The 230,686-nt window shown below is 59.2% G+C and carries 192 protein-coding genes, 4 tRNA genes and 7 pseudogenes (1 of these 203 cut by a window edge); 102 read left to right on the forward strand and 101 right to left on the reverse strand.

Translation table 11 applies throughout. The features are described from left to right. The 19 genes from ACTG19_RS03870 to nuoN form a co-directional block, all read left to right on the forward strand. Positions 1 to 519, forward strand: the end of a protein-coding gene (locus ACTG19_RS03870) for a TonB-dependent hemoglobin/transferrin/lactoferrin family receptor (RefSeq protein WP_439988753.1). It extends 1,620 nt beyond the left edge of the window; the window shows 519 of its 2,139 coding nt (coding positions 1,621-2,139); its start codon lies beyond the left edge, outside the window; it ends in the stop codon at positions 517 to 519. Next, positions 519 to 2,525, forward strand: a complete 2,007-nt coding sequence (locus tag ACTG19_RS03875) for a prolyl oligopeptidase family serine peptidase (protein WP_439988754.1) — start codon at positions 519 to 521, stop codon at positions 2,523 to 2,525. Before ACTG19_RS03870 ends, ACTG19_RS03875 begins: the two co-directional genes overlap by 1 nt. Beyond that, positions 2,522 to 4,969 (forward strand): proprotein convertase P-domain-containing protein, encoded by a 2,448-nt coding sequence (locus tag ACTG19_RS03880; protein ID WP_439988756.1) that lies wholly within the window; start codon positions 2,522 to 2,524, stop codon positions 4,967 to 4,969. Before ACTG19_RS03875 ends, ACTG19_RS03880 begins: the two co-directional genes overlap by 4 nt. A 59-nt stretch (positions 4,970 to 5,028) precedes the next feature. Continuing rightward, positions 5,029 to 6,468, forward strand: coding sequence for a DUF1566 domain-containing protein (locus tag ACTG19_RS03885; protein ID WP_439988758.1), 1,440 nt, complete (start codon positions 5,029 to 5,031; stop codon positions 6,466 to 6,468). 13 nt (positions 6,469 to 6,481) lie between these two features. Continuing rightward, the gene (locus tag ACTG19_RS03890; protein WP_113740624.1) at positions 6,482 to 7,051 is read left to right on the forward strand and encodes a DUF1566 domain-containing protein; all 570 of its coding nucleotides are present in this window, start codon (positions 6,482 to 6,484) and stop codon (positions 7,049 to 7,051) included. A gap of 41 nt (positions 7,052 to 7,092) precedes the next feature. Continuing rightward, positions 7,093 to 7,329, forward strand: a complete 237-nt coding sequence (locus ACTG19_RS03895; RefSeq protein WP_162628470.1) for a hypothetical protein — start codon at positions 7,093 to 7,095, stop codon at positions 7,327 to 7,329. 100 nt (positions 7,330 to 7,429) lie between these two features. After that, a complete protein-coding gene (locus ACTG19_RS03900; protein WP_005344919.1) occupies positions 7,430 to 7,834 on the forward strand; it encodes an NADH-quinone oxidoreductase subunit A in 405 nt (134 codons plus the stop codon). Between the two features lie 29 nt (positions 7,835 to 7,863). Continuing rightward, a complete protein-coding gene (locus ACTG19_RS03905) occupies positions 7,864 to 8,538 on the forward strand; it encodes a NuoB/complex I 20 kDa subunit family protein (RefSeq protein WP_005344917.1) in 675 nt (224 codons plus the stop codon). 2 nt (positions 8,539 to 8,540) lie between these two features. Next, positions 8,541 to 10,346 carry an NADH-quinone oxidoreductase subunit C/D gene (gene nuoC / locus ACTG19_RS03910; RefSeq protein WP_005337234.1) on the forward strand — a complete coding sequence of 602 codons (1,806 nt, stop codon included), beginning with the start codon at positions 8,541 to 8,543 and terminating at the stop codon, positions 10,344 to 10,346. Positions 10,347 to 10,426: 80 nt separating this feature from the next. Next, complete coding sequence (gene nuoE, locus ACTG19_RS03915; protein WP_439988759.1) at positions 10,427 to 10,969, forward strand: NADH-quinone oxidoreductase subunit NuoE; 543 nt, start codon at positions 10,427 to 10,429, stop codon at positions 10,967 to 10,969. Further along, complete coding sequence (gene nuoF, locus ACTG19_RS03920; protein WP_201990233.1) at positions 10,966 to 12,351, forward strand: NADH-quinone oxidoreductase subunit NuoF; 1,386 nt, start codon at positions 10,966 to 10,968, stop codon at positions 12,349 to 12,351. The genes nuoE and nuoF overlap by 4 nt, the downstream gene beginning before the upstream one ends. Before the next feature lie 41 nt (positions 12,352 to 12,392). Continuing rightward, positions 12,393 to 15,149 carry an NADH-quinone oxidoreductase subunit NuoG gene (gene nuoG / locus ACTG19_RS03925; RefSeq protein WP_201990235.1) on the forward strand — a complete coding sequence of 919 codons (2,757 nt, stop codon included), beginning with the start codon at positions 12,393 to 12,395 and terminating at the stop codon, positions 15,147 to 15,149. Beyond that, complete coding sequence (gene nuoH, locus ACTG19_RS03930) at positions 15,146 to 16,114, forward strand: NADH-quinone oxidoreductase subunit NuoH (protein ID WP_005337244.1); 969 nt, start codon at positions 15,146 to 15,148, stop codon at positions 16,112 to 16,114. The genes nuoG and nuoH overlap by 4 nt, the downstream gene beginning before the upstream one ends. A gap of 10 nt (positions 16,115 to 16,124) precedes the next feature. Further along, positions 16,125 to 16,667, forward strand: a complete 543-nt coding sequence (gene nuoI, locus ACTG19_RS03935) for an NADH-quinone oxidoreductase subunit NuoI (RefSeq protein ID WP_005351100.1) — start codon at positions 16,125 to 16,127, stop codon at positions 16,665 to 16,667. A gap of 10 nt (positions 16,668 to 16,677) precedes the next feature. After that, positions 16,678 to 17,217 (forward strand): NADH-quinone oxidoreductase subunit J, encoded by a 540-nt coding sequence (gene nuoJ / locus ACTG19_RS03940; RefSeq protein WP_069555763.1) that lies wholly within the window; start codon positions 16,678 to 16,680, stop codon positions 17,215 to 17,217. Continuing rightward, entirely contained in the window at positions 17,214 to 17,522 is a 309-nt protein-coding gene (gene nuoK / locus ACTG19_RS03945; protein WP_005337247.1) for an NADH-quinone oxidoreductase subunit NuoK, read from the forward strand. The genes nuoJ and nuoK overlap by 4 nt, the downstream gene beginning before the upstream one ends. Continuing rightward, positions 17,519 to 19,366, forward strand: coding sequence for an NADH-quinone oxidoreductase subunit L (gene nuoL, locus ACTG19_RS03950; RefSeq protein WP_279496471.1), 1,848 nt, complete (start codon positions 17,519 to 17,521; stop codon positions 19,364 to 19,366). The genes nuoK and nuoL overlap by 4 nt, the downstream gene beginning before the upstream one ends. Before the next feature lie 98 nt (positions 19,367 to 19,464). Next, entirely contained in the window at positions 19,465 to 21,009 is a 1,545-nt protein-coding gene (nuoM, locus tag ACTG19_RS03955) for an NADH-quinone oxidoreductase subunit M (RefSeq protein ID WP_136502287.1), read from the forward strand. Continuing rightward, a complete protein-coding gene (nuoN, locus tag ACTG19_RS03960; RefSeq protein ID WP_439988760.1) occupies positions 21,006 to 22,469 on the forward strand; it encodes an NADH-quinone oxidoreductase subunit NuoN in 1,464 nt (487 codons plus the stop codon). The genes nuoM and nuoN overlap by 4 nt, the downstream gene beginning before the upstream one ends. 229 nt (positions 22,470 to 22,698) lie before the next feature. Here the strand turns inward: nuoN and purL are convergent. Continuing rightward, positions 22,699 to 26,621 (reverse strand): annotated as a pseudogene (gene purL, locus ACTG19_RS03965) (phosphoribosylformylglycinamidine synthase). Between the two features lie 149 nt (positions 26,622 to 26,770). Between purL and mltF the strand changes: the two are divergent. Together mltF and ACTG19_RS03975 are read left to right on the forward strand one after the other, a co-directional pair. Then, positions 26,771 to 28,255 carry a membrane-bound lytic murein transglycosylase MltF gene (gene mltF / locus ACTG19_RS03970; protein WP_005344877.1) on the forward strand — a complete coding sequence of 495 codons (1,485 nt, stop codon included), beginning with the start codon at positions 26,771 to 26,773 and terminating at the stop codon, positions 28,253 to 28,255. A 176-nt stretch (positions 28,256 to 28,431) separates the two neighbouring features. Next, the gene (locus ACTG19_RS03975; RefSeq protein ID WP_227273859.1) at positions 28,432 to 28,578 is read left to right on the forward strand and encodes a hypothetical protein; all 147 of its coding nucleotides are present in this window, start codon (positions 28,432 to 28,434) and stop codon (positions 28,576 to 28,578) included. Positions 28,579 to 28,628: 50 nt separating this feature from the next. Here the strand turns inward: ACTG19_RS03975 and ACTG19_RS03980 are convergent, their stop codons facing one another. From ACTG19_RS03980 to trmJ, 20 genes are all read right to left on the reverse strand, one after another. Further along, entirely contained in the window at positions 28,629 to 28,853 is a 225-nt protein-coding gene (locus tag ACTG19_RS03980; protein WP_439988761.1) for a zinc ribbon domain-containing protein, read from the reverse strand. Between the two features lie 123 nt (positions 28,854 to 28,976). Beyond that, the gene (der, locus tag ACTG19_RS03985; RefSeq protein WP_005333794.1) at positions 28,977 to 30,473 is read right to left on the reverse strand and encodes a ribosome biogenesis GTPase Der; all 1,497 of its coding nucleotides are present in this window, start codon (positions 30,471 to 30,473) and stop codon (positions 28,977 to 28,979) included. A 74-nt stretch (positions 30,474 to 30,547) separates the two neighbouring features. Further along, on the reverse strand, positions 30,548 to 31,732 hold the full coding sequence (gene bamB / locus ACTG19_RS03990) for an outer membrane protein assembly factor BamB (RefSeq protein ID WP_121463506.1): 1,185 nt from the start codon (positions 31,730 to 31,732) through the stop codon (positions 30,548 to 30,550). Further along, entirely contained in the window at positions 31,725 to 32,375 is a 651-nt protein-coding gene (locus ACTG19_RS03995) for a YfgM family protein (RefSeq protein ID WP_040066512.1), read from the reverse strand. The genes bamB and ACTG19_RS03995 overlap by 8 nt, the downstream gene beginning before the upstream one ends. 3 nt (positions 32,376 to 32,378) lie before the next feature. Next, positions 32,379 to 33,656: a histidine--tRNA ligase gene (gene hisS, locus ACTG19_RS04000; RefSeq protein ID WP_005333799.1), complete on the reverse strand. Its 1,278-nt coding sequence runs from the start codon at positions 33,654 to 33,656 to the stop codon at positions 32,379 to 32,381. Between the two features lie 138 nt (positions 33,657 to 33,794). After that, positions 33,795 to 34,910 (reverse strand): flavodoxin-dependent (E)-4-hydroxy-3-methylbut-2-enyl-diphosphate synthase, encoded by a 1,116-nt coding sequence (ispG, locus tag ACTG19_RS04005; RefSeq protein WP_439988762.1) that lies wholly within the window; start codon positions 34,908 to 34,910, stop codon positions 33,795 to 33,797. A 10-nt stretch (positions 34,911 to 34,920) separates the two neighbouring features. Continuing rightward, entirely contained in the window at positions 34,921 to 35,889 is a 969-nt protein-coding gene (rodZ, locus tag ACTG19_RS04010; protein WP_439988763.1) for a cytoskeleton protein RodZ, read from the reverse strand. Beyond that, the gene (gene tapF / locus ACTG19_RS04015; RefSeq protein ID WP_439988765.1) at positions 35,879 to 36,670 is read right to left on the reverse strand and encodes a PilW family type IVa pilus biogenesis/stability lipoprotein TapF; all 792 of its coding nucleotides are present in this window, start codon (positions 36,668 to 36,670) and stop codon (positions 35,879 to 35,881) included. Before tapF ends, rodZ begins: the two co-directional genes overlap by 11 nt. Positions 36,671 to 36,681: 11 nt before the next feature. Beyond that, positions 36,682 to 37,785 (reverse strand): bifunctional tRNA (adenosine(37)-C2)-methyltransferase TrmG/ribosomal RNA large subunit methyltransferase RlmN, encoded by a 1,104-nt coding sequence (locus tag ACTG19_RS04020; RefSeq protein ID WP_005344856.1) that lies wholly within the window; start codon positions 37,783 to 37,785, stop codon positions 36,682 to 36,684. Positions 37,786 to 37,952: 167 nt separating this feature from the next. Next, positions 37,953 to 38,381 (reverse strand): nucleoside-diphosphate kinase, encoded by a 429-nt coding sequence (gene ndk / locus ACTG19_RS04025; protein WP_005333805.1) that lies wholly within the window; start codon positions 38,379 to 38,381, stop codon positions 37,953 to 37,955. A gap of 267 nt (positions 38,382 to 38,648) precedes the next feature. Beyond that, a complete protein-coding gene (gene pepB / locus ACTG19_RS04030) occupies positions 38,649 to 39,932 on the reverse strand; it encodes an aminopeptidase PepB (RefSeq protein WP_439988766.1) in 1,284 nt (427 codons plus the stop codon). Beyond that, entirely contained in the window at positions 39,929 to 41,233 is a 1,305-nt protein-coding gene (gene pepB, locus ACTG19_RS04035) for an aminopeptidase PepB (protein ID WP_439988767.1), read from the reverse strand. Before pepB (ACTG19_RS04035) ends, pepB (ACTG19_RS04030) begins: the two co-directional genes overlap by 4 nt. A gap of 173 nt (positions 41,234 to 41,406) precedes the next feature. Beyond that, on the reverse strand, positions 41,407 to 41,745 hold the full coding sequence (gene fdx / locus ACTG19_RS04040; RefSeq protein WP_005333808.1) for an ISC system 2Fe-2S type ferredoxin: 339 nt from the start codon (positions 41,743 to 41,745) through the stop codon (positions 41,407 to 41,409). Between the two features lies 1 nt (position 41,746). Further along, positions 41,747 to 43,594: a Fe-S protein assembly chaperone HscA gene (gene hscA, locus ACTG19_RS04045; protein WP_439988769.1), complete on the reverse strand. Its 1,848-nt coding sequence runs from the start codon at positions 43,592 to 43,594 to the stop codon at positions 41,747 to 41,749. A 28-nt stretch (positions 43,595 to 43,622) separates the two neighbouring features. Then, the gene (gene hscB, locus ACTG19_RS04050) at positions 43,623 to 44,141 is read right to left on the reverse strand and encodes a co-chaperone HscB (protein WP_005351031.1); all 519 of its coding nucleotides are present in this window, start codon (positions 44,139 to 44,141) and stop codon (positions 43,623 to 43,625) included. A gap of 118 nt (positions 44,142 to 44,259) precedes the next feature. Continuing rightward, complete coding sequence (gene iscA, locus ACTG19_RS04055) at positions 44,260 to 44,583, reverse strand: iron-sulfur cluster assembly protein IscA (protein ID WP_005333812.1); 324 nt, start codon at positions 44,581 to 44,583, stop codon at positions 44,260 to 44,262. Positions 44,584 to 44,598: 15 nt separating this feature from the next. Next, a complete protein-coding gene (iscU, locus tag ACTG19_RS04060) occupies positions 44,599 to 44,982 on the reverse strand; it encodes a Fe-S cluster assembly scaffold IscU (protein ID WP_005333813.1) in 384 nt (127 codons plus the stop codon). Positions 44,983 to 45,023: 41 nt separating this feature from the next. Next, positions 45,024 to 46,238: an IscS subfamily cysteine desulfurase gene (locus ACTG19_RS04065; protein WP_021229687.1), complete on the reverse strand. Its 1,215-nt coding sequence runs from the start codon at positions 46,236 to 46,238 to the stop codon at positions 45,024 to 45,026. Between the two features lie 53 nt (positions 46,239 to 46,291). Beyond that, complete coding sequence (gene iscR, locus ACTG19_RS04070) at positions 46,292 to 46,795, reverse strand: Fe-S cluster assembly transcriptional regulator IscR (protein ID WP_026035025.1); 504 nt, start codon at positions 46,793 to 46,795, stop codon at positions 46,292 to 46,294. A gap of 92 nt (positions 46,796 to 46,887) precedes the next feature. Further along, positions 46,888 to 47,610, reverse strand: coding sequence for a tRNA (cytosine(32)/uridine(32)-2'-O)-methyltransferase TrmJ (gene trmJ / locus ACTG19_RS04075; RefSeq protein WP_157160992.1), 723 nt, complete (start codon positions 47,608 to 47,610; stop codon positions 46,888 to 46,890). A 187-nt stretch (positions 47,611 to 47,797) separates the two neighbouring features. Here trmJ and ACTG19_RS04080 point away from each other — a divergent pair, with 187 nt between their 5' ends. Beyond that, positions 47,798 to 48,214 carry a hypothetical protein gene (locus ACTG19_RS04080; protein ID WP_005351023.1) on the forward strand — a complete coding sequence of 139 codons (417 nt, stop codon included), beginning with the start codon at positions 47,798 to 47,800 and terminating at the stop codon, positions 48,212 to 48,214. Here the strand turns inward: ACTG19_RS04080 and ubiT are convergent. Beyond that, positions 48,167 to 48,700, reverse strand: coding sequence for a ubiquinone anaerobic biosynthesis accessory factor UbiT (gene ubiT / locus ACTG19_RS04085; RefSeq protein ID WP_157160993.1), 534 nt, complete (start codon positions 48,698 to 48,700; stop codon positions 48,167 to 48,169). The genes ACTG19_RS04080 and ubiT overlap by 48 nt on opposite strands. A gap of 189 nt (positions 48,701 to 48,889) precedes the next feature. Between ubiT and ubiU the strand changes: the two genes are divergently transcribed. Together ubiU and ACTG19_RS04095 are read left to right on the forward strand one after the other, a co-directional pair. Next, a complete protein-coding gene (gene ubiU / locus ACTG19_RS04090) occupies positions 48,890 to 49,885 on the forward strand; it encodes a ubiquinone anaerobic biosynthesis protein UbiU (RefSeq protein WP_439988770.1) in 996 nt (331 codons plus the stop codon). An 11-nt stretch (positions 49,886 to 49,896) separates the two neighbouring features. Next, complete coding sequence (locus ACTG19_RS04095) at positions 49,897 to 50,769, forward strand: U32 family peptidase (protein ID WP_120414047.1); 873 nt, start codon at positions 49,897 to 49,899, stop codon at positions 50,767 to 50,769. Positions 50,770 to 50,833: 64 nt separating this feature from the next. On the opposite strand, the gene nlpI is transcribed toward ACTG19_RS04095, so the two are convergent. The 7 genes from nlpI to queA form a co-directional block, all read right to left on the reverse strand. Then, entirely contained in the window at positions 50,834 to 51,778 is a 945-nt protein-coding gene (gene nlpI / locus ACTG19_RS04100) for a lipoprotein NlpI (protein ID WP_005351017.1), read from the reverse strand. Between the two features lie 90 nt (positions 51,779 to 51,868). Beyond that, complete coding sequence (locus tag ACTG19_RS04105) at positions 51,869 to 52,237, reverse strand: rhodanese-like domain-containing protein (RefSeq protein ID WP_019446086.1); 369 nt, start codon at positions 52,235 to 52,237, stop codon at positions 51,869 to 51,871. A gap of 84 nt (positions 52,238 to 52,321) precedes the next feature. Further along, on the reverse strand, positions 52,322 to 53,269 hold the full coding sequence (gene secF / locus ACTG19_RS04110; protein ID WP_005337322.1) for a protein translocase subunit SecF: 948 nt from the start codon (positions 53,267 to 53,269) through the stop codon (positions 52,322 to 52,324). 10 nt (positions 53,270 to 53,279) lie between these two features. Next, entirely contained in the window at positions 53,280 to 55,133 is a 1,854-nt protein-coding gene (gene secD / locus ACTG19_RS04115; protein ID WP_005337324.1) for a protein translocase subunit SecD, read from the reverse strand. An 18-nt stretch (positions 55,134 to 55,151) separates the two neighbouring features. Continuing rightward, complete coding sequence (gene yajC / locus ACTG19_RS04120) at positions 55,152 to 55,487, reverse strand: preprotein translocase subunit YajC (protein WP_005337327.1); 336 nt, start codon at positions 55,485 to 55,487, stop codon at positions 55,152 to 55,154. A gap of 52 nt (positions 55,488 to 55,539) precedes the next feature. Continuing rightward, on the reverse strand, positions 55,540 to 56,676 hold the full coding sequence (gene tgt / locus ACTG19_RS04125) for a tRNA guanosine(34) transglycosylase Tgt (protein ID WP_005337329.1): 1,137 nt from the start codon (positions 56,674 to 56,676) through the stop codon (positions 55,540 to 55,542). 74 nt (positions 56,677 to 56,750) lie between these two features. Next, entirely contained in the window at positions 56,751 to 57,803 is a 1,053-nt protein-coding gene (queA, locus tag ACTG19_RS04130; RefSeq protein WP_005344678.1) for a tRNA preQ1(34) S-adenosylmethionine ribosyltransferase-isomerase QueA, read from the reverse strand. A 212-nt stretch (positions 57,804 to 58,015) separates the two neighbouring features. Between queA and ACTG19_RS04135 the strand changes: the two genes are divergently transcribed. The 3 genes from ACTG19_RS04135 (at position 58,016) to ahpF (ending at position 61,438) form a co-directional block, all read left to right on the forward strand. Beyond that, the gene (locus ACTG19_RS04135; protein WP_139400993.1) at positions 58,016 to 58,462 is read left to right on the forward strand and encodes a CBS domain-containing protein; all 447 of its coding nucleotides are present in this window, start codon (positions 58,016 to 58,018) and stop codon (positions 58,460 to 58,462) included. A 705-nt stretch (positions 58,463 to 59,167) separates the two neighbouring features. Beyond that, positions 59,168 to 59,734, forward strand: a complete 567-nt coding sequence (gene ahpC / locus ACTG19_RS04140) for an alkyl hydroperoxide reductase subunit C (RefSeq protein ID WP_005337335.1) — start codon at positions 59,168 to 59,170, stop codon at positions 59,732 to 59,734. Positions 59,735 to 59,857: 123 nt separating this feature from the next. Beyond that, entirely contained in the window at positions 59,858 to 61,438 is a 1,581-nt protein-coding gene (gene ahpF, locus ACTG19_RS04145; RefSeq protein WP_159163816.1) for an alkyl hydroperoxide reductase subunit F, read from the forward strand. Positions 61,439 to 61,574: 136 nt separating this feature from the next. Here the strand turns inward: ahpF and ACTG19_RS04150 are convergent, their stop codons facing one another. The 9 genes from ACTG19_RS04150 to ACTG19_RS04190 form a co-directional block, all read right to left on the reverse strand. Next, complete coding sequence (locus ACTG19_RS04150; RefSeq protein WP_040066535.1) at positions 61,575 to 62,291, reverse strand: SIMPL domain-containing protein; 717 nt, start codon at positions 62,289 to 62,291, stop codon at positions 61,575 to 61,577. A 56-nt stretch (positions 62,292 to 62,347) separates the two neighbouring features. Next, positions 62,348 to 62,908: a hypothetical protein gene (locus ACTG19_RS04155; protein WP_113740602.1), complete on the reverse strand. Its 561-nt coding sequence runs from the start codon at positions 62,906 to 62,908 to the stop codon at positions 62,348 to 62,350. 85 nt (positions 62,909 to 62,993) lie between these two features. Then, positions 62,994 to 71,582 (reverse strand): retention module-containing protein, encoded by an 8,589-nt coding sequence (locus ACTG19_RS04160; RefSeq protein WP_439988771.1) that lies wholly within the window; start codon positions 71,580 to 71,582, stop codon positions 62,994 to 62,996. Between the two features lie 265 nt (positions 71,583 to 71,847). Then, the gene (locus tag ACTG19_RS04165; RefSeq protein WP_439988772.1) at positions 71,848 to 73,773 is read right to left on the reverse strand and encodes an EAL domain-containing protein; all 1,926 of its coding nucleotides are present in this window, start codon (positions 73,771 to 73,773) and stop codon (positions 71,848 to 71,850) included. 3 nt (positions 73,774 to 73,776) lie between these two features. Further along, entirely contained in the window at positions 73,777 to 74,529 is a 753-nt protein-coding gene (locus ACTG19_RS04170; RefSeq protein WP_439965683.1) for a transglutaminase-like cysteine peptidase, read from the reverse strand. A 135-nt stretch (positions 74,530 to 74,664) separates the two neighbouring features. Further along, positions 74,665 to 75,981: a TolC family outer membrane protein gene (locus ACTG19_RS04175; protein WP_439964080.1), complete on the reverse strand. Its 1,317-nt coding sequence runs from the start codon at positions 75,979 to 75,981 to the stop codon at positions 74,665 to 74,667. Positions 75,982 to 76,018: 37 nt separating this feature from the next. Further along, positions 76,019 to 77,452, reverse strand: coding sequence for an HlyD family type I secretion periplasmic adaptor subunit (locus ACTG19_RS04180; protein ID WP_194494560.1), 1,434 nt, complete (start codon positions 77,450 to 77,452; stop codon positions 76,019 to 76,021). After that, positions 77,445 to 79,589: a type I secretion system permease/ATPase gene (locus tag ACTG19_RS04185; protein ID WP_005350980.1), complete on the reverse strand. Its 2,145-nt coding sequence runs from the start codon at positions 79,587 to 79,589 to the stop codon at positions 77,445 to 77,447. Before ACTG19_RS04185 ends, ACTG19_RS04180 begins: the two co-directional genes overlap by 8 nt. A 377-nt stretch (positions 79,590 to 79,966) precedes the next feature. After that, positions 79,967 to 80,896, reverse strand: a complete 930-nt coding sequence (locus ACTG19_RS04190; RefSeq protein WP_042083735.1) for a TIGR01212 family radical SAM protein — start codon at positions 80,894 to 80,896, stop codon at positions 79,967 to 79,969. Positions 80,897 to 81,507: 611 nt separating this feature from the next. Between ACTG19_RS04190 and gltB the strand changes: the two genes are divergently transcribed. Both gltB and ACTG19_RS04200 read left to right on the forward strand, forming a co-directional pair. Beyond that, entirely contained in the window at positions 81,508 to 85,965 is a 4,458-nt protein-coding gene (gene gltB, locus ACTG19_RS04195) for a glutamate synthase large subunit (RefSeq protein WP_201990273.1), read from the forward strand. 12 nt (positions 85,966 to 85,977) lie between these two features. Then, positions 85,978 to 87,393 (forward strand): FAD-dependent oxidoreductase, encoded by a 1,416-nt coding sequence (locus ACTG19_RS04200; RefSeq protein ID WP_338710029.1) that lies wholly within the window; start codon positions 85,978 to 85,980, stop codon positions 87,391 to 87,393. A 75-nt stretch (positions 87,394 to 87,468) separates the two neighbouring features. Here ACTG19_RS04200 and ACTG19_RS04205 read toward each other — a convergent pair whose 3' ends face one another. Beyond that, positions 87,469 to 88,047, reverse strand: coding sequence for an O-methyltransferase (locus ACTG19_RS04205; RefSeq protein ID WP_439988773.1), 579 nt, complete (start codon positions 88,045 to 88,047; stop codon positions 87,469 to 87,471). A 287-nt stretch (positions 88,048 to 88,334) separates the two neighbouring features. Between ACTG19_RS04205 and ACTG19_RS04210 the strand changes: the two genes are divergently transcribed. Next, entirely contained in the window at positions 88,335 to 89,630 is a 1,296-nt protein-coding gene (locus ACTG19_RS04210) for a DEAD/DEAH box helicase (RefSeq protein ID WP_005337380.1), read from the forward strand. A 98-nt stretch (positions 89,631 to 89,728) separates the two neighbouring features. After that, a complete protein-coding gene (locus ACTG19_RS04215; protein ID WP_069529674.1) occupies positions 89,729 to 90,379 on the forward strand; it encodes a DUF2913 family protein in 651 nt (216 codons plus the stop codon). A gap of 94 nt (positions 90,380 to 90,473) precedes the next feature. Here the strand turns inward: ACTG19_RS04215 and ACTG19_RS04220 are convergent, their stop codons facing one another. The 3 genes and pseudogenes from ACTG19_RS04220 to ACTG19_RS04230 form a co-directional block, all read right to left on the reverse strand. Next, a complete protein-coding gene (locus ACTG19_RS04220) occupies positions 90,474 to 90,713 on the reverse strand; it encodes a FeoC-like transcriptional regulator (protein WP_439988774.1) in 240 nt (79 codons plus the stop codon). Further along, positions 90,710 to 92,979, reverse strand: a pseudogene (gene feoB, locus ACTG19_RS04225) (Fe(2+) transporter permease subunit FeoB). Before feoB ends, ACTG19_RS04220 begins: the two are co-directional and overlap by 4 nt. A 128-nt stretch (positions 92,980 to 93,107) precedes the next feature. Continuing rightward, a complete protein-coding gene (locus ACTG19_RS04230) occupies positions 93,108 to 93,335 on the reverse strand; it encodes a FeoA family protein (RefSeq protein ID WP_005337384.1) in 228 nt (75 codons plus the stop codon). A 119-nt stretch (positions 93,336 to 93,454) separates the two neighbouring features. On the opposite strand from ACTG19_RS04230, the gene ACTG19_RS04235 reads away from it, so the two are divergent. From ACTG19_RS04235 to ACTG19_RS04275, 9 genes are all read left to right on the forward strand, one after another. Beyond that, positions 93,455 to 93,784, forward strand: coding sequence for a translation initiation factor (locus ACTG19_RS04235; protein WP_047439400.1), 330 nt, complete (start codon positions 93,455 to 93,457; stop codon positions 93,782 to 93,784). Between the two features lie 259 nt (positions 93,785 to 94,043). After that, positions 94,044 to 94,601 (forward strand): TMEM165/GDT1 family protein, encoded by a 558-nt coding sequence (locus ACTG19_RS04240; protein WP_005337386.1) that lies wholly within the window; start codon positions 94,044 to 94,046, stop codon positions 94,599 to 94,601. A gap of 163 nt (positions 94,602 to 94,764) precedes the next feature. Further along, complete coding sequence (locus ACTG19_RS04245) at positions 94,765 to 95,703, forward strand: DUF2157 domain-containing protein (protein ID WP_439988775.1); 939 nt, start codon at positions 94,765 to 94,767, stop codon at positions 95,701 to 95,703. After that, positions 95,696 to 96,700 carry a DUF4401 domain-containing protein gene (locus ACTG19_RS04250; protein ID WP_201902121.1) on the forward strand — a complete coding sequence of 335 codons (1,005 nt, stop codon included), beginning with the start codon at positions 95,696 to 95,698 and terminating at the stop codon, positions 96,698 to 96,700. Before ACTG19_RS04245 ends, ACTG19_RS04250 begins: the two co-directional genes overlap by 8 nt. After that, entirely contained in the window at positions 96,697 to 97,215 is a 519-nt protein-coding gene (locus tag ACTG19_RS04255) for a GDYXXLXY domain-containing protein (protein ID WP_439988776.1), read from the forward strand. Before ACTG19_RS04250 ends, ACTG19_RS04255 begins: the two co-directional genes overlap by 4 nt. A gap of 71 nt (positions 97,216 to 97,286) precedes the next feature. Continuing rightward, entirely contained in the window at positions 97,287 to 98,033 is a 747-nt protein-coding gene (locus ACTG19_RS04260) for a substrate-binding periplasmic protein (protein WP_439988777.1), read from the forward strand. A gap of 130 nt (positions 98,034 to 98,163) precedes the next feature. After that, positions 98,164 to 98,910 carry a substrate-binding periplasmic protein gene (locus ACTG19_RS04265; protein ID WP_439988778.1) on the forward strand — a complete coding sequence of 249 codons (747 nt, stop codon included), beginning with the start codon at positions 98,164 to 98,166 and terminating at the stop codon, positions 98,908 to 98,910. A 139-nt stretch (positions 98,911 to 99,049) separates the two neighbouring features. After that, entirely contained in the window at positions 99,050 to 99,805 is a 756-nt protein-coding gene (locus tag ACTG19_RS04270) for a substrate-binding periplasmic protein (RefSeq protein ID WP_042056222.1), read from the forward strand. 1,236 nt (positions 99,806 to 101,041) lie between these two features. Next, entirely contained in the window at positions 101,042 to 103,630 is a 2,589-nt protein-coding gene (locus ACTG19_RS04275; RefSeq protein ID WP_439988779.1) for an AAA family ATPase, read from the forward strand. A 441-nt stretch (positions 103,631 to 104,071) separates the two neighbouring features. Here the strand turns inward: ACTG19_RS04275 and ACTG19_RS04280 are convergent, their stop codons facing one another. After that, positions 104,072 to 105,490, reverse strand: coding sequence for an IS66-like element ISAs21 family transposase (locus ACTG19_RS04280; protein WP_004576012.1), 1,419 nt, complete (start codon positions 105,488 to 105,490; stop codon positions 104,072 to 104,074). A gap of 300 nt (positions 105,491 to 105,790) precedes the next feature. Further along, a complete protein-coding gene (gene cysS, locus ACTG19_RS04285) occupies positions 105,791 to 107,167 on the reverse strand; it encodes a cysteine--tRNA ligase (RefSeq protein WP_421298656.1) in 1,377 nt (458 codons plus the stop codon). Between the two features lie 212 nt (positions 107,168 to 107,379). Here cysS and ACTG19_RS04290 point away from each other — a divergent pair, with 212 nt between their 5' ends. From ACTG19_RS04290 to ACTG19_RS04315, 6 genes are all read left to right on the forward strand, one after another. After that, a complete protein-coding gene (locus ACTG19_RS04290) occupies positions 107,380 to 107,877 on the forward strand; it encodes a peptidylprolyl isomerase (RefSeq protein ID WP_005337417.1) in 498 nt (165 codons plus the stop codon). Beyond that, a complete protein-coding gene (locus tag ACTG19_RS04295; RefSeq protein WP_439988780.1) occupies positions 107,867 to 108,664 on the forward strand; it encodes a DUF4269 domain-containing protein in 798 nt (265 codons plus the stop codon). Before ACTG19_RS04290 ends, ACTG19_RS04295 begins: the two co-directional genes overlap by 11 nt. Further along, entirely contained in the window at positions 108,661 to 109,416 is a 756-nt protein-coding gene (gene lpxH, locus ACTG19_RS04300; RefSeq protein ID WP_439988781.1) for a UDP-2,3-diacylglucosamine diphosphatase, read from the forward strand. The genes ACTG19_RS04295 and lpxH overlap by 4 nt, the downstream gene beginning before the upstream one ends. Before the next feature lie 298 nt (positions 109,417 to 109,714). Beyond that, complete coding sequence (locus ACTG19_RS04305) at positions 109,715 to 113,149, forward strand: ImpA family metalloprotease (RefSeq protein WP_439988782.1); 3,435 nt, start codon at positions 109,715 to 109,717, stop codon at positions 113,147 to 113,149. Between the two features lie 257 nt (positions 113,150 to 113,406). Continuing rightward, the gene (locus tag ACTG19_RS04310; RefSeq protein WP_005337420.1) at positions 113,407 to 113,583 is read left to right on the forward strand and encodes a DUF3606 domain-containing protein; all 177 of its coding nucleotides are present in this window, start codon (positions 113,407 to 113,409) and stop codon (positions 113,581 to 113,583) included. A 246-nt stretch (positions 113,584 to 113,829) separates the two neighbouring features. Then, positions 113,830 to 114,078 (forward strand): GlsB/YeaQ/YmgE family stress response membrane protein, encoded by a 249-nt coding sequence (locus ACTG19_RS04315; protein ID WP_439988783.1) that lies wholly within the window; start codon positions 113,830 to 113,832, stop codon positions 114,076 to 114,078. Positions 114,079 to 114,149: 71 nt separating this feature from the next. Here ACTG19_RS04315 and ACTG19_RS04320 read toward each other — a convergent pair whose 3' ends face one another. Further along, positions 114,150 to 115,502, reverse strand: a complete 1,353-nt coding sequence (locus tag ACTG19_RS04320; RefSeq protein ID WP_439988784.1) for a sensor histidine kinase — start codon at positions 115,500 to 115,502, stop codon at positions 114,150 to 114,152. A 43-nt stretch (positions 115,503 to 115,545) separates the two neighbouring features. Next, a complete protein-coding gene (gene tctD / locus ACTG19_RS04325) occupies positions 115,546 to 116,220 on the reverse strand; it encodes a transcriptional regulator TctD (RefSeq protein WP_005350926.1) in 675 nt (224 codons plus the stop codon). 222 nt (positions 116,221 to 116,442) lie between these two features. On the opposite strand from tctD, the gene ACTG19_RS04330 reads away from it, so the two are divergent. From ACTG19_RS04330 to ACTG19_RS04345, 4 genes and pseudogenes are all read left to right on the forward strand, one after another. Next, positions 116,443 to 117,429, forward strand: coding sequence for a Bug family tripartite tricarboxylate transporter substrate binding protein (locus ACTG19_RS04330; protein ID WP_005350924.1), 987 nt, complete (start codon positions 116,443 to 116,445; stop codon positions 117,427 to 117,429). 11 nt (positions 117,430 to 117,440) lie between these two features. Then, positions 117,441 to 117,872 (forward strand): tripartite tricarboxylate transporter TctB family protein, encoded by a 432-nt coding sequence (locus ACTG19_RS04335; protein WP_439988785.1) that lies wholly within the window; start codon positions 117,441 to 117,443, stop codon positions 117,870 to 117,872. A 9-nt stretch (positions 117,873 to 117,881) separates the two neighbouring features. After that, a complete protein-coding gene (locus tag ACTG19_RS04340) occupies positions 117,882 to 119,414 on the forward strand; it encodes a tripartite tricarboxylate transporter permease (protein WP_113738674.1) in 1,533 nt (510 codons plus the stop codon). Positions 119,415 to 119,730: 316 nt separating this feature from the next. Then, positions 119,731 to 120,770, forward strand: a pseudogene (locus tag ACTG19_RS04345) (IS481 family transposase). A 366-nt stretch (positions 120,771 to 121,136) separates the two neighbouring features. Here ACTG19_RS04345 and ACTG19_RS04350 read toward each other — a convergent pair. From ACTG19_RS04350 to ACTG19_RS04400, 11 genes are all read right to left on the reverse strand, one after another. After that, positions 121,137 to 121,223 (reverse strand) — tRNA-Leu (locus ACTG19_RS04350). A gap of 41 nt (positions 121,224 to 121,264) precedes the next feature. After that, positions 121,265 to 121,338, reverse strand: a tRNA-Cys gene (locus tag ACTG19_RS04355). A 35-nt stretch (positions 121,339 to 121,373) separates the two neighbouring features. Next, positions 121,374 to 121,449, reverse strand: a tRNA-Gly gene (locus ACTG19_RS04360). A gap of 181 nt (positions 121,450 to 121,630) precedes the next feature. Next, positions 121,631 to 122,185 (reverse strand): CDP-diacylglycerol--glycerol-3-phosphate 3-phosphatidyltransferase, encoded by a 555-nt coding sequence (gene pgsA / locus ACTG19_RS04365; RefSeq protein ID WP_031227442.1) that lies wholly within the window; start codon positions 122,183 to 122,185, stop codon positions 121,631 to 121,633. Between the two features lie 199 nt (positions 122,186 to 122,384). Further along, positions 122,385 to 124,238: an excinuclease ABC subunit UvrC gene (gene uvrC, locus ACTG19_RS04370; RefSeq protein WP_439988786.1), complete on the reverse strand. Its 1,854-nt coding sequence runs from the start codon at positions 124,236 to 124,238 to the stop codon at positions 122,385 to 122,387. A gap of 127 nt (positions 124,239 to 124,365) precedes the next feature. Then, on the reverse strand, positions 124,366 to 125,010 hold the full coding sequence (gene uvrY, locus ACTG19_RS04375; RefSeq protein ID WP_005337448.1) for a UvrY/SirA/GacA family response regulator transcription factor: 645 nt from the start codon (positions 125,008 to 125,010) through the stop codon (positions 124,366 to 124,368). Positions 125,011 to 125,222: 212 nt separating this feature from the next. Beyond that, positions 125,223 to 125,990, reverse strand: a complete 768-nt coding sequence (gene kdsB / locus ACTG19_RS04380) for a 3-deoxy-manno-octulosonate cytidylyltransferase (RefSeq protein ID WP_113738677.1) — start codon at positions 125,988 to 125,990, stop codon at positions 125,223 to 125,225. After that, positions 125,987 to 126,175, reverse strand: a complete 189-nt coding sequence (locus ACTG19_RS04385) for a Trm112 family protein (RefSeq protein ID WP_005347033.1) — start codon at positions 126,173 to 126,175, stop codon at positions 125,987 to 125,989. Before ACTG19_RS04385 ends, kdsB begins: the two co-directional genes overlap by 4 nt. Positions 126,176 to 126,297: 122 nt before the next feature. Further along, the gene (gene lpxK, locus ACTG19_RS04390; RefSeq protein ID WP_113738678.1) at positions 126,298 to 127,293 is read right to left on the reverse strand and encodes a tetraacyldisaccharide 4'-kinase; all 996 of its coding nucleotides are present in this window, start codon (positions 127,291 to 127,293) and stop codon (positions 126,298 to 126,300) included. Continuing rightward, positions 127,293 to 129,056 (reverse strand): lipid A ABC transporter ATP-binding protein/permease MsbA, encoded by a 1,764-nt coding sequence (gene msbA, locus ACTG19_RS04395; RefSeq protein WP_005359702.1) that lies wholly within the window; start codon positions 129,054 to 129,056, stop codon positions 127,293 to 127,295. Before msbA ends, lpxK begins: the two co-directional genes overlap by 1 nt. Before the next feature lie 104 nt (positions 129,057 to 129,160). Then, positions 129,161 to 131,362 carry a DNA internalization-related competence protein ComEC/Rec2 gene (locus ACTG19_RS04400; protein WP_162628325.1) on the reverse strand — a complete coding sequence of 734 codons (2,202 nt, stop codon included), beginning with the start codon at positions 131,360 to 131,362 and terminating at the stop codon, positions 129,161 to 129,163. 27 nt (positions 131,363 to 131,389) lie between these two features. Between ACTG19_RS04400 and ACTG19_RS04405 the strand changes: the two genes are divergently transcribed. Both ACTG19_RS04405 and ACTG19_RS04410 read left to right on the forward strand, forming a co-directional pair. Further along, positions 131,390 to 131,908 (forward strand): DUF2062 domain-containing protein, encoded by a 519-nt coding sequence (locus tag ACTG19_RS04405; RefSeq protein WP_005350890.1) that lies wholly within the window; start codon positions 131,390 to 131,392, stop codon positions 131,906 to 131,908. Beyond that, positions 131,902 to 132,405 (forward strand): DUF2062 domain-containing protein, encoded by a 504-nt coding sequence (locus ACTG19_RS04410; protein ID WP_005359699.1) that lies wholly within the window; start codon positions 131,902 to 131,904, stop codon positions 132,403 to 132,405. Before ACTG19_RS04405 ends, ACTG19_RS04410 begins: the two co-directional genes overlap by 7 nt. Positions 132,406 to 132,519: 114 nt before the next feature. Here ACTG19_RS04410 and ACTG19_RS04415 read toward each other — a convergent pair whose 3' ends face one another. The 9 genes from ACTG19_RS04415 to glpT form a co-directional block, all read right to left on the reverse strand. Continuing rightward, entirely contained in the window at positions 132,520 to 133,710 is a 1,191-nt protein-coding gene (locus ACTG19_RS04415) for an amino acid aminotransferase (RefSeq protein ID WP_019446765.1), read from the reverse strand. 145 nt (positions 133,711 to 133,855) lie between these two features. After that, positions 133,856 to 134,797, reverse strand: a complete 942-nt coding sequence (locus ACTG19_RS04420) for a hypothetical protein (protein WP_162628326.1) — start codon at positions 134,795 to 134,797, stop codon at positions 133,856 to 133,858. 171 nt (positions 134,798 to 134,968) lie between these two features. Continuing rightward, positions 134,969 to 135,841, reverse strand: a complete 873-nt coding sequence (hdfR, locus tag ACTG19_RS04425) for an HTH-type transcriptional regulator HdfR (RefSeq protein ID WP_005337525.1) — start codon at positions 135,839 to 135,841, stop codon at positions 134,969 to 134,971. Then, positions 135,841 to 136,212 carry a DUF413 domain-containing protein gene (locus tag ACTG19_RS04430; RefSeq protein WP_113738679.1) on the reverse strand — a complete coding sequence of 124 codons (372 nt, stop codon included), beginning with the start codon at positions 136,210 to 136,212 and terminating at the stop codon, positions 135,841 to 135,843. The genes hdfR and ACTG19_RS04430 overlap by 1 nt, the downstream gene beginning before the upstream one ends. A gap of 298 nt (positions 136,213 to 136,510) precedes the next feature. After that, complete coding sequence (eco, locus tag ACTG19_RS04435; RefSeq protein ID WP_005337529.1) at positions 136,511 to 136,993, reverse strand: serine protease inhibitor ecotin; 483 nt, start codon at positions 136,991 to 136,993, stop codon at positions 136,511 to 136,513. Between the two features lie 218 nt (positions 136,994 to 137,211). Continuing rightward, positions 137,212 to 138,300 (reverse strand): glycerophosphodiester phosphodiesterase, encoded by a 1,089-nt coding sequence (gene glpQ, locus ACTG19_RS04440; protein ID WP_005337531.1) that lies wholly within the window; start codon positions 138,298 to 138,300, stop codon positions 137,212 to 137,214. A 107-nt stretch (positions 138,301 to 138,407) separates the two neighbouring features. Then, positions 138,408 to 139,895, reverse strand: coding sequence for a glycerol-3-phosphate dehydrogenase (gene glpD, locus ACTG19_RS04445; protein ID WP_139476640.1), 1,488 nt, complete (start codon positions 139,893 to 139,895; stop codon positions 138,408 to 138,410). 317 nt (positions 139,896 to 140,212) lie between these two features. Continuing rightward, on the reverse strand, positions 140,213 to 140,971 hold the full coding sequence (locus ACTG19_RS04450; protein ID WP_005337538.1) for a DeoR/GlpR family transcriptional regulator: 759 nt from the start codon (positions 140,969 to 140,971) through the stop codon (positions 140,213 to 140,215). Positions 140,972 to 141,073: 102 nt separating this feature from the next. Next, positions 141,074 to 142,432, reverse strand: a complete 1,359-nt coding sequence (gene glpT, locus ACTG19_RS04455) for a glycerol-3-phosphate transporter (RefSeq protein WP_005337540.1) — start codon at positions 142,430 to 142,432, stop codon at positions 141,074 to 141,076. Between the two features lie 489 nt (positions 142,433 to 142,921). Here glpT and ACTG19_RS04460 point away from each other — a divergent pair, with 489 nt between their 5' ends. The 4 genes from ACTG19_RS04460 to ACTG19_RS04475 all read left to right on the forward strand — a co-directional run bounded on the left by ACTG19_RS04460 (position 142,922) and on the right by ACTG19_RS04475 (position 147,970). After that, positions 142,922 to 143,770: an MIP/aquaporin family protein gene (locus tag ACTG19_RS04460; protein WP_005337544.1), complete on the forward strand. Its 849-nt coding sequence runs from the start codon at positions 142,922 to 142,924 to the stop codon at positions 143,768 to 143,770. A 54-nt stretch (positions 143,771 to 143,824) separates the two neighbouring features. Then, positions 143,825 to 145,327, forward strand: a complete 1,503-nt coding sequence (gene glpK, locus ACTG19_RS04465; RefSeq protein WP_005337546.1) for a glycerol kinase GlpK — start codon at positions 143,825 to 143,827, stop codon at positions 145,325 to 145,327. Positions 145,328 to 145,554: 227 nt separating this feature from the next. Next, positions 145,555 to 147,531, forward strand: a complete 1,977-nt coding sequence (locus ACTG19_RS04470) for a methyl-accepting chemotaxis protein (RefSeq protein WP_439988787.1) — start codon at positions 145,555 to 145,557, stop codon at positions 147,529 to 147,531. Between the two features lie 205 nt (positions 147,532 to 147,736). Continuing rightward, on the forward strand, positions 147,737 to 147,970 hold the full coding sequence (locus tag ACTG19_RS04475; RefSeq protein WP_005337550.1) for a hypothetical protein: 234 nt from the start codon (positions 147,737 to 147,739) through the stop codon (positions 147,968 to 147,970). A gap of 171 nt (positions 147,971 to 148,141) precedes the next feature. Here ACTG19_RS04475 and ACTG19_RS04480 read toward each other — a convergent pair whose 3' ends face one another. Continuing rightward, positions 148,142 to 149,044: a LysR substrate-binding domain-containing protein gene (locus ACTG19_RS04480; protein WP_439988788.1), complete on the reverse strand. Its 903-nt coding sequence runs from the start codon at positions 149,042 to 149,044 to the stop codon at positions 148,142 to 148,144. Between the two features lie 195 nt (positions 149,045 to 149,239). Here ACTG19_RS04480 and ACTG19_RS04485 point away from each other — a divergent pair. From ACTG19_RS04485 to dkgB, 4 genes and pseudogenes are all read left to right on the forward strand, one after another. After that, positions 149,240 to 149,523: pseudogene (locus ACTG19_RS04485) on the forward strand (DUF6404 family protein); the annotation flags it as partial. A gap of 100 nt (positions 149,524 to 149,623) precedes the next feature. Next, a complete protein-coding gene (locus tag ACTG19_RS04490) occupies positions 149,624 to 149,986 on the forward strand; it encodes a VOC family protein (RefSeq protein WP_021229361.1) in 363 nt (120 codons plus the stop codon). Between the two features lie 181 nt (positions 149,987 to 150,167). Continuing rightward, positions 150,168 to 150,464 carry a putative quinol monooxygenase gene (locus ACTG19_RS04495; protein WP_040097728.1) on the forward strand — a complete coding sequence of 99 codons (297 nt, stop codon included), beginning with the start codon at positions 150,168 to 150,170 and terminating at the stop codon, positions 150,462 to 150,464. Positions 150,465 to 150,529: 65 nt separating this feature from the next. Next, positions 150,530 to 151,333: a 2,5-didehydrogluconate reductase DkgB gene (gene dkgB / locus ACTG19_RS04500; protein WP_421316359.1), complete on the forward strand. Its 804-nt coding sequence runs from the start codon at positions 150,530 to 150,532 to the stop codon at positions 151,331 to 151,333. A 161-nt stretch (positions 151,334 to 151,494) separates the two neighbouring features. Here dkgB and ACTG19_RS04505 read toward each other — a convergent pair whose 3' ends face one another. Then, on the reverse strand, positions 151,495 to 152,499 hold the full coding sequence (locus ACTG19_RS04505) for an HAD family hydrolase (RefSeq protein WP_439988789.1): 1,005 nt from the start codon (positions 152,497 to 152,499) through the stop codon (positions 151,495 to 151,497). A gap of 354 nt (positions 152,500 to 152,853) precedes the next feature. Between ACTG19_RS04505 and ACTG19_RS04510 the strand changes: the two genes are divergently transcribed. Continuing rightward, the gene (locus ACTG19_RS04510; protein WP_439988790.1) at positions 152,854 to 154,032 is read left to right on the forward strand and encodes an MFS transporter; all 1,179 of its coding nucleotides are present in this window, start codon (positions 152,854 to 152,856) and stop codon (positions 154,030 to 154,032) included. A gap of 153 nt (positions 154,033 to 154,185) precedes the next feature. After that, positions 154,186 to 154,857, forward strand: coding sequence for an NAD(P)H-dependent oxidoreductase (locus ACTG19_RS04515; RefSeq protein ID WP_113738687.1), 672 nt, complete (start codon positions 154,186 to 154,188; stop codon positions 154,855 to 154,857). Between the two features lie 114 nt (positions 154,858 to 154,971). Here ACTG19_RS04515 and ACTG19_RS04520 read toward each other — a convergent pair whose 3' ends face one another. From ACTG19_RS04520 to ACTG19_RS04555, 8 genes and pseudogenes are all read right to left on the reverse strand, one after another. After that, the gene (locus tag ACTG19_RS04520; RefSeq protein WP_041208529.1) at positions 154,972 to 155,580 is read right to left on the reverse strand and encodes an HvfX family Cu-binding RiPP maturation protein; all 609 of its coding nucleotides are present in this window, start codon (positions 155,578 to 155,580) and stop codon (positions 154,972 to 154,974) included. Next, positions 155,577 to 156,371 (reverse strand): HvfC/BufC family peptide modification chaperone, encoded by a 795-nt coding sequence (locus tag ACTG19_RS04525; protein ID WP_439988791.1) that lies wholly within the window; start codon positions 156,369 to 156,371, stop codon positions 155,577 to 155,579. Before ACTG19_RS04525 ends, ACTG19_RS04520 begins: the two co-directional genes overlap by 4 nt. Further along, positions 156,364 to 157,221, reverse strand: coding sequence for a DUF692 domain-containing protein (locus tag ACTG19_RS04530; RefSeq protein ID WP_439988792.1), 858 nt, complete (start codon positions 157,219 to 157,221; stop codon positions 156,364 to 156,366). Before ACTG19_RS04530 ends, ACTG19_RS04525 begins: the two co-directional genes overlap by 8 nt. Then, on the reverse strand, positions 157,209 to 157,538 hold the full coding sequence (locus ACTG19_RS04535; RefSeq protein WP_139472826.1) for a hypothetical protein: 330 nt from the start codon (positions 157,536 to 157,538) through the stop codon (positions 157,209 to 157,211). Before ACTG19_RS04535 ends, ACTG19_RS04530 begins: the two co-directional genes overlap by 13 nt. Further along, a complete protein-coding gene (locus tag ACTG19_RS04540; protein WP_439988793.1) occupies positions 157,531 to 158,490 on the reverse strand; it encodes an MBL fold metallo-hydrolase in 960 nt (319 codons plus the stop codon). Before ACTG19_RS04540 ends, ACTG19_RS04535 begins: the two co-directional genes overlap by 8 nt. 128 nt (positions 158,491 to 158,618) lie before the next feature. Then, a complete protein-coding gene (gene cydX, locus ACTG19_RS04545) occupies positions 158,619 to 158,729 on the reverse strand; it encodes a cytochrome bd-I oxidase subunit CydX (RefSeq protein WP_005337572.1) in 111 nt (36 codons plus the stop codon). A gap of 16 nt (positions 158,730 to 158,745) precedes the next feature. Beyond that, entirely contained in the window at positions 158,746 to 159,885 is a 1,140-nt protein-coding gene (gene cydB / locus ACTG19_RS04550; RefSeq protein ID WP_111899545.1) for a cytochrome d ubiquinol oxidase subunit II, read from the reverse strand. After that, positions 159,885 to 161,455, reverse strand: a pseudogene (locus ACTG19_RS04555) (cytochrome ubiquinol oxidase subunit I). Before ACTG19_RS04555 ends, cydB begins: the two are co-directional and overlap by 1 nt. 122 nt (positions 161,456 to 161,577) lie before the next feature. Here ACTG19_RS04555 and ACTG19_RS04560 point away from each other — a divergent pair. Then, positions 161,578 to 162,993, forward strand: a complete 1,416-nt coding sequence (locus tag ACTG19_RS04560; protein ID WP_113739089.1) for an aminotransferase-like domain-containing protein — start codon at positions 161,578 to 161,580, stop codon at positions 162,991 to 162,993. Between the two features lie 93 nt (positions 162,994 to 163,086). On the opposite strand, the gene ACTG19_RS04565 is transcribed toward ACTG19_RS04560, so the two are convergent. Then, the gene (locus tag ACTG19_RS04565; RefSeq protein ID WP_162628327.1) at positions 163,087 to 163,545 is read right to left on the reverse strand and encodes a GNAT family N-acetyltransferase; all 459 of its coding nucleotides are present in this window, start codon (positions 163,543 to 163,545) and stop codon (positions 163,087 to 163,089) included. Between the two features lie 154 nt (positions 163,546 to 163,699). Continuing rightward, positions 163,700 to 164,338 (reverse strand): tellurite resistance TerB family protein, encoded by a 639-nt coding sequence (locus ACTG19_RS04570; RefSeq protein ID WP_139690650.1) that lies wholly within the window; start codon positions 164,336 to 164,338, stop codon positions 163,700 to 163,702. A gap of 138 nt (positions 164,339 to 164,476) precedes the next feature. Between ACTG19_RS04570 and ACTG19_RS04575 the strand changes: the two genes are divergently transcribed. Together ACTG19_RS04575 and rsmS are read left to right on the forward strand one after the other, a co-directional pair. Then, the gene (locus ACTG19_RS04575) at positions 164,477 to 164,944 is read left to right on the forward strand and encodes an acyl-CoA thioesterase (RefSeq protein ID WP_041208541.1); all 468 of its coding nucleotides are present in this window, start codon (positions 164,477 to 164,479) and stop codon (positions 164,942 to 164,944) included. A 94-nt stretch (positions 164,945 to 165,038) separates the two neighbouring features. Next, a complete protein-coding gene (gene rsmS / locus ACTG19_RS04580; protein WP_005359642.1) occupies positions 165,039 to 165,194 on the forward strand; it encodes a pleiotropic regulatory protein RsmS in 156 nt (51 codons plus the stop codon). Between the two features lie 45 nt (positions 165,195 to 165,239). Here the strand turns inward: rsmS and ACTG19_RS04585 are convergent, their stop codons facing one another. Next, the gene (locus ACTG19_RS04585) at positions 165,240 to 166,082 is read right to left on the reverse strand and encodes a LysR family transcriptional regulator (RefSeq protein WP_439988794.1); all 843 of its coding nucleotides are present in this window, start codon (positions 166,080 to 166,082) and stop codon (positions 165,240 to 165,242) included. 177 nt (positions 166,083 to 166,259) lie between these two features. Here ACTG19_RS04585 and ACTG19_RS04590 point away from each other — a divergent pair, with 177 nt between their 5' ends. Continuing rightward, a complete protein-coding gene (locus tag ACTG19_RS04590) occupies positions 166,260 to 167,522 on the forward strand; it encodes an MFS transporter (RefSeq protein WP_439988796.1) in 1,263 nt (420 codons plus the stop codon). A gap of 68 nt (positions 167,523 to 167,590) precedes the next feature. Here the strand turns inward: ACTG19_RS04590 and rluF are convergent, their stop codons facing one another. Beyond that, positions 167,591 to 168,622: a 23S rRNA pseudouridine(2604) synthase RluF gene (gene rluF / locus ACTG19_RS04595; RefSeq protein ID WP_439988797.1), complete on the reverse strand. Its 1,032-nt coding sequence runs from the start codon at positions 168,620 to 168,622 to the stop codon at positions 167,591 to 167,593. Next, positions 168,612 to 168,734, reverse strand: a complete 123-nt coding sequence (locus ACTG19_RS04600) for a hypothetical protein (protein ID WP_439988798.1) — start codon at positions 168,732 to 168,734, stop codon at positions 168,612 to 168,614. The genes rluF and ACTG19_RS04600 overlap by 11 nt, the downstream gene beginning before the upstream one ends. Before the next feature lie 345 nt (positions 168,735 to 169,079). Here ACTG19_RS04600 and ACTG19_RS04605 point away from each other — a divergent pair, with 345 nt between their 5' ends. Beyond that, positions 169,080 to 170,660 (forward strand): alpha/beta hydrolase, encoded by a 1,581-nt coding sequence (locus tag ACTG19_RS04605; RefSeq protein ID WP_439988799.1) that lies wholly within the window; start codon positions 169,080 to 169,082, stop codon positions 170,658 to 170,660. Positions 170,661 to 170,782: 122 nt separating this feature from the next. Here ACTG19_RS04605 and ACTG19_RS04610 read toward each other — a convergent pair whose 3' ends face one another. After that, the gene (locus tag ACTG19_RS04610; protein ID WP_043825666.1) at positions 170,783 to 171,151 is read right to left on the reverse strand and encodes a VOC family protein; all 369 of its coding nucleotides are present in this window, start codon (positions 171,149 to 171,151) and stop codon (positions 170,783 to 170,785) included. 163 nt (positions 171,152 to 171,314) lie between these two features. Continuing rightward, the gene (locus tag ACTG19_RS04615) at positions 171,315 to 171,782 is read right to left on the reverse strand and encodes a hypothetical protein (protein WP_075115198.1); all 468 of its coding nucleotides are present in this window, start codon (positions 171,780 to 171,782) and stop codon (positions 171,315 to 171,317) included. A gap of 154 nt (positions 171,783 to 171,936) precedes the next feature. Here ACTG19_RS04615 and ACTG19_RS04620 point away from each other — a divergent pair, with 154 nt between their 5' ends. From ACTG19_RS04620 to gloA, 9 genes are all read left to right on the forward strand, one after another. Then, positions 171,937 to 175,080, forward strand: coding sequence for a DUF3427 domain-containing protein (locus ACTG19_RS04620; RefSeq protein ID WP_439979069.1), 3,144 nt, complete (start codon positions 171,937 to 171,939; stop codon positions 175,078 to 175,080). Positions 175,081 to 175,261: 181 nt separating this feature from the next. Further along, positions 175,262 to 175,843, forward strand: coding sequence for an electron transport complex subunit RsxA (rsxA, locus tag ACTG19_RS04625; RefSeq protein ID WP_005337600.1), 582 nt, complete (start codon positions 175,262 to 175,264; stop codon positions 175,841 to 175,843). 2 nt (positions 175,844 to 175,845) lie between these two features. Further along, positions 175,846 to 176,424: an electron transport complex subunit RsxB gene (gene rsxB, locus ACTG19_RS04630; RefSeq protein ID WP_005350799.1), complete on the forward strand. Its 579-nt coding sequence runs from the start codon at positions 175,846 to 175,848 to the stop codon at positions 176,422 to 176,424. A 14-nt stretch (positions 176,425 to 176,438) separates the two neighbouring features. Beyond that, entirely contained in the window at positions 176,439 to 179,150 is a 2,712-nt protein-coding gene (rsxC, locus tag ACTG19_RS04635; protein WP_439988800.1) for an electron transport complex subunit RsxC, read from the forward strand. Between the two features lie 11 nt (positions 179,151 to 179,161). Beyond that, positions 179,162 to 180,214, forward strand: a complete 1,053-nt coding sequence (rsxD, locus tag ACTG19_RS04640; RefSeq protein ID WP_005337606.1) for an electron transport complex subunit RsxD — start codon at positions 179,162 to 179,164, stop codon at positions 180,212 to 180,214. 43 nt (positions 180,215 to 180,257) lie between these two features. Next, positions 180,258 to 180,890 (forward strand): electron transport complex subunit RsxG, encoded by a 633-nt coding sequence (gene rsxG / locus ACTG19_RS04645; protein WP_005359614.1) that lies wholly within the window; start codon positions 180,258 to 180,260, stop codon positions 180,888 to 180,890. 15 nt (positions 180,891 to 180,905) lie between these two features. Continuing rightward, the gene (locus ACTG19_RS04650; protein WP_439988801.1) at positions 180,906 to 181,667 is read left to right on the forward strand and encodes an electron transport complex subunit E; all 762 of its coding nucleotides are present in this window, start codon (positions 180,906 to 180,908) and stop codon (positions 181,665 to 181,667) included. Between the two features lie 13 nt (positions 181,668 to 181,680). After that, positions 181,681 to 182,322: an endonuclease III gene (gene nth, locus ACTG19_RS04655; RefSeq protein WP_108612160.1), complete on the forward strand. Its 642-nt coding sequence runs from the start codon at positions 181,681 to 181,683 to the stop codon at positions 182,320 to 182,322. A gap of 56 nt (positions 182,323 to 182,378) precedes the next feature. Beyond that, positions 182,379 to 182,792 (forward strand): lactoylglutathione lyase, encoded by a 414-nt coding sequence (gene gloA / locus ACTG19_RS04660; protein ID WP_439988802.1) that lies wholly within the window; start codon positions 182,379 to 182,381, stop codon positions 182,790 to 182,792. An 84-nt stretch (positions 182,793 to 182,876) separates the two neighbouring features. On the opposite strand, the gene ACTG19_RS04665 is transcribed toward gloA, so the two are convergent. Continuing rightward, a complete protein-coding gene (locus ACTG19_RS04665) occupies positions 182,877 to 183,752 on the reverse strand; it encodes a flagellar protein MotY (protein ID WP_005337611.1) in 876 nt (291 codons plus the stop codon). Between the two features lie 265 nt (positions 183,753 to 184,017). Here ACTG19_RS04665 and ACTG19_RS04670 point away from each other — a divergent pair. The 4 genes and pseudogenes from ACTG19_RS04670 (at position 184,018) to ACTG19_RS04685 (ending at position 187,707) form a co-directional block, all read left to right on the forward strand. Further along, positions 184,018 to 184,942, forward strand: a pseudogene (locus tag ACTG19_RS04670) (autotransporter domain-containing protein). Positions 184,943 to 185,560: 618 nt separating this feature from the next. Next, positions 185,561 to 186,103, forward strand: a complete 543-nt coding sequence (locus ACTG19_RS04675; protein WP_429216611.1) for a hypothetical protein — start codon at positions 185,561 to 185,563, stop codon at positions 186,101 to 186,103. A gap of 88 nt (positions 186,104 to 186,191) precedes the next feature. After that, complete coding sequence (locus ACTG19_RS04680; RefSeq protein WP_058055916.1) at positions 186,192 to 186,575, forward strand: hypothetical protein; 384 nt, start codon at positions 186,192 to 186,194, stop codon at positions 186,573 to 186,575. A gap of 80 nt (positions 186,576 to 186,655) precedes the next feature. Then, positions 186,656 to 187,707: pseudogene (locus ACTG19_RS04685) on the forward strand (helix-turn-helix domain-containing protein). A 165-nt stretch (positions 187,708 to 187,872) separates the two neighbouring features. On the opposite strand, the gene ACTG19_RS04690 reads toward ACTG19_RS04685, so the two are convergent. Beyond that, on the reverse strand, positions 187,873 to 188,889 hold the full coding sequence (locus ACTG19_RS04690) for a porin (RefSeq protein WP_201990362.1): 1,017 nt from the start codon (positions 188,887 to 188,889) through the stop codon (positions 187,873 to 187,875). A gap of 396 nt (positions 188,890 to 189,285) precedes the next feature. Between ACTG19_RS04690 and dinG the strand changes: the two genes are divergently transcribed. From dinG to ACTG19_RS04705, 3 genes are all read left to right on the forward strand, one after another. Further along, the gene (gene dinG, locus ACTG19_RS04695) at positions 189,286 to 191,358 is read left to right on the forward strand and encodes an ATP-dependent DNA helicase DinG (RefSeq protein ID WP_439988803.1); all 2,073 of its coding nucleotides are present in this window, start codon (positions 189,286 to 189,288) and stop codon (positions 191,356 to 191,358) included. A gap of 142 nt (positions 191,359 to 191,500) precedes the next feature. Then, positions 191,501 to 192,160 (forward strand): YccT family protein, encoded by a 660-nt coding sequence (locus ACTG19_RS04700; protein WP_047439246.1) that lies wholly within the window; start codon positions 191,501 to 191,503, stop codon positions 192,158 to 192,160. A gap of 181 nt (positions 192,161 to 192,341) precedes the next feature. Beyond that, a complete protein-coding gene (locus tag ACTG19_RS04705; protein ID WP_047439244.1) occupies positions 192,342 to 193,238 on the forward strand; it encodes a histone deacetylase family protein in 897 nt (298 codons plus the stop codon). Positions 193,239 to 193,373: 135 nt separating this feature from the next. Here ACTG19_RS04705 and ylqF read toward each other — a convergent pair whose 3' ends face one another. Continuing rightward, entirely contained in the window at positions 193,374 to 194,324 is a 951-nt protein-coding gene (ylqF, locus tag ACTG19_RS04710) for a ribosome biogenesis GTPase YlqF (protein WP_005334061.1), read from the reverse strand. Between the two features lie 323 nt (positions 194,325 to 194,647). On the opposite strand from ylqF, the gene ACTG19_RS04715 reads away from it, so the two are divergent. The 8 genes from ACTG19_RS04715 (at position 194,648) to ACTG19_RS04750 (ending at position 203,259) form a co-directional block, all read left to right on the forward strand. Beyond that, positions 194,648 to 196,045, forward strand: coding sequence for an alkaline phosphatase (locus ACTG19_RS04715; RefSeq protein ID WP_439988804.1), 1,398 nt, complete (start codon positions 194,648 to 194,650; stop codon positions 196,043 to 196,045). A gap of 11 nt (positions 196,046 to 196,056) precedes the next feature. After that, on the forward strand, positions 196,057 to 197,448 hold the full coding sequence (locus tag ACTG19_RS04720) for an alkaline phosphatase (RefSeq protein WP_439988805.1): 1,392 nt from the start codon (positions 196,057 to 196,059) through the stop codon (positions 197,446 to 197,448). 50 nt (positions 197,449 to 197,498) lie between these two features. After that, a complete protein-coding gene (locus tag ACTG19_RS04725; protein ID WP_439988806.1) occupies positions 197,499 to 198,182 on the forward strand; it encodes a hypothetical protein in 684 nt (227 codons plus the stop codon). 76 nt (positions 198,183 to 198,258) lie between these two features. After that, positions 198,259 to 198,993 (forward strand): substrate-binding periplasmic protein, encoded by a 735-nt coding sequence (locus tag ACTG19_RS04730; protein WP_439988807.1) that lies wholly within the window; start codon positions 198,259 to 198,261, stop codon positions 198,991 to 198,993. 226 nt (positions 198,994 to 199,219) lie between these two features. Then, complete coding sequence (rnk, locus tag ACTG19_RS04735) at positions 199,220 to 199,615, forward strand: nucleoside diphosphate kinase regulator (RefSeq protein WP_041209885.1); 396 nt, start codon at positions 199,220 to 199,222, stop codon at positions 199,613 to 199,615. A 180-nt stretch (positions 199,616 to 199,795) separates the two neighbouring features. Continuing rightward, a complete protein-coding gene (gene uhpA, locus ACTG19_RS04740; protein WP_439988808.1) occupies positions 199,796 to 200,386 on the forward strand; it encodes a transcriptional regulator UhpA in 591 nt (196 codons plus the stop codon). Then, a complete protein-coding gene (gene uhpB, locus ACTG19_RS04745) occupies positions 200,383 to 201,903 on the forward strand; it encodes a signal transduction histidine-protein kinase/phosphatase UhpB (protein ID WP_439988809.1) in 1,521 nt (506 codons plus the stop codon). The genes uhpA and uhpB overlap by 4 nt, the downstream gene beginning before the upstream one ends. A 21-nt stretch (positions 201,904 to 201,924) precedes the next feature. Beyond that, positions 201,925 to 203,259: an MFS transporter gene (locus ACTG19_RS04750; RefSeq protein ID WP_439988810.1), complete on the forward strand. Its 1,335-nt coding sequence runs from the start codon at positions 201,925 to 201,927 to the stop codon at positions 203,257 to 203,259. An 18-nt stretch (positions 203,260 to 203,277) separates the two neighbouring features. On the opposite strand, the gene ACTG19_RS04755 is transcribed toward ACTG19_RS04750, so the two are convergent. Continuing rightward, positions 203,278 to 204,414 carry a GGDEF domain-containing protein gene (locus ACTG19_RS04755; protein WP_113738713.1) on the reverse strand — a complete coding sequence of 379 codons (1,137 nt, stop codon included), beginning with the start codon at positions 204,412 to 204,414 and terminating at the stop codon, positions 203,278 to 203,280. 513 nt (positions 204,415 to 204,927) lie between these two features. Here ACTG19_RS04755 and ACTG19_RS04760 point away from each other — a divergent pair. From ACTG19_RS04760 to ACTG19_RS04775, 4 genes are all read left to right on the forward strand, one after another. Further along, a complete protein-coding gene (locus ACTG19_RS04760) occupies positions 204,928 to 205,728 on the forward strand; it encodes a transporter substrate-binding domain-containing protein (protein WP_005334079.1) in 801 nt (266 codons plus the stop codon). Positions 205,729 to 205,827: 99 nt separating this feature from the next. Next, the gene (locus ACTG19_RS04765) at positions 205,828 to 206,787 is read left to right on the forward strand and encodes an amino acid ABC transporter permease (RefSeq protein WP_113738714.1); all 960 of its coding nucleotides are present in this window, start codon (positions 205,828 to 205,830) and stop codon (positions 206,785 to 206,787) included. After that, positions 206,771 to 206,893 carry a hypothetical protein gene (locus ACTG19_RS04770; protein ID WP_272865837.1) on the forward strand — a complete coding sequence of 41 codons (123 nt, stop codon included), beginning with the start codon at positions 206,771 to 206,773 and terminating at the stop codon, positions 206,891 to 206,893. Before ACTG19_RS04765 ends, ACTG19_RS04770 begins: the two co-directional genes overlap by 17 nt. Next, positions 206,877 to 207,620 carry an amino acid ABC transporter ATP-binding protein gene (locus ACTG19_RS04775; protein ID WP_368170690.1) on the forward strand — a complete coding sequence of 248 codons (744 nt, stop codon included), beginning with the start codon at positions 206,877 to 206,879 and terminating at the stop codon, positions 207,618 to 207,620. Before ACTG19_RS04770 ends, ACTG19_RS04775 begins: the two co-directional genes overlap by 17 nt. A 107-nt stretch (positions 207,621 to 207,727) precedes the next feature. Here ACTG19_RS04775 and ACTG19_RS04780 read toward each other — a convergent pair whose 3' ends face one another. Next, complete coding sequence (locus ACTG19_RS04780; RefSeq protein WP_005334089.1) at positions 207,728 to 208,519, reverse strand: substrate-binding periplasmic protein; 792 nt, start codon at positions 208,517 to 208,519, stop codon at positions 207,728 to 207,730. A gap of 168 nt (positions 208,520 to 208,687) precedes the next feature. Between ACTG19_RS04780 and ACTG19_RS04785 the strand changes: the two genes are divergently transcribed. Further along, positions 208,688 to 209,527, forward strand: coding sequence for a sterol desaturase family protein (locus tag ACTG19_RS04785; protein WP_439988811.1), 840 nt, complete (start codon positions 208,688 to 208,690; stop codon positions 209,525 to 209,527). 111 nt (positions 209,528 to 209,638) lie between these two features. Here ACTG19_RS04785 and ACTG19_RS04790 read toward each other — a convergent pair whose 3' ends face one another. The 9 genes from ACTG19_RS04790 to tadA form a co-directional block, all read right to left on the reverse strand. Continuing rightward, a complete protein-coding gene (locus ACTG19_RS04790; protein ID WP_429150507.1) occupies positions 209,639 to 211,054 on the reverse strand; it encodes a basic amino acid/polyamine antiporter in 1,416 nt (471 codons plus the stop codon). A 9-nt stretch (positions 211,055 to 211,063) separates the two neighbouring features. Then, positions 211,064 to 211,966, reverse strand: a complete 903-nt coding sequence (locus tag ACTG19_RS04795) for a homocysteine S-methyltransferase family protein (RefSeq protein ID WP_101529440.1) — start codon at positions 211,964 to 211,966, stop codon at positions 211,064 to 211,066. 293 nt (positions 211,967 to 212,259) lie between these two features. Continuing rightward, the gene (locus tag ACTG19_RS04800; protein ID WP_240533589.1) at positions 212,260 to 212,802 is read right to left on the reverse strand and encodes a hypothetical protein; all 543 of its coding nucleotides are present in this window, start codon (positions 212,800 to 212,802) and stop codon (positions 212,260 to 212,262) included. 19 nt (positions 212,803 to 212,821) lie between these two features. After that, entirely contained in the window at positions 212,822 to 214,141 is a 1,320-nt protein-coding gene (locus ACTG19_RS04805; protein WP_005334094.1) for a hemolysin family protein, read from the reverse strand. A 190-nt stretch (positions 214,142 to 214,331) separates the two neighbouring features. Continuing rightward, a complete protein-coding gene (phoU, locus tag ACTG19_RS04810) occupies positions 214,332 to 215,042 on the reverse strand; it encodes a phosphate signaling complex protein PhoU (protein ID WP_005334097.1) in 711 nt (236 codons plus the stop codon). Positions 215,043 to 215,127: 85 nt separating this feature from the next. Further along, entirely contained in the window at positions 215,128 to 215,946 is an 819-nt protein-coding gene (gene pstB, locus ACTG19_RS04815) for a phosphate ABC transporter ATP-binding protein PstB (protein ID WP_005334102.1), read from the reverse strand. A 133-nt stretch (positions 215,947 to 216,079) separates the two neighbouring features. Continuing rightward, positions 216,080 to 217,729, reverse strand: a complete 1,650-nt coding sequence (gene pstA, locus ACTG19_RS04820) for a phosphate ABC transporter permease PstA (protein WP_113738718.1) — start codon at positions 217,727 to 217,729, stop codon at positions 216,080 to 216,082. 32 nt (positions 217,730 to 217,761) lie between these two features. Beyond that, complete coding sequence (locus tag ACTG19_RS04825) at positions 217,762 to 219,999, reverse strand: ABC transporter permease subunit (protein WP_113738719.1); 2,238 nt, start codon at positions 219,997 to 219,999, stop codon at positions 217,762 to 217,764. A gap of 204 nt (positions 220,000 to 220,203) precedes the next feature. Continuing rightward, positions 220,204 to 220,749, reverse strand: coding sequence for a tRNA adenosine(34) deaminase TadA (gene tadA / locus ACTG19_RS04830; RefSeq protein ID WP_265177488.1), 546 nt, complete (start codon positions 220,747 to 220,749; stop codon positions 220,204 to 220,206). Positions 220,750 to 220,998: 249 nt separating this feature from the next. On the opposite strand from tadA, the gene ACTG19_RS04835 reads away from it, so the two are divergent. The 4 genes from ACTG19_RS04835 (at position 220,999) to aceA (ending at position 225,122) form a co-directional block, all read left to right on the forward strand. Then, positions 220,999 to 221,075, forward strand: a tRNA-Pro gene (locus tag ACTG19_RS04835). 223 nt (positions 221,076 to 221,298) lie between these two features. Continuing rightward, on the forward strand, positions 221,299 to 221,439 hold the full coding sequence (locus ACTG19_RS04840; protein ID WP_005334106.1) for a hypothetical protein: 141 nt from the start codon (positions 221,299 to 221,301) through the stop codon (positions 221,437 to 221,439). A 688-nt stretch (positions 221,440 to 222,127) separates the two neighbouring features. Next, positions 222,128 to 223,735, forward strand: coding sequence for a malate synthase A (gene aceB / locus ACTG19_RS04845; protein WP_113738720.1), 1,608 nt, complete (start codon positions 222,128 to 222,130; stop codon positions 223,733 to 223,735). A gap of 73 nt (positions 223,736 to 223,808) precedes the next feature. Beyond that, on the forward strand, positions 223,809 to 225,122 hold the full coding sequence (aceA, locus tag ACTG19_RS04850; protein ID WP_113738721.1) for an isocitrate lyase: 1,314 nt from the start codon (positions 223,809 to 223,811) through the stop codon (positions 225,120 to 225,122). A 105-nt stretch (positions 225,123 to 225,227) separates the two neighbouring features. On the opposite strand, the gene hda is transcribed toward aceA, so the two are convergent. From hda to upp, 3 genes are all read right to left on the reverse strand, one after another. Next, positions 225,228 to 225,929, reverse strand: a complete 702-nt coding sequence (hda, locus tag ACTG19_RS04855; protein WP_013723920.1) for a DnaA inactivator Hda — start codon at positions 225,927 to 225,929, stop codon at positions 225,228 to 225,230. Positions 225,930 to 226,031: 102 nt separating this feature from the next. Further along, positions 226,032 to 227,051: a DUF2066 domain-containing protein gene (locus tag ACTG19_RS04860; protein WP_113738722.1), complete on the reverse strand. Its 1,020-nt coding sequence runs from the start codon at positions 227,049 to 227,051 to the stop codon at positions 226,032 to 226,034. A gap of 150 nt (positions 227,052 to 227,201) precedes the next feature. Beyond that, positions 227,202 to 227,828, reverse strand: a complete 627-nt coding sequence (upp, locus tag ACTG19_RS04865; RefSeq protein WP_005334115.1) for a uracil phosphoribosyltransferase — start codon at positions 227,826 to 227,828, stop codon at positions 227,202 to 227,204. A 177-nt stretch (positions 227,829 to 228,005) separates the two neighbouring features. Here upp and purM point away from each other — a divergent pair, with 177 nt between their 5' ends. Together purM and purN are read left to right on the forward strand one after the other, a co-directional pair. Next, positions 228,006 to 229,043, forward strand: a complete 1,038-nt coding sequence (gene purM / locus ACTG19_RS04870; protein WP_021231046.1) for a phosphoribosylformylglycinamidine cyclo-ligase — start codon at positions 228,006 to 228,008, stop codon at positions 229,041 to 229,043. Continuing rightward, positions 229,040 to 229,678, forward strand: coding sequence for a phosphoribosylglycinamide formyltransferase (gene purN, locus ACTG19_RS04875; protein ID WP_113738723.1), 639 nt, complete (start codon positions 229,040 to 229,042; stop codon positions 229,676 to 229,678). The genes purM and purN overlap by 4 nt, the downstream gene beginning before the upstream one ends. 109 nt (positions 229,679 to 229,787) lie before the next feature. Here the strand turns inward: purN and ACTG19_RS04880 are convergent, their stop codons facing one another. Beyond that, a complete protein-coding gene (locus ACTG19_RS04880) occupies positions 229,788 to 230,549 on the reverse strand; it encodes a Nif3-like dinuclear metal center hexameric protein (protein ID WP_118853618.1) in 762 nt (253 codons plus the stop codon). Between the last annotated feature and the right edge of the window lie 137 nt (positions 230,550 to 230,686).

Here is a 230,686-nt window from a genome sequence, read left to right on the forward strand (position 1 = left end):
CGCCTCGATGACGGTGTCTTCCTGCGCCAATATCGCAACGTTGCCAAAGCAGAAACCTGGGGCGCCGAGCTGCCCGCCAGCCTCTGGCTGAGCGACGAGTGGGAGCTTTCGACCAATCTGGCCTGGATGGATGGCAAGGATCACCGCGGTGAGCCGCTGCGCACGCAGACACCGCTGGAAGGCAACACCACCCTGCGCTGGCAACAGCTCGACTGGGGGGTTGAGCTCAGTGGCAACTATGCCGCCGCCATGACCAAGGTGCCACAGTGCGCCAATGCGCAGACTGGCTACAACGGTGCCTGCCAGAGCAGCGCAGGCTGGTTCAGTCTGGATCTCACCGGCGACTGGCAGATCACCGAGGCGCTCAAGGTCAATGCCACCATCGGCAACCTGCTCGATACCCGCTACGTCCGCTATCAGGATGTGGCCGGACTTCCGGCTGGCAGCGATACCTCCCTCTACAGCCAGAGCGGCCACTACCTGTCAGCCAGCCTCAGTTACCGTTTCGTGGGGATGTGATGAAACATCATGCAATCATGGCGGCCCTGTTGGCCGTCCCGTTGGCGTGGGCGCAAGAGGCCCTGCCACCCCCGATCCCGTCCCAGCCACACCTGATTTCAGGCAATCCCGTACGCCAGGATCCCTACTTCTGGTTGCGGGACGAGAGCCGCAGCAACCCGGCCATTCTCGCCCTGCTCAAGCAGCAAAATCGCTGGAGCGAGCAGCAACTCGCCGCGCAGCAGCCGCTGGAGGCAACCTTGCGCGCCGAGTTTGCCCGTCATCCGGCGGGGGAATCTGTGCCAGAGAACTGGCTTGTCCGCGGCGATCAGGCATGGCTGCTGCGCCCGGATGGCTCACTCTGGCAACGCTACGGGGGCAAGGTGCAGCAACGGCTTCCCGCCAGAGCGGGTGAGGGCTATTACGAAGCGGGCGGCTGGGCCCTGAGCCCGGATAACCGCACGCTGGCCATCGCCGAAGACAGGCGCGGCGATCTCGACTATCAGGTCACCCTGCTCGATCTCCAGAGCGGCAAGGTGCTGTCCAGTTTGGCGCAGCGCAGCGCTGATCTCGCCTGGTCACAAGATGGTCGCACCCTCTACACTATCGTCAACGAGCGCTACACCCTGCGCCCCTGGCAGCTGCGCGGCTGGCAGGATGGCCAGGAGCAGACTCTCTATGAGGAGCAGGATCCCGCCTGGCTGCTCAGCCTCTATCGCACCACGGATGGCCAGCATCTGGTGTTGCAGGGCAACAACCACGACAGCTCGGAGCAGTACCTGCTCGACTCGGGCAAGCCGCAGCAGATCAAACCCCGCCAGCGCGGGGTGGAATACTATCTGGACAGCCAATCCGGCTGGGTGATCAAGAGCAACCGGGAGGGCGCATTTGCCCTCTATTCAGCCAACACGCCGCTCGATGAGTGGCAGCGTCTGTGGCCCGCCAAAGGGGAAGATCTCGGCGATCCCGACAAGTGGCGGCTGTTTGATCGCCATCTGGTGGTGCAGTTTCGCCAGCAGGGGGAGGATTGGCTCGCACTGCTCGACCGCAACGGCCATGAACGCCAGCGCCTGCCGCTGGCCAGTGGCGCCGGTACCGGCTGGCTGCAAGGAGAACATGACCCGGCCAGCGACCGTATTCTGGTGCGCAGTCAGGGCTTGAGCCAGCCCCCCGGCCAGCGCTGGCTGGATTTGAACAGCGGCCAGTGGATCAACGACCAGCACACCGGTGACGACAAGGGATTGCCCTATCAGAGCGAGCGGCGCTGGGTCACCTCCGACGATGGCACCCGGGTGCCTGTCTCGCTGGTATGGCGCAAGGATCTGGCCCCTCGCGCCGTACTGCTCTACGGCTATGGCGCCTATGGCACGCCGATGCGCCCCTACTACCAGAAAGAGCTGTTAAGCCTGCTGGATCGGGGCTTTGTCTACGCCATCGCCCATGTGCGCGGCGGCGGCATGCTGGGGGAGCAGTGGACCCGCGACGGACGGGGCATCCACAAGCAGAACGGCATCAGCGACTTTATCGCAGCCGGTCACGCCCTGCGCCACTGGTCGCCCGACTCTGCTCCCCTGCCCCTGTTTGCCATGGGGGGCAGCGCGGGGGGCACGCTGGTTGCTGCGGCCCTCAACCAGCAACCGACACTCTTTAGCGGCGCCGTGTTGCAGGTTCCCTTCGTCGATATGCTCGGCACCATGAGCGATCCTGCCCTCCCCTTGACCCGTCAGGAGTATCAGGAGTGGGGCAATCCGGCCAAGCCCGCAGAGTATCAGGCGATGCGCCGCATCAGCCCCTACGACAACCTGCACCGCGCCCCCTACCCGCCCCTGCTGGTCACTACCGCCCTGCACGACAGCCAGGTGCCCTACTGGGAGCCGGTCAAGTGGCTGGCCCGCCTGCGGGAGCACAGCACGGGCTCCGGCCCCTACCTGCTGCTGACCGAACTGGAGGGAGGCCACCGCGCCGGTGGTGGCGATCGGGCTCGTGAATTTGCCTTCTTGTTGCATCTGGCGGGGATCAATCAATGACCCTGCCGCTGATTGGGAGTACCACTATGAAACCCCTGTTGCCCGCCCTCTTGCTGGGGCTGGCTGGCTTTGCCACCGAGGCCGCCGAACTGCGTTTTGTCGAACAGGACGCCCCGGCCGATCCCCGCCTCTGGCTCGAACAGCAGCTCGGCATCACCCTGAGTGATGCCCCGGCCTATCAGCGCCAAGGCAAGCTGGGCCACTATCTGCATTATCGTCAGCAGCTCAATGGCGCACCGATCGCCGGCCTGATGGCCGCCGTCAGTCTCGATGAGCAGGGTCGCCCGTGGCGCCTTTATCACAATACCCGACTGATGCAGGCACAGGCGACGCCATGTGATGAAGCAAGCCGCGCCGGGGTGGATGCCTATACCGCCACGCTGGATGGTACAGTGTGGCAATTCGCCGGCAGTGACGAAGCCCAGCCGTGGTACTGGCAGGATGGCGACACACTGACTGCGGCCTGGCGCCTGCTGGCGGTGGAAAGCCAGCCGGGCAACAGCAAAAGCAGCCACTGGCAACTGTTTGTCACCTGCGATGGCAACGCCCTGCTGGGGCGCACGCTGCAAGAGGCCAACAGCCGTGCCGAAGCGGCACCGCTGGCAGGGGAAACGGCCACGGTGCAGGCCCGCATCTTTGCCCTCGACCCACGCACTCAGCTGCAAGATGGCAATTTGCTGTGGCGCCACGATCTGGTGCTGGACAACGGGGCCTATCGCACCGTGCCGCTCACGGTACAAAAGGTGGATGACACCTACCAGCTGAGTGGCCCTCGCGCCCGGGTTGTGGATGGTACGGCGCCGGAAACTGCCCCCTTTAGCAGCCCTGATGCCGATGGCTTCCAGCTGGATCACCAGCAGCCCGCCTTCCTCGATATCAATGGCTACTACCATCTGGATCTGGCCCAGCGCCATGTGGAATCCCTGGGCTACCCAACACTGATGGGCGGCCCCCTGGCCATCGATACCGATGCCGGGGAGCAGGACAACTCTCTCTATGACCCCTTCCTGCGCCGGTTGGAGATTGGCCGGATAGGGGTGCCCGACGCGGAAGATCCCATGGTGATCTGGCACGAATTTGGCCATGCGGTGCAGCACCATATCCTGCCCGACATGGGAGACGAGGGTGACTGGGGCGCCATCGGCGAGGGCTTTAGCGACTATCTGGCCGCCAGCTGGCGCCAGCGTAGTCCAGAGGCTCGCCAGTTCGAGCCTTTCATGGTCTTCAACTGGGATGCCAGGATCAGCGGCCGGACGCCCCGTCAGCTCGATGATCTGCGGGCGCGCTATCATCCAGGCTTCCTCTATCCGGCTCACCTCACCATCAACGGCAGCAACGGCGACCAGCTGTGGGGCACCCCGCTCTTCACCGCGCTGCGCCAGGCTGTTGAACAGTATGGCGAGGTAGCCCGTGACGAGTTCGATACCCTGCTGATTGAATCCCACTTCGGCCTCGGCCCGCAGGTGCGGATGCCCCAGTTGGCGCGGGTCACCGTGGATACCGCCAACCGCCTCTATCCGGATCGCAGTTATGGCAAGCTGCTGGAGCAGGCCTTCCGCCACCACGCCCTGCTGCCCACGCCCATCGCGGCCCGCCTTGCCGATGACAGCTACCTGTTGCCCGGGGAGAAAAAGAGCCTCGCCATCGAATTGACCAACCAGAGCGGCCGCCCCCTGACCGTGGCTGACGCCAGCCTGCTCCCGACCAAGGGGCTCATGGGTGATGGTCACTGGCAAGGAGAGCTCAACGCCGATGGCACCGCCCGCTGGACCCTGCCGCTGGAAGCGGCGAGCAACCTGACCTGTGGCGAGGCAGTCACCTTGCCGCTGCAGTTCCAGCTCACCCTGCCCAGCCCCACCGAGCGCCAGACCCGTCTTGACCTGCAACTGCCGATCGGTGAACCGCTCTGGCAGCGGGCCATCGGCCAGGGTGGCCAGATCAAGGATGCGGTGAGCGATGAACGGCACGGCCTGTCCCGCTTCACTCTCACCCTGCCCGAGAGCAAGGCCCGTATCGACAGCGGATTCGTGGTCGCCCTCGATCTGGAGCACAGCAAACTGGAGCAGCTGGAGATCTGGCTCACCTCCCCTTACGGCACCCGGATCAGCCTGTGGAACAAGGGTTACGCCAGCCATACCCGGCTCAAGGGGGAGTTCCCCCGTGAACTGGTACCGTTCGAATCACTCGATAAGCTGCACGGTGAACCGCTTGCTGGCCGCTGGCTGCTGGAGATCAACGACACCAGCGCCGGTGACACCGGTCAGTTGCGCAACTGGCGGGTAGCCCAGCAAGTCGGCGCCCGCTGCGACAAGGATGAAGCCCTGCCCAACACCGGCATCATTCCCCTTGAGCAGGATGAAGGGGGTGGCGGCACGACTTCCCCCCTGCTGCTGTTGCTGGCCCTCTGGCCCCGCCTCTGGCACCGGAGCACCCCGCGCCGTTGAATCCTGTACCACGGGGGTTACCGCCCCCGTGAACCTGTGACCGAATCAAGGAATGTGAAGTGAAACCATCCGTACTGGTTATTGCAACCCTCTCAGCCCTGCTCAGCGCCTGTGGCGGCGGGGAAGATAACGCACCACTGGCGATCCCGGACTACCGGGTCGATGTCGCCCTGCCAACCGCCGGTACCCTGTGCGCCGATCTGGATCAGAACTGGCAATGTGATCCTGCCGACCCTGCCGTCAGCGGCGAAGGAGTTGTGGCCCTGGTCAGCCGTTCGGCCAACATCGTCAACTCGCCCCTGCTGTTCGTACCGAGGAGCGGAGGCCTGCTGCTGGCACATCCGGCCGCCAAAGGGGATCCACAACGGCTACAACCGACCCTGCTCAGCACCCTGTGGCAGAGCCGCGTTGCCGAAGGGGTGGCCGCCGATCGCGCACTGACGCAGCTGCTGACCGATCTCGCGCCGCTGCAACCGGGCAGCGACCGCGCAGCCCTCGCAGGTCTAGGACAGTTTGATCAGGCGCTACAGCAGGTGGCGATCAGCTTGCAGCAACAGGCCCGCACACGCCTTGCCACCGCCAAGGAGACCCAGTTGCTCACCACCAGCTATCGCGCCATCAGCCTGATGCTGGCGCAATTGGCTCAGGAGTGGCAGCGCAACGGCCAGTTTGCCGAAGAGACCCAAAGCGAGCTACTGACCCTGCTGGTGCAGCAGCAGCCACGCAACCTGCTGACCGTCACCGGTGTCACCACCTTCAGCGATGGCAACGACCCGCTGCTGGAGCAGGAGCCCGACGACTATCCGGGACAAGATGCCAGCTGGAATCGCACTCGTCCCCAACTTACCTATCGCAAACTCGATGATCGCGGTCAGGCGCTCCCTGACAACGCGCCGAGTTGGCAGTGCGTCAAGGATCTCAATACCGGTCTGGTGTGGGAGGTCAAATCAGACGATCCCTTGAGCCCGGCCTGGAAAAGCAGACCCTTTGCCTATGAGGATGAGCAGTTCAAGGCGACCGCAGGCGAGCAGCAAGCGGCCTACCAGCATATTCATAAGAGGATCGAACAGCTCACCGCCGAAGGAGATCTGGCGGCCCTAGCCCGGGCACAGGCGCTGACCACCATGCTGACCACCCGCGCGTATCAGCAGTGGCTCAATGGCGAGCAACGCTGCGGCATCAGCCAGTGGCGGCTGCCCACCATGGGTGAGCTGATGTCACTGATGCACTACGGCAGCCTGGCCAAGGACCCGCTGGGTCAACGCATCATCGTGGATACCCGTTACTTCCCGGATATCGCCCCCTCGGAAGATGACACCTACCATGGCTACTACTGGAGCGCCACCAGCAACACAGCTCAGCGCTTCTCCGGTGGCCCCATCAGCAAACGCACAGTCCTGCTCCTGGGAGAAGATGCGGGCACCACCTATCCCGCGCTGGTGCAGCAAGATACCTATATCGAGCTGATGCAGGTACGACTGGTCGCTACTCCCCAATAATCCGAGGAATATCATGAGCCTTTATCGCTTTTCGTTCGCCATGATGGCACTGCTGGCCCCCCTGGCCCACGGTGCTGCCATTTGTGATGACACCATGGATCGCACCGCCCCCTCTGCCCGTTTTCTTGACCATGGCAACGGCACCGTCACGGATCAACACACCGGCCTCACCTGGATGCGATGCAAACTGGGGCAGACATGGAGTGGCAGCAGTTGCCTGGGGGAACCGACCGTTTACTACTGGCAGCAGGGGCTGCAAGTGGCGGAGCGGATCCGCAGTGACAGCAGTCATGCTCTCTATCACTTCGGCGGTATCAGCCAGTGGCGTCTGCCCGACATCAAGGAGCTGGCGACCCTGGTCGAGCATGCCTGCTACAAGCCCTCTCTCAATGAAGCCATTTTCCCGCGTGCCATGGCGGGGGGCGGTAAAGAGGTCAATGAGGGCTATGTCTATCTGATGAGCAGCACGGTAACCTCCGCCAATGGTCAGCGGGCGTATCTGGATATCACCTCGGGAGATATCGGTCTTCGCGCCATTGGCGCCTACCCGGATCAGGTCTTGCTGGTCGCCAATAAACCCTGACCGCCCCACGCTCGAAACCGGAACGCGATGACAGGAGAGGCTTGAAAGCCTCTCTTTTTATTGCTCTTGCCACCCCCTATCTCACCCGCCATCACGCTCTTCTCCCGCCAGTGCCCCCTGCCCGCGATACCGACCTGATCCGGCTTCGCCCGCGGCATTTACCCCTTTCAGGTGATGACGAGGAGCAGCTCTCTGCGCTTTCCAGGCCTTTCTCGCCCGCCATAACCAACAAAAAAGTGCGCTTCTTAACAAAATTTAATTACCGGTTAACCGATTAATAATTAACCCGTAAAAATGACATGTAAATCAGTGCGAAAGTGTCATAATGCGTAACATTATTGTTAAGTCGCTTGATTAATTTGGTTAGGAAAAACCTCTATGTTTGCTGATATTTCTGCTCAACATTGGGCTTTTGCCATTTATGTCATCGGTGCCATCACCATCTGTCTGGTGATGATAGGCCTCGCTGCCCTGCTGGGAGGTCGTGCCTACGGCCGCACCAAGAACAAGCCATTTGAATCTGGTGTCGACTCGGTCGGCAGTGCCCGCCTGCGTTTTTCCGCCAAGTTCTATCTGGTCGCCATGTTCTTCGTCATCTTCGACGTCGAGGCGCTCTACCTGTTTGCCTGGTCTGTTTCCGTGCGGGAGAGCGGCTGGGTCGGCTTTATTGAAGCCACCATTTTCATCGGACTGCTGCTTATCGGCCTGATCTACCTCTGGCGCATCGGCGCACTGGACTGGTCACCGCGCAAACCGCAGTTGAACAACAAAAACAGTGATTGAACCACAGACCCTTTCCTTGAGGTTGCACCATGAAGTACACCCTGACCCGGATTGACCCGGATGCACCCGTTGAGCGCTACCCCCAGGAGCAGCGCCAGACCGTCGATGACCCACTGGCGCAAGAAGCGACGCGCGGCATCATGATGGGCCGCCTCGAGGAGGTGCTGCAAGACACTGTCAACTGGGGCCGCAAAAACTCCCTCTGGCCTTACAACTTCGGCATCTCCTGCTGCTACGTGGAGATGTGTACCGCCTTCACCTCCCCCCACGATGTGGCCCGCTTCGGCGCCGAAGTTATCCGAGCCTCGCCCCGTCAGGCCGACTTCATGGTGATTGCAGGGACCCCCTTCATCAAGATGGCGCCAGTCATCCAGCGCCTGTATGAACAGCTGCTCGAACCCAAGTGGGTGATCTCCATGGGGGCCTGCGCCAACTCCGGCGGCATGTATGACATCTATTCCGTGGTGCAGGGGGTGGACAAGTTCCTGCCGGTCGACGTCTACATTCCGGGTTGCCCGCCCCGTCCCGAAGCCTTTTTACAAGCCCTAATGCTGCTGCAGGACTCCATCGGCAAAGAACGCCGCCCCCTCTCCTGGGTGGTGGGCGATCAGGGGATCTACCGTCCCCAGATGCAGGCCGAAAAAGAGCGCAAGCGCGGCGAACGGATCAATGTGACCAACCTGCGCACGCCGGATGAGATCTGACCATGAAACTGACTCGTGATTTTCCCAGCAATTACGCCATGGCCCAGTGGCAGCCCAGCGACCACAAGGATGCCAAAGTCATTGGCGAACTGTTTGCCCACTTCGGGGCCGAGCACTTCACCGTGCAGACCACGCGCACCGGCGTGCCGGTGGTCTGGCTTCCCCGCGAACTGCTGCAGGATGTGATGGGCTTTTTGCGCAAGGTGCCCTCCCCGTTCGTGATGCTCTTCGATCTGAGTGCGACTGACGAGCGGCTGCGCAGCCATCGCGACGGTCTGCCCCAGAGCGATTTCACCGTCTTCTATCACCTCATCTCCATCGACCGTAACGCCGATGTGATGTTGAAAGTGGCGCTGGCCGAAAGTGACCTGCATCTGCCCACCATCACCAACCACTTCCCCAATGCCAATTGGTACGAGCGGGAAGTGTGGGATCTGATGGGCATCACCTTCGATGGCCATCCCCATCTGACCCGCATCATGATGCCCAAGAGCTGGCAGGGTCACCCGCTGCGCAAGGATTACCCGGCGCGCGCCACCGAATTCGATCCCTTCATGCTCGATGCCGCCAAACAGGACATGGAGCAGGAGAACCTGCTGTTCAAACCGGAAGAGTGGGGCCTAGCCCGCGGCAACGAGAACGAGGACTACATGTTCTTGAACCTCGGCCCCAACCACCCCTCTGCCCACGGCGCCTTCCGGTTGGTGTTGCAGCTCGATGGCGAGGAGATCCGTAACTGTGTGCCCGATATCGGCTACCACCATCGCGGTGCCGAAAAGATGGGCGAGCGCCAGTCCTGGCACAGCTACATTCCCTATACCGACCGGGTCGAGTATCTGGGCGGGGTGATGAACAACCTCCCCTACGTGCTGGCGGTCGAGAAGCTGGCCGGCATCAAGGTGCCCCAGCGGGTCGACATGATCCGGGTGATGATGGCGGAGCTGTTCCGCATCCAGAGCCACCTCTTGTTCCTCGGTACCTATATCCAGGACGTGGGGGCCATGACCCCGGTCTTCTTCACCTTCACCGATCGGCAGAAGATCTACACCATCATCGAAGCGATCACCGGTGCCCGCATGCACCCGGCCTGGTTCCGCATCGGCGGTGTGGCCCACGACCTGCCGAAGGGATGGCAACGGCTGGTGCAGGACAACCTGCTGAGCTGGCTGCCCAAGCGGCTGATGGATTACGAAAAAGCGGCGATGCGCAACAGCATACTGCGGGGTCGAACCATAGGCGTCTCTGCCTACACCACCGAGCAGGCGTTGTCCTGGGGCACCACGGGTGCCGGATTGCGCGCCACCGGCCTCAACTTCGACATACGCAAGTGGCGCCCCTACTCCGGTTACGATCAGTTCGACTTTGAAGTGCCGGTCGGCAGCAATGGCGATGCCTACGACAGAGCCACCGTGCGGATCGAGGAGATCCGCCAGAGCATGTCGATCATCGAGCAGTGCATGAAGAACATGCCGGAGGGCCCCTTCAAGGCAGATCACCCCCTCACCACCCCGCCGCCCAAAGAGCGCACCCTGCAGCACATCGAGACCCTGATCAACCACTTCCTGCAAGTGTCTTGGGGCCCGGTGATGCCCGCTGCCGAGTCGTTCCAGATGATTGAGGCGACCAAGGGGGTCAACAGTTACTACCTGACCAGTGACGGCTCCACCATGAGCTACCGGACCCGGATCCGCACCCCGAGCTTTGCTCACCTGCAGCAGATCCCCTCGGTGATTAAGGGCAGCATGGTGTCGGACCTCATCGTCTATCTGGGCAGTATCGATTTTGTTATGTCGGATGTGGACCGTTAAGTGATCCGCCCTCCCGGCCATGGCCGGGAATTGGGATCGCCGGACGAGCAGTAAAAGGACAAGCCACCAAAGGTCAAGTCATGAGCCAGCAATGTCAGTGTCACAATAATCAGACCCCACAGGGGCAAGGGGCATGCAGCAGCAAACAGGACGACTTCGTTCTGAGCCAGGCTGAACGCGATGCCATCGAACGCGAGAAACACCACTACGAAGATCCCCGCGCCGCCAGCATCGAAGCGCTCAAGATCGTGCAACAGGCCAGAGGCTGGGTTCCCGACGGCGCCATTCATGCCATCGCGTCCGAGCTCGGCATTCCCGCCAGCGACGTGGAGGGGGTTGCCACCTTCTATAGCCAGATCTTCCGCCAGCCGGTAGGGCGTCACATCATCCGCGTCTGCGACAGCATGGTCTGCTACATCAATGGCCATGAAGATCTGCTGGCCGGTCTCAAGGAGGTGATGAACCTCGGCCCCGGTCAAACCACCCCGGATGGCCGCTTCACCCTGCTGCCGGTCTGCTGCCTTGGCAACTGCGACAAGGGGCCTGCGATCATGATCGATGACGACACCTATGGCGGCCTCGATCCGGTGACCTTGCTGAAAACGCTGGAGGCTTACCCATGAGCCTGCCGCAAAACAAAATCCTCGCCTCTCTTGGCACCGCCAATCGCACCCCGCGTGCCCCCGAGACCCATCCGCTGACCTGGCGGCTGCGGGATGACGGCCAGCCGGTGTGGCTGGAGGAGTATCAGGCCAAACAGGGCTATGACGCCGCCCGCAAGGCGCTCGGCCAGATGAGCCCGGACGAGATCGTCAGCACCGTCAAGGATGCCGGTCTCAAGGGACGCGGCGGTGCGGGCTTCCCCACTGGTGTGAAGTGGGGGCTGATGCCCAAAGACGAGAGCATGAACATCCGTTACCTGCTCTGCAACGCCGACGAGATGGAGCCCAACACCTGGAAAGATCGCCTGCTGATGGAGCAACTGCCCCATCTGCTGATCGAGGGAATGATCATCTCGGCCCGTGCGCTCAAGGCCTATCGCGGCTACATCTTCCTGCGTGGCGAGTATGTGGATGCCGCCATCCACCTGCGCCGGGCGGTGGAAGAGGCCAAGGCCGCCGGTCTGCTGGGCAAAAACATCTTGGGCTCGGGTTTTGATTTCGAGCTGTTCGTCCACACCGGTGCCGGTCGCTACATCTGTGGTGAAGAGACGGCGCTGATCAACTCGCTGGAAGGGCGCCGCGCCAACCCGCGCGCCAAGCCCCCCTTCCCCGCCGTCTCCGGCGTCTGGGGCAAACCCACCTGCGTCAACAACGTCGAAACCCTCTGCAACGTCCCCGCCATCATCGGCAACGGGGTCGCCTGGTATCACGGGCTGGCGCTGCCGGGCTCGGAAGATCACGGCACCAAGCTGATGGGCTTCTCCGGCAAGGTGAACAACCCCGGGGTCTGGGAGCTGCCCTTTGGCATCACCGCCCGCGAGCTGTTTGAAAATTACGCCGGCGGCATGAAGAGCGGCTATCGCCTGAAAGCCTGGCAACCGGGCGGCGCGGGCACCGGCTTCCTGCTGCCGGAGCACCTCGATGCCCAGATGTATACCGCCGGTATCGGCAAGGTAGGTACCCGGATGGGGACTGGCCTCGCCATGGCGGTGGATGACTCCATCAGCATGGTCTCCCTGCTGCGCAACATGGAGGAGTTCTTCGCCCGCGAGTCGTGTGGCTGGTGCACGCCCTGCCGCGACGGCCTGCCCTGGAGCGTCAAGCTGCTGCGGGCACTGGAGCGTGGCGAAGGGCAATCCGGCGATCTGGCGACCCTGGAGCAACTCTGCGGTTTCCTTGGCCCGGGCAAGACCTTCTGCGCCCACGCACCGGGCGCCGTCGAGCCGCTGGCCAGCGCCATCAAATATTTCCGCTCCGAATTTGAGGCCGGGATCAAAGGCAGCGGTGATAACCGCAAGCCGGTCAAAGGGATCCAGCCCAATCTGCTGGGCGAGCGCTGGTAACGACACCACAGATTTCACAAAACAGGTTTCAGGGAAGTTGTATGGCAACCATTTATGTAGACGGCAAAGAGTACGAGGTAGACGGGGCAGATAACCTGCTGCAAGCCTGTCTGTCGCTGGGTCTGGACGTCCCCTACTTCTGCTGGCACCCGGCGCTGGGTAGCGTTGGCGCCTGCCGCCAGTGTGCGGTGAAACAGTATCAAAATGCCGATGACAAACGCGGCCGTCTGGTCATGTCCTGCATGACCCCGGCCACCGATGGCAGCTACATCGCCATCGAGGATGAAGAGGCTAAAGAATTTCGCAAGAGCGTGGTGGAGTGGTTGATGACCAACCACCCCCACGACTGCCCGGTGTGTGAAGAGGGCGGCGCCTGCCACCTGCAGGATATGACGGTGATGACAGGCCACAACAGCCGTCGCTACCGTTTCACCAAACGCACCCACCAGAATCAGGAGCTGGGCCCCTTCATCGGTCACGAGATGAACCGCTGTATCGCCTGCTACCGCTGCGTCCGTTACTACAAGGATTATGCCGGTGGCGAGGATCTCGGGGTCTACGGTGCCCACGACAACGTCTATTTCGGGCGGGTCGAGGATGGCACCCTGGAGAGTGAATTTTCCGGCAACCTGGTGGAGGTCTGCCCCACCGGCGTCTTCACCGACAAGACCCACTCCAAACGTTACAACCGCAAGTGGGACATGCAATTTGCCCCCAGCATCTGCCAACAATGCTCCGTGGGCTGCAACATCAGTCCGGGCGAGCGTTATGGCGAGCTGCGCCGCATCGAAAACCGCTTCCACGGCAGCGTCAACCACTACTTCCTCTGTGACCGTGGCCGCTTTGGCTATGGCTACGTCAATCTGGCCGACCGCCCGCGCCAACCGCTGCTCAAAGATGGCAACGACCAGCTGACCATCACAGTCGATGGTGCCCTCAACCGCACCGCCGATGCCCTGCGCACGGCCCGCGGCCTCATCGGCATCGGCTCGCCCCGCGCCTCGCTGGAGAGCAACTTTGCCCTGCGCGAGCTGGTGGGTGAAGACAACTTCTACGCAGGCGTCGAGCAGGCCGAATGGGCCTGTCAGCTGAAGATGCTGCAGATCCTGCAACAGGGCGGCGTGCCGACTCCGAGCCTGCGGGACATGGAAGAGACTGACGCCATTCTGCTGCTCGGCGAAGATGTCACCATGAGCGCAGCCCGTATCGCGTTGGCGCTGCGCCAAGCCGTCAAGGGCAAGGCTCGCGAGCTGGCCCGCAAGATGAAGGTCGATCTGTGGCAAGTCGCCGCCGTTCAGACCCTGGGTCAGAACGAGCGCTACCCGCTGCTCATCACCAGCCTCGACACCACCCGTCTGGACGATGTGGCGGCCGACAAGCTGCATGCCCCCTATGCCGATCAGGCGCGCCTTGGCTTTGCCATCGCCAACCTGCTCGACCCGAGTGCACCGGCCGTGGCCGACCTCTGCCCCGAGCAGCAGGCACAAGCGACTCGCTGGGCCGAGCTGCTCGGCAACGCCAAGAAGCCGCTCATCATTGCAGGCTCCAGTGCCCGTGACGTGGCGCTGATCGAGGCGGCCAGCAACATTGCCCGCGCCCTGAAAGGTCGAGCTCAGGAGGTAAGCATCGCGCTGGTTGGCCAGGAGGCCAACTCGCTGGGGCTGGCCATGCTGGGCGCTCAAACCTTGTCAGACAAGTCGCTCGAAGCCGCCCTTGCGCGTATCGAGTCCGAAGAGGGGTTGGCACTGGTCACCCTGGAGAACGATCTCTACCGCCGCGCGCCGCGCAACCGGGTGGATGCTGCACTGGCACGGCTGCAGCACCTGCTGGTCATCGACCATCAGGCAACCCCGACCGCCAACAAGGCTGATCTGGTGCTGCCAGCGGCCAGTTTTGCCGAGGCCGATGGCACGCTGGTGAACATGGAAGGGCGCGCCCAGCGCTTCTTCCAGGTCTATGCACCCGCCTTTTACAACGCCGATATTCAGGTGCGTGAAGGGTGGCGCTGGCTGGCGGCGCTGCAAGGGGCGATCGAACGCAAGCCGCTGCGCTGGCAGAACTTCGACCAGGTCAACCATGACTGCGCCACCAGCAATCCGCTGCTGGCTACCATGCTGGAAGCGGCGCCCAATGCAGGCTTGCGGATCCGTGGCATGCGACTGGCCCGTGAGCCGCATCGTTACAGCGGTCGCACCTCCATGCTGGCGGATCAGAACGTCAGCGAGCCGCGGGTAGCGCAAGATCCCGACTCCCCCTTCAACTTCTCCATGGAAGGGTATGCCGGAGCCCGTCAGCCGCTGCCGCAAGTACCGTTCGCCTGGGCGCCGGGCTGGAACTCTCCCTCCGCCTGGAACAAGTTCCAGGATGAAGTGGGTGGTAAACTGCGTGCTGGCGATCCGGGTCGCCGTCTGCTGGAAGCAACAGACCCGCAGGCAGAAGGCAAGGCGCTGCTCGGCTGGTTCACCACCATCCCCGCCCCCTTCAAGGCCGCAGAGGCGCTGCAAGTGGTCAATTATGCCCAGCTGTTTGGCGGCGAGGAGCTGTCGGCCCGCAGCCCGGTCATTCAGGCCCGGATGAACGAACCCGAGCTGGTGCTCAATCCCCTTGATGCGCAGCGTCTGGCCCTCCACGGGGGCAGTCAGGTCTCCTTCTCCTGGGGCGGGAGCCACTGGCAACTGCGTCTGCGGCTTAGCGAGCAGCTGAGCGCCGGTCTGGTGGGGCTCCCCCTTGGGGTGAACGGCCTGCCGACGGCCCTGCAACAAGCCTCAATCACTAACCTGCAGGAGGTGATCGCATGAGCGAGTCGCTGATCGATCTGTTGCTGGAGGTGGGCAAGGCACTGATCGTGCTGGTGGGGATCGTGGGGGCTGGCGCCTTCATGAGCTTCATCGAGCGCCGTCTGCTGGCCCTGTGGCAGGATCGCTACGGCCCCAACCGGGTGGGGCCGTTTGGTCTGCTCCAGCTGGCCGCCGACATGATCAAGATGTTCTTCAAGGAGGACTGGATCCCGCCGTTCGCTGATCGACGGATCTTTATCCTGGCCCCCATCATCGCCTTCACTGCCTTTATTCTGGCGTTTGCGGTGGTGCCCATCACCCCCACCTGGGGCGTGGCGGATCTCAATGTGGGGCTGCTCTACATCCTGGCCATCGCGGGGCTGGCGGTCTATGCGGTGCTGTTCGCCGGCTGGTCGAGCAACAACAAATACTCATTGCTCGGCAGCTTGCGCGCCTCGGCCCAGACCCTCTCCTACGAGGTGTTTCTCGGGCTATCCCTGATGGGGATTGTGATCCAGACCGGCAGCTTCAACCTACGGGATATCGTCGAGGCACAGGCAGACTTGTGGAACGTGGTGCCCCAGATCCTGGGCTTTGTCACCTTCTTGTTTGCCGGTGTCGCCGTCACCCACCGTCACCCGTTCGATCAACCAGAAGCCGAGCAGGAGCTCGCCGATGGCTATCACATCGAGTATGCGGGGATGAAGTGGGGTCTCTTCTTCGTGGGCGAATATATCGGCATCGTGCTGATCTCCTCGCTCATCGTGACCCTCTTCTTCGGTGGCTGGCACGGCCCCTGGCTGCCCCCCTTCATCTGGTTTGCCCTGAAGACCGCCTGTTTCATGGTGTTCTTCATCCTGCTGCGGGCCTCCCTGCCTCGCCCGCGCTTTGACCAGGTGATGTCGTTTGGCTGGAAAGTCTGCTTGCCGCTGACCCTGATCAATATGCTGGTCACCGCGGCAGTTGTACTGATAAGTACGCAGTGAGGCACTCAATATGAAAATTGTTAGCATTATTCAGGGTGTCGGCACCCAGTTACGCAGTCTGGCCATGGTCTTCTCCCATGCCTGGCGGCCCCGTGAAACCCTCAACTATCCGGAGCAGGCAGTCTATGCGGCCCCCCGCTACCGCGGTCGCATCGTGCTGACCCGCGACCCCGACGGGGACGAGCGTTGCGTGGCCTGCAACCTCTGCGCAGTTGCCTGCCCGGTCGGCTGCATCTCGCTGCAAAAATCTGAGCGGGATGATGGCCGCTGGTATCCGGAGTTCTTTCGCATCAACTTCTCTCGCTGCATCTTCTGCGGCCTGTGTGAAGAGGCTTGCCCCACCACCGCCATCCAGCTGACACCGGATTTCGAGATGGGTGAGTATCGCCGCCAGGATCTGGTGTACGAGAAGGAAGATCTGCTGATCAGCGGGCCCGGCAAATACCCGGACTACAACTTCTATCGCATGAGCGGGATGGCCATCGACGGCAAGCCGAAAGGGGATGCCGAAAACGAAGCCAAGCCCATCGATGTCAAGAGCCTGCTGCCCTGAGGAGTCAATCATGGAACTGGCATTTTATGCCTCGGCCCTGGTGGCCATTTACAGCACGCTGCGGGTGATCAGCACCAGCAATCCCATGCATGCGCTGCTCAATCTCATCATCTCCCTCATCGCCGTGGCCATGATCTTCTTCTGCCTGGGTGCCGCCTTTGCGGGCGCCCTGCAGGTGATCGTCTACGCCGGCGCCATCATGGTGCTGTTCGTGTTCGTGGTGATGATGCTGAACCTGGGGAGTGCCCAGGCACAGGAGAAAAAGTGGCTCACCCCCATGACCTGGGGGGGCCCAGCCCTGCTCTCGCTGATCCTGCTGGGCTTTCTGGCCCACGGCATTCTCGGGGTGACCGGGGGCCTGATCGGAGTGACCGAGGTGACCGCCAAGCAGGTGGGTGTCGAGCTCTTTGGCCCCTATGTGCTGGCGGTGGAGCTTGCCTCCATCCTGCTGCTGGCGGGTCTGGTAACCGCCTATCACCTGGGTCGGGAAGAGAAGAGCGGTGAAGTGCTCTCCGTCCCGCGCTCTGCACAAGAAGGAGGTCAGCAATGAATGGAATCCCTATGGAGCACGGCCTCCTGCTGGCCGCGGTGCTCTTCTGCATCGGCTTGTGCGGTCTGCTGATCCGCCGCAACCTGCTCTACATCCTGATGAGTATCGAGATCATGATGAATGCCTCGGCACTGGCGTTTGTGGTGGCGGGTAGCCGCTGGGCCCAGGCCGATGGCCAGATCATGTATATCCTGGTGATTTCTCTGGCGGCAGCGGAGGCCAGTATCGGCCTTGCCCTGTTACTGCTGCTCTATCGTCGTTACCACACCCTAAACGTGGACACTGTGAGCGAGATGCGCGGATGAGCCTCTTATATCTGACTTTTCTATTTCCGCTGCTGGGATGGCTGGTGTTGGCCTTCTCCCTCGGCCGGTTTGGTGAGCGTACCTCGGCGCTGATCGGGGTGGGATCCATTGGCCTGTCGGCCCTCACTACCCTGTGGGTCGGCATCGACTTTCTGGGCAACCCGCCTGAGGGTGGCGTCTATATCCAGCGCCTGTGGCAATGGATGGCGGTAGGCAACTTTACCCCGAGCTTCTCGCTGGCACTGGATGGCCTGTCGCTGACCATGCTGGGGGTGGTGACCGGGGTGGGTTTCTTTATCCACCTGTTCGCCTCCTGGTATATGCGCGGAGAAGAGGGTTACTCCCGCTTCTTTACCTACACCAACCTCTTTATCGCCAGCATGCTGTTTCTGGTGCTGGCCGATGACCTGCTGTTTGTCTACCTCGGCTGGGAAGGGGTGGGGCTGTGCAGCTATCTGCTGATCGGCTTCTACTACAAGGATCGCAAGAACGGAGCGGCCGCCCTCAAGGCATTTGTCGTGACCCGGGTGGGTGATGTCTTCCTCGCCATCGGCCTGTTTATCCTCTATCGGGAACTGGGCACCCTCAATATCCACGAGCTGCTGGTTCGTGCCCCGACCCTGTTTGCCGAGGGCTCCCCTGCCCTGTCACTGGCCTGTCTGATGCTCTTGGGCGGCGCGGTCGGTAAATCGGCACAGTTGCCGCTGCAAACCTGGCTGGCGGATGCGATGGCAGGCCCGACCCCGGTCTCCGCGTTGATCCACGCCGCCACCATGGTGACCGCCGGTGTCTACCTGATTGCTCGTACCCACGGCCTGTTCCTGCTGGCGCCGGAGATCCTCCATCTGGTCGGGCTGGTTGGCGCCATCACGCTGGTGCTGGCAGGTTTTGCGGCGCTGGTTCAGACCGACATCAAGCGGATCCTCGCCTACTCCACCATGAGCCAGATTGGTTACATGTTCCTGGCACTCGGTGTCGGCGCATGGGAAGGGGCCATCTTCCACCTGATGACCCACGCCTTCTTCAAGGCGCTGCTGTTCCTCTCCGCCGGTGCCGTTATCGTCGCCTGCCACCACGAGCAGAACATCTTCAAAATGGGTGGCCTGCGCAAGAGCCTGCCGCTGGTCTATGCCTGCTTCCTGGTGGGTGGCTCGGCGCTGGCGGCGTTGCCGCTGGTCACCTCCGGTTTCTACAGTAAGGACGCCATCCTGTGGCAAGTAGAAGCCTCTGGCCAAAGCGCGCTGCTGTGGGCAGGTCTGGTAGGGGCATTCCTCACGTCGCTTTATACCTTCCGGCTGATCTTTATCGCCTTCCATGGCCAAGAGCAGACCAAAGCCCATGCGGGCCATGGTCTGGCTCACCACCTGCCGCTCTTGGTGTTGCTGGTGCTCTCTACCGGCATCGGGGCGCTGATCACCCCGCCGCTGGCTGGGGTACTGCCCGCAGGCCCGGGGGATCACATCGAAGAGGGTCGCCATGCACTGGAGGTAGCCTCCGGCATCATTGCCATCGCAGGCATTGCGCTGGCCGCCTTGCTGTTCCTCGGTGAGCGCCGACTGGCCACCTCCATTGCCAACAGTGCGCCGGGCCGCCTGCTCAGCACCCTCTGGTTCAACGCCTGGGGTTTTGACTGGCTCTATGACCAGCTGTGGGTCAAACCCTATCTGCTGGCGACCCGTCTGGTCGGGCAGGATCCGCTGGACTGGATGATGGGCCTACCCGCCTGGCTTGCCCTGCGTGGCAACCAGCTGCTGGCCTGGACCGTGACCGGCAAGTTGCGCTGGTATGCCGCCTCCATGGGGATCGGCGCCGTGCTGGTGCTGGCGCTGTTGCTGCTGGGATAACGCGATGAACAACACGAAGATCGTACAGCCGGGCTGTTTGCTCTCCCTGATGGAACAGGGAGCGCAATCTCATATGAACTTGAACGAGAGCTGATACCGTGACCTTACTCTGGATCTTGCTAATTCCTTTTATCGGCGGCTTGCTCTGCTGGCAGATGGAGCGTCTCGGCGGGCAGTTTGTCCGCTGGGTAGCCCTGCTCTCCATGAGCGCCAGCCTGCTGCTCTCCTGTGCCATCTGGCTAAGTGGAGACTTCTCCCTTGCCACCACGGGTCTCGACAGCGCGGGCGTCTCTGGTGCTGCCTCCGCCTGGGCCGCCGAGTGGCGCCTGCCTTGGATCCCGCGCTTTGGCATCTCTTTGCATCTGGCGGTGGATGGCTTGTCACTGTTGATGGTGATCCTCACCTGCTTTATCGGGGTACTGGCCATTCTCTGTTCGTGGAAAGAGATCGTGCAGCGCATCGGCTTCTTCCACCTCAACCTGCTCTGGATCCTGGGCGGCGTGCTCGGGGTCTTTATGGCGCTGGACCTGTTCCTCTTCTTCTTCTTCTGGGAGATGATGCTGGTCCCCATGTACTTCCTGATTGCGCTCTGGGGCCATTCGGTCACTGACGGCAAATCACGGATCAACGCAGCAACCAAGTTCTTCATCTACACCCAGGTAAGTGGCCTTATCATGCTGGTGGCCATCATCGGGCTGGTGCTGACCCACCAGCATGCCACCGGAGTCTTCACCTTCAACTATCTGGAGCTGCTCAATACCCCGATGAGCAAGGGCGTTCAGTGGCTGCTGATGCTGGGCTTCTTTATCGCCTTCGCGGTCAAGATGCCGCTGGTACCGCTGCACGGCTGGCTGCCGGATGCCCACAGTCAGGCGCCGACCGCAGGCTCGGTGGATTTGGCCGGTATTTTGCTCAAAACCGCCGCCTATGGTCTGCTGCGCTTTGCCTTGCCGCTCTTCCCCGAGGCGTCCGCCGAATTTGCTCCCTACGCCATGGTGCTGGGTCTTGTCGGCATCGTGTATGGCGCCATCGTGGCCTTTGCCCAGACCGACATCAAACGGCTGGTAGCCTACACCAGCATCTCCCACATGGGCTTTGTGATGATCGCTATCTACTCGGGGAGCGAGCTGGCCCTGCAGGGCGCCGTGGTGCAGATGATCGCCCACGGTCTCTCCGCAGCCGGCCTCTTTATCCTCTGCGGTCAGCTCTACGAGCGGTTACACACCCGGGATTTGCGCCAGATGGGCGGCCTGTGGGGACGCCTGCGCTATCTGCCCGGCGTGATGCTGTTCTTCTCGGTGGCGTCGCTTGGCATGCCGGGCACCGGCAACTTTGTCGGCGAGTTCCTGATCCTGGTCGGCAGCTTCCAGGTTGCCCCTGTCATCACGGCAGTCGCCACCTTCGGTCTGGTACTGGCCTCTGTCTACTCCCTCATCATGTTGCAGCGCGCCTGCTTTGGCCCCGCCAAGGATGAGAGCATGCTCAAGGGACTGGATCGCCGCGAGCTGACCATGATGATGGTGATCGCGGGCCTGCTGGTTCTGCTTGGCCTCTATCCCCAACCCGTGATTGACACCGCCAGCAGCAGCCTTATCAACGTGCTGCACTGGTATCTGCTGCCGACTGCTGGAGCCCTGCAATGACTTTCTCCGCTTCCCAACTGCTGGCACTGCTTCCCCTGCTGTTGACCACCGGGGCCATGGCGGCCCTGATGCTGGCCATCGCCTGGCGCCGCTGTGTCACCACCGCCTTTACCGTGACCATTGTTGGCCTCAACCTTGCTCTGTTCTCGCTGCCCATCGTGATGGCGCAAGGGGATCAGGGGGTCACCCCGCTGCTGCAAGTGGACAGTTACGCCGTCTTCTACATGGGACTGGTGCTCATCGGCGCCCTGGCCACCTGCACCTTCGGTCAATCGTGGCTGAAAGCCTACCCGGATAACCGGGAGGAGTTCTTCCTGCTGCTGCTGATCGCCACCGCTGGTGGTCTGGTGCTAGCCTGCTCCCGTCACCTCGCCTCTCTCTTTATCGGGATCGAGATGCTGACCCTGCCAATGTTCGGTCTGGTGGGTTACGCCTACCGCGAGCGCCACTCGCTGGAAGCCGCGGTGAAATACATGGTGCTCTCTGCCGCCGCCACCGCCTTCCTGTTGTTTGGCATGGCGCTGCTCTATGCGCAGGCAGGCAGCCTGAGCTTTGCAGCCCTGGGGCAGACCCTGGCCGAGAGCCCGGCTCACCATCCGCTGCTGATGGGCGGTTTGGGGTTAATGCTGGTCGGCTTTGCCTTTAAACTCTCCCTGGCCCCCTTCCACCTCTGGACCCCGGATGTCTACGAAGGTGCCCCGGCACCGGTCGCCACCTTCCTCGCCACCGTCAGCAAGGTGGCGGTCTTTGCCGTGCTGCTGCGCTTCTATCTGGCGGTACCGGCGGCGAGCGATCCCATGATCCACTGGCTGCTGGCAGCCATGGCGGTCATATCCATCCTGGTCGGCAACCTGCTGGCCCTGGTGCAGACCAACGTCAAACGGATGCTGGGTTACTCCTCCATCTCCCACTTCGGTTACCTGCTGGCGGTGATCGTGGCGAGCCGATTCGGCCAGATGCCGGTGGAAGCAGCCGGGGTCTACCTGCTGATGTATCTGTTCACCAGCCTGGGTGCCTTTGGGGTGGTGAGCATGATGTCGAGCCCCTATCGCGGCAAGGATGCCGACTCCCTGCACAGCTATCGTGGTCTGTTCTGGAAGCGCCCCTATCTGACTGCCGTACTGACGGTGATGATGTTGTCACTCGCGGGCATCCCGATGACCCTCGGCTTTATCGGCAAGTTCTACCTCATCGGCGTCACCGTCGAGGCGCAGCTCTGGTGGCTCTCCGGTGCCATCGTGCTCGGCAGCGCACTGGGTCTCTACTACTACCTCAAGGTGATGGTGACCCTCTATCTGCGCGAACCGGGTATGCAGCAGCGCGATGCCAGCGCCGACTGGGCACTCTCCTCCGGTGGTTTGGTAGTGCTGCTCTCTGCAGCGCTGGTGGTGTTGCTCGGCCTCTACCCACAACCGGTCATCTCTCTGGTACAGAGTTTCCAGAACGTAGTTCTGCAATAATCCCCTTCTCCAAATCAAAACCGGCAGCCTTGGCTGCCGGTTTTTTTTATCCTCATCCTTTCCCCCGAACCCATTTGCAGAGCATGGATCAACTCTCTCCCTCATCAACATACGCTGCGACAAAGCCATTGGCTGACTGGCCACCTCGCTTGCCTAACCCACTCAGTTGCTCCATAAAAAAACCGGCCAATTGGCCGGTTTCTGTTTTTATGCGCTCGTGCTGTCTCTATTAACCCAGACGAACCCGGGCGTTGCGGAACATCCGCATCCAGGCGCCGTCCTCGCCCCAGTTGTCGGGGTGCCAAGAGTTGGCCACTGTGCGGAACACCCGCTCCGGGTGCGGCATCATGATGGTGGCGCGACCGTCGGTGGTAGTCACTGCGGTGATGCCGTCCGGCGAGCCGTTCGGGTTGGCCGGGTAACGCGAGGTCACCTGACCGCGGTTGTCGACAAAGCGCAGCCCTACCAGACCGCTCTGCTGCAGTGCGCTCAGGTGAGCGGCATCGCGCACCTCGACACGCCCTTCCCCGTGGGAAACGGCAATAGGCATCACCGAGCCTGCCATGCCGGCGAAGAAGGCCGATGGGGACTCCTGCACCTGCACCAGACTAAAGCGGGCCTCGAAGCGCTCGGAGCGGTTGCGCACAAAGCGCGGCCAGAGATCGGCACCCGGGATGAGATCCCGCAGGTTGGACATCATCTGGCAACCGTTGCAGACACCCAGAGAGAGGGTATCGCCACGCTCGAAGAAGCGCTGGAACTGCTCGCGGGCGTTGTCATTGAACAGGATGGACTTGGCCCAGCCTTCCCCCGCCCCCAGCACGTCACCGTAGGAGAAGCCGCCACAGGCCACCAGGGTCTGGAACTCCTCCAGCTTGATGCGACCGGAGAGAATGTCGCTCATATGGACATCGACCGCCGCGAAACCGGCGCGATCGAACGCCGCCGCCATCTCCACGTGGGAGTTGACCCCCTGCTCACGCAGCACCGCCAGACGGGGGGAGACCCCACGGGCAATGTAAGGTGCAGCCACATCCTCGGACGGGTTGTAAGTCAGCTTGGCATGCAGACCCGGATCGGTGGCGTCCTGACGAGCAGCATGCTCCTGATCCGCGCACTCGGGGTTGTCGCGCAGGCGCTGCATCTGCCAGCTGGTCTCGCCCCAGATGGTGCGAAGAGCGGTACGGCTGGCACGATAGACCTCCTGACCGCCCCGCTGCAAGGTGATGAGATCCCCTTCGCGCACTGTGCCGAGCACATGGGAGCAGGCTGCCAGACCGTGACCGGCCAGCAGGGTCATCACCGCCTCTTTATCTTCACGACGCACCTGAATGACGGCGCCCAGCTCTTCGTTGAACAGCGCCGGCAGCAGCTCGCCGCCGATGCGATCGAGCTGGATGTCGAGGCCGCAGTGGCCGGCAAACGCCATCTCGGTCAGGGTGACGAACAGGCCACCGTCGGAGCGGTCGTGGTAGGCGATCAGTTTGCGATCAGCCACCAGCGCCTGAATGGCGTTGAAGAAGCCCTTGAGCTGGACCGGATTGTCGAGATCCGGCGCCTTGTCACCCAGCTGGCGATAGACCTGCGCCAGCGCCGAGGCGCCGAGGCGCTGCTTGCCATTGCCAAGGTCGACGAGGATAAGGTCGGTTTCACCGAGATCGGTACGCAGTTGCGGAGTAACCGTGTTACGCACATCCTCGACCCGGGCAAAAGCGGAGATGAGCAGGGAGAGCGGCGAGGTGACGCTGTGCTCCTTGCCATCCTGCTGCCAGCGGGTCTTCATGGACATGGAGTCCTTGCCCACCGGAATGGTGATACCAAGAGCCGGGCAGAGCTCCTCGCCCACCGCTTTGACCGCCTCATAGAGACCGGCATCTTCCCCCGGGTGACCGGCAGCGGCCATCCAGTTGGCGGAGAGCTTGACCCGCTTCAGCGACCCGATATGAGCCGGCGCCAGGTTGGTGAGCGCTTCCGCTACCGCCATGCGAGCGGAGGCGGCGTGGGAGAGCAGCGCCACCGGGGTACGCTCGCCCATGGACATGGCTTCGCCGTGATAGCTGTCGTAGGTGGCAGCAGTGACGGCGCAATCGGCCACCGGGATCTGCCAGGGACCAACCATCTGGTCGCGATTGACCAGACCGGTCACGCTGCGATCGCCGATGGTGATAAGGAAGGACTTCTCCGCTACGGTCGGCAGACGCAGAACCCGCTCGGCCGCGTCACTCAAAGTGATGCCATCGAGCTGGAGCGCTTTGCCCTGTGCTGGGAGGGTCACCACGTCACGGTGCATCTTGGGCGCCTTGCCGAGCAGCACGTCCAGCGGCAGATCGATGGGCTGATTGTCAAAGTGGCTGTCAGAGAGGGTCAGATGCTTCTCTTCGGTCGCGGTGCCGATGACGGCATAGGGTGCGCGCTCACGTTCGCACAGGGCCTTGAACAGCGGCAGCTTGTCCTGCGCTACCGCTAGCACGTAACGCTCCTGGGATTCGTTGCACCAGATCTCCAGCGGGCTCATGCCCGGCTCGTCGCTCTGGATGGCGCGCAGATCGAAACGACCGCCACGCTCACCGTCGTTGACCAGCTCCGGCATGGCGTTGGAGAGACCGCCCGCCCCCACATCGTGGATAAAGACGATGGGGTTGTCGTCACCCAGCTGCCAGCAGCGATCGATCACCTCCTGGCAACGGCGCTCCATCTCGGGGTTGTCACGCTGCACCGAGGCAAAGTCGAGATCTTCGGCTGACTGGCCGGAGGCCATGGAGGATGCGGCACCACCGCCCAGACCGATGTTCATCGCCGGGCCGCCCAGCACGATCAGCGCAGCGCCGACCGGGATCTCCCCTTTCTGGACATGTTCGGTGCGGATGTTGCCGATGCCGCCTGCCAGCATGATGGGTTTGTGGTAGCCACGCACCTCGACGCCGTTGTGGCTCGGCACCTCCTCTTCGAAGGTACGGAAGTAGCCGAGAATGGCCGGACGGCCGAACTCGTTGTTAAACGCGGCTCCGCCGAGCGGCCCCTCCTGCATGATGTCGAAGGCACTGACGATACGGCTCGGCTTGCCGAAATCCTGCTCCCAGGGCTGCTCGAAGCCGGGAATGCGCAGGTTGGAGACGGAGAAACCGACCAGACCCGCCTTGGGCTTGGCACCGCGACCGGTGGCTCCCTCGTCGCGGATCTCGCCGCCGGAGCCGGTGGCTGCGCCCGGGAACGGGGAGATCGCGGTCGGGTGGTTGTGGGTCTCCACCTTCATCAGGATGTCGACCTGTTCCTGGTGATACTGGTATTCGCCGTTGGCCGGGCTCGGGAAGAAGCGGCCACCCTGGCTCCCTTCCATCACGGCGGCGTTGTCTTTATAGGCAGAGAGGACATGATCCGGCGTCTGCTCGAAGGTGTTCTTGATCATCTTGAATAGCGACTTGGGCTGCTGCTCGCCATCGATGGTCCAGTCGGCATTGAAGATCTTGTGACGGCAGTGCTCGGAGTTCGCCTGGGCGAACATGTAGAGCTCGATGTCGTTGGGGTTGCGACCCAACTTGGTGAAGTTCTCCACCAGATAGTCGATTTCGTCGTCGGCCAGCGCCAGACCGAGCGCCACGTTGGCGTCGGCCAGGGCTGCGCGACCACCGCCCAGCACATCCACCTGGGTGAAGGGGCGCGGCTCGTGGTGAGCAAACAGGGCGGCAGCTTCGCTCATCTCGGCAAACACCACTTCCATCATCCGATCATGGAGCACGGCGGCAATGGCGCTGCGCTGGGCGGCACTCAGCTCACCCTGCCCCTTGATGGTCAGGTAATAGGCAATACCACGCTCCAGCCGCTTGACCTGTTTCAGGCCGCAGTTGTGGGCGATGTCGGTTGCTTTGGAAGACCAGGGGGAGATAGTGCCGGGGCGGGGGGTAACAAGAAACAGCTGACCGCTGGGGGTGTGTTCGGGGATGGTCGGGCCGTAGCGCAAGAGCTGGCCCAAGGTCGCTCGCTCGGGGGAGAGAGGGGACTTGTCAGCTCGGCAAAGTGCACATACTCGGCATAGACATCCTCTATCTCTACTCCGCTCTCTACTCCACTCTCGTTTCTCATCTGTGCGAAGCGTTGCAGCAGTTTTTGGACACGAAAATCAGACAGTGCTGGGGCACCACGCAAGATATCCATATGACCTTTCTCACCAAGTTTTAAAGTGGGGGGGAATTGAGACGCGCGTATTATAGGGATCTGGCTCACAGCGGACAAACGTTTTTCTCACTTCGTGCAGTGTGACTCTGCGCACACTCTCTGGTATAAAGGTGCCTCTTTTTTGACAAATGCCGATTTTTTCAACAAAGGTACTCACCTACTTGCGCTGCATTTTTCGACTGTTTATCGGGCTGTTGTTGACGCTGACGCTGGTTGGCTGCGACTTCTATAGCCCCTCCAGCCAGCTGGAGCAGATCCGCCAGCGAGGCGAGATCCGGGTTGGCACCATCTATGGTCCCACCTCCTATTACCAGCGTGACGACCTCGCCCAGGGGTTCGATTACGAGCTGGCGCAAAATTATGCCGACTGGTTGGGGGTGAAACTCACCATCATCCCGGTCGACACCACTGACCAACTGGTCACCCTGCTGAAAAAGGGCAAACTCGATCTGGCAGCTGCCGCCATCATGGTCACCCCCGAACGGCGCGAGCTGTTTCGCTTCGGCCCAGGCTTCTATCAGGTCTCTCCCAAACTGGTCTACCGCAACGGCAAACCCAAGCCTGCCTCGTTAAACGATATCAAGGGCAAGCTGGTGGTGGCCGCCGGCTCCACCGGTGAAGATCTGCTCAAAGAGATGAGCAAAGAAAATCCGAAACTAGCCTGGAGCACCAGCGACAACGCCGATGTGGAGGAGCTGCTCAAGCAGGTGGTGGATGGCAAGATTGACTACACGGTGGTGCAGGATACCGTGCTGGCCCGTACCCAGCGCTACTACCCGGAGCTCACCGAGGGGCTGACCCTGGCCCAGAAGCAGACCGTTGCCTGGGCCATGAGCAAGCTGCCCGATGACAGCCTCTATGCCAGCGTGATCGACTTCTTCGGTCAGCGCTTTATGGATGGTGCCATCGCCAAGCTGGACGAGAAGTACTTCGGCCACGTGCAGAACTTCGACTTTGTCGATACCCGCACCTTCCTCAAGCGCGCCAAGAGCCTGCTGCCCAAGTACCAGCCGCTGTTCCAGACTCACGCCAAGAATATCGACTGGCGTCTGCTCGCCGCCATCAGCTATCAGGAGTCCCACTGGGACCCGCAGGCCCGCTCCTACACCGGCGTGCGCGGCATGATGATGCTGACCGAGCCCACCGCCAAGGCGATGGGAGTCAACGACCGGCTTCATCCGGAAGAGAGCATCAAGGGTGGCTCCCTCTATCTGCAACAGATGATGGAGAAGGTGCCGGATTCGGTGCCCGATGACGAGAAGGTGTGGTTTGCCCTCACCGCCTACAACATAGGTTACGGCCACATGATGGACGCCCGCCGCCTGACCAAAGAGCTCGGCAAGAATCCTGACGCCTGGAGCGACGTGAAAGAGGTGCTGCCGCTGCTACAGCAAGCGCGCTGGCACCGCAAGGTACGTTACGGCTATGCCCGTGGCAGCGAGGCGCGCAACTATGTCAACAACGTGCGCCAGTATTACCAGAGTCTGCTCTGGCTCGACAACGAGCAGCAGAAGGCACATCAGCGGGAGAGTCTCGACAACGACAGCGAGCCCGAGCTAGCCGAGCGCCCCACCGCCATCGCCGAAGTGGTCAATCAAATCACCATGCGCTAACCAGCCATTATTCGGCTGTTTTCACGCAAACTTCTCTGTTACCATCGATTCACATCGGAGCCTATCCGAAATCGCATTGTTTTCATTATGTTGAGAGATTAAATAACAGCAATTTCGGATGGGCTCCATCAATGACCCAAGGCCGGGATGGCCACCTGAGTTGGGAGGAGACCAAGATGCAAAAACGTAGAAAAATCAGTCTGGTCAGAAAAGCGAAGTGCAGCTGGAGCCCCAGACGCAAACTCAAGCTTAATGACATCAAGCGCAACCTGTGGCGCAGAAATCGATCCTATACCCTGCTTATTGCAGAGCACACAGCATAAACCCGGCATTCGCCGGGTTTTTTTATCTTCTTTCTCACCTGATTATCGTCTTACACCAGCGCCGCCTTGAACTGTACCGTCCGCTTGGAGATCAGCGAGTTGCAGTGGTTGCAGAAGTAATCCACCGCGCCGCACGCCTTGAGACGCTCCAGCTCCTGCTGGCAGGTGGGGCAGATGGCCGTGACGCGGACATTGACCTGACACTGGCCACAGGTTTGCTCCTTGCTGCGGGTATCCAGTTCAGCCTGGCATGACGGGCAAAACAGGGCTTCCATAATCAACTCCTCGAAAGTGGATCTGCCATGGTCTTGTTCCATGGCAGATCCCCCTCCCCTTATTCCTCACCTTAACATGGCGAGGATAACAAAGCGGCTGCCGGTGAGGGCAGCCGCAAGGACTTATTTCTTCTTCATTTTCAGCAGGCGTTTGCGCTGACGTTCCTGACTCAGGGTCATGGTGTTTTTCTTGCCTTCAAACGGGTTGACCGACTCCTGGAACTCGACCCGGATCGGCGAGCCCATGATCTTGAGGGACTTGCGGAAGTAGTTGATCAGATACCGCTTGTAGGAGTCCGGCAAGTCGTTCAGCTGGTTGCCGTGGATCACGATGCGCGGCGGGTTGTAGCCACCGGCGTGGGCATACTTGAGCTTGACGCGGCGACCATTGACCATCGGCGGCTGGTGATCTTCCTGCGCCATCTGCATGATGCGGGTCAGCATGGCCGTGCTGGTACGACGGGTGGCGGACTGGTAAGCCTCCTGAATGGATTCAAACAGGTGGCCGACGCCGCTACCGTGCAGGGCGGAGATGAAGTGGACGCGGGCGAAGTCGATGAAGCCCAAGCGACGATCCAGCTCGTTCTTCACATCCTCTTTCACCTTCTGATCCAGACCATCCCACTTGTTCACCACCAGCACGACGGAGCGACCGGCGTGGAGCACATAGCCAAGGATGCTCAAGTCCTGATCGGTGATGGTCTCCTGGGCGTCGATCACCAGCAGGCAAACGTTGGCATCTTCGATGGCTTTCAGGGTCTTGATAACGGAGAACTTCTCCACCGTCTCGTGCACCTTGCCACGACGACGCACACCGGCGGTGTCGATAACCACATACTTCTGCTCGTCACGCTCCATCGGAATGTAAACGGAGTCACGGGTGGTGCCGGGCATGTCATAGACGATGACCCGATCTTCACCCAGCATACGGTTGGTCAGGGTAGATTTACCGACGTTGGGACGACCGACGATGGCGAACTTGATGGGCAGGTCGGCGAACGGGGTCTCCTTGGTGTCCTCTTTGGTATCGAGTTCACCGGCAGCCACCATGCGCAGCAGGGCTTCTTCGTCGAAGTCCTCCTCTTCCTCATCCTGCGCATCTTCATCGGTAGCGGAGTCGACCAGGGTCTCCAGATGGGGAGCCAGGGCCAGTTCCAGCAGGCTCAGCACGCCACGACCGTGTGCGGCCGCGATCTGGTAGACCTCGCCCAGCGCCAGACCGTAGAACTCGGAGACCGCGGAATCACCGTCGATACCGTCGGTCTTGTTGGCCACCAGAAATACCTTCTTGTGGGCCTTGCGCAAGTGCTCGGCGATGGCTTGATCCGCCGCGGTCAGACCGGCACGGGCATCCACCATGAACAGCACGACGTCCGCTTCTTCGATGGCCAGCAGAGATTGCTCGGCCATCTTCAGCTCGATCCCCTCTTCGGTGCCATCGATACCGCCAGTATCGACCACGATAAATTCCAGCTCGCCCAACTTCGCCTGACCGTATTTACGGTCCCGGGTCAGACCGGGAAAATCGGCAACCAGGGCATCCCGAGTACGGGTCAAGCGGTTAAACAGGGTGGATTTCCCCACGTTGGGGCGGCCCACCAGGGCTACTACAGGAGTCATAAAAGCCTCATTCTCAAGACGACAAAGGCTCCGGGTCCGAAGACCAGGAGCCGGATATTCACATTATCGGACGATCAAGGACGCTTGAGGGCGTACAACTTGCCGTCACGGCTCTGCACATACAGGGTCTCGCCATCCACCAGCGGGGCGGCATAGAGACCACTGCTATCGAGCTGCTGCATCGCCTTGATGGTACCGTCGGTACGATCAAGCCAATACAGGTATCCTTCCACATCACCCACCACCACATAGTCACCGAAGATGACAGGTGCAGTGACGGTACGATTTTCCAGCTGGGTGTTGGACCACAGCTCCAGACCGTTGCGACGGTCGATGGCAAACAGATGGCTGCGACTGTCGGTCAGCACGATGGCATTGCCGGTCATCGCCAGATCGCGATAGCCGGAATACTTGCGCTTCCACACTTCATCGCCGGTCATCAGTTTGCGCGCCATCAGCTGACCGTTGTAGGCGATGGCATAGAGCTCATCACCGGCAATCAGCGGGCTGGCATCGACGTCAACCATGCGGTCCAGCTCGGTGGCACCGCGCGGATCAGCCACCTTGGACTGGCGCACAGGCTGGCCGTTGCTCAGCAGGGCGATGCCCACCTTGCCATCGGCACGACCGTAAATCACGGCGCCGTTGGTGATCACCGGTGCACCGACACTGCGCAGGGTCAGCGGTGGTTGCTCTTCGGAGAGCGACCACTGCATCTTGCCTTCATCAGTGTCGAGGGCGATCAGGCTACCGGAGGTGGTCAACACCACCACGCGGCCATCTTCCACCGCGGGGCTTGCCACCACTTCACCGGGCACATTGGTCTGCCACAGCACTTCGCCATTCTCTTCGTTCAGGGCGTAGACCACCCCGTTCTCGGAACCGAGGAACAGCTTGCCGTAACGGGAAACCAGGCCGCCGGAAAGGCGGGCGCTGCGCTTGTCGGCGTTGACCGGCAGGTCGGCCAGATCGACGGTCCAGAGGCGATCACCACTGGCACGGTCAAAGGCGCTGACATCGCCGTCACGGGCCGCCGCATAGATACGATCCTCTTCCACCACCGGCTTGAGCTGGGAGTAGAAGTCACCGATGCCATCACCCACAGTAGATGACCATGCAGTGTCGGCAGTGAAGGCAGATTCAACCTTGGGCAGCGGCGCCATCGGGTTGAGATCCTCTTCGGAACTGAACAGGGAGCAACCCTGCAGAGCGAAGGAGACCGCAGCCCCCAGCGCCACCATCTTGAATAGATTACGCATCCGGTGCCTCACCAGTCGCAACGGCTGGCAAGGCCAGATCGTCCATTTTCAGCTTGAGCTCGGCGCTACCCTGCAGGCCGCCGGCATCCGCCGCCGCCTGATAGGCATCACGAGCCTCTTCGGTCTTGCCCTGCTTTTGCAGCACATCACCACGGGCTTCGGCTACCTGCGCCTTGAAGGCCTCATTCTGGATGGTTGCCAGCTTGGCCAGCGCTTCATCTGCCTTGCCCTGATCATTCAGCACACGGGCCAGACGCAGCGCCGCGATGGGACGAATGCTCTCGTCACCCGTGGTCGCCACCAGCTCCAGCTGCTCGACAGCCAGATCCAGCTTGCCCGCCTTGACGGCAGCTGCAGCCAGTTGCAACGCGGCCAGTTCACCGTAGGAGTCACCCTTGTTGGCGGTAACAAACTGCTGTGCCTGCTCGAAACCGGCGGCATCGCCCTTGGCCAGCTGCTCAATCACCTGGTTGTAAGAGTGGGAGGAGGCCTCCATGGTCTCTTGCTGGTGCTGGTTGTAATAGCGCCAGCCGAACAGACCGACCAGACCGATCACGGTCCCGGCAATCACCGAGGTTCCGTTCTCTTTCCACCACTCCTTGATAACCTCAACCTGTTGTTCTTCGGTGGTATAGACTTCCACAGCTTACTCTCCTTTGGCTGCCAGCAGGGCAATGGCGGCGTCAACCTTGACGGTCTGTTGCTCGGCCTGACCACGCAGATATTTGATAGTGATCTCCCCGTTTTGCACCTCGGTTTCACCAAGGATCAGGGCGATTGCCGCGCCGCTCTTGTCGGCACGTTTGAGTTGTTTCTTGAAGTTGCCACCACCGCAGTGGCTCATCAGGCGCAAGTCCGGCAGGGCATCGCGCAGACGCTCGGCCAGCTGGAAGCCAGCCTGCTCGGTCCCCTCGCCCACCATCGCCAGATATACATCCACCGCCGGGCGGATATCGGCGTTGAGCTCGAGGGTCTCCAGCATCAGCACCAGACGCTCCATGCCCATGGCAAAGCCCACGGCCGGGGTCGGTTGACCGCCCAGCTGTTCTACCAGACCATCGTAGCGGCCACCGGCACAGACGGTGCCCTGGGCACCCAGACTGCTGGTGACCCACTCGAATACGGTCAGGTTGTAGTAGTCAAGACCACGCACCAGACGCTCGTTCACTTCGTATTTGATACCGGCAGACTCGAGCAGGCGCTTGAGTCCCTCGAAGTGGGCCAGGCTCTCTTCGCCCAGATGGTCGAACAGACGCGGGGCATCTGCCAGAATGGCCTGCACCTTTTCATCCTTGGAGTCGAGCACCCGCAGCGGGTTGCTGTACATGCGGCGCTGGCTCTCTTCGTCCAGCTGCTCCTTGTACTGCTCCAGATAGGCCACCAGCGCATCGCGGTAAGCGGCACGCTCGGCGCTCTGACCCAAGGTGTTGAGCTGCAGGGTGACATGCTCGCTGATGCCAAACAGACGCCACAGACGGTGGGTCAGCATGATCAGCTCAGCGTCGATGTCCGGCCCGTTGATGCCAAACAGCTCGACACCGAACTGGTGGAACTGGCGATAACGGCCCTTCTGGGGACGCTCGTGACGGAACATGGGGCCCATGTACCACATCCGGCGTTCCTGGTTGTAGAGCAGACCGTGTTCAATACCGGCACGGACGCAGCTGGCGGTCCCTTCCGGACGCAGGCTCAGGCTGTCGCCGTTGCGATCTTCAAAGGTGTACATCTCTTTTTCGACCACGTCGGTCACTTCACCGATGGCGCGCTTGAACAGATGAGTCTGCTCGACAATCGGCATGCGCACTTCGCTGTAGCCATAGCTGGCAACGACCTGGCGCAGGATCTGTTCAACCTTCTGCCATACCGGGCTCTGCTCCGGCAGGCAATCATTCATACCGCGAATAGCTTGGATCTGTTTTGCCACGTTGATACTCGAGAAAAAGAGGTAAAATTTGGCCGCATTATAGGGATTTTCCCCCCCAAGGTAAAATCAGGGAATCCGGATGCGGGATTTAAAATCAGTCACCTGGAAAAAGGGCCACCCAATGTGGCCCTGTTTCGCTCACTCCTTGTCCATCGGGATCCGGTTAGCGGGATCCAGCATGGCGGCGCGGGCGCGAATGCGGCGCTCCAGAGTTGGAATGAGATCCTTGTTGTCGAGCCGATCGACCCGCTGGCCCCCTTCATAGAAGGCACTCTTGTTGGCGGCACCCGCCAGACCAAGATCGGAGACGAGTGCTTCGCCCGGGCCATTCACCACGCAACCGATGATGGAGACATCCATCGGGGTGATGATATCTTCGAGCCGCTCTTCCAGCGCATTGACGGTGGCGATCACATCGAACTCCTGCCGTGAGCAGGATGGGCAAGCGATAAAGTTGATGCCACGGGAGCGAATACGCAGGGATTTGAGGATATCGAAACCGACCTTCACCTCCTCCACAGGATCCGCCGCCAGCGAGATACGCAGGGTATCGCCGATGCCGTCGGTGAGCAGCATGCCCAGACCGATGGCAGACTTCACCGCGCCGGCACGGAAACCGCCCGCTTCGGTGATGCCAAGGTGCAGCGGCTGCTCGATCTGCTTGGCCAGCAGGCGATAGGCACCGACTGCCAGGAACACATCAGAGGCCTTGACACTCACCTTGAAGTCCTGGAAATCGAGGCGATCGAGGTAGTCCACGTGACGCATGGCGGACTCCACCAGCGCTTCGGGGGTCGGCTCGCCGTACTTCTCCTGAATATCTTTCTCCAGCGACCCGCCATTGACCCCGATACGGATCGGGATATTGAGGTCGCGCGCGCAATCGACCACCGAGCGCACCCGCTGCTCGTTGCCGATGTTGCCCGGGTTGATACGCAGGCAGTCGGCACCGTACTCGGCCACTTTCAAGGCGATGCGATAGTCGAAGTGGATATCGGCGACGATGGGGATGCGGGTCTGCTGTTTGATGAGCCGGAAGGCTTCCGCCGCCTCCATGGTGGGCACGGAGACACGGACGATATCGGCACCGACCCGCTCGATCCGCTGGATCTGCTCGATGGTGGCGGCGATATCTGTGGTCTTGGTGTTGGTCATGGTCTGCACGGTAATGGGGGCATCGCCCCCAACCGGTACATTACCAACCATGATCTGTCTGGATTTACGACGAATGATGGGTGATTCGTGAGAAGACATGGGAAACAGATTACTCCTGCGGCAGTGAGAAGCGGGCTGTACGACCGTTGTTGTAACGGCTCATATCAAACGACTGCCCCTTGTAGTCAAGCTTGACGGCCATGGGCGCGCCAATGATGAACTTCAGGGGCTCGGCGCCTTCCAGCACCAGCTCGTCGTTGGCCTTCTTCAGACCACTGAACAGGGTCTTGCCGTTGGCATCCTTCACATCCAGCCAGCAATCGGCGGTGAAGCTCATCTTCAGTTGCGGCGCAGTCGCCGGATCAACGACAGCCTCTTCAGATTCGGTGCCATTGGCACCGGATACCGCAGCATCAGTCGCAGTGCCGACAGCCGCACTGACATCGCTCGGGGCCACAGCCGCAGAAGCAGGCGCCAGGGTAGCCGTCGCATCGGAAACCACCACTGGGGCAGTCATGTCAGTTGCGGCCGGTGCGATGGCTGCGCCTTCCACCGGGGCGGTGTTGATCGCATCGGGCGGCGTGATAGCAGGTTCAGCCGGAGTCGAACTGGTTGCACTCATCTCGGTGGCTGCCAGCGCTTCATCACCGGCGGAGCGGCGTGAAGTACTCTGCCACCACCAGGCGACCGAGAGCGCAATCAACACCAGGATCACCAGCCAGGTCACCACCTTGAGCCGACTGTCGTTGGCTTGCTGGCGGGAGCGACGGGAGAAGCTCTGCATGTCGATATTGTCGGGAGGAGTCAGACCCAGCTTGTCGTAAGCGGCCAAAATGGTCTCGTCGGGGATCCCGACCAGCTTGGCATAGGTACGCAGATAGCCCCGAATAAAGGTATGGGAGGTGTGCTTGTCGTAGGTATCCGATTCGATAGCGGCGATCAGGGTCAGACGAAGGTGAATGCGGGACGCAACTTGTTCTCGTGTCCAGCCAAGCTGTTCACGGGCGTTGCGCAGCAATTGGCCTGGGCCTACTGCCTGGGAGTCGTCTTGGAAATCGTGTTGCTGTTCAATAGTCATTGGCTAAATAACGCTTGGCTTGTTGCGAAGTGGGATATTGCCTTACCAGCTCAGTCCCGAATTGGTGAAGTAATGCCGGCTTGTCCATCGCCTGTGCCAGCTGAAGTCTCAACCAGAGACTCTCCTCGTTCTCGTCTGACACATCGGCAAAACGGGCGAGGTAGGATTGCACATCAGGCAGCTTGCCATCTTTCATGGAAAGCTCGGCCAAGTCCAGCAATAACCCTGGATTGCGGGGATTATACCCCAAGGCCAGGCGATAGTACTCGCCTGCTTTATCATTTCTGCGATTTTGCAGCGCACAAAGTGCCGCATTTTCATAGGTATCGGCAATTTTTACATAGCCTGGCTGAATAACAGCCTGGTTGAACGCCTGATCTGCCTCGGCATACCTGCCGCGATCACAGAGGAAGGCACCATAGTTGTTCATTGCGTCAGCATTGGACGGATCCATGGCAAGGGCGTTCTTGTAATGGGTCTCGGCTGCCTTGAAATCTCCTACCTTCTGGTAAAAGTAGGCAAAACCGATCTGGATCTGGGGGTTGGAGGGGTCATACTGGAGGGCGCGGTCAAGATTGAACTTGGCCTGCTCGGCATTGCCCTGACGCAGGTACTGGATACCCAGGTCAAGGCGGGTTTGGGCAGCCGCCTTGAGGTCAGGACCCACTTCACGCTGGGTCGAGTTCTGGCCAGCGTAAGTGGTCTCGGTCACACAGCCAGGCAGCGCGCAGAGCGCTGCCACTACGATCAATGTACGTGTATCCATTCCCTGTCTATACAATGGCTTAGCATTTAAACCATTTTGACGGAAATCCCATCCTGTTGCATCCGATTTTTGATAGTTCGCTTGGTACGGTCAATCACGTCACCCACCAGCTGACCACAGGCGGCATCGATGTCATCACCACGGGTCTTGCGGACAATTACGGTGAAACCGTACTCCATCAGCACCTTGGAGAAGCGATCGATACGACTGTTGCTCGGCTTGCCGTAAGGGTTGCCCGGGAAGGGGTTGAACGGGATCAGATTGATCTTGCTCGGGGTATCCTTGAGCACCTTGGCCAGCTCGTGAGCATGCTGCATATCGTCATTGATATGATCGAGCAGCACATATTCGACGGTCACCCGACCACCATTGGCATTGGATTTGGCCAGGTAACGACGGACACCGGCGAGGAACTCCTCGATGTTGTACTTGTCGTTGATCGGCATGATCTCTGAACGCAACTTGTCGTTCGGGGCGTGCAGGGAGATAGCCAGCGCCACGTCGATCTGGTCACCCAGCTTGTCCAGCGCAGGTACCACGCCAGAGGTGGAGATGGTCACCCTGCGCTTGGAGATGCCAAAGCCGTAGTCATCCATCATCAGACGCATGGCGGGCACCACGTTGGCGAGGTTGAGCAGCGGCTCGCCCATCCCCATCATCACCACGTTGGTGATGGGACGCTTGCCACCGACCACGCGGGCCGCACGCCACACCTGACCGATGATCTCGGAGACTTTCAGATTGCGGTTGAAGCCTTGTTGAGCCGTGGAGCAGAACTTGCACTCCAGCGCACAGCCAACTTGAGAGGAGACGCAGAGGGTCGCGCGGTCATCTTCCGGGATGTAGACGGTCTCTACCTCCTGATCGCCCACCTGCAGAGCCCACTTGATGGTGCCATCGGCAGAGCGCTGCTCGCGGCTGATCTCGGGCGCCTTGATCTCGGCGATCGCCTTGAGGCGCTCTTTGAGCACCTTGTTGACGTTGGTCATCTGATCGAAATCATCACACCCAAAGTGATAGATCCACTTCATGACCTGATCTGCCCGGAATGGCTTCTCGCCCAGTTCGACGAAAAAGGCACGCATGGCATCCCGATCAAGATCCAGCAGGTTGATTTTTGTTTCGCTCATCAATGGCCTCAGTTCAAACACTTCATCAATTATTGGCTGACGACGTCAGGGGGCGGCATTGTACAAATAATGGGTCTGGCTTTCCACCTGGAGAATAGAGGGATATTGCGTAAACGGCGAAAACAACAAAGGGAGCCGAGGCTCCCTTGGGTCATCATCCACAAAAATCAGCCGCGCGGGCAGATCTCGTTGTCAGAGAAGAAGTAGGCAATTTCGCGGGCAGCGGATGCAGGTGCATCAGAGCCATGCACTGCGTTGCGATCGATGCTCTCGGCATAACAGGCACGCAAGGTACCAGCCAGCGCCTCTTTCGGGTTGGTAGCACCCATGATCTCGCGATTGCGACGGATGGCGTCTTCCCCTTCCAGCACCTGCACCATGACAGGACCAGAGGTCATGAAGCTGACCAGATTGTCATAAAAAGGCTTGCCCTGATGCTCGGCATAGAAACCGGCAGCCTGTTCACTGCTCATGTGCAGCATTTTGGATGCCACCACTTTCAAGCCTGCGCTTTCGAAACGGCTATAGATGGCACCGATCAGGTTCTTGCTGACAGCATCCGGTTTAACGATAGAGAAGGTACGTTCGATGGCCATTGATATCTTTCCTTAACTACAGAGTTTTATTGTTAGAATCCATGTTCGCTGGCGATTATACGTAAACAAAAACCGGAAAAACACACAAACAAGCAACTTTTTATTAAACATCACTCCCTTGCAATCAACATCCACACTCATCTTGACCGAGCAGAGCCGGAAAATATGTGCGCTTGCGCACGATAGTTACCTTAAGCCGCCAAAACCCCATCTTTTGTTCACAATTCGAACAGCATGAAAAAGGCACCCGAAGGTGCCTTGTCTCGCCTATTTGGCTTCCGCCAGCAGGGCCCGCGCTATGGTGCGCATCCCCAGGGTATTGGCCCCCGGCGCCCAGAGGGCATCGCCGTTGTCACTGAAGCAGGCGGCCAGATCGATATGCAACCAGCCCATCCCTTCGTTGGCAACGAAACGGGAGAGGAAACCCGCCGCGTTGGAGGCGCCACCCGGCCCGCCCCCCTTCACCGGACGGCTGTTGGCCGTGTCGGCGTAATGGGAGGGGCACTGCTGGCGGTGCCAGGCCTCCAGCGGCAGCGGCCAGGCAGGCTCATGCTCGGCATCGGCATAGGTCATTGCGCGGCTTACCAACCCTTTGTCGAGGCCGAACAGAGCATTGTAGCGCCCACCCAGCGCCATCACGGCAGCACCAGTCAGAGTCGCGGCATCGATGATCAGCGGTGCGCCGGACTCGCTCGCCAGTTGCAGGCCATCGGCCAGTACCAGCCGCCCCTCGGCATCGGTATTCACAATCTCGACCGTGGTGCCGTTCTTGTAGGTGAGGATGTCGCCCAGCTTGTAGGCGTGGCCGGAGACCAGGTTCTCGGCGCAGCAGAGGATCAGCTTCACCCGCTTGTCGAGCCCGCGCAGCATAGCCAGCGCCAGCGCACCGGTGACAATCGCCGCACCACCCATGTCGCACTTCATGGTGAGCATCCCCTCGGAGCTCTTCATGGAGTAGCCGCCGGAGTCAAAGGTGATCCCCTTGCCCACCAACGCTGCCGCCACCGGCGCCTTGGGGTCACGCCCCGGGTTGAAGTCGAGCTCCAGCAATACCGGTTCACGCGCACTACCGCGGCCCACCTGATAGAGGCCGACCCAGCCCGCCTGTTGCAGCGCTTCGCCTTTCAAAATGCGATGACTCACCTTATCCGGCGCCAGCTCGGTGATAAATGAGGCCGCTTCCACCGCCAGCTCCAGCGGGCCCAACTGCTCCGGGGTGGCATTGGTCATCTCGCGCACCCAGCGGCCGCAGAGCCAACGCGCTTCCAGCTCCTCTCTGTCCTCTTCCGAGGACATGGCCCACTGCAGTTGCACCTCCGCCTTGGGGGTTTGCAGCCCTTGGGCAAAAGCCCACTGCTGTTCACGCTCCCAGTGACCAGCCAGGGTCACTTTCTGGATCCCCTGCTGGCAGAGGCGACGGGCCGCCTGCTGGATATCGAGCAGCGGATTGGCCGTCACCAGATGGATCACCATGCCGTCGGCACGGTGAGAGAGCAGCGCCCCCTCCCCCCACTCGGCCGGTGCAAATTCACGACTCAGCCAGACATTCATGCGGTCACCTCCTGCAGCCAGCGTGCGATGGTGCGCAGACCGTGGCCCTTGGCGCCGGTTGCCCAGAGATCATTGCCCGATTTCTGATAGGAGGCTGCCAGATCCAGGTGCACCCAGCCTTTGCCCTCATCACGTACGAAACGGGAAAGGAACGCAGCAGCCGTGGTGGCACCGGCCGTGCCTTCGGCCGAGGCGACGTTGCCCAGATCGGCAAAGGCCGAGGTGAGCTGGCTGGCATGCCAGGGCTCCAGCGGAAGCGCCCACGCCTGCTCGTTTTCCAACTTGGCGGCGGCCAGCGCACGCAGCTGTTCGGTCTCATCGAGGGCAAACACCGCATTGTAGTCGCGCCCCAGCGCCATCTTGGCGGCGCCGGTCAGGGTGGCTGCGTCAAGGATATAAGCCGCACCGCTGTCGGAGGCCGCCATCAGGCCATCGGCCAGCACCAGACGCCCTTCCGCATCGGTGTTCTGGATCTCGACCGAAACCCCGTTCTTGTAGGTAAGGATGTCGCCCAGCTTGAAGGCGTGGCCGGAGACCAGGTTCTCGGCGCAGCAGAGAATGAGCTTCACCCGCTGGTTCAGACCGCGGCTGATAGCCAGCGCCAGCGCGCCGGTCACCATGGCCGCGCCGCCCATATCGGACTTCATCGGCAGCATGTTGTCAGAGGACTTCATGGAGTAGCCGCCAGAATCGAAAGTGATCCCCTTGCCCACCAGCGCCGCTACCACGGGCGCATTGCGATCACCGGTCGGGTTGTAGTCAAGCTCCAGCAGCACCGGCTCGCGCTCGCTGCCACGGCCAACCGACCAGATCCCGATATGGCCGGACTCGCGCAGCGCTTCACCGGCGGTGATGCGGGCAGTAACCTGATCCCCGGCGATACCACGAATGAGCAACAGGGCCGATTCCGCCAGACTCATGGGGTAGATCTCTTCCGGACAACCATTGGTGATGTCACGTACCCAGCGAGCCGCCTTGAGCAGCGCATCCAGTTCACGGGCTTCCGCGTCGCTCTGCTGGCCAAAATCCAGTTCACGCGCACCCTTGGCGGCGTAGAACCCCTGGGCGAACGCGTAGCGACGCTCCAGATCCCACCCCTCACCAGCCAGCGTCACCCGCTTGATCCCGCTCGATTCGAGGCGACGGGCGGCGCGCTGAACGGTACGCAGAACATCCTTCTCCTGAGCGGCGGCACCAAGATGGATCAGTGCCTCGTCGCCATTGAAACTGAGCTGGGCGCCCTCGCCCCAATAGGCGGCCGCAGCCTGGGTGGATAACGCTACCTTCATCATGTCAGCCATCGTGTTTGCTTCCTTTTTACTGGCACTATGTATAAGCACTCTTTATGGGAAAGAGCTTATTGGCAAAGAGAGAATAACGAATACAAAAAAGGCCGTGCCCCCGAGGGTCACGGCCTTCCACCATATCACTGAAGCACCACAGGATGCTGCACGTGCAATTCACTCATGTGTAATTAATGGCGTTCAGAGGCAAGGTTCAGGGTGTACTTGGGCAGTTCCACCACCAGATCCTCGTCCGCCAGTTTTGCCTGGCAGCTGAGACGGGATTCCGGCTCCAACCCCCACGCCTTGTCCAGCATGTCGTCTTCCAGCTCGTCACTTGGCTCGAGCGAGTCAAAGCCCTCGCGCACCACGCAGTGGCAGGTAGTGCAGGCACAGGATTTCTCGCAGGCATGCTCGATTTCGATACCGTTGCGCAGCGCCACATCCAGAATGGTCTCGCCGCTTTGCCCCTCGAGGGCGGCGCCATCCGGACAGAGTACGGGATGAGGAAGAATGATCAGTTTTGGCATATTACACCTTGTTGACGTTTTGTCCGGTCAGCACCTTGCGGATGGAGGCGTCCATCCGGCGGGCTGCAAACTCGCCACTGACAGCATCGGCTGTCTCAATGGCTTCTTTGATTTGATGGGTTGCGCCGCTGTTGCGCATGGTCAGCAGATGGGCGATGGCGGCATCAATCTCGGCACGCTCTGTCGCATTGAGCAGAGCATCGCCATCGGCGGCCAGCGCCGCATTGAGACTCTCGACCACACGGTCGGCTTCAACCTGCTGCTCGGCCAGCATGCGGGCATCCATATCCTGCTGGGCATTCTCGATGGAGGCACTCAGCATGTTGAGGATATCCTGCTCCGCCAGCCCGTAAGAGGGCTTGACCTGGATCTCGGCCTGCACGCCGGAGGATTTCTCCATGGCGCTGACCGAGAGCAGACCATCCGCATCCACCTGAAAGGTGACGCGAATATGGGCGGCGCCGGCTGCCATCGGCGGAATACCGGTCAGGGTAAAGCGGGCCAGGGAGCGGCAATCGGCCACCAACTCGCGTTCACCCTGTACCACGTGAATGGCCATGGCGGTCTGACCATCCTTGAAGGTAGTGAACTCCTGGGCGCGGGCAACCGGGATGGTAGTGTTGCGCGGGATCACCTTCTCGGCGAGGCCACCCATGGTCTCCAGACCCAGCGACAAGGGGATAACGTCCAGCAGCAGCATCTCGGCATCGGGCTTGTTGCCCACCAGAATATCGGCCTGGATGGCGGCGCCAATGGCGACCACCTTGTCAGGATCGATACTGGTCAGCGGCGTACGCTGGAAGAACTCGCCCACCAGTTCGCGCACCAGCGGCACCCGGGTGGAGCCACCGACCATCACCACTTCCAGCACTTCCACCTGCTCGAGACCGGCATCGCGCAGGGCGCGGCGACAAGCCAGCAAGGTCCGTTTCACCAGCGGGGTGATGAGTTCATCAAACTGGCTACGGCTCACTGAGCCCTGCCAGCCAGCAAAGGTGCACGCCACCTGCTCGGCATCGGTCAGGTCGTGTTTGACGGCAGCGGCCACATCCAGCAGCTCGCGCTGCAGATGGGCATCCAGCTCGCCGGAGAGGCCCGCCTGCTCCTTGATCCAGTCCGCCAGCAGGTGATCAAAATCATCACCGCCGAGGGCGGAATCGCCGCCGGTCGCCATCACTTCAAACACACCGCGGTGCAGACGCAGGATGGATATATCGAAGGTGCCGCCCCCCAGATCGTAAACCGCGATCACCCCTTCCTGACCGGAGTCAAGGCCATAGGCGATCGCGGCTGCGGTCGGCTCGTTGAGCAGACGCAGTACGTGCAGACCGGCCAGACGGGCCGCATCCTTGGTCCCCTGACGCTGGGCATCATCGAAATAGGCGGGCACGGTAATGACCACGCCATCGAGATCGCCCCCGAGTGTCTGGGCGCCACGCTCGGCCAGCTTTTTGAGAATTTCGGCCGATACCTGCACCGGATTGACCAGTCCCTGACGGGTTTGCAGTTGCGGCATGCCATTGTCGGCAGCGATGAACTGGTAGGGCTGCTGGCGGGTATCGATATCGGCCAGCGCCTTGCCCATCATCCGTTTGACCGAGACGATGGTGTTGTGAGGATCGAGCGCCGCTTCGCGCTTGGCATCAATCCCCACTCGAATGGCGTCGCTTTGATAGTGCACTACTGACGGGAGCAGGTCGCGCCCTTGCTCATCGCAAAGGGTATCAGCGTGACCACTGCGAACCGCAGCGACGAGAGAGTTGGTGGTGCCGAGATCGATGCCGACGGCACGTTTGTGCTGATGAGGAACAGCGCTCTGGCCGGGTTCGGCGATTTGCAGTAATGCCATGGGTAATGAAACTTCCAGCGTTAAAGGATCAAGACTCGAGAAGCGAGTCTTCGAATCGTTCCAGCTCTTCGAGGAGCTTGTCGACAAACTTGAGTTTGCGAACGCAATCAGCGGCAACGAGATCTCTGCCGGCGGCAAGAGACTCGGTCAGCTGCTGCATCAACATCTGGTGATCATGCCTGATCTCGCTGCGAAAATCCTTGATGGCGCGCTCAGGGTCGGCGTCATCTTTCAGATCGGCCAGACGCTCACGCCACTCCAGCTGCTGCATCAGAAACGCGGTATCTTGCAGAGTCTGCTGTTCACCACGGATATCAGTGCCACGCAGGGAGAGCAGATATTCTGCACGGCGCAGCGGCGCCTTGAGGGTGGTGAATGCTTCGTTGATCTGGGCGGCACGTTGCACCGCAGCCAGCTGCTCCCGTTCGGGGGCGGTGGCAAAACGATCAGGATGGAATTGGGTTTGCAGCTGGCGGTAGGTATCAGCCAACTGACGGGTATCGAGCTCGAAGCCTTCAACCAGCCCAAACAGCTCGAAATGATTCATGCAAACCTCTCGGAAACGTTCGCCACAACCTCACTCGCCCCTAGCAAATGAGATGTGGTTGAACGGGTCATGGGCGACCCGCTCAACCACAGACGAAGGATCATTGACGTCAAACATCTCAGACACTGAAGCTTTCGCCGCAACCACACTCGCCTTTGGCGTTGGGATTGTTGAACTGGAAGCCCTCGTTGAGGCCCTCCTTGACGAAATCCAGCTCGGTGCCATCCAGATGGATCAGACTCTTGGCATCGACAATAATCTTGACGCCCTGCTGCTCGAACACCTGATCCTCATCGGTCAGTTCATCAACGAACTCAAGCACGTAGGCCAGACCGGAGCAGCCGGTGGTTTTGACGCCGAGGCGCAGGCCAATGCCCTTGCCCCGGTTAGCCAGAAAAGAGGAAACCCGTGCCGCGGCGGCATCTGTCATGGTAATAGCCATACTGCTCTCCGGCGCTTAGAGACCTTTCTTCTGCTTGTAATCGGCGATGGCGGCCTTGATGGCGTCCTCAGCCAGAATGGAGCAGTGGATCTTCACCGGTGGCAGGGCCAACTCTTCAGCGATATCTGTGTTCTTGATGCCAGCCGCTTCGTCCAGGGTCTTGCCCTTGACCCATTCGGTCACCAGGGAGCTGGAGGCGATAGCGGAACCGCAGCCGTAGGTCTTGAACTTGGCATCTTCGATGATGCCTTCGTCGCTGATCTTCAATTGCAGCTTCATCACGTCGCCACAAGCGGGCGCACCGACCATGCCGGTTGCAACGCTGGGATCATTCTTGTCGAAACCACCGACGTTGCGAGGATTCTCGTAGTGGTCGATTACTTTTTCACTGTAAGCCATATCTCACTCCTGCTAATTCTGTTACTCACTGACCAAATAGATCAGTGATGAGCCCATTCGACCGTGTTCAGATCGACGCCGTCTTTGTACATCTCCCACAGGGGGGACATCTCGCGCAGACGACCGATGGAGTCACGAATAAGCTTGACCGCGTAGTCAATCTCTTCCTCGGTGGTGAAGCGACCCATGCTGAAACGGATGGAGCTGTGTGCCAACTCGTCGTTCAGACCCAGTGCGCGCAGCACATAGGAAGGTTCCAGGCTGGCGGAGGTACAGGCCGAACCGGAAGAGACCGCCAAATCTTTCAGCGCCATGATGAGGGATTCCCCTTCCACATAGGCAAAGCTGACGTTGAGGTTGCCCGGAACACGTTGATCCAGATCACCATTGATATAGACGGCTTCAATGTCCTTGATGCCATTCCACAGACGCTGGCGCAGTGCCAAGATACGCTCGCCTTCACTCACCATCTCTTCTTTGGCGATACGGAAGGCTTCGCCCATCCCGACGATCTGGTGGGTCGGCAGAGTACCGGAACGCATGCCGCGCTCGTGGCCGCCACCGTGCATCTGGGCTTCCAGACGAACGCGGGGTTTGCGACGAACAAACAGTGCACCAATCCCTTTAGGACCATACACCTTGTGCGCAGAGACGGAGAGCAGATCCACTTTCAGTGCCTCCACATCTACCGGGATCTTGCCCACACTCTGAACGGCATCCACGTGCAGCAGGATCTTGCGGGAACGGCACAACTCGCCGATGGCGGCAATGTTCTGAACCACGCCGATTTCGTTGTTCACATGCATGATGCTGACCAGGATGGTGTCATCACGCATGGCATTCTCAATCATCTCGATAGTGAACAGGCCGTTGGGCATCGGCTCAAGATAGGTCACCTCGAACCCTTCACGCTCCAGCTGGCGACAGGTATCGAGCACCGCCTTGTGTTCGGTCTTGGAAGTGATGATGTGCTTGCCCTTGCTGGCATAGAAGTGGGCAACACCCTTGATGGCCAGGTTATTGGATTCGGTCGCACCGGAAGTGAAGACGATCTCGCGGGGATCGGCGCCGATCAGATCTGCCACTTGATTACGGGCCAGATCCACCGCCTCTTCGGCTTGCCAGCCAAAGCGGTGAGAACGGGAAGCCGGATTGCCGAACAGGCCATCCATGGTGAGACACTGCATCATTTTTTCTGCGACACGCGGGTCCACCGGACAGGTTGCCGAATAATCAAGGTAAATAGGCAGTTTCATGTTTTTCTCCGTCACAGTCCGGGTCATACAGAGTCCCGCTGTGGAAAGCACGTTTATAGTTGGACTTTCAAGCTCACATCGCCGTGTTCTGCCCGATCAACCAGGGACAACACGGTCTTCATTTGTTCATCTTGCTTGCCGGCAATGCGGCGCACATCGGCCTGGCGTACCAGCTCGGCCAGGGTGATATCCCCGAGGAAGCTGGAGATCCGCTCACTCAGGTCACGCCACAGGGAGTGAGTCAGGCACTGGGTACCGCCGTGGCAGCCGCCCTTGCCGAGGCACTTGGTAGCATCGACCGACTCATCGACCGCAGTGATCACCTGACCAACCGAAATCTCGCCTGGGGCCAAACCGAGGCGATAACCACCGCCCGGGCCACGTACACTGCTCACCAGACCATGTTTGCGCAGGCGGGCAAAGAGCTGCTCGAGATAGGACAACGAGATGCCCTGGCGCTCGGAAATATCGGCAAGGGGGACGGGCCCCTGCTCTGCATGCAGCGCCACGTCGAGCATGGCGGTTACAGCGTAACGTCCTTTTGAAGTCAGTCTCATGTGCCTTACCGTCTTGCGAAGCAATTTAATGGGGCACATGGTCACATACCCGACCAAATCAGTCAAGTATATGGTTGAGTAAATCAGTCGGATTAATCCGGTACGCGCGCTTTCTGCACCGAGGTCAGAATACCGCGCAGAATGTTGAGCTCAGCCGCTTCCGGCCGAGCCCGATTGAACAGGCGACGCAGCTTGCTCATCACATGACCCGGATGGTCATCGGCAATAAAACCGGTCTTCATCAGGGTTTGTTCCAAGTGCTTATAAAACCCTTCCAGCTGGGCGGCACTCGGATAGGCCATCTCCTCTTCAGGCTCGGCGGCCTGCCCCTGCAGCCAGCGCATCCGCACTTCGTAACAGAGGGTCTGCACCGCCATGGCCAGATTGAGAGAGCTGTAATCAGGATTGGCCGGAATGGCCACGTGGTAGTGGCACTTTTGCAATTCGTCGTTGGTGAGACCGGTGCGCTCACGACCAAACACCAACGCAACCGGGTGCTGCATCCCCTCAACCACCGACTTTTCGCCGGCCTCACGGGGATCGAGCATGGGCCAGCTCAGGGTTCGAGAGCGGGCGCTGGAGCCAATCACCAGACCACAATCGGCGATCGCGTCGTCCAGTGTCGGGACGATACGGGCATTGGCAAGCACATCGCTGGCACCAGCCGCCAGGGCGAAGGCATTGTCATCCGGCAAGGCTTGCGGATCAACCAATACCAGCTGGGTCAACCCCATGGTCTTCATGGCGCGTGCCGCAGACCCCATGTTGCCGGTATGAGAGGTGTTTACCAAAACGATACGAATCTGATCCAACATGCCCAGTCAATCTTCAGTCAAAAATGGCGCGCAATTGTAACATAAGAGAACACCATGTTGGCACCGTAAAAGCCGAGCCATTTCAGAACAAAACCACCCGTTTGTATAACAAACCAGCATGAGGGAAGTGAGAGGGGGGGACTAAACTTGATGGATATCCGATAAACGGCACAGGAGACACCACGCCATGCTTCCTCCCTTTATCTATGAGAGATTGCCCAGCCTCTACCTGCTGGCAGCCATTGCCATTATTACGTTGAGTGAACAGCCCCTGCTCTGGTTTGCAGGCGCCTTGCTGTTTATCGCCGGAGCGGTGACCTGGATGATGCGCTCCAGCTACCGACGTACCGATCTGATTATCTTTCCGAGCAAACGCTGGCTACAGCCGGAGTGGCTGTATGAAGCGCAACCCTTTATCTGGCTGGCTGCGGGGCTGGCCATGTCACAGCTGCCCGCCCCTGCGGCACTCATCGCCTTGGTGCCCTGTCTGTGGGCCTGTCGTTGCCTCTGGGCACGGCACCATTATCGTCGCCATGCCCATGGGGTGATTGTCCACTTAAGACGGGATCCCGCCCGGCGCCGTCTGCACCGGAGCCTGCGCTGACTCGGTGCGGGCGCGTTCGATAAACGTCGCCAGATCCATCAGGGGATACTTCATCAGGCTTGGCAAGCCATCGAGATCCAGACTGTCCATCAGGTTTTTCACCTCAAGGCCCAGTTCGGTATCCCCTTCTATCTTCAACTTGCGCTGGAAAAAGAGCGAATCCGGATCCTCTTTGCGACCAGCGATGAGGATCAGGTCGTTGGCGGTACCGCTGAAGCAGACATCGGCCTTGTCACACTCGCGAGCTACCACCAGCAGGCCATTCTGCTCACTGATAAACCAGCACAGCTCCAGATCAGAGACTTCGACTTTCAGCCACTTGTCTGCCAGAAACTCGAAATCGCCATCTTCGATAGCCTCTTTGAATACCCGGGCCAGCAAACTCTCCATCAGCTGCTTTTGCAGATTGAAGGGAACCAGCTTGAGGGGATGGCGCAAGAAGCGCGGAGCCTGTTCGACCAGGCGGCGTTGCAGTTGTTGAAACACGATAGACTCCCTTTTTTGCGCATTCAAACACAGGGAGAGTGGCAAGATCCTGTTGGAAATCAAACTTGTGCAGGGTTACCTCAAGAAGGGTAAAGCCACATAAAGCTGCCTCAGGTCAAAAAGCGGGAGTGCATGGCTGCATACAATCAGGGCTCGTTTGCCCTTCATATGCACTCTCGGAGCGTACCAATGGAATTACTCTGTCCGGCAGGCAGTTTGCCGGCACTGAAAACCGCCGTGGATAACGGGGCCGATGCCGTTTATATCGGTTTCAAGGATGACACCAATGCACGCCACTTTGCCGGTCTCAACTTTACCGACAGCAAGCTGGAGAAGGCGGTAGATTATGTGCATCAACATGGTCGCAAGCTGCATATTGCCATCAATACCTTTGCCCATCCCGGGGCCGATACTCGATGGAAACAGGCGGTTGATCGCGGGGTGGCCCTCGGCGCCGATGCGTTAATCATCGCCGATCTCGCCGTGCTGGAATATGCCAGCCGCCACTACCCCGAGATGGAACTCCATGTCTCGGTGCAGGCCAGCGCCACCAATGCCGCCGCCATTCGCTTCTATCAGCAGCAATTCAATATCACACGGGTGGTGCTGCCCCGGGTGCTCTCCATGCATCAGGTCAAGCAGCTGGCCCGCGAGACCGATGTTGGCCTTGAGGTATTCGCTTTTGGCAGCCTCTGCATCATGGCCGAGGGGCGCTGCTATCTCTCCTCCTACATGACTGGCGAGAGTCCCAACACCGTCGGCGCCTGCTCACCGGCCAAGTTCGTCCGTTGGGAAGAGACCGCGAACGGCCTCGAGTCGCGACTCAACGAAGTGCTGATCGACCGCTATGGCCCGGGCGAAAATGCTGGCTATCCGACCCTGTGCAAGGGGCGTTTCGACGTGGATGGCCAGACCTACCACGCGCTGGAAGAGCCCACCAGTCTCAATACCCTGGGTCTCCTGCCCGAGCTGTTCAAGACCGGGATCCAGTCGGTCAAGATTGAAGGGCGCCAGCGCAGCCCCGCCTATGTGGAGCAAGTGACCCGGGTCTGGCGTGCGGCCATCGATGCCTATCAGGCCAATCCCGAGGCCTATCAGGTCAAAGCTGAGTGGGATGCCCAGCTCGCCCGCGTCTCCGAAGGTAGCCAGACTACCCTCGGCGCCTACCATCGTCAGTGGCAATAAGGAGTCCACCCATGCAATTTTCTCTCGGGCCTCTGCTCTTCTACTGGCCCAAAGCCGATACCGAGGCCTTTTACCATGCCGCGGCCGACAGTCAGGCCGACATCATCTATCTGGGGGAGACCGTCTGCAGCAAGCGGCGCGAACTCAAAGTCGATGACTGGATTGCGCTGGCCCGTCAGGTCGCAAACTCCGGCAAGCAGGTAGTGCTCTCGACCCTCGCCCTTATCTCCGCCCCTTCCGAGCTCAAGGAGGTGAAGCGGCTGGTCGACAATGGCGATCTTATGGTCGAAGCCAACGATCTCGGTACAGTGCAACTCGCCTGGGAGGCAGGGATCCCCTTCGTCTGTGGTCCCGCCATCAACGCCTATAACGCCGATGTGCTGCGCATGTTGCTCAAACAGGGGATGAAACGCTGGGTCATGCCGGTGGAGCTCTCCCGTGACTGGCTGATCCAGCTCAATCAGGATCTGGGCTCCCTGCGCGACCAATTTGAGGTGGAGGTGTTTGCCTACGGCCATCTGCCGCTCGCCTACTCGGCGCGCTGCTTCACCGCCCGCTCCCTCGACAAACCGAAAGACAACTGCGAGCTAGCCTGCATCAACTACCCCACCGGACGACTGGCCAACAGCCGCGAGGGGCAGCGGGTGTTCAATCTCAACGGGATCCAGACCCAGTCCGGTTACTGCTACAACCTGGGTAACGAGCTGGCTGGTATGGAAGGTCTGGTAGATGTGGTCAGGCTTTCGCCGCAAGGGATGGAGACGCTGGAGATGCTGGCCCGCTTCAAAGTCAACCGGCAGGGCCAGGCTCCCCTCTCCTTGCAGCAAGGAAGTGACTGCAACGGCTACTGGCGCCAGATCCCCGGCATGAGCCTGGTGGAGTAAACCCGCCATACGCCCAACAAAAAGGCCTCATCGCGAGGCCTTTTTACCACTATCTGGCAGTGGTTCAGGAGGGCTGATCACCCTTGTTACGAGCGCTCTGGGCACCTGGCGGCAAGGGCTTGCGCGCCATCAACTCCAGCTCCAGCAGCGCATAGCGGTGCTCGATGAAGTCATAGACGTTGTTAGATAAGGCCAGCTTGAAGTAGCTGATGGCTTCCTTGCGGTTACCTTTGCCCAGCTCGAACTTGCCCAGATAGAAGTAGGTTTCACACAGGCGCTCGGCAAGCTCCCGGTTATCCTTCACCCCTTTCACCACGTTGCCCATCAGCTGGGAAGCGTTGATCTCGCCGGTATAGAGGCGAACCAGATCCCAGTTCCAGGCGTCGTCATCGTACTTGTTGAGACGCTCGCGCATCCGGCTCATGGCGGCCGACGGGTCGAGTTTCTGCTCAGCCAGATAGAGCCAGATCACCCGATAGGGGTCTTCCGGCTGCGCCTCGTAGAAACGCTTCATATCGGCCGCGGCCAGCTCGGGACGGTTACCGTAATAGAGGGCGATGCCACGGTTGAGATAGGCATAGTCATAGTCCGGCGCCAGTTCGAGGGCGGAATCGAACGCATCATAGGCTTCGTCGTAATTCTGCTGCTGTACCAGATAGACGCCGATGAAGTTGTAGGCTTCGGCGAAATCCGGCTTCTCCCGCAGGGCACGGTTGAAATCGAGCCGCGCGAGGGAACGCAGACCAACCCGATCAAACACCACGGCACGCTCATAGAACAACTCTGCCCGTTGCTCGGTGGTCAGTTCCATTTCACTGAGCATCTGCCCGAGTCGGGCGAGCGCCAGCTCACTCTGGTAGGAGACCTGCAGGGGGGTCGCCAACACCAGTGAAGCAGGCTGCGGCTTGGGAACCTTGGGGGTGTTAACCTGACTGCTACTGCTGCAACCCCACATGGGAAGCAACAACAGGATACCGAGGAGGTATCCAATCCCTTTCCTGACGTTCAATGAACACTCCGACGCTTACGCTTGACCCCGCATATGGTAAAGGTCAACTGCCGCTTTGTCATGTAGCTGTGCCCCTCTACCTCAAATAAATCAGGATTCGACAGGGTATCCGGCATCGCACCAACCGCGAAACCCGCCGTCGACGCTGATCACCTTGCGATAACCCATCTGTTGCAGGTTGTCCGCAGCCAGAATGGAGCGAAAACCACCACCACAATAGAGGTAGAGCTCGGTCTCAAGATCCGGGAACTGGGTCTCGATATCCCGCTCAATCACGCCACGCCCCAGGTATCGGGCACCGGGCAGATGGCCTTTGGCCCACTCGCTCTCTTCCCGCACGTCGATTAGGTGAAACGTGCGCCCTTCGTCCTGCCAGCGCTTGATCTGGTGAACATCGGTTTCGGTAATGCGGGAGCGGATCCCGTCAACCAGCGCCAAAAAACGGGGATTGTGATGCATGACAAACTCCTGTTGTTTAAATCATGTGCGTCAGCAAACGACACGCAGAGATAAGAAAAGAGCGCCATGAGGCGCTCTTCACTGTTACGGCAGGATTTCCTGTTGGTCCGCACCCTCTTTCTCTACCTGGGTGGGCAGCATGTGCTCGCGCTTGACGCCGAGGAACATGGCAAACGCACTCGCCACATAGATGGAGGAGTAGGTACCGAACGCCACACCGATCACCATGGCCACGGCAAAACCGTGGATCAGCGCACCACCCTTGAGCAGCAGCGCCAGCACCACGATAAAGGTAAGGCCGGAGGTGATGATGGTACGACTCAGGGTCTCGGTCATGGAGAGATCCAGAATGTACTCGGTATCCCCTTTACGCACCTTGCGGAAGTTCTCCCGCAAGCGGTCGAACACCACGATGGTATCGTTCAGGGAGTAACCCACCAGGGTCATCAGTGCCGCCAGTACGGTCAGGTCGAACTCGTACTGGAAGTAGGCAAAGACACCCAGCGTGATCACCACGTCGTGCACCAGGGAGAGAATGCCCCCCAGCGCCAGACGCCATTCGAAACGCACTGCCACGTAGGCCAGGATACAGAGGATGGAGGCCAGCATGGCCAGCGCACCGTCTGTCGCCAGTTCATCACCCACGGAAGGGCCGACGAACTCGACGCGTTTGAGCACTGCGCCCTCGTCGAGCTGCTTGGCCGCCGCCAGCACTTCGTTACCCTGTTGTTCTACCTTGACCCCCTCTTTCGGGGTCAGGCGGAACAGCACGTCACGGCTGGAGCCAAAGTGTTGCAGGGTTGCCCCTTCAATCTTCTGCTCTTCCAGAGCGTCGTGGATCTTGTCCAGGCTCACCGACTGCTGGAACCCCACCTCGATGGTGGTACCACCGGTAAAGTCCAGACCCCAGTTCAGCCCCCGATCAAACAGGAAGAACAGGGCTACCACCATCAGCACGGAAGAGAAAACCACACCCGGCTTGGCATAGCGCATAAACGGGATCGGTTTTTCAAAATGTAGAATCTGAAACATCTCTCTATCCTCAGATGGGCAGCTTGTCGATACGCCGTCCACCCCAAGCCAGGTTGATAATGGCACGGGAAACTGTGATGGCAGTAAACATGGAGGCGGTCAGACCAATGCCCAGCGTCAGGGCAAAGCCCTTGATTGCGCCAGTACCGATACCGAACAGGATCACGCAGGTGATCAGCGAGGTCACGTTGGAGTCGGCGATGGTGGAGAATGCCCGATCAAAGCCCAGATGGATGGCTTGCTGAACACCGCGACCGTTGCGGATCTCTTCACGAATACGCTCGTAGATCAGTACGTTGGCATCCACCGCCATACCCAGCGTCAGGACGATACCGGCGATACCCGGCAATGTCATAGTGGCCCCCGGGATCATCGACATGATGCCGACAATCAACACCAGGTTCATACAGAGCGCCAGGTTGGCAACCCAGCCAAACGCGCGGTAGTAGATCCCCATGAACAGCACGATCACCAGCATGGCCCAGCCGATGGCTTCCATACCGCTGTCGATGTTCTGTTGACCCAGGCTCGGGCCAATGGTGCGCTCTTCCACGATCTGGATCGGGGCGATCAGAGCACCGGCACGCAGCAGCAGCGCCAGGTTGTGGGCTTCGTTGGCGTTGTCGATACCTGTGATACGGAACTGGCTGCCAAGACGCGACTGGATGGTGGCGACGTTGATCACCTCCTCCTGCTTGCGGAACTTGCGCTTGCCATCCGGACCCGGTTGACCGACCGGCTTGTACTCGATGAAGACGGTCGCCATCCCTTTACCGACGTTGTCCTTGGTAAAGTTGGCCATCTTGTTGCCACCCTGGCCATCCAGCTTGATGTTGACCTGGGGACGGCTGTACTCGTCGAAACCGGACTGGGCACCCACGATGTGGTCACCGGTCAGGATCACCCGCTTTTGCAGCACCACGGGACGACCATTGCGATCGTTGTAGACCTTGGAGCTGGGCGGGACACGGCCATCGGCCGCAGCCTGGATGTCGGCAGTCTCATCGACCATGTGGAATTCCAGGGTCGCGGTTGCACCCAGGATCTCCTTGGCGCGGGCGGTATCCTGAATACCGGGCAGTTCAACGACAATGCGCTCGGCGCCTTGCTGTTGTACCAGCGGCTCGGCCACGCCCAGTTCGTTGACCCGGTTACGGATGATGGTGATGTTCTGCTCGAGGGCGTACTTCTTCACTTCCTTGATCTTGGCTTCGCTCAGACCAGCCAGCAGGATGAACTCATCCCCTTTCTGCTCGGTAGTGAAAGTCAAATCAGGGTTCTGACGACGCAGATGAGAAACGGCGCGTTCCTGATCGGCTTCGTCACGGAAGATCACCTGCACCTGATCACCGACCCGGCGCACGCCGGAGTAACGGATCTTCTGGGTGCGCAGCTCGGAGCGGAAATCCTGCACCATCTGCTCTTGCTGCTTGGTCAGTGCTTCGGCCATGTCCACTTCCATCAGGAAGTGCACACCACCGCGCAGATCAAGACCCAGCTTCAGAGGCGCCGCACCGATGGCTTCGAGCCAGGCGGGAGTGGAAGGTGCCAGGTTGAGTGCGGTAATGAAGTTGTCGCCCAGCTTGTTGGCAACGATATCGCGCGCCTTCAGCTGGTCTTCGGTGTTCTTGAAACGGATCAGGATAAAACCGTGCTCGAATGCAGCATGTTTGACCGGGATCTTGGCCGCTTCAAGGGTCTCTTTCACCAGATCAAGAGTATCTAGCTTGACTTCGGCACCACGGCTGGCAGAAACCTGCAAAGCCGGATCTTCGCCGTAAAGATTGGGGGCTGCATATAGAAAACCGATGGCGATCACCAGGATCACCATCAGGTATTTCCACAGCGGATAGCGATTCAACACGCTGTGCTCCTTGGGAGATTAAAGGGACTGGATAGAACCCTTGGGCAGAACGGCAGAGACGAAGTCCTTTTTGATGGTGACTTGAGTCTGGTCGTTCAGGGCGATCACCAGGTAATCGCTGTCTGCAGCCACTTTGGCAATTTTGCCAACCAGGCCACCGGAAGTGAGCACTTCATCACCCTTGGACAAGGAGCTCATCAGATTGCGATGATCCTTGGCACGCTTGGCCTGGGGACGATAGATCATGAAGTAGAAGATCAGGCCGAATACGGCCAGCATGATGATCATTTCCATACCACCACCCTGTGCACCCGGTGCTGCGCCTTCTGCATACGCCTTGGAGATAATGCTCATTTAACAACCTCTTATTGATGTAGATTTAAAAAAACAAAATTATATGTTGTTGTTATTTAACGTCATTTTCAGCTAACGGAGGCACAGGCTTCCCTTGCCGACGGTAAAACTCTGTTACAAAGTCGTCTAATTTACCCTGCTCGATCGCGTCCCGCAAACCCTGCATCACACGCTGGTAGTAACGCAGGTTATGAATCGTATTCAGACGGGCACCGAGGATCTCGTTGCACTTGTCGAGATGGTGCAGGTAGCTACGGCTGTAGTTCTTGCAGGTGTAGCAATCGCATTCGGCATCCAGGGTGCTGGTGTCGTTGCGGTGCTGGGCATTGCGGATCTTCACCACGCCATCGGTGGTGAACAGGTGGCCGTTGCGGGCGTTGCGAGTCGGCATGACGCAGTCGAACATGTCGATACCACGGCGCACCCCTTCCACCAGATCTTCCGGCTTGCCGACACCCATCAGGTAGCGCGGCTTGTCAGCCGGAATTTTCGGGCAGACGTGCTCGAGGATGCGGTGCATGTCCTCTTTGGGTTCGCCCACTGCCAGACCACCGACCGCATAACCGTCGAAACCGATCTCCAGCAGCCCCTTGAGGGAGACATCACGCAGATCTTCGTAGACCGAGCCCTGGATGATGCCGAACAGGGCGTTCTTGTTGCCCAGCGCATCAAACTTGTCGCGGGAGCGCTTGCCCCAGCGCAGGGACATCTCCATGGACTTGCGCGCTTCTTCATAAGTGGCCGGGTACGGAGTGCACTCGTCGAAGATCATCACGATGTCGGAGCCCAGATCGTACTGGATCTCCATGGACTTCTCGGGGTCGAGGAAGATCTTCTCGCCATTGATGGGGTGACGGAAGTGGACGCCCGCTTCGGTGATCTTGCGAATATGGCCCAGGCTGAACACCTGGAAACCACCGGAGTCGGTCAGGATCGGGCCCTGCCAGTTCATGAAGTCATGCAGATCGCCGTGGGCACGCATCACTTCCTGACCCGGACGCAACCAGAGGTGGAAGGTGTTACCCAGTAGGATCTGGGCGCCGGTTTCACGCACTTCTTCCGGGGTCATCCCCTTGACGGTGCCGTAAGTCCCGACCGGCATAAAGGCCGGCGTTTGTACCACACCACGTTCAAAGACCAGTTGACCGCGACGGGCACGGCCGTCGGTGGTTTTCAGTTCAAATTTCATTGCTACCTCGGCTGCGTCAGATAAACAGTCTGACAATAGGAGGGCCGCTCACGACCCGGTAAATAAGCTGAAGCTTATGCTTCAACCTGGCGACGGGTGACGAACATGGCGTCCCCGTAGCTGAAGAAACGGTACTGCCCGGCCACGGCTGCCTGATAGGCCGCCATCACGTTGTCATAACCGGCAAAGGCGCTGACCAGCATGATCAGGGTCGACTCCGGCAGATGGAAGTTGGTGACCATGGCATCGACAATCTGGAACTGGTAGCCAGGGAAGATGAAGATATCGGTGTCACTAAAGAAGGGCGCCAGCGGTTTGCCCTGTGCCAGGGTGACCTTGGCCGCGCTCTCCAGCGAACGGACCGACGTGGTACCTACCGCAATCACCCGACCACCACGGGCACGGGTGGCCGCGATGGCATCCACCACCTCTTGCGGCACTTCCGCATACTCGGAGTGCATGTGGTGATCTTCAATCTTCTCAACCCGCACCGGCTGGAAAGTCCCCGCCCCTACATGCAGGGTGACGAAGGCCGTTTCAACCCCTTTGGCCCGAATTTTCTCAAGCAGCGGCTCATCAAAGTGCAGACCGGCGGTCGGCGCCGCGACGGCGCCCGGCTTTTGATTGTACACGGTCTGGTAGCGCTCCTTGTCGGCATCCTCGTCGGGACGGTCGATATAGGGGGGCAGCGGCATGTGGCCGATGGCCTCCAAAATCTCCAGCACCGGACGCGGGTCGAGGAAGTGGATCTCGAACAGGGCGTCGTGGCGGGCGCGCATCTCTGCCTCCACACCACCATCCATGATCATCCGGGTGCCGGGCTTGGGCGCCTTGGATGCACGGACATGGGCCAGCACGCTGTGCTCGTCCAGAATGCGCTCGACCAGTACCTCCAGCTTGCCGCCGCTAGCCTTCTGGCCAAACATGCGCGCCGGAATGACACGGGTGTTGTTGAATACCAGCAGGTCACCCGGATTGAGCTGATCCAGCACATCCACAAATTGACCGTGGCGCAGGGCGCCAGTTTGACCATCGAGCTGCAACAGGCGGCTGGCGGTACGCTCTGCCATCGGATAGCGGGCAATCAGCTCGTCTGGCAGATCAAAATGAAAATCGGATACTTGCATCTTTCACCTCGGGGGGAATCGGCGGCTAGTCTAGTTATCCCCATCTTCCAAGGCAACCCAAAAGACCAAAAACCCAAGAGAGACAAGGGGTAGCGAGCAATATTGAGACACACCTCCGGTTAATGATTCTTTAATGTTCTGTATTGACCCTGATCATGTTTTGCCAATGGGCGCTGGGCTAGGGTGAAAGCAGATACACAAGGAGGCCCACCATGATGACCCTATCCGAAATCATGACCGAACATCCCTTCACTCTGGGTCCGTCAAACAGTGTCAAACAGGCGATGGACCTGATGCAGCAGGAGCGGATCCGCCACATTCCCATCGTCGACGAGCAGCATCACCTGCTGGGGTTGGTAACCCTCACCGATATCCTGGCCACCCGGGAATCCAAGCTGCTGCTCATCAGCCCGGAGCGGGAAGCCGAATTTACCGACAGCGTGCAACTCGACGAGATCATGACACGGCAAGTGGCGAGCGTAGATCCTCACGCCGGCATCAAGGAGGCGGCACTTTACCTGCAGCGGCACAGATATGGCTGCCTGCCGGTACTCAAAGGACGCAAGCTGATCGGCATTGTCACCGAGTCGGACTTTATTTCCGTGGCCATCAACCTGCTGGAATTGATGGAAGAGCAGGAACCACCTATCGACTTTTGATAGATCAACCTGTAATTAAATTACAATAAAAGCGTTTTCAGCTGTCTAAATAAGCTTAAATGATGAAACACTTTCATTTTGATTGAAAAATTACACCAAATGCTTGCCTTGTGATCTGCGTCACACTATCATCCCTCTCATGCAATAGTTGCCGAGGGGGAGACGAGGGATTGTGCACCCATTATCTTCCTCTCATATGTCTGCAAGTTTGCACACCCCGTAGTTAGTCTTTGCTGTAAAGCATTTGTTTATATAGCCATTCCTTGTTTGATGACCCGGCCCTGTCGTTGCGATAGCGCCGGGATTTTTTTATCCGCGTTTTCTGCTCTCCCCCTTGCCAACACATCCCCCATCGCTGCAAGCAGCTGCCTCAACCTCCTGCGCCACCTGTTTACATCATATGTTTGCACCACCGTTTATCTCATCGCGTCATCGTGGCTCTGCACACCCCTTCTCATGCCTTGAAAAGGCGATGTAGCGCACAGATATTGAACCACGACAAGGAGTTATCTCAGTAGGCCAGAGATATTCATGTTAGGTACAGCCATAGTGAGCTATCTAATAAGTAGATTTAAGCGATTCAAAATTGCGGCTTTTATCGATTAGCGGAAGCCCCTATGATGAATCCATCGAAAGTTAAGCGCCTCGTCTGGCAAGACTCTTCAACACCAGACCGGCATATGTACATCACCAAGGAGCAATTACATGTCTACCTACATCAACACTGAAATCAAGCCGTTCAATGCTACCGCCTACCACAATGGCAAATTCGTTCAGGTGTCTGACGCTGACCTGAAAGGCAAGTGGTCCGTGGTCTTCTTCTACCCGGCTGACTTCACCTTCGTTTGCCCGACCGAGCTGGGCGACCTGGCTGACAACTACGCTGAATTCCAGAAACTGGGCGTCGAGATCTACTCTGTCTCTACCGACACCCACTTCACTCACAAAGCATGGCACGACACCTCTGACACCATTCAGAAGATCCAGTACCCGATGATTGGTGACCCGACTGGTACCATCACCCGCAACTTCGGTGTGATGATCGAAGAAGCTGGTCTGGCTGACCGCGGTACCTTCGTGATTGACCCGCAGGGCATCATCCAGATCGTCGAGATCAACGCTGGCGGCATCGGCCGTGACGCACTGGAACTGCTGCGCAAAGTCAAAGCGGCCCAGTACGTTGCCTCCCACCCGGGCGAAGTGTGCCCGGCAAAATGGAAAGAAGGCGAAGCCACTCTGGCCCCGTCCCTGGACCTGGTAGGCAAGATCTAAGCCTCCCGCTTCCAAGACCGGCCCGCATAAGGGCCGGTCTGCTTTCCGGCATTGCCAAATAGGCCTGAAAGCAGACCGACTCACATTTAATGCCAACTCGCCATTACAAGAAGGAATTCGACCATGTTGGATACCAACCTCAAACAACAGCTGAACACCTATCTGCAGTACATCGTCAATCCCATCGAGATCAGCGTGTCCGGCAACGACAGCGACAAATCTGCAGAGCTGCTGGCACTGGCCAGCGAGATCGCCGAGATGTCCCCCAAGATCACCCAGACCTCTGGCACTGCCGCTCGCAAGCCTTCCATGAGTGTCGCGCCGCAGGGCCAAGCCCCGCGCGTTCACTTTGCCGGCATCCCCATGGGTCATGAATTTACCTCTCTGGTGCTCGCCCTGCTGCAAAGCGGCGGCCACCCCTCCAAGGCCGATGCGGCCGTGCAGGAGCAGATCCGCAATCTCAAGGGTGAGTTCCACTTCGAGACCTATATCTCCCTCTCCTGCCACAACTGCCCGGACGTAGTACAGGCCCTCAACCTGATGGCGACCCTGAACCCCGGCATCACCCACACCATGATCGACGGCGCCCTGTTCCAGGAAGAAGTCGCCGAGCGTCAAATCATGGCGGTACCGAATGTCTACCTGAACGGCCAACCGTTCAGCCAGGGCCGTATTTCGCTGGAAGAGATCGTCGCCAAGCTGGACACTGGCGCCGCCGAGCGCAAGGCTGCCGAGCTGAATGAGAAAGATCCCTACGATGTGCTAGTGGTAGGCGGTGGCCCGGCTGGCGCCGCAGCGGCCATCTATGCCGCCCGTAAAGGCATTCGCACCGCCATCGTTGCCGAGCGCTTTGGTGGTCAGGTGATGGACACCGTCGGCATCGAGAACTTTATCTCCGTGCCCTACACCGAAGGCCCCAAGCTGGCCGCCAGCCTGGAGCAACACGTCAAACAGTACGGGGTGGAAGTGATAACCGAGCAGCGCGCCGCCGCCATCAGCAAAGATGGATATGTGAACGTGGATCTCGCCTCTGGCGCCACCTTGAAGAGCCGTGCCGTGATCCTGGCGACCGGAGCCCGCTGGCGTGACCTGAACGTGCCGGGCGAGCTTGAGTACCGCACCAAGGGCGTGGCCTACTGCCCGCACTGCGATGGCCCCTTCTTCAAGGGCAAGCGAGTAGCTGTGATTGGTGGCGGTAACTCCGGTATCGAGGCGGCCATCGATCTGGCTGGCATCGTCGAGCATGTGACTGTGGTGGAGTTCGCCGACACCCTGCGTGCCGATGAAGTGCTGCAGAAGAAGGCTCGCTCCATGGGCAATATCGACATCATCATGAGCGCTCGCACCACCGAAGTGATCGGTGATGGCAGCAAGGTGGTCGGCATGGATTACGAAGATCGCACCACCGGCGAGATCAAGCACCTGGCGGTAGCGGGCATCTTCGTCCAGATCGGCCTGGTACCGAACACTGAGTTCCTCAAAGGGAGCGAGATTGCCATGACCCGCTTTGGCGAGATCGAGATCGATACCAAAGGGGCGACCTCCCTGCCCGGCGTCTACGCCGCAGGGGATGCCACCACGGTACCGTTCAAGCAGATCATCATCTCCATGGGTGCTGGCGCCACCGCCGCACTGGGTGCGTTTGATTACCTCATCCGCAACCCGGCGCCGGAAGCGACCAAAGCTGATGCTGTGACCGCCTGATAAACCCAGCGCAACAAAAAGCCGACGCCCGATGAAGTAAACACGAGCGTCGGCTTTTTTATATCTGCATCGATGCGCAATAAAAACCCCGCAGCAAATGGCGGGGTTGTTCATGACTGGACTTCAACGACGGATATCACTCCAGCAAGAAAACAGCCTCGATATTATCGCTTACCGTGATCTGCTGTTGTTGATAACTGTTGTCAGCCATATCCGCCGCGGGAGCAGCCATCGCCATGGCCTGCACCAACTTCAGGTTGCGGCTGTAGGCGGTAATGGGCGAAGCATTGCGGTACTCCACACTGTAGACCTTGCCAAGCTTCATCCCGAACGCCTTGGCCAGAGATTCAGCCTTGGTTTTGGCATCCTCAACGGCATTCAAACGGGCCTGCTCCTTGATGACCTGCGGCGACTTCAACCCGTACTCAATCTGGGATACGGACTCCAGCCCGGCTTTGAGTGCGGTATCCATCAGGGGGCTCAACTTGTCGAGCTGATAGAGCTTCACCGCCAATTGTCGCTGAGCACGGTATCCCAACAATAACGGCTTCTTGTTCTCGCCATACTGATATTCCGGAGAGACCATCAGGTTGCCAGCCTCAACATCGCTGCGCTTGATCCCCAACCCTTCCAGTTGGCTGAAAAAGGCTGCGACCTTGGTATCGACCTGCTGCTTGGCCTTGAGGCCCTGCTTATCCAGTGCACTCACCGCCACATTGAGGGTGAGCATATCGGGTTCGGTCTTCTGCTCGGCATAACCGCTCACCACCAGATGGGGCGCTTGCGGCACTTCAATCGCCAGCAGCGGAGCACTGACAACCAGAGCGGAAAGAGTAAGAAGGGGACGCCACATAGAAAAAAACCTCAATCGGAAAGATTGAGGCCATTATGCCCGTGCAGCTGCGGGATTCATATATCGTGCAAGGGGGGGAGCTGATCCAGTATCTGATTGGTCAGATCGAGACTAATGGTGACCATGCTGCCGGGATCCTGGCTCTGGTTTGCCATATCCAGCGCAGGAGCCGCGCCACAGACCAACACCTCATCATCGAAATGGAACGAGTCCCACGACAGAACGTGTCCTTGCACCGCCTGTCCGATATTGGTGCCACCACTATCCTCCTCCATCGCAGACCAAGGGATGGTATCAGATGGTCCTAGCAAATCTTGCAACAACGGAGAGTGAAAACTGGCCAGCGGATACTCCTGCTGCCCCTGATGATGGCCAACCAAAATCATGTTATGGGCAGACTCGGTATCCATGACCGGCACATAAATGATAGAGGCCGTAGCGAAGTCAACATAGAGCGAGCCCGCTACATCACCGGCCTCATTCTCAATCTCCATCCCATCCAGCCGATCCCCCGCGATCGAGGCCTGATAGCCAAACTGGCCTGCGCAGGTAATGTTCCCCTGCCCATCCCAGCTATAACGGATGCCATCAATGTCGACCCAGTTGAATGACTGCATGATTACCCCTCTCCTCTACTGCCGCTATCTTATCCATCCCCTGGGGGAAAAACAGGGGCCAGGCAAGCCTGGCCCCGAGACAGGGTTACGGATCAACCTTCAAGTTACCGTCACCCAACAACTTCTGAATGATCTCCAGGTCACTGTTGCCCAAGGTTGTCAGGTCAATACTGTCAAATTTTATGACGTGGGTGGTTCCTCCATTCGTACCATCCAAATCAATCGTCAATGTTGATTTGTTTGTGCCTGGCCCATCACTACTGAAATTGAGGTACGCATCAAGCCAACCAGAGTTGGCATGTTCGCCAGTGAGCAGCTCGCTTATATCCAGCACATCCCCACCGGTACCGGTAGTGAAGTCCTTGATCACATCGGTACCACCCACATCCCCAGCCATCCACTTGAAGGTGTCCTTGCCAGCCCCCCCAGTGAGGATGTCAGACCCGGTCCCACCAATCAGAATGTCGATACCTTCACCGCCAATCAGGATGTCATTCCCTTTTTGGCCATAAAGCACATCATTACCGTCGCCACCTTCAAGGGTATCATCGCCCCCGACAGCCCCCTCCTTACCATACACTGCATGCTGACTGTAAAGTTCGTTGAGCAGTTGCCCATCACTCTTGCCCGGATTGTCTGTAACAAACTCGAACCAACCACCATCCACATTGTCTGCATGAATGCTATCACCAAACATCACATCATTGCCGTTACCACCGACCAGATGGTCGTTGCCTACCGAGTTAGCGTTGATACTTGCGCCCGTAAGCTGTCCAATCACACTGCTCAATTGATTGGCATTAGTCACATTGGTAGCACTGCCACCAGCTCCCTCGACTTGGCTCAGCAGGCTCCGCGCACTTTCGTTAACCTGAATGCCAACCGCCTCGACGGTAAAGGCCTGTCCCGTCGATGAGCCGACGTTCTCGATCAGGTTGATCTCATTGACAGTATCATCATTGCTGTTGGGGGAGACGTCATAGGTGCCCAGCACATGTTGCATGGCCCCTTTGGTGCTTAACGAAACTACCGAACTGGTTCCATTGCCTTGCAGCGCCCTGTTGGGCTCACCGTCGGAGACAAAGATGACCTTATTGACATCCGCCGCCGCTATAGGCGCATTTACCCCTGCAGACTCGATCCAAGTATTCGCTGCCACCAGACCCGCTTCATAGTTGGTGTATTGCGCAGCATCCGAGCCCGGCACCGTGATGGCATTGACAAAAGCTATCGCGGCCGCCAGTTGAGCTGCGTTATCCACACCGCCGGAAGTCAGGGTGAAGGTGCCGGAACCATTAACCTGGGTCGCAAATGTATCCAAATGCACCCGGATATCACCAGCGCCCGAGTTATAGAGACCATTCAGTGAACTTATCACCGCCTGTTTCATGGCATCCAGACGAGTCATGGTCGTTGTGGTGCCATTTGCATTGGTGAACTGAATGGTATTGGTCTGCATGCTGCCGGAGTTATCCAGTACAAAAGCGATATTGGCCTTTTGTCCGGGCAACTGCGTGGTGCCCCCCACGTCCCCGACCAACACATCATTGCCACCCTTGCCGGTAATAACCCCAGCACCGCCCGATACCTCATAGGGCACCGAGCTGCCGGTAACATCATCCGCATTGGTGCCCACAATCAGAACCGGGGCAACCACAGGCTCAAAGGTCACATCAAGTGTGGCCGAATCCCTATCCCCGTCGGCATCGACGACGGCCAGATCAAAGCTGCTCGTTACTGGGCTCTCGTCTACACGATCGACCAGCGTGACCTTCTGCACCCGGTAGCCGTAAGCCCCACCGTTGTCAGACAGTTCAACTCGCGTGATGTCCGTCAGGGTCGTCGGCACCTGCTGAAGCACACCGTCAGTGAACAGCGTGCTGCCACTTTCAGTGACCAACTCACCGTTAGCGTTGGTGCCATACACAGTCCAGTTAACGCTATTGGTCGTAGCGCCGGTTTGTACGTCAATGGCAAACGACACCTTGACGGCAGGCTCACTGAAGTCGAAATACAGCTTCTCGCTGCCGTCGACCCACTGATTGTCTGTCGCCAGCCCCTGAGTACTGGAATTGACAGAGTCTATTGATGAGTCGATAGACATGATTACGAACTGACCGGCCGGTACAACCTCTCCGGGTTTGTAGATGCCCCCGGTATTACTGACCACGAGATAATCCTGATTGCCGCCAGGAATATTCGAGAATGTCGCCGAGTATTCTTGGGTAGCGTTGTCCAGTTTGCCATTCATGTCGATGACATAATTACCAGACGTATTCAGGCTCAAGGTGAATATCAGTGACTGACCGGCACCACCGGTATAGGCGCCGGGCACCGTGCTGGTATAGGCATAGAGGATGCTCGGATCGGCTGCACTGACGTAGTAGTAAACCGTTGCCCCACCTGAGGTCAACGCGCTGGCAGCATAGGTAGTGCTTGAACCATCCCACCCACTGATGTTACCCGTCAGATCAGCCCAGCCGGCACCATCAGTGCCAATATCGACAACCGAACCACCTGAGAAGTAGCCACTGGCAGAGTTAGCCAAGACCGCATCCTGCACATTGCTGATTTCTGGGCCATCGTCCTCAAAGCCAAGCACCGGCCCCAAGTCCAAAGTGTTGGAACTGGCCGAATCGCCATCGTTGTCATACACCGTCACCTTGGCACCTACCAGCCCTTGGCTGATCTGGGCCAGGAAGTCGTGATTGTTGCTGATGTCGGTGTGCTTGATGGCCTTGTACTGAATCAGGGTGAGGTCGCCGTCATCAGCATCCATATGCAGACGGAAGACAACCGTGCCGTCAGCCGTGCCAAGGATATCGCCAGTGCCGTCTTCCTTCGACAACAGGATGTCGCCGCCTGTTGTCGCATCTAGGCCCGAGTTGGCGCTCGGCGCGCTTAGGGTCAGTTCGTACTTGGTCTTGCTGGCATCCTGACCGTCACTGCCGGAGTCTACCGTCAGACTGAACAGACTGGCGCCGGTGATGCTCTTGTAGCCAATAACACCGACTCCCTGGCCGGACTCATCATTGTTGGTCGCCTGCCCAGATTCGTCCTTAGTCGAACCGGTAGTGCCCACCGACTCGTCCACGAACAGTTTCACGCCCTCCTTCAGGCTGAAACTGCGAACCACCGGCACATCATCGGTGATGTTCACATTCACCTTGATGCCACCCACCACCGGGTCACCATCGCCATCCTGCGCCGCAAAGGTAAAGCCATCGGTCAGCAACTTAACTACGTTCTCTCCCTCACCTGATACCAGCAGGTTGTCTGCCAGCGTGAAGGTGTATGAACCATCCGCATTCACCAACAAACTGGCCGCAGCACCGGCAACACCAGGTTGCACGGCACCTTTCGCATCGAAGTACACCGTCACCGAGGTCTGGTTTTCACCAATGGTGGCACTGCCATCTGCCCAACTCACGCCAGTAACCTTGCCAAACCCATCCGCCCCCCACGACACGTTGTCGACAATACTACCAGTGAGTGACAACGGCTCACGCTCACCAACGTCATTACCCTCTGACTCATCCTCGCCACGCAAGGCCTGCAAGTCATCCTCATCGACGTCAACAGTGTCACTGCCCCCTGTTTGCTTGAGCACCGGTACATCATCGGTGATGTTTACATTCACCTTGATGCCACCCACCACCGGGTCGCCATCGCCATCCTGCGCCGCAAAGGTAAAGCCATCGGTCAGCAACTTAACTACGTTCTCTCCCTCACCCGATACCAGCAGGTTGTCTGCCAGGGTGAAGGTGTACGAGCCATCTGCATTCACCTGCAAGCTGGCCGCCGCTCCAGTTGCTTCAGCCTGCACCGCGCCGTTCGCATCAAAGTACACCGTCACAGAGGTCTGGCCTTCATCAATGGTGGCCATGCCACCGCTCCAGCTCACACCAGTCACCTTGCCAAAGCCGTCCGCACCCCAGGCAACGTTGTCCACTATGTTGCCTGTGACTGATAACGGCTCGCGCTCACCAACGTCATTACCCTCTGACTCATCCTCGCCACGCAAGGCCTGCAAGTCATCCTCATCGACGTCAACAGTGTCACTGCCCCCTGTTTGCTTGAGCACCGGTACGTCATCAGTGATGTTCACATTCACCTTGATGCCACCCACCACCGGGTCGCCATCGCCATCCTGCGCCGCAAAGGTAAAGCCATCGGTCAGCAACTTAACTACGTTCTCTCCCTCACCCGATACCAGCAGGTTGTCTGCCAGGGTGAAGGTGTACGAGCCATCTGCATTCACCTGCAAGCTGGCCGCCGCTCCAGTTGCTTCAGCCTGCACCGCGCCGTTCGCATCAAAGTACACCGTCACAGAGGTCTGGCCTTCATCAATGGTGGCCATGCCACCGCTCCAGCTCACACCAGTCACCTTGCCAAAGCCGTCCGCACCCCAGGCAACGTTGTCCACTATGTTGCCTGTGACTGATAACGGCTCGCGCTCACCAGCGTCATTACCCTCTGACTCATCCTCGCCACGCAAGGCCTGCAAGTCATCCTCATCGACGTCAACAGTGTCACTGCCCCCTGTTTGCTTGAGCACCGGCACATCATCGGTGATGTTTACATTCACCTTGATGCCACCCACCACCGGGTCGCCATCGCCATCCTGCGCCGCAAAGGTAAAGCCATCGGTCAGCAACTTAACTACGTTCTCTCCCTCACCCGATACCAGCAGGTTGTCTGCCAGGGTGAAGGTGTACGAGCCATCTGCATTCACCTGCAAGCTGGCCGCCGCTCCAGTTGCTTCAGCCTGCACCGCGCCGTTCGCATCGAAGTACACCGTCACCGAGGTCTGGTTTTCACCAATGGTGGCACTGCCATCTGCCCAACTCACGCCAGTAACCTTGCCAAACCCATCCGCCCCCCACGACACGTTGTCGACAATACTACCAGTGAGTGACAACGGCTCACGCTCACCAACGTCATTACCCTCTGACTCATCCTCGCCACGCAAGGCCTGCAAGTCATCCTCATCGACGTCAACAGTGTCACTGCCCCCTGTTTGCTTGAGCACCGGTACGTCATCAGTGATGTTCACATTCACCTTGATGCCACCCACCACCGGGTCGCCATCGCCATCCTGCGCCGCAAAGGTAAAGCCATCGGTCAGCAACTTAACTACGTTCTCTCCCTCACCCGATACCAGCAGGTTGTCTGCCAGGGTGAAGGTGTACGAGCCATCTGCATTCACCTGCAAGCTGGCCGCCGCTCCAGTTGCTTCAGCCTGCACCGCGCCGTTCGCATCAAAGTACACCGTCACAGAGGTCTGGCCTTCATCAATGGTGGCCATGCCACCGCTCCAGCTCACACCAGTCACCTTGCCAAAGCCGTCCGCACCCCAGGCAACGTTGTCCACTATGTTGCCTGTGACTGATAACGGCTCGCGCTCACCAGCGTCATTACCCTCTGACTCATCCTCGCCACGCAAGGCCTGCAAGTCATCCTCATCGACGTCAACAGTGTCACTGCCCCCTGTTTGCTTGAGCACCGGCACATCATCGGTGATGTTTACATTCACCTTGATGCCACCCACCACCGGGTCGCCATCGCCATCCTGCGCCGCAAAGGTAAAACCATCGGTCAGCAACTTGACGATATTCTCTGCATCACCCGATACCAGCAGGTTGTCTGCCAGCGTGAAGGTGTATGAACCATCCGCATTCACCAACAAACTGGCCGCAGCACCGGCAACACCAGGTTGCACGGCACCTTTCGCATCGAAGTACACCGTCACCGAGGTCTGGTTTTCACCAATGGTGGCACTGCCATCTGCCCAACTCACGCCAGTAACCTTGCCAAACCCATCCGCCCCCCACGACACGTTGTCGACAATACTACCAGTGAGTGACAACGGCTCACGCTCACCAACGTCATTACCCTCTGACTCATCCTCGCCACGCAAGGCCTGCAAGTCATCCTCATCGACGTCAACAGTGTCACTGCCCCCTGTTTGCTTGAGCACCGGTACATCATCGGTGATGTTTACATTCACCTTGATGCCACCCACCACCGGGTCGCCATCGCCATCCTGCGCCGCAAAGGTAAAGCCATCGGTCAGCAACTTAACTACGTTCTCTCCCTCACCCGATACCAGCAGGTTGTCTGCCAGGGTGAAGGTGTACGAGCCATCTGCATTCACCTGCAAGCTGGCCGCCGCTCCAGTTGCTTCAGCCTGCACCGCGCCGTTCGCATCAAAGTACACCGTCACAGAGGTCTGGCCTTCATCAATGGTGGCCATGCCACCGCTCCAGCTCACACCAGTCACCTTGCCAAAGCCGTCCGCACCCCAGGCAACGTTGTCCACTATGTTGCCTGTGACTGATAACGGCTCGCGCTCACCAACGTCATTACCCTCTGACTCATCCTCGCCACGCAAGGCCTGCAAGTCATCCTCATCGACGTCAACAGTGTCACTGCCCCCTGTTTGCTTGAGCACCGGTACGTCATCAGTGATGTTCACATTCACCTTGATGCCACCCACCACCGGGTCGCCATCGCCATCCTGCGCCGCAAAGGTAAAGCCATCGGTCAGCAACTTAACTACGTTCTCTCCCTCACCCGATACCAGCAGGTTGTCTGCCAGGGTGAAGGTGTACGAGCCATCTGCATTCACCTGCAAGCTGGCCGCCGCTCCAGTTGCTTCAGCCTGCACCGCGCCGTTCGCATCAAAGTACACCGTCACAGAGGTCTGGCCTTCATCAATGGTGGCCATGCCACCGCTCCAGCTCACACCAGTCACCTTGCCAAAGCCGTCCGCACCCCAGGCAACGTTGTCCACTATGTTGCCTGTGACTGATAACGGCTCGCGCTCACCAGCGTCATTACCCTCTGACTCATCCTCGCCACGCAAGGCCTGCAAGTCATCCTCATCGACGTCAACAGTGTCACTGCCCCCTGTTTGCTTGAGCACCGGCACATCATCGGTGATGTTTACATTCACCTTGATGCCACCCACCACCGGGTCGCCATCGCCATCCTGCGCCGCAAAGGTAAAGCCATCGGTCAGCAACTTAACTACGTTCTCTCCCTCACCCGATACCAGCAGGTTGTCTGCCAGCGTGAAGGTGTATGAACCATCCGCATTCACCAACAAACTGGCCGCAGCACCGGCAACACCAGGTTGCACGGCACCTTTCGCATCGAAGTACACCGTCACCGAGGTCTGGTTTTCACCAATGGTGGCACTGCCATCTGCCCAACTCACGCCAGTAACCTTGCCAAACCCATCCGCCCCCCACGACACGTTGTCGACAATACTGGCAGTGAGTGACAACGGCTCACGCTCACCAACGTCATTACCCTCTGACTCACCCTCACCACGCGATTTCAGCAAGTCATCCTCGTCCACATTAACCGTGTCGCTGCTACCTTCTTGCTGCAGCACCGGTACGTCATCCAGCACAACGATATCCAGCGTTGCGCTGGTTGTATCACCGTCATCATCGGTCAAGGTCACCGTTAGGCTCTCACCCAATTGCAGGTCAGAAGCGGGTTGTTGATGAGCTTCATTATCAAGGAGGGTATAGCTGTAGGAGACACTGCCGTTACCGGTAACGGGATCGTAGGTTATTGCGGTGATTTGCAATCCATTGCCAAGCGGTGTCTCAATGGATACAGGCAGAGCAACCACGGTGCCATTGCTGATCAACTGGATCGCCCCGATTGCCAGCGTTTGCACACCATCAGGGGCATTAAAAGTAAACACCCCACTTTGAGTTAACGCGGCAGCATTAGGTGCCGAACCGTCGGCCAAGTTGGCATCACTGACCAACACCTCTCCCCCTTCCAGAGTCAGCCCATCAAGGCCTACCGCCTCATCTACCGGAGTAATGGAGATAACGAGTGTTGAAGTCACTGTATCCTGGCCATCAGTTACCTGATAGTTCACCGGCGGAACTGCACCATCATAGTTAGGAGCCGGAGTAAAGGTATAGCTCCCATCCGGATTGATGATCAGCGTGCCCACTCCGGTAATGGTGGCAGCAACACCGGCAGGGACTCCGATATTGATACCCCAGTCATATGAAACGATAGAGGCATCAGCAGGTCCATCTGGATTGGTGCTATTTTCGAGCAGATTCCCGCTGACCTGAGAGTCTTCGAGAGTCACGACGGTTTCACCCAAATCATCAAGCTGATTCTCAAGAATTAAATCTTCGGCCTGATTTTCATTGATGACAGCCGCCGTATCGTAGGTGGTATCAAACCCTGCAGCCGCTATCGTAGCATCACCAGTTCGATCGATAGTGACAAAGCCACCATTACCACTCGCTCCGGCTACGCCTCCAATACCGCCACCACCACCGGCAGCAGGAGCACCACCAGCGGCAGAAGCCTCAAAATTCTGAGTAGGATCCACACCTTGCAAAATCGATTGCTGCAATGCGGCAATATCGGCAGGGGCACCTTCGGTGGGCGAAGCCCCTTGCGGTTGACCTGGTTCAACCGACTCGGAACCCGAAGCTGAATTCTGTGCAGGTGTATCGTCATAAGGGGAAAGTGCCAGCTTGGCATCGTCCGCTATGGTCAACTTGGCTCCGGGTTGGAGGATTTCACCTTTTTGCAGAGGGCGGCTGCTTCCATCAGCCAGCACAATCTCCACATTGCCTTCGACGGCTGAGACAACCACGGACTTGTCGATAATTTGGGTACGCATATCCATTGCTCCAACGTGACAGATCTTGATGTCTATACCGTAGAAGGAGATAGCGTTCTGTTCCGTTGCAAATATGTATGCATTTCGCTCAGCATCGAACAGATACACGGAAATAAATCGAAAAGTTGAGTTTTTTCAATATAAATCAGCACACTACGAATAGCTTCATTCAGCGCCGCGCGTACTTTGATTATATAAAGATGGAGAAAAGAGAATTGATAGATATAAAAATGACCCCATTCGGGGCCATTTCATTGCGTCTAATTCAAGACAACGGAAAGGCAGGGTGAACAAATCCCTGATAACCATCGATATGCAACTTGGAAAGCAGTTCCACTTGATGTTGATCCTCGACACGGGTCGCAATGGTGGTCACACCGGCATTGTGTGCGGCGCGACACACTGCAGCCAGGAATGAGGTGTCAGCCCCCGGCTCCATGACCTGACTGGTATAACCGTGATCGACCTTGACATAAGCCGGCGACAGCTCCTCCAGATAGCCCAGAGACTGGAAGTGACGACCATAGTGGTCAACCCCCCACTGGAAGCCATGAGCTTGCAAGGTGCCAACCAACGCAGCCACGTTGTCTTTATGTTTCATGATGGCAGCTTCAGGTATTTCAAATAACAACCGCTCTTTGAGCTCTGCATGCTCGGTCAGATAGCGCGTCAGCCAGGTTAAAAATTCATCCGAGCAGAGCGAGCCAGCAGTGATGTTGATCGCCAGTACCAGATCAGACTGTTTTTGCAGTAATGGAACGCAAGCATCAAGCACCGCTTGGTCAAACTCACCACCCAATTTGAACTGTTCAATCGCGGGCAAGAACTGACCTGCAAAATAATCAGTGCCATCCCGAGAGATAGAAGCAAACAGCTCGGCATGCAACCTTGCTCCATTATCAAACCGGCAAGCTGGTTGGGCTTTGAAGCGCCAAAGTTGTCGTGAAATGGCATCTTGTACCAAATCTCGCCAGGCCAAACGCCCCATCAAACCTTGTTCGGTCCCCCCTTCCATCACCACAGCACCACGGCGTTCATTGCGCGCCTTGCCAAGCGCATTATCGGCTTTGGTCAACAAGGCAGAGAGATCATCATTGCCATCACGACCGGCAATACCAATGACGGAGAGCGCATCCCCTTCTCCCATTGGATTCACCACCAGATCGGCAATGCGGCTATTAATCACTTCAGCCAGCTCTTTTAGCTGAGTCAGATCGTCAGTTGGACAGAGCAGCGCATATTCCGTCGCGGAGATCCGTGCCAAGGCTGCGCCATCCCACCCTTTTAATTGCTCTTTCAAAGCCTGAGCTATCGATTTGACCATGTTGTCACGGGCAGCAAAGCCTTCATCGCGATAGATATCATCCAGCATGTCGACCGCAACCAGCATGACGCCACCTTGGCCAGACTCCGCTATCCATGCGTTTACCTGACCCACAAAATAGGCTCGGTTGCCAAGCCCCGACACAGCATCGACATAAACCCGCTCACGCAATTTCTCGGCCTCATCGGCTTGTTCTTTGAACTGCAACGCCAACTTGCTTGAGAGGGTGTTGATCGCCTGAACGACCTGCTTCAATTCATGGGTTTTAGGCTCCGGGATCGTATGACCGAAATGGTGCAGCTCAATCTCGACGGCTTGATCACAGATCTGTTTGAGTGGCTTGAGCAAGTAGTTGAGTGCTCTCATCAACAAAATTGTGGTGATCAAAAAGCCGACCAGAAACCAGCTCGCCAGCTCGCTCATCCCACGCCACAACTCGTAATAAGCCTGGCCGGGGTGACCCACTACTTTTAATTTTCCAAGCTGCAACCAGCCAGACGTCAGAATTGACTCGTTAGATACCTCAGGAAACAGTCCCAATTTCACAAACCACTGTGGCACCCCCTGAATATTGTTGGTATTTTCCTGCTCGATGACATCCTTTGATGCCAGCAGATCAAGGCGAACCAGTCGATAATAACCACCATCAAAAATGGCCTGGATCACCGACTCGGCACCAACCTTGTCACCGTTTTCCAGATAGGGGGTGAGCGCAAGCCCCAGCGAGGTTGCCGTATTGATGACCGTTGTTTCCTGTTGCTGCGCCAGATAAGTGCGGGTTGAATTGAATTGCACCCAGTATGTGGCCGCAAATAACAATCCAAACAGCAGCAGCATGGTGGCTAATAACTGTCGATAGAGCGTCATAGGTTAATCATCCAAATTCACCACTGGCCGAGCCAATCGCCCCGAGGTCATGCGATTGCGTAAATCATTCCATAATCCCAAGCGGGATGATTGACCAGCCAGTTCCCCTTGGCCTCGTGCCTTCATCAACCACAAGTGACTACCGTTAAAACTGTAAATAGGCACCAGATCACGCCGCTGTGTGGCAGGGCGAATCGAGCCTATCAAATTATCCAAAATAACCGGAACGGAAGAGGGTGTCTCATAATATGCCACCACCATGTGAAACTGGTTGTAATCAAGAGCCTTGACGTACACCATCCGCATTTTATCATCCGGGATCCCAAGCTCGAGCAGCGTAGAGTATTTGGCAATACTGAAATCTTCACAGTCTCCTCCAGCGGCTCCCAAAAATTCTAGCGGGGTTGCCCAATAATCCTTTTTGCGCCACAACTTGATATCGTCAATAAAACGCATCCGATTGAAAAAATTATTAACCCGCTCAAGCTTTTTTTCTTCGCTCAGGGCCCTGCCCTTCGTCTCCATGACCAGCATACGCCAACTGGTTACACGCTTGCCGGCTCTGGCGCCATAGGTCTGCTCCGCCCGTTTAATCAAGTTGAGATCTTCCTGTGGCAGAGGCTGACTGGCACAGAGCAGAAGTGAGAAGGGTAACAGCAGGATCCATAAGGAGTGGCGCAAAGCGCGTAGGGATCTGTATCTCCATTCATTAAGAAGATAACACCATCTGCCGCCGGTTTCGCGCTGGAGTGTCACGTCATATTCCTGCTGCATTATTGCTGCTGCACTCCTCAAAGCCCGTGCAACCATCTGCTTTAGCCAAACATGGTGACTGCCAGCAGCAGTCACCATATTGGCGTTCATGATCCCAGCGGGATCATGGGCAAACGGTTATTGCCTGGCCTGCCATTCAGCGGGTTGTTTGACGCTAAATGCATTGAGCAGGCTACCTGTCGCGTTGAGAATGCGATAGTCCGCCAGCAGTGCATCATACTCGGCAGTAATGTAGCTGCGACGCGCCTCGAACAGTTCGTTCTCGGTGTTCAATACGTCCAGCAATGTCCGTTGACCCAACCCAAACTGCTTCTTGTATGCCTGTACGGTGTCATAGCTGGCGTCAACATGCTCTTTCAGGAAGGTCTTCTGCTTGGCCAGCGACTCTTTCGCGTTCCAGGCCAGACGAGTGCCTTCCTCCACCTGGCGGAACGCATTCACATGAATGTCTTTCGCCTGAGAGTAGAGCGCCGATGTTGCATTGCTCTCTGCCACATCAGAGCCGCCACGGAACAGGTTGTAACGCATCCGCACCATGGCGGTCAGGTCATCATTACGGCCAGGAACAGCATCGATATCCTCATTCCAGTTCTGATCGACCTCGAATGTCACATTGGGATAGAAACCGGATTTGGCACCTTCATGCTGATACTTGGCCGCTTCGATATCCTGCAAGGAAGAGAGCAGGGTGGGGTGGACTTCGGTCGCCGTTTTCAGCGCACTATCGAGGCTGGTCGGGATAAGCTCGGTATTGGGAACCGGCTGCACCAGATCTTTGGGTACCTCGTTCACGACACGAATAAATTCACTCTCTGCATCGCGATAGTTGTTTTCAGCAGCAGCCTGATTTGAATAGGCTCGGGCAACACGACCTTCAATCTGGGTCTGATCCGCAGTAGAACCAAGCCCTGAATCAGTCCGCTTGCTGATGTCGCTGCGGATCTGTTCGTGGGTTTCCAGGTTTTGTTTGGAGAGTTCCAAAATCTCCTGCTGACGCAGCATATTGAGGTAGACCTCAGCCACCCGCAGCGCGGTGTTTTCTGCTTCGGAGATCATCGCCAGACGCTGGGCATTGGCTTCAGCTTCGGTTCTGGAGACGTTGTTGCTGACATCAAAGCCATCAAACAACATTTGCCGCAGACTGAGTCCAGCCTCTTTACGAGTCAACGAATCATCACTAGTTGGATCACGACGCGTTGAAGGGCTGTCAGTTTTTTCATAACCTACGCCGCCACGCAGATCGATCGTAGGATAATAGCCACCCTTGGCTCCATCATGCTGATAGAGTCGTGCCTGATACAGATCAAACGCTTCCTTTATCTTGGGATGCGTAGCAAGTGTCTGTGCCACCGACTCTTCCAGAGTCTGGGCCTGACCCAAACTCGGGATCAGGATGCAGCCACTGACCAGCATGGCAACAATCGTTTTTTTCATGTTATCTCCAGTCATGTTTTGTTTTTAGATTGTTGGCTTATCGTTCTCTCAGTGCCGACTGCTTTGCCCGTAAAATCGGCTTAAGCAAATAGTCTAGGACACTTTTTTTACCAGTAATGATATCAGCACTGGCTAACATACCGGGGATGATGGGAAGTGCGTTAAGCTCATCGCCCAAGTAACTCTTCTCTGTCCGAACCCGAACCAGATAAAAGGAGTTCCCCTCCTCATCCTGGATCGAATCCGCACTTATCTGTTCAACCTTGCCATGCAATCCTCCATAGATTGTAAAGTCGTAGGCAGTAATCTTGACGATGGCATCCAGCCCAGGTCGCAGGAAGGCGATATCTTTCGGTGACACCTTGGCTTCTACCAGCAAGGTATCCTCCAGCGGCACAATCTCCATCAGATCCATGCCGGGCTGAACCACACCGCCCAGGGTGTTGATCTTGAGCTTCTTGATGGTGCCCTTGAGCGGTGCAATCACGCTGGTCCGGTCGACCCTGTCTCGCAAGCCAACCTGCCCTTCTGACAACTGGCCAAGTCGCCCCTGCTTCTCGTTCAGTTCAGTCTGGGAGTCTGCTCTGAATTTTAGCGCAATATCATTACGCTTGGAGATGGTCTCACGCAGTACCGAATTGAGTTTTGGGATCAGCAGACGGTTGCTCTCCAGCTCCCCCTGCATCTCGTTGACCTGCCGCTCAAGCTTGATTAGCTCCACTTGAGGCACTATACCCTCTTTCGCCAGCGGACGGCTAATATTCAGTTCCTGTCTGGCCAGTTCCACACTGCGATTCACAGTGCGGATCTTGGCATTCAGTTCAATCAGCTCCTGCTCTTTCTGTTCGATTTGCTGACCAAGAATATAGAGCTGGTTCTTCAGGTTATTTAGGCGATCCCGCTGTACAGAGCGCTCACGGTGTGCGTATTCGGCAAAGACAGTTTCATAACCATCGGGAAACTGGATTGGCGCTTCGCCTACCACTACCTGCTCACGCCACCCCAGTGCCGGGTCGTTTTTCACCTCGACGCTGGCCATCTCGGCGCGCAGACGGGCCACATCCCCCTTCAGGGTGACGACCTCTTGCTCCCGTTCTCTAAAGTCGGAGCGGAAACGGGTGTCATCAATACGCAGCAGCGGCTGCCCCTTTTCGACGATGTCCCCCTCTTTGACGAAGATCTCTTTGACGATCCCCCCTTCCAGGTTCTGGATCACCTGCAGCTGACGGGACGGAATAACTTTGCCCTGACCCACGGTGACTTCATCCAGTTCGGCCCAGGCCGCCCAGACGATGGCACTCATGAAAAAGAGGAAACAGCACCACAACAGGATGCGAGCTCCGGTCGGCGTGGTCAGCAGTACAGCTGCCGCGCCGTCATCGACAAACTCCAGATGCTCGGGTGCTGGCAATACCTCGCCGGAAGGCGTCTTTTTGCTGCGCTTGAACCAGTCCATGAGCCCCTTAACCATGGGACACCTCCTGCACGCGCACCTTGCCTTCCTTCAACTGCTGTAACACCACCTCTTTGGGGCCATCAGCAACGATCTGCCCCTGCTCGATGACGATCACTCGCGATGCCACATCCAGCATCGAGGTTTTGTGAGTGATGAGGATCAATGTGGTTTCCGGGCCAAGTCTGGCAAGCTCTTGCTTAACCTGCATCTCGGACTGGTTGTCCATGTTGGAGGTCGGCTCATCCATCACCAGAATGGGGGGGTCATTGAGCAGGGCGCGAGCCAGCAGGATCGACTGACGCTGGCCACCGGAAAGCTGACGGCCACCCTCACCTATCTGCCGATCCAGCCCGTTGGGATCCCGGTTGGTAAAGTTGGTGACACCCGCCCGCTTGGCGGCGCGCAAGACCCTCACATCATCCACCAGCGGATTACCCAGCATGATGTTGTCCCGCACCGATCCAAAAAAGAGAATGACATCTTGCGGAACACAGCCGATATTGCGACGGATCACCGCAGGCGGCAGTTGATCAAGTTCAAAACCGTCGATACGTACCGAACCATCGGTCGGTCGATACAACCCCATCAACAGCTTCTCGAGGGTCGTTTTACCCGCCCCAATCCGGCCGATAATCGCCACCTTTTCGCCCGGCTGAATGCGCAAATTGATATTGTGCAGGGTGCTGGTTTCCATTCCCGGATATTTGAAGGATACATTTTCAAATTCAATGCGACCGGCAATCACCGGATGATGGATATATTGCTTGCCCTCCTCCTGCTCACCCGGGGTTTGCATGATTTTTTCCAGAATATCCAGTGCAGATTTGGCCTGGTTATAACGGGTCGACAACACGGAGAGTTGCACCATGGGCGCAATGGCGCGGCTGGAGAGCATCACGGCGGCAATCATGCCCCCCATAGTGACCAAGCCTTCCGAGATCTGGTAAACACCGACGATCACCAGACCGACCGTCACCACCTGCTGGATATAGCTGGCCAGCGAGGACATGGAGTTGGTAATCCGGCGGGTCTGTACGCCCCAGGTGGAAATATGGGAGACGGCCTGTTCCCAGCGATGCTGGAACATGCTCTCGGCGCCGAAAATCTTGACGGTTTCCAGCCCGGAAATACTTTCAATCAGGTTGGCGTTCTTCTGGGACGCAAGGCGTGACCCCTCTTCGATGGACTGCTTGAGGGGCTCCTGAATATAGAAGCTGTAGGCGATGAGGATCAGCATGGCGACGATGGGAACCACCACCATTACTCCTGCAAACATCCAGATAATAAAAAGGAAAAATACGGCAAAAGGGAGATCGATAAGAGTAGAAACCGTTGCGGAGGTGAAAAACTCCCGCACCGATTCAAATTCCTGCAGATGTTTGGCGAACGCGCCAGTGGAAGCGGGACGAGACTCCATCCTCATGCCCATCACCTTGGCGAAAATCTTGGCGGACAGCAGCACATCAGACTTTTTACCGGCAATGTCGATAAAGTAACTACGCAACTGCCGCATCACAAAATCGAAGGTAAAGACCACCATGGCCCCGACCGCCAGCACCCAGAGCGAATCAAACGCCAGATTGGGCACAATCTTGTCATAAACATTCATGGTAAAGAGCGGACTGGCGATGGCAAACAGGTTGATCAGAATGGAGGCGATCAGCACATCGCGATAGATGCCGCGGGATTCGAACAAGGTGCTCCAGAACCAGTGTCCATCACGGGTTTCCAGTACCTTGGGCGAGCGCTCGTCAAACTTGAACTGCTTCTTTACATAGAAGAGGCGTCCCAGATACTCATCACCCAATTGGGCTGCGGTCAGCCATTGCGCGGCATCACCGGCCTGCGGGAAAATCACTTTCCCCTGGCTGCGATCTTCGTTCCACTCCAGCAAAATGCAGGCGCCACCACTGCGCATCTGCAATACACAAGGCAGCAGCAAGGGAGAAATATCGGCCAGTGGCTGTATCACTTCACGGGCGGATAACCCGCCCCGCTCGGCAGCACGGCAAAAGAGTGCGGTTGTCAGGCGTCCGGAGACCAGTGGCAACCCGGTCGTCAGGGCATCCTGGCTGTTGGGCACACCATAAAAACGGGTCAAGAAGACCAGACACTCCAATAACTCATCAATACGACTTGTTTCTGCTTGCATAGCATCCTGTCACTGCATAAATGAGGTAGATAAGAGCGTTCATCGCTCATATTTCCCTGCTATAGCCACGCTAAAACCGAGTGGCCTTCCCGCTGATGAGACTGATCAGGGGATAAACCTGTCCAGATAGATCGCGACACTCATCGCCAATTTCCCGGCACAGCAGCAATGGCGGCATGATTCGTTATTGGTAAAAATAATCGGCTCATCAACACCATGCTAACACTGCAATCAGGGTGAATGTCGGAGTTAATTGATAATGGCATTTATTATGGCGCACCACTATATCAACCGGCACGTAGCAAAACTATAGTTTAGGGTATGAAGTTTTTTATATAACCCTATGTTTTACGTGAAAATAATAATCTGGCGCTCAATTATAGGTCAGGAAGTATGAAGGGTCTGCCCAACGCGTGACCTTGCGGGCCGTTCAATGAGAGTGCTTTGGCAATGTCCGCCATGGCCGTCCAGCGATTTTCACACCAGGCTGGCGCCAACAGGGTTGGACGGCGCGCGGAGGCCGAAATCCGGTGATACACCACCTCGGGCGGCGTGTGCTGGATCATGGCAACGGCCGCTTCCACATACTGCTCCAGCGTCAAGACCTCAAGGCGCCCCGCCTGCCACGCTTTGCCAAGAGTACTACCCTCTACCACATGAAGCGGATGCAGCTTGATCCCCTCAACACCGGTCTCAACGATGCGATGCAGGGTATCGAGGCTGTCCATCGGCACTTCGCCCGGCAGGCCGACGATCAGATGAGCACATACCTTGATGCCGCGCTGATGGGCACGTCTTACCGCATCCTCATAGGCGGCATAACCGTGGCCGCGGTTGATCCGTTGCAGGGTCTTGTCATTGGCACTTTGCAGCCCGAGCTCCAGCCACACCTCGTAGCCCCGGGCCTGATAGCCCGCCAACAGATCCAGCACCGCATCCGGCACGCAATCGGGGCGAGTGCCCACGCAGAGCCCCACCATATCGCTCACTGACAGCGCCTCTTCATACATCCGCTGCAGATATTCGACCTCGGCATAGGTGCTGGTATAGGCCTGAAAATAGGCAAGATAGCGCTTGGCACGGGTGACTTCGTCCCGGCGAGCCAGCAGTTGTTGCACCACGGAGAGTTGCTGAGCCGACTCGTCGGCAAAAGAGGATACGTTGCAGAAGGTGCAGCCACCACGGCCCAAGGTGCCGTCCCGGTTCGGGCAGGTGAAGGCCCCGTGGATGGAGAGTTTGTGGATCTTCTGACCATGACGCTGCTTGAGATCCTGACCGAATGTATTGACGAGTTCGTGTAACTGCATGACACCTCCGCTAAAGGAGCGCCATTGTACGAGCTTGCGCAAAACAGGGGCTGAGCTGGATCAAGCTAGCGGAGAGGGTAAAACATATAAATACCCGACCAATTTTGAATAAATATAGATAAAAAGCGCAAAAAAAGGATTTTTACAGTTCTTTGACGATTCAAACAGTAAACATCCATATGAAAATGAGACCTGATAACCCACTGTTGAACAATGAAAAATTCAAAGAGACCCGACAGCACACAATTGCAAGCATGGGATATTGAAAATGTGATCACTTCCGCTCTCGGTAGCATAGGGTTGGTAAAATTACTACATTCGCCCATCGTCGCCGAGCGCACCATTGAGCCCGTCAATAGCGATATATTTAACCAACAAAATCAAATTACACAGAATAAATACTTCATAACTGCGAGCGAATCCCCCTAACCCGACATTTTGTTATGCGAATGTAACCATGAAGACAAACCTGACCTGCGATTGACCTCGCCATAAAATCCCATTAGTTTGGAGATTCGCCACGTCAGGCAGACGGAACCACAAGAGCCAATCGCAATTTATGCAGTCAGGTGATGACTGTGCGATACAAGGCCGAGCAAGGGAGAAATGCAATGTCACTATATGATCCAAAGCTGGAGAGGGATAACTGTGGCTTCGGCCTGTTGGCCCACATGGAAGGGGAAGCCAGCCACAAGCTTGTCCGTCTCGCGATGTCAGCATTGGCTCGCATGCAGCACCGCGGCGGGATCTCCGCCGATGGCAAGACCGGCGATGGTTGCGGTCTGCTGCTGCAAAAACCGGACAGCTTCTTCAGAGCTGTCGCCGAGGAGAAGGGATGGCACCTTGGCCGCAACTATGCGGTCGGCATGCTGTTTCTCAACCCTGACCCCGTATTGGCCCAGCAGACCCGCGACATCATCGACGAAGAGCTGGAAAAAGAGACCCTGAGTCTGGTCGGCTGGCGCAAGGTGCCTGTCGATACCAACGTACTGGGTACCATCGCCAAAGCCTCCCTGCCCAGCATTGAACAGGTCTTTGTCAACGCACCGCCCGGCTGGGTCGACAAGGATCTCGAGCGCCGTCTCTATATCGTGCGTCGCCGCATCGAAAAGCGCGTCAACGACGACTACTTCTATGTGGTCAGCCTCTCCAACCTGGTCACCGTCTATAAAGGACTGTGCATGCCGGTGGACTTGCCGCGCTTCTATCTGGATCTCGCCGACATCCGTATGCAGGCGGCCATCTGCGTCTTCCACCAGCGTTTCTCCACCAACACCAGCCCGCGCTGGCCGCTGGCCCAGCCGTTCCGCTATCTGGCCCACAACGGCGAGATCAACACCATCGCCGGCAACCGCCAGTGGGCCAAGGCGCGCAGCTACAAGTTTGCGACGCCGCTCATTCCCGATTTGCAGGAAGCTGCCCCCTTCGTCAACACCACGGGGTCGGATTCCTCCAGTCTCGACAACATGCTGGATCTCTTCCTCGCCGGTGGTATGGACCTGTTCCGCGCCATGCGCTTGTTGATCCCGCCTGCATGGCAAAAACACCCGAACATGGATGACGACCTGCGCGCCTTCTACGACTTCAACTCCATGCACATGGAGCCGTGGGACGGCCCGGCCGGTATCGTCATGACCGACGGTCGCTACGCCACCTGCGCACTTGATCGCAACGGTCTGCGTCCGGCCCGCTACGTCATCACCAAGGACAAGTTCATCACACTCGCCTCCGAGGTCGGCACCTGGGACTACACCCCGGACGAAGTGCTGGAGAAGGGCCGGGTCGGCCCGGGCGAGCTGTTCGTGGTCGATACCAGCAACGGCAAGGTGTGGACCAGCTTCGAGATCGATGACGATCTCAAGAGCCGCCACACCTACAAACAGTGGATGGACAAACATTGCCGCCGGCTGGTTCCCTTCGAGCAGATGGACGACAGCCAGACCGGTAGCCGCGAGTTCTCCGATGAGCAGCTGAAAACCTATCAGAAGCTGTTTGGCTACTCCTTCGAGGAGCTGGACCAGATCATCCGGGTTCTCGGTGAAAATGGTCAGGAAGCGGTGGGCTCCATGGGGGATGACACCCCGATGGCAGTGCTCTCTTCCAGCGCTCGCACCCTTTATGACTACTTCCGCCAGATGTTTGCGCAGGTGACCAACCCGCCCATCGATCCGCTGCGGGAGAATCACGTGATGTCGCTCGCCACCTGTATCGGTCGCGAGCAGAACGTCTTCAACGAGACCTTCGGCCACGCCCACCGGGTGCTGTTCCAGTCACCGATCCTGCTCTACTCCGACTTCCACCAGCTGCTGGCACTGGAGGGAGAGTACTACCGGCACAAGGTGATCAGCCTCAACTTCAAGCCCGAAGAGGGACTGGAGGCCGCCATCCTGCGCATCTGCGAGGAGGCCAAGGCTGCCGCCAGGAGCGGTACCGTGCTGCTGGTGCTGTCGGATCGCGACATCAGCATCGATACCCTACCCATCCCGGCCGCCATGGCGGTGGGTGCGGTGCAGCGTACTCTGGTGGACAACAACCTGCGCTGTGACGCCAACATTCTGGTGGAGACCGCGAGCGTGCGCGATCCGCACCACTTCTCGGTGTTGCTGGGCTTTGGCGCGACCGCCATCTACCCCTATCTGGCCTACGAAACCCTGGCCAAACAGGTTGAAGAGGGGGTGCTCGCCATGCCCCTGCGCCAGGCGATGGTCAACTACCGCAACGGCATCAACAAGGGGCTCTACAAGGTGATGTCCAAGATGGGCATCAGCACGGTCGCCAGCTACCGCTGCTCCCAGCTGTTTGAAGCGGTGGGTCTGGCCAAAGCCGTGGTCGAGACCTGTTTCCGTGGCGTATCGAGCCGTATTCAGGGCGCCGACTTTGCCGACATCCAGCAGGATCAACTCAAGCTGGCACGTCAGGCCTGGCTGGCCCGCAAGCCCCTCGCCCACGGCGGCCTGCTCAAGTTCGTTCACGGCGGCGAGTACCACACCTACAACCCGGATGTGGTGCAGACCCTGCAAACCGCGGTGCGCTCCGGCAACTATGCCGATTACAAGGAGTACGCCCGTCTGGTCAACGAACGCCCGGTCTCTACCTTGCGTGACCTGCTGGCCCTGAAGAAGGTCGACAATCCGGTCGCACTGGATCAGGTTGAGCCAGCCGACAAGCTGTTCCCCCGCTTTGACTCCGCCGCCATGTCCATCGGTGCCCTCGGCCCTGAGGCCCACGAGGCGCTGGCTGTCGCCATGAACCGCCTCGGCGGTCAGAGCAACTCCGGTGAAGGGGGCGAAGATCCCAAGCGCTTCGGTACCGAGAAGAACTCCCGCATCAAGCAGGTGGCTTCCGGCCGCTTTGGCGTCACCCCCCACTACCTGATGAACGCCGATGTGGTGCAGATCAAGGTGGCTCAGGGGGCCAAGCCCGGCGAGGGTGGCCAGCTGCCCGGTGACAAGGTGACTGCCCAGATCGCCCAGCTGCGTTATTCCGTGCCCGGCGTGACCCTGATTTCACCGCCGCCGCACCACGACATTTACTCCATCGAGGATCTGGCCCAGCTCATCTTCGACATCAAGCAGATCAACCCAAGCTGTCTGGTGTCGGTGAAACTGGTCTCCGAACCCGGCGTTGGCACCATCGCCTGCGGCGTGGCCAAGGCCTATGCCGACTTCATCACCATCTCCGGTTATGACGGCGGTACCGGTGCCAGCCCCCTCACCTCGGTCAAATATGCCGGCTCCCCGTGGGAGCTGGGTCTGGCCGAGACCCAACAGGCGCTGGTCGCCAACGGCCTGCGCCACAAGGTGCGACTGCAGGTGGATGGTGGTCTCAAGACCGGTCTCGACATCATCAAGGCGGCCATCCTCGGCGCCGAGAGCTTCGGTTTTGGCACCGGCCCCATGGTGGCGCTCGGTTGCAAATACCTGCGGATCTGCCACCTGAACAACTGCGCCACCGGCGTTGCCACTCAGGATGAGAAGCTGCGTCGCGAGCACTTCACCGGCCTGCCGGAGATGGTGATGAACTACTTCAAGTTCATCGCCGAGGAGACCCGCGAGCTGATGGCCCAGCTCGGTGTCACCCAGCTGACCGACCTGATTGGCCGCACTGATCTGCTGGAAGCCCTGCCCGGCCGCACCGCCCGTCAGGCCAAGCTGGATCTCTCCGGCATTCTGGCCCGTCCGGTGGCACCGGCAGGCTCCAGCCTGTTCAGCCAGCAGCACAACCCCACCTTCGACAAGGGGCCGCTCAACCTCAAGATGGTGGAGGATCTGCTGGAGGCGGTGGAAACCTCAAGCGGCGGCGAGTTCCGCTACGACATTCGCAACACCGACCGCTCGGTGGGTGCGCGCCTCTCCGGCGAAATCGTCAAACGGCACGGCAATCAGGGGATGGCAGCGGATCCGGTCAAGGTGCACTTCAACGGCACCGCGGGCCAGAGCTTCGGCGTCTGGAACGCGGGTGGCCTCGAGATGATCCTCACCGGTGACGCCAACGACTACGTGGGCAAGGGGATGACCGGCGGCAAGCTGGTGATCAAGCCCCATGTCGGCGTGGCGTTCAAATCCCACGAAGCAGCCATCATCGGCAACACCTGCCTCTACGGCGCCACCGGCGGCAAACTCTACGCCGCAGGCACTGCCGGCGAGCGTTTCGCGGTGCGCAACTCCGGCGCCCTGGCGGTAGTCGAGGGGATTGGCGACAACGGCTGTGAATATATGACCGGCGGCATCGTCACCGTGCTCGGTCAGACCGGCGTTAACTTCGCGGCGGGCATGACGGGCGGCTTTGCCTACGTGCTCGACGAGTGCGGCAACTTCGCCAAGCGCACTAACCCCGAGCTGGTGGAACTGCTGGACGTGGCGGATCTCGCCATCCATCAGGAGCACCTGCGCGGCATCATCACGGCGCACCTCAATGAGACCGGCAGCTCGCGCGCCGAGGAGATCCTGGCCAACTTCGACTCCTATGTGCCCAAGTTCAGGCTGATCAAACCCAAGTCCAGCGACGTGAAATCGCTGCTGGGTCACACCAGCCGTTCCAGTGCAGAACTCAGAATCCAGGCGCAATAAGGAGGGAACCCTATGAGCCAGAACGTATTTCAGTTTATCGATGTCCAGCGGGTCGACCCGCCCAAGAAGCCGCTCAAGATCCGCAAAATCCAGTTTGTGGAGATCTACGAGTCCTTCAATCAGCCGCAGGTACAGATGCAGGCGGATCGCTGCCTCGAGTGCGGCAACCCCTATTGCGAGTGGAAGTGTCCGGTCCACAACTACATCCCCAACTGGCTGAAACTGGCCAAAGAGGGGCGCATTCTTGAGGCGGTGGAGCTCTCCCACCAGACCAACAGCCTGCCGGAAGTGTGCGGTCGGGTCTGCCCGCAGGATCGCCTCTGCGAGGGCTCCTGTACCCTCAACGATCGCTTCGGTGCGGTGACCATCGGCAATATCGAAAAGTACATCACCGACAAGGCGTTCGAGATGGGCTGGAAGCCCGACCTCTCGAACGTGGTCAAGACCGGCAAGCGGGTCGCCGTTATTGGCGCCGGCCCGGCGGGTCTTGCCTGTGCCGATGTGCTGGCACGCAACGGCGTCACCCCGGTGGTGTTTGACAAATATCCCGAAATTGGCGGCCTGCTCACCTTCGGTATCCCCTCCTTCAAGCTGGAAAAAGAGGTGATGCAGCGTCGCCGCGAGATCTTCCAGGGGATGGGCGTGGAGTTTCGTCTCGAGACCGAAGTGGGCAAGGACATCACCTTCGCCGATCTGCTCGGCGAGTTCGATGCGGTCTTCCTCGGGGTCGGTACCTACAAGTACATGAAGGGTGGCTTTGCCAACGAAGAGGCGCCGGGTGTCTATGACGCCCTGCCCTACCTCATCGCCAACGCCAACCGCTTGCTGGGGTTCGAGAAGGCACAAGCCGACTACATCGACTTCGCCGGCAAGCAGGTGGTGGTGCTGGGCGGTGGCGATACCGCCATGGACTGCGTGCGTACCGCCATCCGTCAGGGGGCTGACAAGGTGATCTGCGCCTATCGCCGCGACGAGGAGAACATGCCGGGCTCCAAGCGGGAGGTGAAAAATGCCCGCGAGGAGGGGGTTGAGTTCATGTTCAACCTGCAACCGGTGGCAGTCGAACTGGATGCCAACGGTCGCACAGTCGGCATCAAAGTAGTGAGCACCGAGCTGGGTGAACCCGACGCCAATGGCCGCCGCAATCCGGTGATCATCGAGGGCTCCGAGCAGGTGCTGGCTGCCGATGCGGTGGTGATGGCGTTTGGCTTCCAGCCCAACCCCCAGCCCTGGATGGCGGAGTTCGGCATCGAGCTCGACAACCGGGATCGCATCAAGGCCCGCGAGCAGGCGGAATATGCCTTCCAGACCAGCAACCCCAAGGTGTTCGCCGGTGGCGACGCGGTACGTGGCTCCGATCTGGTGGTGACCGCCATCTACGAAGGGCGCAAAGCGGCCGAAGGGATCATGGACTATCTGGCGGTCTGATCCGACCGACCAAGACCCTGATGCGCTTTCACAATCAGCCTCGCCAATGCGAGGCTGATTTTTTGTAGCTACCCCCTACAAACGCACCACCAGCCACTCCCCCTTACCGACCGGCACCAGCGAGGTGGCAAAGGCCGGATCCTGCCCGACCTCGTTCATCCACTCCACCATCTCGCTGCGATGAGAGATGGCGTTATCGACCACCAGCAGGCCACGGGGTGCCAGCAGGCGGCGGATCTGCGGCCACCATGCCAAGTAGTGCTGACGATCCGAATCGAGGAAGATGAGCTGATAGCCGCCTTGCGGCAAGGTCGGTAGCAACTCGCCCGCATCCCCTGCCAGCAAGGTTACCCAGGGGGCCAACCCTGCCCTCTGAAAGTTGTCATGGGCCAGCACGCGCTTATCCTCATCCAGCTCAATGGTGGTAACGTGCCCCTCCAGCCGACGCACAGCTTCTGCCAGCCAGAGTGTGGAGTAACCATTGGAGGTGCCAATCTCCAGCACCGCCTGCGCCCCACGGGTCTGCACCAATATTGACAGCAACTCCCCCGTGTCGCGGGTGATATTGAGCAACTTGCGGTGGCGAGCCTGCTGCATGCTGTCATTGCGCTCGCCAAGCTGCTCCAGCTGGCGTTTTAACTGTTCCAGTTCCATTGATATCCCTCTCGTCCTTGCCCAAAACCGTTAGCCCACACCTCCAAGCTTGGCATTTGGGAGTCAAATGATTGCTTTCAACCGCCATTCACACCACAAAGGATGAGAAAAGGACAACCATTTGAGGCAGAATTTGTGACGTCTATCTGTTACACTTCGCGCCCGCCATTTTCCGGCTCACTCTCTGACTTGATGTCAGGCGCAGCCGTCGGTGGTTACAACCTCCGTCTCGCTCATGCCGAGCTAACCAAGCCAAACACAGCCCAGCTGGAACACAGGAACCCATTATGAGATTTGAATCGTTCGATTTTGCCCCCGAGATTTTGCGTGCTGTCTCAGATTGCGGTTATCAGGAGATGACCCCTGTGCAGCAACAGGCGATCCCGGCCATTCGCCGTGGCCGCGATGTGCTGGCCAGCGCCCAGACCGGTACCGGCAAGACCGCCGCCTTCGCCCTGCCCATCTTGCAGCGTCTGGTAGACAATCCGGCGCCAGTCCAGCCTTCCAACGCCCGTGTGCTGATCCTGACCCCGACCCGCGAGCTGGCGGCTCAGGTGGCGAGCAACATCAATGACTTCGCCAAGTATCTCGATATCACCACCATCACCATCGTCGGCGGTGGCAAGCAGGACGTGCAGGCCAAGAAGCTCAAAGCGGGCGCTCACATCATTGTGGCCACCCCGGGCCGTCTACTGGAGCACCTCACCGCCTGCAACCTCAGCCTCTCCGGCGTCGAGTGTCTGGTGATGGATGAAGCGGATCGCATCCTCGACATGGGCTTCAGTGCCGATGTGCAGAAGATCCTGCAAGCGGTCAACAAGACCCGTCAAAACCTGCTCTTCTCCGCCACCTTCTCCGATGCGGTGAAGAAGCTGGCCAACCTGATGCTGGACAGACCGCAGATCGTCAGCGTCAACAAGCAGAATTCCACCGCCGACACCGTCAGCCACACCGTCTATCCGGTCGAGCAGAAGCGCAAGCGCGAGCTGCTCTCAGAGCTGATTGGCAAGCAGAACTGGCAGCAGGTGCTGGTGTTCGCCAGTACCCGCGAGAGCTGTGATGTGCTGGTCGAGGAGCTGAACCTCGACGGCATCAAGTCCGCCGTGGTCCATGGCGAGAAGGCTCAGGGCAACCGTCGCCGCGCCCTGCGCGAATTCATGGAAGGCAAGGTACGGGTACTGGTGGCCACCGAAGTGGCCGCCCGTGGTCTGGATATCCCGGACCTGGAATACGTGGTCAACTATGATCTGCCGTTCCTGGCGGAAGATTACGTGCACCGCATCGGTCGTACCGGTCGTGCCGGCAAGCGCGGCATGGCCATCTCCTTCGTCAGCCGTGAAGAGGAGCGCACCCTGCTGGAGATCGAGGCCCTGATCGGCCAGAAGATCCGTCGCATCATGGTGCCGGGCTATGAGGTGAGCAGCCGTGACGAGCTGATCAAACAGCTGCAAGAGCGTCGCCGCTTCGGCAAGCGCCCGCAGCGTGAAGATAACGCCGTAGCCCAGGTGATGGCCGAAGCCAAGCTGCAGGGTCAGCGCCTCAAGCGTCTGGCCGCCGCCAAGAAGCCCCGTCAGCCGAAATAAGGCGGGCAGTTGCTCTATTGAACCGCAAAGGCGCCACTGGCGCCTTTGCCATCTCTGTCATCGGTGTTGACCCCTGGTGGTCAACTCAAGGATTGCTTATGACCTCTCCGACCTACAATCAGGCCCTGCTCGAGATGGCCACTCAAAGCCTGGCCGAACTGGCCCGCACCGCCGAGCAAAAGGCGGGCAAGCGCACTCCGGCGCAAGAGAGCCACTTTCTCTGCACCTGGATGGCTGACTCCCTCAAGGAGAAGCGCTTCTCCCGTCTGGTGATGGAAGATTTGAAAGCTTGGGTGCAGCTTGGCCGCACGCTGGGTGCGGGTGCCGATCTCAAGGGATTGCTGGAGCGCATCGCCTTCCAGTACCAGTGCGCCATGACCAACCCGCAACAACTGGGGGCCAAGCTGGCGGCGCTGCTGGAGGAGCTCTCAGCGGCAGGCTGGCTGGTGCTGACCGAGAGCGAAGTGAACGCCAAGCTGCGCCTGCAATCGGGCGGGCAGGCGAGTCTGGTGGTAAGCCATAGCGAATATGAAGGCCATATCGAGGACGGTGAGCTTGTCAAACCCCTCACCCTCTATGTGCGCGGTGACGAGAAGGTGCTGGCCGAGGCGGCCTTCAAGCACGGCCTGCTGCTGAGCCAGGGCAACAAGAAGACCACCCTGGTCAAACATCACAAGGCCTACCGGCTGATGCCGGACAACGCCCAACCGGCGCTGGCACTGCTGAGCGAGGCTCGCCAAGGCGCCTGATCCCGCCTGTTTTCAACAATAAAAACGGCAGACCCTTGTGCAGGATCTGCCGTTTTTTATTGTTCGATGTTTGATGATGAGGTTGGGTAGTCGTTTAGCGGATCTTGATGCCAATCTGGCCCGCGTCACACCACTCGAACATCACCTCTTCGCTCTTGCCGCAGCAACTGCCACCACAGACCCGGCTTTCACGCTTGATGACCCGCCCCTTGCGCATCCAGACGCCGAGCATGGCCTCCACCACATCTTCCGAGGTGTGGAAGTGGCGAGCCAGATCACGCCGGCTCACCTTCTGCTGCGCGGCGAGGTAATCCCCCAGCTCGCGCAGGATCATAAGGTCACCACCTTGCGGGCAACGATGTCACCGTGACGGCGACCGGCCCACCAGAGCAGTCCCAGAGAGAGGCCGTAGCTGACGATCCAGAACAGGCTCTGCTCCGGGTGAGCGGCGAAGGTGGCCACCTGATAGAAGAGGGTCGCGCACATAAAGGCCATATAGTTGCACCATACCGCCGTCATCAGCGCCCACTGACGACCGGTTTCCCGCACCAGCGCGCCCATGGCGGCGGCGCAAGGCATGTAGAGCAGCACGAACAAGAGGTAGGCAAAGGCACCGGCCGCCCCGTCGAAGTGGGTCTGCATATTGCCGTAGGTGGAGACATCCACCTCCTGCGCCTCGGCGGCAGCTTTCTGATCGTCGAGGTTGCCAACATCAAGTCCCATGGGGTCGCTCGGGTTGATCTCCGCCAGATTGGCCGCCACGGCATCGATCGCCTCGTGGAAACTGGCCACCAGCGAGAACTCGCTCTCCTCCTCTGCATCGCCACCACCGGCGTAGAGACTGTTGAGGGTTCCGACCACCGCCTCTTTGGCGAAGATACCGGTGACGATACCGACCGTGGCCTGCCAGTTGTCATCGCGTACACCGATGGGGTGCAGCACCGGGGTCACCGCTTGGCTTATCTTGCTCAGAACCGAGCTCTCCTGCTCCTGATGGCCAAAGCTGCCATCGGTACCCAGGGAATTGAGCACGCTCAGCACGGCAACCACCAGCACGATGGTTTTACCGGCGCCAAAGACGAAGGATTTGAGCTTCTGCCAGGTCTTGATGGCAACGTTGACCGGTCGCGGCCACTCGTAATCCGGCATCTCCATCAGCATGGAGTCGCTCTTGCCCGGCAGCAGGGTGCTACGCAGCAACAGGCCGGTGAGCACCGCCACCAGAATGCCGATGAGGTAGAGACCGAACACCAGGTTCTGGCCTGATTCAGGGAAGAAAGCCACCGCAAACAGGGCGTAAACCGGCAGACGGGCACCGCACGACATGAAGGGGGCCATGGCGGAGGTCATCAGCCGCTCCCGCTCGGAGTTGAGGGTACGGGTCGCCATCACCGAGGGGACGGTACAGCCAAAGCCCATCAGCATCGGCACGAACGCCTTGCCCGGCAGGCCGAGGCGGCGCATCAGGGCATCCACCACGAAGGCGGCACGGGCCAGATAGCCGGAGCTCTCCAGCACCGCGAGGAAGAGATAGAGGCAGCCAATCACCGGAATAAAGGTGGCCACGGTCTGCAAACCAACGCCGAAGCCGTCTGCCAGAATGGCGCCCAGCCACTCGGGGGCATTGACCAGCCCCAGCAGGTGGTGCACCCCATCGACAAACAGGGCGCCGCCCATGATGTCAAAGAAGTCGATAAAGGCGCTGCCAACGTTGATGGCAAACAGGAACATCAGGTACATGACAAACAGGAAGAAGGGGATGCCAATCCAGCGATTGAGCAGCACCCGATCCAGCCACTCGCTCTGGGCCTCGGTGAGCTTACCCTTCTGCTGACGAGCCTGTTGTACCCACTGGTGGATATGGCCGTAGCGAATATCCGCCAGTTGCAGGTCGATATCCTGTCCCTGATGGGCGCGAGCCACTACATTGGCGGCGGCCGCCTGCTGACCGGGCAGCAGAGTCTCCTGCATCACCGCATCCTCTTCCAGCAGGCGCAGGGCGCGGCCACGGGTAGTGAGGTGATGCGGGGCGAGCAGGGTCTCCAGCTCCGCCAGATCGGTTTCAAGCTCGTGGCCGTATCGAGCTGCAAGGCGGCTTGCGGCTGACCGATAAACTGGCGGATCTGCTGTTTGAAGGCGGCAACCTGCTTGCTGTTGTGGGCAGAGAGGGCCACCACCGGGCAACCGAGGGATTTGCCGAGCTTGCTCTCGTCGATGACGATGCGGCGCTTTTGCAGGATATCCAGCTTGTTGAGCACCACCACCATCGGCAGGCCCAGTTCGCGCAGTTGCAGCGTGAGGTAGAGGGAGCGCTCCAGATTGGCGGCGTCGATGACGTTGAGCAGCAGGTCGGGTTGTTGGCCCTGGGCAAAGCGGCTGGCGATCTGCTCGTCCAAGCTGCCGTCCTGACTGGCCAGGCTATAGATGCCGGGCAGATCCATCAGCTTGAAGTGATGCTCACCCGCGCTGAATTCACCCATCTTCTTGTCGACGGTGACACCACTCCAGTTGCCTACCTGCTGGCGGGCGCCGGTCAGGGCGTTGAACAGGGAGGTCTTGCCGCTATTGGGGTTACCTACCGTTACCAGGGAATAATTCATACCAGCTCTACCTCTATTTTCTTCTGAACCCGCCGCGTGCGTGTGGCAAGCTGCTTTGCAGGTTCGACTTCTTGTCTCTGAACCGCTCCCGGTGACTTTCTTGACCGAAGCGGTAGCCGAACAGGGGTTTATACCGGCTCGACTTCTATTTGCTGGGCCAGACTCTTTTGCATGGAGAGACAGATCCCCTGGCACTGGATCTGGAGCGGGTCCCCCAGGGGGGCGGAGCGCAGATAGATGACTTCAGTCTGGGGCAACAGGCCCATCACCATCAGTTTGCGGCGCAGCGGCCGGGCGAGCTGATTCATATTCTTGATGCGAGCACTCTGTCCCGGTGACAACTGCGTGAGTACCATGACTGACTCCTGAAGTTAAACAATAATAATTCGCTTTTACTTGGGGCATTATAAGCTGTGTCTTCAACTTTTATTTGAGTAAAATCAAACTCCGCTTAGCTAACCCATAAAGTATTGCCATGAGTCACGACAACAACAGCCGCCTCGTTTACAGCACAGATGGCGGCATGATCAAGGAGCAGAGCGCTCCCCAATCCGCCTCCCCCTTCCCCACCGACGGCACCGTGCGCATTCGCCGCGAGACCAAGGGGCGCAAGGGTGCCGGGGTGATCACCATTCATGGCGTACCCGCCGATCAGCAAAAATCCCTGGCCACCCTGCTCAAGAAAAAGTGCGGCACCGGAGGCGGTATCAAGGAAGGGATAATCGAGATCCAGGGGGATAAACGGGACCTGATCAAAACCGAGCTGGAGAAAGCCGGTTTCAGCGTCAAGCTGGTGGGTGGCTGATCCCCTTGTCACTCATGCGGTTTTTCCCTAGAATGCCCGCTCCCATCGAGGGGGAGTAGTCTCGCACGCCGGTGCCATCCATTGCATGAATACCGGTTTGCGACCCTGATCAACATACTTGGTGCCAAATCACCATGGTCAGGGTGATCCATGCCAGCCATGGATTTGACAAGACCTTTGACGGGCCAGTGCCAATACCGGGGACGGATGGCGCAGGCTTGTCTTTGGTTTATAACAATTCCGTCCCCCGGTCATTTTTATGGAAGCCTTGTTAACCTCAACCCTCAGCGTCGCTATTGCCGAAATCGGCGATAAAACCCAGCTGTTGGCGTTGCTGCTCATCTGCCGTTTTCGCAAGCCCTGGCCCATCATCGCCGGCATGCTGGCGGCTACCCTGCTCAACCATGCGGGCGCTGCCTGGATTGGCGAGTTCATCAGTCGCTGGCTCGATCCCAAGATAATGACCTGGCTGGTCGCCATCGCCTTTATCGCCATGGCTATCTGGATTTTGGTGCCGGACAAGATGGATGACGAGGAGAGCTCGCTGGATAAATACGGCCCCTTTATGGCCACCTTCGTACTCTTCTTCATCGCCGAGATCGGCGACAAGACCCAGATCGCCACCGTATTGCTGGCCGCCAAGTATGACTCGCTGGTGCAGGTCATTACCGGGACCACCCTCGGCATGATGCTGGCCAACGTGCCTGTGGTGCTGATCGGCAAGCTGGGGGCAGACAAGCTGCCGCTCAAGGGGATCCGCATCGCCTGCGCCATCCTCTTCGTCGGCCTCGGGGTGAGCACCCTGATCTTTGCCTGATCGCCTTTTCCGCTGACCAAGCCCTCCACCTCGGAGGGCTTTTTGTTTACTGCTGTGTCTATTGCGTAATCCGCTGTCGCAACCACCAGCCGTAGAGCCAAGGGGCAGTGCACGGTTGCGGGTGCCTCATGCCATAATGGGGCAAACCTCGCGGAGTCCCCCCATGCACAACGTATCAAGAGAGACGCTTCTCGAATGGGTCAAACAGGGACGGCTAGCGCCAGAGAAGCTGGTGGACGCCCTGACCCTCGCCGATCTTCCCCCCCATCCGGCGCGCTGGCAGTGGCTGTTTGACCGGCTGTTGCTCTGGCTCGGTGCCCTTTGCATCGGGGCCGGCCTTATTTTCTTCGTCGCCTTCAACTGGCAAGAGCTGGGCCGGGTCTCCCGCCTCGCCCTGCTGGAGGCGCCGCTGCTCGCCATGCTGCTTCTGCTGTGGCGCAAACCGTTGGGGGATACCCCCCGTCAGGCGCTGCTGCTCGCTATCGCCCTCAATATCGGCGCCCTGCTGGCGCTGGTGGGTCAGACCTACCAGACCGGCGCCGATCCCTGGCAGCTGTTCGCCACCTGGGCGCTGATGCTGGTGCCGCTGGCGACATTTGGCCAAATTCCCCTGCTCTGGACCTTGAGCTGGCTGCTCGGCCAGCTGGCGCTGGTGCTCTACTGGCGGCTCGGCCTGTTCACGCTCTTCTTTACCTTCGATGAAGAGGGATTGGGCTGGTGCCTTACCCTGCTCAACGCTGCCCTCTGGGGTCTGCTTCTGCTGGCACCAAACCGCTGGCGCCTGATGCCAAGCTGGCTGGCGGGCCTTGCTGCCGGTCTGGGAGCTACCCTGCTCACCCTGCTGGCGCTGTTTGATGCCGCCTCTGCGCTGGTGTGGCCGCTCTGGCTTGGCTGGCTCGCTGCGGCCTATGCCCTTTGGCATCACAGATTTATCGCCGGACTCGCCATGGGGTGCCTCAGTCTGATTGCCGTCATCCTCGCGGCGCTGGGCAAGTGGATGGAGCCCGACATCAACGGCTTCTTGCTGCTGAGCCTGATTGCCATCGGCCTTTCGGTCACCGCCGCCCGCTGGCTGCAACAACAACGGAGGTCTCATGAGTGATCTGACCCTTTGGCAAACGCTGCAACAGGCCAATCTGGTGGAAGGGGAGATGCCCCGTGATACCCAACCCCACTGGTCGAGCCGCTTTCTGCTGGGGCTGGTGGGCTGGATTGCCGCCCTGTTCCTGCTCTTTTTCCTGTTTCTCACCTTCGAGCAGCTGACCCGCGAGGCCAACAGTGCCCTGCTGCTGGGTGCCGTGCTGCTGGCGGGGGCCTACGCCCTCAATCGCAGCCAAAGCGGCGATCTCTGGGATCAGTTCGTGCTGGCCCTCACCCTGGCGGCTGATGCCTGGCTGCTCTATGGCCTGCTCGATCAGCTGGATCTCCATCACGCCCTGCTCTGGTTTGGGTTGTGCCTGCTGTCGCTCGCCATCGCCGTGCTGTTCGATCACTGGCTGGTGCGGCTGTTTCACAGCGTGGCGGCGGCCCTGCTGCTCACCCTTGGCCTTGCCTGCCTCGGGCTGCAACTGCTGGCCCTGCCGCTGGTGATGGCGGCCATCACCTTCTGCTGGCTGCGGGCAGATAGGGATCCAGAGCGCCACCAGCTCTACCACTCCATCACGTTGGGGCTGGCCCTCTCGCTGCTGGTGCTGGGCCGTCTGCACCACCCGCTGTGGGATGGCGGCAGCAGCGTGCTGGACGAGCTGGGGCTGTCCCGCCTGCCGCTCTGGCTCAATCCGCTGCTCTGCGCCGCCCTGCTGCTGGCGGTGATGGTGAAACTCAAGCTCCCCCTGCTGTTTGGCCTGCCGCTGGTGCTGATCAGCGCCATCATCCCCGGCATGGGGGCAGGCGCACTGGTGCTGATCCTCGGGTTTTATGCCGGCAGTCTGGGGCTGATGACCCTCTCGGCCTTGCTGCTGCTCGGTTATGGCTCGCTCTATTACTACGATCTGGGGCTCACCCTGATGACCAAATCCTGGCTGCTGCTGGGCTCCGGCATCCTGCTGCTGGGGGCCCGCCAGCTGCTCACCACCTTCGCGGCAAGGAGCGATTCATGAAACCCGTCACCCGACAGCTCGCCCTGTTGCTGAGCGGCCTCGCCATCCTGGCAGGCATCAATGCCACCGTCTGGCGCTATGAGCACGCCATGAGCAGCGGCGAAGTGGTGCTGCTGCGGCTCGCTCCGGTCGATCCCCGCTCCCTGATGCAGGGGGATTACATGCGGCTCAACTATGAAATTGCCCGCGAGCTGACCAGCCGCGACGCCCGTGCTAATCAAGACAAGGGCAGCGACACCCTGGTGATCCGCCTCGATGCCCATCAGGTGGCCACTCTGGTGGCCGATGGCAAACCGGATCGGCTCGCCAGCGATGAGCGGCTATTGCAGGTGCACCAGAGCGAGCGGCAGTGGCAGATTGGCCCCGATGCCTACTTCTTTGAAGAGGGCACGGCAGAGCAGTACGAAGCGGCCCGCTACGGCGAGTTCCGGCTGCAAGCGGATGGCAAGACCCTGCTGGTGGGGCTGCGGGATGAGGCCTACCAGCCCATCGGGCAGATCCGCGCCCGCTGGTAACGGCAGTGAGTGGCTATTTACTCTGTTCATGGTCACACTCAAGGGAAGGTTGATCGCTAAGGATGTTCCCAATGAGGATATGGCTGATCTGTCATCTGTTGCTGCTCTGCTGGGCCTCGACGGCCCGGGCTGATCTGGGCAAGCTCGAGTACCTCACCGAAGAGTACCCCCCCTACAACTACAGCGATCCGCAAGGCCAGCCCACCGGCCTTGCGGTCGATCTGCTGCAGATGATCTGGCAACACAGCGGCGTGACACCCCAGCCGGTGCGCATCCTGCCCTGGGCACGAGGTTATTACTTGCTAACCCAGAAGCCCAACGTGGTGCTCTTCTCCACCGCCCGCACCCAGGCGCGGGAGGATCTCTTCAAGTGGGTCTGCCCCATCGGCTACTCGGAGTACATACTGCTGGGCCGCACAGCGCAGAACATCACCCTGACCGCCTTCGATCAGATGAGCCAGTACAAGATCAGCGCCGTGCGCTCGGACGCCGCCGAGCAGCTGCTGCTCAACAACGGCATGGATGACAACAACATCATCCCGGCCAACCGCCTGTCGCAGGGGTTGAAGATGCTGCTCTCCGGCCGCGCAGACCTGCTCGCCACCAGCAAACTGGCGGGATATGACGCCATCCGCGAACTGAAGCTGAGCAGCGACGACTTCAACGTGGCCATGGTGCTGAGCGCCGAGCAGCTCTGCTACGCCTTCAGCCGTCAGGTGCCCGACAGCGAAATCACCCTCTTTCAGCAGGGCCTGACCCGCGCCCTCGCCTCGGAGGAGTTTCGCAAATTGCAGGCCAAATACCTGCCGGTGCGCTGAGCACTCACTCACCCGATGGGCAGCAGTTCGCTGCCCATCTTATTGATGAAAGATGCAATAGAGGTGGCTAGCTATTCCCGCCGCAAGCAGTCAAACTGGGCTACATGGTTGATTGCGAAGGATCTTTCCCGTGCGGACATGGCACCTACCTCATCTGCTACTGCTCTTGTGGGCCACCTTCGCGCAGGCCGATCCGGGCAAACTCGAGTATCTGAGCGAAATCTCTCCCCCGTTTAATTTCAGCGACCAACAAGGGATGCCGACCGGATTGTCGGTGGAGCTGATGCTGCTTATCTGGAAAGCGCGGGGCGTGTCGCCCCAGCCAATCCGCATTATGCCCTGGGCCCGGGGCTACAACTTGTTGCAACAAAAACCCAATGTGGTGCTGTTTGCCACCGCCCGCACCCCGCAGCGGGAGGCACTCTTCAAGTGGGCCTGCCCCATCGATCACTCGGAGTTTGTGCTACTGGGGCGCAAGGCGGACAACATCACCCTAGGCTCGGAGGCCGAGATCAGCCGCTACAAGGTCGGCGTGGTGCGCTCTACCGTCTCCAAACAGCTGCTGCTCGAGCGCGGTATCGATGAGCGCCAGCTGATGCTGGCCAACCGCCTCACCCAGGCGGCCAAAATGCTCACCTCCGGTCGCGCCGATCTGTTTGCGACCAACAAGCTGGCGGGCTATCAAACCCTGCAGCAGCTCGGCTTCAAGCCGGATGACTTTCATGTCGCCTTCGTGCTGGATGCCAGACCGCTCTGCTACGCCTTCAGCCGTCAGGTGCCCGACAGCGAGGTCGCCCTCTTTCAGCAGGCGCTGACCCAGGTCGTCGCCTCGGCGGATTTCTCGGCCCTGCAAGCCAAATACCTGCCACTGCGCTAACGCCCTGATCACCGCTGGCATAGGGTGCGTGATGGCGGCGTGCACCCGCGCTTTTTTGCCAAACATGCTCCGTCGCCTTGGCGAAATCGGCCAGCTTGGTCACACTTGAGCAGATATTCCCTTGATCAGGATGGCAAAAATGAAACCATGGATTGGATTGGCCGGGGCGCTGCTGGCCACCCTCGCACAGGCGAGTCCTGAGCTCGGCAAACTGCACTACATCACCGAAGAGTACAAACCCTACAACTACGCCGATGCCAGCGGCGCCCCCACCGGCCTCGCGGTCGAACTGCTGCAACTGGTATGGAAAAAGACCAATACACCGGCGCAGCCCATCACCATCATGCCCTGGGCGCGCGGCTACTACCTGCTGACCCAAAAGCCCAATGCGGTGCTCTTTTCCACCGCCCGCACCCAGGCGCGGGATCCCCTGTTCAAGTGGGCCTGCCCCATCGGGTATGCCGAGATCGTGCTGGTGGGGCTGGCCGATCGCAATATCACCATCACCAAGCTCGACGATGCCAAGGCATTCAATATCGGGGCGGTGCGAGCCGATGTGGGGGAGCAATTGCTGCTCAACAACGGCTTTGACGAGACCAAACTGATGGCCGCCAACCGGCTGGCACAGGCGCTCAAGATGCTCACCTCAGGCCGGGTCGATCTGGTCTCCACCAACAAGACCACCATGGAGCAGCTGATCGTCGAGCAAAAACTCGACCCCGCCCGCTTCAAGGAGCAGTGGGTGCTGAGCTCGGAGCAGTTCTGCTTCGCCTTCAGCCATCCGGTGAGCGACGAGCTGGTCAAGGAGTTCCAGACCGGCTTGACCCAGGTGTTGGCGAGCAGCGAATACCCGCTGCTGCACAGCAAATACTTCCCAACCCCCGCAGCCAAATAGCGGAGCCGCGTCGAGCACCAACAACAAGGGGCCCACCGCGGGCCCCTTCGCTTTTTTCCGTTTGCGCTCCCCTCCTTTACCGTTTGCACTCCTCTCGCGGCGTCACCCCACCGCCCTGCCAGCTCCAAGCCCCGACAACCAACAACTAATCGCTAATTAATAAAAGTTTGTGCCAGCGCAAAAAATCACTCTTTTCTGATAGTTAGCTCATCAAAACCATAGATAAGACCACTCTGGCTCCGTAATATGGCGACGGGCGTCTGTTGACCCCTTTTCCGAGATCAATGGTCAACGGCGCAATCTGGTAGCGACAGTCAGGGGCGGTAGCGACTTTAGCGTAGGGTCGAGTAGGGTCGATTAGCGAAGCGTAATCGTCCACGGTAACCATCCCCTCTCCCCTTGCGGGAGAGGGTTAGGGTGAGGGGTCGGTAACGTCTTTGCCCTGCAACAGGGTATTGGCATGGCTTCGCCAGTAGGGTCGATTAGCGGAGCGTAATCGTCCACGGTCGCTGTTCCCTCTCCCCGTGCGGGAGAGGGTTAGGGTGACGGGGTCGGTAACGTCTTTGCCCTGCAACAAGGTATTGGCATGGCTTCGCCATGCAGGACGCGAGGACTCCGTCCTCGACGGGGTTTCGCCGCCGCTGCGCGGCTTGGCGAGTGACTTTGGAAAGACCCAAAGTCACCAAAGGTCTAATCCCCCACTTGTTCGCCCTCCTGCGTCGGGTTCCCTCGGTTCACCCGTTTGTCCCACGGCACGCGCCGATGGGCCATCCATGGCCCAGCGGCGCTCGCTCGGCGTCCTGCCTCGCGGCCTGGACAAACGGGCTCACCTCGGCGAACAACAGGGGGCAACACCCAGCCCGCAGCCCCGAGGCCAGTTAACAGGCGTAGGGTGCAATAAGCGCAGCGCATTGCACCGCGGTAACACTCCCCAGCCTATTCGGGGCAAAGATCGGGCGGGTTGTTGTCTCGCTGCCACCCCCTCGCCACCCCATGGCGAGAGCAGATTGTCGCACCTATGCAACAGGTATCATCGACATGGTTGCATAGGTGAAAAAAACATGGCGGGTATAACGGCAAGCGGCAGATATCCCAATTTGGAAACGGCTTTATATTGAAGGCCCGACAGTGAGTATTTCACCGTAATAACACCATATTTCTCGAACGTCCGATTACGCTTCGCTAATCGAACCTACGAACTATAAATAAATACATTTAATTGCCAAGGATATCAACATGACACCTATTGAAAAAATTAAGGGTTGGATTGAGGACAAACCAATCTGGTGGAAACACACTATACGTTTGGCATTAGTCAATGGAGAGCTAGATCAGGATGATATCAATGAGATATATCAAATTGCTAGAATTGAACATTATTTAGAAGATGAACAGCAATTTGATCGTTCTCGATTAGATGTAGCGTTAGATTTTTCTGGTTATACGACTGAAGTAGATAAAGTTAACTTGGCATCAATAGAAAATGTCCAAGGAGTCGGAGTTCTTCATGACGAACAAATTCTGAAATTTAATGAAAGTGGATGTTTTATTGTTTACGGTGATAATGGTGCTGGTAAGTCAAGTTATGCCAGCATTTTAAAGAATGCATGCCTAACTCGTGGATCATGTCCAACGATATTGGGAAATGTTTTTTCGGTAAACAATCCAACTCCAAGTGCAAATATTAGAATCACTGTAGGTGGAAAAGATGAGATTCACGCTTGGTCTTTAAACAAAGATATAATACCCTCTCTTAAAGCAATAAGGGTTTTTGATTCCACATCGGCTCAACACTATGTCAACAAAGAAGACTCCCTTGGTTTTAAACCATCAGGGCTAAATCTATTGACCGAACTAACCAAGACGATTAATAGAATCAAAGCATTTATTGATGAAGATACCATGGCAGGTAACGGCTTTATCAAAATTAATCCTTTGGAATCCAACTCAGTTACAGCTCAATTTTTCAATGACATATCTTACAAAACTAATGAGGCTGATGTACTTAATCATGTAGCCTCGAAAGAAGAAATATTGAGAATTGAACCTCTCTTGCAAGAGATATCTAAGTTTAAGTTACAAACACCAGAATCAATTAAAGCATCACTGCGTCAACAAATCGACATTTTAACTCCATTGTATCAATCAACAACAAACATTTTAAGGCACTTAGGAGATAAAGCATTTGAACGATTAGTCGAATTGCAAGATGATTATCATAAAAAGCAAAAGATTGCTGATGATATAATGCAGGCAACATTACAAGGATTACCTCTGGATACAATTGCAGGTATAGCTTGGCAAACAATGTGGACAGCCGCAAAGAACTTTATTAAGTCTGAACCAAAGGCTCATAACTTCCCACCTATTCAGGGTGATTCTTGCCCTTTATGTTTACAAGATATTTCTGAGGTCAGCGCTGAACGACTAGCTTCATTAAGCACGTTTTTAGCGAACTCAGCAGCTACAGATGCAAAAGATGCGCACAATTTACTTAAAAATGCTCTTTTAATGATTTCATCTCAAGATGTCAGCCTCACTAATCATAATGCTGCGCTAACAGAAATAGATAAGTTACAACCAGGAATGGCAGATAAGATAACTGTACTATTTAACACATTATCTGAACGTCAAAAGCTATTCACTACTTCATCATCATATCCAGCTAGCGACTCACCTCTAGATACTTCTGCTGCTACAGGATTATATACAGCTATTAACATAATCGCTGAACAATTAAGCTCAATTAATGATAATAATGACCTATCTAAACTAATAATTAAAAAGGAATCAGAGCTAAATGAAATCAAAGACAGGAAATACATACAGGAAAACCTTGAGCACATACTTAATAATATCAGAAGGCATAAAGTTATCGAGAAAATGAATAAAATAAGGAGTGAGTGTGATACAAGAGGCATCTCTTTGTTGTCATCAAAAATTTATCAGCAAGATGTAATAGAACCACTCAAAAACTCCTTTCAAAATGAATTGAAAAGTTTCGGTTTTACTCGTTTCTCTGTTGACGTACAGACAAGAAACTCTGGAGGTTATCAGCAATTTAAGTTATCGATAGCTGAATCTGGTGAACAAATTGTTGCGAAGGTGGCAAGCGAAGGAGAGCAACGCTGTATTGCTATAGCAGCTTTCTTGGCCGAAATGAAAGTTGATAACAGACAGTCCACTGTTATATTTGATGACCCAGTCAACTCATTGAGTCATCAATGGAGCTGCAAAATTGCAAAGAGGCTTATTGACGAATCTATAAATCGCCAAGTAATTATATTTACACATGATATAGTATTTTTTAAAATTCTGTTAGAGCAAGTGGAAATTCAACAAGCAAAATATGGGAGCTTAACTCTCGAAAGATCAAGAAAGCATGCAGGAATTGTCAGAGATAGCGCCCCTTGGGAAGCATTAACGACCTCCAAGCGTTTAAATTATTTGAACACCAAGCTTCAAAATTTAAGAAAAATCGATAAGGATGGAACAGAAAATGACTTCCATCGTGCCTCTAGAGAGTTTTATGGCTTACTCCGAGAGTCATGGGAACGTTTGATTGAAGAAAAGCTTCTGAACAAAGTAGTATGTAGATTTGAACGAGGTGTTTCTACGCAACGCTTGTCACGGCTAATTGACATATCGGAAAGTGACATACAATTAATAGATAATGCCATGAGTAAATGTAGTGCTTATTTTACCGGTCATGATAACGCCCCAGCTGTTGGTGCCCCCTGCCCAACTATTGATGAAGTGGAAGCAGACCTTTCTCAGATTAAATCATATCTGAGTGACTTACAGGTTCTAAGGAAAAGAACTTAACTTATTAAAGGCTTATTTAACGTCATCAAATTACATTTCCATATAAAGATTTGGGTTATCTCTATGACCATTAAAAACCGCAGCCTTGAGCTGCGGTTTTTATTTCTATTTCCCTGACACTTTTTAACTCAAGCCAAAGCCCTATTTCCCCACCTCCTTGCTCTGCCCTCCCCTTTCAGCGGAAAAGGCGGTCAACATGCACGCTAAAGCCACGGGCGGGCACGGTATTGGTTCCCCCTGCAAACCGCCGAGTCGAGTTCAACGGGTCAGGAGCGCCATCAGGGATGATGGCGCAGCCGCAGCCGGCACAGGGATGTGCCGTCTGCGGCGCTCCGTCCGACCCGTTGGACGAGACGAGGGAACCCGCGAAGCGGGCGGGTTGCCGGGGGAGAAGACCTTTGGTGACTTTGGGTCTTTCAAAAGTCACTCGCCCGTAACCGTTCACCGGGACGGTGTTGACAGCACCAACTCCTCCGGGAACGGGTAGTCGGTTTTCTCGATGCAGGACCTGACAACTGCCCTCAGCCACTCCTGCGGGCAGCGGCCCAATCGCTTGGCCGTCTCCACCAACGATAGGATACGCTGCCTGAACTGCTCGCCTCGATGCGACCAGACGCCATAGCTTCCCTTGCGCCACAGCACATAGCCACGCAGCGCCCGCTCCGCTTCATTGTTGGTCAGCGCTATCTCGTCGTTTTCCATAAAACGCCATAGCATCTCATCGTCCTTGAGCAGTAACTGGCAGCGCCCACGGTAGCGCTTGGAACACAGTACACTGCCCCGCTCCAGCTGCCTTCGCCAGCTTTGCCGACATCGCTGCAACCTTCGCTGGTACTGCTCCCGGCTTAAGCAGCCTTGTTCATAGCCATGCCGGGTTCTGAACACCGTGTCAGCCAGCAGTACCAGCCGGGCTCCGATAGGCTGGTTGACGGCGTCGCTACTCTCGGCAATCGCCGCCACGTTGCGCAGCACATGCGCCCAGCACAGTTGGCGCTGGGCGCTGTCGATGAAGCGGTATCCCGCATACTGGTCGGTCACCAGCACCCCATCAAGCTCACTGCCCAGCAACCGCTTCGCTGCCTCCTGACCGCGGCCAAACGCCGTCATGAAGCAGACCGCGACCTTGCTCAGGGCCAGCCACATCCAGCGTCGCTCACCGCCCCGCTGGTGCCGGGTTTCATCGGCATGGATGATGGCGGCAGACTGCACTTGCTGTTTGATGGCTTGGTGGGTCGGGGTGAGCATGGCGCTGACCCGGCCTTGCGCTTCACTGATGGCGCCTCGGCTAAAGCTCAAACCGAAGTGCTGCTTGAGCTGCTGCTGTATCTTGCTGATGCTCTGGTGGAACTGACCACTCTGCAAAGCGATATAGCTCAGCAGATTAGCCCCCATCTGGCTGTGGCTCACCGTATCGGGCAGGGCTGCTTCACTGGTGGTGACGCACCCACGGCAGGTGCCCCGATACAGCTGATGCTCTGTCACCACATAGCTGACCTCGGGCAGGTCAAACACCTGATGAACCCGGTAGGGCTTGTCATGGGACACCACCTGCTCACCACAGCAGGCGCACTGCCGGGCAGGATAGTGTGGTATTGCCGTCAGTCGGTCGTCCTCAGGATGACGTTCACGCCGCTGCCCCTTGTGGCCAGGCTGGGCACCACGAGCCTTGCCGGAAGCGGGGCGCTTGCGCGCAGGCGGGGTCCCCGAGCCATCAGTGGAGGGGGGCTTGGAGGAGTTATTGCTGTTTTGGTTGAGGCGGTCTTCAAGCTCGGCGATGCGCGCCATCAGCTTGTAAATCAGCTCGTTGGCTTGCTCGAGGGTCAGCGGCAGGCCGGGTGGTGGCGTAATGGGTTTGCTCATGACGTGATGGTGCCAAGCTGGCGGGATCAGGCAAGGGGCAACAGTGGATCAAGGGATGATCGTCTCACTTTTTCCTGTCAATGCCATCTGGGTGAACAGTTACACTCGCCCCAGCCCGAAGGGCGGGCGAAACCCCTTCGAGGGCAAGGCCCTCGTGTCCTGCATGGCGAAGCCATGCCATTAAGGAGAGAGGGAAGGTGCCAGCCCTCAGACCGGCCACAAAAAAAACCGCAGCCCTAGGGCTGCGGTTTTTTATTAGCTCAACCTGTTGGCACCAGACGCCAACAAGGCCAACCGGCCTTAGGCACGGCGCCAGCTGGTCTTGCCGGCGCTGTCTTCCAGCACTATGCCCATCTCGGTGAGACGGTTGCGGGCGGCATCGGCAGCAGCCCAGTTCTTGTCGGCACGGGCCTGATTGCGCTCGGCGATCAGGCGCTCGATCTCGGCAACCTCTTCGTCCGCTTCGTCACCCTTGAGGAAAGCCTCGGGGTCTTGCTGCAGGATGCCGAGCACGGCGCCCAGTTCGCGCAGACGGGCGCCCAGCGCGGCGGCAACGGCCATGTCTTCACCCTTCTGGCGGTTGATCTCGCGCACCAGATCGAACAGGGCGGAGTAGGCTTCCGGGGTGTTGAAGTCGTCGTCCATCGCTTCCTTGAAGCGCGCCACCTGCTCCTCGCCACCGGCAGCCGCGGCCACCGGCAGATCGCGCAGGGCGGTGTACATGCGCTCCAGCGCGGCGCGGGCTTGCTTGAGGTTATCTTCCGAGTAGTTGAGCTGGCTGCGGTAGTGGCCAGACATCAGGAAGTAACGGACGGTTTCGGCATCAAAATGGGCCAGCACATCGCGGATAGTGAAGAAGTTGCCAAGGGATTTGGACATCTTCTCTTTATCCACCATCACCATGCCGCTGTGCATCCAGGTGTTGACGTAGTCGCCACCGTGGGCGCAGCAGGACTGGGCGATCTCGTTCTCGTGGTGCGGGAACTGCAGATCGGAGCCGCCGCCGTGGATGTCGAAGTGGTTGCCAAGGTGCTTGGAGTTCATGGCGGAGCACTCGATGTGCCAGCCAGGACGGCCCGGGCCCCAGGGGCTCTCCCAGGTCGGCTCGCCGGGCTTGGACATCTTCCACAGCACGAAGTCCAGCGGGTTGCGCTTGGCATCCACCACATCAACGCGGGCACCGGCTTGCAGCTGCTCCAGATCCTGGCCGGAGAGCTTGCCGTAGTCGGCGTAGGATTCGACGATAAACATCACGTCGCCGTTATCCGCCACATAGGCGTGCTCTTTTTCCAGCAGGGATTGCACCAGCTCGATGATCTCTTCGATGTGCTGGGTGGCGCGCGGCTCGATATCCGGGCGCACCATGCCGAGGGCGTCGAAGTCGGCGTGCATGTCGCCAATCAGACGCTCGGTCAGCTCGTCGCAGGTGACGCGGGTTTCAGCGGCGCGCTTGATGATCTTGTCATCCACGTCGGTGATGTTGCGCACGTAGGTGAGGTCGTAACCGGCGTAACGCAGGTAGCGAGCGACCACATCAAAGGCGACGAAGGTGCGGCCGTGGCCGATATGACAGTGATCGTAGATGGTGACGCCACACACATACATGCCCACCTTGCCCGGGTGGATAGGTTTGAATTCTTCTTTTTGACGAGTGAGTGTGTTGTATATCTTCAGCATCTTCTAACCACTGCCTGTGAGTAAAATGGTTGGTCATAATACCCCGTTCGGGGGCAGAAAACGAGGCAGAAAAGCGGGCCAATCCCGCCTGCCAGCACGGTTACGGCGCCAGAGAGACTATGCCGCCAGCCCCTGATGGGCTAGAATTGCCACCACTTTATGCCATACACCTGCGGGCACTTCGTCGCCCGCATCAAATGAAAGGACATATCATGGTCACTCTGCACACCAATCACGGCGACATCACCCTCACCCTGAATGCTGAAAAAGCCCCGGAAACCGTGGCCAACTTCCTGCAATACTGCCGTGACGGTCACTACGACAACACCATTTTCCACCGTGTCATCGACGGCTTCATGATCCAGGGCGGCGGCTATGCCCCGGGCTTTGAAGAGAAAGACACCCGCGCGCCCATCAAGAACGAAGCGGCCAATGGTCTCTCCAACAAGATCGGCACCATCGCCATGGCCCGCACCATGGAGCCGCACTCTGCCAGCGCCCAGTTCTTCATCAACGTGAACAACAACGACTTCCTCGACTTCAAATCCGCTACCACTCAGGGCTTCGGCTACTGCGTATTCGGTGAAGTGACCGCCGGTATGGACGTGGTCAACAAGATCAAGGGCGTCAAGACCGGTAACTACGGCCGCATCCACCAGGACGTGCCGGTAGAAGACGTGGTGATCACCAAGGTGACCCTTGCTGACTGATCTCTGCCGACTCGGCACAGACAAAACTGCGGCCCCGGCCGCAGTTTTTCCATCTGCCTCCCCCACTGCCAGTCCGAACTGGCGCCGCCTCGACTATCTGGCCCACGGCAACCCGCGCCAGCGCTCGGCCCATGCCCTGCTCACCGCCGGTGTGTGGGATGAGCTGGCCGCGCAGTGCGCCGATCTGGCGCTGGTGAGCACGCTCGCCATCGGCCTGGATCGGCCCGGCAGCGATCTCGATATCCTCTGCCAGCATCCAAATCCCGCCGAGTTTGCCGCTACTTTTGCAGAGCAAGGCTGGCAGGCGAGCCCCAAGGGCGACAATGTCTGGCTGCTGGAGCGCACCTTTTCCTGTCTCGAGCAAAAGAGTATCGATAGCGATTGCTCCAAGAGCGAGGCCCGCTGGCCGCTGGAGCTCTACGTGACCCCAGCTCCCATCGAGACGCTGAACGGCTGGCGCCACCTCACCCTGATGGCAGCTTTGCTCGAGCGGTTTGGTGATGCCTTCTACCGTGAAGTGCTGCGCCTGCGCCTTGAAGAGGGATTGAAAGGGGAAGCGGCCACGTGCCGGTTGCTGGGTCTGGCGGGCGATCCTTACGCCGCGCTGCTGACGCTGGAGGGACGCAATCTGGCCGAGCTGGCATGGCAGCCGCCATCCCGTGACGATATCCATACCTCAACTGGCACGATGGCGCCCGCAGCGCACGATTCGTCCCCTGTTGTGTCTACTACCTCTGCCACCCCTGTTTGCCCTGTTTCGACCGAGAGCCCGATCCCCACATCATGAGCACCCTCTTTATCAGTGACATTCACCTCTCTGCCCAGCGGCCCGATATGACCGCGGCACTGGTGCGCTTTCTCGAGCACGACGCCCCCGGCGCCGATGCCCTCTATGTGCTGGGGGATCTCTTCGAATTCTGGATTGGCGACGATGACCCCAATCCGCTCCATCAACAGATGGCCGACGCCTTTTTGGCCCTGAGCCAGCAGAACGTGCCCATCTACTTTATCCACGGCAACCGCGACTTTCTGCTGGGCCAGCAGTTTGCCAAGCGCGCGGGGATGACATTGCTGGGTGACCCTTGCGTCATCGACCTCTATGGGGAGCGGGTAGTGCTCAGCCACGGCGATCTGCTCTGCACCCTGGATGAGGGGTATCAGAAGTTTCGCCGCATCACCCAGCTCAAGTGGCTGCGCTGGCTCTTTTTGCGGCTGCCGCTCTCCCGCCGTCAGGCCATCGCCTGCAAGATGCGCGGCCAAAGCCAGATGGAGAACGCCCACAAGAGCCAGATCATCATGGATGTGACGCCCGCGGCGGTGGACGAGATGCTGCGCGCCCACGACTGCCGAATGATGATCCACGGCCACACCCACAGACCCGCCATCCACGACTTCACCCTGGACGGCCCGCCCGCCCGCCGCATCGTGCTGGGAGACTGGTTCGAGCAGGGCTCGGTGCTGATCTGCCGCCCCGGCGAGCAGCGGCTGGAAATGCGGGCGCTGGCAACGATCGACCCCGCCGCTCAGCCATCCGTCTGACATCCCCCCTGTGCGGGTTGCAGGTAAAACCTGCGGCCCGGCGCCCCCCTGTAAACCTGGTGAACCGACGTATCACGATGAGATCAGGCTGGTATGGCCTGTGCCGATGGGGTGCTCGCCCCATCCCTATCGGTTCTGCTGCGCCAGCAACACCAAATACGGCAAAAGCCGGCCAAAAAAACATCCAAGATGCTGAAAATAAAGCAAAATGACCATTCAATCAGCGTTGAAATAAGCAAGGCAGCTCATTAGACTACCGACTCCCCTACCCGTCGTAACACAAGGAACGTATCAAACAATGAAAAAGACGGTTCTCACCCCCTTACTGGCGCTGTTGATCACAGGCTGTGGCGGCGGTGATGGCGAACAGGAAGAGACCCCTATCCGCCCCCCTGTCACCCCCAACTATTTCGAGGCATCCAGCCAGAGCAGCGCGGGCGGACAGTTGAACCCCACCAACCTGCGGTTGGCGGCGGGTGAACAGGGGCGCTTCTCGGTACAGGCTGACAGCGGTTACCTCCTGACCGATATAAGCGGATGTGATGGCACCCTGGACGGCCTCACCTATACCACTGGCCCCATGCGCAGCGATTGCCAGATCTCGGCCAGCTTCACGCAGGAGAGTGCCGCCGTCTATTTCAACGCCACCACCCACGCTTCTCAGGGGGGGGCGCTAAGCCCCGACTCCCTGCGCCTGAATGCGGGTGAGCAGGGCCGTTTCACCGTGCAGCCCGAGAGTGGCTTCGTACTGGCGCAGATCGCTGGGTGTGAGGGCACCCTGACGGGTAATACCTACACCACAGCCCCCATGCGCGCCGATTGTCAGATCTCGGCCCGCTTTATCAGCGATGCCGCCAATGCGATTGCCCGGGAAGATCATACCCTTGCCAGCGAGCAATCCCTGATCGCCCATGCCCGTGCGACGATTGCCGACAGTGAGGCGCACCGCACCGAACTGGTTCGCAGCCTCTATCAGGGAATGGCACAGATCAGCTGGAACCCGAGCCACGACTCCATCACCTTTTCCAGCTTCCAGCCGGAGAGCACGGTGACCCTGCTCCCCTCCAACATCAATGGCAAGGGGGAGAGCGAGATCCGGGGTCTGGTGATGGTCTCCGAGCAAGCCGATTACCGTCAGGCCGCCATGGGGGCGAACCTGTTTTCCGTTGACCGCACAGCGCAGAGCGAGGCGCTGCTCAAGGGGCTGATTGGCTGGCTGACCCGGGGCAAGGATAGCGATGGCCTGCGCATCCTCACCACCCAGATGCCTAGTCGCGCCGATAGCGTCTATTTTCCCCACAACGAAGGCGTGCGTGACTGGCTCAAGGCGATCTATCCCGACAAGCACAACATCAACCCGGCCAATACCTGCGATTATCAGGCGCTGAGCGACTGTATCGACACCATGGCGCCGGAGCTTATCGTGATCAGCGATATCGACCGCCAGGGGCTGGGGTATCAGGGGATCGCAGAGGCGATCGCCAAGGCCAAAGCGGCCAGGATCCCGCTGCTGCTCTCCAACTATCGGCGCGATGCCAGCCCGCTGCTAAGCCCCCTCTATCTCGATATGGGGCTGGTCACCTGGGGCAACTACTGGTCAAAACTCAGAGCCAGCGATCTGGCAGTGAACACCATCATGGCACCCGACACCCAGCTGATAGCGGTCGATACCCTGCTTGGCAACCTTCTGGATCGCAACTTCACTACCCAGTGGCTCGATAGCTGCGGCGGCAACTTTATCAATTGCGGTGGCTCGGAGAGCTTCAACCAGCAGTTCAAGCTGGGTGCCGACTGGCTGAGAAATGCGGCCATCACCCTCGACAAGGCCGGGATCAGTCCCTTTGCCCGTGACGGCGTGACACTGTTGCCCGCCACCCTGCTGCTGGCCGACAAATACCGTGCCGCCATCGACTACCCGATTGCCTGGGATGAACATCAATCCTGGCAGCAGGCGATGTTTGCCGACTGGCTGGTGAGCTATGCCCGCCCCCGTACCCCGGCCCAGCCCGATCTGGGGGAGTACGTCACCGATCGCAACAAGGTGGTGAAGGGACAAGCGGCTCACTATGCCTATCCCGCAACGCTCACCGACAGTCGGCGCATTGCGGTTCCCTACAGCGGGCAGTGGACCACCACCGGCTGGTATGCCCTGCCGGGACAAACCATCACCCTGAGACGCACCGATAACGCCGATGTGTCTGCTACCGTCCGACTCAACTACCATAGGCCCAACACCAATCGCGCCTATGAGCAGAAGATCTATCGAGCCCCGCTGGAGCTGACCACCGGACGACTGATCTTGGCCAAGGGGGGCAGCGTCACCTTCACCTCTCCTTATGGCGGCCCTATCTATCTCTATCTGGAAGGGGGGGCAGCATCGCTGGCCGTCCAGGTAAGCGCCACGGGCGTCACCCGTCATCCGGCCATCATGGATTTCAGTGATGAGCAGCAGATACGCGAGTTCAACGAGCGGCTGGAACAAACCGAGCTGCCCCATATCGATCTGCGGGCCGATGGCGCCGAACAGCATCTGCGCCGGGATCGCTTCACCAAGGCGGTGGGGGGCGTCATCCCCGACACCAATGCCCTGCTCGACAGCATCGCCCGGGATCACATCAATGGCGTCTACACCCTGGCGGGCCTGAAAATTCAGGGAAAGGGGCTCGATGAGTCGCTGCCGGCAGATGTTAAAAACGCCTGCGTGGCACTGCTGGGGGAGGGTTGTCTCGATGAGTCGATTCATACCCGCACCATCATCCAGCATGCCAACTATGACCAGAATGCCCATTGCGGCAGCGGTTGCAGTGGCAACCCGTGGGACTCTTCCGGCAGCATCAGCCCGATCGGCTGGCTCGACAATCACGAACTGGGCCACAACCTGCAGACCAACCGGTTGAACGTGCAGTACGCAGCGGCAGACGATGCCGACAACTGGAGTGGCTACGGCAGCCGGGCGGGGGAAAACTCCAACAACATCTTCCCTTATGTGGTGAAGTGGCGCGCCCATTATCTGAGGGATGGCAACACGGCGCCCATCAAGGATGGGCACATGAATCACAAGGATCTCTTCTATGTGTTCATGTCTGATGCGGCGCAGGTACGGGACAGGAGTGGCAACCGCGTCGTGCTCGGGGCCAACTGCCAGGTGCTCGATACCGGCGAGAGTCGCTACGAAGCCCCCTGGAAGAGCAATGCCTACGCCGTCCACAACGGCTATCGCATGGCGTTTTATATCCAGATGGCATTACGCGCCCACCGTATGATTCTGACTGATGGCACCCGTCTGAACGATGGCTTCACTATCTTCACTCTGCTCTATCAGCATTCACGGATCTTCGGCGCGGCAGCCGACAGTGAAGCGCAGTGGAATGCCAGCAAGGATAGGCTCGGCTTTAGCCTGTTCCCCTACTCGGGGCATGCGGTCTATGGCGGCAAACGGGTGCGCGACATACCGGGCAATGACTTTATGCTGATTGCACTCAGTCGGCTCACCGGCTGGGACTGGCGTAATCACTTCGATCTGCTTGGCCTGCGTTACTCCAGCCTCGCGGTCGCTCAGGTGCAGGCCAACCAGCGTTATGGCAGCCTGCCGATGGGGATGTATGTGCTGGAGGATGACCTGCCCCCAGCCAACATGAGCGAAGGCGTCACATTCCTGCCGCTCTCTGAAAGCGACGGATCCACCCTCTGGCCCCGCAACAGTGGCTCGCCAAGCGCCTGCCCAACACCCTAAATAGGGTCATCGCGATAACCACAACAAGCGCCCGGCAGGGCGCTTGTTGTTTATCCGGCCTCTGGCCCCGTTGTTGATGATGTGAAGAGGGTGGAATTAAGTGGTGATCGCTCACAGATCAGCAAAGCAAACCTGCACTCCTCCTTCAGTCCCCAGGTTGTGTGAACCCCGTCACCTTGCCCCTTGCCGATTGAGAGGATGATAGCGCTCAGGCAGAAACGTCTTTCTCGCCAGTATTTCAACAAGTTGAGGTTTGTATGCCTGACAGCAATGCGGTCGCTCACCCGTTCGATGCCAAGAAGATCAATGTCAACGATCCCTATGAGATGAAGCAGTGGATCAAAATGTTCGAGTGCACCGAAGTCCAGCTGAAACGGGCGGTCAAGGCAGTCGGCACCTCAGGCAAGGCGATCAGAAAATACCTCAAGAAGTGAGGGTGCAACCCCGTCACAAACCCGGCCCCGCTGACGGGCTTTTCTCATTTTGGCCTTTACGTGGGCCATCCCCGCCCCTGTTTGGCGGTGCACATACCGCCATTCAGCCGCTCATAACCGGACTGTGCAGCCCGACCAGCACTGGCCGCCGTCCGACAGCTTGTGACCGGCCAGCGCCGTCTGGCCCTTCGCATCCCGGCATCCCTGCCTATAATGCGGGCTCAAACACACAGAGAGGATTAATCCATGGGCTTTATCACCTGGATCGTATTGGGACTGTTGGTGAGTATTCTGGCGAAGTGGATCATGTCGGGCCGCGATGGTGGTGGCTTCTTCATGACCGCCCTGCTGGGGATTGTCGGCGCCATGGTCGGCGGCTATGTGGGCACCTTGCTGGGTCTGGGCTCGGTGACCGGCTTCAATATTTCGAGCATTGCCATCGCCACCGTGGGTGCCCTTATCGTCCTGTTTGTCTTCAACAAGATCCGCAGCTGACAACCCAACGCCATCTTATGTGTAGATAAACAGGGCACCGCGAGGTGCCCTCTCTTTTTGTATCACCTTCACTATTTTGCCAGCGGCAAGATCAGCCTCACCAGCAAGCCACCCAGCTGAGTGGCAGGCAGCAGCACCACCTCGCCGTGGTGGTAGTGGGCGATGTCGCGCACCAGCGCCAGACCAAGCCCTGCTCCCGGCTGTTCGCTCCCCTGCTCGAGGCGCTGGAACGGCTGCCAGACCCGCTCTGCCAGCTCGGGGGCAATGCCGGGGCCGCTATCCTCCACCTCAAGCCAGATCTGCCCGTTGCCGTGCACCACCCGCGCCGTCACCGTGCCGTGGGTCGGGGTGTATTTGATGGCGTTGTCGAGCAGGTTGGCGCACAGCTCCCCGAGCAGCAGCGGCTCCCCTGCCACCATGACGGCGGACTCCTCCCCTTCGTAACCGAGATCGATCCCCTTGCTGCGCGCCTGCGCCAGCCGTGACAGACAGGCCTGCTGCACCAGCGCCGTCAACTCGATGGGATCCCGCAGGCGCAGCCCGGAGCACTCGTCCGATTTGAGCCGGGCCAGCAGCAGGAGCCGCTCGGTCAGGGCGATGGTGTGATCGAGCCGCACGGCCATGGCATCGAGGCTTTCGCTCATCAGGGCAGGATCGCCGCTGCCGCGCGCCACCTCAACCTGGGTTTTCAGGATGGTGAGCGGGGTGCGCAGCTGGTGGGCGGCATCGGCGCTGAAACGTTCCTGCCGGGCCACCAGCTGGCGCAATCGGGCCAGCTGGCGGTTGAACGCCTGCACCAGCGGCCGGGTCTCCTGCCAGGGGAGCAGATCCGGCAAGGGAGCGAGCGTGGCGGCATCGCGGCGCAGGATCTCCCGCGACAGGCGGCGCATCGGGGTGAGCAGCCGCTTGAGCAACAGATAAGCGAGCAGCAGGGTGAGCACCACCAGCGCCCCCTGCGTTAGCACGGCCGACCAGAGCAGCTGCTGTGCCAGTTGCTGGCGGCCGAGCAGGGTTTCCGCCACCGTGATGCGGGCCATGCCGGTGACGCCCCCCTCGCCTACCGGTTGCAGCAGCATCACGGCGCGGATTGGCGCCTCCTGATAGAGGCCGTCGTAGAAGTAGGCGAGCGCCGGATAGCGGTCGGTCAGGGGCGTGCCGACCGGCATGGGGGGCAAATCGTCAAAGCCGGAGATGACCCTATCGTCGATGCCGCGCACCTGATAGAAGAGGCGATCGCGCATGTTGCGCTCGAAGCTGTCGAGCACCACATAGGGCACATCCACCTTGAGAACACCATCGTTTGCCGTCAGCCGCTCGGCGACGGTGCGGGCCGAGGCAAGCAGGGTGCGATCATAGGCCGAGGTGGCCGCCGCCAGCGCACCGTAGTAGCTGTACCAGGCCGAGGCGGCCCAGAGGATCAGCAAGGGGCCCCCCAGAAACAGCAGTAGTTGATGGAGCAGGGAGCGACTAATGGGAGGCCTCCGGCGCCGCTTCCAGCAGATAGCCCAGCCCGCGCAGTGTGGTGATCACCACCCCGCTGCCCACCAGTTTTTTGCGCAGCCGGTGGATATAGAGATCGATGCTGTCGAGCCCTACCTCGTCATCGAGGTTGAACACCTGCTCGAACAGCTGTCCCTTGGCAACCGGCCGCCCGTGGCGGTACATCAGCGCTGTCAGCAGCGCCAGTTCGCGCGGAGTCAGGGCAAGGCGGGCATCGGCCAGCAGAAAATAGCCGTCGGGATGCAGGGTCAGACGCCCCAGCCGCAACTCGGCACCACCGCTTTCGCTGCGCCGCAGCAGGGCTCGCAACCGGGCATCCAGCTCCCCCAGATCGAACGGCTTGGCCAGATAGTCATCGGCTCCGGCATTGAGACCGCAGATCCGCTCCTCCACCGCGCCGCGGGCGGTGAGCAGCAGCACCGGCACCCCCTGCCCCCGACTGCGCAACCGGCCGAGTACCGCCAGCCCGTCGAGCTTGGGCATCTCGATATCGAGCACCGCCAGCGCGTACTGTTCGTGGCGCAGCAGGTGGTCAGCCTGAGCTCCGTCAGCCACCCAATCCACCGCGAAACCGGCGCTGGTGAGTGCCCGCGACAGCCAGTGGGCCAGTTCGTGATTATCTTCCGCCAACAGCAAGCGCATCCCTCTCCCCTTGTTCCTAACCACGGCATTCAGCCGCACTGCTTCAACTGCATCCCTTCGTCACTGCCATTGCGGGAGAAGGTGCGATCAGGGTCACACTCCCGGCTCTTGGTCAGCGATTGAAAGGTGAATGAAAGGTTGTTGTTTTAACAATTCCGCATCACTTCGTCTATCGACGGAGTCACACCCAGGAAAAACAACGACAAGATGGAGCACACAACCATGAAGCAACGCACACGTCATGCCCTCGCCCTGCTGACCCTGCTCGGCGCCCTGCCACTGCAGGCGGCCGAAAGTGCCACGACCCCGAGCCGTACCGAATGTATCGCACCGGCCAAACCGGGCGGTGGTTTCGATCTCACCTGCAAGTTGCTGCAGGTGAGCCTGCAGGAGACCGGCACCATCGACAAGCCGATGCGGGTCACCTACATGCCGGGCGGGGTCGGCGCCGTGGCCTACAACGCCATCGTGGCCCAGCGCCCTGCCGAGGCGGGCACCGTGGTCGCCTTCTCCGGTGGCTCCCTGCTCAACCTCTCACAGGGGAAATTTGGCCGCTACGGGGTGGACGATGTGCGCTGGCTGGCGGCGGTGGGGACCGATTACGGCATGATCGCGGTGCGCCACGATGCCCCCTATCAGAACCTCAAGGAGCTGGTGAGCGCCATGGAGCGCGATCCCAATAGCGTGGTGATCGGCGCGGGTGCCTCCATCGGCAGTCAGGACTGGATGAAGACGGCGCTGCTGGCCAAACAGGCCGGGGTTGACCCGCACAAGATGCGCTACGTCGCCTTTGAAGGGGGTGGCGAGCCGGTCACCGCGCTGCTTGGCAACCATGTGCAGGCGGTCTCCGGCGATCTGAGCGAGATGGTGCCCTATATCGGCGGCGACAAACTGCGGGTGCTGGCGGTGTTCTCTGCCGAGCGGCTGCCCGGCAAGCTGGCCACCATCCCCACCGCCAAGGAGCAGGGTTATGACCTGGTGTGGCCGGTGATCCGTGGCTTCTATGTCGGCCCCAAGGTGAGCGACAGCGAATACCAGTGGTGGAAGCAGACCTTCGATCAGTTGGTGAAGACCGACACCTTCAAGGCGCAGCGGGATCTGCGCGGCCTGTTCGAGTTTGACCTCACCGGCGAGGCCCTCGACAGCTACGTCAAGGAGCAGGTAGCGCAATATCGCGAGCAGGCCAAAGCCTTCGGTCTGGCCAAATAGGAGCCGCAGCCATGAGCGATCGCATCTTCGCCGCCATCTGGCTGCTGCTCTGTCTGGCGGGGGCCTCCCTCGCCTGGCAGTACCAGAGCGAATACAGCTATGAGCCGCTGGGGCCGCGCCCCTTCCCGCTCGGCATCATCGGCCTGATGGCGCTGTGCGCCCTGTTGCTGCTGCGCCGCCAGCCGGACACCGTTACCTGGCCGCCGCTGCGTACCCTGCGCCACCTCGCCATCATGGTGGTGGCGCTGGCCGGGTACGGTGCCAGCTTCGAGTGGCTGGGCTTTCCGCTGGCCACCACCCTGCTCACCTTTGTTCTGGGGCGCCTGTTTGGCGCCTCTGCCAAAGCCGCCCTGCTCTCCGGCGTTGTCGGCGGTCTGGTGCTCTATCTCGCCTTCGACCGGCTGCTGGATGTCACCCTGCCCCTCGGCGTCTGGTTCTCTTAAGGAGTCAATATGGATACCTGGATGTACCTATCCCAGGGCTTTGCGGTGGCACTCACCCCGGAGAATCTGGTGATTGCCCTGATCGGCTGCTTTGTCGGCACCGTAGTCGGCCTGCTGCCGGGCCTTGGCCCCATCAACGGGGTCGCCATCCTGTTGCCGCTGGCTTTTGCCCTGAAACTGCCCCCCGAATCGGCGCTCATTCTGCTCGCCACCGTCTATATCGGTTGTGAGTATGGCGGGCGGATCTCCTCGATCCTGCTCAACGTGCCGGGGGATGCCGCCGCCATCATGACCGCGCTGGATGGCTACCCCATGGCCCAGCAGGGCAAGGCGGGAGTGGCCCTCTCCATCTCGGCGGTCAGCTCCTTTGTCGGCTCCATGCTCGCCATCGGCGGGATCATTCTGTTCGCCCCGGCGCTGGCGCGCTGGTCACTGGCCTTCGGCCCGGCGGAGTATTTCGCCCTGATGGTGTTCGCCATCGCCTGCCTTGGCAGCATGATGAGCCAGAACCCGCTCAAGTCCTTTATGGCGGCGCTGATTGGGCTGGGACTCGCCACCGTCGGGGTGGATGCCAACACCGGCGTCTATCGCTTCACCTTCGACAGCGTTCACCTCTCGGACGGTGTGCAGTTTATCGTGGTGGTGATCGGCCTCTTCTCGGTGAGCGAGATCCTGCTGATGCTGGAGCACACCAGTGGCGGCGGCAAGCTGGTGCGCACCACCGGACGGATGCTGTTCAACTTCAAGGAGCTGGTCCATTGCACCGGCACCATGCTGCGCTCCTCCACCATCGGCTTCTTCGTCGGCATTCTGCCCGGCGCCGGTGCCACCATCGCCAGTGCCATCACCTACATGACCGAGAAGCGCCTGGCGGGGCCCAAGGCCAAATTCGGCGAAGGGGACATTCGCGGCGTGGCCGCGCCGGAGGCGGCCAACAACGCCTCAGCCTGTGGCTCCTTTATCCCCATGCTGACCCTGGGGGTGCCGGGTTCGGGCACCACGGCGGTGATGATGGGGGCACTGACCCTCTACAACATCACTCCGGGCCCCACCATGTTCACCGAACAGCCCGATGTGGTGTGGGGACTGATCGCCGCCCTCTTGCTGGCCAACGTCATGCTGCTGGTGATGAACATCCCCATGGTGGGGCTCTTTACCCGCATGCTCTCCATCCCGCTCTGGTTTTTGGTGCCCGCCATCGCCAGCGTCTCGGCAGTGGGAGTCTATGCGGTGCACAGCACCACCTTCGACCTGTTGCTGATGGTGGCCCTCGGGGTCTTTGGCTACCTGCTGCGCAAGATGCACTTCCCCATGTCACCGCTCATTCTGGGCTTCGTGCTGGGTGAAATGCTGGAGCAGAACCTGCGCCGCGCCCTCTCCATTAGCAATGGCGATACCACCATCCTGTGGAGCAGCGGCATCAGCCAGACCCTGCTGGTGCTGGCCATCGTTGTAATCGCCCTGCCCCCGCTGGTACGCCTGCTGCGCCGCCGCAAAGCCGATCCGCTGATCCCGGACGCCCGCCCGGAACAGGGGGCCTGATCCGATAAGAAAGATGACGGGATATATTGATATAAAAGGGCGAGATCTGAACGATCTCGCCCTTTTTAACAGACCGCATCCATCTGTCACTAACGGTATAAAAACATCCAATATATCAACGCTAATCGCCCCGCGTTCTCTGACACCTCAAGAGTCTCAAACTGACGTCATTCAGCAGGTCTTATGAGCAAGCCGCTACGTGACAAAGTGTATGGAGATGGTATTCACCTGACAGTTGCCCACAAAAGGGAGTGGTCATACGGCTTCAAACCGGATAACAAAACGGTACCCCTACCGTGTTATCCGGAGTCACCATATGACCACCAACGAGAAAGTAGCACGTCGCAAACTCAGCCTGCTAGAGCTCGCCAAAGAGCTCAATAACGTCAGCAAAGCCTGCAAGCTCATCGGCTACAGCCGTCAGCAGTTCTACGAAATTCGCCGTAATTACCAGACCTATGGCGCCGAGGGCTTGCTTGACAAATTGCCTGGCTGTAAAGGGGCTAATCCCAACCGGGTTGCGCCCGAGATTGAACAGGCCATCCTTGATTACTCCCTCACCAGACCAACTCATGGCCCACTGCGGGTAGCACAAGAACTGGCCCTGCAAGGTATCAACGTCAGTGCCGGTGGAGTACGTGGCGTGTGGCAACGCCACGATTTGCTCTCTAAACACGACCGCTTTTTGCGCCTTGAGAAAACTCACCGTGAGCAGACCATTGAGCTCAATGACGAACAAATTCGCCTGTTAGAACGCTTCAGCCCCGAGTTTCGCGAACGCCAGATTGAGGTTCACTACACCGGGGAACTGGTGGCGGTCGACACCTTCTTCGTCGGCGCGCTCAAGGGGGTTGGTAAGGTGCATCTGCAAACCGTGCTGGACTGCTATAGCCGCCACGCCAGGGGGCGGCTCTACACCAGCAAGCTGCCGGTGACCTCGGTTCATGTGCTCAATGAAACGGTGCTGCCGTTTTTCGAGGCCCACGAGGCGCGGGTCTATACCATCCTGTTGGACAACGGGCGCGAGTTCTGTGGGCGTCCTGACCACCATCCCTACGAGCTGTTCCTGCAACTGGAGGGGATTGAGCACCGGACAACCAAGGTACGCAGGCCATAGAGCAACAGCTTTATCGAGCGGCTACATCGAACCTTGCTGGATGAACACTTCCGTATCAAGGGGAGGACAACCTGGTATGAGTCGGTAGAACAGATGCAGACAGACCTGGAAGCTACCTAGAGCACTACAACACCCAGCGGCCACATCAGGGCAGGATGATGGAGGGTCAAACCCCCTATACCATGTTCAAGAAGGGGCTGAAATTGATACCGAAGGAAGTGCACACTAAAGTAGCGTAAACAAGACACCGGTTTGAGGCCGGTGTCAGGTGATAACTAGATCTGTACACCGATCAGGGCTACACCAATCGCCTGCAACTCGAAGTGAAACTGGCAGAACTGCCGGAGTGATATCTGGATGCGAGAAGGGCCCCACAATGTGGGGCCCTTCTCATTCTGCCTGACAGCGCACTGAGACATGGCCAAGGAAAGGCGCCGCATGAAGTGCGCCATCAGGCAGAGCGGCATCATACAAGAAGACCGTACCACTACCCATGAGAAGAAGAGGTAAGCCCCTCAAAAAAACGCTGTCGCCACTTTGGCGCCATTTAGGCAAAAGAAAAAGGCCACTATTTCTAGCGGCCTTTCGTAACTCTTTGATTTTAATGGTGCCCGAGGCCGGAATCGAACCGGCACGACGCGAACGTCGAGGGATTTTAAATCCCTTGTGTCTACCGATTTCACCACTCGGGCACCGCAATCGGTATCAAGCTCGCGTGGCGGGCTTGTCAATATGGAGGCACGTTCCGGAGTCGAACCGGACTAAACGGATTTGCAATCCGCTGCATAACCGCTTTGCTAACGCGCCATGCAAAAGAGAGTTGGCTCTCGATTGTCTGAATTTGGAGCGGGAAACGAGACTCGAACTCGCGACCCCGACCTTGGCAAGGTCGTGCTCTACCAACTGAGCTATTCCCGCATTGGTCTGGCTGACTGCCTGACTACGAGGACGCATTCTAGCGATGTTCCTCGCCCAGTCAACCAGAAATATTTAATTACCTGATCGTTCGGGCATTTTTTGCCCTTTTTGAACAGTTTTAGCGCCTTTGGACGTTTCCTGCCTCAAATCAGTGGAAACATCACCTTGCGGCGCAAGTGACTCACAGGTTGGCGTGGTGGGTCAAATCGCCCCAGGCTGCCTTCATGTACTGGAACATCGACCAGAAGGTGAGCACGGTGGCGACATAGAGCATCACATAGGCGAGCCACACCATCCAGACGTTGTATTGCCAAATCAGACCGGTCAGCGACACCATCTGGATCATGGTCTTCCACTTGCCAATCCAGCTGACCGCCACCGAGGAGCGTTTGCCGAGCTCAGCCATCCACTCACGCAGGGCGGAGATGATGATCTCGCGGCCAATCATGGTCATGGCGGGGATGGTCACCCAAATGGTGTTGTAGTGTTCAACGATGACTACCAGTGCGGCGGCAACCATGATCTTGTCGGCAACCGGGTCAAGGAAGGCGCCAAAGGCGGTGGACTGATTGAGCTTGCGAGCCAGATAGCCATCAAACCAGTCGGTGGCAGCGGCCAGAATAAAGATGATGGCGGCAGCCAGATAGGACCATTGATAAGGCAGATAGAACAGGATGACGAAGACGGGAATGAGCAAAATCCGGAAAAACGTCAACAGGTTAGGTATATTTGTCATTATTTTCAGCCACTTCTTGTACGTCGCTACATAGTGCGCCAAAGCCGATTTGCGATGCAACCGCACTGGCGCCCGTCTTGGTCTTTTTAATCCATCAATCTTCTCAAAATGCGAGGGCCATTATGGCATTTACGGCCCCCCCGCGTCACGGCTCTTGTGCATCAAGGAGTTAGCGATTTTGCCATGCGGCTAACCCAGCTCAGGCGCTGTGCAAGCCATCGTGGATGGCCTGGGCCAGCTCCTGGCTGATGCCGGGTACCTTGGCCAGTTCATCCACGCTCGCCTTTTTGACCTCCTGCAGGCCGCCCAGATATTTGAGCAGCGCCTGTCGCCGCTTTGGCCCCACCCCCGGAATATCCTCCAGACTGCTGCTGGTGCGGGCCTTGGCCCGTCTGGCACGGTGGCCGGTAATGGCAAAACGGTGGGATTCATCGCGAATATGCTGAATCAGGTGCAAAGCGGGCATATCTGCCGGTAAATGCAACTCTTCGTGACTCTCCCCCATGATGAGCGTTTCCAACCCTGCCTTGCGAGTCACCCCCTTGGCAATCCCCACCAGCAGCGGATATTTGCCGCCGAGGAACTCCAGCTGACGGGCCAGGATCTCTTCGGCGCGGCGCAACTGGCCGAGGCCACCGTCGATAAACAGCACGTCCGGCACCTTGTCCGGCTCCTGCTGCTTGCCAAAGCGGCGCTCCAGCGCCTGCTCCATCGCTGCGTAGTCATCACCGCCGGTGATACCGTCGATATTAAAACGACGATATTCCGATGAGAGCGGCCCCTCCCGGTTGAACACCACGCAAGAGGCCACGGTGCGCTCCCCCATGGTGTGGGAGATATCGAAACACTCCATGCGAGCGATGGGGCGCTCAAGCTCCAGCAGCTCTTCCAGCTGGTCGTAGCGAGCGGTGATGGTGCTCTTGTGAGCCAGCCGCGAGCGTAGCGCCGTCTCGGCATTGATGGAGGCAAGCTTGATAAAACGGGCCCGCTCGGCGCGGGTACGGCTCACCACCCGCACCTTGTAGCCTGCTGTCTGGCTCAGGGTCTCGGCGATGACGCTTTCATCTTCGAGAGCCACATCGAGCAGCACCTCGCTCGGGATCTGCCGCCCCCCCTGCCCCGACAGATAGAACTGCAGCAGGAAGGATTGCACCACCTCGTCGAGCTGGGTATCGGCCGGCACTTTCGGGAAGTAGCTGCGCGAGCCCAGCACCTTGCCCTGACGAATAAAGAGCACGTGGATGCAAGCAGCACCTTGCTGGAAGGCGACCCCCACCACATCCAGCTCGTCCAGCACGTTGCCGCTCACCGACTGCTGTTCGGTGACCCGCCGCAGCGCCAGGATCTGATCCCGATAGCGGGCTGCCTCTTCAAAGCGCAGATCGCCGCTGGCAGACTCCATCTTGCCCACCAGCTCGCCAATCACCTGCTGGTTCTTGCCCGCCAGAAACAGCTTGGCCAGCTCCACCTGCTGGGCATATTCGGCCTCGCTCACCAATCCGGCCACGCAAGGGCCAGCGCAACGCTTGAGCTGGTAGAGCAGGCAGGGACGGGTGCGGTTGGCATAGACCGCATCCTCGCACTGACGCACCGGGAAAATTTTCTGCATCAGATGCAAACTCTCACGCACCGCGCCGCCAGAGGGGTACGGGCCGAAGTACTCTCCTTTGATCTTGCGGGCGCCGCGATGGACGCCGATACGCGGATGCTGGTGCGCGGTGATGATGATCCAGGGGTAGGATTTGTCGTCCCGCAGCAGCACGTTATAACGGGGCTGGTACTGCTTGATCAGGTTGTGCTCGAGGATCAGCGCCTCGGTCTCGGTGTGGGTGACGGTGACCTGGATATCGGCGATCTGGCGCACCAGGGTGCGGGTCTTGATACTGTCGACGTTGGTGCGAAAGTAGGAAGCGAGCCGCTTTTTCAGATCCTTGGCCTTGCCCACATAGATCACGGTGCCACCGCTGTCATACATGCGGTAGACGCCGCTCTGGTGCGTAACGGCGCTCAGAAACGCCTTGCTGTCGAAGAGAGGTTCGGGAGAGAGGGTCATCAGCTACTCGGCTCACACAAAGGCAAAAATTGACGGGCAGAGCATACTGCCCTCGTCGCCCGAAAAGCAAAGGGGCAGAAAAGCAAAAAGGCGGCACTCGCCGCCTTTGTGACCACACGCCACCCGATTAGAGGGTATCGGCATCCAGCATGCCATAGCGAATGGCCAGATGGGTCAGTTCCACGTCACCGTTGATCCCCAGCTTGCTGAACAGACGATAGCGGTAGCTGTTGACCGTCTTCGGGCTCAGGTTGAGCTGCTCGGAGATATCGGTCACCTTCTGCCCCTTGGTGATCATCATCATGATCTGCAGCTCGCGCTCGGAGAGGGACTTGAAGGGATTCTCGTCAGCGGAGGCAAACTGGCTGAGGGCCATCTGCTGGGCAATCTCCGGGGAGATGTAGCGCTGACCGGAGTGCACCAACCGGATCGCCTGGATCATCTCGTCAGGGGCAGCCCCCTTGGTCAGGTAACCGGCGGCGCCGGCCTGCATCACCTTGGTGGGGAACGGATTTTCTGAATGAATGGTCAGCACTATGATGCGCACATCGGGGCGGATCCGCAGAATTTTGCGGGTCGCTTCCAGACCACCAATACCCGGCATGTTCATGTCCATCAGGATCACGTCCGGATGGTGTTGGCGACAGAACGTAACTGCGGTCTCGCCGCTCTGTGCCTCGCCCACCACCTTGATCCCGCGCACATCTTCAAGAATGCGTCTTATCCCTGTACGCACCAGCTCATGATCATCGACCAGGAATACATTTATCACCCAAACACCCCGTTTTATCTCGTTTTAGCCGCCCGGTTAGGGTTAACAGGGCGTCTTGCATCATAACCAAACTCGTCGCTTTGGCAAACCATGCACGCCAAAAGTTTGAGAAAACCCATGTTTAGCGTTTAAAATCAAATAATTATATAAATTTTCAAAACAAAAAACGGTGCCCTGCGACACCGTTTTTCATGACGTTAGTGCTGTGGCCATCACTTGGCCAAAAAGGTGCGCACCTTCTCCAGATCGGCCTGGGTATCCACCCCGACCGGCGGCGCTTCAAGGGCCTGGGCGACGTGGATCTTCTCCCCGTACCAGAGCACCCGCAGCTGCTCCAGCGCCTCGACCTGCTCCAGCACGCTCGGTGCCCAGTCTACGTAACGCTGGATAAAGCCGGCGCGATAGGCATAGATACCGATATGACGCTGGTAGTGGTCACCAATCTGTTCGTGGCTCCCAGAAATGCGGTCACTGGCAGCAAAGCGATCCCGATCCCAGGGAATGCTGGCGCGACTGAAGTAGAGGGCGTAGCCATCCTTATCAGTCACCACTTTCACTGCGTTCGGATTGAACGCCTCTTCGGCATCCTTGATCGGCACCGACAGGGTCGCCATCGGCGCCGTAGCGGCGGCCAGATTGTCCGCCACCTGACGAATAATGGCGGGCGGAATGAGCGGCTCATCCCCCTGCACATTGACGATGATGGTATCGGTAGCAAAACCGTAGTGACGGCACACCTCGGCCAGACGCTCAGTGCCGGACTGGTGATCCGGTGAGGTCATGCACACCTCGACGTCGGTGCTCAGCAGTGCCTGCTGCACCCGCTCGTCATCGGTGGCGACGATCACCCGATCGGCACCCGATTGCAGGGCTTTCTCCACCACGTGCTGCACCATGGGCTTGCCATGGATATCCGCCAGCGGCTTGCCCGGCAGACGGGTTGACGCATAGCGGGCCGGAATGACGACGACGAAACTCATGACGGCAGCTCATCGCTGTTGAGCGGACGGGCACGGTTCTCCAGTAGTACCGGGATCCCCTCTTCCAGCGGATAGGCCAGCTTGTCGAAGCGGCAGACCAACTCATGAACTGCTTTGTTGTAATGCAGCTTACCCTTGCAGACCGGGCAGGCGATGATGTCGAGCAACTTGATGTCCAAAGCCAAAACGATACTCCTTCACGATGTCGCGCTGGCGGCTTCATCACGCCAGCGATGGATGTCGAGCAACCAGATATTCCATACGGGACCGCTATTGGTCCACTTCTCCCCCGCTCAGGCAAGAGAGATTAATCTTGCGCCCTGGTCGCGCCCTTTGCCTTCACCCCCAGCTTGTGCAGCAGGGCATCGAGCAGGGAAGCGGGCAACTCGGCGCTGACCGGCAGATACCACCAGTTTGCGAGGGCAAACGGACGACACTTGACCGCATCCTTCTCGGTCATCAGCAGCGGCTTGCTGGCAAAGCGGCCAACCAGCTCATCCCGATCGAAGGGGTGATGATCGCCGTAGGCGGCCTGCTGATCCAGCGGGTAGCCGAGCCCTTCCAGGGTGGCAAAGAAGCGGGGAGGATGACCGATCCCCGCCAGCGCATCGACCGGCCCCGACAAGGGGGCAGCCAGCGGGGCATCGTCGCATACCCGACGCGGCGCATCGGCGACCAGTTGCATGGGGTACTCCCCCTTGCCCGGCTCGCCGCCGTTGCAGATGATGGCGTCCACCCGTTTGAGGCGAGTGACCGGCTCGCGCAGCGGCCCCATCGGCAGCAAGCAGGCGTTGCCGAAACGGCGCATCCCATCTACCACCACCAACTCGATGTCGCGGGCCAGCGCATAGTGCTGCAGACCATCGTCGGTGATGATGATATCCACCTCACCGCTCTGCTCCAGCAGTCGTACCGCGTCGGCACGTTTCGGAGCAACCACCACGGGGCAGCCGCAGCGCCGGGCAATCAGCACCGGCTCATCCCCCGCCAGCGCCGTGGTGCTGGTTTCATCCAGACGATAGGGGTAATGGGGCGCCTTGCCACCATAACCACGGCTCACCACCCCGGGGCGATAGCCGCGGGCTTGCAACTGCTCCACCAGCCAGACCACCACCGGCGTCTTGCCGTTGCCCCCCACCGAAATATTGCCCACCACGATCACCGGCAAGGAGGCGCGATACCCCTTGCGCCAGCCGTGACGATAGGCGTAGCGGCGGGTGCCGCTGATGATGGCAAACAGCAGGGCAAAGGGGGCCAGCAACCAGCGCCAGCCACTTTTGCGATACCAGAGCCGTTCCAGCATCAGGCCTTGCTTCCCGCGTTGCCAAACTGAATGGCTCGCAGCTGGGCATAGGTGCCACGCTGCTCCATCAATGCTTCGTGGTTACCGCGCTCGACGATATGACCTTCGTCGATCACCAGGATCTCGTCCGCCTTCTCGATGGTAGAGAGACGGTGGGCGATCACCAGCGAGGTACGCGCCTTGCAAAGCTCGTCGATAGCCGCCTGAATGTGGCGCTCGGACTCGGTATCGAGGGCCGAGGTGGCCTCATCCAGCAGCAGAACCGGCGCATCGCGCAACAGGGCGCGCGCAATGGCAACACGCTGGCGCTGACCACCGGAGAGGGATGCACCGTTCTCGCCAACCACAGTGTCATACCCGTTGCTCATCTTGCTGACGAACTCGTCGGCGTGAGCGATACGGGCGGCCTGCACGATCTGGTCGCGGCTGTATTTGTCTTCTGCGGCGTAGGCGATGTTGTTGGCCACCGAGTCATTGAACAGGTGGACATGCTGGGAGACCAGCGCGTACTGCTTGCGCAGCTCGCTCAACTTGTATTCGCGGATGTTGATGCCGTCGAGCAGGATCTCGCCCTGATCGATGTCGTAGAAACGGGTCAACAGGCTGGCAATGGTACTCTTGCCAGAGCCGGAACGGCCCACCAGCGCCACCGATTTACCCGCCTCCACCTTGAAGCTGACGTTGTGCAGCGCCGGGGTGTCCTTGGTCGGGTAGGTGAAGGTGACGTTGCGAAACTCGATCTCGCCGCGAGCACGCTCCAGAGTGCGGGTGCCGGTATCCTGCTCCGGCTCGGTGTCGAGCAGGCCAAACAGGCTGTGGCAGGCGGTGATGGCGCGCTGGAACTGGTTGTTGACGTCGGTCAGGCTTTTCAGCGGCTTGAGCAGCATCATCATGGAGGTGATCATGACGGTAAACGTACCGGCAGTCAGAGTTGACTTGACGCTGTCAATGGTCGCGACGTAGAGGAAGGCCGCCAGCGCGATGGAGGCTACCATCTGCACCACCGGGCTGCCGATGGCATCGGCGGCGACCATCTTCATAGTCTGCTGGCGCATGTTGTTGCTGACCTGGAAGAAGCGTTTCTCTTCAACCTTCTGGCCACCAAACATCAGCACCTCTTTGTGCCCTTTGAGCATCTGCTCGGTGGAGGTGGTGATATCCCCCACCGCCTGCTGAATGTGACGGCTGATCTGGCGGAAACGACGGCTGATAAGGCCGATGATGACACCCACCAGCGGGCCAACCACCAGGAAAATCACTGACAGCTGCCAGGAGTGCCAGAACATCAGGCCGAGCAGCCCGACCACGGTCGCCCCTTCCCGCACCAGGGTCACCAGCGTGGTGCTCGCCGCCGAGGAGACCTGACTGGCGTCATAGGTCACTTTGGAGAGCAGATGACCGGTGTTCTGACGGTCGAAGAAGCTCATCGGCATCGCCACCATGTGATTGAACACCTGCTGTTGCAGACGCATCACAACGTGGTTGCCGACCCAGGCCATGCAGTAGTTGGAGAGAAAGTTGGCGACACCGCGCAGGGCCACAATGCCGAGGACGAAGAAAGGCATCCATTTCAAAACGGTGCTGTCGTTGCCATTGATGCCCTGATCGATCAGCGGCTTGATGGAGTAGACAAAGGTGGTATCCACGGCAGCGTAGCCCAGCATCCCTATGATGCCACCGACCAGGCCCAGCTTGCGATCACGGACATAACCGAGCAGGCGTTTGAATACTGGCCAGCTCTCTTGTGAGGTTTCTTGTTGCATGAATAGCCGTTAGTAATGGAAATGACGGGCTATTCTAGCCAAAGCGCAGGCTTACACCAAGCGCCGCCACCTATATCGCATTCCTACACGGCAGAAATGGCGGATTATTGCTCAAACCACACTCGCGGTCGCCACCACTCGCCACTGCGTCGGTACCAGGGCCCCAGATCTCGCTCGGCGGTGACGCTCAAGCCCGCGGCGGTGGGTTCGACCAGCATCGCCCCTTGCTGACCGGTGATCCACTGGCGGGCATCCCGATAGCGGGCCACCACATCGGGACGGGGAAAGCCCCACTGATTCATAAAGCCGGCGCTGTGGATCACATCCTTTGCCGCTACCGCCGCAACAAAAGGGGGCGTGGAGGAGGTGCGACTGCCATGATGGGGGCTCACCAACAGGGTGCTGGCCAATCCCTTTCCCTCCAGCGCCACCAGCCGTTGCTCGGCCTGCCGCTCGATATCGGCGCTCAGCAGCACGCTGCGCTGCCCATCGCTGATGCGCACCACGCAGCCATCGTTATTGCGCCCGCCACCGGGGTGCTCGGGCCAGAGCACTGCAAACGAGAGCCCCTGCCAGCGCCACTGTTGCCCACGCTGGCAGAGCGTCGTTCCCTCACTGAAGGGGTAAGAGGAGAGCTCGTGACGCACCGGCATGGCGCTGAGCAGTCGCTTGCGATTGCCGGCATGGTCCCGATCCTTGTGGCTGATAATGAGGCGATCGATGACCCGGATCCCCAGATGGCTCAGCTGGGGCAGGATCACCGCATCCGCCATGTTGTAGCCTCCGGGATAGCGATCACCGGTGTCATAAAGGATGGCACGCTCCCCCTTGCTGATCAGCACCGCCAGCCCCTGTCCCACATCCAGCACCCGCAGTTGCCAGCGGACCGGAGCTGGCCAGCACGCCAACACCAGCGCAAGGGAGCCCGGTAACCAGAGCCAGCGTGCCGAGCGCCACTTTGCGGCAAACCAGAGCAGCAACAGCAGGGTGCAGAGCGGCAGCCACCAGCCGGGTAGTGGCCACCACAGTTGCAGTTGATCGGCCAGCCAATTCAGGATCGCCAGCACCCACCCGAGCCCCAGAACCGCCAGCCAGAACAGGACATAGGCAAGCGAGGTGGAAAGCGGCGCAAGCAGCACACCGATCAGGGCCAGCGGAATGATAGCGATACAAAAGAGCGGCACAGCCAACAGGTTGATCACCATGGCAAGGGGCGCTATCCCCTCGAACAACGCCAGTTGCAGCGGCATCAGACCGAGCAACAGCCAGAGCTGGATCTGCCAGAGCCCCGGCTTGTCGTGGAGATATCCCACCAGCAGCAAGATGGCCACCGCCAGAAACGAGAGCCAGAAGCCGGCCGAATAGAGGGCGAAGGGCTCCCAGAGGGTCAATACCACAAAGGCCCACAGCCAGATGCGCCAGGCCGGCCACTCTCGCCGGCTCCAGCGCAGCACACTCCACACCAGCACCATGATCAGGGCCCGCTCGGTGGCCACCGCAAACCCGGCCAACGCGCTGTAGACGGCGGCAAACAACAGGGAGGTGATGATGGCGCCGCGCAGACCAAACAGCCTGCCCAGCCACCACCCGAGCACCGCCACCAGCGCGATGTGTTGCCCTGAGATGGCGATGATATGGGTCAGGCCGCTGCCGCGAAACAGCTCCCACTGGGCATCCGTGATACCGCTCTGCTCGCCAAAAGTGAGCGCCGCCAGCAAGGGGGCATGATCAAGTGGGCGCCAACTCTCGGTCGCGGCCCCCAACCAACGTTCACGCCAACCCGCAGGTGCCTGTTGAATATCTATCACCCGACGCAGATTGCCGGTGGCGGTGATCCCCTTGCCCAGCAGCAGACGCCGCCCATCCATCCCCGCCTCGTTGGCAAGACCGTGAGCCGGTTTCAACGAGGTCACCAGGGTGATCCGGCTGCCTACCGTCATGGCGGGTAATGCCTGATAGGCATTGACCCGGATCAGGGGCTCAGGTGTCACCGGTTGCTCGTCGAGGGTGCTCACCCGCAGCAGCAGCCGGACAAATTTATCCCCCTCGGGCTCTGCACTTTGCAGCTCTGCGGTTATCATGTGGCTCGTCTGATCGCCCAACCGCTCCAGCCAGGCCAGCCGATAGGCAAGATTGGCCTGCATCCAGAGGATGCCGAGCAGGAGAAACAGCCACCGCCAGGCACGGCAATATGCAAGGGGGATCAGCAGGGACAACAACAGGCCCCCCCATGCGAGTGAAGGTAACCATGGCCAGAGCAGTGAGGAGCTTGCCCCCAGGGCAAACGACAACAGACGCAGATCCATGGAGCAAGTATTTAGCAAGGTTTCAATATGCCCAAACGACTCATTAAACGCTGGATGCCCGATCAGCAAACCCTGAAAGAACACAAGCACCTGCGGCTGTTCGGCAAACTGCTGCTCGATGCCAACCTCTGGCACCTCAACCGCCGCTCGGCCGCCGGGGCCTTTGCGGTGGGCCTCTTCATGGCCTGGGTGCCGCTCCCCTGCCAGATGCTGCTGGCCGCCGGTGGCGCCATCCTGTGCCGGGTCAATCTGCCGCTCTCGGTGGCGCTGGTCTGGCTCTCCAACCCTTTTACCATGCCGCCCCTACTCTATGGTGCCTATCTGGTGGGTTGCCAGCTGCTGGGACATTCGGCGCAGCAGATAGAGATTGAGTTCACCTGGGAGTGGCTGGTATCGGTACTGGGCACAGTGGCACCGCCGCTGTTGCTGGGCTCGCTGATCCTGGCCCTGCTCAGTTCCCTTATCGGCTACACCCTGATCCGCACCTTCTGGCGGATCAGCACGGTGCGCCAGTGGCAAAAACGCAAGATGGCCCGTCCATGCTGAGTCGCTGGTTTGCCCGCTTCAAGCTAGATCCCGATACCCTGCGCCAGCAGAAGTGGTTTGCCCTGTTTGGTGAACGACTGCTTGCCCCAGCACTCTGGCAAGGGGGAACCCGCGCCCTGAGCGGCGCGGTAGCAGCCGGGATCTTCGCCTGCTGGTTCCCCATCCCGATGCACTCCCTCATCGCAGTCGGGCTGGCGCTGGCATTCAGCCTCAACCTGCCGCTGGCGCTGCTGGCGGTCTGGTTCAACAATCCGCTGACTTTGCCGTTCATGTACCTCTACGCCTATCGCACCGGTTGTCTGGTACTGCACCAGACGCCGGAGCCTTTCCACCTCAGCTGGACCCTCCACTGGCTGGAGCAGGAGGCTGCGACCCTGGTGCCCCCCTTCCTGCTCGGCAGCCTGCTGCTGGCGGTACTCACCGCCCTGAGCGGCGGCGCCCTGACCGCGCTGCTGCTGCAACTGCGCAAACTGTGGCAAGGTGCCCGCCACCAGTGAGTCCCCCTTCCCATTGTTTGACTGTTTGGCGATCAGCCGTTGGCGATCAAAAAAGCCCGTCACCAAGGTGACGGGCTTTTTCATGGCATAGTGCCAGAGCACAAGGCGATGCGATTACAGCACCTTGGCGATCGCCTCGCACAGAGGATCGATATTGGCGCGGGTAATACCGGCTACGCTGATCCGGCCTGAGCCGACGATATAGATGGCAAATTCGCTCTTGAGGCGCTCCACCTGCTCCTTGGTGAGGCCGGAGAAGGAGAACATGCCGTTCTGCTCGCGGATAAAGCTGAAATCCTGGCTCACGCCGAGGGCAGCCAGCTTCTCTACCAGCAGTTCGCGCATCTCGCGAATACGCACCCGCATGGCAGCCACTTCTTCGACCCACTCGGCATAGAGAGCCGGATCGCTCACCACGGCGGTGACCACGGCGGCACCGTGTGACGGCGGGTTGGAGTAGTTGGCACGAATGACGGTCTTGACCTGGGTGAAGGCCACATCGGCGATCTCTTTGGTCGCGCTCACCAGCGTGAAGGCGCCGACCCGCTCGTTGTAGAGGCCGAAGTTCTTGGAGAAAGAGCTCGCCACCAGCAGCTCGTCATGGCACTCGGCGAAGATGCGCAGGCCTTCGGCATCCTCTTCGATACCACGGGCAAAACCCTGATAGGCGAAGTCAAACAGCGGCAACCAGCCGGCAGCAGCACTTTGCTTGGCCAGCGCGCGCCACTGATCGCTAGTGGGGTCGATACCGGTCGGGTTGTGGCAGCAACCGTGCAGCAGCACCAGCTCACCCGGCTGCACTTCGGCCAGCGAGGCCTGCATGGCGGCAAAGTCGAGTCCCTTGGTCGCTGCGTCGTAGTACTTGTACCACTTGACGGTCAGGCCCGCGGCCTGGAATACGCTGACGTGGTTGGCCCAGGTGGGATCAGAGATCCAGATGGTCTTGGCCAGACCGTTGCGCACCACGAATTCGGCCGCGATACGCAGGGCACCGGTACCGCCCGGCGCTTGCGCGGTCTTGGCGCGGCCACTGGCAACCAGCGCAGAGTGCTGCCCGAACAGCAGTTGCTGCACGATGCGGCCATATTCGATATTGCCTTCAATACCGAGGTAGTTCTTGGTCTTCTCGTCGGTCAGCAGCTTCTGCTCGGCTTTCTTGACACAGTGAAGAATGGGGGTGGCACCGGACTCGTCCTTGTAGATCCCTACGCCCAGATTGATCTTGTGGCTGCGAGAGTCAGCGCGGAAGGCTTCGGTCAGGCCCAGGATCGGATCCGCTGGGGCGGCAACAACCTTTTCAAACATGGTATTCCCTGTATTCCGTTGAGTTCGTTGGGTGGCAAAGCGGCTTGATAAACAAAAGCGCTCATCTGGCGAGCGCTTCGTCAACTCTTTATATCACCGCGTTCAATGAGGGAAAACCGCTTTTTGGCTCGCTTTCAGGCCAATTTCAACCAACGGCATGCCACGCTGGCGCCAGTGCGCACACCTCGGCAGACAAGCCACCATTTGACTCAACCAAACCGCTACAAACTGCTAACAATGGCTTGGGGATCCGGCTCGGTTCCCACGGCCGGGCCTCAGTCAAAGGTTGGGCATACGCACTGAGAATGGGGGCCAGATCACGGGGAAGCCACCAGCTGGCCGGACGACCCAAGCGCTGGGCCAGCGCCTGCAGCCGATCAACCCCGGCAGGGTCGAGGGCGGTGAGATGACTCCACAACACATTGGGGGGCAAGGCGGCAACTACCTGCTGCAAGGCAAAAGGAGCCGATGGGGGAGCCCACACCAGCAAGGTGCCGGGTTCAAGAGGCAGCTCGGCAAAGGCGCCGACGCTGTCTGTGGTGATCACCCGCTCGATGCTCCCCTCCCCCCACAGGATCTTGCCAAGACCCGCCAGGGTGCGCTCGGGTAGCGCCACCTCCCCCAGCGCCTGCAACCAGGGGGCTGCGTCGATCAGGGTGCCACCGCTGAAAAAGAGGCTGAACGGCTGGGCTGCGCGCAAGCGCAACAGCTGATCGGCGCAGAGCCGGATCCCCTTGTCCTCGAAATCGATCTGCTCGTTGGGGGTGAAGTTCACCTCGCTCTTGCGATAGAGCGCCGCCAGCACCCGCTCGTTGACCTGCTCCCCCAATTGCCAGCCCTGAGCATGCAACCACTCCTCGGGCTCGGGGGGAGCGGTGGCGATCTCGGCCAACGTCAGCTCGCGGGTGAGATAACGCCGCCCGGCCGGGGTGAGCTCATAGCTGTGGCTGCCATGGGCGAGCAGCAGCTGGTTATCCTTGAGCAGCCCCACCAGCGGTTGCCACTGGCGGCCACGGATCACCACTGGTGAGTGACTCAGCAACTGCTGCGCCAGCGCCCGCCATTCGGGGTGACTAAAGTCGATCAATTACAATCCATCCCTGTCAGTGCTCAATCGGATAAACAGCCTGAAAAGGTACCGTTACAGACCGATGACGCCAAGCCTCCCGCGCCAATTACGTGACCTCGCTCCCTGCAATTTTCCCCAAACAGAAGAGCCCACCGTGGGGTGGGCTCTTTCTTGGATAACACTCGACGCTTATTCGACGTTGAGACGCAACTCGGCATCGTGCCAACCCAGTGGCAGGGTCAGCAACTGATCGATCAGCTCCCGGCGATCGGATTTCTCCAGATAGGCGAGATAGAGCGGACGGCTCAGCGGCTGGCCCCCTTCTACCAGATGCAACGCCCCCTTCTCGAGGAAGGGGCTGACCATCCGCCGTGGCAGGTAGGCAGCGCCACCGTTGGCCAACACAAACTGCAACGCCATGCTGGCGGAGCTGGAGTGCAGCACTGGGGTCTTTTGCAGGCTCTGCAAGCGGCTGGGTTGCGGCTCGAAGCTGGTACCCCAGTCGAGGTGGATGTGCGGCATCTGCATCAGGTTGTCGGCATTGGCGGCCGGATCCCGGCTCACCAGCTCGAACACCAGCTCACCGATGGGATGCAGGGCAATCTCGTCGATCTTGGTGGGCTCGGAGAGCAGGGCCAGATCGAGGGAGCGCTCCAGCAACTGGCGGCAGAGGTGCTCGCGGGAGGCTGTTTCCAGCCGTACCGCCAAACCGGGCGCCAGCGCATAGATGTGGTTGAGCCAGTCGTTGAAATCGAGCTCCCAAAACACCGCGGGCGCGCCGATGGCCAACTGCTGGCTGAATCCTGGCGAGAGCGCCACATCCTGCTTGGCACGACCAAGGGTGTGCAAGATAGCGTCTGCGTAGGGCAGCAGACGCTCACCGGAGGCGGTCAGGCGGATGTTGTTGCGATGACGTGCAAACAGACTGACACCCAGTTGCTGCTCGAGCTGGCGGATCCGGAAACTCACCGCCGACTGGGTCAGGTAGAGATTTTCAGCAGCCCGGCCAAAATGCCGGGTCTTGCTCACCTCGATAAAGGTCCGAAGCAGCTCGGTATCCATTAATCGATGGACTCGTCACTGCCACCACCGCTGCCACCACCGACATCAAAGCTGCCGCCACCGCTGCTCTCTTCGCTGGCGCCGCCAACGACGGTGCAGAGGCGATGAACGCGCTTGGGACCGATCACCTTGAGGTATTTGAACCACACCTTGGCATGGGGGTTGGTACCGGCTGCGCCGGATTTGACCTGCTCGACGAAGGCGGACTCGACATCGTCACGGGGTGCAAGGTTGCCCTGGTAGAGTGCCAGCATAGCGGTACCATACTTTTCCAGACTGTCCGCTTCGGCCACAGTGAATTCACCACTGCGACGCAGGCCACGGGGAAAATGTTTGAAGTCGTTGAAACGCTTGTCTGATTCGAAGCTCATAGTGCTCTTTTTTCTGGTTAGTTTGACCTTTGCGGGCAAGTATCATCAGGCCATCGCCGAGTGCAAAATCAATTTTCTCACTATGTTAATAAATATCTTTTATCGAAGTCACTTTGCCCCATCGCTGACGCTGATTTTGTGGCATAACACACAAAAAACGTTGATAAATAATAAACTTATGTAAACGTGCAGCCAATTTGCACGTCACTTTTTGGACTGTGCAGGCAAAAATAAAGCGCCATACGGCGCTTTATTTGTCACATCAGGTGAACCAGCTGAACCTTTGGTTCAAACATGCTTACTCAATCATGGCCGGTTGGGCCAGGTTGTCTGCACGCCACAGACGGTAGCGCACTTCATACTCCTGCGGCACGTAGATCACGAACGGCAGTTTTGAGTTGTAGTTCACGAAGAAGCCCTGACCGTAGATCTGGACGAAGGTCTCTTTCTGCTGGTTATCCGGGCACATCATCAGGGTGCTGATGGGGTCGGAAACCTTGCCCAGTTTCAGGTAGTTGTAGCCCCAGCCTTTGACGCTGTGCTGTTCCAGGTTGCCTGCAAAACGCGGTACGTTGCAATCAACCATCATCTTTTTGCCGACCTGCAGCTCGACCATCATGTCGGCTTCTTTCTCGACTTCAGGCAGGCGGATCACCACACGTTCCTGATTCACGTCAGCGGCTGGGAACATGCTGATATCAAATTTTTTCGGCTCGGCGGCGAAGGCATGGCCACCCAGCAACAAGGCGCCCAGCAGGCTAAAACGCAATACGGTTTTCATCTGTACCTCATGGGGTTGGTTCAACGCCGCTAGACTAACCGCTCTGCCGATTTCATGCCAGCGATCTGCTACGTAAAAACTGCGTAAAATGATGCAGATCCGGCACACCATGACGTGATCTGGCTATTTTCTGACAGGGCGCACACTCCCGTTACGGGAACCTGAAACAAAAAGCGAGGCCAATTAGCCTCGCTTTGCATTCAAATGGCGCCAGAGTGCTATTTGGCCGCCTCTTGATGGGCCTTGATGACGGCCACCGCCTTGTCGGGGAAGTCGCTGAACACCCCATCCACATCGGCCTGATAGAGGAAAATATTAAGGAGATCGGTGAAGTCCTTGGCATAGGCCGGGATCTGCCCCTCATCCTGACGGAAGGTATAGGGGTGAACTTTCAGGCCCGCCGCGTGGGCTTCTTTTACCATGCCGGTGAAGACCGGCTTGCCCAAAGTGCCCGGCTCGGTGACGATCATCGGTTTCCACGGGCCAATCCCTTCGGCATAGCTGGCGATGGTTTTCATCGCCCCCGGCTTGAACATCCAGTCATAGTTGTAGGGGGTAGCCTTGCCCTTGGCGTCGTAGACCATGGTCTCGTTCCAGTCGGTCTCGGCCATCAGCTGCACCAGTTTCAGATCCATACCCATGGCGGGCATCAGTTCGCTGTTGATGCGCTTGAGTTCATCGGCATCGAAGCACTGCAGATAGACCTTGTCATCCTTCCCGGTGTAGCCGTACTCCTTGAGCACCTTCAGCACTGCTTTGGAGATATCCTTGCCTTCGTGACGGAACAGCCAGGGCGCCTTGATCTCCGGGTAGATGCCGATGTTCTTACCGGTGCTCTTGTTGAGCCCCTGGATCATCTCGATCTCCTCCTGGAAGGTGTGGATCTTGAAGTCTGACTTCCAGAGCGGGAAGCGGGCAGGATAGACCGGCACCTGCTTGCCATCCACCAGCTGGAACGGCTCGGTCATGCGCAGGGAGCGCACCTCGTCCAGGGTGAAATCCACCACATAATAACGGCCGTCCGGACGGGCACGGCCGGGGAAGCGCGCCGCCACATCGGTGATGCCATCGAGGAAGTGATCGTGCATCACCACCAGCTGGTCATCCTTGGTCATCACCAGATCCTGTTCCAGATAGTCGGCCCCCATGCCATAGGCCAGCGCCTTGGACTCCAGGGTATGCTCGGGCAGGTAGCCGGAAGCGCCACGGTGGGCGATCACCACCTTGCCTTCATCGGCAGCCAACACGGGTAATGAGAGGGATGCCCCAAGGCTCAAGGCGATGAGGGAAACGGCGAGTTTTTTCATATGTGATGCTCTTTTATTATTGTGTGTAGGTAATTGTTCTATCAGAGGTTTGTTTCATATTTACGGTGGAAAGCGGTGGGCAGCAGCGCACTGCCCACCGTCACTCATCAGCTCGCCTTGCGCAGAGCCTGATGGTATTGGTCGAGCCAGATCTGCAGCATCTGCTGCTCTGACTCGTTCAAGCGCAGCCCCAGCTTGCTGCGGCGCCAGAGGATATCGTCCAGTGAACAGGCCCACTCCCGTTCGATGAGATAGCGCACTTCCGACTCGTACAGGCCACCACCGAAGTGAATGCCGCGATCCTCTTTCAGCCAGAGACGGGCATGGGCGCCATAAGCTTCGGCAATGCGCAGGGCGCTGCGATCATCGAGCCAGTCAAACTCCAGCGCAAAGGCGCGGGCCAGCTCGCGCACCGAGCAGTCAAACTCGCCACCTGGCAGCCGGCTGGTCGCAGTCCAGTCATCCCCCATCTGGCTGAACCAGGGCTTGAGCTTGTTGCAGGCAGCCTGCGCCAGCTTGCGATAGGTAGTGAGCTTGCCGCCAAACACCGACAAGAGCGGCGCACCATCCGATTCGCCAGAGAGCTCGAGGGTGTAGTCGCGGGTCACCGCCTGCGGCGAGTCTGACTCGTCATCACAGAGCGGGCGCACCCCGGCGTAAGTCCAGATCACATCTTTCGGCGCAATCTGGCGAGTGAAGTGGGCGTTGACCACCTTGCACAGGTAGGTAATTTCGGCCTCGCTGATCTTCGCTTCCCGCGGGCTGCCGTGGTGCTCCACATCGGTGGTGCCGATGAGTGAGTAGTCCTGCTGATAAGGGATGACGAAGACGATGCGGTTGTCTTCGTTTTGCAGGATATAGGCCTCTTCGCGCTCATGGATGCGCGGCACTATCATGTGGCTGCCTTTAATAAGGCGAATGCCGCGGGGGGATTTCTCGTGCAGGCTCTCGTCGTAGAAGGTCTTGACCCAGGGGCCCGCCGCATTGACCAGACCACGACAGGTGACGGTGAACTGCTCGCCCCCTTCCCGCTCCAAAGTGAGCGTCCAGTGTTTGGAACCGCGCACCGCCTTGATGCAGCGGGTGCGGGTCTGCACGTCGGCCCCCTTGTCACGGGCCATCATGGCGTTGAGCACCACCAACCGGGCGTCGTCGACCCAAGCATCGGAATATTCAAACCCCTTGTTGATCCCCGCGCTCAAGCCATCTTGCGGCAGGAAGCGCACGCCACAGCTCCCCTTTAGCTTGTCGCGCTTGGCCAGATTGTCATAGAGGAACAGACCGGCGCGGATCATCCAGGCCGGACGCAGGTGCGGGCGGTGCGGCAGGCGAAAACGCATGGGACGGGCGATGTGAGGCGCCATACCGAGCAGCACCTCCCGCTCCGCCAATGCCTCTTTCACCAGCCGGAATTCGTAATGCTCGAGATAGCGCAAACCGCCGTGGATCAGCTTGCTGGAGTTGGACGAGGTGGCAGAGGCGAGATCTTGCGCCTCAAACAGGGCAACCTTCAGGCCCCGTCCTGCCGCATCGGCTGCGATGCCGACCCCGTTGATGCCGCCACCGACGACGACCAGATCATAATGTTCGCTCATGTTCACCTACTTTCATTTTTATGATTGCCATAACAGCAATGTTTGATTTCGCTCATTTTAGAACATGAAAATACAACAAACGAACATTTTATGATGAAAGTGTGATCGCCACAGCCCGCCAGAGGTGGCAAAGGGGACAGGTCAGCGGAGCAAATGGCGTCGGGCCAACATCGGCGGGTTGATAGCCAAAAAAACCAGATTGAATAGTGGTTTTGGCAATACCTATAAAGGGGTGAGATGGGTGCAGGGATGGGGGAGAGAAAGAGAAAGGAGGCCGCCCTGACGGGCGACCGGCACAGCCTTGGCGTGTTTCGCCGTCAGCAGATGTGGCAGGCGATCTGGTGTTGCGCCATCAATCGCGCCAGCTTTTCCGGTGGCTCCTGATCGGTAAAGAGGGCGTGGATCTGGCTGAGATTGCCCAGATTGACCATGGCATTGCGACCGAACTTGGTGTGGTCGGCGGCCAGAAAGACCTGACGGGAGTGGGCGATGATGGCCTGGGCGATCTTCACCTCGTGATAGTCGAAATCGAGCAGGGAGCCGTCGTTGTCGATCCCCGAAATCCCGATAACGCCATAGTCCATGCGAAACTGACCGATGAAGTCGCGGGTCGCCTCCCCCACGATGCCGCCATCGCGGTTGCGGATCTCGCCGCCGGCAATGATGACGGTGAAGTCATCCTTGGCCGTCAAAATGCTGGCCACGTTGAGGTTGTTGGTGACGATGCGCAGCTCGCGGTGATCGAGCAGGGCGCGGGCGATCGCCTCGGTGGTGGTACCTATGTCGATAAAGAGCGATGAGCCGTCGGGAATATTGGCCGCAACCTCGCGGGCGATGCGCTCTTTCTCCTTGAGTTGCATCACTTTACGGGCGCTGTAGGCGGTATTGACGGTACTCGAATGCAGGGAGGCACCGCCATGATGGCGCCGGATCTTGTTCTGTTCGGCGAGATCGTTCAGATCCCGGCGAATGGTCTGGGGGCTGACGTCAAAGTGGGTCACCAGATCGTCGGTCGAGACAAATCCCTGCCGCGTCAGGACGTCCAGGATCTCCAGATGTCGTTGGGTTTGCTTCACGCTTGCACTCCGATGATGAGACAAAAAAAGGCCCCGGCAGATGCGGGGCCTTTTGGCAGTTTACCTGATCCCCTTTGGGATCAATAAGCTGAGGATCACGTTTTATGCCTTATGGGCAGCCGCTTTCTTGGCCGCAACGGCAATGTTCTCGTGCTTGAGGGTCATCGCCAGCAGAATGATGGAGAGCACGCAGGAGACGGTCAGCACCATGAAGCCGCCATCCCAACCGAAGTGGTCAACGGTGTAGCCCAACATGGCGTTGGCTGCCACGGCGCCGCCCAGATAACCGAACAGACCGGTGAAACCTGCCGCAGTACCGGCTGCTTTCTTCGGTGCCAGCTCAAGAGCATAGAGACCGATCAGCATGACAGGGCCGTAGATCAGGAAGCCGATAGCCACCAGCGCCATCATGTCGATGGTCGGGTTGCCGGCCGGGTTGAACCAGTAAACCAGCACAGCCAGGGTCACCAGCACCATGAACAGGATACCGGCCGGTGCACGGCGGCCCTGGAACATCTTGTCAGAGATCCAGCCACACAGCAGGGTGCCCGGAATACCGGCCCACTCGTAGAGGAAGTAAGCCCAGGAGGAGTTGTCGACGGTGAAGTGCTTGGCCTCTTTCAGGTAGGTTGGCGCCCAGTCCAGCACACCGTAACGAATGAGGTAAACGAAAGCGTTGGCGATCGCGATGTACCACAGCAGTTTGTTGTGCAGCACGTACTTGACGAAGATCTCCTTGGCGGAAAACTCCTGCTCGTGGCTCTCGTTGTAATCCTTCGGATAGTCGTTCTTGTACTCCTCGATGGGAGGCAGACCGACCGATTGCGGGGTATCACGCATCACGAAGAAGGCGATCACCGCGATGGCGGCCGCCGCTGCCGCAGGCACATAGAAAGCGCTGCGCCAGTCGTTGAACCAGCCCATCCCGAGGATAAACAGCGGGCCAATCATGCCGCCACCCACGTTGTGTGCCACGTTCCAGACCGCAACCACTTCGCCGCGCTCTTTCTGTGACCACCAGTGCACCATGGTGCGACCGCAGGGCGGCCAGCCCATACCCTGTGCCCAACCGTTCAGGAACAACAGCACAAACATGATGGCAATGCTGGAGGTGGCCCAGTGCATGGTACCCATCATGAACATGATGGCAGCCGAGAGCAGCAGACCGGCGGAGAGGAAGTAACGGGCGTTGGAACGGTCGGAGACGTTCCCCATCAGGAACTTGGACAAACCGTAAGCGATGGAGACCCCGGAGAGCGCGAAACCGAGATCACCACGGGAGAAGCCCTGCTCGATCAGATAGGGCATCGCCAGACTGAAGTTTTTCCGTACCAGATAGTAGCCGGCGTAACCGAAGAAGATCCCGAAAAACACCTGCCAACGCATGCGTTTGTAGAAGGGATCGACCTTGTCAGCCGGGAGCCTGTCGATGTGCGCCGCAGGCCTGAAGAGACTAAGCATGTTCTGCTTCCTTATTGTTGTTATGGGCGGTTGAGGATGCCCTGACCATTCCAACGAATCATGTGAGTCCACTAATTCGTAAGCGAGCCTATTGTGCTCATATGCGCTCATTTAATCTGTGATGCATGCTCAAATATTGCAGTTTTATTACAAATAAAAGCTCCAAATGAGAAATCACTCAGCAAGCGTCAGCCCTTGTGTGGCAAGGGTTGCAAGCTACCCCCTAAGTGGTAACTGGCGGTAATCAAGATGCTTTACGTCACATTTTCTTAGCAATGAGTGGGATCTTGTCCACATTTCCTATGGAGGGGGGATGGTGAAATTATTGGGAAGGGTTATTTTCTGTCACGACCGATAACGAGCGCAAACGAGCATAACGTTTGCGCAAGACGCAAAAACAACAAGGAAACGTTTTCGGCAGCAACGGATAGACACAAAAAGATAAAACGGAACATCAAACCTCTACGGGTGGATATAAGGAACAAAAGTATGAGCATACAAAGACCCAATACCCTGCTTGGCGAGTGCATCGCCGAGTTTATCGGAACCGGCCTGCTGATATTTTTCGGCGTCGGATGTGTGGCGGCACTGGTGCTGGCAGGCGCCAACTTCGGGCAGTGGGAAATCTCCATTACCTGGGGTCTGGGTGTGGCCATCGCCATCTATGTGACCGGCGGCATTTCAGGTGCTCACCTGAACCCGGCTGTAACCCTGGCGCTGATGACCTTCTGCGGTTTCGACAAGCGCAAGGTGGTACCCTACATCATCGCCCAGATAGCCGGTGCCTTCTGCTTCGCGGCCCTTGTCTACTTCCTTTATGGTAACCTTTTCACCCAGTGGGAAGTGACCCATAACGTGGTGCGCGGCAGCGTCGAGAGCCTCGGCACCGCCGGGATCTTCTCCACCTACCCCAATGCCCTGCTGACCAATATGCAAGCTTTTGCCGTCGAGCTGGTGATCACCGCCGTCCTGATGCTGGGCATCATGGCGCTGGGTGACAACAACAACGGCGCTCCTAAAGGTTTCGCAGCCGCTCTGCTGATCGGTATCCTGATCGCGGTGATCGGTGCCTCCCTTGGCCCGTTAACCGGTTTTGCCATGAACCCGGCCCGTGACTTTGGTCCGAAACTGTTCGCGTTCTTTGCTGGCTGGGGTGATGTTGCCCTAACCGGTGGTCGTGACAACCCCTACTTCTGGGTTCCGATCCTTGGCCCCATCGTTGGCGCCCAGATTGGTACCGCTCTGTATGTCAAAGTGCTGGCTCCCTGCGTCCCGGGCAACCGTGTCGTCACCACCGAGCAAGCGACCCAAACCGCCAAAGAAGAGGCTGCCGCATAAGAGCGGCCCCCTCCAACGTATAAAAACGTGGAAAATAGAAACGTGGAGAACATCATGTCTGCTGAAAAGAAATATGTCGTCGCTCTGGACCAGGGAACCACCTCTTCCCGCGCCATCGTGTTTGATCAGGATGCCAACATTGTCGGTACCTCCCAGCGCGAGTTCACCCAGCACTACCCGAAAGCGGGCTGGGTAGAGCACGACCCGATGGAGATCTGGGCGACCCAATCCTCCGTCTTTACCGAAGTGCTGGCCAAGACCGGCCTGCGCAGCGAAGAGATAGCCGCCATCGGTATCACCAACCAGCGTGAAACCACCGTTGTCTGGGAAAAGGCCACCGGCAAGCCCATCTACAACGCCATCGTCTGGCAGTGCCGCCGCACCGCAGCCATCTGTGAAGAGCTGAAAGCACGCGGTCTGGAAGAGTACGTTCGCGAGAACACAGGTCTGGTGCTGGATGCCTACTTCTCCGGTACCAAGGTGAAGTGGATCCTCGACAACGTGGAAGGTGCCCGCGAGAAAGCAATGAACGGCGAGCTGCTGTTCGGCACCATCGACACCTGGCTGGTCTGGAAGATGACCAATGGCGAAGTACACGTCACCGACCCGACCAACGCCTCCCGTACCATGCTCTACAACATCCGCGAGCTGAAGTGGGACGAGAAAATGCTGGACGAGCTGGGCATCCCCATGTCCATGCTGCCGGAAGTGAAACCCTCTTCCGAAGTGTACGGCTACACCACCCGTGGCGGCGGCTCCCGCATCCCCATCGCCGGTATTGCCGGTGACCAGCAGTCTGCCCTGTTCGGCCAGCTCTGCTTTGAAAAAGGGATGGCCAAGAACACCTACGGCACCGGCTGCTTCATGCTGATGAACACCGGCACCGAGCCGGTTCGCTCCAGCAACGGCCTGCTGACTACCGTTGCCATCGGCCCGAAAGGGGAAGTGAACTACGCGCTGGAAGGTGCAGTGTTTATGGGCGGCGCCACCATCCAGTGGTTGCGTGACGAGCTGAAGATCATTCACGATGCCCGCGATACCGACTACTTCGCCTCCAAGGTGGGCGATACCAACGGCGTCTATCTGGTACCGGCCTTCGTTGGTCTGGGCGCGCCCTACTGGGATCCGTATGCTCGCGGCACCATGGTCGGTCTGACCCGTGGTGCCAACCGCAACCACATCATCCGCGCTGCGCTGGAATCCATCGCCTATCAGAGCCGCGATGTGCTGGATGCGATGCAGCAGGACTCCGGCATCAAGCTGGCAGCCCTCAAGGTAGACGGCGGCGCCGTAGCCAACGACTTCCTGATGCAGTTCCAGGCTGACATGATGCACACCCCGGTGGTACGTCCGACCCGCATCGAGACTACCGCCATGGGCGCCGCCTTCCTGGCTGGTCTGGCAGTCGGCTTCTGGAAGAGCTCGGACGAGCTGGAAGACAAGTTCAGCGTGGACCGCGAGTTCATCCCGCAGATGGACAGAGACGATCGCGCCAAACGTTACAGCGGCTGGCAAAAAGCGGTTGAGCGTTCACGCCGTTGGGCTGAAGAGGATTGATCGGGCACCCGACATTCCGTTGAGATAAAAACCCAAGAGGCCGACCGCAATGTCGGCCTCTCTTTTTTATGCTTTCCCTTGCCGCTTTCTGCCCTCTTCCCCGCTCATTGCTCCCTCCTGTTTTTCTGCCGCCCTCTGTTGTCACCATCCATCACAACACAATTGAGTTCTCTATCTATAATCATCATCTGGGTCGCATATGCGACCTTATTTATGAGGAGAGCGATATGGAGAGGGCGATACACCGTTTTACACTGCACTCACTCTGGTCAGGGCTCGGGATCCGCACCCGGATCCTCGCAGGCGTGGCGATACTGATGGCCATCGCCATCAGCTGCATCACCTTGATCCTCGAGCAGATATCCCACAGTCAGGCCCAACAGCGGGTCGAACGCTACGAGCTGCCAAGCAGCGTGGATCGCATTGCCAACCAGCTGACAGCGCAGCTTATCCAGCACCTCACCGAGGCGCAGGCGTTGGCCAGCAACCGTTTTGTCATCGACTGGCTGACCGCTGGCATGCCAGAGCAAGAGTGGCCCGCCATGGAGCGTTACTTTCAGGATCTGCAACAGCGGATCGGCGGCAACGTCTTTATCGCACCCCGCCAGAGCAACACCCTGATCAACTTCAGCGGCGGCCCCACCGCCCAGAAATCGCTGAGCGAATCAGACCCGAAAGATGGATGGTTTTTCGGCTTTCTCAAACGCAGCAAACCCTATGAGCTGAACCTCGACATCTCGGATTTTGACAAGCGAGCCTCCCTCTATATCAACACCGCCGTCACCCACGAGGGCAAGACCCTGGCGGTGGCAGGCACCTCCATCGACATGAGCGCCCTGAGCAAACTCATCAGCGGCTACCGGATCGGCAAGAGCGGTCAGGTCTATCTGGCGGACATGGAGGGCAATATCGAGATCCACCCCGAGCAGGAGGTGGAGGGGGCCGCCCACCACCAGCAATCCTTCCTCGATACCGTCAAGCGGCTTATTCCCAATGCCCGGGAACAGGTGGCCGTAGAGGCGCTAACGCTGGAGGGGCAAACCTACCTCATCGCGGTACGTTACATTCCCACCCTCAACCGGCTGCTGATTGGCGAGATCAACAGCGCCGAGCTGGAAGAGGGACTGCAGGAATCCCGCCAGCTCATCATCATGGTATCGCTCGCCATCGGCGGGATCGCCATGCTGGCCTCCGCCTGGCTGGCTCACTCCATCAGTCGCCCGATTCGTCAGGCAGCCGATGGCATGCACCACATCACCGCCGATCGGGATCTGGCGACCCGCCTCGACTTCTCTGATGAGTCGGAGCTGGGCATGATGGCCCAGAGTTTCAATCAGCTGATCCAGAGCCTGAACCAGAGCTTCTCCCGCTTCCAGCAGTCAGGCAGCGCCCTCTCAGCGCAGTCGTCCCAATCCATGCAGCAGGCCCAGGCACTGGCAGGAGAAGCGTGCCAGCAGGCCCAGAGCATTCAGGAGCTGACCACTGTGGTCACCACCATCGGCGACAACGCCGAGCAGATCGCCAGCCGCTCTGAAGGGGTCAACGACGTAACCCAACGCATCGCCAACCATATGCTCAGCATCGAGCAGGATGTGACCCAGAGCGCCGCGCAACTCGACACCTTGCGCAGCAGCATCGGCAGCTCCTCGGCCCTGCTCGATGAGGTGGTGAAAGACAGCAACAACATCACCCAGATCATGAACCTCATCCGCGATGTCTCAAACCAGACCAACCTGCTGGCCCTCAATGCGGCCATCGAAGCGGCCCGGGCGGGGGATATGGGACGGGGCTTTGCGGTGGTGGCCGACGAGGTACGCCAACTGGCGGTGCGTACCCAGACCGCCACCAAGGATGTGCAGGATCTTATCTTGCGCCTGCAGGAGGGAACCCGGCAGGCCAGCAGCTCGATGGCAGACTCCCGCAACCTGAGCGAAGAGGGATACAACCGGATGAATCAGGCCAGAGAGGTGCTGGTTGATGCCACCAGCCAGATCAACCAGACCGCCCTCGAGATCAACGAGATCAGCGCGCTGGCGCAGGCGCAGAATCAACAGATGGGGCAAGCCAGAACGGCGCTCGACGAGCTGGCCATGGTGGCCGAACACCAGCGGGAACACGCACAGGAGAGCAATGCCGCCAGCCGCGAACTGTTCGAACTGGCCAAGGCCATCGACGAGCAGATCCGCCAATACCGGATTGGCTAGGCCCGGCGCTTCCCCCTCTCCCTCTCCCTCTCCCTCTCAATAACCAAGACGCCACCGCAGGGTGGCGTTTTCATTTTGCAAATCATTTTGCCTGCGCTCTCGAAACGGGAATGACGACAAGACTCGCAACCAATTGATAATTAACATTAAAAAATGTGGAATGGCCATTGCTTAGTGATATCAGACTCAACAGAGGGATATCGCCATGAAACCGACCACCACTCAAGCGCCCGTAGCCCACGTCGCCACTCAAAAAGAGACACTGACCCCCCGCGAAGGCACCTTCCTGATGATGGTGGCCCAACTGGTGGTGCTCACCTGCATCGTACTGGCCGCCACCGTCGGCGGCCTCTCCTGGCAGTGGACCCTGCTGCTGGCCATTCCGCCGGTGATCGGCGGCGCCCTGCTCAGCCGGGTATGGGGCAAACTGCCACGGTAACTGCGCTTCACCTCACACACCTTCCCGAACCGGCGGCCGACCCTCAAGTCGGCCGTCTGTTTATCTGCCGGCTGGCTAATGCTGATTGGCCGCAACGAAGGCGCGGCTTGTTCTTCGCCAAGCAAACCGCAGCGACGAACCGTTGAAACAAACCGCACAAACCAACCTGCACTAAAGGGTATGGCTGCCAAGCTGCTCTTTAAGAAAGTCGAGCCAGACCCGTAGCCGGATATCCCGCTGGGCATCGGAGTAGAAGACCGCATTGATGGGGCGCGAGGCGCCACTGTTGCTGCGCGCCAGCACCTCCACCAGCGCGCCGCTCTCCCGATCCGGCCCGGTCATAAAATCCGACAGACAGACAATCCCCTGCCCCGCCAGCGCCAGCTGACGCAAGGTTTCACCGCTGCTGGCACGCAGGCTGGGGGTGATGGCAAAGCGATCCCCCTGCTCGGCACTGAGCAGCGGCCAGTGGTTGAGGTGATCGGGATGCAAAAATCCAAGCAGCTCGTGACCGCTCAGCAGATCTGCCGGTTGGCGCGGGGTGCCGCGCTCGCTCAAGTAAGCAGGAGAGGCCAGCAGCCGCAACCGCGAACGGCCAAGGGGCAGCGCGCGCAGGGAGGAGTCGGTCAGCTCGCCGATGCGGATGGCCATGTCCACCCGCCGCTCCATCAGATTGATAAAGCCCTCCGAGCTGTGCAGTTGCAGCTCGATGGCAGGATAGCGAAGTCGAAACTCGCCGATAATTGGCACCAGCCGATGCAGAATAAAGGGGGTAGCGGCATCGACTCTCAACACCCCTTCGGGTTGTTCCCGGCGCATCAGCAGATGCCCCTCCGCCTCGCTCATCTCGGTCAGGATCTTCACCGCCCGCTGATAGAACCAGCTCCCCTCCTCGGTCAGGCTGACCCGGCGGGTGGTGCGATTGAGCAAAACGGTTGAGAGCTTCTCCTCCAGCCGCTTGATGCCGCGACTCACCACCGAGTTGTCCATGCCGAGGTTCTCCGCCGCTTGGCGAAAACTGCCCGCCTCCACCACCGCCACAAACAGGGTCAGTTCATCAGAATGGGTCTTCATTGCTGTTATCCGGACAAGAGTAATGGGCCTTTATAGGCGCAGCCGCTGTGGATTGGCAAGCGTGCGATGAGGCCAGTTCTTTTTTTCTACAGAGAAAGAACGTGACCGCGAGCCCACATCATACCCGCGATTTGTCAGTACAATGCAGCCAGAAAAGCACCGTATGGCACCACCCGTTTCACAAGGATTAATACCATGACATTTGAAGCACAGCTGGCCGCCGCCCATCAGGAGCTGGCTAACAAAGGGGTATGGCATGCCAACTACAATCCCCCCTTGTTCTGGTTGTTGCGCCAACTGGGTTGGTCTGTCAAACCGCCACATTACGAGAGCTGGCTTACCAACTTTCTGGTATTTGGCATCGGCCTTGGACTGATCTGGAGCATACTGTTGTGGCTTTTCAGCTGGCAACCATGGGAATGGATCTGCTATTTGCTCTACGTCAAACCGCATTTTTTGCGGGATTTATCGGCCTCATTATGGCCAGTGTCCTCAGGTTACGGCATAAGCAACTTAAACTGACCCCGTGGGAACAACTTGCTAAGCCCAGCGATGCTGATGATGAGGGAGACGAACTGAATGAAAGCCCATGAAAAACTGAACTATGTGGAGTTTGCAGCGCGGGACCTTGCGGCCACCAAGACCTTCTTTCAGGCTGTATTTGGCTGGCAGTTTGTCGATTACGGCCCCGACTACTGCGCCTTTGCCGATGAGGGGCTGGATGGCGGATTCTATCGGGCAGAGCAGTGCAATCAAACAGCTCAGGGCGGCGCCTTGCTGGTGTTCTACAGCGCTGATATTGAAGCAACCCAAGCCAAGGTGATCCAACACGGTGGCACAATCAGTCGCCCACTATTCGACTTCCCCGGTGGCTGCCGTTTCCACTTCGTTGAGCCCAGCGGCAATGAGTTTGCAGTCTGGTCAGAACATTCCCACGCCTGATGAAACAGGGCGGTACGTCCGCCCCTTTTCTCTTTGATGCCATGCCACCATGGCACTTGCGCCATGTATTTCTGGCTACAGGATTGCTGCTCTCCCCTCAATACTGTTTTGCAACCAGCGCCCTGTTTCCAGCAAGTCACGGCAGGCATACTGACCCTTCGTTTTTGCCAAGGAGGTTCAGATGTCATCACCCGTGATTGTGATTGCCCAGCTTGAAGCCAAACCCGAATTCGCCGCCCAGTTTCGCGCCGCCCTTGAGCCGCTGATTGCGGCCACCTTGCAAGAGGCGGGCTGCCAGCGCTATCAGCTGCATCAGGACTTGGACAATCCAAACAGCTGGATGCTCTACGAGGTGTGGGAGAGCGAAGCGGCCCTCACCGCCCATCAGGGCCAACCCCACTTTACCGAGTTTGTCGCCAAGGCCGAGCCCTGGTTTGCCAGCAGCACCATTCGCCGCTATCAGCCACTGGGCGCCTGACTGGCCCTAGAGCCTGTTTCTGTTCAGCCCATCAAGGGCCAACCACCACCCCATTGAGGAACAAGATGATCAATATGCCACCCATGGGTCTGGGCACCTTCCGCCTGAAGGGCGAGCCGCTGCTTGCCACCCTGACCAACGGTCTGGAGCTGGGCTATCGCCATATCGATACCGCCCAGATCTATGACAATGAAGCCGAAGTCGGCGCCGTGCTGACCCGCAGCACTGTTGCCCGCCACGAGATCTACCTGACCACCAAGGTGTGGACCAGCGAGTTTGGCCCGGGCAAGCTGATCCCGAGCCTTGAGGTGAGCCTCGAAAAACTGGGCACCGACTATCTGGATCTGGCGCTGATCCACTGGCCCTCCCCCAAGGATGAGGTGCCGATGGCAGTCTATCTGGAGCAGTTGGCCGAGGCCAAGGCCCGGGGCCTGACCCGGGAGATCGGGGTCTCCAACTTCACTGTGGCCCAGCTCAAGCAAGCTATCGAGATTTTGGGGCCGGGGGCCATCGCCCACCAGCAGATCGAGGTTCATCCCTTGCTGCAAAACCGCAAGGTGGTCGAGTTCTGCAAGGCCCAGGGTATCGCCGTCACCGCCTATATGCCGCTCGCCTATGGCAAGGTGCTGAGCGAGCCGCTGCTGATGGAGATTGGCAAACGCCACGGGGTATCGGCAGCGCAGGTGTCGCTTGCCTGGCTGCTGGCGCAGGACATGGCAGTGATCCCGAGCTCCACCAAGCGGGAGAATCAGGCCGCCAATCTGGCCGCTCTCGATATCACTTTGAGCTGCGAGGAGATGGCCGCCATCGCCACGCTGGATCGGGGCGAGCGCTGCGCCAATCCCGACTTTGCCCCTGCATGGGACTGACGCGAAAGGCGTGAGACTAACGCGAAAGAAAGGCTGGCTCGCCAGCAAGCCAACTTAAACAGGGAGAGCATCATGCTCTCCCTGTCTCTTTTCTTGCCTCACGCTTTGCAGCGCTTGCTGAACGTCCAGTCGCCACATTGATGCCAGATACAGCCCCGCAATCAGGGCGCGTTCTGGCAAAGGGCGGGATCGAACACTTGCTTCCAGTCTGATTTCATATCGACCACCACCCAGCCCCGCGCTTTTGCCTGTGCCAGCCCATCGATCAGCTTGCCGCTGGCAGGCGGATGGCTGTCGTAGGCGTATTCGCGCGTGGCATCGGTGTGGTGCACCAACAGACCAAAAGTGTGGTAATCCGGGTTGGTCGAGGTGTATTGCAGCATGGGCACGTCGCCATCGCTGTTACCAAAAGCGCCGACCGGACGCTGCCCCATAAAGAGGTGAATGGCGGCCGGTTTCGCCTTGCTGTCATCGAAATAAGCGCCGTTCATGGTCTTGCGGATCTCGCTGCCCTCCCCGGTCAGGGCAAACTCGCCGAGGGTAAAGAAGCCAATCACCTGCTGGGGCGGGATACCATACATCTGCTCGGACATCACCCGCATAAAATCGACGCCGCCGGAGACAATCCAGGTCTGGAAGCCATTATCCCGCAGGTACCCCAGCAGCTGCTTCATCGGCAGATACCCGAGCTGATCGTAGTGGCAGCCAAAACGGGGATCCTTGCTGCTGTTGACCCAACGGCTAACCCGCTCGGTAAACTCGGTGGTGGTCATGCCGCTGTGGGTCAGTCCCACCAACTTGGCGAGCCCCTTCTCCCCCGATTTGGCCACGGCTTTGAGGTCGTTGTTCAGCACTGCCGCGACGATGGGGTCAGCCTTCCACTCCGGGTGTTCCGGCGCCAGGCGCTTGATCTCGTCCATCGCAAACTGCAGCTGATAGGTCATGGGCGCTTCAGGCCAGAGGGTGCCGTCATTGTCAAACACCACATGGCGCTTCTCTGGCGGAATAAAAGTGGCCTGCTGCTGATCGGTGGCATTGGTCACCCAGCGGGTAATCGCCTGCTTGGCCGCCGTGTCATTCCAGGCAGAGAGGGGATCGCTCTGGCCAGCCTGTACCGCAAAGGCGCCGCACAGCAGCAAAAGAGAGGAGAGTCGATTCAATGTCATCATGTTACCTGTCAGCTGGGTATTGCCTGTCTATTGCCTGTAGATGAAAGCGCACGGCCATCACAATACCGGCGCGCATGGGTTCAACACACACGGGTTTCACAGGGAAAATCCTATGGCGGCCAGCTTGTACTGGAGCTTAAGCAAGCTCAGAAAAGGAGCAGCGTTCATCCCGTTCTGCGAGGCAGATCACTGCGTTGCGCTCACGCCGCGGGCACCACAATCCCCTCCCACTCAGCGTTATTGCTGCTTATTTGGCAAAAGTAATTTGATGTAACCGTCATTTTTGCCAACAAAACCCATCGGCATACTGGCGCCATTCTCCCGTCGGGAGTCCCTAACCAAGGAGTTGTTATGCCACTGGCGTTATTTGCCCTTACCCTGAGTGCCTTTGCGATCGGCACCACCGAATTTGTGATTGTGGGGCTTATCCCCACCATTGCCGAGCAGCTCAATGTCTCGCTCCCCTCGGCGGGCCTGTTGGTCAGCCTCTATGCCCTTGGGGTGGCCATCGGCGCCCCCGTGCTCACGGTGCTCACCGGCAAGGTGCCGCGCAAGTGGCTGCTGGTAGGGCTGATGGCGCTCTTTACCGCCGGCAACCTGCTGGCCTGGCAGGCCCCCGGTTACGAGAGCCTGATCGTGGCCCGCATCCTCACCGGATTGGCGCACGGGGTCTTCTTCTCGGTGGGCAGCACCATCGCCACGGGTCTTGTGGCCAAAGAGAAGGCGGCAAGCGCCATCGCCATCATGTTCAGCGGCCTCACCGTGGCGCTGGTGACCGGCGTACCGCTCGGCACCTGGATTGGTCAGGTCTTTGGCTGGCGTGAAACCTTTCTGGTGGTGAGCCTGCTCGGCCTCGTCGCCATGGTGGGTAGCCTGCTGCTGATCCCGGGCAACCTGCCCAAGGGAGCAGCCTCGACCATCCGCGAGCAACTCTCGGTACTGACCAAGAAGCCGCTGCTGCTGGTCTACGCCAAAACCGCCCTCGGTTATGGCGGCGCCTTCACCGCTTTCACCTTCCTCGCCCCCATCCTGCAGCAGGTGAGCGGCTTTAGCGCCGGTGCGGTGAGCCTGATCCTGCTGGTCTACGGGGTATCGGTCGCCGTCGGCAATATCTGGGGCGGCAAGCTGGCCGACAAGATGGGCCCCCTGCCGGCGCTGAGGCTGCTGTTTGCCGGTCTGGCGCTGGTGCTGCTGGCCCTCACCTTCACCGCACCCCATCCGGTTCTGGCGGTACTGACCGTGCTGGTGTGGGGCGCCTTTGCCTTCGGCAACGTGCCGGGTCTGCAGGTACTGGTGGTCAAGCAGGCCGAGCTGCACACCCCCAAGGCGGTGGATGTGGCATCGGGCCTCAATATTGCCGCCTTCAACGTCGGCATCGCGCTGGGATCTGTGGTCGGTGGTTTTGTGGTGGAACACCTCGGCCTGATGCACACACCCCGGATCGGCGCCCTTATCGTGCTGCTGGCCTACGGGTTGACCCATGTCAGCGAGCGCCGCGAAGCCCTCCGGCTCGCCGCCTGTCAGGCATAAGTTGCGCCAGCAGGCGTCACGCAAGGGCGTGGCGCCTGCTGCAATCGGCGCGGCAGGCTTCTATGCTGTGACACAGCGCCAAACCGGCAACCATTTCAGCAACTGTTTCAGTAACCAAGCCTGCCCCTAGCATCATTTGCCACGGAGTCTGTTATGAAGGTGCTTATCGTCTATGCCCATCCCGAACCCAAAAGCTTCAACGGTGCCCTCTTCTGCCACGCCATCAGGGCGCTGGAGCAGGCGGGCCACACAGTGATGACCAGCGATCTCTATGCCATGGGCTTTGATCCCGTCTCGGATCGACGCAACTTCACCGCCACCAGCGATCCCGATTTTCTCAAGCTGCAACTCGAAGAGCTGGCTGCCACCGAGCAGGGCAACTTTGCCCCGCAGCTGGAGCAGGAGATGCAAAAGCTGGAGGCGGCCGATCTGCTGATCTTCCAGTTTCCGCTCTGGTGGTTTGGCCTGCCTGCCATCCTCAAGGGGTGGGTGGATAGAGTCTTTGCCATGGGGCGGGTCTATGGTCAGGGCCATATCTACGAGAGCGGCAAATTTCGCGGCAAGCGGGCCCTGCTGAGCCTGACCACCGGTGGCCCTGCCGAGACCTATCTGCCCGACGGCTTCAACGGCGATATCGACGGGGTGCTGCGCCCCATCCAGCGCGGGATCCTGCAATTTGTCGGCTTCGATGTGCTGCGCCCCCATATCTGTTATGCCCCAGTGCGGGTCTCGCAAGAAGAGCGGGAAACCTGGCTCGCCCAGTGGGCCGAGCGCCTTGGCCAGATTGAGCAGGAGTCCCCCATCGCGGTCGGCCGCTACCAGTAACGGCTGACGCAGCTGACACTCCCCCCCACACAGCACAAAAACAGCGAGCGGCCCCCGGCCGCTCGCTGTTTTTCACGCTCTGTCGTTATGGTTTTTGTTATCCGTTGGCGGGTCTTATGCCGCCTGTTGCACGCCTGCTTTGCCGGTCACGGCACGTTTGAGCCAGTAGTCGAGGCTGACGTAGCGGCCCCCGCCGTAAACCAGCAGCACCAGCAGCATCACGAAGTAGGTGGCGGCAAACTCCATCCCGTTGTTGAGCATCACGGGATCCCCGAGCTCGGTGATGTAGTTGTAACGACCGGGGAAGTTGGCGGCCAGCCACTCGATAAAGCCGTTGAGGCGCACAGTGGCCTCCATGCTGCCGGTAGCGATGGCATCCCAGCCGTGCTTCCAGTGCACCATGGCGCTCGCCACGCTCATCAGGAAGATGGTAGGAATGGCCATGATGCGGGTAAAGAGGCCAAGGGCGATGCAGATGCAGCCCAGCACCTCGGTGCCCGCCGCCAGAAAAGCGAGCAGGGTCGGGAACGGCAGGTTGAGCCCCCCTTCCGAGACTGGCGCACCAAACCAGGCGACCGTGCCGGCAAAGCCCACCACCTTGGAGTGGGCCCCCACATAGATGACCGGAATGAGATAGAGACGAATGGCCAGCAGGGCCAGAAAATCGAGCCGCTTGCACTGGGCCACCGCCCGCTCGTACCACTGGATCAGAGTGTTGTTCATGGGAATTCTCCTTGGTGTTTGCTAAATGGGGGCAAGGGGGGGCCGGACTGGCGCTCGCCGACGGGCAGGATCAACAGACCCAGCCGGTGAAAATGGCGTACCCACTCGGTCAGATCAAAATCGCTGCGAACCTGTTGCACCTGTTGCTGGAACGCGGCTTGGGTGATCCCCGGCTGCTGTTGCAGCAACTGGATCAGTGCCACGTCCCATTCGCGCAACAGCTGGGTCACCACCTGATGATCCGGGCTGCGAAACAGGCCATAGAAGTGGTTGCCCTGCCGGGTCGGCACCACGCCGCTGCGACGAATAGCAAAGGGGAGCTCAAGCAGTTGCAGGGTAGGATTGAGCCCAAGCGGACTCTCCGCCGTTACCTCCTCCCCCGGCAACACTTGCGGCACCACCCCTTGGTCAATCTCGACACAGAGGCAGGCCCACTCGTACTCCAACAGCGCCAGCCGCTGCCTTGGCCAGTTGAGGGTGCACTCGCCGTGGCGATGTTGCACATAGCGGACAAACTCGGTGGCGATATGGTGAAACTCGGGGGCCTCGGCGCCGTGCGCGATGACAAAGCCTTCCACCAGCTGCCACCTATCCACCGGTGCCCAGTGAGCGTGGGTGAGCGGAAAAGCGCTCTCCAGTACCGACTCCACATTAGCGCGCACGCTGCGGGCATAGTGGCTGGCGATGCCATCCTGCGGCAGCCGCACCCGGCTCGCCAGCCAGGCGGTCTGCTGCTGCATCCGCTGCGGCGCCGTTTTGGGCGCAGTGATCAGTGATAACCGTCTATCCATAGCGCACCTCCCACACCTGACGGTCGATCGCCTCGCAACAGGCGCCGTGCACCCGCGCCAGCTCGGCCTCCAGCTCTGCCAACGGTGGCAGATGGTGATCCCGCTCCAGCAGCAGGGGGCGCAGGCCATGGGTCTGCACCGTATAACGGGCCAGCGCCACCACCTCCTCACAGACCGGACGACCATGGGTATCCAGCAAGGTGCCATCCGCCTCTTCCAGATGACCAGCGATATGGAAGTAACGGATCGCATTGCCCGGCAGCCCGGCGATCATCCGCTTGGGGCAGTAACCGTGGTTGCGGCTGTTCACAAAGACGTTGTTGATATCGAGCAGCAGCTCGCAGCCGCTGCGCGCCACCAGCTCGGCGAGAAAATCCTCCTCCGGCATCTCGTGGTCATAGCCGTGGTAGTAGGAGATATTTTCCAGCACCAGCGGGCGGGCCAGCGCCTCCTGCACCTGCGCGATCCGCTCTGCCAGATAGGGGATGTTCTCCCACTGGCGCGGCACCGGTAAGAGCTCGTAGAGATAACCCTGCCCGTCGCGGGAAAAGCTCAGGTGCTCGCTATAGATCTCTATTCCGAACTCGTCCAGAAAGGTGCGGATCTGGCTGAGCAAAGTGCGATTGAGGGGCTGGCAATCGCCGAGAGAGAGGCTGAGGCCGTGGGCCACCAGCGGGTAACGCTCGGCAAGCTGATGCAGCTGCGCCCGCTTGGCGCCGCCGATGGCCATCCAGTTCTCCGGCGCCAGCTCGAGAAAGTCGATGCCGGGGTGGACGGGGCCGGCGCAGAGCGCATCCAGATGCTCCTGGCGCAGCCCGATCCCCCGACTGCGGGAGCTTATTGGCCGCATACCCCCTCCGTCATCTTGCTGCCCTTGCTGGAGCTGTCGCCATCAATCCCCTCGCCCGCCACGCCACACTTGCCATCGCGAGCGCGCACCAGTCGACCCTGCGGATCACTGTCGAGGGCTTGCTTTTCAAAGCGCTTCTCGGTGCCGCACTTGCCCGCCGCACACTTGCCACCGTGCTGTTCGCTGGGGGCGGCCTTGACTGGGGCATCGCTCGGGGTGGCCGCCAGCGCCAGCCCCGGGGTCAGGGCAATCAGGCTGGTCATGGCGATGGAGAGGGTCAGTTTGCCGGTGGTTTTGTTGCTGCTTGAGTTACTCATGGGCGGACTCCTTGACGGATGAAACGGGGTAGCTGGAGAGATCGCGGGCGGCCACGATCTGGCCGTGGAACTGCTGTTTGACGATGGCCATCGCCTCTTTCTTGTGATTGAGGCCAACCCCCATCCAGTGGTTGAGCACCAGCAGCTTGGGGTTCACCTCGGCGGCAATCTTGGCCACCACCGACGGCTTGGCGTGAAGCGAGGCGGAGACAGGGTCGGCCCCTTCGTGGATGGCGAGCGGCATCACCAGAATGTCGGCCCCCTTGGCAAACGGCACAAAGGCCGGGTTGCTGCCGTTCTGATCCGCCGAGATAACGATGGTCCCCTCGGCGCTCTCGATGCGATAGGCCAGACAGGGCACGTCACCGTGAGGGATGCCGAGCGCGGTGATGGTCAGCCCATCCTGCTGATAGACGGTGTGAGGCTGCGGGCTCTGGTAGGGCACATCGTGCAAGGTGATGGGGAAGATGCCATCAGTGCCATCCTTGAAACCGCTCAGGTAGGCATAAGCGCCCTTGTCTTTGTTGAAGAGGGCATCAAAATAGCCGCTCATGCTGGGGAAGACCGAGCCGGCTTGTGGCCCCGCCAGATCCAGCGGATCGCTGCGCTCGAAGAAGTAGGCCCCCTTGAGCAGGGCGGGCAGGTCGGTCACATGATCGGTGTGAAAGTGGGTGATGCCGATAAAATCGACCTCTTCGAGCTTGGCCCCCGCCTGGCCGAAGCGCAGGTAGACGCCGCCACCGGCATCGATCAGGATGCGGGATTTCCCCTTCCACCAGATCACCTCGCTGGAGGAGGCGCGAAGGTCGTCGGAGATGGGGCCGCCACTGCCGAGCACCTGCAGGGTGAAGGTTTTATCCAGTGGCGTCAGTTGTACCGGTTCGGCACAGGCCGGGGCGACGGTGAGCGCGCACCCGATGGCCAGCGCCACCGCTTTCAATCTCTGTTTCATCACAATTACCTGTCGGTTGGTTGTCGGTTGAAAGTGTGTCGTTTGTGTCGTTTAAAGAGGGGGAGAGAGGGGCCGATGGCGACGTGTGAACGCCAACCACCGGCCGTGGCGGGGCGCGAACCCCGCCGTCAGTTGCCGTCCCGTTCGTCCGCCTGCCAGCGCGCTTCCAGCCAGAGCAGGTTGCACAGGCCCAGCAGCAGGGCGAATCCGAGGCCCAAAATCCAGGTGAAGTACCACATAGCAGATCCCTTGAGGTCAGTAGAGTTGATGGCTGTCGCGCTTGATGCGGGCACGGTCGAGCTTGCCGCGCACCACCCGATAGACCCAGCCGGTGTAGCCCAGGTTGACCGGCATCAGCACCAGCACGAGGCCGAACATGATGGCCAGGGTCTTGTAGCTGGAGGTGCTGTCCCACAGGGTCAGGCTGCTGACCGCATCGAGGGATGAAGGCAGCACGAAGGGGAACAGGGCGATGGCCACCGAGCAGAGCATGGCGGCGCAGGCGATGGCGCTGGCCAGCAGCGCAATCCGGCCCCGCTCCAGCCAGGAGGCAATCCCGCTCACCAGCGGCGCCAGCGCCCCGATGATCGGCACCAGCCACAGCAGCGGATAGTCAAAATAGTTGCGCAGCCAGCCTCCGGCGTGGGGGATCACCCCCTTCATCAGCGGGCTGATGGCAGCATTCGGGTCAAAGGGTTGTGTGCCGACACCGGTCAGCTGAAACCCTTGCAGATCCACCAGATGCCAGCCGGCCAGCAGGTAGCAGAGGCTCACCAGCGGGGCCAGCAGGATGGCGATCCCCCGTGCGCGCAGCGCAGGGGTGCCAGTCACCTTGGCTTGCAGAAAACCGGCGCCGTGCAGTAGCAACAGGGTGATGGCGGTGGCCAGCACCGAGAGCAGCCAGCCCCAGTGGAAGTCGAACGCGCCGTAGTGCAGACGCAGCGCCGTATCGAAGCGAAACGGCAGCCCCTCCATCACCAGACCGATAGCCGCACCGAGGATGAGCGCCGGTATCAGGCCGCCGGCCACCAGCGCCCGATCCCACCAGCGGCGCCACAGCGGATCGGCCAGCTTGCTGCGATAGTCAAAGCCGACCGGACGCAAAAATAGCCCGAGCAGCAGCACCACCATGGGGATGTAAAGCCCCGAGAAGGCGGCGGCATAAACCAGCGGCCAGGCGGCGAAAAGGGCACCGGCGCCGGCAATCAGCCACACCTGATTGCCCTCCCACACCGGTCCCACGCTGTTGATCACCAGACGGCGGTCGTCGTCATCTTTCGACACCACCGGCAGCAGCATGGCGATGCCGAGATCGAAGCCATCCATCACGATAAAACCGACCATCATGAAGAGCACCAGCGCCCACCAGATGAGTTTCAGGGTTGCGTAATCCATCAGGCGATCCTCGCAAGTTCGGGTTGTTCACCGCTGTAGCGGCCGGTATGGAGAATGGCGGGCCCCTTGCGGATCACATGGCGCAACAGGAACAGCTCCACCACCAGCAACAGGGTGTAGATGGAACAGATGGCGATGAGGCTGAACCAGAGTTGGCCCGGCTGAAGCAAAGAGACCGAGGCCGAGACCGGCAGCACGTCGCTGATGGTCCAGGGTTGACGGCCAAGCTCGGCCACCAGCCAGCCCGCCTCGATGGCAATCCAGGGCAGCGGAATGCTCCAGAGCAGGGTCTTGAGCAGCCGTGGCGAGTCTTGCAGCCGGTTGCGGCAGAGCTGAACAAAGCTCATCACCATCAGCCCCAGCATGGTGACACCAAGCCCCACCATCACCCGAAAGCCCCAGAAGAGCGGTGCCACCGGCGGGATGGAGTCATCGACCGCTTTGGCGATCTCCGCCTCACCGGCCTTGGCGATATTGCTGGCATAGGGGGTCAGCAGCATGCCGTAGCCAAGATCCTTGCCGTGCTGCTCGAAGCGGGCACGGTTGGCTGGGCTGTCATCACCCTGCCGGACTGCTCGAGAGCCTCGGCCGCCACCATGCCGCTGCGAATGCGCTCCTCGTTCTGCACCTTGATATCCTTGAGGCCGGTCACCGCCTCGTCGATGGAGCGGGTGGCGATGATCCCCATCAGATACGGGATCTTGATGGCGGCGTGGGTGGTCTCGGCAGTCTGATCCGGGAAGCCGAACAGGGTAAAGGAAGCTGGCGCTGGCTCGGTCTCCCACTCCGCCTCGATGGCGGCGAGCTTGACCTTCTGCACCTCGCCGGTGCGATAGCCCGACTCATCCCCGAGCACAATGACCGAGAGAATGGCTGCCAGCCCAAAGCCGGAGGCAATAGCGAATGAGCGCAGGGCAAACTGCACTTCCGTCTTGCGCAGCAGATACCAGCTGCTCACCCCCATCACGAACATGGAGGCGGCCACATAGCCCGCCGCAACGGTGTGAACGAACTTCACCTGAGCCACCGGGTTAAACAGCACGGCGGCGATATCCACCAGCTCCATCCGCTGGGTCAACAGGTTGAACTCGGCCCCCACCGGGTTTTGCATCCAGCCGTTACCGATCAGGATCCAGAGCGCCGAGAGATTGGAGCCGAGCGCCACCAGCATGGTCACCAGCAGGTGCTTGCCGCGGGAGAGCTTGTCCCAACCGAAGAAGAAGAGCCCCACCAGGGTCGATTCGAGAAAGAAGGCCATCAGCCCCTCGATGGCCAGCGGGGTACCGAAGATGTCCCCCACATAGTGGGAGTAGTAAGCCCAGTTGGTGCCGAACTGAAACTCCATGGTGATCCCCGTGGTGACCCCCATGACGAAGTTGATGCCAAACAGTTTGCCCCAGAAGCGGGTGATGTCCTGATAGATCACCTTGCCGGTCATCACATAAGCCGACTCGGCGATCACCAGGATCCAGGACAGCCCCAGCGTGAGGGGCACAAACAGGAAGTGGAACAGGGCCGTGGCGCCAAATTGCAGGCGAGACAGGCTGACCACGTCATCCGGATTGATCATGCGTCACTCTCTTTTGTTGTATTTGCCTTGCACGTTTCGTGCGTGACAAGTACATCACGGAGCATGACACCTATAACAGATGCAGTTATATTGAATTACACCTATAACAGTTGATCCAAATCATGTCCCTTTACCAGCAGTTGGCCGACCGCCTGCAAAGCCAGATTGACGATGGCATCTGGCAACCGGGGGAGCGCATCCCCTCCATTCGACAGAGCTGCAAGACCCACGGGCTCAGCCCCATGACGGTGTTGCAGGCCTATCAACTGCTCGAAAGTCAGGGGCGGATCCTCGCCCGCCCCCAGTCCGGCTACTACGTCAAAGCCGCCTCACCACAGGTCGTGCAGCACACCCCGAGCCAGACCCACTACAGCGGCTCGGTGGATATCAACGATCTGGTGTTCGAGGTGTTGCAGGCGAGCAAATCGCGGGATCTGGTGCCCCTTGGCATGTCGGTAGCAGACCCGACCCTGTTCCCCCATCCCCAGCTCGGGCGTGCGCTGGCCAGCTGCATGCGCAAGCTAGATCCCTTCAGCACGGTGGCCGACCTGCCCCCCGGCAACGAAGCGCTGCGCCGCGCCATCGCCCAGCGTTACGCCAGCGACGGGGTGGCGGTCAATCCGCAGGAGATCATCATCACCACAGGCGCCATGGAGGCACTCTCCCTCAGTCTGCAGGTGCTGACCGAGCCCGGTGACTGGGTGGTGGTGGAGTCCCCCACCTTCTATGGCGCCCTGCAGGCCATCGAGCGGCTGAAACTCAAGGCGGTGGAGATCCCGGTCATTCCGGGGGTGGGCATCGATCTGGCGCTATTGGAAGACGCCCTCACCCGCATTCCGGTCAAGGCCTGCTGGTTGATGGGCAATGTTCAGCACCCGCTGGGCCACACCATGCCGGATAGCCACAAAGCGCGGCTGATGGCGCTGCTCAACAGCCATGGGGTGCCGCTGGTGGAGGATGACGTCTATGCCGAGGTCTACTTCGGCCGCGAGCGCCCCAAACCCATCAAGCACTGGGATCAGCGTGGCGACAGCCTGCTCTGCAGCTCATTTTCCAAGTGTCTGGCGCCGGGCTTTCGGGTCGGCTGGGTGGTGGCGGGACCCCATGCCGAGCGGGTGCAGCGGCTGCAACTGATGTCCACCCTCTCCACCAATGTACCGAGCCAGCTAGCGCTGGCCGAGATGCTGCGCCAGGGCGGGGTCGATGCCCACTTTCGCCGCCTGCGCCACACCCTAGCCCAGCGCCAGCAGCAGATGCGGGCGGCCCTGCAGCGCTTGCTTCCGGACGAGGTGCGGATCTCCTCCCCCGATGGCGGCTACTTCCTCTGGCTAGAGCTGCCTGCCCATTTCGACAGCCGCGCCCTGCACGCCAAGGCTCTGGGCAGCGGTTTTTCAGTAGCCCCCGGCGCGCTCTTCTCCAGTCAGGGGCAACACAACCACTGCCTGCGCCTCAACAGCTCCCATCCCTGGAGCGAACAGCTGGAGCAGGCCCTCACCCGGCTGGCCGCACTGATTGCCGCACAACTCGGTGAAAAGTAACGTGGCAAAGAGCCGCTGACGAAACGAACAAAGGCCCGTAGCGGGCCTGTGTAGTTGGGGAGTGACGCGCCTTGGCTCGCCATCAGAAACTGGTTATCTGGCCATGATCTGCGACTGCACCTTGAAGCCCAGCGCCTCGTAGAGGGCTTGGGCGCGCTCGTTGAAGGCCATCACCTCCAGCCGGATTTGCTGAGCATCACGGGCCTTGGCCCACTCATCGCAATGGGCGATCAGCGCCTTGCCAATCCCGCGAGAGCGGCGCTGCTCATCCACCACCACGGAGCCGATCCGGCAAATCGGCGCACGGGTGAGAAATGGCACGCTCTCATTGATATCGATCCGCGCCGTCAAAAAGCCCACCACCATGCCATCCTGCTCGGCAACGCAGAACAGACGCCCTTCCACGCCGATGGCGCTCAGCAAAAACTCCCGCTCCTCTGGCGAAGGGGGGCAGAACACTTCGGGATAGTGCTGATGGTGGATCTCTCCAATCTGCCGGTTCAGCTCGACAATGGCGTCGATATCCAGTTCGCTTGCCTTGCGTATATCCAACGGTTGCTCCTTGCAAAAATGGTGATGGTCCTGCGCCATCTTAGGGGCTGTGCCCCACAATCCAAATAGGCTCATCCGTATCTTTTGGCGGGCAGCAGAAACAACAACGCCCCTTGAGCGGGGCGTTATCGGCAATCCATGACGATGAGGGATATCAAGCGGGGGCGTTAAGCTGGGCCACCTGCCGCTCGATGCTCCCCTTGAGGTTGTCATCGAGCTTGAGGGCGCGCGCCAGTTCGTCGAGATAGCCTCGCTCCATAAAGTGATCCACCTCGATGGCGAGCAGGGAGGCGAGATAGACCTCGGTGGCCAGCTCCATGTCGGTCACTTCCCGCGCCAGCGCATGGGGATCGAGGGGACGGGCCAGCTCGGCGTCAATCCAGCGGGCCACATCGCTCTGACCCTGTTCGGTCAGGTACTCCTGAATTTTCTGGCGCTCGGCGCCGTCGATATGGCCATCGGCCCGGGCTGCCGCCACCATGGCACGCACCAAGAGTGCCGCGCGGGCATCCAGCGCATTGCCTTCCAGGGTACTGACGGGATGGGTAGGCTGGGCGGGTGCCGCCTGCTGGGCCTGCCAATCCTGATAGAGCTTGTAGGCCAGCCCGCCAAGGGCCGCCGCGCCGCCCACGGCAGCGGCCTTGCCGCCATATTTGCGCACTTTTTTATTGCCCAGCAGCAGACCGAGCGCGCCACCGGCCAGCGCTCCCTGCATCTGCCCCTTGCGCTTGTCTCCGCCTTCGTTGAGCCAGCCTTTGCCAGCCCCCAGCAACTGTTCCAGCATCTGTTTCATGGTGTCACTCCTGCGGCTATGTTCCCGTCGATAGAGCCAGATAGTGACCCCGCCCCCCTGAATCGGGGATGAACCCTTGACCGGGCAGGCCGATGGGGCAAAGCTCAGGGAAACCCTTCAGGCAATAAGGATGTAACTGTGCCAAATCGCGAACTGACCCTGCAATTTCTGGCCGAACCCTCCGACGTCAATTTCGGCGGCAAGGTACACGGCGGCATGGTGATGAAGTGGATCGATCAGGCGGGCTATGCCTGCGCCGCTGGCTGGTGCGGCGGCTATGCGGTGACCGTCTATGTGGGGGGGATCCGCTTTTTGCGCCCCATCCAGATTGGCCAGCTGGTAGAGGTTCACGCCCAGGTGATCCACACCGGCACCACCAGCATGCATCTGGCGGTGGATGTCTACAGCCGCCACCCCACCGAGACCGAGCGCCACAAGACCACCCACTGCATCATCATCTTCGTGGCGATGGATGAGCAGGGCAAACCGACCCCGGTGCCCCAGTGGCAGCCACTGAGCGAGAGCGATCTGCAGTTGCAGCAGTACGCCAAAAAGCTCATCGCCCTGCGCGAGGAGATCGACAAAGAGATGCGCCAGCACCTGTGACCTTCATGCCTCACAGCCCGACAGAGCGGGCGCTTTCGGCCAACGGCGGCGCCCCTGTATAATCCCCCCTCTTCCCGCAACCGGAACCCTGCCCATGTCACTGGAAACTGCCCCGCCCGAGGTGAAACTCGCGGTGGATCTGATTGAACTGCTGGAAACCAACCAGCTGGCCCCCGAGCTGGTGCTGGCGGCGCTGGCCATCGTCAAAAATGACTACGAGCGCAAGCTGGCGGAGGGGAAGGATCACTGATCCCCCCGTTTATCTTTCCGACTTCAGTTTTCCCCATACCACAAGTTACTGCGGCCCCATCACCTCGTCACAGAGGGCGATCAGGGCCGAACTCAAGTGGCTAAGCGGTTCGCCCCCATCCTTTGCCGCATGGAGCGCCAGCTCCACCGGCGCCACCTTGGGCCACTGGGTCAGGGCCAGCTGATCGGCGGGCATCAGCCGTTTGGGCAGCAAGCTCACCCCGATCCCCGCGCTCACCGCCCCCTGCAAACTGGCAAGGCTGGCGCTGACATAGGCGATCCGCCAGCGCCGACCCAGACCATCGAGCGCCTCGGTCATCTGCTGGCGATAGAGCCCTTCGCTCGGGAAGGCGACCAGCGGCAGCGGATCACGCCCCTTCGCTGGCCAGTCGCGACTATCGACCCACACCAGCGGCTCACGCCAGCTGGCGAGCGGCGAGCCCTGTCCGCGCACCTGTTTGACCAGCGCCAGATCCAGCTCCCCCGCCGCGAAGCGCTGCCAGATCTCGTGACTCAGGCCACTTTGCACCTCCAGCCGCACCTCGGGGTAGTCGCGGGCAAAGGCGGCCAGCACCGGGGTAATGGCGCCTGCGGCGAAATCCTCCGGCACCCCGAGGCTGAGCGATATGCTCCCCTCGCTCACCTGCTCCTCGGCCTGTGCCAGCAGCGCCAGAATGCGGCGGGCCAGACCCAGCAATTTTTCTCCCTCCGCCGTTGCCACCACCTGCCGACCGGAGCGGTCCAGCAGCGGACAGCCAAGCTGCTGCTCAAGGCGGCGGATCTGCTGGCTGATGGTGGATTGGGTCAGATGGACCCGTTCACCGGCGCGGGTAAAGCTGCCGGTGTCGATAATGGCGACAAAACTGCGCAGTAACAGGGGATCCAGCATGGGGCACTCCATTTACAAAACCACTGAAGCCCATTCTATCATTTAATTTCCAAATGACTTTCGAGCCCGCTAGGCTGACGCTTTTGCCTCCTTTAGACGGTGATCAGCCATGTTCAGCCTCGATGACTCCGCGTCCCGAGTGCCCCCTGTCTCTCCCAGAACCGGAAACTGCACCCGATGAATCAACGAAATACGGATCAACCCGCAGGCCAGACTGCCCTGCTGGTGCTGGTGATCCTGACTGGCCTTAACCTGCGCCCCTTTCTTACCGCCATCGGCCCGCTGAGCGGCGAGATTGGCCGCGCCCTGTCGCTCGGGATGGATACCCTGGCCTGGCTCACCCTGCTGCCGCTGTGGCTCATCGGGATTGGTGTGCTGCTCACCCCCAGCCTGCGTCGGCGCGCCAGTGCGTGCCAACTATTGGGGGCGGCCCTGCTGCTGCTCGGCATTGGCAGCGCCATCCGCTTCGATGCCCAAAGCGGCAGCTTGCTGATCGCCAGTGCTGCGCTTTGTGGATTGGGGTCGGCACTGGTGCAGGGAGTGCTACCGGCGCTGATCAAGCAGGCCTTCGCCCACAAGGTACCGCTGGTGATGGGGATCTTCTCCGCCTGCATGATGGGGGGCGGAGCACTGGGGGCCAGCCTCACCCCAAGGCTGGCGGCGAGCCTCGACTGGTCGCGGGCACTGGCGCTCTGGAGCCTGCCGCTGCTGCTGGCCCTCGTCTGGCTAGGGTGGAAAGTGCGTCTGCCACGGGCCGCCGCGGTCGCCATTCCCCACGGCGAACAGCGGCTGATTGCCTTGCCCCGCAGTTGGTTGCTGATCGTCTGCTTTGGCATCATCAACAGCGGCTACGGCATCGTAGTGGCCTGGCTGGCCCCCGCCTATATGGCGCAAGGGTGGAGCGCCGCACAGGCGGGCGAACTGGTCGCCTGGCTGGCACTGGCGCAGACCGCCAGCGGCCTCGGCCTGCCGCTGCTGGCGGCGCGCAGTCTGGATCGGCGGCCGTGGATGGGGCTTGCCATCGCCATGCAACTGGCGGGATTCGGCGGCCTCTGGCTGGCGCCAGCCAGCGCCCCCATTCTCTGGTGCATGCTGTGCGGCGCCGGTCTTGGCGGCAGTTTTTCGCTCATCATGGTGATTGCGCTCGATCACCTGCCAGACCCGCGCCGCGCGGGCACCCTGAGCGCCCTGATGCAGGGATTCGGCTTTATGCTGGCCGCCACCGGCCCCTGGGTGGCGGCGCGGCTCTATCACTATGTGGGCGACTTTGCGGCCGCCTGGCTGTGGCAACTGGGAGGATTGCTGCTGATGAGCCTGCTGGTGCTGCGCCTCGACCCGCGCCACTATCCCCGCGTTATGCGGTTACCGACCGCCAGCGAGCCGACCATCTCGGCGCCCCTCCCAACCAGCTCTGCTGCCCAAAACAACACACCGGCCTGAGGCCGGTGTGTTGGGGATAACAGTGCTGGGGGTGACAAGACGAGGCTGACACCGCTCAGGGGAGCAACTCAGCGCCCCTTCTTCTGCCGTCCTGTGTTAGCGGTGCGCGGCTTGCCAGCGGCCGGTTTGCCACCCTTGGGTGCCCCTTTGCCTGCACTGCCCTTGCCAACACCGCCCTTGTTGGCTGCACCTTTGCCCGCGCCCCCCTTGCCCACCGGCAGCTTCTTCTCGAAGGCTTCCGGGCCCGGCACATTGGGACGCCCGCCAATCTCGTGATCGTCATCGCGGCGCGGCTTCTTGCCCTGCCCCGGCTTGGCGCTTTGCGCCGCAGGAACCTTGGCCGCCTTGGGCTTGTCGCCTTTGGCCGGTTTCACCTCGGAGGAGGAGTCCTCAATCAGCTTGAACAGATCGATCAGCTCGTCGTCGGTGAGATCGCGCCACTCGCCTACCGGCAGCCCCTTGAGGCTGACGTTCATGATGCGGATGCGCTCCAGCTTGGTCACTTCAAAACCGAAGTGCTCGCACATCCGGCGGATCTGGCGGTTCAGTCCCTGCACTAGCGTGATGCGAAAGACGAACGGCGCCTCTTTCTTCACCTTGCACTTCTTGGTGACAGTACCGAGGATCGGCACCCCGGCCGCCATGCCGCGCACAAACTCGTCGGTCACCGGCTTGTCGACGGTCACCAGATACTCTTTCTCATGATCGTTACCCGCCCGCAGGATCTTGTTGACCAGATCGCCGTGGTTGGTGAGGAAGATCAGCCCCTGCGAATCCTTGTCGAGACGCCCGATGGGGAAGACCCGGGTGCTGTGGTTGACGAAATCGACAATGTTGTCTTTCTCGCCCGCCTCTGTCGTACTGACGATGCCCACCGGCTTGTTGAGGGCGATCAGCACCAGACTGTCCGCCTCGCGCGGCTCGATCACCTGACCATTGACCTTGACCAGATCGCCAACCTGCACCTGATCGCCAATCCCGGCACGCTTGCCGTTGATAAAGACGTGGCCCTGCTCGATAAAGCGGTCGGCCTCGCGGCGCGAGCAGATACCGCTCTCGCTGATGTATTTGTTCAGGCGCATGGATTCGTTAGCCAGCATGGATCACCTGCCACAGGTTCTGGGCCGTGCCCGGTTGTGCCATCGCCTGTTCCGGCTGCGCCGGGGAGGCTGTTTGCTGCATCAGCCAATTCACTACGTCAAAGTTCTGCATACCATTCCATCTTCAAAAAAGGCCAATGCCAGCTTATCCATCAAAAAACGCCGCTACAGTAGCATAATTGCCCCCTCTCAGGGGCAGATAGTTGCAAGGTCGCAGCGCCCAAGCTTGCATCTGCGGATAAGTTCAGGCCGCCAGATGGCCCGCGATACAACCTTCGAACGGCCAGCCTGATGCCAACGACGGGATCCGGCGCCCACAGCCAGCGCGGCCGAACGCCATCAACTATACATATCACCTTGTTTCAATTAGGCTTTAAGCCGGTTGGCTGCGCCCAATGTGCTGCACCAAACTCGCCCGCCCAGAGGCGGACCCACCCCTATCGCCAAGGATTGCACCATGCTGGCTCACACTCGCCGCCTTGTTCGCCGTGCTCTGCTGACCCTGTTGCTGCTGTTGCTGACCGCGTGGGCGGTGATCGCCTACTTCGCCTGGCAGGCAGCGCCGCTGCAACTGTGGCACACAGTGGTGCCCCCCGAACTCAGCGCCGATGAGCTCGACAACAGCGACTGGCAAGCCTATCTGGCCCGCGAAGCAGAGCTGTTCGAGCTGGTGGCCACCAAGGTAGTCGCCAAAACACCGCCGGAGCAGCAACTGGCCAGCAATCGCTACTATCAGGACGCCCCCATCAATCCCGCCCGCTTTCAGCAGAACTGGAACCGCTCCTACCTGCTGCGCCCCGAGGGGGAAATCAAAGGGGTGGCGGTACTGCTGCACGGCCTGACCGACTCCCCCTATAGCCTGCGCCATCTGGCCAGACGCTATCAGGAGCAGGGCTTTATCGCGCTGGGGCTGCGGATCCCCGGCCACGGCACCGTGCCCGCTGGCCTCGTGGATGTGGATTGGGAGACCTGGCTGGCCGCTACCCGACTTGCGGTGCGGGAGGCCAGATTGCTGGCACCGGGCAAGCGGCCGCTGCATCTGGTGGGCTTTTCCAACGGCGGCGCGCTGGCGGTGAAATATGCGCTCGATGCGTTGGCCGACCCGAGCGGCACGCTGGCAAAACCGGATCGGCTGGTGCTGATCTCCCCGATGATCGGGGTGACCCGCTTTGCCCGCTTCGCCGGGATCAAGGCCGTGCCTGCCCTGCTGCCCGCCTTTGCCAACGCAGCCTGGCTCGACACCATGCCGGAGTTCAACCCGTTCAAATACAACTCGTTTCCGGTCAACGGGGCGCGCCAATCCTATCGCCTGACTCACGCCATCCAGCAGCAGGTGCGCCAGCTGGCCGCCAGTGGCGAGCTGGCGGCGTTTCCCCCCGCCCTCACCTTCCAGTCGGTGATGGACTACACCGTCAGCACCCGCTCCATCATTGCCGATCTCTACCACTACCTGCCGGCCAACGGCAGCGAACTGGTGCTGTTTGATATCAACCGCAGCACCCTCTTTGGCCCGCTGATGAGCTCGGCCTCCGAGCTGGCGCTGCACCGCTTGCTGCCAAACGCCCCTCAGCACTATCGCCTCACCGTGGTGGGCAATGTCGACCCCGCCTCCCCCGCAACGCAGGCCAGAACGCTGGCCAGCGCCGATCAGCCTGAGCAGCTCCGCCCGCTGGGCATCGACTATCCCAAGGAGATCTACTCCCTCTCCCATGTGGCGCTCCCCTTCCCGATGGACGACCCCCTCTATGGCATGGCGGCACGCCCGGAGCAGCGGGAGCAATACGGCATCAATCTCGGCGGTCTGGCCCTGCGTGGCGAGCGCGGAGTGCTGATCGTCAACCCCGGCGCCCTCACCCGCACCTCCTCCAACCCCTTCTACCCCTATCTGCAGCAGCGGGCGATGGAGACCCTCACCGCCCCTCCCGTGGCTCGGTCTGCAGCCGTAACCCCTGCCAGCAGCGGTCAACCTGATGCGGCCTATCAGGCCGAGCTGGAGCAGTTTTTACAGGAGAGCGACGAGAGCAGCGCGCCTTTCTAGGGTGTTTCTGGAGTATCGGCAAAGAGCCACTGGCGCTGGGTCGATGGCGATACAAGAAAGGGGCCGTCAATTGACGGCCCCTTTCTATTGATGATGGCGATGGGAGTGATGGCTTGGTGGGCTCAGGGATAGATGCTGACTTCTATCAGGTTCTGGTCCGGATCGAGGAAGTAGATGGATTCTATCGGCCCACAGGCACCGCTTTTGGTCACAGGCCCCTCGACAATCTCCACCCCGTGGCAGGCAAGCTGGGCCATCACCTGCTCCAGCGGCCAGCGGGTGATAAGGCAGACATCTCCCGACCCCACCTGCGCCCGATTGCGCGGCTCCTGCCCCAGCAGTTGCAGATTGATCTTCTGGTTGCCAAACCCTACCGCCCGGCGCCCCGCACCGAAGGTGATGGCCTCCATATTGAGCACCGAACTGTAAAATTCCACGGCCCGTTCGATATCACTGACCGTCAATACCAGATGGTCGATATGGCTGATCATGGTTACCTCCTGGTGGTGATCTGGCTGATGTGACCGACATATGCCCGCAAACATCCGACTGTCGTCGCCACAGCGGGCAACCCCATCTTACCCGGCAAGGGAGAGCCCATGTGTGCCGTGGCGCGCAAAGCGAGCGCAAATGATCTGGTCAAATAAATTCGCGTTACTGCACCGCTGCGCACGCTTTATCCCGCTGGGCCAGCAGGGCTTCATCATCACTGTCCATTGCCGCCAGAATCGCCTGATTGCAGGCACGCTCCGCCAGCTTGGCCGGACTCTGTTTGGCATCCCCTATTTCGGCGATAAGGGGCCGATAACTGACGGCCGCCGAGCAGTACATGGTGCGAAATTTGGGCAGTTGCCAACTGCTGTCATCCTGCCGGGTCAAGTCATCGCACAGCTTGTGAAACAGGGCGGACGCCTTGACCGTGCACTGGCTAAAACGCCGCACATCCTGCTCGTAGGGACGACAAACGCTCGGCTGCTGGATCTGCCACAGCTGAAAAGAGAACGGGACTGACTCCCCCTCATACTGCACCACCAGCGTCTTGGCCTCGGTGCCATAGATATCCGCAACCTGCTGCTGTACCAGATTGAGATAAGCCGAAAAAAGATAGGAAACCGGATCCATCACCACCTCCCTGTGGTTGTCACTGCCGGGCTTTATTACCGAAAACCGGGGCGATTTTCAAACGAGTAACAGGCGACAACAGCTTACTGATTTGGTTGGAAAAAATGATACTCTTCTCGCCACCCTCATGTACAACGTTCAAGGCTAAAGTGCGATGCAACAATGCGGTATTTATGAACAGCTCATTACTCAACTGCTGACATCTCGACTCGACCGCGCGCGCTTTTACGTAGGGGAACGCCAACTTGAACCTGCCGAAGCGGCAGTTTGGTTATCCAGATTTCTGAGCCGGGTTTTGGAATATGCGGTGGGTTCGGTCACTGGAGAGGATCAGCTGCAACGGCAGATCGAGCTGGCTAACCAGTTATTGCTTTGGCTAAAGGATCGCACCCAAGACCCAGACTTTATTGGCGAGAACCTCATCGATAGTCAGGGGAAAATTCTGACCGCGCTTTACCAGTTGGATAACCCCATCTCCGCCAATTTAAAGCAATATGCCGAGGATATTTTCCCTCTGACAGGTCTCACTCAGAGCGAACTGTTTTGTGGCAGCAATGCGGGTTTGTCGATGGAGTCGGAGATTAAACGGGAGATATTATCTGCAGATAACATCTGCTGGCTGGTCTCATTTATCAAATGGGCAGGTATCCGGATTTTCCGTCATGAGCTGGAAGAGTTCACTCGCAGCGGCCGCCAATTAAAAGTAATTACTACCTCTTATATGGGAGCGACCGATGCCAAGGCAGTTGAATTTTTAGCCAACCTCCCAAATACCGAAGTCAAACTCAGCTATAACACCCAGCGCGAGCGGTTGCATGCCAAGAGCTATCTCTTTTGCCGAAATACCGGCTTTCATACCGGCTATATAGGTTCCTCCAATCTCTCTCACTCTGCCCTCACCAGCGGCTTGGAGTGGAACCTAAAAATCACCTCGCAAGAGATCCCTCATATTATCGAGAAATCCCTGAGTACCTTTGAAACCTATTGGGAATCCGATGATTTTGAGCTGTTTGATGGCAAGCTGGAAAGCCGTACAAAATTGCAGCATGCACTGCAAGAGGCCCGTGGGGATGTGGACAAAAATAGCCCTGCCTATTTCTTTGATATCACGCCGTTTCCCCATCAACTGGAGATCCTTGAACAATTGGCGATGGAGCGCGCTTTACACCAGCGCTTCCGTAACTTGGTGGTTGCGGCCACCGGTACAGGGAAAACCCTGATCTCCGCTTTTGATTTTGCGCGTTTTCTGAAAACCAAACCCGACGCCAAGTTCCTGTTTGTCGCCCACAAAGAGGAGATCTTGCGCCAAGCATTGGCCTCGTACCGCGGTGTGCTCAAGCAATCCAATTTTGGCGAACTCTTAGTCGGCGGCGCCGTGCCAACCCACTACCGTCAACTATTTGCCTCGGTGCAATCCTTGAATAACCAGCTGGCTAATTTACGTCTTAGCCCAGATTATTTCGATTACATCGTCATTGATGAGGTTCACCATATTGCGGCAGCCAGTTATCGCGGTCTGCTCGCCGCCTTTGAACCTCACATTCTGTTGGGATTAACCGCAACGCCAGAGCGCCATGATGGCGGTGATATTCTTGCCGACTTTTGTGGTGTCATCGCAGCAGAGATCCGCTTGCCCGAGGCCATCAATCGTCGCCATCTCTGTCCGTTCCAATATTTTGGTATCGATGATGATACTGACTTGCGCCAAGTGGCTTGGAAAAATGGCCGTTATGACATCACTGAGCTCACCAATATTTATACCCACAATCAGCAGCGGGTACAGAAGATAGTCCAGAGCCTCAATGAGATCGTCACCGATATTACCAAGATCAAAGCGCTGGCATTTTGTGTGAGCCGTGAACATGCCGACTTTATGTGCAAGACATTTTTATTGAAGGGCATCAAGGCTGACATCCTCACTAGCGATAACCGAGACGAGCGGCATAGTAAACAACAATATTTGCGCACTGGGGTTATCAATATTCTCTGCGTGGTGGACATCTTCAACGAAGGGGTTGATATCCCGGAAGTCGATACCTTACTGTTTTTACGACCAACGGAAAGTCTCACCATCTTCTTACAGCAATTAGGGCGCGGCCTGCGGCTGGCGAGCGATAAAGAGTGCTGCACCGTGTTGGACTTTGTTGGCAATGCCCGTGCGGAGTATGACTTTGCCCAGAAATTCCGGGCACTGGTGGGCAAAACCAACAAGGCGATCAGCCACGAAATCAAACAGGGCTTCCCTCACGCCCCCTTGGGCTGCCGCATCGAACTCTCAAAACAAACCCAAGAGTTAATTCTGAGCAATATCAAAAAGGCGACCCTCAATACCTCGCGCCTCATGGGCCTGATCCGCCGTTTCTCACTGGATTGTGATTTACCGCTGACGCTGGCGAACTTTTTGAAGTTCTACCCTCACATCAGCCTTGAGGAGATCTACAAGCGCGGCAATTGGAGCACCTTGGTCAAACAGGCCCGCAACCATACCATTTCTGAAATGAGCGATGAGAAGCTGTCGACCCTCTACACCCGGGCCATCAAAACCCGGCTATTGGGCTGCGATGCGCTCCATTACTTGAACTTCTTACAAACCTTGGTGGCAGACGCCTTTACCTTAACGGCCGAACACGATGAACGTATGGCCTTGATGTGCCATTACGACTTCTGGCAACAGAGCGGCCCCAATGCAGGCTTTAGCTCCTTGGCGCACAGCCTGAAACAACTCAATCAACCAGAGTTAAGGGCCGAGCTGGCAGATCTGTTGCCCATGCTGCTCAACCGGGTGCAACACGAACAAAGCGCCATGCCAAACCTTCCCGGTAATCCGCTGCAACTGCATGCTCGCTATGCCAGAGAGCAGGTGCTGGTTGGCTTTGGCGCGACCACCTTCGCGCAGCAACCCACGGCTCGCGAAGGGGTCTATGTCATCGCAGAGCAAAATATCGAGTTGCTGTTCGTGACCTTGAACAAAACGGAACAGCACTTCTCCCCCACTACCCGTTATCACGACTACGCCATCAACGAGTCGCTGTTTCATTGGCAGAGCCAAAACAGCGCTCGCCCAGAACGGGGTAAGGGGCTGAGTTACATAAACCACAGAGCAGAAGGTAAGCGCTTGTTTCTGTTCGTTCGTGAGCAGAGCAAAGATGAATTTGGCCGCACCCTTGGCTTTGTGAACTTTGGTGAGGTGGAGTACGTATCCCACACTGGCAGCCAACCGATGAACATTAAATGGCGTCTCACTACTCCGATGCCGCCATTTATGTGGAAAGAGGCCGCCAAACTGGCTGTTGGTTAGTAAGGCTTCTCACCCGGTGGGAAGATGACGTAAAACCCACCGGATTCTCGCCCAAAACCCCGGCTAAATTATCCAGTTGCATAATAACCATGCGGCCTTGCGGTTGTTTAACTGGCCCTAACGTCAGATAATACCGCCCGCCTTCAAACCCCGATAACCCGACTTTCAGTGACGGTAATTGATGACTGAGTACCTGCTTTTATTGATCGGCACCGTGCTGGTTAACAACTTCGTGCTGGTGAAATTCCTCGGCCTCTGCCCCTTTATGGGGGTCTCCGGCAAGCTGGAAACCGCCATCGGCATGGGGCTGGCGACCACCTTCGTGATGACCCTTGCCAGTGCCAGCTCCTATCTGGTGGAGCACTATATCCTGCTGCCGCTGGATATCGCCTATCTGCGCACCCTCGCCTTTATTCTGGTGATCGCCGTGGTGGTGCAGTTTACCGAGATGGTAGTGCGCAAGAGCAGCCCGACTCTCTATCGCCTGCTGGGGATCTTCCTGCCCCTCATCACCACCAACTGCGCGGTGCTCGGGGTGGCGCTGCTCAGCATCAATGAGCGACACGACTTTATCCAGAGCGTGATCTACGGCTTTGGCGCCGCCACCGGCTTCTCGCTGGTGTTGATCCTGTTTGCCGCCATGCGCGAGCGTCTGGTCGCCGCCGATGTGCCCGCCCCGTTTCGCGGGGTGTCGATTGCCATGATCACCGCCGGTCTGATGTCGCTGGCCTTTATGGGCTTTACCGGCCTTATCAAGATATAACCATGATCCATATTCTCTTTGCCATTCTGGTGCTCACCCTGCTGGCGCTGGCGTTCGGGATTATCCTGGGCTTTGCCGCCGTCAAGTTTCATGTGGAAGCAGACCCCATCGTCGATCAGCTCGATGCCCTGCTGCCCCAGACCCAGTGTGGCCAGTGCGGCTATCCCGGCTGCAAACCCTACGCCGAGGCGCTCGCCAACGGCGATCAGATCAACAAGTGCGTGCCCGGTGGCGAGGCCACCATGCGCAAGATTGCCGATCTGATGGGGGTCGAGCCCCAGCCGCTGGGAGGCAGTGACGAGGCCGCCGTGCCGGTCAAAAAGGTCGCCTTTATCCACGAAGATCAGTGCATCGGCTGCACCAAGTGCATTCAGGCCTGCCCGGTGGACGCCATCGTCGGCGCCACCAAGGCGATGCATACCGTGATTGCCAACGAGTGCACCGGTTGCGATCTCTGTGTCGATCCCTGCCCGACCGACTGCATCGAGATGATCCCGGTGCCCACTACGGTCGATAACTGGAAGTGGGATCTCAATAACGTGCATGTTCCGGGCAAGATTCCGGTCAAGATAGTGGAATAAACAGCGGAGCAACCATGCATTCCTTACTCGAACGTATCAAAGCCGGCACGCTCTGGGACTTTCACGGTGGCATTCACCCCGCCGACAACAAGCTGCAATCAAGCCAGAGCCCGGTAGTAGACGCCGGTCTGCCGCCACGCCTCATCATTCCGCTGCGCCAGCACGCAGGCCCCGCCGGCGATCTGCTGGTGCAGGTGGGCGACAAGGTCAAAAAAGGGCAGCCGCTGACCCGTTATGCCAAGGGGCGGGTCGTCCCTGTCCATGCCTCCACCTCCGGCACCATCACCGAGATTGGCAACCACACGGTTGCCCACCCCTCCGGACTCGGCGATCTCTGTGTCATTCTCACCCCGGATGGGGAGGATGAGTGGGGCGAGCGCAATGGCAAAGCCGATTACTGGAATCTGGAGCGGGGCGAGCTGCTCGAACGCATTCAGCAAGCGGGGGTGGCGGGCCTTGGCGGCGCCGTGTTCCCCACCCACAGCAAGCTCGATGGCCGCGGCCAGCTCACCGAGATCCTGATCGTCAACGGGCTGGAGTGCGAACCCTATATCACCACCGACGATCGGCTGATGCAGCAGTACGCCGACGAGATCATGGATGGCATCCGGGTGCTCAAGCACCTGCTCAAACCGAAACTCACCCTGATCGGGGTAGAAGACAACAAGCCCGAGGCGATCGAGCAACTGACCCGCCACGCCACCGATGAAGATGTGCTGGTCAAGACGGTGCCGACCAAGTACCCCTCGGGCGGTGCCAAGCAGACCATCGAACTGCTCACCGGCCGTCAGGTGCCCAAGGGGGGCCGCGCGGTCGATATCGGCATCATGGTGCTCAACGTCGCCACCGTGTTTGCCATCAAGCGCGCCATCATAGACGGCGAGCCGCTGATCGAGCGGATCGTCACCCTCACCGGGGACAGCTTCAAGAAACCCGGCAACGCCTGGGTGCGCCTGGGTACGCCGGTACGCTGGCTGTTGCAGCGTTTCGAGCTGCAACCGGAAGCGGAGCAGCGGGTGATCATGGGTGGCCCCATGATGGGCTTTACCCTGCCCCACGCCATGGTGCCTGTGGTCAAGGCCACCAACTGCCTGCTGGCGCCGACGCAGGCCGAACTGCCCGCCCCCGGCCCGGAGCAGCCCTGCATCCGTTGCAGCGCCTGCGCCGATGCCTGCCCGGCCACCCTGCTGCCGCAAGAGCTCTACTGGTACAGCCGGGCCAAGGAGTATGACAAGGCCGAGAAGCTCAACCTGATGGACTGCATCGAGTGCGGCGCCTGCGCCTGGGTCTGCCCGAGCGAGATCCCGCTGGTGCAGTACTACAAGATCGCCAAGGACGACATTCGCGAAGCCCGCGCCGAGGCCGAAAAAGCCGAACGAGCCAAGCAGCGTTTCGAGGCCAAGCAGGCCCGTTTCGAGCGGGAGAAAGCGGCCCGCGAAGCGCGCCACGCCGAAGCCGCCGCCCAGCGCCGTCAGACCATGACGGCCGCAGGCGGGGAAGATCCGGTAGCCGCCGCACTGGCCCGTATCAAGGCCAAGCAGGATGCCCCCATCACTGCCATTGCCGCCACCGCCGAGGGCTTGCCCGACAACAGCGTGGTGATTGCCGCCCGCGAAGCCCGCAAACGGGAAGCGGAAGCGCGCCGTGCCGCCAAGCTGGCAGAGAGCGCAAACAGCGAAACAGCCGCTGCGGCGCAACCCGCCGAGGCGGTTGACCCCGCCAGCGATCCAAAAAAAGCAGCCATCGCCGCCGCACTGGCGCGCGCCAAGGCCAAGAAAGCCGCTCAGGCTGGCGATAGCGCCGAGCCTGTGGCTGCCGAAGCCGTTGCTGCGCCTGCGGTAGATGCTGATCAGCAAAAAGCAGAGGTTGATCCGAAAAAGGCAGCAATTGCCGCCGCCATTGCCCGTGCCAAAGCCAAAAAGGCCGAGGCCAGTGGCGAGCCGGTAAGCGCAGCCAACAGCGCAACAACCGACGCTGACACCCAAAGCGATGCACCCGCAGATCCCAAGAAAGCTGCAATTGCTGCTGCCATCGCTCGTGCCAAGGCCAAAAAGCTGGCGCAGCAGGGCGACAGCGCTGAGGGCAACCTGACCGCAAATGCTGGCACCAGCGAATCCGCTGCAACCCAAAGCACTGTGCCATCTGCGGCCAGCGAAGCGGTCGATCCCAAGAAAGCCGCTATCGCTGCTGCCATTGCCCGCGCCAAGGCCAAAAAGCTGGCCCAGCAGGGCGAAAGTGCCGGTGCTGAGGGTGCGCAGAGTGAGCCAACTGCCAGCGCACAGACCCGCGACGTGGCGGTAGCCAAGAGCGAAGTAACCACCAGCCACAGCGATACGGCAGCAAGTGAAGCGGTCGATCCCAAGAAGGCCGCTATCGCCGCTGCCATCGCCCGTGCCAAAGCCAAAAAGCTGGCCCAGCAGAGCGCAAGTACCAGTGCTGAGGTAGAAAGTGCTGGTACTCAGGTAGAGAGTGTCGGAACTGAGGGTGAGCGCGCACCGGCCGAGCCGATGCAAAGCGATGCAGCCAGCAGTGAGCAACCACTTGCCGTCACTGTCGCGCCTGAAGCGAGCGCCCCTGCGGCTGATGCCCCGGTTGATCCGAAAAAAGCGGCCATTGCAGCCGCGGTGGCCCGCGCCAAGGCGAAGAAGCTGGCGGCCGAGGCAGCAAGAGCCGCAGAGAGTGCTGCTGAAGATGTCCCGTCAGCCGACCGAACAACCACAAGGTAATCGACAGACTCATGTTCAATATTGCGACTGCGCCGTTTGCCCATAACCGCAAACAGACCCGAACCCTGATGCTGCTGGTGATCCTGGCCTGCGTGCCGGGCTTGCTGGCCCAGACCTGGTTCTTCGGCTGGGGCTCCTTTATCCAGATCCTGCTGGCGTTGGTCACTGCGCTGCTGTGCGAGGCGCTGGTGCTCAAGCTCCGTGGCCGCGCCATCAAGCCTGCCCTGATGGATGGCAGTGCGGCGCTCACCGCCGTGCTGATCGGTCTCTCCCTGCCGCCGCTGCTGCCGTGGTGGATGCTGGTGGTGGGCACGGCCTTTGCCATCATTGTCGCCAAACACCTTTACGGCGGACTGGGTCAGAACCTGTTCAACCCGGCCATGGTCGCCTATGTGCTGCTGCTGGTCTCCTTCCCGGTGCAGATGACCAGCTGGCTGCCGCCGGAGAGCGTGCGCGCCTACAGCCTCGGTTTTGGCGATGCGGCGTCGGTGATCTTCACCGGCTTTAGCCTCGACGGCTACAGCATGGCCCAGCTCAAGCAGGGGGTGGATGGTCTCACCATGGCGACTCCCCTCGATACCCTGAAAACCGGCCTGACTCAGGGGCTCACCACCGGCGAGATCCTGAGCGGCCCGCTGTTTGAGGGTTGGGGCGGCATCGGCTGGAGCTGGGTCAACCTCGGCTACCTGCTGGGCGGCCTGTTCCTGCTGCAACAGAAGGTGATCAACTGGCGTATTCCCACCGCGATTCTCGGTGCCCTGCTGGCGGCCTCCACCATCGGCTATCTGGTGAGCCCGGATGCGACCGCCACGCCCATGTTCCATCTCTTTAGCGGCGCAACCATGCTGGGGGCCTTCTTTATCGCCACCGATCCGGTCAGCGCCTGCACCACGCCGCGCGGCCGACTGGTCTATGGCGTGCTGATTGGCGTGCTGGTCTACATCATTCGCCGCTTTGGTGGCTATCCGGATGCGTTCGCCTTCGCCGTGCTGCTGGCCAACCTTTGCGTACCCTTTATTGACAGTCTGACTCGCCCGAAAGTGTATGGAGCCCGTCGCCAATGATGTTTCTGCCCTTTTCCACCATCACAGCTGACGGAGCCCGGACATGTTAAAGAGCATGCGCAAGAACGGCCTTATTCTGGCGATGTTCGCGCTGGGCTGTACCGCGCTGGTGGTACTGACCAACGAGCTGACCAAGGATAAAATCGCCCACCAGCAGCAGCTGGAGAAGCAGCAGACCCTCTCGGTATTGCTGCCGGAGGGGAGCTATGACAACGATCTGGTGGCCAGCTGCAAACAGGTGACCAGCAGGAAGTATCTGGGCAGCGATCAGCCGCAGGCCCTCTATACCGCCAGCAAGAATGGCGTGGTGACCGGCTATGCATTGGAGGCGATTGCGCCGGATGGCTACAGCGGGGCGATCCGCATCGTGGCGGGTTTTGATGCCAAGGGCACCATCACTGCCGTGCGCGTGCTCGCTCACAACGAGACCCCTGGCCTCGGTGACAAGATCGAGCTGAAAAAATCTGACTGGATCAACAGCTTTGCCGGAAAATTCCTGACCCATGACAACGAGCCCCAGTGGGCGGTTAAGAAGGATGGCGGCGAGTTCGATGCCTTTACCGGCGCCACCATCACCCCGCGAGCCGTGGTCAAGGCGGTGAAAAACCTGCTTAAACTGCAGCAGGAGCAACCCGAACTGCTCAGCAACGCCCCGGCTTGTCCGGCGGCGAACTAACGGAGTCGAGCCATCATGAACCAGATGGAACAGATTGAAACGGGCGCAACCCCGATTGCCGAGCTGGAAAGCCGCAAGGGCGAGCTCAAGGAGCTGATGAGTCAGGGGCTGTGGAAGAACAACCCCTCGCTGGTGCAGGTGCTGGGGCTCTGCCCGACCCTCGCCGTCTCCTCCACCTTTACCAATGCGCTGGGGCTGGGCCTTGCCACCATGGCGGTGCTGGTCTGCTCCAACCTCGCCGTCTCGCTGGTGCGCAACTGGGTGCCGAAGGATATTCGCATCCCGGTCTATGTGATGATCATCGCCTCGCTGGTGACCAGTGTGCAGCTGCTGATGAACGCCTACACCTATGGCCTCTATCAGGCGCTCGGCATCTTTATCGCCCTGATCGTCACCAACTGCGTCATCATAGGCCGCGCCGAGGCCTATGCCTCCAAGAACCCGCCGCTGCTGGCGGCCCTCGACGGTCTGATGATGGGCCTTGGTTTTACCCTGGTGCTGCTGATACTGGGCGGCATGCGCGAGATCATCGGCATGGGCACCCTGTTTGATGGCGCCGAGCTGCTGCTGGGCGAGTGGGCCAAATCCCTGCGCGTCGAGCTGTTCCACGCCGATGCCAGCCTGCTGCTGGCGATTTTGCCGCCGGGCGGCTTTATCGGGCTGGGGCTGCTGATCGCCGCCAAGAACGCCATCAACGACTGGCGGGACCGCAAACAAGCAGCCACAGTGGCCCACTGCAACGTTGCCCCGGCTCGCGTCCGGGCGACCGAACTATGATCGGACGCAAGGCATGAACAACCAGAAACGCAGAGAGATCCTCGAGCGACTGCGGGAAAACAACCCCCACCCCACCACAGAGCTCAACTTCAACTCGCCATTCGAGCTGTTGATTGCCGTGCTGCTCTCGGCGCAGGCGACCGATGTCAGCGTCAACAAGGCGACCGACAAGCTCTATCCGGTGGCCAACACCCCGCAGGCGATGCTGGATCTCGGGGTGGACGGGCTCAAGGAGTACATCAAGACCATTGGCCTCTTCAACACCAAGGCCGAGAACGTCATCAAGACCTGCGCCATCTTGCTGGAGCGCCACGGCGGCGAGGTGCCGGAGAACCGCGAAGCGCTGGAAGCCCTGCCCGGCGTCGGCCGCAAGACCGCCAACGTGGTGCTCAACACCGCCTTTGGCTGGCCCACCATCGCCGTCGATACCCATATCTTCCGGGTATCGAACCGCACCGGCTTTGCGGTGGGCAAGAATGTGGATCAGGTGGAGGAGAAGCTGCTCAAGGTAGTGCCCGCCGAGTTCAAGCTGGATGTTCACCACTGGCTGATCCTGCACGGACGTTACACCTGTCTGGCTCGCAAGCCCCGCTGTGGTTCCTGTATCATCGAGGACTTGTGCGAGTACAAAGAGAAGGTCTATCCCGAGAACTGACCGCCTCGCAACCGAGATTGAAAGCAGTACACATCACCAACCAGGAGAACTGAGCAATGAGAATTCTGCATACCATGCTGCGTGTCGGCGATCTGCAACGCTCCATCGACTTCTACACCCGCGTCCTCGGCATGAAGCTGCTGCGCAAGAGCGAGAACAGCGAGTACAAGTACACCCTGGCCTTTGTCGGTTACGGTGACGAGAAGGATGAAGCGGTGATCGAGCTGACCTACAACTGGGGGGTGAGCGAGTACGAACTGGGCTCCGCCTACGGCCATATCGCGCTGGAAGCGGACGACATCTATGCCACCTGCGAAGCGCTGCGCGCCGCCGGTGCCAAGATCACCCGCGAGCCGGGCCCGGTCAAGGGCTGCACCACCGTGATCGCCTTCGTCGAAGATCCGGACGGTTACAAGATTGAACTGATCGCCAAGAAAGATGCCGGTACCGGCCTGGGTGACAGCTTCTAAGCTACCCGACTCCCGCTGCCGGATGGCAGGATCAAAAAAGAGCGCATCTGCGCTCTTTTTTATGCCTCTTTGCCGGGGACGGCGCTAGATCTCGCCATTGCGCCCCATGCTGATCACCACCCGCCGGTTCTTGGCACGACCCTGCTCGGTTTCGTTGGAGGCGACGTGCTGCTTCTCGCCATGCCCCTCCACCGAGATCTTGCCGGGATCAATCCCCAGATCGACAAACACCTTCTTGATGGCATCGGCCCGCTTCTCGGAGAGTTTCAGGTTCGGCCAGCGGCCGCCATAGCTGTCGCTGTAGGCGTCGATCACCACCACGTCGATGCTCTTGTCCGCCTTGATAAACTCGCTGATCATCGCCAGCCGCCGCTTGGAGGGAATGGAGAGCTGATCACTGTTCTTGTCGTAGGTGAGCACGCTAAAAGCGATATCGTTGAAGCTGTAGGGCAAGAGCCCGCTCAGACAGTCGATAAAAGCTTGATATTTGACCCGAAAGTTGACCGACGAGAGAGACACCCGCACCGCACGGTTCTGGCGATACCAGTCCCGATACTGGAAGGTCGGCATCCGCCCCCCCTCCAGCTCGTCGAGCATGGTCCAGGCGGTTTGCCCCTCTACCAACCCATCGAACTGCTGATAGAAGCGCAGTTGACTCACTTCTCGTCCGGCTATTCCCGGGCGCCATACCGGCGGCATGATGCCAAGGCTCACCGTCTGGGTCTGGGCCTGCGGCCGCTTGCCCTTGAGCTCGAAGTCGAGGTTGATCTTGCGCCCGGCGCGGCTGACAAAAGCCCCCGTTCCCCAGTTGGGAATAGGATGCTCGAGGCGACACTCAATCTGGGTATCGGAGGTCAAACGCCAGACGGATTGATCCAGACCGGCACCAAATTCGGTGACCCCAGCCTGTAACTGCATACTCACGGATATGCTGACCAACCCCAACACCCAAGCGTTCAATTGCTTGCCCTCCACACGATCTCACAAGAGATATCGGCGGCAAGAGGCCAAGCTTTAGCGACAAACTGCAAAGGCGTGCCGTTGGTGTGGCAAAGGCTTGCCCCCAAGCGGCAATCGACCGCAAACGGCGCTTATTCCCCCCTCTTAGCTCCGTGCCAACCGGCGGGAAGCTCGCTACAGTAAAATCAGGGCAACCAGACACCGCTTATCGGGAACCACACTCATGCACCACTCTTGCTTCTCTTTATTGCAGATGTTGTTGCCAATGCTGCTGGCGCTATCCGGCAGCGCCGTCAAGGCCGCAACACAGGATCAGGAGTGGGCACAGGAGCGCGCCAATGCGGTACTCTCTCTGATGACCTTCACGGTGGTGCCCGACATCACCGCCAGCAACCTCGATATCGGCAGCGGCACCAATCAATCTGCCGCCCTCAACATGACCCAGATCGGCGGCGGCGCCACCATGAGTGAAGCCGTGCCCATCTATCTGGAAGGGGCGATCGGCTTTAGCCGCTACGATCCCCAGTTTGTGGTGAGCAACGGCACCGAGAGCCGCACCCTCCCGACCAAATGGAACAGCCTGACCGCTTCAGGCGGGATCGGCTGGGATATCGCCCTCCATGAAGACCCGCGCGGTGGCCACTGGGTGCTGCGCCCCATCGCCAACGTCTCGCTCGGTACCATGGCAAGCGATCTGCGGATCGGCAACTGGCTGCTGGAGCGTACCAAGGGCTACTCGCTGGATTTTCTCGATGGTGGGCAGCTCAATATGTACGGACTGGGGGGGGTCGCTGATGCTCGACTACGAGCTCTTTTCAAAGACGCAGGATATCGATCTCGAAGTGCGCTACTCCTACCAGCACCTGCAGAGCGTTGGCGGTACCTCGACCAGCGTCCGTGGTCACGCCGAGGCGGAGAACCTCGGTCTCTATCTGCGCCGCCGGGCCCCGCTATTCCACTGGACACTGCTCGACAGACCGGTGCGCTATGTACTGGAGGGGGCTCATACCGCATATCTGGGGGAACAGCGGGGGTTGCTTGGCTTTGACTCCCTCAACTCTATCGGCGCCGGTCTGGAGCTGGACAGCAGCAAGTACGACATCATAGTCACCCGTACCCGGTTGGTTGCCCGCTATATGTTCAGCCACAACACCAGCGGTTATTCCATCGGGTTGGCCATGAGTTTCTAAGTCGTTATATTTTCCTGCCACGAGTGGGCAATCCTCAGGGAAAGCACAGTAACACTCCAGATAATTATGTCCGTATTGATGGAGGATTTATTGATCTGCCACCTTTCATATTTCTCACTACCCAGTCATATCAGGTAAAAATATCCACCTGCTGGCAAGCCCATTTTTCCACCCTCGCACACCGAATATTGGCGTTTTTATCTGTATATTTACGGTGCGCAATGGCTCAGTGATGTCGCCAGCCTGCGCCCGCTTGCAACAGAAAAAATACCAAATGCCCGACATCACAGACCGACGGCCAACTTTATCGATGTCCATAAGGAACCAGCCCGGAGGTCCCCCATCATTTTCACAGTGACTTGAACCACACCTAACTCACTGTTTTAAATGATTTATAGTTTTTCATATTTTATGAATCCAATTAATCCTGTTTTATTTTACTTACATCACCCGACTGCTAAATTTGGCGTCATCCCGGCAGGGCGAGGCGCACTGAAACGACTGACTGCGGGCTACCGATAACAGGTGTGCAATGAGCACAGAAATAACGTTCAGGCATAGCAACCGTTATTTTGACGACATCACACTTGCTGATCCTTGTTGATTTGAGGTTATCTGATGAAAAAAACGCTGCTTGCTCTCTCTGTATTGGTCATGACCGGAACCGCATATGCAGGGGTGCCTGATTTATCCGCCAGTTGTCCTGGACATATTAATCTTCGCGTCGAAGATGGCACGGCTTATATCAATAGCCAGCAAGTTCCACTTAAAAAAGTGAATTCAAATTTCTACGAGGCGAGCAAGGGGCGCACCACCCTCTCCATGGTGAAAAATGGCGACTGGGGCATCACCTATTTTGTCAAAAATGGCGACAGCGGCGCCTGCCAGCTCAATGACGATGAGAACGATGACGACGGCGATGATAATGAAATCGCCAGTAGCAGTGCCTACAACGGCAGCACTGCACAAACCAAGGTTGCCGAGAACGCCTGCATGAACGCCGTCGCCAGAAAAGCGGGCGTCAGCCGCAGCAAACTGACCCTCGACTATGTGGCCGACTCCCAGGCGGGGATGATGATTGACATCAAAGGGCCCCATGACCGGCTCTGGCACTGCCTCACCGACTCCCGCGGCCATATTTCTGGCATCAATCAGGACTGATTTCGAGCCACGGCTCAACGGGGCCCACACCTACCGTGGGGGCTCCACCCCTTATCCATTGCAATTATTTTGATACAGGTAAATGAAGATGAAATCCAAACAGACTCTGCTCAATGTCGCCCTCGGTTGCCTGCTGGCGGTCGGTATCTCCGGCTGCGCCGTGGCCAAAACCCATCACGGCCACAAGACCCATGCCCAAGCGCACGCTCAGGAAGGAGCCGTGCAGTATGGCGACGAGAGCCCGTGGGCAGGCAACTATAAAGCGGTCACTGACGATGGCCGCACCGTGGCCGAAATTCACGTCGATACCACAGGGGAAACCTATATCGATGGCAATCAGGTCAAACCAAATCACAGCGGCAGCGACTACCTGAAATTCAAGCAGGAGACCATCACTTACACCCTGCGCAAAAGCGGTGCCAGCTGGAAAGACAGCGATGCCGGCACCAGCGGCCGCATCCTGTTCGATTGATAATCCCGACACAGGCCTTGCCAGACACCAAGCCCCGCCAAGGGGCTTTTTTGCACCTGCAAAATACTATCAGCCTCTGCATGACCACCAACGAGAAAGTAGCACGTCGCAAACTCAGCCTGCTAGAGCTCGCCATAGAGCTCAATAACGTCAGCAAAGCCTGCAAACTCATCGGCTACAGTCGTCAGCAGTTCTACGAAATTCGCCGTAATTTCCAGACCTATGGCGCCGAGGGATTGCTCGACAAATTGCCCGGCTGCAAAGGGGCTCATCCCAATCGGGTCGCTCCCGAGATTGAACAGGCCACCCTCGATTACTCCCTCACCAGACCAGCTCATGGCCCGCTGCGAGTCGCGCAAAAACTGGCTCTGCAAGGCATCAATGTCAGTGCGGGCGGTGTGCGTGGCGTGTGGCAACGGCACGACTTGCTCTCCAAACACGACCGTTTGTAGCGCCTCGAGAAAACCCATAGGGAACAAACCATTGAGCTCAATGACGAGCAAATTCGCCTGCTCGAACGCTTTAGTCCCGAGTTCCGCGAACGCCAGATAGAGGTTCATTACACCGGGAACTGGTGGCGATCGACACCTTCTTCGTTGGCGCGCTCAAGGGGGTTGGCAAGGTGTATCTGCAAACCGTGCTGAACTGCTACAGTCGCCACGCCTGGGGGCGGCTCTACACCAGCAAGCTGCCGGTGACCTCGGTTCATGTGCTCAATGAAACGGTGCAGCCGTTTTTCGAGGCCCACGAGGCGCGGGTCTATACCATCCTGTCGGATAACGGGCGCGAGTTCTGTGGGCGCCCTGACCACCATCCCTACGAGCTTGCTCCTGCAACTGGAGGGAATTGAGCACCGAACCACCAAGGTGCGCAGGCCGCAGAGCAACGGCTTTATCGAACGGCTGCATCGCACACTGCTGGATGAACACTTCCTTATCAAGGGGAGAACGACCTGGTATGAGTTGGTAGAGCAGATGCAGACAGACCTGGATAGCGATCTGGAACACTACAACACCCAGCCAACACCCAGCGGCCACATCAGGACAGGATGATGGAGGGTCAAACCCCCTACCGCATGTTCAAGAAGGGTCTGAAATTGATACCGAAGGAAGTACGCTCTAAGGTAGCGTAAACAAGACACCGGTTTGAGGCCGGTGTCAGGTGATAACTAGATCTGTACAACCTGTGTTTATCACATCGCAGCGCGCTGAGCATACAATACGGGCAATAAGAAAGCTCTTATTGCCCGTTTAATAAACATTATTGTGTTTACCCTAAAGTTAACACACTGCACTCATTAGAATGCGTAAAACAGACCTGCATATACAACATCATCGCTGTTCACTTCGGCATTTTCGAATACATATTCGCTGTATGCCAAGAAGTTGCTGGTGAAGTTGTAAGTCAGACCCAATGTGGTGTAGATGGCACGCTCATTGGTCTCTTTAGTCTCGGCGTTGTTGTAAACAACATACGGAGTCCAAGCATCCACATTGTAGGATGCGGCAAGCTCGTAGCCACGAGTCTTCTCTTCGTTGTCACCTACACCATAGTATTTAACTTTGGAATTGCTGTAAGAGGCACCCAGGTAGAGGCCTTCCAGGGTATAGGAGGCACCCAGACCCCAATCTTTCTTGCTCTCAGCACCGTCAAAATTGTCGACAGTATCATTGAACTCTTTTTGCTCCAGACCGGCAATCAGCGCCAGACCGAACGGGGCTTCATAGCCCAGCTTGGCAGCGTAGCCACGATCCAAGTCGCCTGTCAGCTGAACAATACCGTTATTGCTTGCGACATTTTTATAACCGGTATTGGCAGTAATATAGCTCGCGCCGAAGGAGACACCGTTCCACTGGCCATCGTAACGAACCTGACCTTCCTGACGGCCATCGTAGACACTGGCCAGGCCAGAGTTTTCATTCGCAATATCAGCCTTGTTGATAACGTCGTTAAACACGGTATCCAGCTGACCAAAACGGATCATACCAAACTGGGATCCATCCAGACCGACATACACTTCACGGGAAGTAATGTCATCTTCTTTACCATTACTTTCGCCAGATTTGTTTGAAGTCAGCTGCCACTCACCCTTGGCCAAGCCAGACCAAGTGTCGTTCAGGGCAACTTTGGTGCTCAGACCGATACGGGCACGACCTGCCAGATCTTCAGCGTTGTCATCGTGCTTGCTGGCAAATTGGGTACGCAGGTTACCGGTGATGCCAACTTGAGTACCGTCTTTGTCATAGATGACGGCGGCGTTAGCGGCGGACGCAAACAGAGCCGGGATAGCAATTGCCAGAATTGTCTTTTTCATAGTTTCCAATGCCTACTGTAAGTTAAACACTAAGTCGTTGTTATTCCCTGTGTTAGCGATGTTCTTTGCATCACTATGCCGCCGAGACTAGCACCGGATTTTTTGAACCGCAATGAAAAAACTTGGAACTTTTTATGGAAATCATGGTCACCAAGATGAAAATGTGATGCGCATCTCACTTAAAGCAGAACCAATGGGAAAACGTTTACAATTTATTCTGCTGATTATTTGGACTCAAATAGTCTATTTTGCATGCAAATGACGCTAACTATCTGATAAACAACCAAAGTGGTCTGAACAGCGTAAAACTGCCGTGATAATGGCTGCTGCCTCGACCTCACCAAGGGGTTGCGGGTATCCTTGTCCTTCGATTAACCCCTAACTGGCCTTCTCTTCATGCTCTCTACTCGCCTTAAAGCCACCATTCGTCAAACCTATCGCCAGATTTCGGATGGATTACCCGGTTTTGTGCCGCGCAAAGAGCAGAACTTTCTGGTGGCCGAGATAGCCAAAACCCTGACCGGCGAGTACGACAAACAGCGCCGTATTCTGGTGGCCGAAGCGGGCACCGGTATCGGCAAGTCTCTTTCTTATGCGCAGGGCGCCATCCCGGTGGCACGGCTCACCCAGAAAAAGCTGGTGATCTCCACCGCCACAGTGGCTCTGCAAGAGCAGCTGATCCACAAAGACCTTCCTTTTTACCATCGCCACAGCGAGCTGTCGTTTCGCTTTATGCTGGTCAAGGGGCGTCAGCGCTACTGCTGCGAGCATCTGCTGGAGCAGGCAGCCAGTGGCGCCGAGATGGCCAACTTCGAGCTCGACTTTGGCAGTCTGAGCAAATCCAAACCATCTGACAGCGACAAAGATCGCTACCAGGCTCTGTGGCAGGCCTACACCAATGGCAAGTGGGACGGGGATCGGGACAACTGGCCGGAGCCCATTCCCGACACTTGCTGGGATCGCATCGCCGCCGACCGCCACACCTGCAACAAGGCGCTGAGCCATCACCAGCACTGCCCCTTTCATCGCGCCCGCAACGACATGGAGAGCTCAGATGTGCTGGTCGTCAACCATGCGCTGCTGCTCTCCGATCTCACCATGGGCGGAGGCATCATTCTGCCGCCCCCTGATGAGTGCATCTATGTGCTGGATGAGGCCCATCACCTGCCCACCATCGCCCGGGATCACGGCGCGGCGTCGGCCAGCGTCAAAGGCTCACGTCGCTGGCTGGAGAAGCTGGTACAAAGTGCAGGCAAGCTGGCGCGGACTCTTAATAAGGAGAGCCTGCTCGACCCCCAACTCAAACTGCAGGATGCACTGGCCTCCATCCAGCCTGATCTGAAGGCTGTCGAGCAGTGGCTCAGCGCCAACGATCGGCTGTTTGGCAGTGAACCTCACTACCGCTTCGCCGAAGGGGTATTGCCGGATCCCCTGCCCATGCTGGCAGAGAATCTCAAGGAGTCGAGCAAGAAGGCGCTGCGGGCGCTGGATCGGATGCAAGGGGCCATAGGTGAAGCGCTGAAAGATGGCGAGATCCGCCGCAAGGAGGCCGAACCCCTGCTGGCAGAGAGCGGTTTTCATCTGCAGCGGCTGGAGAGTTTCTGCGCCCTCTGGGAGATGCTGGGGCGCCATGTGCCGACCGGCAAAACCCCGCTCGCCCGCTGGATGGCCAAGAGCGATGACGGCGATATCTGGCTGCACGCCTCACCGATTGAAGTGGGCTATCTGCTGGAGGAGTGGCTCTGGTCGAAATGTTTGGGGGCCGTGCTGGTCTCCGCGACCCTCACAGCACTCTCTTCCTTTAGTTATTTTCGCCATCAGGTGGGGCTCAAGGAGCACGACGGTACCCGCTATCTGCGCCTGCGCTCACCCTTTGACTATCAGAAAGCCGAGCTCTATCTGCCCAAGATGGAGCACGAACCCAACTCGCCGGCCTTTACCAACGAACTCATCAGCGTGCTGCCACGTATTCTGGCGGGCAAGGAGGCGAGTCTGGTGCTCTTCTCCTCCTACCGCCAGATGAATGAGGTGGCCGTTGGCTTGCGAGCCAAGGGGCTGTCACTGCTGGTGCAGGGGGAAGCCTCCCGCAATGCCCTGCTCACCCTGCACAAACAGAAATGCGATGGCGGTCAGGCCAGCATTCTGTTTGGTACCGGCAGCTTCTCGGAAGGGCTGGATCTGCCGGGTCACTACCTTACCAATCTGGTGATCACCAAACTCCCCTTTGCCGTGCCCAACTCGCCGGTCGAGGAGGCCACCGCCGAGTGGGTGGAGCAGCGAGGCGGCAACCCTTTCCTGCAACTGACAGTGCCGGAGGCATCGCGCAAGCTTATCCAGGCCTGTGGCCGCCTCATCCGCAAAGAGGCTGATCGGGGACGGGTCACCATTCTCGACCGCCGCCTGCTGACCAAACGTTATGGCAAGGGGCTGCTCGACGCCCTCCCACCGTTTACACGGCGGATCGAGTAAATAAGCCGGCCGCTATTGATAAACAAACTGACAGCCGCGCGAACATCGACCACCAGAAAGAGCCATTGCCGCAGTAGGCCAAACCTGTAAAAATGAGCCCCTGTTTTCAGTGGGCAATCGCCTGACTGTTCAAGGAGATGAAATGAAACTGACTGTTCTGGTACCGGCGCTGGCTGGTCTGTTGTGGGCCGGTAGCGCCCTTGCTGATGCCCAATTGGAAGTGACCACCCCGTATGTCGTCCAGCTGATCGATGGTCAAGCAATCAATCCCTCATTACTCGATAACACCAAAAAGTTTCCACTTAGCGTTGGTAAACATCAGCTCGTGGTTGCATTTGAAGGCAATTATTCTAATCGAGACGAAATCAAGCTGGTGACCGCCGAGCCGCTGGTGCTGAACTTCACCGCCGCCGACAACCAGCAACTGGTGCTGGACTATAAAAAGCCCCGCAACGAAGCAGAAGCCAAGCAGTTTGTCAAAGATCAGAAAGTCACGCTGAAAGACAAGGTCACAGGCCAGCAAGTAAGCAGCGAACAGTTCGTGATGCCGAAAGTAGAAGGCTTCCAGCTGACCCGTGACTATCAGCAAGAGCTGATCAACATGGGCAAAGCATTCAACCAGCCCAAGACCGTCGCCGTCTCCTCTGCTGCCGTGATGGCTGCCGCCAGCGCACCGGTTCAGGTTGCCCCCAGCAAGGCTCAAAGCAATCCGGAAGCGCTGACCCAGTTGCAAAACTGGTACAACAAGGCAGATGCGGAAACCCGCAAAGCCTTCCAGATCTGGGTTATCCAGCAGCAATAAGCCGGACTGAGAGATTGACTGAAAGGGGAGCCAAGCTCCCCTTTTCCATATCCTGCGGTCTCACTCACGACGCGTCTTGATTTGTGCGCTGCCACTTCCCCTTTATATAGGGAGTGTATATATGGATTCATCTGCTGATTTCATATATAGAAAGCGCCACCTTGCCAGGGAGAATGGCACCATGTCGTTGCGCATTTTCTATCACCCCCTCTACTCCTCCCTGACGCTACCCGAGCGCCATCGCTTCCCGCTGGCCAAGTATCAGGGGCTGTTTGAGCACCTGCAGGTGCAGGGTTACCCCCTTGGCGAAGCGCCGGCCGCTACCCGGGAGCAAATCTGTCGCATTCACGATGCCGATTATGTCGCGGCGGCCCTGAGCGGCCAGCTTGAAGAGCGCGCCATCCGCAAGATCGGTTTCCCCTGGTCACCCATGCTGATGGAGCGCACCTTGCGCTCGGTGGGTGCCACCGTTGCCGCCAGCCGCCATGCTCTTGAGCAGGGCTGCGGCTTGCAGATCTCCGGTGGCTACCACCACGCCCATCGCGATCACGGCAGCGGTTTTTGTCTGTTTAACGATTTGGTGATTGCCGCCCAGGCTTGCCTCGACGAGGGGCGCTGTGAACAGGTGCTGATCGTCGATCTCGATGTGCATCAGGGAGATGGCAGTGCGGCCCTGTGCGCCGGACGGCGCGATATCATCACCCTCTCCCTTCATGGGGAGCACAACTTCCCCTATCACAAAACCACCTCTCACCTCGACTTTCCGCTGCCAAGCGGCATGGCAGACGATGCCTATCTCACCACACTGCAACAGGCACTCTCGCTGGCACTGCGCCTCTATTCGCCGGATCTCATCCTCTATCAGGCGGGCGTCGATGTGCATCATGCCGACGAACTTGGTTATCTCTCCCTGAGCGATGAAGGGGTTCGCCTGCGCGATGCCATGGTATTTGACTGTGCAATCAAGCATGGGTTGCCTGTCGCCGCAGTGCCCGGTGGCGGCTATCGCCGCGACTGGCAACAGCTGATCCCGCTTCATATGTCGCTGTTTGAGACGGCGCGCCACCGTTTTGGTTGATGACATGCCTTTATATGTCGGGCACTTCACCAGATAAAACAGAAGAGGCGACCCTGGGGTCGCCTCTTCGTGTTTCGTCATCTGGGTCACACAAGCTCGCTCGTTGTCAGGCAAGCTCGGGACGCCTGAGGATAACTATTTCTGACGCTTGCGGGCGTACTTGCGACGGGCGCGGGCCTGACGCTCCTCTTCCCGCTCGGCCTTCTCTTTGGCTTTTTGCTCGGCTTCAGCGGCGGCTTCGACAATCTCGACGCTCACCATCTCCGGCGTCTCCAGCGAGATGCGGCCAAGCAAACCGGAGCGGAACTCGTTAATCAGGATCTCGGACGCCTTGTGCAAGTCGGCCAGCCCCCCTTTGCGCATAAACGCTCGCTGGCGGGCGATCATCTCCAGCAGCTCGATCTCGGTCTCGGGCAGCTCGTCAATCTGGTAGCGCGCCTTGATCCGCTCCGGATAGGCCTTGATGAAGTAGTCAGCGGCAAACATGGCGATATCGGCATAGTCGAACACCGTGTCCTTGATGGCCGCGGTGATGGCCAGACGATAACCGCAGGAGGGCGGGTTGAGCTTGGGCCAGAGAAAACCCGGGGTATCGGTCAGGATAACGTTGTTATCCAGCTTGATCCGCTGCTGGGACTTGGTCACCCCCGCCTCGTTGCCGGTACGGGCGATGATGCGCCCCGCCAGAGTATTGATCAGAGTGGACTTGCCCACGTTGGGGATCCCCATGATCATCGCCCGCACGCCGCGCAGCTCAAAATTGCGCTCCGGCAGCATCTCATGGCAGAGGGTCAGCAGTTGCTTGATCTTCTCCGGCTCTTGTTGTGTCAACGGCAGCGCCTTGATCCCCTTCTCTTTTTCCATGTGCGCCACCCACAGATCGGTGATCGCCGGATCGGCGAGGTCCGCCTTGTTCAGCACCTTGATCACCGGGGTATCACCACGCAGCTCGGGCACCAGCGGGTTTTCGCTGGAGAAGGGGATGCGGGCATCGAGCATCTCGATGATCACATCGACCTGGGGCATGACCTCGGCAATCTCTTTGCGGGCCTTGTGCATGTGACCGGGGAACCAGTTGATGGACATATCCGTTACTCTCTGTGGGGGCTGCGGGCGCGCGCATGGAACAACAGGCGCTCTGCCGCGGGCATCGAACGAAGGGGGCGCATTTTACCTGCTGCGGGCCTCTTTTGACAGGTCATTCTAACCATCACCTCATCAAATCAGCAAACCGCCGAGGTGGAGCGACCTTGCCGGAAACGACCGGGCCAACTCGCCCAATTGACAGATAACACTTTGATATATTGTAACATTTTCATCACTTTTTCACACAACCGTCACCGATAGTCAGTAAAAGTGTCATCTGCCCCCTCTAGGCTGCGCTCAGGTTTTACAAGGAGCGAACCCCAATGAGAAAAATGGCAGGACTTGCAGTGATGATCGGCGCCGCCCTGGCTACCGGCTGCAAATCAGACAATGACACGGTGGCGACCAAGCCCGCAGCCCAACCCACCAACATCATCTTCTTCCTCGGTGACGGCATGGGCCTCAACACCCTGACGGCGGCCCGCATCTACGGTGTCGGCGAAGAGGGTGATCTCACCATCGATACCCTGCCAGAGACGGCCTTTATCAAGACTTTCTCCCACGATGCCCAGGTCACTGACTCGGCCCCCTCCATGGCGGCCTACATGACCGGGGTCAAGAGCAACAACGGCGTCATCAGCATGGACGGCGACGCCACCTATGAGAGTGACTGCAGCAAGAGCGCCGGCAAGCCGGTGACCACCCTGCTGGAGCTGGCCAAAGCCGATGGCCGCGGCACCGGTGTGGTAACCAGCACCCGGGTAACCCACGCCACCCCTGCGGCTACCTATGCCCATATCTGCAACCGGGATCTGGAAGCGGATATCGCCGTCCAGCTGGTGCCGGGCGGCAAAGGCTACAACAGTGCCCTCAAGGAGGGGCTGGATGTGGTGCTCGGTGGCGGCAGCAGTTTCTTCCTGCCCAAAGCCGACAAGGGCAAGCGGGAGGATGGCCGCAATCTCATCAGCGAAATGCAGGCCAAGGGCTACCAGTTTGCCAGCAATCTGGATGAGCTGAACAAGGCCGATGCGGGCAAGCCGCTGCTGGGTCTGTTTGGTTCCAGCCACATGAAATATGACCTGGACCGCCCCGCCAGCGAGCCGTCACTGGCCCAGATGACCCTGGCCGCCATCAAGCAGCTCAAGGGCAAGGAGAAGGGTTACTTCCTGATGGTGGAAGGGGGCCGCATCGACCACGCACTGCACGACACCAACGCCAAGCGGGCGCTGCAAGACACCATCGCCTTCGACAACGCCATCAAGGCCGCCATCGACGAGGTGAAAAAGAGCGACCCCGAGCTGAAAAACACCCTGATCGTGGTCACCGCCGACCACGACCATACACTCGTGCTCAACGGCTATGCCAAGCGCACCGGCAAGACCACCGCCGACAACCCCGGCGTACTCGGGCTGGTGAAGAACTACGAGACTGGCGAGCCAAGCAAGGATAGCGAGGGCATGCCCTACACCATCATCGGTTTTGGCAACGGCTACAACCGGGTGGATGGCCCGCGTAGCAGCGTTGCCCCGCTCGACGATGCCACCGTCTCTGCCAATGACTACCACCAGGAAGTGGTGGTCAAGGTGGGCGAGATCGGCAACGAGACCCACGGCGGCACAGATGTCTTCCTCGGCGCCATCGGCAAGGGGGCTGACAGCTTCCATGGCTCACTCGATAACACTGCCGTGTTCGGCAAGATCAAGGCTGCGGCCAAGCTGTAAGGAGCACTTTCATGAGCAAACAGATGAACACATCCATCAAGCACACACTGGTCTGCGCCGCCCTGTTCAGTGCGCTGGGCGCTACCTCCCAGGCACAGGCCGGTGATGCCAAAAACGTCATTCTCTTTATCGGTGATGGCATGGGTCCCACCGTGCTCACCGCCACCCGGCTGTTCAAGGTGGGGGAAGAGGGCAATCTGGAGATGATGAAACTGCCACGCAGTGCCCGCATCAAGACCTTCTCCAACGATGCCCAGACCACAGACTCGGCCCCCTCCATGGCGGCCTACACCACCGGGGTCAAGATGAACAACGAGGTGATCGCCATGAGCAGCGACACCAAAGCCGTTGCCCCCGGCAAAGACGTCAATGGCAACAAAACCGTCAACAATTGCAGCAGCGATAACGGCAAGCCGGTGCCCACCATCCTGGAGCTGGCCAAGGCGGCAGGCAAATCGGTCGGGGCCGTCACCACTACCGAGCTGACCCACGCTACCCCGGCGGCCACCTACGCCCACATCTGCCATCGGGATGCCGCTTATGACATCGCCGCACAGGCCGTTCCTGGGGGCGCTGGCTATAACAGTGCCCTCAAGGATGGGGTCGATGTGCTGATGGGTGGTGGTGCCAACCACTGGACCCCCTACAGCGCCAGCAACAAGGGCGGTCGCAATGACAACCGCGACCTGACCGCCGAGATGAAGGCACAGGGATACAGCTATGTCACCACTCAAAGTGAACTGGCCAAGGTCACCAGCGGCAAGCTCATCGGCCTGTTCAGCGCCAAGTCCCACCTCGACTACGAGCTGGACCGCGTCGCCAAGGGGGCAGCCAATACCCAGCCGTCGCTCTCCGAGATGACCGCCAAGGCGATCGATCTGCTGAGCCAGAACAGTCAGGGTTACTTTCTGATGGTGGAAGGGGGCCGGATCGACCACGCCCTGCACGGCACCAATGCCAAGCGCTCGCTCACCGACGCGGTGGCGCTGGACGAGGCGGTCAAGACGGCGCTCGGCAAGGTGGATTTGAAAGATACCCTGATCGTGGTCACCGCCGATCATGACCACACCATGACAATCAACGGCTACTCCGCCAAGGGCAACAAGGTGCTGGATCTGGTGAAAAATGGCGACGGCTCGACCCAGAACGACGTGGATGGCAAGCCGTTTACCACCCTGGTGTTCGGCAACGGCCCCAACCGCCCCGACGTGCGCCCCACCCTCACCAGTGATCAGGTGATGGCGGACGACTACCTGCAAGAGACCGGGGTCAAGCTCGGCTCCGAGACCCACGGCGGCGGCGATGTGATGCTGTTCGCCGATGGAGCTGGCAGCAGCCGCTTCAAGGGGACACTGGATAACACCAAGGTGTTTGGCAAGCTGAAGGAGGCGCTCGGCCTGTAAACGACAGGGCCCGGCATCGCGCCGGGCCCTGCTCGTGCGAGCGATCACTCATGATGCGATATTTACTTCCGCTGTGGCTGCTCGCCAGCAGCCTCTCTTTTCCCCTCCTTGCCGATGAAGCACCCGATCTGGCCGCCCGCATCCGCTATCAGGACAGGGTGACCAGCAGCGACGGCATCAGCAAGGAGAGCCAGTGGCAGGAGAAGTGGCTGCGGGTTGGCGATCAGGTGTGGAGCCAGCGGCTCATCCCGCTGCCCCTTGCCCGTGCTTACCACGCGGCTCACGATGCCACCCCGGGCCACAAGCACTTTACCCACCAGATGGCGGCGCGCTGGGTAACCCGCGACCAGCAGGGGATGCTGCAACTGCGCTACGCCGACAGCTGGCACAACCAGCTGGTGGAGGTACCGGAGGAGGAGTTCGGTCAGGTGGCTTTCAAACCCGACTGGCCGCGGATCCGCCACCTCATCAATCCGGCCCTGCTGCAAGAGATGACGCCCCTTGATGAGATGGCCCCCGAACAGGCGCGCTGGTATGAAAAACGCGAGGGCAACCAGCGCACCCGTATCCTCTGGTCGAGTCGCTGGCAGCTGCCGCTGGTGGTGGAGTCGGCAAGCTTCGATGGCTATCGCAGCTACCGGATGGAGGTGACCCTAAAAACGCTGCCCAAGAATTTGCCTTGGCAACAGCTGGAGGGGTATCAGACGCTCGATCTGCGGGACTTCTTCGATTGAAATGAGGCTCCATAGCGGGCTGACTTGTCTCTGCGGGATGTTACACTCTGTGTACTCATCCCGGATCAGGTCTGCCATGCGAATTTCCACTCTCCTGCTACTGTTCTCCACCCTGCTTTTCACCACTGCCGAAGCCCATGCTGTAGTGGTTATCGCCGCCGAGATCCCGCCTTACGTGATCCGTTCTCACCAGGGCGCCCCGAGCGGCATGGCCATCGAGGTGCTGGAGGAGGCGGCCCGCCGTCTCAAAGAGCCACTGACCATCGAGCTGATGCCGCTGGCTCGCGCCCTCAGCCAGACCCAGCACCGGCAGGATGTGCTGTTGGTGCCACCGGTGAGGAGCCCCCAGCGTGAGCCGCTGTTTCTCTGGATTGCCCCCTTGCTGGATGAGGCCTTCGTACTGGTGACTCATCGCCGGCACCATCCCCAGCCGCTGACAATCGGTGAGATGCCCGGCCTCACCATCGGCGTGATGCGCAGCTCCTATGGCCAGAGCCTGCTGCTCCCGTTCAAACGGATCAAACAGGAAGAGGTGGCCGAAGAGGTCAACAACGCCAGCAAGCTCGCTCGGGGCCGCATTCAGGGCTGGGCGGTGGCCTGGAACAGCGCCCGCTACAACCAGCTGCAGGCAGGCTTGCCGCTGGCGGATCTGGTTCGCGGCGAAACGCTGAAACAGGCTGCGCTCTACCTGGCGGCCAGCCCCCATTTTCCAGCCAAAGAGGCAACACGCTGGCGCGACACCATCGCCGCCATGCGTGATGACGGCAGCCTGGCCCGCATCATCAAGCAGTACGATTACCAGGCACCCTGACAAACTTGTCAGGATAATTGCCAAAGCCGTCCAGAATGGTTATGGTAGCCCCATGAAAAGATTCACTATTTCCTCTCACAAGCTCACACCCTGCTGAGCCCCCGCCTCGCTCCTTCGGCCGCGAGTCGCTTGGGGGCATGGCACTTTCTCGATCTCTCGACACCCTTGTGATGGCCAGCCTGCGTGAGTGGGCCTGGCCCTGTAAGCTATTGATAAGGATTATCTTATGAAACAACCGCATCTCGTTATCTCCAGCCTTGATCTGGATCGGATTGAGCAACTGCTCGGCAACCATCCCCAGCACCTTGCCCTGCAAGAGGAGCTGGATCGCGCCGAAATCCGCGAGCCGGCCGATATGCCGCCCGATGTCGTCACCATGAACAGCAAGGTACGCTTCAAGATGCAGAGCAGCGGCAACGAGTTCTGCCTCACCCTGGTCTACCCGCGCGATGCCAAGGGTGACGAGACCAACATCTCGGTACTGGCACCGGTGGGCAGCGCCCTGCTCGGTCTGAAAGTGGGCGACAGCATCGCCTGGCCGGGCCCGGCCGGTCGCACCATCGAGGTGGAGATCCTTGAAGTGGTCTATCAGCCGGAGCGTGCCGGCGAGCTGCACCGCTGATCCCGGTTGCGGGCAGGCCAACCCGGGAGGCCAGCCCGCACAGCCTGATCCCGATCAAGCTTCCCCTGCTTATCGGGTCGATTTTCCCCCTATTCCCCCCGCCCCTTGAGCCTGACTCGGGGGGCAGGTATCTTGTTGGCCGCGTCATGGTCATGACGCACCGAATTTCAGGCTGACATCATGATAAACATTGCCCTCATCGACGATCACCAAATCGTCCGTTCCGGTTTTGCCCAACTGCTCAATCTGGAGCCCGACCTGCAGGTGGTCGCCGAATTCGGCTCCGCCAGCGATGCCCTTGCCGGCCTGCCCGGCAGCGGGGCGCGGGTCTGCGTCTGCGACATCTCGATGCCCGACCGGTCGGGGCTGGAGCTGCTCAAGCAGCTCCCCTCCGGTCTGGCGGTGGTGATGCTCTCGGTACACGACAGCCCCGCCCTCATCGAGCAGGCCTTGCAAACCGGCGCCAAGGGGTTTCTCTCCAAACGCTGCAGTCCGGACGAGCTGATCGCCGCCGTACGCACCGCCGCACAGGGGGGGTGTTATCTGACGCCGGACATCGCCCAGAAACTCGCCAGCAGCAGCCGGGATCCCCTCACCAATCGGGAGCGGGAGATTGCCCAGCTGCTGGCGCAGGGGCTGGAGGTGAAGAGCATCGCCGAGCAGCTTGGCCTCTCCCCCAAGACGGTGCATGTGCACCGCGCCAACCTGATGGACAAGCTCAAGGTCAGCAACAACGTCGAGCTGGCCCACCGCATGCTGGATAGCTGGTGATCCACCGTCTTGCCAGCTATGTCGCCATCACGCTGGCGGCCTGCTTCATCTTTGCCGCTGGCTGGTTTTGCCTCTGGAGCATCAGCCTGCATCTGGCGGGTGGCCCGGCGCTGGCGGTGCTGCTGTTCCCCTTCGGCCTTCGCCTCGGGTTGTTGTTGCAAAGTCCCGGCCACTACTGGCCGCCGCTGTTGCTGTGCGAAGGGCTGCTGCTCTACTGGCTCAATCTGGAGGTAGGGCTCCCCCACTGGCCGTGGCTGGTCGCGGGCAGTCTGCTGACCCTGCTACCGCTGCTGATTGCCCGTCGCCAACAGGTGCGCAACGACTGGCAGCAACTGTTGCTGCTGCTCGCCACCGTCACGGCGGCGGCGCTGCTGCAAGCCCTGCTCTGGCATCTGGCCGGGGAAGATGGCCTCTCGGCCCTGCTGCTCAGCCTGACCGGCGGGCTGACCCTGACCTCCACCTGCATGCTGATCTGGCACTACCTCACCCGCGCCACCTGGGTGCCGCTGGGGCCTGCGCTGGTGGATCAGCCGGTGGAGTGGCGCTTTCGCCATCTGGTCTGGTATCTGCTGCTGTTCATATTGAGCCTCTGGCTGCAACTGGGATTGCCCAACTCGCTGGTGCGCTTCACCCCGTTTTGTCTGGCCATCCCCATCATCGCCATGGCGTGGCGCTACGGCTGGCAGGGGGCGCTGCTCGCCACCCTGATGAACACCATCGCCCTGCTGGCCAGTCAGGCCTGGCACGATCACCCCCTCGACTTGCTGCTCTCATTGCTGGCCCAGAGCCTCACCGGCCTGCTGCTCGGCGCCGGGATCCAGCGCCAGCGCGAACTCAATCAGGCGCTGACCCGCCAGCTCGCCCATAATCGCCAGCTCACCGAGCGGCTGCTGGAGACCGAGGAGAGTATCCGCAAGGAGGTGGCGCGCGAGCTGCACGACGACATCGGCCAGACCATCACAGCCATTCGTACCCAGGCTGGCATAGTGCGCCGCCTCGCCCCCGACAACGCCGGGGTGGGCCAGAGCAGCGCCCTCATCGACACGCTGTCGCTCGGGATCTATGACGCGGTACGCGGTCTGCTCGGGCGGCTGCGCCCGCGTCAGCTCGACGACATGACTCTCGAACAGGCGGTACGGGCACTGCTGCGGGAGCTGGAGCTGGAGCGTCACGGCATCGTCACCCGTCTGGAGTGGCAGCTGGCGGATGGGGATCTCTCCGATGCCCAGCGGGTCACCCTGTTTCGGGTCTGTCAGGAGGGGCTCAACAACGTGGTCAAACATGCCAACGCCCACTCGGTCACCATTCGCGCCCGGGCCAGCGGCGAGCAGTTGCAACTGGTGCTGGAAGATGATGGCCGCGGTCTGCCGGAAAGCCGCCCGCAACAGGGCTATGGCCTGCTCGGCATTCGCGAACGGGTACAGGCGCTCGGGGGCAGTCTGCAACTCTCCTGCATCCACGGCACCCAGCTGACGGTCAACCTGCCCAGTCGCAGACGGGAAGAGAGTCATGGCTAATCACCACCAGAGGGCCTGCCTGTGCTGAGTTTTATGAGAAGCGCGCCGCCCCGGCACCTTATCCGGGATCAGGCCGAGATCGATGCCACCTATCGCCACTGGCGGCTGCACCTGCTGCTGACCATGTATCTGGGCTACGCGGTCTTCTACTTCACTCGCAAGAGTTTCAACTTCGCCATGCCGGACATGCTGGCGAGCGGTATGCTGGACAAGTCCGACATCGGCATGCTCTGGACCCTGTTCTACATCACCTACGGCTGCTCCAAGTTCTTCTCCGGCATCATCAGTGACCGCGCCAACCCGCGCTACTTTATGGGTGTCGGACTGATGGCCACCGGCGTTATCAACATACTGTTCGGCCTCTCGTCGGCACTCTGGATGTTTGCCGCCCTCTGGGTCGCCAACGCCTTCTTCCAGGGCTGGGGCTGGCCCCCCTGCTCCAAGCTGCTCACCAGCTGGTATTCGCGCACCGAGCGCGGGGTCTGGTGGTCGGCCTGGAACACCGCCCACAACGTCGGCGGCGCGCTCATTCCCCTTATCGTCAGCACCATCGCTCTGCAACATGGCTGGCGCTACGGCATGATAGTGCCCGGCCTTATCGCCATCCTTGCGGGATTGTTCCTCTGCTGGCGACTGCGGGATACCCCGAGCGCCATGGGATTGCCAACAGTGGGCGAGTGGCGCAAGGATGCCATGGAGTTGGCCCAGCAGACCCAGGATGCGGGACTCTCCCATCGCCAGATCCTGCGCAAATATGTGCTGGGCAACCCCTATATCTGGCTGCTCGCCTGCTGTTACGTGTTGGTCTATGTGGTGCGTACCGCCATCAATGACTGGGGCAATCTCTACATGACCGAGCAGCGCGGCTTCAATCTGATGAGCGCCAACTCGGCCATCTCCATGTTCGAGGTGGGAGGCTTTATCGGTGCGCTGGTGGCAGGCTGGGGATCGGACAAGCTGTTCAACGGCAACCGTGGCCCGATGAACCTCATCTTTGCGGTGGGGATCCTGCTGGCGGTGGGATCGCTCTGGCTGATGCCCTTCTTCAGCTATGTGATGCAGGCGGCCTGCTTCTTCACCATCGGCTTCTTCGTGTTTGGCCCCCAGATGCTCATCGGCATGGCGGCAGCGGAGTGCTCCCACAAGAACTCGGCGGGGGCGGCTACCGGCTTTGTCGGGCTGTTCGCCTATATGGGGGCGGCGCTGTCAGGCTATCCGCTGGCCAAGGTGATGGAGATCTGGCACTGGAACGGCTTCTTCGTGGTGATCTCGGTGGCGGCAGGCGTCTCGGCCCTGCTGCTGCTCCCCTTCCTCAAGGCGCAGGCACCGCGCCCCCAGCCTGCCGAGATAACGTAATACCGGACTGAACGGGAGTTACACCTCCCGACCAGCCTGACAGACCCGGTTCTTGCCTTGCCGCTTGGCGCTGTAGAGCGCATGGTCGGCCTGAGTGAACAGAGGGTCAAAGTGCCACTCCCCTTGCCAGTGGGAGAGTCCCATACTGACCGTGATGTAGAGCCCCCCCATGTCGCGGTTCGCGACCTCCTCCAGCAATCCCTCGCAGCGCTGCAGGGCCAGCACGCCGGGCTGCGAGAAGAGCAGCACAAACTCCTCGCCACCGAAACGACTGCACACCAGATCGGGCTGACTACCCAGATAGGCACCGAGCTCGGCCAGCACCCGATCACCCACCTCATGACCATGCTGGTCATTGATCTGCTTGAAATCATCGATGTCGAGCACCGCCAGCGCGCCACTGTCACCCCACTTTTGCTGCTTCAGCTGCTCCATAAAGCCACGTCGGTTGAGCAGACCGGTAAGAGGGTCGTGGCTAGCCTGCTGGCGCAGCGCCAGCGCACGGTACTGGGTACAGAGCAGCAGCACCCCGAAGGTGGAAAGATAGCTCCCCATCAGCATGGAGAGGAAGGGCAGCACATTGACCCCGCTCTTATCCATCAGCATCTGTACGTTGTCCTGCCAGAGGAACCAGAGCCGCATCAAGTAGAAGGCGTAGAGCAGCACGTTGACCAAGGTAAAGACCATCACCGCCGGCAGATAGTGGGGGTAACCGTGGCGCCAGACCAGATAGACGATCACAGCACCCAGCACCATGTAACTCAAGCAAGCCAGCAACACCCGGGATGCCATCCCCCCCTCCACAATGCACCAGCTCAGAAGCAGCAGATAGACCAGCATGAAGAGCCCCCCGGCACGCCAGTTCGGGGGCTGTCCGAAAAAGCGCTGCAGCGCCGGCGGCATCAACACAATGCAAAGCGTGATCAGGGTATTGGCCAGCCAGATGCCGGAGGAGCTGGGGAAAAATGCCTGTAACGAGAAAAGTATCTGGGCCACCAGCGCACAGAGACTGGACCACCACCATAACCCAATGCCCGGGATCTCCCGGTGGGTCGACCAGATAATGGAGAGCGTGATAAACCCGAGGCTATATCCCCCCAATGCCATCACCATCAGGGTAAATACATCCAGCTTCAGCAACAACGAGACATCCATATCAAAACCAGGCAGAGGGAGGTAAGTGAGTATATGAGAACCGTTTGCCAAGACCCAGAGACCCTGACTGTTTTCACAATAAAAACATATTGTTCGTCTGTTTTTCACACCACCAGATAACTCACACCATTCCGCTATAGCAGGTTTGAGATATGCAAGAAAGATAAGCCCAACCAGACTCGAGCCACATACGAGCCCCTCTCTATGTAACAAAATGTCTTGGGGATAATTTGGGCTTGAACCCACTCAATTAGATAGATATGTTGTTTTCGTGTGATTTTATGAATGAAGCCATGAGCAATAAATGTCTCTAACCTGTTGAGTCTTCTGACACAATCTGTTTTTGGTACATTTTTCACTCAACCACTATTCATAGCATCTCATATGGGGCTTTTGTCCCGTTCAAGACATTCATCCTGTCTTGCCTGTTGCCGGATGCAGCAGTCTCTTGTGCCACGGAGTCGCACGGGATCAGGTTCAAGGCCGAACACACCACCGACAGAGACGTCACTTATGATCAAAAAACTGATTCTTTCTACCCTGCTGTTTTGCGGGATCGCCACGGCGGCCCCGACCCCAGCCCCCACCTCCACCCTGGATGCTGTGCTCGAACGCGGCGTGCTGCGAGTCGGCTTTGATGCCGGCTATCAACCCTTCGAGATGACCAACAAGCAGGGCCAGTACATCGGCTTTGACGTGGATCTCGCCAAGATGGTCGCCAAAGAGATGGGCGTGAAGGTCGAGTTCGTCAACACCGCCTGGGATGGCATCATTCCGGCGCTACTGACCAACAAGTTCGACGTCATCATGGGCGGCATGACCGTCACTCCCCAGCGCAACCTGCGAGTCAACTTCGCCGATCCCTACATCGTGGTCGGCCAAACCATCGTCCTGCGCAAAGAGAAGGCGGGCGAAATCAAATCTTTCACCGACCTCAACGACCCGAAATACAAGATCGCGGTCAAGCTCGGCACCACCGGCGAGCAGGCAGTCAAACGCCTGATCCCCAAAGCTACCCTGCTGCAGTTTGAAACCCAGGATGACGCCAAGCTGGAAGTGATCAACGGCAAGGTCGATGCGTTCGTCTATGACCTGCCCTACAACGCTATTTTCGCCTCCCAGAATCAGGGCGCCGTGGTGCACCTCGACAAGCCGTTCACCTTCGAGCCGCTGGCCTGGGCCATCCGCAAAGGGGACCAGGACACCCTCAACTGGTTCAACAACTACCTGCGCCAGATCAAGGGCGATGGCAGCTACGACCGTCTCTACAAGAAGTGGTTCGAATCCAACGCCTGGCTGAACCAGCTCAAATAACCTCCGGGGGGCGGCACATGCCGCCCCTGCACCACGCAGCTCCCCACACAATAACGAGAAGAGGTTGTGACTGTGCACACACCCAAACCGACAAGACAGATGGAAAAACAGCCCAATCAGCTACTCTGGCATGGGGTTTTCCTGCTGATGCTGCTGGTTGCCGTATTCGGCATCTATAAGGCTGTCCAGTCAGTGGATTACACCTGGCGCTGGGAACGCATTCCTCAATACATCGCCTATCAGGCTGAGCAGAAGAATGTCGCCGAATTTGACGGCACCGTGATTGCGGGCACCAGCGAGGCCGAGAAGGGCAAGCTGTTCCTGCAAGACGATCTCGACCCCAATGTGCGGCAAGCCATCGCTAGTACCGGCGTACAAGTCGCCGAAGGGGATACCGTTTTTCGTGGCGATACCCTCGACACCCAACTGAGCTGGACCGCAGGCCCCATCGCCTGGGGCGTCTGGGTCACCGTCAAGCTCTCGCTGGTAGCAGGCATCTTCGCCATTTTGCTTGGCACCCTGGCCGGACTGGCCCGCCTCTCCCCCAATCCGGCCCTGCGCAATCTGGCCATCACCTATGTGGAGCTGATCCGCGGCACGCCGCTGCTGGTACAGATCTTCATCGTCTACTTCTTTATCGGCACCGTGCTGAACCTCGACCGCTTCACCGCCGGGGTCGCCGCGCTGGCGGTCTTTACCGGTGCATATGTGGCGGAGATCGTCCGCGCCGGTATCAGCTCCATCCACAAGGGGCAGATGGAGGCGGGCCGCAGCCTGGGCATGACCTCTGCCCAGACCATGCGCTACGTCATCCTGCCGCAGGCGTTCAAGCGGGTACTGCCACCGCTGGCGGGCCAGTTCATCAACCTGATCAAGGACTCCTCACTGGTCTCGGTTATCTCCATCACCGATCTGACCAAGGCGGGGCGCGAGGTGGTGAGCTCCACCTTCAGCCCGTTCGAGGTATGGTTCACCGTGGCCTTGCTCTATCTGGTGCTGACCGGCACCCTCTCTTTCCTGGTACGCCGTCTCGAGGTGAAATATGCACGCAGTAACTGATCCCATCATCAAGGTGCCACAGGCGTCGAGAATTGCTGCCATCACCGGCACCCCCTTCGCCTTCCCGGTTCGTTTTCTGGAGGTGAAATATGCGCGCAGCAACTGATCCCATCATCAAAGCGACCGGCGTAGAGAAGTTCTACGGCAGCGAAGTGCACGCCTTGAAAAATGTCAGCACCCAGGTGGCCGAAGGGGAAGTGGTGGTGATCGTCGGCCCCAGCGGCTCGGGCAAGTCCACCTTCCTGCGCACCCTCAACCAGCTGGAGACCATCAACGACGGCAATATCGTGGTCGATGGCATCAGCCTGACCGAGCCGGGCGATGTCAACAAGCTGCGGGAAGAGGTGGGCATGGTGTTCCAGTCCTTCAACCTCTTTCCCCACCTGACGGTGCTGGACAACATCTGTCTCGCCCCGCAGAAGGTGCGGGGGCTATCGCGCAAAGAGGCCGAAGATCGCGCCAAAGCCCTGCTATTGAAAGTAGGGCTATCCAACAAGGCCAAGAGCTACCCCTCCCAGCTCTCCGGCGGTCAGCAACAGCGGGTGGCCATCGCCCGGGCGCTCGCCATGCAGCCACGCATCATGCTGTTTGACGAGCCCACCAGTGCGCTGGACCCCGAAATGGTGGGGGAAGTGCTCGATGTGATGAAGGGGCTGGCCCGTGAAGGAATGACCATGGTGGTGGTGACCCACGAGATGGGCTTTGCCCGCGAGGTGGCGGATCGGGTGCTCTTTATGGAGAGTGGCGAACTGCTGGTAGATGAAAAACCGGCCGATTTCTTCGACAATCCCCCCTCCCCGCGTCTGCGCCAGTTCCTGAGTCAGGTGCTGTAGCCAACATGCTCTGCTGGATAAACGAAGAGGGACCGCAAGGTCCCTCTTCTTGTGTGTCACGCTGAGCAGACTCAACCCAGCTGAACCCGAGTGCCCATCTCATCGGCTCAGCGCGGGGACTTTCCCAGATAGCGCTCTACGATCACTTTCACCCCATCACGTTTTTTGAGCTGATAGAGCTCCTTGTCAAACTGGTCGATAAAGGCCTGTTTGTAGGGGTACTCCCCCTTGCGGCTATAGCCGAGAAACCCCTGCTCCTTGCTGAGCACCGGACCCTGTTTGAGCAAGGACATATCGGCCACCGCCAGCTGATCGGCCTTTATCATATTGAGCAACTCATAGAGCAGGGAGAGACGATCATTGATGGTGCAATCGACCCGGCCGCGGACAATCTTGAGCAGGTTCTCCCGATTGCTTTTCACCTCCTCCACGTCGATCTGCTTCTCTTTTACCGCCTGCCAAAAGGCATCGCCGCCGACGGCAAAACCGGCGTTCATGCCAAAGCGCAAACCATGATAGTCGAGCGGAAACCTGGCCTGCGGGGTATTGGCCGCCACACTGGCGCCGCACATCACCACCAGCTCTTCATCCAGCATCGGCTGGGAGTAGGGCCACATGTAAGGGCGGGTATCGGGCATGTAGTAGGGTGGAAAAATGGCGAAGGCTGTCCCCTGTTCCACCATGCTCAGACCGCGCCGCCACGGCATGGGCTTGAGCACCACCTCATAGTCAGGCATGGCAGAGGTCACCTCGCGGATGATGTCGGCATAGATCCCCCTGACCTCCTCCCCCTCCTGCCAGGAGTAGGGGGGATAGGCGGCATCCGCCAGGATCTCGACCCGGGTCTTGGCGTGCGCCATCATGCACAACCCCAGCAACAAGCAACACCAGACGCGCATAAGCCAGCACCTCCTGAAAAAGCCTGCATCAAGCATAGCCATCCGCCGCGCCTTCCTCTGCTGGTGCGCCATTTTTCATGCCATCTCTTCGTTGGCTGAAAAATGTTAATGAAATATTAAAACCATCCTTTATGCTGGAGAGCAATTGCTCTGAATGGATGGTCGCATATGGATGTGCAACTGCTTCTGCTCTACCTCTCCCCGATTTTTCTGGCCTTTGTCGGCTGGGAGATGCTCTACCTGCGCAAACATGGCGCTGCCTTTCCAACCGCCACCTACCAGTGGCGGGATCTGTTCGCCAACGCAGCCCTAGCCCTGATGCACCAGGGGGGCGATGCGCTGGCGGCCATCGCCATTGCTTATCTGTATGACACCCTCTGGGGCTGGCGACTGTTCGACATCGACCTCACCTTCTGGAGCGTATTGCTGCTGTTCCTGTTGCAGGATCTCTGTTACTGGCTGTTCCACTTCACCAGCCACCATGTCCGCTGGCTGTGGGCCTCCCACGTGGTGCATCACAGCTCGGAGCGGCTCAACCTCTCCACCGCTTTTCGCCAGAGCCTGATGTATCCCATCTCCGGCATGTGGCTGTTCTGGATCCCGATGATTGTCATCGGCTTCCCGCCCGAGGCAGTGGTCGCCACCGTGCTATTGAGTCTGGGCTTCCAGTTTTTCGTCCACACCCAGGTGGTGGGCAAGCTCGGCTGGCTTGAGTGGATCTTCAACACCCCCTCCCACCACAGGGTGCACCACGCTAGCAATGCCAAGTACATAGACCGCAACTTCGCCGGGGTGCTGATCATCTGGGATCGGCTGTTTGGTACCTTTGTCGAGGAGGATCCGGCCGAGCCGTGTCGCTTTGGCATCACCAAGCCGATCCACAGCTTCAACCCCCTCACTCTCACCTTCCATGAGTGGCGCGACATGCTGCGTGACGCCCGTGGCCTGCCATGGCGACAAAAACTCGCGGTGCTGTTTGGCAAACCGGCCGGGCCTGCCAGCCGTTGAGCCTTCGCATCGAATAACAAACTCCGGATAGCAAGCCTCTGATAACCAATCCCTGATAACAAGAGAGCGCCACTGTGGCGCTCTCTTTTATGGTCAATCACATCTTCGATGTCAGAGATGGGCGAACGACCAGACGGCGGGGATCTGGCTCAGCAAGGTCACTCCGGCCAACAGCCGTTCGCGACCACTCAGGCAAAGATCTGCGCCCAGCTGACGGCGGCTGTAGAGAAACAGCAGCAGACCCGGCCCGTAGAGCAGCAAGGAGAGCAGCAGATACTCCACCCCGGCAGCATAGAGCAGCCAGAAACCGTAACAACTCGATACCAGCGCTACCGCCCGCATCAGGCCTCGGCCCTGCCCGCCCTCACCCTTCTTGCTGAACGAGAGCTTGAGCAAAAACAGGCCGATCAGCAGGTAGGGCACCAAAATCATCGAGGTAGAGATAAGCAGCAGGCTGGTGTAGCCCTTGCCGAGCAGCCACACCAGCAGCAGGCAAGTCTGCACCGTCAGGCTGGTGAGCCAGAGCGATGCGATAGGCGTCCCATTACGGTTCTGGCGCCGGAAGATGGCGGGAAACGCGCCGTGGCGGGCTGCGCTGAACGGCACCTCGGCCGAGAAGAGGGTCCAGCTCACGTAGGAGGCAAGCACAGAGACGATAAGGCCGACGCTGATGAGCAGCTTGCCCCAGGAGCCGGTCATCTGGGCCATCAGCCCTGCCATGGAGGGGTTGGGCAGCGCCGCCAGCTCGGGTCGGCTCAATATTCCGAGCGCCAGCACCGAGATAAGCATATAGAGCAGCAGTGCCAACACGACCCCCAGTACGGTGGCCGTGCCCACATCCCGCCGGTTTCGGGCGCGGGCCGACAGCACCGCGGCCCCCTCGATACCGGTAAAGACCCAGAGGGTGATGAGCATGGTATTGCGCACCTGCTCGGAAACCGGCACCGCCAGGCTACTGCCCTGCTGATCCGCCGCGAAGGTGACCGGATCGAACCAGTAACAGGCAAACAGAATAAACAGCAGCAGCGGCAGGCTCTTGGCCAGGGTCGCCACCAGATTGAATAGCGCCGCCTGCTGCACGCCGCGGGCCACCAGCAGGTGCACCGCCCAGAGGATGCAGGACTCGCCGACAAACGCTGCCAAAGTGTTGCCCTCACCAAACCAGACCTGCTCGGGGGTGTCGATAAAGCTGCCCAGCGCCGCAAAGGCGATCACCAGATAACCCACCACGCCGATGGTGGCGCAGAGCCAGTAGCCCCATGCGGAGAAGAAGCCCACCAGATCGCCAAAACCGGCGCGGGCGTAGCTGTAGATGCCGCCGTCGAGATCCGGTCTGAGTCGCGACAGATAGAGAAAACTCATGGCGAGCGCCAGGATGCCCACCCCCGTCACGCCCCAGCCGATCAGCACGGCGCGGGCGCCTGCCACCTCGGCCATGTTCTGGGGCAGGCTAAAGATCCCCGCCCCCACCATGGAGCTGAACACCAGCGCGGTGAGGGACCAGAGCCCAATCTTGCTCTCTTTCATGGAAGCTCCTTAGCGCAACCGGCTGCTCAGCGCCTGAATATGCTCGGGGCCGATGCCACAGCAGCCGCCGATGAGGTTCGCCCCGGCCGCACGCCAGCGCTCGGCCCAGCCGAGATAATCCAGCGGCCCCAGATCGGCGCGGATCTCGTCCAACCCATCGTTGGCGGTGGCCTCTTTGGGTTGCGGCGGGAAGGCGTTGGCGTAAGCACCGAGGCGAATGTCTGCGCGGCCCAGCGCCTGCAATCGGGTGCGGGCAACCTCGAGGGCCCCCTCGATCACCTCGGGCTGACAGCAGTTGAACAGGATGGCATCGACCCCGGCCGCCACTAACGTGGTCACCGCATCAGCCACCCGCTCGCCGGAACGCAGTCGCGGTTCGTTGCCAGGCGCCTCATCTTCCAGCGTGAAGGAGACCCAGAACGGCTTGCCGTCATCAGGCAATAGCGCTTTCAGGGCCACTGGTTCGGCAATCAGGCTCATGGTCTCGGCCAGCCAGATATCCACATGGGGAGATAGCGCCCGGATAAGCGGCATCGCCAACTCGCTCACCCGGTCCGCCTTGAACAGGTCGGCACGGTAGGAGCCAAACAGCGGTGGCAGAGAACCCGCCACCTGCACGGCGCCCTTCTGCTCGTCAGCCACCTCACGGGCCAGCTGACCAGCCAGCGCTGCCAACCCCTCCCCGTCGGCAAAGAAACGCTCATCGCCGATATGAAACGGCACCAGCGCATAGCTGTTGGTGGTGATGACCCGGGCCCCGCTAGCCACATAGGCCTGATGCACGTCACGCACCGTCTCTGGCGCCTCCATCAAGGCCAGCGCCGACCACTCGGGTTGACGAAACGGTGCCCCCCGCCGTGCCAACTCGCGCCCCATGCCCCCATCCAGCACCCACAATTCCCTGGTTTTCATCTGTCGTGTCTCTTTGTTATATGCGTTGTTTATTTGCGTATTTATCTGTTTGTTTTGTTGATCTGCGGTTTCGCATCGAATCGCTGCAGATCGTCCCGCTTCATCCTGGGAAGCCCTTTTATTATTCAGCCATAAAAACATATAGATGTTTAGATGGCCAAAGCAAGATAAAACAAAGTGCCACGGGCGGCAATCTGTATCAGCAGAAATCAGCGTGCAAACGGCGAGGCAAATGCAGAAATGCAAGAGGCCACCCGAAGGTGGCCTCATCACTATCTTGATCCGCTGGCAGCTTAACGCCCGGCCAGTACGCGCTTGATCTGTTTGACCCAGTCGGAGACCCGCCCCTGCTGCGGCAGGCCACGCCAGATCTGCTCCCACTGGACAGGGCTGAGCGGACGACCGAGGCGACGCTGCACACCCGCATAGAGGTAGTCATGGGCCGTGGTGGCCGCATGCTCGGAGGTGAGGAATTTGGAGACCGGATCGGTCAACCGCACATCCCGCATGCCGAGCAGCGGATAGTCGTTGTGCACCGCTGCCAGCATGGTCTCGCGCATGGCGGACTCGATGTAGCCACGAGCAAACAGGGCGGTCACCGACTCCAGTGACCCCTGATCCGGGCCATGATACTGCTCATCAAAGACCGGGCTCGGCTCTGCCATGCCGCTTTGTACCACCGCATCGGGATCCGGCTGCGGCACGACCACGGCAGGCTTGGGGGTTACCGGCTTGGCTGCCACTGTGGCTTTGCGCGGCGCGCTCTGACTACAGGCACCCAGTGCCAGGGCGAGCGCGACACAGGCCAGCGCACGGGAATGAGACTGCATCTTCATGACTCTTATGTCGCTCCTTTTACGATTCCTGAGCTGGCTTCTCGGCCACAGCCGGTTCGACCCGGGTAACCAGCAGCTGATCAATCTTGTAACTGTCGATATCGACCACTTCGAACTTGTAACCGGCGTATTTGACCGAGTCAGTGCGCTTGGGGATCTTGCGCAGCATATACATGATAAAGCCGGCGATGGTCTCGTAGTTCTGGTTCTCGGGGAACTCTTCGATATCGAAGGCGCGCATCACGTCGGAGATGGGGGTGACCCCGTCCACCAGCCAGGAGTTCTCGTCGCGCTGGACGATCTGCTCTTCCACCACGTGGGTCGCCCACTCGCCCATGACGGTGCTCATCAGGTCATTCATGGTGACAATCCCCACCACCAGCGCGTACTCGTTCATCACCACGGCAAAGTCGCCACGATGATTCTTGAAGTACTCCATCGCCTCATAGAGGTTCAGGGTATCGGGGATGATGATGACGTTCTGCACCAGGTTGCCACCGATCAGGTCGATGCTCTGGCCGCCGATAACGCGGATCAGCAACTCTTTGGCATCGACAAAGCCCTTGATGCTGTCGAGGTTGTGGTCACAGACCAGAAACTTGTTGTGGGGATGTTCGGCGATCTTCGCCTTGATGCTCTCTTCACTCTCTTGCAGGGTGAAATAGATCAGGCTCTCGCGGGCCGTCATGGCGGAGGTGACGCCAAGGGACTGCAACTCGAATACGTTCTCGATGAGCTGATGCTCCTCGCGCTGGATAACCCCCGCCTCGGCACCGGCATCCATCACCGCATAGATATCGTCGGAGGTGATCTCGTCGTTACGCACCGTGGAGACGCGCATCAGACGGAACAGGGAGTTGGCCAATCCGTTGAAGACCCACACCAGCGGCATCAACACGGTGACGAAGAAGAGCATGGGGCGCACCACCACCACGGCAATCTGCTCGGGCATGGTCATGGCCAGACGCTTGGGCATCAGGTCGGCGATCAGGATAAACATGCCGGTGACGAACACGAAGGAGGCACCGGAGCTGATCTCGCCAAGCCAGGGGCCCTGGTAGAACTGGGAGACAATCCCCTTGATGGCGGGGTTGAGGGCAGACTCACCCAGGATACCACCCAGAATGGCGACGGTATTGAGGCCAATCTGCACCACGGTGAAAAAGTTGCCCGGCTGGGCCTGCAGGGCCAGCACCTTTTCGGCCTGGCGATTACCTTCATCCGCCATCACCTGCAATTTGATTTTGCGAGACGCGGCGAGAGAGATCTCGGAGAGGGAGAAGAACACACTGCCGCCAACAAGCAGCATTAAAAAGAACAAACTATCGGCAAAACTCATGATTAACCTATTGCTACACCCGCCTTAGCACAAGACGGCAAACTGGGCCCGGGAGACCGGACCGTGAGCCCATCCGGGACTCACACAGGGGGAGTATTCTATCAGAAAACAGCCAGTTGGGGGCTTTATCTTACTCCGACCAGTTATGCAACAAAAAAGGCGCTTCACGCGCCTTTTTATTCACTTCCGGTTAGCCCTTGCCCAGCAAGGTGCCCAGATCGTCCGCCTTGGTGTGGCGCACATCCTTGCCTTTCACGTAGTAGACAATGTACTCGCAGATGTGCTGGCAACGATCGCCGACCCGCTCGATGGCCCGCGCCGCCCACAGCACGTTGAGCACCTGGGGGATGGTGCGGGGATCTTCCATCATGTAGGTCATCAGCTCGCGAATGATGGACTCGTACTCGCGGTCTACCTTGTCATCTTCCTTGTAGACCGCCAGCGCCGCATCCAGATCCATGCGGGCGAAGGCGTCGAGCACATCGTGCAGCATCTTGATAGTACGACGGCCCATGTTCTCCAGCGACACCAGCGGCGGCTGCGGCTTGTTGGCGTTGTCGGTCAGCATGCGGGCGATCTTGTCGGCCACATCGCCAATGCGCTCCAGATCGGTGATGGTCTTGATGATGGCCATCACCAGTCGTAGGTCGGAGGCAGTCGGCTGACGCTTGGCGATGATGCGGGTGCACTCCTCGTCGATCGCCACTTCCATCGCGTTGACCTTGTGGTCGTTGGCCACGATCTTGCGCGCCGCATCGAGATCCTGATCGTGGATCGCCGCAATGGCGTCGGTGAGCTGCTGCTCTACCAGACCGCCCATCACCAACACCTGGTTGCGCACGCTCTCTAGCTCGGCATTGAACTGACCGGAGATGTGTTTATTGAGGTTCATATTGTCCATACAAATAATCCTTGATTGCTCCGATTATGCCTTAGCCGTTGAACCGACTGCCAATCTGTTTGCTGAGATTCATCCTCTCCTCTCCTTAGCCGTAACGACCGGTAATGTAATCTTCGGTTTTTTTCTTGGCCGGGGTGGTGAAAATGGTGTTGGTATCCGAGTACTCGATAAGCTCGCCCATATACATGAAGGCGGTCTGATCCGACACTCGCGCAGCCTGTTGCATGTTGTGGGTCACGATCACCACGGTGAACTGGCTCTTGAGCTCGTTGATCAGCTCCTCGATGGTGAGGGTGGAGATGGGGTCGAGCGCCGAGGTCGGCTCATCGAGCAGCAACACTTCCGGCTCGATGGCAATGGCGCGGGCAATCACCAGACGCTGCTGCTGACCACCAGAGAGACCGAAGGCGTTGTCGTGCAGACGATCCTTCACCTCGTCCCACAAGGCCGCACCGCGCAGGGAGCGCTCGGCCGCTTCATCCAGAGTGCGACGATCGTTGATCCCCTGCAGGCGCAGACCATAAACCACGTTCTCGTAGATGGACTTGGGAAACGGGTTCGGGCGCTGGAACACCATGCCCACCTGACGGCGCAGGGCGGAAACATCGACGCTCTTGTCATAGATGTTGTGGCCGTGCAGCTGGATTTCCCCCTCGATGCGGCAGATCTCCACCAGATCGTTCATCCGGTTGATGCAGCGCAGCAGGGTCGATTTGCCACAGCCTGACGGGCCGATAAAGGCGGTCACCTGCCCTTTGGGGATCTTCATGTTGACGTTGAACAACGCCTGCTTGCTGCCGTAGTACAGGTTGAGATCCTTCACCTCCAGTGCGGTCTGCTCCGGGGTCAGGTTGAGCAGGTCCAGCGCGGTGTGCTGGGTAGACGTGGTCGTTACGTTGATCATCTGTTACCTCAAAATCTATCTGGAGTGGCCGAACTGCTGCCGGCGACCCTCACGTATTGGTGCAGAGAGATGGCGGCTCGCGCTCGGCCGCCCCTCTGTTATCTCACTCTTGTATCACTCAAGCGGCGCCGGATTAATGCTCCAGCGACCGGAATTTCTCGCGCAAGTGGTTACGAATACCGATAGCGGTCAGGTTCAGACCCACGATCACCGTCACCAGCAGGAAGGAGGTGGCGTAGACCAGCGGGCGGGCCGCTTCGACGTTGGGGCTCTGGAAGCCGACGTCATAGATGTGGAAGCCCAGGTGCATGAACTTGCGCTCCACATGCAGATACGGGAAGTTGCCATCCATCGGCAGGGTCGGCGCCAGTTTCACCACCCCCACCAGCATCAGCGGCGCCACTTCACCGGCTGCACGGGCAATCGCCAGAATAAGGCCGGTCATGATGGCCGGGCTCGCCATCGGCAGCACGATGCGCCACAGGGTCTCGGCCTGGGTGGCACCCAGTGCCAGCGAGCCCTGACGGATGGTGCTCGGGATCCGCGCCAGCCCCTCTTCGGTGGAGACAATCACCACCGGCAGGGTCAGGATAGCCAGGGTCAGCGCCGACCAGATCACGCCGGGTGAGCCAAAGGTGGGGCTCGGCAGCGCTTCCGGGTAGAAGAGGCGGTCGATGCTGCCCCCCAGGGTGTAAACGAAGAAGCCCAGACCAAACACGCCGTAGACGATGGAAGGCACGCCCGCCAGGTTGATCACCGCAATGCGGATGATCTTGGTCAGACTGTTCTTGCCCGCGTATTCGTGCAGGTAGACTGCCGCCACCACCCCCAGCGGGGTCACGATGATCGCCATCAGGAAGACCATGAACACAGTGCCGAAGATAGCCGGGAACACCCCGCCCTCGGTGTTGGCTTCACGGGGATCGTCAGAGACGAACTTGCCGATCTGGTGGAACCAGTGACCCACCTTGGCAAGCAGGCTCATGTCGTTGGGCCATACCACGTCCAGTACCTTGGACATCGGCATGGTCACCAGCTCGCCACGCATATCCTTGACGGTAATGGCGTCGCGGTCCGCTTGGCTACGCAAGGAGAAGAGCTCTTTTTCCAGCACCTGATAGCGATCGTTGAGAGCCTGACGCTCGCTGGCCAGTTCGGCTTTGAGCTGCTCGGTCAGCTTGTCATCCAACTCGGCCTTGCGCTCTTTCAGGCGCAGCCGCTCCAGTTGATAGTTGATGCTGCCGATGTCCCCTTTTTGCAGATCGTTGGCCTGTTCTGAAAGGGCATTGGCTCGCGCCAGCACCCGCTGCAGGGCAGGATGCAGATCAGAGGTGAGCTCGCGGCCATCCTCTTTCACCCCGACGATATAGCCATAGAAGTTGCCGTTGGTGGCACGCTCAACCATGGCCAGCTCAGCCGGCTGACTCTGGGACTTGATGTCCGTCTCCAGCACCCAGCGAAAATCGAGGTCAACGAACTCACGGTTGCCGGTCTTGACCAGATAGCGGGTCAGCAGCTCGCGCTCTTCCCCTTCCAATGGCAGACCTGCAGCGCGCAGTCGCTCCACCGGTACCTGCTCGCGATCGTTGATCTCGCCGATCAGTACGCTCTTGTTGCCGCTGGCGTCTTCCAGCTGCCACTCATAGATGGGGTGCGGCCAGAAGTAGACCAGACCACGCCAGCCGATCAGCAGCAGCAGACCCAGTACCGCCACCAGACTCAGGCTGACGGCACCGCCGGTCATCCAGATCCAGGGGGCCCCTGATTTAAACCACTTACCCATTGTCGATTCCTTGTCCATTACAGAGTCGCCCCTTACATCGAGCTGTATTTTTCACGCAACCGCTGACGGACAAACTCGGCCAGGGTGTTGAACAAAAAGGTGAACACAAACAGGACGAAGGCCGCGAGGAACAGTACCCGATAGTGGGAACTGCCCACTTCCGATTCCGGCATCTCCACCGCGATGTTGGCGGCGAGGGTGCGCAGCCCCTGGAACATGGAGAAGTCCATGATGGGGGTGTTGCCGGTAGCCATCAGCACGATCATGGTCTCGCCCACGGCGCGGCCGAGGCCCATCATCACCGCAGAGAAGATGCCCGGGCTCGCGGTGAGGATCACCACCCGGCTCAGGGTCTGCCACGGGGTGGCCCCCAGCGCCAGCGAGCCTTGGGTCAGGTGCTTGGGCACCGAGAAGACCGCATCTTCAGCGATGGAGAAGATGGTGGGGATGACCGCAAAGCCCATGGCGATACCGACCACCAGCGAGTTGCGCTGGTCAAACTTGATGCCCATTTCGTGAGTCAGCCAGATGCGCGAATCGCCGTGCATAAAAGCATTCTCGATGAGCGGGCTCAGGGCGAAGGCCCCCCAGCCAATCAGCAGCAGCACCGGGATCAGCAGGATGGCGTGCCACCCCTCCGGCAGCAAGGACTTGCCGCGCTCCGGCAGATAGTTCCAGAGCAGTGCAGTCAGCAGCATCCCCATCGGCAGCAATACCAGTAGCAGGATCACCCCGGGCAGCGCCCCCTCGATGATCGGCGCCAACCACAGACCCGCCAGGAAGCCCAGGATAACGGTCGGCAGCGCCGCCATGATCTCGACCGTCGGCTTGACGTATTTGCGCAGCCCCGCCGACATGAAGTAGGCGGTATAGATGGCACCGGCCACGCCGAGCGGCACAGCAAACACCATGGCGTAGAAAGAGGCTTTCAGCGTACCGAATACCAGCGGCACCAAACTCAGCTTGGCTTCAAAGTCATTGCTGGCGGAGGTGGATTGCCACACATACTGGGGCTCCGGATAGCCTTCGTACCACACCTGTTGCCAGAGGGCAGACCAGGTCACTTCGGGGTGCTCGTTCTCCACCGAGAAGAGCTTGAAGGTATTCCCTTGCTGCATCAGCAGCAGGTTGTGACGGGGGGAGATGGCCAGAGCAGAGAGTTCGCCCCCTTCCACCGTCTCGGTCAACAGCTTGGTCTCGCCGGTGGCGTGGAAGAAGCTGATGATGCCGTCCTTGTCGGCACTGATGAAGCCTTTGCGAAAGTGCTCGGGAGTCAGCAGATCTACCGCGCCATCACCCTTGAAGTCACGAATTTGGGTGAACTGGCGTTTGCCATCCTTCGCCACTTCGAACCACTGAGAAATCACACCGTTGTCATTACCCACCAGCAGTGAAGAGGCGCCGGAGAGCAGCTGAACCCGGGTCACATTGGCGTTGGGGGCATTGATCTCCAGCACGTTGCGCAGGGAGATTTCGCTCAGGTTATGAATGTCATAGACGGAGAGGCGATTGCCCTCGCGCACGAACAGGATCCGCAGATTGGGGGTCAGCAACATCTGATCCACATGGCGCGGCAGGGAGGGAATCGTGTAGTTTTCACTGCTCCACTCAATCTCCCCGGAGATGAAGTTCTCCTCACCGCTCATCACCGTCATCACGCCACGACCATCTTCGGTCACGGCGGCGGTCGCCATCTTGTCCTTGGTGGCTTCGAACACCATCAGTTGCAGCGCCTTCCCTTGCGGGTCGATCACCACAGGCTCTTCGCCGAAGGGATATTGCAGGCTGGGTTCAATCACCCGCACATCGTTGGGATAGGAGACCTTGAACGCTGGCTGGACGATCTGCGCCTTGCCATCGGCAAAGCCGTAGGCGATCAGCCGCTGACCAGGAGCCGGGGTCGCTACCGTGGTGATGTCACCAGCAACCTGGGCCTGACCCAGTGACTGGCCGACCTTGATCTTGTCATCTCCCTGCACCGCAAAGAAGTTGACCTGCCCTTTATCGCTGAAGCGATAGCCGATCTCGTTCTGCTCTTCCACGCCGAGCCAGGCGGTCTTCCCTGCGGCAGGCAGGGTAAACGAGGCGGTCGGCTCCATGGAGGCGCCATTGAAGATGGGTTTCACCACATAGAGCAGATAAAAGAAGATAAGCAGCAGCGCCACCAGTACCAGGGCTCCGCCTGTGGTGACGCCATATTTGGCCAATTTATCCTTGATCCGGCGTTTTCTACTGCCCGCCATGACCAGGTTTAACGATTCCGATGACATGCAAGACCTCAATGTAAGCTAGGCTTCGCGGCATTATATGGCGGTTGCATGACAGTTTTGTTACATCGAGAACGCTTTAACAGAGGTTGTTAGCGGAAAAATGAGCGGGGATCCTTTCGAAGGCGGGTGAACGCAATATATTGTTTATAAAGGGATATTTATGATGGTGATCAGCAAGGGCAGCCTGCGCTGCCCCCGAATGATTCAGGAAAGGGTATCGTTTGATTGTTGCAACGCCAGTTTGGCCGCCTTTTTCTCGGCGCGGCGGCGCTTGAAGAAGGCCGACAACTGAGCCGAGCAGGCATCGGCCAGCACACCACCGGTCAGCTCGACACTGTGGTTGTGGCGCGGGTCCTGCAAGATCTCGAACACCGACCCCGCGGCACCGGTCTTGAGATCTCGGGCGCCGTAAACCACCCGCTTGACCCGGCTATGGATCAGCGCACCGGCACACATACAGCAGGGCTCCAGCGTCACATAAAGAGTGGTGTCGAGCAGGCGGTAGTTCGCCAGCTGCTTGCCCGCCGCCCGGATTGCCATCACCTCGGCATGGGCACAGGCATCGTGTTCGCTGATGGAGCGGTTCCACCCCTCTCCCACCGCCTGACCATCCAGCACCAGTACGGCACCGACCGGGATCTCGCCAATCCCTTCGGCCCGGGCGGCCAATGCCATGGCATGGCGCATCCACTGTTCGTCCTGCTCGGTTTGACTCGGTGTCTCTGGGACCTCTGATGGTTTCACGCCCATCCCCTCTTTATATTGTTCAATTGTGCTGTTTGCATTCCAGCTATCCACATCTGTCAGATAATTCCATAGATAGCAGGCATGAGAGCTCGCGGTGACAGGGCGGCGATTATGCCAAATCTGCACGTCAGACCCAAGCCGCATCCCGACTGAGCAATAAAGAAGCAATCAGCATCTCTATGATAAAAAAGGAGTTGCACCCGTTTGGCCATGCTATTAGACTTCCTCCCCGTCAGCCGAGTCTGACTCCGTCGGTGTGTAGCGCAGCCAGGTAGCGCATCTGCATGGGGTGTAGAGGGTCGGAGGTTCGAATCCTCTCACACCGACCATTTTCCCCGAGAATAGCCCAGTCAAACGACTGGGCTATTTTTTTGCCTCCGATTTATCCTCCTGACAACGCCAGCCTACCAAGAACAAAAAACACTCAGAACCACTTGAATCTTTTTGCCGAACTCATTAAGATGCGCAACTTTCCGCCGGTAGACAACACAGGGAGGTGGAAACACGAGTGAAGGGATCACTGTCCGGCTTGCGTGCAACACAGGACCAGGCATGAACCAGAACACCGATTTCGCACCCGCCATTACGCTTTATTCCGTTCCTCACGACACCCCTTGCCACACCGAAAGCGAAAATGAACAGGTCATTCAGCTGGATGTGATCGATCTTGCCGAACCGGATGATGACTATTGAGCCCGGCCAGATGGCCGCTCAATCACTGGGGCATCGCCTGTTCAACACACTCAGTTTCACACCCTTGGCGAGAAATCTGCAAAAAACGACAAACTGCTAATTCTATCAAGGATGACAGTATTATTGACTGATGCGTCTCCCCCTTTCCTCTCCAGCATCCCCCCCGACAATTGATACAAACCTACGTTATTGCGCTTCACTTTCCATCGTTGCAACCGCTGGTGCCAACAGAGCCTGCATCACCACACCAAGTTTAAAACGCACGTTCACCAACTGGGTCTAGCAATAGCAAAACATTCATTGCCACATTCAAACGCAATTTATACAGCTGTTTTGGCAAAGCCTGGAGTTAGGTCGGGATTTGTTTTTGCATTTGTAATTTTATTACGTAATAAGTTACAAAATGAGGGGCAGGGTAACGGCCCAAATTAGCCGTTGTCCGATGGGAAAAAGCAGGAGCATAACCATCTGTGTAGAGCTTTTACACCAACCAAATAAAGCAATAAAAAACATCAACTTAATCATATCCAAAAAACAGGTGTTTAAAAAAAACTGTTGACGTACTCAACAATATTTCGCACCTTATCAATCGTGTTACCCCGTTGTTGCGGGAACGTTTCAGGAACAGGGATTCGACTTTAGTCGTAGTTAGTAAGTTCAAAATGTAATTCTCAAAGGAGTGAACCTTATGTCGGCACCGGCTCAGACCCACTGCAGCGCCCGCCTTCGCATCCAGGGCGAGATGCTGCCCGAATACGCGCAAATTCTGACGCCGGACGCGGTGGCTCTGGTCTCCGAACTGGTGGAACGTTTTGCTCCCCAAAGAGGGGAATTGCTGAAACAACGTGTGGCACGCCAGGCCCGTATCGATGGCGGCGAGCTGCCGGACTTCCTGCCGGAAACCGCCCACATCCGTGAAGGTGACTGGACCATTCGCGGCATTCCCGCCGACCTGCAAGACCGCCGTGTGGAGATCACCGGCCCGGTCGAGCGCAAGATGGTGATCAACGCCCTCAACGCCAACGTCAAGGTGTTCATGGCGGACTTCGAGGACTCACTGGCCCCCGCCTGGAACAAGGTGATCGAGGGCCAAATCAACCTGCGCGATGCGGTCAACGGCACCATCTCTTACACCAGTCCGGAAGGAAAGGCTTATACCCTGAACGCCGATCCGGCCGTCCTCATCTGCCGGGTGCGCGGTCTGCACCTGCCGGAAAAACATGTCACCTTCGATGGCGAGCCCATCCCCGGCGGTCTGTTCGATTTTGCCCTCTACTTCCTGCACAACTATCAGGCGCTGCTGGCCAAAGGCTCGGGCCCCTACTTCTACGTGCCCAAGTTGCAGAGCCATCTGGAAGGGCGCTGGTGGAGCGAAGTATTCGCCTGGACCGAGGACAAGTTCGGTCTGCCCCGTGGCACCATTAAGGCCACCGTGCTGATTGAAACCCTGCCAGCCGTATTCGAAATGGATGAGCTGCTCTATCAGATGAAGGATCACATCGTTGCGCTGAACTGCGGCCGCTGGGACTACATCTTCAGCTATATCAAAACCTTGAAGAACCATCCGGATCGGGTCCTGCCCGACCGTCAGGTGGTGACCATGGACAAGCCGTTCCTCTCCGCCTACTCGCGGCTGCTGATCAAGACCTGTCACAAGCGCGGTGCGCTGGCGATGGGCGGTATGGCTGCCTTTATTCCGGCCAAGGACGCGGCCGTCAACGAGCAGGTCTTCGCCAAGGTCAAGGCCGACAAGGAGCGCGAAGCCAACAACGGCCACGACGGTACCTGGGTCGCCCACCCTGGCCTCGCTGATACCGCCATGGCGGTGTTCAACGCCACCATTGCGGCGGGTGCCAAGAACCAGATAGGCGTACTGCGCGAGCAAGATGCCCCCATCACCGCCACCGACCTGCTGGCCCCCTGTGAGGGCGAGCGCACCGAGGCGGGGATGCGCACCAATATCCGGGTTGCCCTGCAATATCTGGAGGCTTGGATCAACGGCAACGGCTGCGTCCCCATCTACGGTCTGATGGAAGATGCCGCCACCGCCGAGATCTCCCGCACCTCCATCTGGCAGTGGATCCGCCACGGCAAGAGCCTGTCTAATGGCAAGGTAGTGACCAAGGCGCTGTTCCGCCAGATGCTGGCCGAGGAGCTGAAGGTGGTCAAAGCCGAGGTGGGCACAGCACGCTGGCAGGCAGGACGCTTTGCCGAGGCAAGCGAGCTGATGGAAGAGATCACCTGCGCCGACACCCTGATCGATTTTCTGACGCTGCCCGGTTACGAGCGGCTCTGAATCACGGGCCCCCAGCGGGGCTCGCCAATAACAAGTCAATGGAAACGTGAAATCAATGAAAGAGGGAACTGATATGGCACTGACCCGTGAGCAACAGATCCAGGCTATCGAGAAAGACTGGGCGGAAAACCCCCGCTGGAAAGGGATCAAACGCGGCTACAGCGCCGAAGATGTGGTGAACCTGCGCGGCAGCTTGCAGCCGGTGCACACCCTGGCTCAGCGCGGTGCCGACAAGCTGTGGGGCCTGATCCACGGAGACGCCAAGAAAGGCTACGTCAACTGCCTCGGCGCCCTGACCGGCGGTCAGGCGGTGCAGCAGGCCAAAGCGGGGATCGAGGCGATCTACCTCTCCGGCTGGCAGGTGGCAGCGGACAACAACTTGTCCTCCACCATGTATCCGGATCAATCCCTCTACCCGGCCAACTCGGTACCGTCCGTGGTGGAGCGCATCAACAACTCCTTCGCCCGTGCCGACCAGATCCAGTGGGCCAACAAGGTAGGATCGCAGGATGAGGGCTTTATCGACTACTTCCTGCCGATCGTGGCCGATGCGGAAGCCGGTTTCGGTGGCGTGCTGAACGCCTTCGAACTGATGAAGGGGATGATTGAAGCGGGCGCCGCTGGCGTGCACTTCGAAGATCAGCTGGCATCGGTGAAAAAATGCGGCCATATGGGCGGCAAGGTGCTGGTACCGACTCAGGAAGCGGTGCAAAAGCTGGTTGCCGCCCGTCTGGCAGCCGATGTGTGTGGCACCACCACGCTGGTGATCGCCCGTACCGACGCCAACGCCGCTGACCTGCTGACCACTGACGCCGACCCGTACGATGCAGATTTCCTGACTGGCGAGCGCACTGCCGAAGGGTTCTACAAAGTGCGTGCCGGTATCGATCAGGCCATCGCTCGCGGTCTGGCTTACGCCCCCTACGCCGACATGGTGTGGTGTGAAACCGCCAAGCCGGATCTGGACGAAGCGCGTAAATTTGCCGAAGCAATCAAGGCCAAGTTCCCGGATCGCATCCTGGCCTACAACTGCTCCCCGAGCTTCAACTGGAAGAAAAATCTGGACGATGCCACCATCGCCCGCTTCCAGCAGGCGCTCTCCGACATGGGCTACAAGTACCAGTTCATCACCCTCGCGGGTATCCACAACATGTGGTTCCACATGTACGAACTGGCCTACCAGTACGCCCGTGGCGAAGGGATGAAGCACTACGTCGAGATGGTGCAGGAGCCGGAATTTGCCGCAGCTAGCCGTGGCTACACCTTCGTGGCGCACCAGCAGGAGGTCGGTACCGGTTACTTCGACAAGGTGACTACCGTCATTCAGGGTGGCCAATCCTCGGTCACAGCCCTGACCGGCTCCACCGAAGAAGATCAGTTCCACTAATAAGAGAGCTGCCTTGAAATAGCAAAACCCCGGCCTGATGCCGGGGTTTCTTTTTATCTGTAATTCAAACGAAAGTCAGGCCACAACCGCACACCGCAGAGAGGATCAGAGCTCGAGGATCTCTTTGACAAAGGGGATGGTCAGCTTGCGCTTGGCGCGAAATGAGGCGTTGTCGAGCTGATTGAGAGTGGTAAGCAGGGTTCGCATATCGCGGGAGAGTCGGTTGAGCAGGAAGCGGCCCACATCGATGGGCAATTTGAAGCCCCGCAGCTCGGCGCGCAGCTGCAGGGCACTGAGCTTGCCTTCATCATCCAGCTCTTCGAGATGGAAACTGACACCCCAGTCGAGGCGCGAAGCGAGATCCGGCAGTTGCAGTCCCAGTTTACGCGGTGCGCTGCAGCCGGTGACCACCAGCGTCCCCTCGCCCTTCTCCTGCCAGCGGTTGTAGAAATCGAACAGCGCCCGCTCCCACACGGCATTGCCGGCGATCGCCTCGAGGCTGTCGAGACAGACCAGCGGCAGGCTTTCGAGGGCATCGAGCATGCTGGGATCGAGCTGTTCAAACTGATCGAGAGAGAGATAGGCCGCCGCCGCATCGCGGGCATTGACCTCGGCACAGGTGGCATGGAGCAGATGAGAGCGTCCGGATCCCTTGGCTCCCCAGAAATAGAGGAAAGGCGATCCCTGACCGATGGCCGCATTCTTGAGGGCGGTGATCAGATGAGCATTGTTGCCGGGATAAAAACTGACGAAGGTTTCATCATCCGGTAGTTGTACGGCTAAAGACAGTTGTGCCGGTTGCTTCACTCGTTGGGCTTTGACTGTGACATTTGTGGCTAAGTGTATCATCGCAAAGGCAGATAGAGAACCGCCCGGACAAGCCGGGCGGTCTACAAAAGCCTTATAAAATCAGGGCTGCGACCATTGGTAACGCAAACCGCTGCCATTATCGTCAACCTTGCGCAAACGACTCTCAAGTTGCAGCGCCCGTACCAGCTCGGCCTGATCCCCTTGCAGGGTAAAGTTGAAGGTGACCTGGTCCCCCTCCAGCTTGCCGATCGCCACCTTGCTGACGTTGGCCATCCCCTGCAGCATCTTCTGCACGGCGATCATGCTGTCCACTTCGGAGAGGCCATCTACCACCAGGGTCTGGCTGGTTGCCGGACCAGAAATGCGGGCACCGTAGTTTTTCACCAACCAGGCCGCCAGGGTATCGGTAAACCCTTGCGCCACTTCGGCCTGAGTGCCGGTGCTATTGCCACGGGTCAGCTCGGTCACTTCACCGGCTGCTTTGGGGCCGTAGAGTCCCCAATCGATGCTCCACTTGTCACCTTCCGGTGTCAGCTTGCCCAACACCACCATCTCGGCGCCATAGCGCTGGCTTGCCTGCAAAATCGGGTCGGCAAAGCGTCCCCAGACGTCGGTGGCACTGACCGCCATGTTGTCATCGAGATCCATCAGCGGAATGCTGATGGGTAGCCCCAGCGTCTGGGCCTGCTCGCGCAAGGCTTGCGCCCAACCATCGCTGGATTGATCCGCCAGCAAGCGACGCTCACCCTGATCCACCACCAGCCAGATGGCCATTTGGGGACGCGCCGGGCCAAGCAGGGCAAACTGGCTCTCGGAGACCAGGCTGTTGACCTTGTCACTCTTGAACTCGGCTTTCAGATACTTGACGGAGTCCTGATCCTGATAGCCATAGCTTTTGACATAGTCGCCCGGCGCCGCCAGCGCCTTGACCACCACCGGCTGGGTGAGGATGTCGCGCTTGCCGGTCACCTTGATCAGCACCTGACCGAGAGCCTGCCCCTGAGCGGCCACCATGTCACCACTGGTCGGGGCCTTGCCCTGATAGAGGTCGGTCACCTGAGCGGCCGAGGCCATGAATGACAAGCCGCAGCAGAGGGCGGTCACAACACGTTTGAACATGAACAGAGTCTCGAAATGGGAGAGTGTGCTTATGGTAGCGGCAAGGCGCGTCCTGCGGCAAGGCTGGCACAAGCGGCCACAAACAGCAGAGCCGGCGATGCGCCGGCTCCGATCACCCCTTCCACATGGGAAGCAGGTCAAGGCATAAACTTATTTGGTACCGAAGATCTTGTCGCCTGCGTCGCCCAGACCCGGCACGATGTAGCCTTTCTCGTTCAGCCCCTGGTCGACAGAAGCACAGTAGAGTTCTACGTCAGGGTGAGCGGCTTCCAGCGCCTTGATCCCTTCCGGCGCGGCAACCAGTACCAGCACCTTGATGGATTGGCAGCCTTTCTTCTTCAGCAGATCGATGGTGGCGATCATGGAGCCGCCGGTGGCCAGCATCGGATCGATGACCAGCGCCAGACGCTCTTCGATGTTGCTGACGATCTTCTCGAAATAGGGAACCGGTTGCAGGGTCTCTTCATCGCGGTAGATACCGACTACGCTGACGCGGGCACTCGGCATGTGCTCCAGCACGCCATCCATCATGCCAAGGCCGGCACGCAGGATAGGTACGACGGTTACCTTCTTGCCTTTGATCTGGTCAACTTCTACTGGCCCATTCCAGCCATCGATGATAACCTTCTCGGTTTCGAAGTCAGAGGTAGCTTCATAGGTCAACAAACTGCCCACTTCTTTGGCCAGTTCACGGAAACGCTTGGTGCTGATATCGCCTTCACGCATCAGACCGATCTTGTGTTTGACCAGGGGGTGTTTGACTTCAACGACTTTCATTATTATCTCCTCTAACCTGCCGCAAAAAAAATCGCGGAATCATACAACAAAAGCCCCCGCTTGTAGAGCATTTCCGCGCAAAAACGCGCAAACGATTTCCTTTCTGGTTTTTCACCGCCACTGTTAGAATACGCCCCGAATTTTACCCTCCACTTCTTTACATGACGGGGAATACTCGTGACTGACAAAACCTCACTGAGCTACAAGGATGCTGGCGTAGATATCGATGCCGGCAATGCACTGGTTGAACGTATCAAGGGCGTGTCAAAGCGCACTCGTCGTCCTGAAGTCCTTGGTGGTCTTGGCGGCTTTGGGGCCTTGTGTCAAATCCCTGCGGGCTACAAGGAGCCGGTACTGGTCTCCGGTACCGATGGTGTGGGCACCAAGCTGCGGCTGGCCATCGACCTGAAGAAGCACGACACCGTGGGCATCGATCTGGTGGCCATGTGCGTCAATGACCTGATCGTACAGGGCGCCGAGCCGCTGTTCTTCCTCGACTACTATGCGACCGGCAAGCTGGACGTGGACACCGCGGCCGCGGTGGTCACCGGGATCGGTGCCGGTTGCGAGCAGTCAGGCTGTGCCCTGGTGGGCGGCGAGACCGCCGAGATGCCGGGTATGTATGAAGGGGAAGACTACGACATCGCCGGTTTTTGCGTCGGTGTGGTGGAAAAGAGCGAAATCATCGACGGCAGCAAGGTCGGTGAAGGGGATGCCCTGATCGCCCTGGCCGCCAGCGGCCCTCACTCCAACGGCTTCTCCCTGATCCGTAAAATTCTGGAAGTCTCCAAAGCCGACGTGCATCAGCCGCTGGGTGACACCACCCTGGCCAACGCGCTGCTGGAGCCGACCCGCATCTATGTGAAACCTGTGCTCAAGCTCATCAAGGAGTGCGAGATCCACGCCCTCTCCCATATCACCGGCGGTGGCTTCTGGGAGAACATCCCCCGCGTATTGCCTGCCAACACTCAAGCGGTGATCGACGAGCAGAGCTGGCAGTGGCCGGCGGTGTTCAGCTGGCTGCAGCAGGCTGGCAACGTCACCCGTCACGAGATGTATCGCACCTTCAACTGCGGTGTCGGCATGATCATCGCCCTGCCCGCCAACCAGCTGGAGAAGGCGCTGACCCTGCTCAAGGCGGAAGGTGAAAATGCATGGCACATCGGTCATATCGCCAAGGCAGCAGATGGTGAGGAGCAGGTCGTCATCAAATGATGCGGATCCTCGTCCTAATCTCTGGCAGCGGCAGCAACCTGCAGGCGATCCTCGACCACTGCGCCAGCGGCAAGATTGCCGGTGAAGTGGTCGGCGTTATAAGCAACAAGGCCGATGCCTATGGTCTGGTTCGCGCCAAAGAAGCTGGCGTGGCGACCTCCATTCTGGCCCAGCAGCAGTTTGCCAGCCGGGAGGAGTATGACACCGCCCTGCTGGCGCTGATGGCAGACTATCAGCCGGATCTGGTGGTGCTGGCCGGGTTTATGCGGATATTGAGCGGCGATCTGGTGCGACATTTCGCCGGCAGGATGATCAATATCCACCCCTCCCTGCTGCCCAAGTATCAGGGCCTGCACACCCACCAGCGCGCCATAGATGCCGGTGACAGTGAACACGGCGCCAGCGTCCACTTTGTCACCGAAGAGCTGGACGGGGGCCCGGTGATCCTGCAGGCCCGCGTGCCCATCTTTGAAGGGGACACGGCGGACGAGGTAGCGGCACGAGTACAGGCGCAGGAGCACAGCATCTACCCGCTGGTGGTACGCTGGTTCTGCGAAGGCAGGCTGCAGATGGTAGATGGCGCCGTGCAACTGGATGGCGCCCTGCTGGGCCCCGCTGGTTACGCCTGCGAGTAACAGCTAACAACTGCATGTCAGATACAACAAGGGAGGCTTAGGCCTCCCTTGTCATTTCTACCTACCGCACGATGGCAGCGGTTAGGTCGGATTACTCGGCCAAGCGACCCTACACCGGATTGTCGATATCGATAAAGGTCACATCCAGCCCGTGCACGGTCGCCAGCCACTCCCCCAGCGCCTTGACGCCGTAACGCTCGGTAGCGTGATGGCCAGCGGCGTAGAAGTGCATCCCCATCTCGCGAGCGGTGTGAATGGTCTGCTCGGAGGCTTCACCGGAGATAAAGGCATCGATGCCCTGCTCCGCCGCCAGATTGATGTAGCTCTGACCGCCACCGGTGCACCAGGCCACGGAACGGATAAGCTCGGGGCCGCTGTCGCCACAATAGAGTGGTTCGCGGCCAAGGCGCTCGGCAATCAGTTTGGCAAAGTCGGCGCCGCTCATCGGCTCTTCCAGCTTGCCCACCATGGCGACGCTCTTGCTGTTCCACGGCTCCAGGCCGCGGCGTACCTTGATGTCGAGCAGCTTGGCTAGCTGGGCGTTGTTACCCACCTCGGGATGGACATCCAGCGGCAAATGGTAGGCAAACAGGTTGATATCGTGGGTCAGCAGGGTCTTGAGCCGACGCTGCTTCATGCCGGTGATCTGGGCCGGTTCACCGCTCCAGAAGTAGCCGTGATGGACCAGAATGGCATCGGCCTCGGCAGCCACCGCCGCGTCAATGAGCGCCTGACTGGCGGTGACACCGGTCACTACCTTGCGAATGCGCTCACGCCCCTCCACTTGCAAGCCGTTGGGGCAATAATCCTTGATGGCGTGCGGTTCGAGCAGATGATTCAGTACGGTTTCGAGTTTTCGATGAGAGATCATAGGGGTCCCTTATTAAGGCTCGGTCCCCTGCTTTACCAATAAAAACAGGGCCCAGGCTCAAAGCGCCAAGGGCCCCATGATAATCGAGCCGGGCCGTCAAGACCATGACAGCCCCCACACAGTGCGGTTTCCCTCCC

The organism is Aeromonas sp. 3P (assembly GCF_051919745.1).
Lineage (GTDB): Bacteria > Pseudomonadota > Gammaproteobacteria > Enterobacterales > Aeromonadaceae > Aeromonas > Aeromonas veronii.

Excerpts from the sequence above, each read along its gene's own strand:
- nuoC (WP_005337234.1), top strand. The coding sequence starts at position 8,541 with ATGAAACTGACTCGTGATTTTCCCAGCAATTACGCCATGGCCCAGTGG.
- glpD (WP_139476640.1), bottom strand. The coding sequence starts at position 139,895 with ATGAGCGAACATTATGATCTGGTCGTCGTCGGTGGCGGCATCAACGGG.
- uhpA (WP_439988808.1), top strand. The coding sequence starts at position 199,796 with ATGATAAACATTGCCCTCATCGACGATCACCAAATCGTCCGTTCCGGT.
- ACTG19_RS04675 (WP_429216611.1), top strand. The coding sequence starts at position 185,561 with ATGAAAAAAACGCTGCTTGCTCTCTCTGTATTGGTCATGACCGGAACC.
- queA (WP_005344678.1), bottom strand. The coding sequence starts at position 57,803 with ATGCAAGTATCCGATTTTCATTTTGATCTGCCAGACGAGCTGATTGCC.
- rluF (WP_439988797.1), bottom strand. The coding sequence starts at position 168,622 with ATGCTGGCTAACGAATCCATGCGCCTGAACAAATACATCAGCGAGAGC.
- aceB (WP_113738720.1), top strand. The coding sequence starts at position 222,128 with ATGTCGGCACCGGCTCAGACCCACTGCAGCGCCCGCCTTCGCATCCAG.
- glpQ (WP_005337531.1), bottom strand. The coding sequence starts at position 138,300 with ATGAAAAAACTCGCCGTTTCCCTCATCGCCTTGAGCCTTGGGGCATCC.
- ACTG19_RS04515 (WP_113738687.1), top strand. The coding sequence starts at position 154,186 with ATGAAGGTGCTTATCGTCTATGCCCATCCCGAACCCAAAAGCTTCAAC.
- nuoH (WP_005337244.1), top strand. The coding sequence starts at position 15,146 with ATGAGCGAGTCGCTGATCGATCTGTTGCTGGAGGTGGGCAAGGCACTG.
- gloA (WP_439988802.1), top strand. The coding sequence starts at position 182,379 with ATGAGAATTCTGCATACCATGCTGCGTGTCGGCGATCTGCAACGCTCC.
- ACTG19_RS04095 (WP_120414047.1), top strand. The coding sequence starts at position 49,897 with ATGCAATTTTCTCTCGGGCCTCTGCTCTTCTACTGGCCCAAAGCCGAT.
- ACTG19_RS04065 (WP_021229687.1), bottom strand. The coding sequence starts at position 46,238 with ATGAAACTGCCTATTTACCTTGATTATTCGGCAACCTGTCCGGTGGAC.
- ACTG19_RS04310 (WP_005337420.1), top strand. The coding sequence starts at position 113,407 with ATGCCTGACAGCAATGCGGTCGCTCACCCGTTCGATGCCAAGAAGATC.
- glpK (WP_005337546.1), top strand. The coding sequence starts at position 143,825 with ATGTCTGCTGAAAAGAAATATGTCGTCGCTCTGGACCAGGGAACCACC.
- pgsA (WP_031227442.1), bottom strand. The coding sequence starts at position 122,185 with ATGACAAATATACCTAACCTGTTGACGTTTTTCCGGATTTTGCTCATT.
- ACTG19_RS04840 (WP_005334106.1), top strand. The coding sequence starts at position 221,299 with ATGAACCAGAACACCGATTTCGCACCCGCCATTACGCTTTATTCCGTT.
- ACTG19_RS04330 (WP_005350924.1), top strand. The coding sequence starts at position 116,443 with ATGAAGCAACGCACACGTCATGCCCTCGCCCTGCTGACCCTGCTCGGC.
- bamB (WP_121463506.1), bottom strand. The coding sequence starts at position 31,732 with ATGCGTAATCTATTCAAGATGGTGGCGCTGGGGGCTGCGGTCTCCTTC.
- ACTG19_RS04495 (WP_040097728.1), top strand. The coding sequence starts at position 150,168 with ATGTCATCACCCGTGATTGTGATTGCCCAGCTTGAAGCCAAACCCGAA.
- ACTG19_RS04725 (WP_439988806.1), top strand. The coding sequence starts at position 197,499 with ATGATGCGATATTTACTTCCGCTGTGGCTGCTCGCCAGCAGCCTCTCT.
- ACTG19_RS04475 (WP_005337550.1), top strand. The coding sequence starts at position 147,737 with ATGAAACCGACCACCACTCAAGCGCCCGTAGCCCACGTCGCCACTCAA.
- ACTG19_RS04795 (WP_101529440.1), bottom strand. The coding sequence starts at position 211,966 with ATGAAAACCAGGGAATTGTGGGTGCTGGATGGGGGCATGGGGCGCGAG.
- rsmS (WP_005359642.1), top strand. The coding sequence starts at position 165,039 with ATGTCACTGGAAACTGCCCCGCCCGAGGTGAAACTCGCGGTGGATCTG.
- lpxH (WP_439988781.1), top strand. The coding sequence starts at position 108,661 with ATGAGCACCCTCTTTATCAGTGACATTCACCTCTCTGCCCAGCGGCCC.
- ACTG19_RS03905 (WP_005344917.1), top strand. The coding sequence starts at position 7,864 with ATGAAGTACACCCTGACCCGGATTGACCCGGATGCACCCGTTGAGCGC.
- ACTG19_RS04520 (WP_041208529.1), bottom strand. The coding sequence starts at position 155,580 with ATGAACAACACTCTGATCCAGTGGTACGAGCGGGCGGTGGCCCAGTGC.
- ACTG19_RS04785 (WP_439988811.1), top strand. The coding sequence starts at position 208,688 with ATGGATGTGCAACTGCTTCTGCTCTACCTCTCCCCGATTTTTCTGGCC.
- kdsB (WP_113738677.1), bottom strand. The coding sequence starts at position 125,990 with ATGAGTTTCGTCGTCGTCATTCCGGCCCGCTATGCGTCAACCCGTCTG.
- ACTG19_RS04560 (WP_113739089.1), top strand. The coding sequence starts at position 161,578 with ATGTCCCTTTACCAGCAGTTGGCCGACCGCCTGCAAAGCCAGATTGAC.
- ACTG19_RS04480 (WP_439988788.1), bottom strand. The coding sequence starts at position 149,044 with ATGAAGACCCATTCTGATGAACTGACCCTGTTTGTGGCGGTGGTGGAG.
- ACTG19_RS04470 (WP_439988787.1), top strand. The coding sequence starts at position 145,555 with ATGGAGAGGGCGATACACCGTTTTACACTGCACTCACTCTGGTCAGGG.
- tadA (WP_265177488.1), bottom strand. The coding sequence starts at position 220,749 with ATGGGCGTGAAACCATCAGAGGTCCCAGAGACACCGAGTCAAACCGAG.
- ubiU (WP_439988770.1), top strand. The coding sequence starts at position 48,890 with ATGGAATTACTCTGTCCGGCAGGCAGTTTGCCGGCACTGAAAACCGCC.
- ACTG19_RS04220 (WP_439988774.1), bottom strand. The coding sequence starts at position 90,713 with ATGATCCTGCGCGAGCTGGGGGATTACCTCGCCGCGCAGCAGAAGGTG.
- iscU (WP_005333813.1), bottom strand. The coding sequence starts at position 44,982 with ATGGCTTACAGTGAAAAAGTAATCGACCACTACGAGAATCCTCGCAAC.
- ACTG19_RS04770 (WP_272865837.1), top strand. The coding sequence starts at position 206,771 with ATGCACGCAGTAACTGATCCCATCATCAAGGTGCCACAGGCGTCGAGA.
- ACTG19_RS04215 (WP_069529674.1), top strand. The coding sequence starts at position 89,729 with ATGACCTCTCCGACCTACAATCAGGCCCTGCTCGAGATGGCCACTCAA.
- ACTG19_RS04155 (WP_113740602.1), bottom strand. The coding sequence starts at position 62,908 with ATGCAGTCATTCAACTGGGTCGACATTGATGGCATCCGTTATAGCTGG.
- ACTG19_RS04690 (WP_201990362.1), bottom strand. The coding sequence starts at position 188,889 with ATGAAAAAGACAATTCTGGCAATTGCTATCCCGGCTCTGTTTGCGTCC.
- ACTG19_RS04405 (WP_005350890.1), top strand. The coding sequence starts at position 131,390 with ATGCCCAAACGACTCATTAAACGCTGGATGCCCGATCAGCAAACCCTG.
- cydX (WP_005337572.1), bottom strand. The coding sequence starts at position 158,729 with ATGTGGTACTTCACCTGGATTTTGGGCCTCGGATTCGCCCTGCTGCTG.
- ACTG19_RS04590 (WP_439988796.1), top strand. The coding sequence starts at position 166,260 with ATGAATCAACGAAATACGGATCAACCCGCAGGCCAGACTGCCCTGCTG.
- iscR (WP_026035025.1), bottom strand. The coding sequence starts at position 46,795 with ATGAGACTGACTTCAAAAGGACGTTACGCTGTAACCGCCATGCTCGAC.
- ACTG19_RS04430 (WP_113738679.1), bottom strand. The coding sequence starts at position 136,212 with ATGAGCTTCGAATCAGACAAGCGTTTCAACGACTTCAAACATTTTCCC.
- upp (WP_005334115.1), bottom strand. The coding sequence starts at position 227,828 with ATGAAAGTCGTTGAAGTCAAACACCCCCTGGTCAAACACAAGATCGGT.
- ACTG19_RS04275 (WP_439988779.1), top strand. The coding sequence starts at position 101,042 with ATGACACCTATTGAAAAAATTAAGGGTTGGATTGAGGACAAACCAATC.
- ACTG19_RS04755 (WP_113738713.1), bottom strand. The coding sequence starts at position 204,414 with ATGGATGTCTCGTTGTTGCTGAAGCTGGATGTATTTACCCTGATGGTG.
- tgt (WP_005337329.1), bottom strand. The coding sequence starts at position 56,676 with ATGAAATTTGAACTGAAAACCACCGACGGCCGTGCCCGTCGCGGTCAA.
- mltF (WP_005344877.1), top strand. The coding sequence starts at position 26,771 with ATGCCGATTTTTTCAACAAAGGTACTCACCTACTTGCGCTGCATTTTT.
- ACTG19_RS04525 (WP_439988791.1), bottom strand. The coding sequence starts at position 156,371 with ATGGATAGACGGTTATCACTGATCACTGCGCCCAAAACGGCGCCGCAG.
- pstA (WP_113738718.1), bottom strand. The coding sequence starts at position 217,729 with ATGGGTAAGTGGTTTAAATCAGGGGCCCCCTGGATCTGGATGACCGGC.
- ACTG19_RS04180 (WP_194494560.1), bottom strand. The coding sequence starts at position 77,452 with ATGGTTAAGGGGCTCATGGACTGGTTCAAGCGCAGCAAAAAGACGCCT.
- ACTG19_RS04340 (WP_113738674.1), top strand. The coding sequence starts at position 117,882 with ATGGATACCTGGATGTACCTATCCCAGGGCTTTGCGGTGGCACTCACC.
- cydB (WP_111899545.1), bottom strand. The coding sequence starts at position 159,885 with ATGGATTACGCAACCCTGAAACTCATCTGGTGGGCGCTGGTGCTCTTC.
- ACTG19_RS04460 (WP_005337544.1), top strand. The coding sequence starts at position 142,922 with ATGAGCATACAAAGACCCAATACCCTGCTTGGCGAGTGCATCGCCGAG.
- ACTG19_RS04805 (WP_005334094.1), bottom strand. The coding sequence starts at position 214,141 with ATGAGTTTTGCCGATAGTTTGTTCTTTTTAATGCTGCTTGTTGGCGGC.
- ACTG19_RS04280 (WP_004576012.1), bottom strand. The coding sequence starts at position 105,490 with ATGAGCAAACCCATTACGCCACCACCCGGCCTGCCGCTGACCCTCGAG.
- ACTG19_RS04080 (WP_005351023.1), top strand. The coding sequence starts at position 47,798 with ATGCTTCCTCCCTTTATCTATGAGAGATTGCCCAGCCTCTACCTGCTG.
- ACTG19_RS04705 (WP_047439244.1), top strand. The coding sequence starts at position 192,342 with ATGTCGTTGCGCATTTTCTATCACCCCCTCTACTCCTCCCTGACGCTA.
- ACTG19_RS04620 (WP_439979069.1), top strand. The coding sequence starts at position 171,937 with ATGCAACAATGCGGTATTTATGAACAGCTCATTACTCAACTGCTGACA.
- ACTG19_RS04305 (WP_439988782.1), top strand. The coding sequence starts at position 109,715 with ATGAAAAAGACGGTTCTCACCCCCTTACTGGCGCTGTTGATCACAGGC.
- ACTG19_RS04825 (WP_113738719.1), bottom strand. The coding sequence starts at position 219,999 with ATGTCATCGGAATCGTTAAACCTGGTCATGGCGGGCAGTAGAAAACGC.
- ACTG19_RS04780 (WP_005334089.1), bottom strand. The coding sequence starts at position 208,519 with ATGCGCGTCTGGTGTTGCTTGTTGCTGGGGTTGTGCATGATGGCGCAC.
- secF (WP_005337322.1), bottom strand. The coding sequence starts at position 53,269 with ATGTTTCAGATTCTACATTTTGAAAAACCGATCCCGTTTATGCGCTAT.
- tctD (WP_005350926.1), bottom strand. The coding sequence starts at position 116,220 with ATGCGCTTGCTGTTGGCGGAAGATAATCACGAACTGGCCCACTGGCTG.
- nuoG (WP_201990235.1), top strand. The coding sequence starts at position 12,393 with ATGGCAACCATTTATGTAGACGGCAAAGAGTACGAGGTAGACGGGGCA.
- ACTG19_RS04235 (WP_047439400.1), top strand. The coding sequence starts at position 93,455 with ATGAGTCACGACAACAACAGCCGCCTCGTTTACAGCACAGATGGCGGC.
- ACTG19_RS04765 (WP_113738714.1), top strand. The coding sequence starts at position 205,828 with ATGGAAAAACAGCCCAATCAGCTACTCTGGCATGGGGTTTTCCTGCTG.
- rsxG (WP_005359614.1), top strand. The coding sequence starts at position 180,258 with ATGTTAAAGAGCATGCGCAAGAACGGCCTTATTCTGGCGATGTTCGCG.
- ACTG19_RS04585 (WP_439988794.1), bottom strand. The coding sequence starts at position 166,082 with ATGCTGGATCCCCTGTTACTGCGCAGTTTTGTCGCCATTATCGACACC.
- ACTG19_RS03975 (WP_227273859.1), top strand. The coding sequence starts at position 28,432 with ATGCAAAAACGTAGAAAAATCAGTCTGGTCAGAAAAGCGAAGTGCAGC.
- rodZ (WP_439988763.1), bottom strand. The coding sequence starts at position 35,889 with ATGACTATTGAACAGCAACACGATTTCCAAGACGACTCCCAGGCAGTA.
- nuoI (WP_005351100.1), top strand. The coding sequence starts at position 16,125 with ATGAAAATTGTTAGCATTATTCAGGGTGTCGGCACCCAGTTACGCAGT.
- ACTG19_RS04250 (WP_201902121.1), top strand. The coding sequence starts at position 95,696 with ATGAGTGATCTGACCCTTTGGCAAACGCTGCAACAGGCCAATCTGGTG.
- rsxC (WP_439988800.1), top strand. The coding sequence starts at position 176,439 with ATGCATTCCTTACTCGAACGTATCAAAGCCGGCACGCTCTGGGACTTT.
- phoU (WP_005334097.1), bottom strand. The coding sequence starts at position 215,042 with ATGGACAATATGAACCTCAATAAACACATCTCCGGTCAGTTCAATGCC.
- rsxA (WP_005337600.1), top strand. The coding sequence starts at position 175,262 with ATGACTGAGTACCTGCTTTTATTGATCGGCACCGTGCTGGTTAACAAC.
- ACTG19_RS04290 (WP_005337417.1), top strand. The coding sequence starts at position 107,380 with ATGGTCACTCTGCACACCAATCACGGCGACATCACCCTCACCCTGAAT.
- ACTG19_RS04335 (WP_439988785.1), top strand. The coding sequence starts at position 117,441 with ATGAGCGATCGCATCTTCGCCGCCATCTGGCTGCTGCTCTGTCTGGCG.
- pstB (WP_005334102.1), bottom strand. The coding sequence starts at position 215,946 with ATGATCAACGTAACGACCACGTCTACCCAGCACACCGCGCTGGACCTG.
- dinG (WP_439988803.1), top strand. The coding sequence starts at position 189,286 with ATGCTCTCTACTCGCCTTAAAGCCACCATTCGTCAAACCTATCGCCAG.
- hdfR (WP_005337525.1), bottom strand. The coding sequence starts at position 135,841 with ATGGATACCGAGCTGCTTCGGACCTTTATCGAGGTGAGCAAGACCCGG.
- hscA (WP_439988769.1), bottom strand. The coding sequence starts at position 43,594 with ATGGCATTACTGCAAATCGCCGAACCCGGCCAGAGCGCTGTTCCTCAT.
- ACTG19_RS04650 (WP_439988801.1), top strand. The coding sequence starts at position 180,906 with ATGAACCAGATGGAACAGATTGAAACGGGCGCAACCCCGATTGCCGAG.
- ACTG19_RS03900 (WP_005344919.1), top strand. The coding sequence starts at position 7,430 with ATGTTTGCTGATATTTCTGCTCAACATTGGGCTTTTGCCATTTATGTC.
- ndk (WP_005333805.1), bottom strand. The coding sequence starts at position 38,381 with ATGGCCATCGAACGTACCTTCTCTATCGTTAAACCGGATGCTGTCAGC.
- ACTG19_RS04860 (WP_113738722.1), bottom strand. The coding sequence starts at position 227,051 with ATGTTCAAACGTGTTGTGACCGCCCTCTGCTGCGGCTTGTCATTCATG.
- rsxB (WP_005350799.1), top strand. The coding sequence starts at position 175,846 with ATGATCCATATTCTCTTTGCCATTCTGGTGCTCACCCTGCTGGCGCTG.
- nuoL (WP_279496471.1), top strand. The coding sequence starts at position 17,519 with ATGAGCCTCTTATATCTGACTTTTCTATTTCCGCTGCTGGGATGGCTG.
- ACTG19_RS04510 (WP_439988790.1), top strand. The coding sequence starts at position 152,854 with ATGCCACTGGCGTTATTTGCCCTTACCCTGAGTGCCTTTGCGATCGGC.
- ACTG19_RS04315 (WP_439988783.1), top strand. The coding sequence starts at position 113,830 with ATGGGCTTTATCACCTGGATCGTATTGGGACTGTTGGTGAGTATTCTG.
- ACTG19_RS04185 (WP_005350980.1), bottom strand. The coding sequence starts at position 79,589 with ATGCAAGCAGAAACAAGTCGTATTGATGAGTTATTGGAGTGTCTGGTC.
- ACTG19_RS03980 (WP_439988761.1), bottom strand. The coding sequence starts at position 28,853 with ATGGAAGCCCTGTTTTGCCCGTCATGCCAGGCTGAACTGGATACCCGC.
- ACTG19_RS04190 (WP_042083735.1), bottom strand. The coding sequence starts at position 80,896 with ATGCAGTTACACGAACTCGTCAATACATTCGGTCAGGATCTCAAGCAG.
- ACTG19_RS03880 (WP_439988756.1), top strand. The coding sequence starts at position 2,522 with ATGACCCTGCCGCTGATTGGGAGTACCACTATGAAACCCCTGTTGCCC.
- ACTG19_RS04230 (WP_005337384.1), bottom strand. The coding sequence starts at position 93,335 with ATGGTACTCACGCAGTTGTCACCGGGACAGAGTGCTCGCATCAAGAAT.
- ACTG19_RS04255 (WP_439988776.1), top strand. The coding sequence starts at position 96,697 with ATGAAACCCGTCACCCGACAGCTCGCCCTGTTGCTGAGCGGCCTCGCC.
- ACTG19_RS04490 (WP_021229361.1), top strand. The coding sequence starts at position 149,624 with ATGAAAGCCCATGAAAAACTGAACTATGTGGAGTTTGCAGCGCGGGAC.
- ACTG19_RS04790 (WP_429150507.1), bottom strand. The coding sequence starts at position 211,054 with ATGAAAGAGAGCAAGATTGGGCTCTGGTCCCTCACCGCGCTGGTGTTC.
- nuoE (WP_439988759.1), top strand. The coding sequence starts at position 10,427 with ATGAGCCAGCAATGTCAGTGTCACAATAATCAGACCCCACAGGGGCAA.
- ACTG19_RS04570 (WP_139690650.1), bottom strand. The coding sequence starts at position 164,338 with ATGAAACAGATGCTGGAACAGTTGCTGGGGGCTGGCAAAGGCTGGCTC.
- ACTG19_RS04205 (WP_439988773.1), bottom strand. The coding sequence starts at position 88,047 with ATGGAACTGGAACAGTTAAAACGCCAGCTGGAGCAGCTTGGCGAGCGC.
- ACTG19_RS04615 (WP_075115198.1), bottom strand. The coding sequence starts at position 171,782 with ATGGATCCGGTTTCCTATCTTTTTTCGGCTTATCTCAATCTGGTACAG.
- ACTG19_RS04730 (WP_439988807.1), top strand. The coding sequence starts at position 198,259 with ATGCGAATTTCCACTCTCCTGCTACTGTTCTCCACCCTGCTTTTCACC.
- ahpC (WP_005337335.1), top strand. The coding sequence starts at position 59,168 with ATGTCTACCTACATCAACACTGAAATCAAGCCGTTCAATGCTACCGCC.
- ACTG19_RS03890 (WP_113740624.1), top strand. The coding sequence starts at position 6,482 with ATGAGCCTTTATCGCTTTTCGTTCGCCATGATGGCACTGCTGGCCCCC.
- nuoK (WP_005337247.1), top strand. The coding sequence starts at position 17,214 with ATGAATGGAATCCCTATGGAGCACGGCCTCCTGCTGGCCGCGGTGCTC.
- pepB (WP_439988767.1), bottom strand. The coding sequence starts at position 41,233 with ATGGCTGACATGATGAAGGTAGCGTTATCCACCCAGGCTGCGGCCGCC.
- ACTG19_RS04880 (WP_118853618.1), bottom strand. The coding sequence starts at position 230,549 with ATGATCTCTCATCGAAAACTCGAAACCGTACTGAATCATCTGCTCGAA.
- ACTG19_RS04605 (WP_439988799.1), top strand. The coding sequence starts at position 169,080 with ATGCTGGCTCACACTCGCCGCCTTGTTCGCCGTGCTCTGCTGACCCTG.
- rsxD (WP_005337606.1), top strand. The coding sequence starts at position 179,162 with ATGTTCAATATTGCGACTGCGCCGTTTGCCCATAACCGCAAACAGACC.
- ACTG19_RS04540 (WP_439988793.1), bottom strand. The coding sequence starts at position 158,490 with ATGAAACAGAGATTGAAAGCGGTGGCGCTGGCCATCGGGTGCGCGCTC.
- ACTG19_RS04200 (WP_338710029.1), top strand. The coding sequence starts at position 85,978 with ATGAGCCAGAACGTATTTCAGTTTATCGATGTCCAGCGGGTCGACCCG.
- ACTG19_RS04800 (WP_240533589.1), bottom strand. The coding sequence starts at position 212,802 with ATGAAGATGCAGTCTCATTCCCGTGCGCTGGCCTGTGTCGCGCTCGCC.
- ACTG19_RS04150 (WP_040066535.1), bottom strand. The coding sequence starts at position 62,291 with ATGTGGCGTCCCCTTCTTACTCTTTCCGCTCTGGTTGTCAGTGCTCCG.
- dkgB (WP_421316359.1), top strand. The coding sequence starts at position 150,530 with ATGATCAATATGCCACCCATGGGTCTGGGCACCTTCCGCCTGAAGGGC.
- ACTG19_RS04410 (WP_005359699.1), top strand. The coding sequence starts at position 131,902 with ATGCTGAGTCGCTGGTTTGCCCGCTTCAAGCTAGATCCCGATACCCTG.
- hscB (WP_005351031.1), bottom strand. The coding sequence starts at position 44,141 with ATGAATCATTTCGAGCTGTTTGGGCTGGTTGAAGGCTTCGAGCTCGAT.
- lpxK (WP_113738678.1), bottom strand. The coding sequence starts at position 127,293 with ATGCTGGAACGGCTCTGGTATCGCAAAAGTGGCTGGCGCTGGTTGCTG.
- ACTG19_RS04505 (WP_439988789.1), bottom strand. The coding sequence starts at position 152,499 with ATGACATTGAATCGACTCTCCTCTCTTTTGCTGCTGTGCGGCGCCTTT.
- ACTG19_RS04775 (WP_368170690.1), top strand. The coding sequence starts at position 206,877 with ATGCGCGCAGCAACTGATCCCATCATCAAAGCGACCGGCGTAGAGAAG.
- nuoN (WP_439988760.1), top strand. The coding sequence starts at position 21,006 with ATGACTTTCTCCGCTTCCCAACTGCTGGCACTGCTTCCCCTGCTGTTG.
- fdx (WP_005333808.1), bottom strand. The coding sequence starts at position 41,745 with ATGCCAAAACTGATCATTCTTCCTCATCCCGTACTCTGTCCGGATGGC.
- ACTG19_RS04715 (WP_439988804.1), top strand. The coding sequence starts at position 194,648 with ATGAGAAAAATGGCAGGACTTGCAGTGATGATCGGCGCCGCCCTGGCT.
- ACTG19_RS04105 (WP_019446086.1), bottom strand. The coding sequence starts at position 52,237 with ATGCATCACAATCCCCGTTTTTTGGCGCTGGTTGACGGGATCCGCTCC.
- nth (WP_108612160.1), top strand. The coding sequence starts at position 181,681 with ATGAACAACCAGAAACGCAGAGAGATCCTCGAGCGACTGCGGGAAAAC.
- ACTG19_RS04270 (WP_042056222.1), top strand. The coding sequence starts at position 99,050 with ATGAAACCATGGATTGGATTGGCCGGGGCGCTGCTGGCCACCCTCGCA.
- ACTG19_RS04760 (WP_005334079.1), top strand. The coding sequence starts at position 204,928 with ATGATCAAAAAACTGATTCTTTCTACCCTGCTGTTTTGCGGGATCGCC.
- ACTG19_RS03875 (WP_439988754.1), top strand. The coding sequence starts at position 519 with ATGAAACATCATGCAATCATGGCGGCCCTGTTGGCCGTCCCGTTGGCG.
- ACTG19_RS04175 (WP_439964080.1), bottom strand. The coding sequence starts at position 75,981 with ATGAAAAAAACGATTGTTGCCATGCTGGTCAGTGGCTGCATCCTGATC.
- ACTG19_RS04165 (WP_439988772.1), bottom strand. The coding sequence starts at position 73,773 with ATGACGCTCTATCGACAGTTATTAGCCACCATGCTGCTGCTGTTTGGA.
- aceA (WP_113738721.1), top strand. The coding sequence starts at position 223,809 with ATGGCACTGACCCGTGAGCAACAGATCCAGGCTATCGAGAAAGACTGG.
- ACTG19_RS04600 (WP_439988798.1), bottom strand. The coding sequence starts at position 168,734 with ATGCAGAACTTTGACGTAGTGAATTGGCTGATGCAGCAAACAGCCTCC.
- trmJ (WP_157160992.1), bottom strand. The coding sequence starts at position 47,610 with ATGTTGGATCAGATTCGTATCGTTTTGGTAAACACCTCTCATACCGGC.
- ACTG19_RS04415 (WP_019446765.1), bottom strand. The coding sequence starts at position 133,710 with ATGTTTGAAAAGGTTGTTGCCGCCCCAGCGGATCCGATCCTGGGCCTG.
- ACTG19_RS04400 (WP_162628325.1), bottom strand. The coding sequence starts at position 131,362 with ATGGATCTGCGTCTGTTGTCGTTTGCCCTGGGGGCAAGCTCCTCACTG.
- cysS (WP_421298656.1), bottom strand. The coding sequence starts at position 107,167 with ATGCTGAAGATATACAACACACTCACTCGTCAAAAAGAAGAATTCAAA.
- ylqF (WP_005334061.1), bottom strand. The coding sequence starts at position 194,324 with ATGTCCATCAACTGGTTCCCCGGTCACATGCACAAGGCCCGCAAAGAG.
- ahpF (WP_159163816.1), top strand. The coding sequence starts at position 59,858 with ATGTTGGATACCAACCTCAAACAACAGCTGAACACCTATCTGCAGTAC.
- ACTG19_RS04020 (WP_005344856.1), bottom strand. The coding sequence starts at position 37,785 with ATGAGCGAAACAAAAATCAACCTGCTGGATCTTGATCGGGATGCCATG.
- ACTG19_RS04160 (WP_439988771.1), bottom strand. The coding sequence starts at position 71,582 with ATGCGTACCCAAATTATCGACAAGTCCGTGGTTGTCTCAGCCGTCGAA.
- rnk (WP_041209885.1), top strand. The coding sequence starts at position 199,220 with ATGAAACAACCGCATCTCGTTATCTCCAGCCTTGATCTGGATCGGATT.
- gltB (WP_201990273.1), top strand. The coding sequence starts at position 81,508 with ATGTCACTATATGATCCAAAGCTGGAGAGGGATAACTGTGGCTTCGGC.
- eco (WP_005337529.1), bottom strand. The coding sequence starts at position 136,993 with ATGAAAACCGTATTGCGTTTTAGCCTGCTGGGCGCCTTGTTGCTGGGT.
- ACTG19_RS04700 (WP_047439246.1), top strand. The coding sequence starts at position 191,501 with ATGAAACTGACTGTTCTGGTACCGGCGCTGGCTGGTCTGTTGTGGGCC.
- purN (WP_113738723.1), top strand. The coding sequence starts at position 229,040 with ATGATGCGGATCCTCGTCCTAATCTCTGGCAGCGGCAGCAACCTGCAG.
- nuoJ (WP_069555763.1), top strand. The coding sequence starts at position 16,678 with ATGGAACTGGCATTTTATGCCTCGGCCCTGGTGGCCATTTACAGCACG.
- nuoF (WP_201990233.1), top strand. The coding sequence starts at position 10,966 with ATGAGCCTGCCGCAAAACAAAATCCTCGCCTCTCTTGGCACCGCCAAT.
- ACTG19_RS04535 (WP_139472826.1), bottom strand. The coding sequence starts at position 157,538 with ATGAGTAACTCAAGCAGCAACAAAACCACCGGCAAACTGACCCTCTCC.
- der (WP_005333794.1), bottom strand. The coding sequence starts at position 30,473 with ATGACTCCTGTAGTAGCCCTGGTGGGCCGCCCCAACGTGGGGAAATCC.
- ACTG19_RS04720 (WP_439988805.1), top strand. The coding sequence starts at position 196,057 with ATGAGCAAACAGATGAACACATCCATCAAGCACACACTGGTCTGCGCC.
- msbA (WP_005359702.1), bottom strand. The coding sequence starts at position 129,056 with ATGCAACAAGAAACCTCACAAGAGAGCTGGCCAGTATTCAAACGCCTG.
- ACTG19_RS04245 (WP_439988775.1), top strand. The coding sequence starts at position 94,765 with ATGCACAACGTATCAAGAGAGACGCTTCTCGAATGGGTCAAACAGGGA.
- ACTG19_RS04240 (WP_005337386.1), top strand. The coding sequence starts at position 94,044 with ATGGAAGCCTTGTTAACCTCAACCCTCAGCGTCGCTATTGCCGAAATC.
- pepB (WP_439988766.1), bottom strand. The coding sequence starts at position 39,932 with ATGAATGTCTGGCTGAGTCGTGAATTTGCACCGGCCGAGTGGGGGGAG.
- yajC (WP_005337327.1), bottom strand. The coding sequence starts at position 55,487 with ATGAGCATTATCTCCAAGGCGTATGCAGAAGGCGCAGCACCGGGTGCA.
- ACTG19_RS04260 (WP_439988777.1), top strand. The coding sequence starts at position 97,287 with ATGAGGATATGGCTGATCTGTCATCTGTTGCTGCTCTGCTGGGCCTCG.
- ACTG19_RS04210 (WP_005337380.1), top strand. The coding sequence starts at position 88,335 with ATGAGATTTGAATCGTTCGATTTTGCCCCCGAGATTTTGCGTGCTGTC.
- ACTG19_RS04680 (WP_058055916.1), top strand. The coding sequence starts at position 186,192 with ATGAAATCCAAACAGACTCTGCTCAATGTCGCCCTCGGTTGCCTGCTG.
- ACTG19_RS04610 (WP_043825666.1), bottom strand. The coding sequence starts at position 171,151 with ATGATCAGCCATATCGACCATCTGGTATTGACGGTCAGTGATATCGAA.
- iscA (WP_005333812.1), bottom strand. The coding sequence starts at position 44,583 with ATGGCTATTACCATGACAGATGCCGCCGCGGCACGGGTTTCCTCTTTT.
- uvrC (WP_439988786.1), bottom strand. The coding sequence starts at position 124,238 with ATGACCCTCTCTCCCGAACCTCTCTTCGACAGCAAGGCGTTTCTGAGC.
- glpT (WP_005337540.1), bottom strand. The coding sequence starts at position 142,432 with ATGCTTAGTCTCTTCAGGCCTGCGGCGCACATCGACAGGCTCCCGGCT.
- ispG (WP_439988762.1), bottom strand. The coding sequence starts at position 34,910 with ATGTCTTCTCACGAATCACCCATCATTCGTCGTAAATCCAGACAGATC.
- ACTG19_RS04530 (WP_439988792.1), bottom strand. The coding sequence starts at position 157,221 with ATGCGGCCAATAAGCTCCCGCAGTCGGGGGATCGGGCTGCGCCAGGAG.
- ACTG19_RS04135 (WP_139400993.1), top strand. The coding sequence starts at position 58,016 with ATGATGACCCTATCCGAAATCATGACCGAACATCCCTTCACTCTGGGT.